Source organism: Ruegeria sp. F5 (assembly GCF_056533845.1).
On the sequence record NZ_JBQFOU010000002.1, the window covers coordinates 278,698 to 504,525 of the forward strand.

222 protein-coding genes, 2 tRNA genes, 1 pseudogene and 2 riboswitches (2 of these 227 cut by a window edge) are annotated in these 225,828 nt (G+C 60.1%); of the genes and pseudogenes, 110 read left to right on the plus strand and 115 right to left on the minus strand.

The features are described 5' to 3' along the window. Positions 1-179, minus strand: the 5' portion of a protein-coding gene (locus tag ACR0K1_RS03750; RefSeq protein WP_480613712.1) for a YceI family protein. It extends 394 nt beyond the left edge of the window; only the first 179 of its 573 coding nucleotides appear in the window; its start codon is at positions 177-179; its stop codon lies off the left edge, out of view. 126 nt (positions 180-305) lie between these two features. Next, the gene (locus tag ACR0K1_RS03755) at positions 306-752 is read right to left on the minus strand and encodes a hypothetical protein (protein ID WP_480613710.1); all 447 of its coding nucleotides are present in this window, start codon (positions 750-752) and stop codon (positions 306-308) included. Positions 753-1,110: 358 nt separating this feature from the next. Here ACR0K1_RS03755 and rpsF point away from each other — a divergent pair, with 358 nt between their 5' ends. From rpsF to ACR0K1_RS03785, 6 genes are all read left to right on the plus strand, one after another. Next, the gene (rpsF, locus tag ACR0K1_RS03760; RefSeq protein WP_480613708.1) at positions 1,111-1,464 is read left to right on the plus strand and encodes a 30S ribosomal protein S6; all 354 of its coding nucleotides are present in this window, start codon (positions 1,111-1,113) and stop codon (positions 1,462-1,464) included. Between the two features lie 28 nt (positions 1,465-1,492). Beyond that, on the plus strand, positions 1,493-1,720 hold the full coding sequence (gene rpsR / locus ACR0K1_RS03765) for a 30S ribosomal protein S18 (RefSeq protein ID WP_005982441.1): 228 nt from the start codon (positions 1,493-1,495) through the stop codon (positions 1,718-1,720). Between the two features lie 12 nt (positions 1,721-1,732). After that, positions 1,733-2,353, plus strand: a complete 621-nt coding sequence (gene rplI, locus ACR0K1_RS03770) for a 50S ribosomal protein L9 (RefSeq protein ID WP_480613706.1) — start codon at positions 1,733-1,735, stop codon at positions 2,351-2,353. Between the two features lie 152 nt (positions 2,354-2,505). After that, complete coding sequence (locus tag ACR0K1_RS03775; protein ID WP_480613704.1) at positions 2,506-2,985, plus strand: transglycosylase SLT domain-containing protein; 480 nt, start codon at positions 2,506-2,508, stop codon at positions 2,983-2,985. 225 nt (positions 2,986-3,210) lie between these two features. Beyond that, the gene (locus tag ACR0K1_RS03780) at positions 3,211-3,912 is read left to right on the plus strand and encodes an autoinducer binding domain-containing protein (RefSeq protein ID WP_480613702.1); all 702 of its coding nucleotides are present in this window, start codon (positions 3,211-3,213) and stop codon (positions 3,910-3,912) included. Positions 3,913-4,019: 107 nt separating this feature from the next. After that, entirely contained in the window at positions 4,020-4,874 is an 855-nt protein-coding gene (locus tag ACR0K1_RS03785; RefSeq protein WP_480613700.1) for an acyl-homoserine-lactone synthase, read from the plus strand. Between the two features lie 96 nt (positions 4,875-4,970). Here the strand turns inward: ACR0K1_RS03785 and tig are convergent, their stop codons facing one another. Further along, positions 4,971-6,302, minus strand: a complete 1,332-nt coding sequence (gene tig / locus ACR0K1_RS03790; protein WP_480613940.1) for a trigger factor — start codon at positions 6,300-6,302, stop codon at positions 4,971-4,973. 179 nt (positions 6,303-6,481) lie between these two features. Further along, positions 6,482-8,062 carry an NAD(P)H-hydrate dehydratase gene (locus ACR0K1_RS03795; protein WP_480613698.1) on the minus strand — a complete coding sequence of 527 codons (1,581 nt, stop codon included), beginning with the start codon at positions 8,060-8,062 and terminating at the stop codon, positions 6,482-6,484. A 170-nt stretch (positions 8,063-8,232) separates the two neighbouring features. On the opposite strand from ACR0K1_RS03795, the gene ACR0K1_RS03800 reads away from it, so the two are divergent. Both ACR0K1_RS03800 and glnA read left to right on the plus strand, forming a co-directional pair. Further along, positions 8,233-8,571, plus strand: a complete 339-nt coding sequence (locus tag ACR0K1_RS03800; protein ID WP_170472761.1) for a P-II family nitrogen regulator — start codon at positions 8,233-8,235, stop codon at positions 8,569-8,571. A gap of 30 nt (positions 8,572-8,601) precedes the next feature. Further along, the gene (gene glnA, locus ACR0K1_RS03805) at positions 8,602-10,008 is read left to right on the plus strand and encodes a type I glutamate--ammonia ligase (protein ID WP_480613696.1); all 1,407 of its coding nucleotides are present in this window, start codon (positions 8,602-8,604) and stop codon (positions 10,006-10,008) included. 22 nt (positions 10,009-10,030) lie between these two features. On the opposite strand, the gene ACR0K1_RS03810 is transcribed toward glnA, so the two are convergent. After that, on the minus strand, positions 10,031-11,419 hold the full coding sequence (locus ACR0K1_RS03810; RefSeq protein ID WP_480613694.1) for an MFS transporter: 1,389 nt from the start codon (positions 11,417-11,419) through the stop codon (positions 10,031-10,033). Between the two features lie 199 nt (positions 11,420-11,618). Between ACR0K1_RS03810 and ACR0K1_RS03815 the strand changes: the two genes are divergently transcribed. Together ACR0K1_RS03815 and ACR0K1_RS03820 are read left to right on the plus strand one after the other, a co-directional pair. Continuing rightward, on the plus strand, positions 11,619-12,416 hold the full coding sequence (locus ACR0K1_RS03815) for a lytic murein transglycosylase (protein ID WP_480613692.1): 798 nt from the start codon (positions 11,619-11,621) through the stop codon (positions 12,414-12,416). A gap of 198 nt (positions 12,417-12,614) precedes the next feature. After that, on the plus strand, positions 12,615-13,517 hold the full coding sequence (locus tag ACR0K1_RS03820) for a hypothetical protein (protein ID WP_480613690.1): 903 nt from the start codon (positions 12,615-12,617) through the stop codon (positions 13,515-13,517). A gap of 36 nt (positions 13,518-13,553) precedes the next feature. Here ACR0K1_RS03820 and ACR0K1_RS03825 read toward each other — a convergent pair whose 3' ends face one another. After that, the gene (locus tag ACR0K1_RS03825) at positions 13,554-14,294 is read right to left on the minus strand and encodes a heme-dependent oxidative N-demethylase family protein (RefSeq protein ID WP_480613688.1); all 741 of its coding nucleotides are present in this window, start codon (positions 14,292-14,294) and stop codon (positions 13,554-13,556) included. A 123-nt stretch (positions 14,295-14,417) separates the two neighbouring features. Between ACR0K1_RS03825 and dddP the strand changes: the two genes are divergently transcribed. Beyond that, positions 14,418-15,761 carry a dimethylsulfonioproprionate lyase DddP gene (gene dddP / locus ACR0K1_RS03830; protein WP_480613686.1) on the plus strand — a complete coding sequence of 448 codons (1,344 nt, stop codon included), beginning with the start codon at positions 14,418-14,420 and terminating at the stop codon, positions 15,759-15,761. Between the two features lie 7 nt (positions 15,762-15,768). Here the strand turns inward: dddP and ACR0K1_RS03835 are convergent, their stop codons facing one another. After that, a complete protein-coding gene (locus ACR0K1_RS03835; RefSeq protein ID WP_480613684.1) occupies positions 15,769-15,963 on the minus strand; it encodes a hypothetical protein in 195 nt (64 codons plus the stop codon). 203 nt (positions 15,964-16,166) lie between these two features. On the opposite strand from ACR0K1_RS03835, the gene ACR0K1_RS03840 reads away from it, so the two are divergent. After that, on the plus strand, positions 16,167-17,381 hold the full coding sequence (locus tag ACR0K1_RS03840) for a bifunctional alpha/beta hydrolase/OsmC family protein (RefSeq protein ID WP_480613682.1): 1,215 nt from the start codon (positions 16,167-16,169) through the stop codon (positions 17,379-17,381). Between the two features lie 39 nt (positions 17,382-17,420). On the opposite strand, the gene ACR0K1_RS03845 is transcribed toward ACR0K1_RS03840, so the two are convergent. From ACR0K1_RS03845 to ACR0K1_RS03865, 5 genes are all read right to left on the minus strand, one after another. Then, positions 17,421-17,744 (minus strand): hypothetical protein, encoded by a 324-nt coding sequence (locus tag ACR0K1_RS03845; RefSeq protein WP_480613680.1) that lies wholly within the window; start codon positions 17,742-17,744, stop codon positions 17,421-17,423. A gap of 11 nt (positions 17,745-17,755) precedes the next feature. Then, on the minus strand, positions 17,756-18,268 hold the full coding sequence (locus ACR0K1_RS03850) for a hypothetical protein (protein WP_480848830.1): 513 nt from the start codon (positions 18,266-18,268) through the stop codon (positions 17,756-17,758). A gap of 189 nt (positions 18,269-18,457) precedes the next feature. Further along, entirely contained in the window at positions 18,458-19,045 is a 588-nt protein-coding gene (locus tag ACR0K1_RS03855; protein ID WP_480613676.1) for a biotin transporter BioY, read from the minus strand. Positions 19,046-19,121: 76 nt separating this feature from the next. Next, positions 19,122-19,544, minus strand: coding sequence for a DUF6314 family protein (locus ACR0K1_RS03860; RefSeq protein WP_480848833.1), 423 nt, complete (start codon positions 19,542-19,544; stop codon positions 19,122-19,124). Next, complete coding sequence (locus tag ACR0K1_RS03865; RefSeq protein ID WP_480613672.1) at positions 19,541-19,873, minus strand: hypothetical protein; 333 nt, start codon at positions 19,871-19,873, stop codon at positions 19,541-19,543. The genes ACR0K1_RS03860 and ACR0K1_RS03865 overlap by 4 nt, the downstream gene beginning before the upstream one ends. An 89-nt stretch (positions 19,874-19,962) precedes the next feature. Here ACR0K1_RS03865 and purB point away from each other — a divergent pair, with 89 nt between their 5' ends. The 4 genes from purB to ACR0K1_RS03885 all read left to right on the plus strand — a co-directional run bounded on the left by purB (position 19,963) and on the right by ACR0K1_RS03885 (position 24,394). Beyond that, positions 19,963-21,267, plus strand: coding sequence for an adenylosuccinate lyase (gene purB / locus ACR0K1_RS03870; protein WP_480848835.1), 1,305 nt, complete (start codon positions 19,963-19,965; stop codon positions 21,265-21,267). Between the two features lie 380 nt (positions 21,268-21,647). Continuing rightward, the gene (locus tag ACR0K1_RS03875) at positions 21,648-22,187 is read left to right on the plus strand and encodes a tetratricopeptide repeat protein (RefSeq protein ID WP_480613668.1); all 540 of its coding nucleotides are present in this window, start codon (positions 21,648-21,650) and stop codon (positions 22,185-22,187) included. A gap of 68 nt (positions 22,188-22,255) precedes the next feature. Then, a complete protein-coding gene (locus ACR0K1_RS03880) occupies positions 22,256-23,356 on the plus strand; it encodes a flagellar motor switch protein FliG (RefSeq protein WP_480848838.1) in 1,101 nt (366 codons plus the stop codon). 114 nt (positions 23,357-23,470) lie between these two features. After that, positions 23,471-24,394 (plus strand): lysophospholipid acyltransferase family protein, encoded by a 924-nt coding sequence (locus tag ACR0K1_RS03885; RefSeq protein WP_480613664.1) that lies wholly within the window; start codon positions 23,471-23,473, stop codon positions 24,392-24,394. On the opposite strand, the gene ACR0K1_RS03890 is transcribed toward ACR0K1_RS03885, so the two are convergent. Further along, positions 24,395-25,096 (minus strand): DUF1223 domain-containing protein, encoded by a 702-nt coding sequence (locus tag ACR0K1_RS03890; RefSeq protein WP_480613662.1) that lies wholly within the window; start codon positions 25,094-25,096, stop codon positions 24,395-24,397. Between the two features lie 226 nt (positions 25,097-25,322). On the opposite strand from ACR0K1_RS03890, the gene acnA reads away from it, so the two are divergent. Together acnA and ACR0K1_RS03900 are read left to right on the plus strand one after the other, a co-directional pair. Further along, entirely contained in the window at positions 25,323-28,013 is a 2,691-nt protein-coding gene (gene acnA / locus ACR0K1_RS03895; protein WP_480613661.1) for an aconitate hydratase AcnA, read from the plus strand. 120 nt (positions 28,014-28,133) lie between these two features. After that, positions 28,134-28,469 carry a TM2 domain-containing protein gene (locus ACR0K1_RS03900; RefSeq protein ID WP_480613659.1) on the plus strand — a complete coding sequence of 112 codons (336 nt, stop codon included), beginning with the start codon at positions 28,134-28,136 and terminating at the stop codon, positions 28,467-28,469. Positions 28,470-28,487: 18 nt separating this feature from the next. On the opposite strand, the gene ACR0K1_RS03905 is transcribed toward ACR0K1_RS03900, so the two are convergent. The 10 genes from ACR0K1_RS03905 to yajC all read right to left on the minus strand — a co-directional run bounded on the left by ACR0K1_RS03905 (position 28,488) and on the right by yajC (position 35,478). Continuing rightward, complete coding sequence (locus ACR0K1_RS03905) at positions 28,488-29,027, minus strand: DsbE family thiol:disulfide interchange protein (RefSeq protein WP_480613657.1); 540 nt, start codon at positions 29,025-29,027, stop codon at positions 28,488-28,490. Next, positions 29,020-29,178 (minus strand): heme exporter protein CcmD, encoded by a 159-nt coding sequence (gene ccmD / locus ACR0K1_RS03910; RefSeq protein ID WP_480613655.1) that lies wholly within the window; start codon positions 29,176-29,178, stop codon positions 29,020-29,022. The genes ACR0K1_RS03905 and ccmD overlap by 8 nt, the downstream gene beginning before the upstream one ends. Continuing rightward, entirely contained in the window at positions 29,175-29,948 is a 774-nt protein-coding gene (locus ACR0K1_RS03915; protein WP_480613653.1) for a heme ABC transporter permease, read from the minus strand. The genes ccmD and ACR0K1_RS03915 overlap by 4 nt, the downstream gene beginning before the upstream one ends. Before the next feature lie 61 nt (positions 29,949-30,009). Beyond that, positions 30,010-30,666 carry a heme exporter protein CcmB gene (gene ccmB, locus ACR0K1_RS03920; RefSeq protein WP_480613651.1) on the minus strand — a complete coding sequence of 219 codons (657 nt, stop codon included), beginning with the start codon at positions 30,664-30,666 and terminating at the stop codon, positions 30,010-30,012. Further along, positions 30,663-31,277, minus strand: a complete 615-nt coding sequence (ccmA, locus tag ACR0K1_RS03925; protein WP_480613649.1) for a heme ABC exporter ATP-binding protein CcmA — start codon at positions 31,275-31,277, stop codon at positions 30,663-30,665. Before ccmA ends, ccmB begins: the two co-directional genes overlap by 4 nt. Positions 31,278-31,423: 146 nt before the next feature. Beyond that, positions 31,424-31,777 (minus strand): Mth938-like domain-containing protein, encoded by a 354-nt coding sequence (locus ACR0K1_RS03930; protein ID WP_480613647.1) that lies wholly within the window; start codon positions 31,775-31,777, stop codon positions 31,424-31,426. Positions 31,778-31,786: 9 nt separating this feature from the next. Then, entirely contained in the window at positions 31,787-32,533 is a 747-nt protein-coding gene (locus ACR0K1_RS03935) for a TSUP family transporter (protein WP_480613645.1), read from the minus strand. Then, on the minus strand, positions 32,526-33,494 hold the full coding sequence (gene secF, locus ACR0K1_RS03940) for a protein translocase subunit SecF (protein WP_480613643.1): 969 nt from the start codon (positions 33,492-33,494) through the stop codon (positions 32,526-32,528). Before secF ends, ACR0K1_RS03935 begins: the two co-directional genes overlap by 8 nt. Before the next feature lies 1 nt (position 33,495). After that, positions 33,496-35,157 (minus strand): protein translocase subunit SecD, encoded by a 1,662-nt coding sequence (gene secD, locus ACR0K1_RS03945; RefSeq protein WP_480613641.1) that lies wholly within the window; start codon positions 35,155-35,157, stop codon positions 33,496-33,498. Positions 35,158-35,190: 33 nt separating this feature from the next. Continuing rightward, positions 35,191-35,478, minus strand: coding sequence for a preprotein translocase subunit YajC (gene yajC / locus ACR0K1_RS03950; protein ID WP_480613639.1), 288 nt, complete (start codon positions 35,476-35,478; stop codon positions 35,191-35,193). Between the two features lie 201 nt (positions 35,479-35,679). Here yajC and ACR0K1_RS03955 point away from each other — a divergent pair, with 201 nt between their 5' ends. Together ACR0K1_RS03955 and serS are read left to right on the plus strand one after the other, a co-directional pair. Continuing rightward, complete coding sequence (locus ACR0K1_RS03955) at positions 35,680-37,344, plus strand: mechanosensitive ion channel family protein (protein ID WP_480613638.1); 1,665 nt, start codon at positions 35,680-35,682, stop codon at positions 37,342-37,344. A 71-nt stretch (positions 37,345-37,415) separates the two neighbouring features. Further along, positions 37,416-38,708: a serine--tRNA ligase gene (gene serS, locus ACR0K1_RS03960; RefSeq protein WP_480848846.1), complete on the plus strand. Its 1,293-nt coding sequence runs from the start codon at positions 37,416-37,418 to the stop codon at positions 38,706-38,708. Positions 38,709-38,768: 60 nt separating this feature from the next. On the opposite strand, the gene ACR0K1_RS03965 is transcribed toward serS, so the two are convergent. From ACR0K1_RS03965 to ACR0K1_RS03985, 5 genes are all read right to left on the minus strand, one after another. Then, the gene (locus ACR0K1_RS03965) at positions 38,769-39,347 is read right to left on the minus strand and encodes a helix-hairpin-helix domain-containing protein (protein WP_480848848.1); all 579 of its coding nucleotides are present in this window, start codon (positions 39,345-39,347) and stop codon (positions 38,769-38,771) included. 92 nt (positions 39,348-39,439) lie between these two features. Continuing rightward, entirely contained in the window at positions 39,440-40,426 is a 987-nt protein-coding gene (locus ACR0K1_RS03970) for a fatty acid desaturase (protein ID WP_480848850.1), read from the minus strand. A 160-nt stretch (positions 40,427-40,586) separates the two neighbouring features. Next, a complete protein-coding gene (gene der / locus ACR0K1_RS03975; RefSeq protein WP_480849033.1) occupies positions 40,587-42,050 on the minus strand; it encodes a ribosome biogenesis GTPase Der in 1,464 nt (487 codons plus the stop codon). A gap of 48 nt (positions 42,051-42,098) precedes the next feature. After that, positions 42,099-43,421, minus strand: a complete 1,323-nt coding sequence (locus ACR0K1_RS03980) for a PQQ-like beta-propeller repeat protein (protein ID WP_480613628.1) — start codon at positions 43,419-43,421, stop codon at positions 42,099-42,101. A gap of 42 nt (positions 43,422-43,463) precedes the next feature. Further along, a complete protein-coding gene (locus ACR0K1_RS03985) occupies positions 43,464-44,135 on the minus strand; it encodes a hypothetical protein (protein ID WP_480613626.1) in 672 nt (223 codons plus the stop codon). A 225-nt stretch (positions 44,136-44,360) separates the two neighbouring features. Between ACR0K1_RS03985 and ACR0K1_RS03990 the strand changes: the two genes are divergently transcribed. Both ACR0K1_RS03990 and ACR0K1_RS03995 read left to right on the plus strand, forming a co-directional pair. Next, a complete protein-coding gene (locus ACR0K1_RS03990; protein WP_480848853.1) occupies positions 44,361-45,593 on the plus strand; it encodes an efflux RND transporter periplasmic adaptor subunit in 1,233 nt (410 codons plus the stop codon). After that, positions 45,590-49,378: an efflux RND transporter permease subunit gene (locus tag ACR0K1_RS03995; protein ID WP_480613623.1), complete on the plus strand. Its 3,789-nt coding sequence runs from the start codon at positions 45,590-45,592 to the stop codon at positions 49,376-49,378. The genes ACR0K1_RS03990 and ACR0K1_RS03995 overlap by 4 nt, the downstream gene beginning before the upstream one ends. 63 nt (positions 49,379-49,441) lie before the next feature. On the opposite strand, the gene ACR0K1_RS04000 is transcribed toward ACR0K1_RS03995, so the two are convergent. From ACR0K1_RS04000 to ACR0K1_RS04010, 3 genes are all read right to left on the minus strand, one after another. Then, entirely contained in the window at positions 49,442-50,281 is an 840-nt protein-coding gene (locus tag ACR0K1_RS04000; RefSeq protein WP_480848855.1) for a hypothetical protein, read from the minus strand. A gap of 332 nt (positions 50,282-50,613) precedes the next feature. After that, positions 50,614-52,419: an ABCB family ABC transporter ATP-binding protein/permease gene (locus ACR0K1_RS04005; protein WP_480613619.1), complete on the minus strand. Its 1,806-nt coding sequence runs from the start codon at positions 52,417-52,419 to the stop codon at positions 50,614-50,616. 77 nt (positions 52,420-52,496) lie between these two features. Further along, positions 52,497-53,933, minus strand: coding sequence for a LysM peptidoglycan-binding domain-containing protein (locus tag ACR0K1_RS04010; protein ID WP_480848858.1), 1,437 nt, complete (start codon positions 53,931-53,933; stop codon positions 52,497-52,499). Positions 53,934-54,059: 126 nt separating this feature from the next. On the opposite strand from ACR0K1_RS04010, the gene ACR0K1_RS04015 reads away from it, so the two are divergent. After that, positions 54,060-54,611 (plus strand): LOG family protein, encoded by a 552-nt coding sequence (locus tag ACR0K1_RS04015; protein ID WP_480613616.1) that lies wholly within the window; start codon positions 54,060-54,062, stop codon positions 54,609-54,611. A gap of 38 nt (positions 54,612-54,649) precedes the next feature. On the opposite strand, the gene ACR0K1_RS04020 is transcribed toward ACR0K1_RS04015, so the two are convergent. The 3 genes from ACR0K1_RS04020 to ACR0K1_RS04030 form a co-directional block, all read right to left on the minus strand. Beyond that, a complete protein-coding gene (locus ACR0K1_RS04020; protein ID WP_480613614.1) occupies positions 54,650-55,111 on the minus strand; it encodes a host attachment family protein in 462 nt (153 codons plus the stop codon). 213 nt (positions 55,112-55,324) lie between these two features. Then, positions 55,325-56,047 (minus strand): metallophosphoesterase, encoded by a 723-nt coding sequence (locus ACR0K1_RS04025; RefSeq protein WP_480613612.1) that lies wholly within the window; start codon positions 56,045-56,047, stop codon positions 55,325-55,327. A 163-nt stretch (positions 56,048-56,210) separates the two neighbouring features. Continuing rightward, a complete protein-coding gene (locus ACR0K1_RS04030) occupies positions 56,211-56,810 on the minus strand; it encodes a superoxide dismutase (protein ID WP_480613610.1) in 600 nt (199 codons plus the stop codon). Between the two features lie 101 nt (positions 56,811-56,911). Between ACR0K1_RS04030 and ACR0K1_RS04035 the strand changes: the two genes are divergently transcribed. Next, a complete protein-coding gene (locus ACR0K1_RS04035) occupies positions 56,912-57,673 on the plus strand; it encodes an FkbM family methyltransferase (protein ID WP_480613608.1) in 762 nt (253 codons plus the stop codon). A 33-nt stretch (positions 57,674-57,706) separates the two neighbouring features. On the opposite strand, the gene ACR0K1_RS04040 is transcribed toward ACR0K1_RS04035, so the two are convergent. From ACR0K1_RS04040 to ACR0K1_RS04070, 7 genes are all read right to left on the minus strand, one after another. After that, the gene (locus ACR0K1_RS04040; RefSeq protein ID WP_480848862.1) at positions 57,707-58,150 is read right to left on the minus strand and encodes a hypothetical protein; all 444 of its coding nucleotides are present in this window, start codon (positions 58,148-58,150) and stop codon (positions 57,707-57,709) included. A gap of 19 nt (positions 58,151-58,169) precedes the next feature. Further along, positions 58,170-58,619, minus strand: coding sequence for a hypothetical protein (locus ACR0K1_RS04045; RefSeq protein WP_480848864.1), 450 nt, complete (start codon positions 58,617-58,619; stop codon positions 58,170-58,172). A gap of 265 nt (positions 58,620-58,884) precedes the next feature. Beyond that, a complete protein-coding gene (locus tag ACR0K1_RS04050) occupies positions 58,885-59,451 on the minus strand; it encodes a sarcosine oxidase subunit gamma (protein WP_480848866.1) in 567 nt (188 codons plus the stop codon). Beyond that, positions 59,444-62,458, minus strand: coding sequence for a sarcosine oxidase subunit alpha family protein (locus ACR0K1_RS04055; RefSeq protein ID WP_480848868.1), 3,015 nt, complete (start codon positions 62,456-62,458; stop codon positions 59,444-59,446). The genes ACR0K1_RS04050 and ACR0K1_RS04055 overlap by 8 nt, the downstream gene beginning before the upstream one ends. A gap of 67 nt (positions 62,459-62,525) precedes the next feature. Beyond that, positions 62,526-62,855 carry a sarcosine oxidase subunit delta gene (locus tag ACR0K1_RS04060; protein ID WP_480613599.1) on the minus strand — a complete coding sequence of 110 codons (330 nt, stop codon included), beginning with the start codon at positions 62,853-62,855 and terminating at the stop codon, positions 62,526-62,528. 24 nt (positions 62,856-62,879) lie between these two features. After that, on the minus strand, positions 62,880-63,674 hold the full coding sequence (locus tag ACR0K1_RS04065) for an FkbM family methyltransferase (RefSeq protein WP_480848870.1): 795 nt from the start codon (positions 63,672-63,674) through the stop codon (positions 62,880-62,882). After that, positions 63,674-64,918 carry a sarcosine oxidase subunit beta family protein gene (locus ACR0K1_RS04070; protein WP_480848873.1) on the minus strand — a complete coding sequence of 415 codons (1,245 nt, stop codon included), beginning with the start codon at positions 64,916-64,918 and terminating at the stop codon, positions 63,674-63,676. The genes ACR0K1_RS04065 and ACR0K1_RS04070 overlap by 1 nt, the downstream gene beginning before the upstream one ends. A gap of 176 nt (positions 64,919-65,094) precedes the next feature. Here ACR0K1_RS04070 and ccmI point away from each other — a divergent pair, with 176 nt between their 5' ends. Genes ccmI through ACR0K1_RS04085 form a run of 3 tightly spaced genes read left to right on the plus strand, consistent with a single transcriptional unit; the run spans position 65,095 to position 67,030 of the window. After that, the gene (ccmI, locus tag ACR0K1_RS04075) at positions 65,095-66,318 is read left to right on the plus strand and encodes a c-type cytochrome biogenesis protein CcmI (RefSeq protein WP_480848875.1); all 1,224 of its coding nucleotides are present in this window, start codon (positions 65,095-65,097) and stop codon (positions 66,316-66,318) included. Further along, a complete protein-coding gene (gene ruvX / locus ACR0K1_RS04080) occupies positions 66,315-66,779 on the plus strand; it encodes a Holliday junction resolvase RuvX (protein WP_480848877.1) in 465 nt (154 codons plus the stop codon). The genes ccmI and ruvX overlap by 4 nt, the downstream gene beginning before the upstream one ends. A 17-nt stretch (positions 66,780-66,796) precedes the next feature. Continuing rightward, positions 66,797-67,030: a DUF1289 domain-containing protein gene (locus tag ACR0K1_RS04085; protein ID WP_480613589.1), complete on the plus strand. Its 234-nt coding sequence runs from the start codon at positions 66,797-66,799 to the stop codon at positions 67,028-67,030. Positions 67,031-67,319: 289 nt separating this feature from the next. Here the strand turns inward: ACR0K1_RS04085 and ACR0K1_RS04090 are convergent, their stop codons facing one another. The 4 genes from ACR0K1_RS04090 to dusA are packed head-to-tail and all read right to left on the minus strand — an operon-like array spanning position 67,320 to position 70,684. Then, a complete protein-coding gene (locus ACR0K1_RS04090; RefSeq protein WP_480613587.1) occupies positions 67,320-68,048 on the minus strand; it encodes a SpoIIAA family protein in 729 nt (242 codons plus the stop codon). A 36-nt stretch (positions 68,049-68,084) separates the two neighbouring features. Beyond that, positions 68,085-68,867 carry a hypothetical protein gene (locus ACR0K1_RS04095; protein WP_480613585.1) on the minus strand — a complete coding sequence of 261 codons (783 nt, stop codon included), beginning with the start codon at positions 68,865-68,867 and terminating at the stop codon, positions 68,085-68,087. After that, on the minus strand, positions 68,864-69,688 hold the full coding sequence (locus tag ACR0K1_RS04100; RefSeq protein ID WP_480613584.1) for a sulfite exporter TauE/SafE family protein: 825 nt from the start codon (positions 69,686-69,688) through the stop codon (positions 68,864-68,866). The genes ACR0K1_RS04095 and ACR0K1_RS04100 overlap by 4 nt, the downstream gene beginning before the upstream one ends. Before the next feature lie 45 nt (positions 69,689-69,733). Beyond that, positions 69,734-70,684 carry a tRNA dihydrouridine(20/20a) synthase DusA gene (gene dusA, locus ACR0K1_RS04105; protein ID WP_480613938.1) on the minus strand — a complete coding sequence of 317 codons (951 nt, stop codon included), beginning with the start codon at positions 70,682-70,684 and terminating at the stop codon, positions 69,734-69,736. A gap of 160 nt (positions 70,685-70,844) precedes the next feature. Between dusA and ACR0K1_RS04110 the strand changes: the two genes are divergently transcribed. After that, positions 70,845-71,936 carry a tyrosine-type recombinase/integrase gene (locus ACR0K1_RS04110; RefSeq protein WP_480848881.1) on the plus strand — a complete coding sequence of 364 codons (1,092 nt, stop codon included), beginning with the start codon at positions 70,845-70,847 and terminating at the stop codon, positions 71,934-71,936. A 24-nt stretch (positions 71,937-71,960) separates the two neighbouring features. Beyond that, positions 71,961-72,698 carry a hypothetical protein gene (locus ACR0K1_RS04115; RefSeq protein WP_480848883.1) on the plus strand — a complete coding sequence of 246 codons (738 nt, stop codon included), beginning with the start codon at positions 71,961-71,963 and terminating at the stop codon, positions 72,696-72,698. Between the two features lie 45 nt (positions 72,699-72,743). On the opposite strand, the gene ACR0K1_RS04120 is transcribed toward ACR0K1_RS04115, so the two are convergent. From ACR0K1_RS04120 to ACR0K1_RS04175, 12 genes are all read right to left on the minus strand, one after another. Then, positions 72,744-73,004 carry a pyocin activator PrtN family protein gene (locus ACR0K1_RS04120; RefSeq protein ID WP_480848885.1) on the minus strand — a complete coding sequence of 87 codons (261 nt, stop codon included), beginning with the start codon at positions 73,002-73,004 and terminating at the stop codon, positions 72,744-72,746. Positions 73,005-73,399: 395 nt separating this feature from the next. Beyond that, entirely contained in the window at positions 73,400-76,672 is a 3,273-nt protein-coding gene (locus ACR0K1_RS04125; RefSeq protein WP_480848888.1) for a type I restriction endonuclease subunit R, read from the minus strand. Then, on the minus strand, positions 76,669-78,087 hold the full coding sequence (locus ACR0K1_RS04130) for a restriction endonuclease subunit S (RefSeq protein WP_480848890.1): 1,419 nt from the start codon (positions 78,085-78,087) through the stop codon (positions 76,669-76,671). The genes ACR0K1_RS04125 and ACR0K1_RS04130 overlap by 4 nt, the downstream gene beginning before the upstream one ends. Next, positions 78,087-80,324, minus strand: coding sequence for a type I restriction-modification system subunit M (locus tag ACR0K1_RS04135; protein ID WP_480848892.1), 2,238 nt, complete (start codon positions 80,322-80,324; stop codon positions 78,087-78,089). Before ACR0K1_RS04135 ends, ACR0K1_RS04130 begins: the two co-directional genes overlap by 1 nt. A gap of 146 nt (positions 80,325-80,470) precedes the next feature. After that, the gene (locus ACR0K1_RS04140; protein WP_480848894.1) at positions 80,471-80,893 is read right to left on the minus strand and encodes a hypothetical protein; all 423 of its coding nucleotides are present in this window, start codon (positions 80,891-80,893) and stop codon (positions 80,471-80,473) included. An 85-nt stretch (positions 80,894-80,978) separates the two neighbouring features. Then, positions 80,979-81,590 carry a recombinase family protein gene (locus ACR0K1_RS04145; protein WP_480848896.1) on the minus strand — a complete coding sequence of 204 codons (612 nt, stop codon included), beginning with the start codon at positions 81,588-81,590 and terminating at the stop codon, positions 80,979-80,981. 304 nt (positions 81,591-81,894) lie between these two features. Beyond that, entirely contained in the window at positions 81,895-82,944 is a 1,050-nt protein-coding gene (locus ACR0K1_RS04150; RefSeq protein ID WP_480848898.1) for a retron St85 family RNA-directed DNA polymerase, read from the minus strand. A gap of 449 nt (positions 82,945-83,393) precedes the next feature. Next, on the minus strand, positions 83,394-84,185 hold the full coding sequence (locus ACR0K1_RS04155) for a hypothetical protein (protein ID WP_480848900.1): 792 nt from the start codon (positions 84,183-84,185) through the stop codon (positions 83,394-83,396). Continuing rightward, positions 84,182-84,415, minus strand: a complete 234-nt coding sequence (locus tag ACR0K1_RS04160; RefSeq protein ID WP_480848902.1) for a hypothetical protein — start codon at positions 84,413-84,415, stop codon at positions 84,182-84,184. Before ACR0K1_RS04160 ends, ACR0K1_RS04155 begins: the two co-directional genes overlap by 4 nt. A gap of 172 nt (positions 84,416-84,587) precedes the next feature. Beyond that, complete coding sequence (locus tag ACR0K1_RS04165) at positions 84,588-85,643, minus strand: AAA family ATPase (protein ID WP_480848904.1); 1,056 nt, start codon at positions 85,641-85,643, stop codon at positions 84,588-84,590. A gap of 186 nt (positions 85,644-85,829) precedes the next feature. Further along, a complete protein-coding gene (locus tag ACR0K1_RS04170) occupies positions 85,830-87,311 on the minus strand; it encodes a hypothetical protein (protein ID WP_480848906.1) in 1,482 nt (493 codons plus the stop codon). Between the two features lie 1,018 nt (positions 87,312-88,329). Beyond that, complete coding sequence (locus ACR0K1_RS04175; protein WP_480613582.1) at positions 88,330-88,944, minus strand: TetR/AcrR family transcriptional regulator; 615 nt, start codon at positions 88,942-88,944, stop codon at positions 88,330-88,332. 139 nt (positions 88,945-89,083) lie between these two features. Here ACR0K1_RS04175 and ACR0K1_RS04180 point away from each other — a divergent pair, with 139 nt between their 5' ends. From ACR0K1_RS04180 to ACR0K1_RS04210, 7 genes are all read left to right on the plus strand, one after another. Next, positions 89,084-89,548, plus strand: coding sequence for a (2Fe-2S)-binding protein (locus tag ACR0K1_RS04180; protein ID WP_480613580.1), 465 nt, complete (start codon positions 89,084-89,086; stop codon positions 89,546-89,548). 3 nt (positions 89,549-89,551) lie between these two features. After that, on the plus strand, positions 89,552-91,738 hold the full coding sequence (locus ACR0K1_RS04185; protein ID WP_480848908.1) for a xanthine dehydrogenase family protein molybdopterin-binding subunit: 2,187 nt from the start codon (positions 89,552-89,554) through the stop codon (positions 91,736-91,738). A gap of 135 nt (positions 91,739-91,873) precedes the next feature. After that, complete coding sequence (locus ACR0K1_RS04190; RefSeq protein WP_480848910.1) at positions 91,874-93,193, plus strand: glutamine synthetase family protein; 1,320 nt, start codon at positions 91,874-91,876, stop codon at positions 93,191-93,193. Between the two features lie 59 nt (positions 93,194-93,252). Further along, positions 93,253-93,933: a type 1 glutamine amidotransferase gene (locus ACR0K1_RS04195; RefSeq protein ID WP_480613574.1), complete on the plus strand. Its 681-nt coding sequence runs from the start codon at positions 93,253-93,255 to the stop codon at positions 93,931-93,933. Next, entirely contained in the window at positions 93,933-95,291 is a 1,359-nt protein-coding gene (locus ACR0K1_RS04200) for a glutamine synthetase family protein (protein WP_480848913.1), read from the plus strand. Before ACR0K1_RS04195 ends, ACR0K1_RS04200 begins: the two co-directional genes overlap by 1 nt. Positions 95,292-95,348: 57 nt before the next feature. After that, positions 95,349-96,653, plus strand: coding sequence for an NAD(P)/FAD-dependent oxidoreductase (locus ACR0K1_RS04205; RefSeq protein WP_480848915.1), 1,305 nt, complete (start codon positions 95,349-95,351; stop codon positions 96,651-96,653). Positions 96,654-96,768: 115 nt separating this feature from the next. Next, positions 96,769-97,983 carry a DegT/DnrJ/EryC1/StrS family aminotransferase gene (locus tag ACR0K1_RS04210; protein ID WP_480848917.1) on the plus strand — a complete coding sequence of 405 codons (1,215 nt, stop codon included), beginning with the start codon at positions 96,769-96,771 and terminating at the stop codon, positions 97,981-97,983. 3 nt (positions 97,984-97,986) lie between these two features. On the opposite strand, the gene ACR0K1_RS04215 is transcribed toward ACR0K1_RS04210, so the two are convergent. From ACR0K1_RS04215 to ACR0K1_RS04230, 4 genes are all read right to left on the minus strand, one after another. Then, positions 97,987-98,742 (minus strand): trypsin-like serine peptidase, encoded by a 756-nt coding sequence (locus ACR0K1_RS04215; RefSeq protein ID WP_480848919.1) that lies wholly within the window; start codon positions 98,740-98,742, stop codon positions 97,987-97,989. A gap of 11 nt (positions 98,743-98,753) precedes the next feature. Beyond that, positions 98,754-99,305 carry a polyhydroxyalkanoate synthesis repressor PhaR gene (gene phaR, locus ACR0K1_RS04220; protein WP_480848921.1) on the minus strand — a complete coding sequence of 184 codons (552 nt, stop codon included), beginning with the start codon at positions 99,303-99,305 and terminating at the stop codon, positions 98,754-98,756. Between the two features lie 134 nt (positions 99,306-99,439). Continuing rightward, positions 99,440-99,886 carry a phasin family protein gene (locus tag ACR0K1_RS04225; RefSeq protein WP_480613936.1) on the minus strand — a complete coding sequence of 149 codons (447 nt, stop codon included), beginning with the start codon at positions 99,884-99,886 and terminating at the stop codon, positions 99,440-99,442. 128 nt (positions 99,887-100,014) lie between these two features. Continuing rightward, a complete protein-coding gene (locus ACR0K1_RS04230) occupies positions 100,015-101,817 on the minus strand; it encodes a PHA/PHB synthase family protein (protein WP_480848923.1) in 1,803 nt (600 codons plus the stop codon). Positions 101,818-101,928: 111 nt separating this feature from the next. On the opposite strand from ACR0K1_RS04230, the gene phaZ reads away from it, so the two are divergent. Both phaZ and ACR0K1_RS04240 read left to right on the plus strand, forming a co-directional pair. Then, complete coding sequence (phaZ, locus tag ACR0K1_RS04235) at positions 101,929-103,200, plus strand: polyhydroxyalkanoate depolymerase (protein WP_480613562.1); 1,272 nt, start codon at positions 101,929-101,931, stop codon at positions 103,198-103,200. A gap of 5 nt (positions 103,201-103,205) precedes the next feature. Next, positions 103,206-103,790: a DUF6151 family protein gene (locus ACR0K1_RS04240; RefSeq protein ID WP_480613560.1), complete on the plus strand. Its 585-nt coding sequence runs from the start codon at positions 103,206-103,208 to the stop codon at positions 103,788-103,790. Here the strand turns inward: ACR0K1_RS04240 and ACR0K1_RS04245 are convergent. The 4 genes from ACR0K1_RS04245 to ACR0K1_RS04260 form a co-directional block, all read right to left on the minus strand. Further along, positions 103,781-104,497 carry an alpha/beta fold hydrolase gene (locus ACR0K1_RS04245; protein ID WP_480613558.1) on the minus strand — a complete coding sequence of 239 codons (717 nt, stop codon included), beginning with the start codon at positions 104,495-104,497 and terminating at the stop codon, positions 103,781-103,783. The genes ACR0K1_RS04240 and ACR0K1_RS04245 overlap by 10 nt on opposite strands. 85 nt (positions 104,498-104,582) lie before the next feature. Then, entirely contained in the window at positions 104,583-105,197 is a 615-nt protein-coding gene (locus tag ACR0K1_RS04250) for a hypothetical protein (protein WP_480613934.1), read from the minus strand. Positions 105,198-105,243: 46 nt separating this feature from the next. After that, entirely contained in the window at positions 105,244-106,236 is a 993-nt protein-coding gene (locus tag ACR0K1_RS04255) for an alpha/beta hydrolase (protein ID WP_480848926.1), read from the minus strand. Further along, positions 106,236-106,985 (minus strand): alpha/beta fold hydrolase, encoded by a 750-nt coding sequence (locus tag ACR0K1_RS04260; protein ID WP_480613932.1) that lies wholly within the window; start codon positions 106,983-106,985, stop codon positions 106,236-106,238. Before ACR0K1_RS04260 ends, ACR0K1_RS04255 begins: the two co-directional genes overlap by 1 nt. Positions 106,986-107,201: 216 nt before the next feature. Between ACR0K1_RS04260 and thrS the strand changes: the two genes are divergently transcribed. The 5 genes from thrS to ACR0K1_RS04285 all read left to right on the plus strand — a co-directional run bounded on the left by thrS (position 107,202) and on the right by ACR0K1_RS04285 (position 111,928). Next, the gene (gene thrS / locus ACR0K1_RS04265) at positions 107,202-109,193 is read left to right on the plus strand and encodes a threonine--tRNA ligase (RefSeq protein WP_480613555.1); all 1,992 of its coding nucleotides are present in this window, start codon (positions 107,202-107,204) and stop codon (positions 109,191-109,193) included. Between the two features lie 222 nt (positions 109,194-109,415). Continuing rightward, the gene (locus ACR0K1_RS04270; RefSeq protein ID WP_480613553.1) at positions 109,416-109,718 is read left to right on the plus strand and encodes a BufA1 family periplasmic bufferin-type metallophore; all 303 of its coding nucleotides are present in this window, start codon (positions 109,416-109,418) and stop codon (positions 109,716-109,718) included. Between the two features lie 70 nt (positions 109,719-109,788). Continuing rightward, entirely contained in the window at positions 109,789-110,646 is an 858-nt protein-coding gene (gene bufB / locus ACR0K1_RS04275; protein ID WP_480848929.1) for an MNIO family bufferin maturase, read from the plus strand. Next, entirely contained in the window at positions 110,643-111,404 is a 762-nt protein-coding gene (locus ACR0K1_RS04280) for an HvfC/BufC N-terminal domain-containing protein (RefSeq protein ID WP_480613549.1), read from the plus strand. Before bufB ends, ACR0K1_RS04280 begins: the two co-directional genes overlap by 4 nt. Then, the gene (locus ACR0K1_RS04285; protein ID WP_480613547.1) at positions 111,401-111,928 is read left to right on the plus strand and encodes a DoxX family protein; all 528 of its coding nucleotides are present in this window, start codon (positions 111,401-111,403) and stop codon (positions 111,926-111,928) included. Before ACR0K1_RS04280 ends, ACR0K1_RS04285 begins: the two co-directional genes overlap by 4 nt. 1 nt (position 111,929) lies before the next feature. Here the strand turns inward: ACR0K1_RS04285 and ACR0K1_RS04290 are convergent, their stop codons facing one another. Together ACR0K1_RS04290 and ACR0K1_RS04295 are read right to left on the minus strand one after the other, a co-directional pair. Then, the gene (locus ACR0K1_RS04290; RefSeq protein ID WP_480613545.1) at positions 111,930-112,298 is read right to left on the minus strand and encodes a hypothetical protein; all 369 of its coding nucleotides are present in this window, start codon (positions 112,296-112,298) and stop codon (positions 111,930-111,932) included. A gap of 41 nt (positions 112,299-112,339) precedes the next feature. Further along, positions 112,340-112,657 carry an ArsC/Spx/MgsR family protein gene (locus ACR0K1_RS04295; protein ID WP_480613543.1) on the minus strand — a complete coding sequence of 106 codons (318 nt, stop codon included), beginning with the start codon at positions 112,655-112,657 and terminating at the stop codon, positions 112,340-112,342. A gap of 213 nt (positions 112,658-112,870) precedes the next feature. Between ACR0K1_RS04295 and ACR0K1_RS04300 the strand changes: the two genes are divergently transcribed. Continuing rightward, on the plus strand, positions 112,871-113,077 hold the full coding sequence (locus ACR0K1_RS04300; RefSeq protein WP_008758035.1) for a cold-shock protein: 207 nt from the start codon (positions 112,871-112,873) through the stop codon (positions 113,075-113,077). Between the two features lie 86 nt (positions 113,078-113,163). Here ACR0K1_RS04300 and ACR0K1_RS04305 read toward each other — a convergent pair whose 3' ends face one another. Then, positions 113,164-113,472 carry a hypothetical protein gene (locus ACR0K1_RS04305; protein WP_480613541.1) on the minus strand — a complete coding sequence of 103 codons (309 nt, stop codon included), beginning with the start codon at positions 113,470-113,472 and terminating at the stop codon, positions 113,164-113,166. 56 nt (positions 113,473-113,528) lie between these two features. Next, on the minus strand, positions 113,529-114,440 hold the full coding sequence (gene thyX / locus ACR0K1_RS04310) for an FAD-dependent thymidylate synthase (RefSeq protein WP_480613539.1): 912 nt from the start codon (positions 114,438-114,440) through the stop codon (positions 113,529-113,531). A 177-nt stretch (positions 114,441-114,617) separates the two neighbouring features. Between thyX and ACR0K1_RS04315 the strand changes: the two genes are divergently transcribed. Genes ACR0K1_RS04315 through ACR0K1_RS04325 form a run of 3 tightly spaced genes read left to right on the plus strand, consistent with a single transcriptional unit; the run spans position 114,618 to position 116,454 of the window. After that, positions 114,618-115,046, plus strand: a complete 429-nt coding sequence (locus ACR0K1_RS04315) for a VOC family protein (protein ID WP_480613537.1) — start codon at positions 114,618-114,620, stop codon at positions 115,044-115,046. Next, positions 115,043-115,744, plus strand: a complete 702-nt coding sequence (locus ACR0K1_RS04320) for a DUF1194 domain-containing protein (RefSeq protein ID WP_480613535.1) — start codon at positions 115,043-115,045, stop codon at positions 115,742-115,744. The genes ACR0K1_RS04315 and ACR0K1_RS04320 overlap by 4 nt, the downstream gene beginning before the upstream one ends. Further along, a complete protein-coding gene (locus ACR0K1_RS04325) occupies positions 115,741-116,454 on the plus strand; it encodes a DUF1194 domain-containing protein (RefSeq protein WP_480613533.1) in 714 nt (237 codons plus the stop codon). The genes ACR0K1_RS04320 and ACR0K1_RS04325 overlap by 4 nt, the downstream gene beginning before the upstream one ends. On the opposite strand, the gene ACR0K1_RS04330 is transcribed toward ACR0K1_RS04325, so the two are convergent. The 3 genes from ACR0K1_RS04330 to ACR0K1_RS04340 form a co-directional block, all read right to left on the minus strand. Further along, on the minus strand, positions 116,455-116,952 hold the full coding sequence (locus ACR0K1_RS04330) for a MarR family winged helix-turn-helix transcriptional regulator (RefSeq protein WP_480613531.1): 498 nt from the start codon (positions 116,950-116,952) through the stop codon (positions 116,455-116,457). 78 nt (positions 116,953-117,030) lie between these two features. Then, positions 117,031-117,255 carry a succinate dehydrogenase assembly factor 2 gene (locus tag ACR0K1_RS04335; protein WP_480613529.1) on the minus strand — a complete coding sequence of 75 codons (225 nt, stop codon included), beginning with the start codon at positions 117,253-117,255 and terminating at the stop codon, positions 117,031-117,033. A gap of 29 nt (positions 117,256-117,284) precedes the next feature. After that, positions 117,285-117,677 carry a helix-turn-helix domain-containing protein gene (locus tag ACR0K1_RS04340; RefSeq protein WP_480613527.1) on the minus strand — a complete coding sequence of 131 codons (393 nt, stop codon included), beginning with the start codon at positions 117,675-117,677 and terminating at the stop codon, positions 117,285-117,287. 91 nt (positions 117,678-117,768) lie between these two features. Here ACR0K1_RS04340 and ACR0K1_RS04345 point away from each other — a divergent pair, with 91 nt between their 5' ends. Beyond that, entirely contained in the window at positions 117,769-118,971 is a 1,203-nt protein-coding gene (locus ACR0K1_RS04345; protein ID WP_480613525.1) for a pyridoxal phosphate-dependent aminotransferase, read from the plus strand. 12 nt (positions 118,972-118,983) lie between these two features. Beyond that, on the plus strand, positions 118,984-119,385 hold the full coding sequence (locus ACR0K1_RS04350; protein WP_480613524.1) for a hypothetical protein: 402 nt from the start codon (positions 118,984-118,986) through the stop codon (positions 119,383-119,385). 3 nt (positions 119,386-119,388) lie between these two features. Here the strand turns inward: ACR0K1_RS04350 and ACR0K1_RS04355 are convergent, their stop codons facing one another. The 3 genes from ACR0K1_RS04355 to ACR0K1_RS04365 form a co-directional block, all read right to left on the minus strand. Next, a complete protein-coding gene (locus ACR0K1_RS04355) occupies positions 119,389-120,753 on the minus strand; it encodes an MATE family efflux transporter (protein WP_480613522.1) in 1,365 nt (454 codons plus the stop codon). A gap of 117 nt (positions 120,754-120,870) precedes the next feature. Further along, positions 120,871-121,794 (minus strand): polyphosphate kinase 2, encoded by a 924-nt coding sequence (gene ppk2, locus ACR0K1_RS04360; protein ID WP_480848936.1) that lies wholly within the window; start codon positions 121,792-121,794, stop codon positions 120,871-120,873. A gap of 163 nt (positions 121,795-121,957) precedes the next feature. Further along, entirely contained in the window at positions 121,958-122,566 is a 609-nt protein-coding gene (locus ACR0K1_RS04365; RefSeq protein ID WP_480848938.1) for a carboxymuconolactone decarboxylase family protein, read from the minus strand. On the opposite strand from ACR0K1_RS04365, the gene ACR0K1_RS04370 reads away from it, so the two are divergent. Both ACR0K1_RS04370 and parE read left to right on the plus strand, forming a co-directional pair. Further along, positions 122,565-123,593: a methyltransferase domain-containing protein gene (locus tag ACR0K1_RS04370; protein WP_480613516.1), complete on the plus strand. Its 1,029-nt coding sequence runs from the start codon at positions 122,565-122,567 to the stop codon at positions 123,591-123,593. The genes ACR0K1_RS04365 and ACR0K1_RS04370 overlap by 2 nt on opposite strands. Before the next feature lie 149 nt (positions 123,594-123,742). Next, positions 123,743-125,701 (plus strand): DNA topoisomerase IV subunit B, encoded by a 1,959-nt coding sequence (gene parE / locus ACR0K1_RS04375; protein ID WP_480613514.1) that lies wholly within the window; start codon positions 123,743-123,745, stop codon positions 125,699-125,701. 87 nt (positions 125,702-125,788) lie between these two features. Here parE and ACR0K1_RS04380 read toward each other — a convergent pair whose 3' ends face one another. Next, positions 125,789-126,673, minus strand: coding sequence for a formylglycine-generating enzyme family protein (locus tag ACR0K1_RS04380; RefSeq protein ID WP_480848940.1), 885 nt, complete (start codon positions 126,671-126,673; stop codon positions 125,789-125,791). Between the two features lie 388 nt (positions 126,674-127,061). Here ACR0K1_RS04380 and ACR0K1_RS04385 point away from each other — a divergent pair, with 388 nt between their 5' ends. Beyond that, positions 127,062-127,343 (plus strand): hypothetical protein, encoded by a 282-nt coding sequence (locus ACR0K1_RS04385; protein WP_480613510.1) that lies wholly within the window; start codon positions 127,062-127,064, stop codon positions 127,341-127,343. A gap of 12 nt (positions 127,344-127,355) precedes the next feature. Here ACR0K1_RS04385 and ACR0K1_RS04390 read toward each other — a convergent pair whose 3' ends face one another. Then, positions 127,356-128,126, minus strand: a complete 771-nt coding sequence (locus ACR0K1_RS04390) for an alpha/beta hydrolase (protein WP_480848943.1) — start codon at positions 128,124-128,126, stop codon at positions 127,356-127,358. A 106-nt stretch (positions 128,127-128,232) separates the two neighbouring features. Between ACR0K1_RS04390 and ACR0K1_RS04395 the strand changes: the two are divergent. Next, a pseudogene (locus tag ACR0K1_RS04395) lies at positions 128,233-128,988 on the plus strand (hypothetical protein); the annotation flags it as partial. Between the two features lie 10 nt (positions 128,989-128,998). On the opposite strand, the gene ACR0K1_RS04400 reads toward ACR0K1_RS04395, so the two are convergent. Further along, the gene (locus tag ACR0K1_RS04400) at positions 128,999-129,673 is read right to left on the minus strand and encodes a TIGR04283 family arsenosugar biosynthesis glycosyltransferase (RefSeq protein ID WP_480848945.1); all 675 of its coding nucleotides are present in this window, start codon (positions 129,671-129,673) and stop codon (positions 128,999-129,001) included. Between the two features lie 73 nt (positions 129,674-129,746). Here ACR0K1_RS04400 and ygfZ point away from each other — a divergent pair, with 73 nt between their 5' ends. Continuing rightward, positions 129,747-130,484, plus strand: coding sequence for a CAF17-like 4Fe-4S cluster assembly/insertion protein YgfZ (gene ygfZ / locus ACR0K1_RS04405; protein ID WP_480848947.1), 738 nt, complete (start codon positions 129,747-129,749; stop codon positions 130,482-130,484). Between the two features lie 112 nt (positions 130,485-130,596). Then, complete coding sequence (locus ACR0K1_RS04410; protein WP_480613502.1) at positions 130,597-131,544, plus strand: ABC transporter transmembrane domain-containing protein; 948 nt, start codon at positions 130,597-130,599, stop codon at positions 131,542-131,544. A gap of 45 nt (positions 131,545-131,589) precedes the next feature. Here the strand turns inward: ACR0K1_RS04410 and efp are convergent, their stop codons facing one another. After that, entirely contained in the window at positions 131,590-132,153 is a 564-nt protein-coding gene (gene efp / locus ACR0K1_RS04415; protein WP_480613500.1) for an elongation factor P, read from the minus strand. Positions 132,154-132,371: 218 nt separating this feature from the next. Between efp and ACR0K1_RS04420 the strand changes: the two genes are divergently transcribed. Then, entirely contained in the window at positions 132,372-132,692 is a 321-nt protein-coding gene (locus ACR0K1_RS04420) for a DUF6280 family protein (protein WP_037310273.1), read from the plus strand. Between the two features lie 68 nt (positions 132,693-132,760). Here the strand turns inward: ACR0K1_RS04420 and ACR0K1_RS04425 are convergent, their stop codons facing one another. Beyond that, a complete protein-coding gene (locus ACR0K1_RS04425) occupies positions 132,761-133,330 on the minus strand; it encodes a cobalamin biosynthesis protein CobQ (protein WP_480848950.1) in 570 nt (189 codons plus the stop codon). A gap of 60 nt (positions 133,331-133,390) precedes the next feature. On the opposite strand from ACR0K1_RS04425, the gene ACR0K1_RS04430 reads away from it, so the two are divergent. Continuing rightward, on the plus strand, positions 133,391-134,848 hold the full coding sequence (locus tag ACR0K1_RS04430; RefSeq protein WP_480848952.1) for a cobyric acid synthase: 1,458 nt from the start codon (positions 133,391-133,393) through the stop codon (positions 134,846-134,848). 3 nt (positions 134,849-134,851) lie between these two features. On the opposite strand, the gene ACR0K1_RS04435 is transcribed toward ACR0K1_RS04430, so the two are convergent. The 3 genes from ACR0K1_RS04435 to ACR0K1_RS04445 form a co-directional block, all read right to left on the minus strand. After that, on the minus strand, positions 134,852-135,655 hold the full coding sequence (locus ACR0K1_RS04435) for a hypothetical protein (protein ID WP_480613494.1): 804 nt from the start codon (positions 135,653-135,655) through the stop codon (positions 134,852-134,854). A 74-nt stretch (positions 135,656-135,729) separates the two neighbouring features. Next, positions 135,730-137,148, minus strand: a complete 1,419-nt coding sequence (locus ACR0K1_RS04440; RefSeq protein ID WP_480613492.1) for a TolC family outer membrane protein — start codon at positions 137,146-137,148, stop codon at positions 135,730-135,732. 95 nt (positions 137,149-137,243) lie between these two features. After that, positions 137,244-137,897: a protein-L-isoaspartate O-methyltransferase family protein gene (locus ACR0K1_RS04445; protein WP_480613490.1), complete on the minus strand. Its 654-nt coding sequence runs from the start codon at positions 137,895-137,897 to the stop codon at positions 137,244-137,246. A gap of 228 nt (positions 137,898-138,125) precedes the next feature. On the opposite strand from ACR0K1_RS04445, the gene ACR0K1_RS04450 reads away from it, so the two are divergent. After that, positions 138,126-138,199: transfer RNA gene (locus ACR0K1_RS04450), tRNA-Cys, on the plus strand. Between the two features lie 41 nt (positions 138,200-138,240). Here ACR0K1_RS04450 and ACR0K1_RS04455 read toward each other — a convergent pair. Next, positions 138,241-139,206, minus strand: a complete 966-nt coding sequence (locus ACR0K1_RS04455) for an NAD(P)-dependent oxidoreductase (RefSeq protein WP_480613489.1) — start codon at positions 139,204-139,206, stop codon at positions 138,241-138,243. Positions 139,207-139,342: 136 nt separating this feature from the next. Continuing rightward, positions 139,343-139,546: riboswitch (cobalamin riboswitch) on the plus strand. A gap of 85 nt (positions 139,547-139,631) precedes the next feature. Here ACR0K1_RS04455 and ACR0K1_RS04460 point away from each other — a divergent pair. The 7 genes from ACR0K1_RS04460 to cobJ are packed head-to-tail and all read left to right on the plus strand — an operon-like array spanning position 139,632 to position 147,600. Further along, positions 139,632-140,012: a DUF1636 family protein gene (locus ACR0K1_RS04460; protein WP_480613487.1), complete on the plus strand. Its 381-nt coding sequence runs from the start codon at positions 139,632-139,634 to the stop codon at positions 140,010-140,012. Continuing rightward, positions 140,009-141,064 carry a cobalamin biosynthesis protein CobW gene (gene cobW / locus ACR0K1_RS04465; protein WP_480613485.1) on the plus strand — a complete coding sequence of 352 codons (1,056 nt, stop codon included), beginning with the start codon at positions 140,009-140,011 and terminating at the stop codon, positions 141,062-141,064. The genes ACR0K1_RS04460 and cobW overlap by 4 nt, the downstream gene beginning before the upstream one ends. A 3-nt stretch (positions 141,065-141,067) precedes the next feature. Beyond that, positions 141,068-144,361: a cobaltochelatase subunit CobN gene (gene cobN / locus ACR0K1_RS04470; RefSeq protein WP_480613484.1), complete on the plus strand. Its 3,294-nt coding sequence runs from the start codon at positions 141,068-141,070 to the stop codon at positions 144,359-144,361. After that, positions 144,358-145,497: a precorrin-3B synthase gene (gene cobG / locus ACR0K1_RS04475; RefSeq protein ID WP_480613482.1), complete on the plus strand. Its 1,140-nt coding sequence runs from the start codon at positions 144,358-144,360 to the stop codon at positions 145,495-145,497. The genes cobN and cobG overlap by 4 nt, the downstream gene beginning before the upstream one ends. Next, entirely contained in the window at positions 145,497-146,126 is a 630-nt protein-coding gene (locus ACR0K1_RS04480) for a precorrin-8X methylmutase (RefSeq protein ID WP_480613480.1), read from the plus strand. Before cobG ends, ACR0K1_RS04480 begins: the two co-directional genes overlap by 1 nt. After that, positions 146,123-146,851 (plus strand): precorrin-2 C(20)-methyltransferase, encoded by a 729-nt coding sequence (locus tag ACR0K1_RS04485; protein WP_480613478.1) that lies wholly within the window; start codon positions 146,123-146,125, stop codon positions 146,849-146,851. The genes ACR0K1_RS04480 and ACR0K1_RS04485 overlap by 4 nt, the downstream gene beginning before the upstream one ends. After that, positions 146,848-147,600, plus strand: a complete 753-nt coding sequence (gene cobJ, locus ACR0K1_RS04490; RefSeq protein ID WP_480613476.1) for a precorrin-3B C(17)-methyltransferase — start codon at positions 146,848-146,850, stop codon at positions 147,598-147,600. The genes ACR0K1_RS04485 and cobJ overlap by 4 nt, the downstream gene beginning before the upstream one ends. Here cobJ and ACR0K1_RS04495 read toward each other — a convergent pair. Then, entirely contained in the window at positions 147,573-148,322 is a 750-nt protein-coding gene (locus ACR0K1_RS04495) for a cobalt-precorrin-6A reductase (RefSeq protein WP_480613474.1), read from the minus strand. The genes cobJ and ACR0K1_RS04495 overlap by 28 nt on opposite strands. On the opposite strand from ACR0K1_RS04495, the gene cbiE reads away from it, so the two are divergent. The 9 genes from cbiE (at position 148,321) to ACR0K1_RS04540 (ending at position 155,180) form a co-directional block, all read left to right on the plus strand. After that, positions 148,321-149,520: a precorrin-6y C5,15-methyltransferase (decarboxylating) subunit CbiE gene (gene cbiE / locus ACR0K1_RS04500; RefSeq protein WP_480848958.1), complete on the plus strand. Its 1,200-nt coding sequence runs from the start codon at positions 148,321-148,323 to the stop codon at positions 149,518-149,520. The two genes, ACR0K1_RS04495 and cbiE, sit on opposite strands and share 2 nt — an antisense overlap. Next, positions 149,517-149,885: a cobalamin biosynthesis protein gene (locus tag ACR0K1_RS04505; RefSeq protein WP_480613930.1), complete on the plus strand. Its 369-nt coding sequence runs from the start codon at positions 149,517-149,519 to the stop codon at positions 149,883-149,885. The genes cbiE and ACR0K1_RS04505 overlap by 4 nt, the downstream gene beginning before the upstream one ends. Then, the gene (gene cobM, locus ACR0K1_RS04510) at positions 149,882-150,676 is read left to right on the plus strand and encodes a precorrin-4 C(11)-methyltransferase (protein WP_480613470.1); all 795 of its coding nucleotides are present in this window, start codon (positions 149,882-149,884) and stop codon (positions 150,674-150,676) included. Before ACR0K1_RS04505 ends, cobM begins: the two co-directional genes overlap by 4 nt. Continuing rightward, the gene (locus ACR0K1_RS04515; protein ID WP_480613468.1) at positions 150,669-151,997 is read left to right on the plus strand and encodes a cobyrinic acid a,c-diamide synthase CobB; all 1,329 of its coding nucleotides are present in this window, start codon (positions 150,669-150,671) and stop codon (positions 151,995-151,997) included. The genes cobM and ACR0K1_RS04515 overlap by 8 nt, the downstream gene beginning before the upstream one ends. Further along, entirely contained in the window at positions 151,994-152,722 is a 729-nt protein-coding gene (cobA, locus tag ACR0K1_RS04520) for a uroporphyrinogen-III C-methyltransferase (RefSeq protein ID WP_480613467.1), read from the plus strand. The genes ACR0K1_RS04515 and cobA overlap by 4 nt, the downstream gene beginning before the upstream one ends. Next, on the plus strand, positions 152,715-153,458 hold the full coding sequence (cobF, locus tag ACR0K1_RS04525) for a precorrin-6A synthase (deacetylating) (RefSeq protein WP_480613465.1): 744 nt from the start codon (positions 152,715-152,717) through the stop codon (positions 153,456-153,458). Before cobA ends, cobF begins: the two co-directional genes overlap by 8 nt. Positions 153,459-153,501: 43 nt before the next feature. Then, a riboswitch (cobalamin riboswitch) is annotated at positions 153,502-153,710 on the plus strand. A 36-nt stretch (positions 153,711-153,746) separates the two neighbouring features. Continuing rightward, complete coding sequence (locus ACR0K1_RS04530; RefSeq protein ID WP_480613463.1) at positions 153,747-153,917, plus strand: CbtB domain-containing protein; 171 nt, start codon at positions 153,747-153,749, stop codon at positions 153,915-153,917. 4 nt (positions 153,918-153,921) lie between these two features. Continuing rightward, complete coding sequence (locus ACR0K1_RS04535) at positions 153,922-154,620, plus strand: CbtA family protein (protein ID WP_480613461.1); 699 nt, start codon at positions 153,922-153,924, stop codon at positions 154,618-154,620. Positions 154,621-154,685: 65 nt separating this feature from the next. Continuing rightward, the gene (locus ACR0K1_RS04540) at positions 154,686-155,180 is read left to right on the plus strand and encodes a hypothetical protein (protein WP_480613459.1); all 495 of its coding nucleotides are present in this window, start codon (positions 154,686-154,688) and stop codon (positions 155,178-155,180) included. Here the strand turns inward: ACR0K1_RS04540 and ACR0K1_RS04545 are convergent. Beyond that, positions 155,177-155,503 carry a DUF1636 family protein gene (locus ACR0K1_RS04545; protein WP_480613457.1) on the minus strand — a complete coding sequence of 109 codons (327 nt, stop codon included), beginning with the start codon at positions 155,501-155,503 and terminating at the stop codon, positions 155,177-155,179. The two genes, ACR0K1_RS04540 and ACR0K1_RS04545, sit on opposite strands and share 4 nt — an antisense overlap. A 164-nt stretch (positions 155,504-155,667) precedes the next feature. Between ACR0K1_RS04545 and ACR0K1_RS04550 the strand changes: the two genes are divergently transcribed. The 7 genes from ACR0K1_RS04550 to mdoH all read left to right on the plus strand — a co-directional run bounded on the left by ACR0K1_RS04550 (position 155,668) and on the right by mdoH (position 165,162). Further along, complete coding sequence (locus ACR0K1_RS04550; protein WP_480613456.1) at positions 155,668-156,132, plus strand: DUF302 domain-containing protein; 465 nt, start codon at positions 155,668-155,670, stop codon at positions 156,130-156,132. A 79-nt stretch (positions 156,133-156,211) separates the two neighbouring features. Then, entirely contained in the window at positions 156,212-157,831 is a 1,620-nt protein-coding gene (locus ACR0K1_RS04555; RefSeq protein ID WP_480613454.1) for a thiamine pyrophosphate-binding protein, read from the plus strand. Continuing rightward, a complete protein-coding gene (locus tag ACR0K1_RS04560) occupies positions 157,818-159,002 on the plus strand; it encodes a CaiB/BaiF CoA transferase family protein (RefSeq protein ID WP_480848963.1) in 1,185 nt (394 codons plus the stop codon). The genes ACR0K1_RS04555 and ACR0K1_RS04560 overlap by 14 nt, the downstream gene beginning before the upstream one ends. A 179-nt stretch (positions 159,003-159,181) precedes the next feature. Beyond that, on the plus strand, positions 159,182-160,552 hold the full coding sequence (locus tag ACR0K1_RS04565) for a tetratricopeptide repeat protein (RefSeq protein ID WP_480613451.1): 1,371 nt from the start codon (positions 159,182-159,184) through the stop codon (positions 160,550-160,552). A 28-nt stretch (positions 160,553-160,580) separates the two neighbouring features. Next, on the plus strand, positions 160,581-161,801 hold the full coding sequence (locus ACR0K1_RS04570; protein WP_480613449.1) for an OpgC family protein: 1,221 nt from the start codon (positions 160,581-160,583) through the stop codon (positions 161,799-161,801). Next, entirely contained in the window at positions 161,798-163,297 is a 1,500-nt protein-coding gene (locus ACR0K1_RS04575) for an OpgD/OpgG family glucan biosynthesis protein (protein ID WP_480613447.1), read from the plus strand. Before ACR0K1_RS04570 ends, ACR0K1_RS04575 begins: the two co-directional genes overlap by 4 nt. Further along, positions 163,294-165,162, plus strand: a complete 1,869-nt coding sequence (gene mdoH, locus ACR0K1_RS04580) for a glucans biosynthesis glucosyltransferase MdoH (RefSeq protein ID WP_480848966.1) — start codon at positions 163,294-163,296, stop codon at positions 165,160-165,162. The genes ACR0K1_RS04575 and mdoH overlap by 4 nt, the downstream gene beginning before the upstream one ends. Here the strand turns inward: mdoH and ACR0K1_RS04585 are convergent, their stop codons facing one another. Then, entirely contained in the window at positions 165,163-165,987 is an 825-nt protein-coding gene (locus ACR0K1_RS04585; RefSeq protein ID WP_480848968.1) for a CE1 family esterase, read from the minus strand. Beyond that, positions 165,984-166,457: a rhodanese-like domain-containing protein gene (locus tag ACR0K1_RS04590; RefSeq protein WP_480613441.1), complete on the minus strand. Its 474-nt coding sequence runs from the start codon at positions 166,455-166,457 to the stop codon at positions 165,984-165,986. Before ACR0K1_RS04590 ends, ACR0K1_RS04585 begins: the two co-directional genes overlap by 4 nt. Positions 166,458-166,679: 222 nt before the next feature. Between ACR0K1_RS04590 and ACR0K1_RS04595 the strand changes: the two genes are divergently transcribed. Genes ACR0K1_RS04595 through selD form a run of 7 tightly spaced genes read left to right on the plus strand, consistent with a single transcriptional unit; the run spans position 166,680 to position 174,757 of the window. Then, positions 166,680-169,550, plus strand: a complete 2,871-nt coding sequence (locus tag ACR0K1_RS04595; protein ID WP_480848971.1) for a monovalent cation/H+ antiporter subunit A — start codon at positions 166,680-166,682, stop codon at positions 169,548-169,550. Further along, entirely contained in the window at positions 169,550-169,909 is a 360-nt protein-coding gene (locus ACR0K1_RS04600) for a Na+/H+ antiporter subunit C (RefSeq protein ID WP_480613437.1), read from the plus strand. The genes ACR0K1_RS04595 and ACR0K1_RS04600 overlap by 1 nt, the downstream gene beginning before the upstream one ends. Next, on the plus strand, positions 169,906-171,435 hold the full coding sequence (locus ACR0K1_RS04605; protein ID WP_480613436.1) for a monovalent cation/H+ antiporter subunit D: 1,530 nt from the start codon (positions 169,906-169,908) through the stop codon (positions 171,433-171,435). Before ACR0K1_RS04600 ends, ACR0K1_RS04605 begins: the two co-directional genes overlap by 4 nt. Next, positions 171,435-171,932 (plus strand): Na+/H+ antiporter subunit E, encoded by a 498-nt coding sequence (locus ACR0K1_RS04610; protein ID WP_480613434.1) that lies wholly within the window; start codon positions 171,435-171,437, stop codon positions 171,930-171,932. Before ACR0K1_RS04605 ends, ACR0K1_RS04610 begins: the two co-directional genes overlap by 1 nt. Beyond that, positions 171,929-172,198, plus strand: coding sequence for a K+/H+ antiporter subunit F (locus ACR0K1_RS04615; protein ID WP_480613432.1), 270 nt, complete (start codon positions 171,929-171,931; stop codon positions 172,196-172,198). Before ACR0K1_RS04610 ends, ACR0K1_RS04615 begins: the two co-directional genes overlap by 4 nt. A 7-nt stretch (positions 172,199-172,205) precedes the next feature. Further along, positions 172,206-172,592 carry a Na+/H+ antiporter subunit G gene (locus tag ACR0K1_RS04620; protein WP_480613430.1) on the plus strand — a complete coding sequence of 129 codons (387 nt, stop codon included), beginning with the start codon at positions 172,206-172,208 and terminating at the stop codon, positions 172,590-172,592. A gap of 5 nt (positions 172,593-172,597) precedes the next feature. Next, positions 172,598-174,757 carry a selenide, water dikinase SelD gene (gene selD, locus ACR0K1_RS04625; protein WP_480613428.1) on the plus strand — a complete coding sequence of 720 codons (2,160 nt, stop codon included), beginning with the start codon at positions 172,598-172,600 and terminating at the stop codon, positions 174,755-174,757. On the opposite strand, the gene mnmH is transcribed toward selD, so the two are convergent. After that, positions 174,748-175,800 carry a tRNA 2-selenouridine(34) synthase MnmH gene (gene mnmH / locus ACR0K1_RS04630; protein WP_480613426.1) on the minus strand — a complete coding sequence of 351 codons (1,053 nt, stop codon included), beginning with the start codon at positions 175,798-175,800 and terminating at the stop codon, positions 174,748-174,750. The two genes, selD and mnmH, sit on opposite strands and share 10 nt — an antisense overlap. Before the next feature lie 43 nt (positions 175,801-175,843). Next, positions 175,844-176,509 (minus strand): SOS response-associated peptidase, encoded by a 666-nt coding sequence (locus tag ACR0K1_RS04635; RefSeq protein ID WP_480848976.1) that lies wholly within the window; start codon positions 176,507-176,509, stop codon positions 175,844-175,846. Between the two features lie 55 nt (positions 176,510-176,564). Here ACR0K1_RS04635 and ACR0K1_RS04640 point away from each other — a divergent pair, with 55 nt between their 5' ends. Continuing rightward, a complete protein-coding gene (locus ACR0K1_RS04640) occupies positions 176,565-178,217 on the plus strand; it encodes a tetratricopeptide repeat-containing sulfotransferase family protein (RefSeq protein WP_480613422.1) in 1,653 nt (550 codons plus the stop codon). A gap of 39 nt (positions 178,218-178,256) precedes the next feature. Here the strand turns inward: ACR0K1_RS04640 and ACR0K1_RS04645 are convergent, their stop codons facing one another. Continuing rightward, on the minus strand, positions 178,257-179,843 hold the full coding sequence (locus ACR0K1_RS04645; protein ID WP_480848978.1) for a bifunctional metallophosphatase/5'-nucleotidase: 1,587 nt from the start codon (positions 179,841-179,843) through the stop codon (positions 178,257-178,259). A gap of 107 nt (positions 179,844-179,950) precedes the next feature. Here ACR0K1_RS04645 and ACR0K1_RS04650 point away from each other — a divergent pair, with 107 nt between their 5' ends. The 4 genes from ACR0K1_RS04650 to arsC are packed head-to-tail and all read left to right on the plus strand — an operon-like array spanning position 179,951 to position 182,110. Continuing rightward, on the plus strand, positions 179,951-180,289 hold the full coding sequence (locus ACR0K1_RS04650; RefSeq protein WP_480613418.1) for a DUF952 domain-containing protein: 339 nt from the start codon (positions 179,951-179,953) through the stop codon (positions 180,287-180,289). Further along, entirely contained in the window at positions 180,286-180,717 is a 432-nt protein-coding gene (locus tag ACR0K1_RS04655) for a DUF1330 domain-containing protein (protein WP_480848981.1), read from the plus strand. The genes ACR0K1_RS04650 and ACR0K1_RS04655 overlap by 4 nt, the downstream gene beginning before the upstream one ends. After that, entirely contained in the window at positions 180,714-181,772 is a 1,059-nt protein-coding gene (locus ACR0K1_RS04660; RefSeq protein WP_480613414.1) for a quinone-dependent dihydroorotate dehydrogenase, read from the plus strand. Before ACR0K1_RS04655 ends, ACR0K1_RS04660 begins: the two co-directional genes overlap by 4 nt. Then, on the plus strand, positions 181,769-182,110 hold the full coding sequence (gene arsC, locus ACR0K1_RS04665) for an arsenate reductase (glutaredoxin) (RefSeq protein WP_480613412.1): 342 nt from the start codon (positions 181,769-181,771) through the stop codon (positions 182,108-182,110). Before ACR0K1_RS04660 ends, arsC begins: the two co-directional genes overlap by 4 nt. Here arsC and ACR0K1_RS04670 read toward each other — a convergent pair. Genes ACR0K1_RS04670 through ACR0K1_RS04680 form a run of 3 tightly spaced genes read right to left on the minus strand, consistent with a single transcriptional unit; the run spans position 182,107 to position 184,365 of the window. Beyond that, on the minus strand, positions 182,107-183,423 hold the full coding sequence (locus tag ACR0K1_RS04670) for an MATE family efflux transporter (RefSeq protein WP_480613410.1): 1,317 nt from the start codon (positions 183,421-183,423) through the stop codon (positions 182,107-182,109). The genes arsC and ACR0K1_RS04670 overlap by 4 nt on opposite strands. Positions 183,424-183,425: 2 nt before the next feature. Then, positions 183,426-183,944 carry a PaaI family thioesterase gene (locus ACR0K1_RS04675; protein ID WP_480613408.1) on the minus strand — a complete coding sequence of 173 codons (519 nt, stop codon included), beginning with the start codon at positions 183,942-183,944 and terminating at the stop codon, positions 183,426-183,428. 1 nt (position 183,945) lies between these two features. After that, a complete protein-coding gene (locus tag ACR0K1_RS04680; protein WP_480613406.1) occupies positions 183,946-184,365 on the minus strand; it encodes a PaaI family thioesterase in 420 nt (139 codons plus the stop codon). A gap of 113 nt (positions 184,366-184,478) precedes the next feature. Here ACR0K1_RS04680 and ACR0K1_RS04685 point away from each other — a divergent pair, with 113 nt between their 5' ends. The 8 genes from ACR0K1_RS04685 (at position 184,479) to ACR0K1_RS04720 (ending at position 192,412) form a co-directional block, all read left to right on the plus strand. After that, a complete protein-coding gene (locus ACR0K1_RS04685; protein ID WP_480613404.1) occupies positions 184,479-184,847 on the plus strand; it encodes a MerR family transcriptional regulator in 369 nt (122 codons plus the stop codon). A 258-nt stretch (positions 184,848-185,105) separates the two neighbouring features. Beyond that, a complete protein-coding gene (locus ACR0K1_RS04690) occupies positions 185,106-185,507 on the plus strand; it encodes a MerR family transcriptional regulator (protein ID WP_480613402.1) in 402 nt (133 codons plus the stop codon). A gap of 36 nt (positions 185,508-185,543) precedes the next feature. Beyond that, positions 185,544-187,325 carry an acyl-CoA dehydrogenase C-terminal domain-containing protein gene (locus ACR0K1_RS04695; protein ID WP_480613400.1) on the plus strand — a complete coding sequence of 594 codons (1,782 nt, stop codon included), beginning with the start codon at positions 185,544-185,546 and terminating at the stop codon, positions 187,323-187,325. A 52-nt stretch (positions 187,326-187,377) separates the two neighbouring features. Next, entirely contained in the window at positions 187,378-187,590 is a 213-nt protein-coding gene (locus tag ACR0K1_RS04700; protein WP_170609554.1) for a hypothetical protein, read from the plus strand. A 277-nt stretch (positions 187,591-187,867) separates the two neighbouring features. Beyond that, positions 187,868-188,506, plus strand: a complete 639-nt coding sequence (locus tag ACR0K1_RS04705; protein ID WP_480848985.1) for a glutathione S-transferase family protein — start codon at positions 187,868-187,870, stop codon at positions 188,504-188,506. A gap of 12 nt (positions 188,507-188,518) precedes the next feature. Next, complete coding sequence (locus ACR0K1_RS04710; protein WP_480613396.1) at positions 188,519-189,730, plus strand: acetyl-CoA C-acetyltransferase; 1,212 nt, start codon at positions 188,519-188,521, stop codon at positions 189,728-189,730. Continuing rightward, entirely contained in the window at positions 189,730-190,218 is a 489-nt protein-coding gene (locus tag ACR0K1_RS04715; protein WP_480613394.1) for a cupin domain-containing protein, read from the plus strand. Before ACR0K1_RS04710 ends, ACR0K1_RS04715 begins: the two co-directional genes overlap by 1 nt. Continuing rightward, positions 190,211-192,412: a 3-hydroxyacyl-CoA dehydrogenase NAD-binding domain-containing protein gene (locus tag ACR0K1_RS04720; protein ID WP_480613392.1), complete on the plus strand. Its 2,202-nt coding sequence runs from the start codon at positions 190,211-190,213 to the stop codon at positions 192,410-192,412. The genes ACR0K1_RS04715 and ACR0K1_RS04720 overlap by 8 nt, the downstream gene beginning before the upstream one ends. Before the next feature lie 42 nt (positions 192,413-192,454). Here ACR0K1_RS04720 and ACR0K1_RS04725 read toward each other — a convergent pair whose 3' ends face one another. Both ACR0K1_RS04725 and ACR0K1_RS04730 read right to left on the minus strand, forming a co-directional pair. After that, positions 192,455-193,231 carry a Hint domain-containing protein gene (locus ACR0K1_RS04725; protein ID WP_480848988.1) on the minus strand — a complete coding sequence of 259 codons (777 nt, stop codon included), beginning with the start codon at positions 193,229-193,231 and terminating at the stop codon, positions 192,455-192,457. Positions 193,232-193,455: 224 nt separating this feature from the next. Then, entirely contained in the window at positions 193,456-194,424 is a 969-nt protein-coding gene (locus ACR0K1_RS04730; RefSeq protein ID WP_480848990.1) for a DMT family transporter, read from the minus strand. A gap of 88 nt (positions 194,425-194,512) precedes the next feature. Here ACR0K1_RS04730 and ACR0K1_RS04735 point away from each other — a divergent pair, with 88 nt between their 5' ends. Next, positions 194,513-195,526: a hypothetical protein gene (locus tag ACR0K1_RS04735; RefSeq protein ID WP_480849037.1), complete on the plus strand. Its 1,014-nt coding sequence runs from the start codon at positions 194,513-194,515 to the stop codon at positions 195,524-195,526. A gap of 5 nt (positions 195,527-195,531) precedes the next feature. Here the strand turns inward: ACR0K1_RS04735 and upp are convergent, their stop codons facing one another. The 7 genes from upp to ACR0K1_RS04770 form a co-directional block, all read right to left on the minus strand. Continuing rightward, the gene (gene upp / locus ACR0K1_RS04740) at positions 195,532-196,164 is read right to left on the minus strand and encodes a uracil phosphoribosyltransferase (protein ID WP_480613384.1); all 633 of its coding nucleotides are present in this window, start codon (positions 196,162-196,164) and stop codon (positions 195,532-195,534) included. Continuing rightward, entirely contained in the window at positions 196,161-197,147 is a 987-nt protein-coding gene (locus ACR0K1_RS04745) for an adenosine deaminase (protein ID WP_480613382.1), read from the minus strand. Before ACR0K1_RS04745 ends, upp begins: the two co-directional genes overlap by 4 nt. Beyond that, complete coding sequence (locus ACR0K1_RS04750) at positions 197,144-198,355, minus strand: phosphopentomutase (RefSeq protein WP_480613380.1); 1,212 nt, start codon at positions 198,353-198,355, stop codon at positions 197,144-197,146. The genes ACR0K1_RS04745 and ACR0K1_RS04750 overlap by 4 nt, the downstream gene beginning before the upstream one ends. Then, on the minus strand, positions 198,352-199,659 hold the full coding sequence (locus tag ACR0K1_RS04755) for a thymidine phosphorylase (protein ID WP_480613378.1): 1,308 nt from the start codon (positions 199,657-199,659) through the stop codon (positions 198,352-198,354). Before ACR0K1_RS04755 ends, ACR0K1_RS04750 begins: the two co-directional genes overlap by 4 nt. Before the next feature lie 3 nt (positions 199,660-199,662). Next, complete coding sequence (locus ACR0K1_RS04760) at positions 199,663-200,076, minus strand: cytidine deaminase (RefSeq protein WP_480613929.1); 414 nt, start codon at positions 200,074-200,076, stop codon at positions 199,663-199,665. Between the two features lie 72 nt (positions 200,077-200,148). Continuing rightward, complete coding sequence (locus tag ACR0K1_RS04765) at positions 200,149-201,243, minus strand: cupin domain-containing protein (protein WP_480848993.1); 1,095 nt, start codon at positions 201,241-201,243, stop codon at positions 200,149-200,151. Further along, entirely contained in the window at positions 201,215-201,910 is a 696-nt protein-coding gene (locus tag ACR0K1_RS04770; protein WP_480848995.1) for a hypothetical protein, read from the minus strand. Before ACR0K1_RS04770 ends, ACR0K1_RS04765 begins: the two co-directional genes overlap by 29 nt. Positions 201,911-202,093: 183 nt before the next feature. On the opposite strand from ACR0K1_RS04770, the gene ACR0K1_RS04775 reads away from it, so the two are divergent. The 4 genes from ACR0K1_RS04775 to ACR0K1_RS04790 all read left to right on the plus strand — a co-directional run bounded on the left by ACR0K1_RS04775 (position 202,094) and on the right by ACR0K1_RS04790 (position 208,463). Beyond that, positions 202,094-204,367 carry an NADP-dependent malic enzyme gene (locus tag ACR0K1_RS04775; RefSeq protein ID WP_480613372.1) on the plus strand — a complete coding sequence of 758 codons (2,274 nt, stop codon included), beginning with the start codon at positions 202,094-202,096 and terminating at the stop codon, positions 204,365-204,367. Between the two features lie 44 nt (positions 204,368-204,411). After that, positions 204,412-204,801 carry a GFA family protein gene (locus ACR0K1_RS04780; protein WP_480613370.1) on the plus strand — a complete coding sequence of 130 codons (390 nt, stop codon included), beginning with the start codon at positions 204,412-204,414 and terminating at the stop codon, positions 204,799-204,801. 231 nt (positions 204,802-205,032) lie between these two features. Then, the gene (gene prpE, locus ACR0K1_RS04785) at positions 205,033-206,922 is read left to right on the plus strand and encodes a propionate-CoA ligase PrpE (RefSeq protein ID WP_480613368.1); all 1,890 of its coding nucleotides are present in this window, start codon (positions 205,033-205,035) and stop codon (positions 206,920-206,922) included. 92 nt (positions 206,923-207,014) lie between these two features. Continuing rightward, positions 207,015-208,463, plus strand: coding sequence for an amidase family protein (locus ACR0K1_RS04790; protein WP_480848998.1), 1,449 nt, complete (start codon positions 207,015-207,017; stop codon positions 208,461-208,463). 244 nt (positions 208,464-208,707) lie between these two features. Here ACR0K1_RS04790 and ACR0K1_RS04795 read toward each other — a convergent pair whose 3' ends face one another. After that, the gene (locus tag ACR0K1_RS04795; RefSeq protein WP_480613365.1) at positions 208,708-209,469 is read right to left on the minus strand and encodes an NAD kinase; all 762 of its coding nucleotides are present in this window, start codon (positions 209,467-209,469) and stop codon (positions 208,708-208,710) included. 167 nt (positions 209,470-209,636) lie between these two features. On the opposite strand from ACR0K1_RS04795, the gene glyA reads away from it, so the two are divergent. After that, positions 209,637-210,932 carry a serine hydroxymethyltransferase gene (glyA, locus tag ACR0K1_RS04800; protein ID WP_480849000.1) on the plus strand — a complete coding sequence of 432 codons (1,296 nt, stop codon included), beginning with the start codon at positions 209,637-209,639 and terminating at the stop codon, positions 210,930-210,932. 67 nt (positions 210,933-210,999) lie between these two features. Here glyA and ACR0K1_RS04805 read toward each other — a convergent pair whose 3' ends face one another. After that, positions 211,000-211,374 (minus strand): hypothetical protein, encoded by a 375-nt coding sequence (locus ACR0K1_RS04805; RefSeq protein ID WP_480613362.1) that lies wholly within the window; start codon positions 211,372-211,374, stop codon positions 211,000-211,002. Between the two features lie 47 nt (positions 211,375-211,421). Between ACR0K1_RS04805 and ACR0K1_RS04810 the strand changes: the two genes are divergently transcribed. Continuing rightward, positions 211,422-212,222: an alpha/beta fold hydrolase gene (locus tag ACR0K1_RS04810; RefSeq protein ID WP_480613927.1), complete on the plus strand. Its 801-nt coding sequence runs from the start codon at positions 211,422-211,424 to the stop codon at positions 212,220-212,222. 99 nt (positions 212,223-212,321) lie between these two features. Here the strand turns inward: ACR0K1_RS04810 and ACR0K1_RS04815 are convergent, their stop codons facing one another. The 5 genes from ACR0K1_RS04815 to ACR0K1_RS04835 all read right to left on the minus strand — a co-directional run bounded on the left by ACR0K1_RS04815 (position 212,322) and on the right by ACR0K1_RS04835 (position 220,632). Next, positions 212,322-212,510 carry a hypothetical protein gene (locus ACR0K1_RS04815; protein ID WP_480613360.1) on the minus strand — a complete coding sequence of 63 codons (189 nt, stop codon included), beginning with the start codon at positions 212,508-212,510 and terminating at the stop codon, positions 212,322-212,324. Positions 212,511-212,610: 100 nt separating this feature from the next. Continuing rightward, the gene (locus tag ACR0K1_RS04820) at positions 212,611-213,963 is read right to left on the minus strand and encodes an HlyD family type I secretion periplasmic adaptor subunit (RefSeq protein ID WP_480613359.1); all 1,353 of its coding nucleotides are present in this window, start codon (positions 213,961-213,963) and stop codon (positions 212,611-212,613) included. A gap of 2 nt (positions 213,964-213,965) precedes the next feature. Beyond that, positions 213,966-216,227, minus strand: coding sequence for a type I secretion system permease/ATPase (locus ACR0K1_RS04825; protein WP_480613357.1), 2,262 nt, complete (start codon positions 216,225-216,227; stop codon positions 213,966-213,968). Between the two features lie 39 nt (positions 216,228-216,266). Continuing rightward, positions 216,267-218,207, minus strand: a complete 1,941-nt coding sequence (locus tag ACR0K1_RS04830; RefSeq protein WP_480849004.1) for a type I secretion protein — start codon at positions 218,205-218,207, stop codon at positions 216,267-216,269. Positions 218,208-218,337: 130 nt separating this feature from the next. Then, entirely contained in the window at positions 218,338-220,632 is a 2,295-nt protein-coding gene (locus tag ACR0K1_RS04835; protein ID WP_480849006.1) for a hypothetical protein, read from the minus strand. Between the two features lie 618 nt (positions 220,633-221,250). Here ACR0K1_RS04835 and ACR0K1_RS04840 point away from each other — a divergent pair. Both ACR0K1_RS04840 and ACR0K1_RS04845 read left to right on the plus strand, forming a co-directional pair. Then, complete coding sequence (locus tag ACR0K1_RS04840; RefSeq protein ID WP_480849008.1) at positions 221,251-221,985, plus strand: helix-turn-helix transcriptional regulator; 735 nt, start codon at positions 221,251-221,253, stop codon at positions 221,983-221,985. Beyond that, the gene (locus ACR0K1_RS04845; RefSeq protein ID WP_480613350.1) at positions 221,978-222,475 is read left to right on the plus strand and encodes a hypothetical protein; all 498 of its coding nucleotides are present in this window, start codon (positions 221,978-221,980) and stop codon (positions 222,473-222,475) included. The genes ACR0K1_RS04840 and ACR0K1_RS04845 overlap by 8 nt, the downstream gene beginning before the upstream one ends. Positions 222,476-222,544: 69 nt before the next feature. On the opposite strand, the gene ACR0K1_RS04850 is transcribed toward ACR0K1_RS04845, so the two are convergent. The 5 genes from ACR0K1_RS04850 to soxC form a co-directional block, all read right to left on the minus strand. Beyond that, positions 222,545-222,630: transfer RNA gene (locus ACR0K1_RS04850), tRNA-Leu, on the minus strand. 543 nt (positions 222,631-223,173) lie between these two features. Then, the gene (locus ACR0K1_RS04855) at positions 223,174-223,692 is read right to left on the minus strand and encodes a hypothetical protein (RefSeq protein WP_480613348.1); all 519 of its coding nucleotides are present in this window, start codon (positions 223,690-223,692) and stop codon (positions 223,174-223,176) included. A 214-nt stretch (positions 223,693-223,906) separates the two neighbouring features. Beyond that, complete coding sequence (locus ACR0K1_RS04860; RefSeq protein WP_480613346.1) at positions 223,907-224,032, minus strand: hypothetical protein; 126 nt, start codon at positions 224,030-224,032, stop codon at positions 223,907-223,909. Positions 224,033-224,098: 66 nt separating this feature from the next. Next, positions 224,099-224,785, minus strand: coding sequence for a c-type cytochrome (locus ACR0K1_RS04865; protein ID WP_480613344.1), 687 nt, complete (start codon positions 224,783-224,785; stop codon positions 224,099-224,101). After that, positions 224,772-225,828, minus strand: the 3' portion of a protein-coding gene (gene soxC / locus ACR0K1_RS04870; RefSeq protein ID WP_480849012.1) for a sulfite dehydrogenase. Its footprint extends 275 nt past the window's final position; the window shows 1,057 of its 1,332 coding nt (coding positions 276-1,332); its start codon lies beyond the right edge, outside the window; its stop codon occupies positions 224,772-224,774. Before soxC ends, ACR0K1_RS04865 begins: the two co-directional genes overlap by 14 nt.

Here is a 225,828-nt window from a genome sequence, read left to right on the forward strand (position 1 = left end):
TGGTCGAACATGATCTCGCCCTCAAAGCCCGAGAACATACCGGTGGTGGTTGAAAACCCAAGGTGGTCATAGCTGAAAACAACCTGACTGTGGCTTGGGTCAAGAACATATTTTTCGGCGCTCGCAAAAGCCGTGGTTGCCGACACGGCCAGAGCAGCAGCAAGAAGGATGGGTTTCATGACAATCTCCGCGTTTTTGTGGATGCAAACCAGTTTGGGTTGCTCAAAACAAAAATGTGCCGCCTAAGGGCGGCACACAAGTTTTTTTAGTTCACAAACTCTGTTCCTTTTTGAACAGAATAAATCTCAGGCGAAAATTGTTACGCTTTGGCTCAACTGACCTTTCAGCGCGCGGCTGACATCCGCCGACTGCAGGGGCAGTTTCATCAACAGGCTGCCATCGACGTCATACAGCTCGACATCATCATCCGAGAAGCGGGCACCGCCCAGCGTATCGTATGCACGGCGCAATACTGTTTGCGGGCGTCCCTCATCATTCTTTTGAAGCACGCGGACTTCGCGGCGGATGGGGTCAAAATAGGCGTCAGGCCGCGGGTCCAGAATTTCGACGGTCATCAGGCTGACACCGATAATCAGAAACAGCATCGATGCCGCCAGCTTGATAGGCCAGACATCTGCGCCGATGACCGATCCGGGCATCAACCACATGGAGAATGCGGCCAAAATCATAAACACGCCGATGATGCGGGACAGTACCTGCCGGGCTTTCCAATTCGGTGCGAAAGCAATCATGACCGGCACGGAGTTTTCAAAACGTGCGCCGGACGTCTTTTCCTGAAAAGTGTTTGTGTTTGTAGCGGTCATAACATTTTTACCCTGCATAAGGTTACCGTCATTAGTGTTGTCCGTTCCGGTTAATATCCGGTATACGAAACAACTTCGGGGTGAAAAGCGTCAGGAATTGGGCGCGGCAATGGAAATTGGGCGACTTCACAAGGGCATCTGTGGCAGGGCTTGCCCCCCCGCCATAAACGTGTATATGGGGCCATCCTTCGCAAACGACATGAATCGCGCAGCCTCTCGTGGCAGGGTCGCGAAGGACCATTTGGCCCCGCCTTTGAAATGCGCCTTGATATAAACAGGAGTGCACATGCCACTGTATGAGCATGTAATGATCGCGCGTCAGGATTTGTCCAACGCGCAGGCAGAAAGCCTTGTCGAACATTTCGGTACCGTTCTGGCTGACAACGGCGGCAGCGTCGTCGACAGCGAGTACTGGGGCGTCAAGACGATGGCTTACAAGATCAACAAGAACCGCAAGGGCCACTATGCCTTTCTGAAGACCGACGCCTCTGCTGGCGCGGTTCAGGAAATGGAACGCCTGATGCGCCTGCACGAAGACGTCATGCGCGTTCTGACCATCAAGGTCGATGAACATGCCGAGGGCCCGTCGGTCCAGATGCAGAAGCGCGACGAGCGCGAAGGCCGCCGCGAGCGCCGCTGATCAACGCCTGAGAAAAGGACACTAAACCATGGCCGCAAAACCATTTTTCCGCCGCCGCAAGGTCTGCCCGTTCTCGGGCGACAACGCGCCGAAGATCGACTACAAAGACACCCGTCTGCTGCAGCGCTACATCTCTGAGCGCGGCAAGATCGTTCCGTCGCGTATCACCGCCGTTTCGGCGAAAAAGCAGCGTGAACTGGCCCGTGCTATCAAGCGCGCGCGCTTCCTCGCCCTGCTGCCCTACGCCGTGAAGTAAGGAGAGACTGACATGCAAGTTATCCTGCTGGAACGCGTTGCGAAACTGGGTCAGATGGGCGACGTCGTTGACGTCAAGCCCGGCTACGCCCGCAACTTCCTGCTGCCCCAGGGCAAAGCGCTGAGCGCGTCCGAGTCGAACATCGCCTCGTTCGAAGCCCAAAAAGCGCAGCTCGAGGCCCGCAACCTGGAAACCAAGAAAGAAGCTGAAGCACTGGCTGAAAAGCTGGACGGTCAGCAGTTCATCGTGATTCGCTCGGCATCGGATGCCGGTGCTCTGTACGGCTCGGTCACCCCGCGTGACGCCGCAGACGCCGCGACCGAGGCTGGCTTCACCGTCGACAAGAAGCAAATCGCCCTGATCGCTCCGATCAAGGAACTGGGTCTGCACTCGCTGGCAGTCAAGCTGCACCCCGAGGTTGAAGTCGAGATCAAGATGAACGTCGCCCGTTCGGAAGAAGAAGCCGAACTGCAGGCCTCGGGCAAATCGATTCAGGAACTGGCTGCTGAAGAAGAAGCCGCCGCCGAATTCGAAATCGCCGAGCTGTTCGACGACATCGGTTCCGCTGCTTCGGAAGACGAAGATCTGGTTGCAGAAGAAGCACCCGCCGAAGAAGACGAAGCCAAAGCCTGATCCGGCTGACAGCTACAGAATTAAAAGGCCGCGCCGATTTGCGCGGCCTTTTTTTCACCAGCGCACCAGCGAATTTCAGCCAGAATTTCCGGCAACAGTTGCGGTCAGAAACCCACCCCCTATCATCGGCTCTCGGACTTCGGAGAAACCCTATGCCCCAACTACTTCGCCGCAGCGTCTTGGCCTTTCTGCTCATTGCGCCACTGGCGGCGTGCGGCGGTCCCGGCAATCAAACAGCCGCGCCGTTCGACCCGCCGCTCTACCCCAATGAAACGCCCGAACTGCGCGCATCGATCAACAAATGGGCGGATCACTACGATGTGCCGCGTGAGTTGGTCCACAAACTCGCGATCCGGGAAAGCACCCATCGGCCCTGGGCGGTGAACCGGCCGTATTACGGCCTGCTGCAAATCCTGCCGGCCACCGCACGCTCGATGGGGTACAAGGGCGACGCGAACGGGTTGCTGGACGCGGACACGAACCTGGAATTTGCCGGGAAATACCTGCGCGGCGCATGGCTTTTGTCGGACGGAGACCAGCAAAGAGCGATATTTCTCTATGCCAAAGGCTACTACCCCGAAGCCAAAGCCCGGGGAATGTTGGTCGAGACGGGTCTGGAACCTGCGCCCTAGCGGTTCTGCCCCCTGGATCACCGCAAAAAATCGCAGTAGTGACAAATTTAACTCTAATGAAAGCTAACAGACACGCTAAATGTACGCACATTAAGAGCGTTGTCTTGTCATAGTCAAAAAAGTGTGATGTTGTTTTCGCCGTGAGGTAAATTGGGTTCCACTCTAAGTCAAGTTAAAGCTCGGCGACACCACCGAGCTAAGATGGGCCGCAGCTGGTAGGCGCGCATGGAAATCTTCGATCTGAGCACTCTGCCGGATTCAGAAACTCGATATACCGAGTTTCTTCACCAGGTCTGCGAAAAGCATGACATGGACCATGCAGCCTATGCCGGTATGAACCCCGCAGCGGGGACTGTGGCCGGCTACGTCACCTACGACGATGCCTGGAAAGAACACTACCAGAATCAGGGCCTGATCATGATCGACCCGACCATTCACATGGCGCGTCGTAGTATCGCCCCCGTGGATTGGAGCCGTCTCGAGCGCAGCCCCGATTTTCAGCGCGTTTTCAGGGATGCCCATGATTTTGGCCTTCCCAGTCAGGGTGTCACAATTCCCGTGCGCGGACCTTATGGTGATATCGGCTTGCTGAGCGCCACACGGGAATGCAGCAAGGAAGAGTGGAAAAAGCTCTTTACCCACGTGATTGCCGACCTGCAGTCGATGGCGGTGCATATTCACGACAACGTCGTCTCCTCGGACGATTTGACCGGTGCCCTGTACCATCCGACCCTCTCGACGCGCGAGGCAGAGATCCTGCAATGGGTCGCGGCGGGCAAATCCCAGCAGGATATCGGCGATATTTTGTCGATCTCACACCGCACCGTAGAAGTTCACTTGCGTTCCAGCCGGGAAAAGCTTAGTGCACTCACCACCCCGCAGGCCGTCGGGCGCGCAGTGGCAATTGGGCTTATTACCCCAGGTTAAACACAAAATTGGCCGAATTCCGTCAAAATACGGGAAACCCCCAATAGAAATTCTCCCCCAAGCCGGTAACGTCTGGTTTACCGAACAACCACTCGAAGGGGGTAGAAATGATCATCGTGGTAGATGGCCTGAACAAACACATGTTCAGCGACGTTCTTGACGAGATGTACGAGTTGAGAGCACGAGTATTTGGCGGTCGCCTTGGCTGGGACGTCAAAATCGAAGACGGCAAAGAGATCGATGAATTCGACCATCTGGACCCGGCATATGTAATCGGCCTCGACGACGGGGGGAATGTCGTCGCAGCCGTGCGTGCCCTCCAGACCACCGGACCGCACATGCTGTCCGACGTATTCTCGGCCATTCTTGACGGCGAAGCACCTTTGCGCAGCGCAACCATGTGGGAATCCACCCGGTTCTGCGTCGACACCCAGCGCCTCACACGCGGGAAAGAGAAAAACTCGGTTTCGTACGCCACCTGCGAACTGATGATCGGTTCGCTTGAATATGCCCGCAACTCGGGCATTCAGGACATCATCACCGTCATTGACCCGGTCATGGACCGCGTCCTGAAACGGTCGGCCTGTGCACCTTATGACTATGTCGGGAAAACAGTCCCGATGGGCAAAGTTGCCGCTCTGGCCGCCCTGCTGGATTGTACCGAAGAACGTATCTCGGCCGTCCGCGACTTCGCAGGCATTCACGAGGATGTATTCCTGGAAGAAGAAACTGCGCTGGAATTGTTCAATTCCAAGAGAGCCGCAGAAATCAGCCCCGCCAACCGGGACCACAAACCGCTTACCGACCTCGAAAAGTACTTTGTCGAGCAGATGAGCGCGGCGCGGACCGAGGCGGAACGGCAGGATGTCCTGAAACTGATCGAGGCGCTGACCGACACCTTCACGCCCGAACAGAAGACCGCTTTATTGCAGACCCCCCGTGCTTTTGCTCATGAGGCCTGACCCCCTCACCTCATAGAGAAAAGCCACCCTAGCGGAGCCACCGAATTCCCGGTGGCTCCGTTTTATTTTGCCCCCACCATAAGGGGCGGAAGAGGATTACTCCTCTTCCAGTGCCTCAACGGCTTTTTGCAGATCGTCCTTGCTGACTTCCTTGTCTGCGACCTGTGCCAGTTCGAACACATAGTCCACAACTTTGTCTTCAAAGAGCGGCGCGCGCAGTTGCTGCTGCATCTGGGCATTCTGCTGCACGAACTCAAAGAACTGACGTTCCTGACCCGGGTACTGACGCGCCTGGTTCATGATCGCCTGAGTCATTTCGGCGTCCGAAACTTCGACCTCGGCCTTCTGGCCCAGTTCCGCCAGCAGCAGGCCCAGACGCACGCGGCGTTCCGCCAGTTTGGTGTGCTCTTCGGTGGGCTCGACCTCGGCGTGGTCGTGGCCTTCAACCTCGGGGTTTTCCTCGTGCCACAGCTGATGCGCGATCTGCTTGGCCTCGGCCTCCACCAGTGACGGCGGCAGGTCGAACGAAACCTTCTCGTCCAGCACATCCAGCAGCGCACGCTTCATCACCGCGCGCGAGGCACCTGCGTATTCGGCTTCCAGACGCTCGGAAATCTGCGTCTTGAGCGCGGCCAGATCCTCGGCACCAAATTTCATGGCCAGATCGTCATTGACCTCGGCTGCAACCGGTTCCTTCACCTCTTTTATGGTGCAGGTGAACACGGCGTCTTTACCGGCCAGATGCTCGGCGCCGTATTCTTCGGGGAAGGTCACGTTGACGTCTTTTTCTTCCTCGGCCTTCACACCAACCAGTTGCTCTTCAAAACCGGGGATGAAGCTGTTCGAGCCCAGAACCAGCGGGTAATCCTCGGCCGAGCCGCCTTCGAACTCTTCGCCGTCAACCTTGCCGACAAAGTCGAACACGATCTGGTCGCCGTCCTTGGCTTTCGACCCCTTGCGGCGCACTTTGAAGTCCTGCGCGGTTTCGGCAAGATTGTTCAGCGCTTCTTCGACCGCCGCATCGTCTGCCTTGACGATCAGCTTTTCCAGCTCGACCGATTTCAGGTCCACCTCGGGGATTTCCGGCAGCGCCTCATAGGACATCGCGACCTCGACATCGTCGCCTTCTTTCCAGTCCTCGTTGGTCATCTTGACCTCGGGCTGCAGGGCCGGACGCTCGCCGCTGTCCTCAAAGTGCTTGTTCATCGCGCCGTCGATGGATTCCTGCATCGCTTCACCCAGCAGGCGCTGGCCAAACTGCTTTTTCAGCAGCGCCATCGGCACCTTGCCTTTGCGGAACCCCTTCATCTCGACTTCGGGCTGCGCTTCGGTCAGTTTCTCATTGACCTTCTCGTCCAGCTCAGCCGCGGTAACGGTGATGTTGTAGCCGCGTTTCAGACCTTCGTTCAGCGTCTCGGTAACCTGCATTATGGTAGTCCCCATAGGATTCGGGGCGCGCAAAACGGCGCGCCGGGCAAATTTGAGGCCTTCTATTTGCCCAGCCCCCCGCGTGCAAGGGGCAACTGTTCAATCCGCTTTGTTTTGCCCGGCTTTTGGCCAAAAATAATGGTGAACGGGCCCAGTCTACCTTCCAACCGGCAAGGCGTTCAGGCTTCTATCTTCCGCAAGACGGATGGTAGTTGCTCGGGCAAATCCTCGGCAATCAGACCCGGCCCAAAGCTCCGCGCACATTCCACATGCAGCCACGCGGCGGTTTCCGCCGCCTGCATCGGGCTGAACCCGCGCGCAAGCAGTCCGGTGATGAACCCCGCCAGCACATCACCTGACCCTGCCGTGGCCAGCCACGGGGCCGCGCGTTCATAAAATGCCGCGTTGACCGAGCACCGCCCGTCCGGTGCGGCAATCACCGTGTTCGGCCCCTTGAACAGAACCACGCACCCCGCCCTTTCGGCAGCCTCACGCGTGGCATCCACCTTGGAATAGGCTGGCCCTTTGGTCGGCACGACTGCCAGCTTCTCTGCAGTATCCGGAAACAGCCGCGCAAATTCCCCACCATGCGGGGTCAAAACGCAGTTCTCATGCAGTTGCGCAAACAGGGCGTCGGGCTCATCCGCAAACGCCGTCAGCGCGTCAGCGTCCAACACCGTCGCGCGCTTGGCCTCAAGGGCGACTGGCACCAGTTCCCGCGCCCGCTCCAACCCCAAACCGGGCCCGAGGCACAAGGCATTCAACCGTTCGTCCGAAAGTACGCTGGCCAGACCATCCGCCCCCTCAACCCGCTGCAACATAACGGCTGTCACCTGCGCCGCCACCTCAAGCTGCGCAGCAGGAGACACGCCTAAGGTCACCAGCCCCGCACCGATCCGCAACGCCCCCCGCGCCGCCAGACGCGCTGCGCCGGTTTTTGCCGGGCCACCCGAAAGGATCAGGGCGTGGCCGTGGGTGTATTTGTGCTCCTCTCCCTCCTTTTGCAGCGACGCGATCAGACCAGTTTCAATCAGCCCGACGCTGCTGCCACCCACGCCGTCCAACCCGATATCGACACTTCGCAGCGCTCCGCAATACTGTGGTCCATCCTTAAGGAACTGCCCCAAGCGCATCCGATGAAAGGTGACGGTCAGAAAACCATGTACTGCACCAAACCCAGCACTCAAGGCACGGCCACTGTCCATGCAAAGACCGGTCGGCGCATCAACGCAAACCATGCGGCCAAAAGTTTCGCCCGCCACGTATAACTGCACCAACGGTTCCAGAATCTCCGCCGCCGGAGCCCGCGTCAGTCCCGCCCCGAATACCGCGTCCACGTACAGATCGCGCCCAGACAGGTCAGCGACAGCAGATGCGGACCAGAGTTGAACAACCCCTGCTTCACACCACCGCTCATAATTCACCCGCGCATCCGGCGGCAGCTTCTCCGGATCGCCATACAAAAAAACCTCCACTTCCCAACCCAACTCGCGCAGCAACCGCGCGACCACAAATCCGTCTCCGCCATTGTTCCCGGGACCGCATAGTACCACGGCACGCAGCGGCCCCTCTTCATCTTTTTGAAAATACTCCGGGGGTGCGGGGGCTGGCCCCCGCTGCAACTCCGGCCACTCCTCGAAAACCGCCTCGACGACACCTCGCCCGGCCCGCTCCATCAACTCCAACCCGGTTACCTCACCAGACTCGATTGCGGCCTGTTCGATGGCCCGCATCTGCGCGGCTGTCAGCAATTCCGTCATCTCAAATTCCTTAGGCGATTCAATTCTGATTACTTTTTGTGCAAATCGATCAAAATTTAACCCACCGCCTGTTTTCTCCGCACCACGGCGCGGCCAATTTCGCATTCAGATTGCCGCCCGATCTTAGACGTGGTCACTGCCATCCTGACAAGAGCTAAAGGGAGCCCGGGATGAAGAAGATCGAAGCGATCATCAAGCCGTTCAAACTCGATGAGGTGAAAGAGGCCTTGCAGGACGTCGGCGTCCAGGGTCTGAGCGTGATCGAGGTCAAGGGGTTTGGCCGTCAGAAAGGTCACACCGAACTGTATCGCGGTGCGGAATATGTGGTCGACTTCCTGCCCAAGGTGAAGGTCGAGGTCGTTCTGGACGACGATCAGGTCGATGCTGCCATTGATGCAATCGTGTCCGCGGCGAAGACAGATAAAATTGGCGACGGCAAAATCTTCGTCTCGCCTGTCGAACAAGCCATCCGCATCCGCACCGGCGAGACCGGCTCGGACGCGCTGTAACAGAACACTCAAATCAGAGGAATAGTGAGTATGAGCAAGGACGCAGTTCTTAAGCTGATCCAGGACGAAGGCGCTGATTACGTTGACATCCGCTTTACCGACCCGCGCGGCAAGCTTCAGCACGTCACCATCATGGCCGATCAGGTTGACGAGGATTTCCTTGAGGAAGGCTTCATGTTCGACGGATCGTCGATCGCCGGATGGAAGTCGATCGAAGCATCTGACATGAAACTGATGCCGGATACCGACAGCGCCTATGTCGATCCGTTCTACGCGGAAAAGACCATCTGCCTGCACTGCTCGGTTGTCGAGCCAGACACTGGTGAGGCGTATGAGCGTGACCCGCGTGGCACCGCGCAAAAAGCGGAAGCCTACCTGAAATCTTCGGGTATCGGCGACGCAGCTTTCTTCGGCCCCGAGGCCGAGTTCTTCCTGTTCGATGACGTCCGGTTTTCGAACAGTATCAACAAGGTATCCTACGAAGTTGATGCAACCGACGCGTCGTGGAACACCGACACCGAGTACGAGATGGGCAACATGGGCCACCGTCCGGGCGTCAAGGGCGGTTACTTCCCTGTAAACCCGGTTGACGAAGCGCAGGACCTGCGTTCGGAAATGCTGTCGACGATGAAGCGCCTTGGCATGAAGGTCGACAAGCACCACCACGAGGTTGCCTCGTGCCAGCACGAGTTGGGTCTGATTTTCGACAGCCTGACCAAACAGGCCGACGAACTGCAGAAGTACAAATACGTCATCCACAACGTTGCGCACGCATATGGCAAATCGGCGACCTTCATGCCGAAGCCCATCGCGGGCGACAATGGCACCGGCATGCACGTGAACATGTCGATCTGGAAGGACGGCAAGCCGCTGTTCGCAGGCGACAAATATGCTGACCTGTCGGACGAGGCGCTGTGGTTCATCGGCGGTGTTCTGAAACACGCAAAAACCCTGAACGCTTTCACCAACCCGTCGACCAACAGCTACAAGCGTCTGATCCCCGGTTTCGAAGCCCCCGTTCTGCGCGCCTATTCGGCCCGCAACCGTTCGGGTTGTGTCCGTATTCCGTGGACCGAAAGCCCGAAAGCCAAGCGCGTCGAGGCCCGTTTCCCCGACCCGGCTGCAAACCCCTATCTGGCGTTTGCCGCGCTGCTGATGGCCGGTCTGGACGGCATCAAGAACAAGATCGATCCGGGCGAAGCCATGGACAAGAATCTGTACGATCTGCCTGCCGAAGAACTGGCAGACATTCCGACCGTCTGCGGCTCGCTGCGTGAGGCTCTGGAAGCTCTGGCATCCGATCACGACTTCCTGCTGCAGGGCGACGTGTTCACCAAAGACCAGATCGACGGCTACATCGCGCTGAAGATGGAAGAGGTCGAAACCTACGAGCACACCCCGCACCCGGTTGAATACGGCATGTACTACAGCTGCTAATCCAGCCCTGCGAGGTCAAAAATCAGGGGCGTCCTTCGGGGCGCCCTTTTTTTGTTTGCTCCATCGCGCCGGGATCGGACTGTTCCAACGCGAAATGAGCATAGATCAGGATCACGGCCGAGACCGCCGCCGTAACCCAGAACACGACCGCAAACGACCCGGACATGGCATAGACAGTGCTGCAGATCGCCATACCGAATGTGCCGCCCAACAGCTGGCTGCTCAGCACGATCCCCCCGGCCTGCCCTTGCATCCCCGGAGGGACAGACATCATGACCGCACGCTGCGGCGGCACGAACAGGAACGAAATCGCGACGCCCGAGAACAGCAGACCTGCATAGACCAGCAGGTTGACACCAACTCCCATCCCGATTGCCATTGCGACCAACCCAACCAGAGTCCCCAGTACGCCAAGCAGGGATGGCAGGCGGGTTCCATAGGTGTCCGCCGCCTTGCCCGCGATGGCCGCGGTCAGGACGGGAGGAACAACGGCGGGCAGCAGCGCGACACCCGCCATCAGCGGGGACAGCCCGCTGACCCTTTGGAAATACATCGCGCCAAACACGAAGGTTGCGATTTTGACGAACTGGGCCAGCAGGACGATCATGTTCGACGCCGCAAAGGTGCCGTTGGAAAACAGCCGCATGGCGATCAGGGGCGCGGGCACCCGCAACTCCATCGGCACCAGAATACCCAGCATCAGCACGCCCAGAATCAACGGTCCAAGCACGTCGATCCGATCCCAGCCTCGCTCTGGCCCCTCCATGATGCCGAAAACGGTCAGGCCCAGCCCGCCGACCAGCAGCAGCAACCCGGCCCAGTCAAAGGCGGGCTCTTCCCGGTGCGGCGGGTCACGCCAGTAGATCCAGGTGATCAGGGCGACGATCAGAACGATGGGCGGATTGATCCAGAAGATCCAGCGCCAGGACAGATAGTCCGTCAGCAAACCACCCACGACGGGACCAAGCGCCAGAAAACTGGTGCCAATCGCGCCATATATGCCCAGCGCCATGCCGCGATCTTTGTCCTCGAACGACATCGACACCAGAACCAGCGAAAGCGGGAAGATAATCGCGGCCCCGACGCCCTGCACCGCGCGGGCAAAAACGATGGCCGTACCGCTATTGGCAAATCCAGCCGCCATCGAAGACAGGCCAAACAGCAGCAGGCCAATGACAACCAGCGTCCGTGTGCCAACCGTGTCGCCCAACCGCCCGGCGGCTCCGGCCAGCGCCGCGAGGACCAGCAGGTAGATACTGACCACCCAATGCGCGCCCAGATCGCTCAGCCCGATGTCTTTCTGGATCGTGGGCAAGGCCACACCCACCACGGTTTCATCCAGCAGGATGACGCCAAGAATTGCGCCCATGGCCCCCAGCACCCACCAGCGCCTGTTCTCATCCTTGCTCATGTGTGAACCGCCTTGGAATATGAAACCTGAATGCACTTTATTGAACACGCTGCGCGAAACAGGCGTCAAGGGTCCGGCTGTCCTGTGTATCGGCCCGGTTGCAGCGCAAAGCCAATTTCACGACACGACGGGAATTCTCTTCTTTGCGGCAATCGGGCCAGCTATCCTAGCGCTCAAAGGAACAAGGAAAGAGCGGTTCATGAAACGTCTTGTTGGCCCCCTTGCCGCCCTTGCGGTGACATTTGCCTCTGCCGGGCTTGCGGCGCAATGCGGCAACACCAGCAGCGGGTTCGAGACATGGAAGAAGGACTTTGCCAAACAGGCGCGCAAAGCCGGTGTGAAAAAGAAGGGCCTGCAGGCGCTGGCCCAGACGCAATACGCAACACGGACCATTGCCGCAGACCGGAACCAGAAAAGCTTCAAGTATTCGCTGAACAAGTTCATGCGCATTCGCGGCGCGGATACGATTGTTGCGCAGGGCCGCAAGCGCAAGGCGCGCAATCCCGAATTCTATGCCGCGCTTGAACGGCAATATGGGGTTCCCGCCGGCGTTCTGATTGCCATCCACGGGATGGAAACGGGCTTTGGGAACTTCATGGGCGACAGTCAGGTTGTTTCCGCAATCACAACACTGGCCTACGATTGTCGCCGATCCGAGTTCTTTATTCCGCACGCAATTGGGGCACTGAAACTGGTTGATCAGGGCAGTATCACTATGGCGACAAAGGGGGCGAAACATGGCGAGTTGGGCCATACCCAATTCCTGCCCGGCAATGCGCTGACCTATGGGGTCGATGCCACCGGGGATCGCCGCGTGGACTTTTACAACATGACCGACGCGATGGCCTCGACCGCGAATTTTCTGCGGAAGAAAGGCTGGAAGCCCGGTCGCGGGTATCAGCCCGGTCAGCCCAACTTTGCGGTGATCCAGCAGTGGAACGCGGCCTCGGTCTACCAGCAATCCATCGCAATTATGGCAGCCCGAATCGATGGCTAGCCGCGCCTTGCCGCCAACATCGTGACAGCCCAATTTGGCCACATTGTCGCCATAGTGTGCGAAAAAAGCCGGATTTCCTTGGTTTCCAATACGTAATCAATCGTCAGAAAATTTCTTTTTTTTGCATTTTCGTCAAATTCTCCCCCAGATGGGTCGCTAGGTTGTGGTGTCAGACGGAATGCAACAGAGGACAGAGCTGTGTCTCGGAAGCAAAGCTACCATGGCGGCCTGCAATTTGACGGGGGCACCGAAGGCGCGATCGAGCGGTTCGGAACCATCGTCGCGGCAACACTGGAAGACTACGGTCATTTGGTCGAGCGGAAAGCCCTGCTCAGCCAGACTGAGGCCAGCATCGTATCCAGCCAGTATCTGGTGCGCCTGTCCCTGACCTCTGAGGCCGAGAAAGCCGAGAACCGGCACGAGCGCATGGATCGCGCCGCCGGTCTGAAAACCCTGACCCGTCCCAGTGTCAGCACGCCACGCAACCGGCTGGTGATTACGCTCACACCCGTCTCGCCGCTTCTGGATGACAGCGAGATTTCGGAACTGATGCTGGTGGTCGTTCTGTACCGCATGGTCGATATCTGCACCACGCGGCGCGTCGAATGGCTGTCGCCGCACACGGTCCTGACGGTCGAACAGTTCATGAGCGCCTTTGACACTCTGGCCTCCAGAAAACCGCGCGACAGAAAGCAGATTTTCCAATCCGTGACCGGCCAATTCGCCGGGCTGACCGTGGCCGCGCCCGGCGAATCCACAGCCGAGGCAGACGCGCCGGAAGCCCGACCGATCCAGTTGACGGACGAGCAGCTGCTCAGCATCGCTTTCCGCTCAGCCGATACTGATCCGGTGTCCGCCACCCCTGCCCGGTCGGATGACGACGGTGACAGACCCAGCGATGTTCTGCGCCTTGGCACTTGGTGCATGACCGGTGTCATCGCCAGTGTATCCACCCCGATTGCCCTGTCGATGGCCGCGGTGAACCTTCTGCGCGGTGAAGACTTCCGCCTGAACACGCAGGTGCTTGTCTTTTCCGTGGCTATCGTCGGCCTGAACACCAGCAATGCATTTGCGGGCGTTGCAGGGATGCTCGGGCACTAACAGAATTACTGAAGACCCTCCTAGGAGGCCCCGCCGTCAGGCGGGGTTTTCCGTTTTTGGCACATGGCCAGCGTCCAGAATGTAAGTGTGGATCGAGAACACAACGGCGCGCGTCCCGGGCAGGCGCAGCAAGGTCTGGCGTTCACTGCGCAGGTACCTGGCGGTGTCGGGATCAACGGCAACCCGCCGATCATTGGCGCTGCGCGGCTGGAACAGCTCGGCGTCGTTGTACCAAAGCGTGTTGAACCGCCACAGCGGACGGCCCGGCTGGATACCGTCGAACAGGCGCTGCACCCGCCGGGCTATGTTGTCGTCATAACTGTCTACCGGCACGTGAATATCCACCAGCGGGCGCATGAACTTTTCAGACAGTTGCCAACTGGCGGGAAAACACAGGATCGCGCCTGTCAGCACATGTTCATCGCCGGTCTTTTGCAGAATGCAGAAATCCTCTTGAACCAGTTTGCACAGCGTGTCCAAGGGGCGATCTCGGTCAATGGCAACGGACACCCCGTCTGGCCGTACGACCTGCTCGGCCATCCCCGGATAGGTTCGGGCCAGAACCAGGTCCAACAGTTCCCGCGCCGCAGGTTCGGCATCGGGGCTCAACGCCAAAACATCCTTGCGGTGGCCGGCCAACAGGGTTTCCCGGCGCTGCATCTGGCCCGCAAATGCCTCATCCCGATGCAGCCAGTTGTCCATCGTGACGGGCTGAATCCCCGGCAGCGCGCGCCGGTCGAGCGGATCGTAGGGAATGGCTGTCTGCAGAATGGTCATGCGCCCGGCCTATCATCCGATCGTGCAAATGTCGGTCAAAAAGCGACAATTGCGTCGTCGCAAATCACTGAGACGGGAAACCGATGATTCCGCAGGCTGATCACGCAAGCAGGGAGCCAAGCCGTGAATCACCATTACCGGGATACCCGAAAGATCGACCCGACCCGAGGCGCAACACTCGGCGACGGCACCCCAAACGACAATGACCGGATCGAGATCGGTCCGACTCAACTGGCGTTTGACGAATGGTCTGCGGCCGGGCTGGACCTGCCCAATCTCGACCGGATGCGCGAGTTTCGCTGGAAGCGGCTGACACAGGCTATTGTCGATCGGGGTTACGGCGGGCTGCTGATGTTCGACCCGCTGAACATCCGCTATGCGACCGACAGCACCAACATGCAGCTTTGGAACACGCATAACCCGTTCCGGGCGGTGCTGCTGTGTGCCGACGGGTACATGGTGATCTGGGATTACAAGAACTCTCCGTTCCTGTCCAAATTCAATCCGCTGGTGCGCGAACAGCGTTCGGGCGCGGATCTGTTCTATTTCGACCGTGGCGACAAGGTAGACGTGGCCGCCGATGCCCTGTCGAACGAAATCCGCATTCTGATAGATGAACATGGCGGCGGCAACAAACGTCTGGCCGTCGACAAGATCATGCTGCACGGGCTGCGCGCATTGGAGGCTCAGGGCTTCGAGGTGATGGAAGGCGAAGAAGTCACCGAAAAATCACGCGCCGTCAAAGGCCCTGACGAGATACTTGCGATGCGATGCGCCAGCCACGCCTGCGAAACCGCCGTGGCCGAGATGGAGAGGTTCGCGCGCGCCAATGTCGGTGACGGCAAGACCACGGAAGATGATATCTGGGCTGTGCTGCACGCCGAAAACATCCGGCGGGGCGGCGAGTGGATCGAGACCCGGCTGCTGGCTTCGGGCCAGCGCACCAACCCGTGGTTTCAGGAATGCGGCCCGCGCATCACACAGCAAAACGAAATCATTGCTTTCGATACCGACCTGATCGGGTCTTACGGTATTTGCGTCGATATCTCACGCACCTGGTGGATCGGGGACCAAAAGCCCCGCCCTGATATGATCTATGCCATGCAGCACGCGCACGAGCATATCATGACGAATATGGAGATGCTGAAACCCGGCGTCATGATCCCGGAACTGACGGCAAACACCCACAGGCTGGACGACAAGTTTCAGGCGCAGAAATACGGCTGCCTGATGCACGGTGTCGGTTTGTGTGATGAATGGCCGCTGGTGGCTTATCCGGATAAGGCGGTCGCCGGGGCCTATGATTATCCGCTGGAACCCGGAATGGTTCTGTGTGTCGAAGCCGCAGTGGGCGAGGTTGGCGGAGATTTCTCGATCAAGCTCGAAGATCAGGTCCTCATCACCGAGGATGGCTATGAGAACCTGACCAGGTACCCGTTTGACCCGCAACTGATGGGTCTGGAATAAGGCACGGTTATTGCGACCAGTTGGACCGCCGCACATTGCCGTGCCAATCCTCGATCTCTGACACAATCTGCGGCTGCGGCGAGTACCCCGTCGCGGGCCAGGCCTGACCCAGCGCGAAGCCCATCACCGAAGCCAGAACGATGGCAATCAGGGTCCCGCTATGGGCTGAAGAGACTTGGGGGTTTGTTGCTGTATGTGCCATGGCGGCCTCCTATGATTTGTCCATGGCACTGATATGGGCGAAAGATTAAAATAATGAAAACGAATGTTTGTTGGGTTATTTATCACCAATATCGATTAATCGAAATTACTCACCTTCACGTGACGCAGATGACATAAGGGTTGTGACACCACGCGGATGCACACAATATCAGGGGCATCCCCCCAGCAACCGAAGGAGCCGACATGCCCACGGAACGCATCACTTTTGCCGGACATGACGGCAGCCAACTGGCGGCACGGCTGGATCTTCCGGATGGGCCGGTGCTGGCAACGGCGTTGTTCGCGCATTGCTTTACCTGCTCCAAGGACATCCCGGCGGCGCGGCGCATCTCGGCCCGGCTGGCGGCCATGGGCATTGCCGTTTTGCGTTTCGACTTCACCGGTCTGGGCCATTCCAAGGGGGAATTCGCCAATACGACCTTTACCTCGAATGTCGAGGATCTGATCGCCGCCGCGCAATACCTTGCGGGTCGGAACATGGCACCTGCGCTGCTGATCGGGCATTCGCTGGGCGGTGCCGCCGTCCTGCGCGCGCGGGCTGGCATTCCGTCGGTCAAGGCGGTTGTGACCCTGGGCGCGCCTGCCGATCCCGGCCATGTGTCGCATCATTTTACAGAAGCCCTGCCGCAGATTCAGCAGGATGGCAGCGCCGAGGTTTCTCTGGGCGGTCGCCCATTCCGCATCGGCAAAGCCTTCGTGGACGACATCGCCGAGGCGGCGCTGACACCGGCGATTGCCGAGCTCAAGGCGGCTCTGCTGATCCTGCACGCCCCCCTTGATGAAACTGTCAGCATCGACAACGCCAGCACCATCTTTCTGGCCGCCAAACATCCCAAAAGCTTTGTCACGCTGGACGATGCCGACCACCTGATCACCCGCGCCTCGGACGCTGAATATGCCGCTGACGTCATCGCGGCATGGGTGACGCGCTATGTGACCCTGTGCCCCCCGGCCCCGCCCCCCGGCGCGCCCGAGGGCATCATCCGCGTCACCGAAGCTGGCCCGGACGGTTTCCTGCAGGACATTCAGGCCGGGCCGCGCCATCATTCGGTGGCCGATGAGCCTGCCTCATATGGCGGTACCGACAAGGGCATGTCGCCCTACGGGTTTGTCTCGGCCGGTTTGGGGGCCTGCACATCGATGACCATCCGCATGTATGCAAGGCGGAAAAAGTGGCCGCTGACCGGCATCACGGTCGATATCTGCCACGACAAGGTGCACGCGCAGGATGCGGGGCTGGCAAGCGAAGGCAAGGTGGACCAGTTCCGCCGCAAGATCCGGCTGGAAGGTCCGCTGGATCAGGAACAACGGGACCGGTTGCTGGAGATCGCAGACAAATGCCCGGTGCACCGCACACTGGAAGGCACCGCGCAGATCACCACCGAGTTGCTGGACTGAACACAGGCAGCCCCTGACGGTTCAGAGGCTGCTGCGGTGTCAGCGCCGCCTCGGTGCGGGCCGGTGGATCGGCGGTCGGGCCGCAGGCGGGCGCGCAACCGGCGGACGGGGCCGCGCTGGCGGCTTTGCGATCGGCGGCTTCGGTCGCGCAGGCGGCTTACCTACCGGAGGACGCCCCGGTCTGTTCGGACGATCCACATCAATGTCGACATCATGGTAATAATCGTTCCACAGCATCGAGTCGTAAAACGGGTCATAGCCGTAGCCGACCCCGACCGTCACGCCCTCACAGGCGGACAGAGTGAAGCTCGCCGCGCCGAGACCCAGCGCCAGAACCGACCGTTTGATGAGTTTGCGGGTCATATGCGCCTCCGTCACTGCAGGGACCGGAACGACGCGAACACATCATTCACATCGTCCACATAGGCCGGGTCGGCCCCATCAAGCAGGATGACAACCGCAACAGCCACCCGATTGTTGGGCAGGTCGATCACCGTCGCGGTGAAATTCACGCCCCGCCCGTCACGGCTGCCGGTGCCCCGGAACACACGTGCGGGCAGACCGCCGATCCTTGTGTCGCTGGTGCTGGTGACGGTCGGATCCTTAACAAGGAATTTATCAATATCTTCAAGGTATCGCACCGCGTCCCTAATGGACGCAACGCCTGCGGGTGAGACAAAACCCATCCACACCTTTTCGTCCGTCACCGGTCGGAACCCCATCACCCGCGCCACGGCGCGGGCGTCACCCAGTTCGGTATCTTCGATCTCGCGCGGGCCTCCGGTGCGCAGCAGCCAGAAGTCCGGTACGGAAAAGCGAAACAGCGCGCGCCCTTCGTCGGTGTATGTGACCGGAGTCTCTGCCGCGGCCGGTTCCGCGCCCCACATCCACAAACTCGCGCAGGCAGCAAGGGCTGAGCCCAATAAAATACGCATATCTCAATAGCCTGATGGTTTCTCTGCCATCAGATTGAACGCGGACCTGCAGCTTTGTCCAGTACGCGTTTGACAGGACAACAAAAAACCCGCGCCGGGAGCTTCCCCGGCGCGGGTCAAATGCCTCTGGCATAAAGCCAATCAGGTACGGGCGTCGCCCACCAGTTTCCACAGCGCGGGGATCATCAGTGCGGCCAGGGCCAGCTTGAGTGCATCGCCCACAAGGAAGTTGGTCAGACCCCATTTCAGAATCGGCTGATCCCAGCCAAGCACATGGCCCAGCCACAACACGCCCGGCACATAGATCAGAGCATTGGCCAGCAGCAGCGCAAGCGCCAGCTTGCCGGCCGAGCGGTCCCAGCCGCGAGCCGCCAGCGCGCCCAGCAGAACGGTCGCCAGCAGGTAGCCCACCAAATAGCCGCCACTGCCGCCCATCATGTAGGTCAGACCGAATTTTTCAGCCGAGGAGTTTGCGAACACGTCAAACCCCAGCGCACCGATCAGCAGATAGCCCAGCATGGTGACAAGGCCCAGACGCGCGCCATAGGCCGTGCCGATGGTCAGAACGGCAAAGGTACCCATGGTGATCGGAACCGGCCACATCGGAACCTTGATCTTGGCGGCGACGGCCAGCGCCAGAATCCCCAGAGCGACCAGAACAACCTGTTTAACGCGCAGCGCGGTACCTTCGCGCGGGCCGATTGCTTCGGCCAGAACATTCGTTTGCATTTTTGTTTCTCCACATTCCAACGGCTTTGCGGGCGCAGCATTGCCTGCACTACGCCGCGACCGCAAGCAGATTGCGCTATCGCAGCCGGTAATCTGTCTCCATTTCATAGGATTTTCGCGGTCCGGAAACTGTCCAGCGGACGCTCCAGCGCGGCCAATCCGTAAAGTCGTATAATGCATCATAGCTGTCCGGCGGGCAATCATGGTGATCCGCCGCATGCGGCAGGCCAAGCTTCAGATTGTGAAAAAACCGCCCGTCGTCGAAGTGAACGGCAACCATATCGCCCGCATCGTGCCACTGGTACCGCCGCGTGCCCTTGATCGCAGGCTGACCCGGCAGATGCAGCGTGACGTCCTCATCGTAGATCAACCCGTCCTGCCCCGCGCTCAACCGGGCGTGACCCTCGGCCATGACGGTGTGGCCGGCCCTGGCGTCGCGGATAGTGCGTTTCACGTCCCACGTGCCGATGAAGTCCGAGATTTGGCTCGGCAAACTCACTCGGAATAGGTCCCGTCCGTGATATCGCCACCATCACCGACAAAACGGATCGTGTCGCCGCTCTGCAATACGTCATAGCAGGCCCAGATGTCAGATGGCGGCCATTGCGAGCAATAGCGGTCCCCCCGCACAGCCCATCTGCCCGAGCTGGGACCGCCCGAGAAATACTGCGTCGACATATGTTCATCGAAGGTTTGCGACACGCCCTGCCCATAGTCCAGCCGCTTACCGGACAGTGCCGTCAGGATTTCCTCGCCGGTCAGCTGCGTGAACTCCGCTGCTGCCAAACCTCCGGGCCACAGGGCCAAAATCAGGGCAAACCGTCTCATATTCGCACTCGCGCCTTGTTCGTTGGCCTGCGCGGGTTTAAACCCCGCCGCATCGCCTCTTGCCAAATCACAATAAGGTGCCGCTGCCAATGATTCCACGCTATTCCCGCCCCGACATGGTCGCCATCTGGTCGCCCGAATCCAAGTTCCGCATCTGGTACGAGATTGAGGCGCATGCCTGCGACGCCATGGCGGATCTGGGCGTCATCCCGCGCGAGAATGCCGAGGCCGTGTGGAAAGCCAAGGATGCGGAGTTTGACGTGGCCCGCATCGATGAGATCGAGGCCGTGACCAAGCACGACGTCATCGCCTTTCTGACCCATCTGGCCGAACATGTGGGCAGCGAAGAGGCGCGGTTCGTGCATCAGGGCATGACCTCTTCGGATGTGCTGGACACCTGCCTGAACGTGCAACTGACCCGCGCCGCCGATCTGCTGATTGCCGATCTCGAAGGCTTGCTGGCCGCCCTGAAACGCCGCGCGATCGAACATAAGGACACCATCCGCATCGGCCGCAGCCACGGCATTCATGCCGAGCCCACCACCATGGGCCTGACCTTCGCGCGCTTCTATGCCGAGATGGACCGCAACCTGTCCCGGATGCGCGACGCCCGGGCCGAGATCGCCACCGGCGCCATCAGCGGCGCGGTCGGCACATTTGCCAATATCGACCCGCAGGTCGAGGAACATGTCTGCGACAAGCTGGGTCTGGTGCCCGAACCGATCAGCACGCAGGTCATCCCCCGCGACCGCCACGCGGCATTCTTTGCCACGCTGGGCGTCATCGCCAGCAGCATCGAAAACATCGCCATAGAAATCCGCCACATGCAACGGACCGAGGTGCTGGAGGGGGCCGAATTCTTCTCGATGGGTCAAAAGGGCTCCTCGGCCATGCCGCACAAGAAGAACCCGGTGCTGACCGAGAACCTGACCGGGCTGGCCCGCATGGTCCGCGCCGCAGTGATCCCGGCGATGGAGAACGTGGCGCTCTGGCACGAGCGCGATATCTCGCATTCCTCGGTCGAGCGTATGATCGGGCCGGACGCTACTATCACGCTGGATTTTGCGCTGGCCCGCCTGACCGGTGTGATCGACAAGATGCTGATCTTCCCCGAGAACATGATCGAGAACATGAACAAGTTCCCCGGCCTTGTGATGAGCCAGCGGGTGCTGCTGGCGCTGACCCAGGCCGGTGTCAGCCGCGAAGATGCCTATGCTATGGTCCAGCGCAACGCGCTGAAGGTTTGGGAACACCGCACCGATTTCAAAGAGGAACTGCTGGCCGACGCGGATGTCACAGCCGCGCTGAGCCCCGCAGAGATCGAAGAGAAATTCGACCTCGGCTATCACACCAAGCACGTCGATACGATCTTCGCGCGCGTGTTCGGCGAATAAAAGGCCAGCAATACCAGACCGATCCAATGGCCCGGGCCGCTGCACGCAGCCCGGGCCTTGTTCTTTTGCCAGATGGTCTGAAATCAGGTATTCTCAGATCAGATTTCTTATCGGAGAGGCACCATGGTCCGTACCATTCTCTGCTCATTCGCCTTGATCTGTGTGGCGTCCGCAGGCATCGCCTGCAGCGGGCATTCCAAACAAACCCAGTCCTGCGCGCCCGGCTCGTTCTGGGACAGCGAAAGCCAAACCTGCATGAAAATTGTCAATAGCTGACATTTTTCTGTCCTGCATGTGAATAAACGCGACCGGGCGGGTGTTAGCTTTTCTGAAGATCACACTATGATTTCTAAAAGCAGCCCTGAGACCGGAGTAGTATAATGCGCCTCATTTTAGCTTCTGCAATTGCCTTCCAAGCCTTTGCCTTTGCCCCTTATGTTCACGCCGCAGGTGGTGACAGCAACCCGCCCAAGCCCACCAACACCACCAAAAAGTGTCTGTTCGGGCGCGTTTATGACAAAGACCGCGGGCGGTGCGTGAAGCCGAACAAGACCAATTTCACCGAAGATCAACTCTATGACGCGATGCGCGAACTGGCCTATGACGGGCAGTTCGAAAACGCGCAGGACATTCTGCGCATCATGGACCAGAATGACGACCGCGTTCTGACCTATTGGGGCTTCACCTATCGCAAAATGGGTGAGCTCGAGATGGCGAATGTGTTCTACCAGAACGCCATCGACAAGAACCCCGACAATATTCTGGCGCGCAGCTATATGGGCCAGGGCTTTGTGTCCGAGGGCAAAACCGATCTGGCCATCGCGCAATGGCGCGAGATCAAGGCCCGTGGCGGTGAAGGCACCTGGGCCGAAGCCTCTTTGCGTGAGGCGATCAGAACGGGTCTGACCTATAGCTACTAGGCTTCAGTCTTTCTTTACCCGATTCCCCCTAATCTGCCTGTGGAACAGAGTTTTGGCACCACAGGCAGATGCAGGATTCAAACGCATTGATACAAATGGCACCGGGGCAATCCGCGCCGGTCGCCGATCCGGCGGATGACGCGCCGCGTGTCGTTGCCCGGGCATTGAACAACCGGGAAAAGGCCGCCGTTGTCGTGCGTCTTCTGTTGAACGAAGGCGCGGATATTCCGCTGGAAGAGCTGCCCGACGATCTGCAGGAAAAACTGACCCACCAGCTTGGGCAAATGAGTCTGGTGGACCGCGTGACGCTTGATGCGGTGGCGCGGGAATTCGGCGATGCGCTCGACAGTGTCGGATTGGCATTTCCCCACGGGCTGGCCGGGGCGCTGGACGCGGTGAACGGCAAGATCGCACCAACCACCGCCGCCCGCCTGCGCAAAGTGGCCGGGGTGCGCCAGATCGGCGATCCATGGCAGCGATTGCGCGATATCAGGGTCGAGGATCTGGCCGCGATGGCACAGGCCGAAAGCACCGAGGTCGCGGCGGTGATGCTATCCAAACTGGACACGGCCAAAGCGGCGCAGATGCTGGGCCACCTGCCCGGCCCGGTGGCGCGGCGGATCACCTATGCTGTTTCCAAAACCGCAAATGTCACGCCCGATGCAGTCGAACGCATTGGCTGGTCTCTGGCCGCGCAACTGGATCAACGCCCCGCTCAGGCCTTTGCCGACGACCCAGGCGCGCGGGTCGGCGCGATCCTGAACCAGTCTGCCGCCTCGACCCGGGATGGCTTGTTGGATGCGCTTGACGAAGAGGATGCCGATTTTGCCAGCGTGGTGCGCCAGTCGCTGTTTACTTTCGCCCATATCGCAACACGCATTGCGCCCCGTGACGTACCCGCGATCCTTCGCGAAGTTGAACAACCCGTTCTGATCACCGCCCTGGCCGGTGCCGCTGCCGAGGATGACCAGGCCTCGGTCGAGTTTGTGCTGTCCAACATCTCCTCGCGCATGGCGGATAACCTGCGCGAGGAGATGGGTGAGCGCGGCCGTGTCAAACGGGCCGAGGCCGAGGACGCGATGACACAGATCGTAACCGCGATTCAGAATTTGGCCGGCGAAGGCGCGATCACCCTGATCGAACCCGAAACCGAGGAGGAAGACGTTTAACAAAACCCGGCGTATCGGCCCGTTACTCCCTCCGCCCTCGATGCGCGCTTGAGGTTGAAAGCGACGGGTTGTATGTCTGGGCCAACAATTCGCAACACGCGGTGAGACGCCTTTATGCCCGTCGAAAAGTCGGAGCTCAGCCGGTTTGAGCTTGGAAAGTACTATGCCACCAGTTTGTTCCTGAAAGGGCTGATCGGCGCAATGCGTCTGCTGCCCTACGAACGGCGCATCGCAACGATGGGTGCGCTGGCGCGCGGTGTGACCCCTCTGATCGGCTTCACCAACCGGGTGCGGCGGAACCTGAAACTCACCTGCCCTGACCTGCCCGAGGCCGAGGTCAAACGCATCTGCCGCGCGGTTCCCGACAATGCCGGGCGCGCGATCATGGAACATTTCTCGCCCGAGGATTTCACCAAGCGCCAAAGCACCGCCAAAGTGTCCGGTCCGGGGGTCGAGGCTTTTGACGCTGCTGTCGCCGAAGGCCGCCCGATCATGATGATCACAGCCCATTTCGGCCACTACCTGGCGGCCCGCGTCGCCCTGCAAACCCGCACCGGCAAGCCGATCGGCTGCCTTTATCGCCGAATGGCCAACCCCTATTTCAACGATGCCTATGTCGAAGCGTTCTACAAAACCGGCGCGCCCATGTTCGAACAAGGCCGCCGGGGCATGGTCGAAATGGTCCGGTCGCTGAAGAAAGCTGGCATTATCGCCATCGTTTCGGACCTGCACGCCCAAGGCGGTGAAGAGCTGATGTTCTTCGGCAAACCGGCGGTCACGTCCGTTTTGAATGCCGAGTTGGCAATCAAATACAACGCCGTGCTGATCCCGTGCTACGCGGTGCGGCAACCCAATGGCATCGATTTCGATATCGTCCTGCATGAACCGGTTCCGCACACCGACGCAAAGACAATGACTCAGTTCACCAATGACGATCTTGAGAAGATGGTCCGCCAGCACATGGGTCAATGGTTCTGGATTCACCGCCGCTGGAAAAGCTGGAACGGGCTGGGCGTGCACCCCAAGGACATGCCCTGATCACTTGACCCGCGTGGCCGCCACGATCGGCCCGTGCCCGACCCGCTGCACCAGAACAACCGCCGGCAGGTCCGACGCCAAGGTGGCCGAGAATTGTTGCGGGGCCACCCCATCCCATCGACCGGCCACCTGCCAGCTTTCAACCACATTGGCATAGTCCAGCTCATGCCCCGCCAACTCTCCCCGACGGATCGAGGCATGGCGCATCGGGGTATACTGCACGACGCGGATGTCAAAACTTTCGCCCTCGGGCATTTCAACCGGCGTCACATCCACCGTCAAATCGTTGCCGGACCGAACCGCAGTGACATAGGCCTCGGCGGCGGCTGTCAGATGGGCATCGATCAGGCGGTTCACCTCACCCGCCTTTGCCCCAACGACATCCTGCTCGCCGTTTATGACCATCTGCGGCGTATAGATCATCGACCGCCCACCCTGCCGCGCATAGGCGCGCTGCCGCATCGCGTGATCGGGGTCGGCAAATTCATCCTTCCAGCCGATATAGTCCCAATAGTCTACATGCAGGGCCAGACCGATCACATCATCCCGCTGTGCCAGATCATGCATGATCGCGTCCGCAGGCGGACAGGACGAACATCCCTGCGAGGTGAACAACTCGATCACGACCGGATCCTCTTCGGCTGTGGCCGGAAGGGTAAACAACAGGGATGCGGCTGCCGCTGTGGCAATGGCTTTCAGCATAATGGGTCTCGGCTTGGTTCAGTGCTTCAAGGTGTACTGACTCTGCCGTTCAACCACCAATCAACGTTTCTTGAGACATATCCGTCCTGCTGCAACATATTTGTGCACAATGGTATGCAGTTTTCGACCCGAAGCCCCCTCGCAAAGCTTGAACCGAACACAAACGTGGTACAGATAACGTGCAGCGAATCCCGCGTTCCAAGTCATTTGAGAGGGAGGCCATTAGATGCCAATCAAAGTTGGACACGATACAGCCAGGGCTCGGCGCAGCCTGAATGTAAATGGCAGATTGATCGATTATTATTCAATTCCCGCCGCGCAAGAAGCCGGTCTGGGAGATTTCTCGAAACTTCCCGCTGCTTTGAAAGTCGTTCTGGAAAACATGCTGCGATTCGAGGATCAGGGGTTCTCGGTCTCGGTCGACGACATCAAAGCGTTCGGCGAATGGGCCGCCAATGGCGGCAAGAACCCGCGCGAGATCGCATACCGCCCTGCACGCGTTCTGATGCAGGATTTCACCGGCGTTCCGGCTGTGGTCGATCTGGCCGCGATGCGCGACGGCATCAAAGGGTTGGGTGGCGACGCGCAGAAGATCAACCCGCTGAACCCGGTCGATCTGGTCATCGACCACTCGGTCATGATCGACGAATTCGGCAACCCGCGCGCATTCCAGATGAACGTGGATCGCGAATATGAACGTAACATGGAACGCTACCAGTTCCTGAAATGGGGCCAGAACGCGTTCAACAATTTCCGCGTTGTGCCGCCGGGCACCGGCATCTGCCATCAGGTGAACCTGGAATATCTGGCCCAGACCGTCTGGACCGACACCGACCAGAACGGCGGAGAGGTTGCCTATCCCGATACGCTGGTCGGCACCGACAGCCACACCACCATGGTCAACGGCATGGCCGTTCTGGGCTGGGGTGTCGGCGGGATCGAGGCTGAGGCCGCGATGCTGGGCCAGCCGATCTCGATGCTGATCCCCGAGGTTGTGGGCTTTGAACTGACAGGTGCGATGGTCGAAGGCACCACGGGTACAGACCTTGTGCTGAAGGTCGTGGAAATGCTGCGTGAGAAGGGTGTTGTTGGAAAATTCGTCGAATTCTACGGCGAAGGTCTGGACCGCCTGCCGCTCGCCGACCGGGCGACCATCGCCAACATGGCACCGGAATACGGCGCGACCTGCGGTTTCTTCCCCATCGACGGTGAAACCCTGCGCTACATGCGCAACACCGGCCGCGACGAAGACCGGATTGCTCTGGTCGAGGCCTATGCCAAGGAAAACGGCTTCTGGCGCGGCGCGGACTATGCGCCGGTTTATACGGACACCCTGAGCCTCGACATGGGCACTATCGTTCCCGCGATCTCTGGCCCGAAACGCCCGCAGGACTATGTCGCCCTGACCGACGCCAAGGCCGCCTTTACCAAAGAGATGGCCGAAACCTTCAAACGCCCCATGGGCAAGGAAGTCGCCGTCAAAGGCGAGGATCACACGATGGAATCGGGCAAGGTCGTGATCGCCTCGATTACCTCGTGCACAAACACCTCGAACCCGTATGTGATGATCGGCGCGGGTCTGGTGGCGCGCAAAGCCGCCGCGCTGGGGCTGGATCGCAAACCGTGGGTCAAAACCTCGCTGGCACCGGGATCGCAGGTCGTGTCAGCTTATCTCGAGGCTGCGGGCCTGCAGGACGATCTGGACAAGATCGGCTTCAACCTCGTGGGCTACGGCTGCACCACCTGTATCGGCAACTCCGGCCCGATTCAGGCCGAGATTTCCGATGCGATAGCTGAGGGCGATCTGGTCGCCACCTCGGTTCTGTCGGGCAACCGGAACTTCGAGGGCCGGATTTCACCGGATGTGCGCGCCAACTATCTGGCCTCGCCGCCGTTGGTCGTGGTCTACGCGCTGGCCGGGACGCTGGACATCGACCTGACCTCGGAACCGATTGGTCAGGACAAGGACGGCAATGATGTCTACATGAAAGACATCTGGCCGAATCAGAAGGAAATCGCTGATCTGGTTCAGGAAACCGTCACCCGCGAGGCGTTCCAGACCAAATACGCGGACGTCTTCAAAGGCGACGAGAAATGGCAGAGCGTCGATGTTCCGCAACAGGAGACCTATGACTGGCCGCCGACCTCGACCTATATCCAGAACCCACCCTATTTTCAGGGGATGGGGCCCGAGCCGGGCACGATCTCGAATATCGACGGGGCCAAGGTTCTGCTGATCCTTGGCGATATGATCACCACCGACCACATCTCGCCCGCCGGGTCCTTTGCGACGACCACGCCGGCCGGAAAGTACCTGACCGACCGTCAGGTGCAGCCGCGCGAGTTCAACTCCTACGGCTCGCGCCGCGGCAACCACGAGGTCATGATGCGTGGCACTTTCGCCAATATCCGCGTCAAGAACGAGATGCTGGATGGTGTCGAAGGCGGCTATACCTTGGGTCCGGACGGTCAGCAGACCTCGGTCTATGAGGCGTCGATGGCGCATCAGGCCAATGGCACTCCGCTGGTGGTATTCGGCGGCGAGCAGTATGGCGCGGGGTCCTCGCGCGACTGGGCTGCCAAGGGCACCGCACTGTTGGGCGTCAAGGCCGTGATTGCCGAAAGCTTTGAGCGTATCCACCGCTCGAACCTAGTTGGCATGGGCGTGATCCCGTTCGAGTTCACCGGCGGCGACACCCGCAAGACGCTGGGCCTGAAGGGGGACGAAACCGTCTCGATCCACGGTCTGGACTCGGTAGAACCGCTGCAAGAGGTCCCCTGCACCATCGTCTACGGCGATGGGACCGAGAAGACCATCACCCTGAAATGCCGGATCGATACCGCGCCCGAGATCGAATACATCGAAAACGGTGGCGTGCTGCAGTATGTGCTGAGGAATCTGGCGAAAGCGGACTGACGCAACAGCACCACCTTTTTGAGTCGCAACAAACCCTGTCAATGGCGGGGTTTGTTACTTTACCGAATTCACCCTTTGGGTGATACGTACCCAATAATTCAATTAAAAAGGGTACGTTAAATGGCACTTTCCACCGAACAGCAAATGCTGGTCGAACAACGCTTGAGCAACGAAAAGAAATCGACGGTCGTCGCTTATTTGCTTTGGCTCTTTCTTGGCGGGCTTGGTGGGCACCGCTTTTACCTTGGGCGCACCGGCACTGCGATTACGATGCTGATCCTGTTTGTTGTCGGCTGGGCAACCGCCGCATTGGTGGTTGGTCTTGCACTGCTGATCCCACTGGGGATCTGGATGCTTGTTGATGCATTCCTGATACCGGGCATGATCAGTCAGGACGCAAACGCCAAACGTACGGCAATCGCCAATGAAGTTGCTGTGATGTCCGGCGGCAGTTAATCTTGCCAGGCGGCGGCGTCAGCCACCCGCCGCCTTTTCCAGCGCAGGCCGGATCGTGCTTTCGATGACGCGTTGGGTGATCGGCCCGGCAAAGCGCAGGATGACCGTGCCTTGGCCGTCGATCACATAGGTTTCGGGCACGCCGTAAAGACCCCAGTCCAGTGCCATGCGCCCTTGCTCGTCCCGGCCGATCGCCTCGTAGGGATCGCCCAGTTCGGTCAGAAATCCTTCGGCGTTGTCCAGCTTGTCTTTGTAGTTGATGCCGTAGACCGGGATACCTTCCTGCGACAGCGCCTCGAGGTTGGGGTGTTCGGCGCGGCAGGGCGCGCACCAGCTGGCCCAGTAGTTGACCAGCTTGACCTCTCCGTCGCGCAGCGTGGCGTCGTCAAACATTTGCTTGCCGGGGAATTCGGTCAGGACAACGGGCGGTGCGGGCTGGCCTTCGCGGGCCGACGGCAGCGCGTTGGGGTCATCGCGGAACATCCCGATCCCCGCCAGAACGGCGAATGCGCCGAAGATCAGCGGCGGCGCGATCATCAGGGGTGAGACTTTAACCATTGCGCGTAATCCTTTGTTCGACCTTCTCCATCTCGGCCCGCACCTTGCGACCGCGCATGATACTGAACGCGACCAGCGCCACCAGCAAGAGGATGGATGCCGCGTAAGACGACAGGACAGCGTCCGCATATTTTCCAAGATCGGGGATCATCCGCCCACCCTTTCCCGCGCCAGCAGCGCCTTGATCCGGCGCGCGCGAATTTCAGTACCGGTGCGATACAGGACCAGCGCAACGAACAGCAATACAAAGCCGATGATGCAGATCAGCAGCGGGTAGAAGAAGATGTTGCTGACCTTTTCCTCGGTATCCGTGCCGGTAACGGCTCCGGCCCGCATGACCGACGCGCCCTGATGCAGGCCCTGATTCCAGAAATTTACCGCGTAACGGCTGAGGATCGCAAAGACCGAGCCCACCAGACACAGGACCGAGGTCAGGTCGGCTGCGGTGTCGGGGTCCTCGATCGCTTCCCACAGGGCGACGTAGCCCAGGTAGAATAGGAACAGGATCAGGAACGAGGTCAGGCGAGGGTCCCAGGCCCACCAGGTGCCCCACATCGGTTGCCCCCAGATCGCGCCTGTGGCCAGCGCGATCAGGGTCATGACGATGCCGACAGGGGCCGCAGCCCGGGCGGCCAGCGCGCTGACATGGTGACGCCGCACCAGCCAGACCAGCGAGGTTGCCAGCATCATCAGCCAGCAATTGATCGCCATCAGCGCCGCCGGAACGTGCAGGTAAATGATCTTGACCGTCGAGCCCTGCTTGTAGTCATCCGGCGTGAAGAAGAACCCCCAGACCAGACCGACCACGATACAGGCCGCCGAAGTGATCCAGAAGAACGGCAGGACACGCTCGCTGGTCGCGAGGAACTTTCGCGGGTTGGCGTATTCCCATAGGGCGTTGGCTTTGGCTGCGATTGACATGGGCCTTATCTAGTCCGACTCGGGTGTGTTCTCAATTGACCTCGGTCAATCTTGTGGCGCTTCACCGCAGATTGATCCGCAGCACGGCGGCGCTGGCAAAAGGCAGCAGGGCGATGGTAGCCGCCGTGATCCCGGCCAGCATCAGCAGCGGGGTCTGAACCTCCATCCCCACTGCGCCGCGGCGGGCGACTTCGGCTCCGAAAATAAGGGTTGGGACGTAAAGCGGCAACACCAGCAATGACAGCAGCAGTCCGCCGCGCTTCAGACCCACCGTCAGGGCCGCGCCGAAGGTGCCGATCACGCTCATGGCCGGGGTGCCGATCAGCAGCGATATCACCAGCCAGGTGAAACCCGGCACCGGCAGGTTCAAAAGCACGCCCAGAAACGGGGCGGCCAGCACCAGCGGCAGTCCGGTTGTCAGCCAATGGGCCAGCGCTTTGATCGAGACAACGGACTCGAGCGGCAACGGCGCCGTAGCCAGAAGATCCAGCGAGCCGTCCTCCCAATCCAGCGCCAGCAGGCGGTCCAGCGACAACAGGCAGGCCAGCAATGCGCCCAGCCACAGAACGCCGGGGGCAATGGTCGACAACAGGGACGATTGCGGGCCGACGGCAAAGGGCACCAGAACCGTGACGATCAGGAAAAAGGCCAGCCCCAACCCAAAGCCGCCCCCGGCGCGGAAGGCCAGTTTCAGGTCGCGCAGCAGCAGGGCGATCACAGGAAACCTCCGTCGAAATCATCGATGGGTTTGGGTTTGGCCTTGTTGGGGCCGACATCCAGAACCTCACCATCCAGGCCGAGGTCGATATGAGTGGCGATCAGGGCCGAGCCGCCCTGCCCCAGATGCGCGCGCACTGCGTCGGCGAACATCTGCACCGCGTCACGGTCCAGCGATACGGTGGGTTCGTCCAGCATCCAGATCGGACGGCCCGTGACCAGCATCCGCGCCAGCCCCAGGCGACGTTTCTGCCCCGCCGACAGGTTTCCCGCATGGCGGTCGGACAGATCGTTCAGGGCAAAGGCGTCAAGTGCGGGCTGGATCGTATTGGTACCAAAGACCGAGGCCCAGAAGCTGAGATTTTCAACCACGGTCAAAGTGGGTTTCAGGCCGTCGGAATGCGATGCATAGGCGATCTGATCCTCGGCTCCTTCGATCTGCCCTTCCAGTGGCGGCTGCAACCCGGCCAGCGTTCGCAGCAAGGTTGTCTTGCCGATCCCGTTCGGACCGCGCAGGATCAGCGCCTTGCCGGGGTGGAGCGTGAAGCTCAACCCTTCAAGCACGGGAACGCCGCCGCGGGTGATGGCCAGATCGGTCACAATCAGTGTCATATCGCCCGCTTAGCGGATTGTGTGGGCGGACAAAAGGACGGAATTGCCGCAGAGTGGCGAGGGTTGGTTTGTTTGGTTAGGGCAGAGCGAGGGGCCAGCCCCTCGCGCTCCCCGGGATATTTTTGGCCAGATGAAGATGGGATCCCTCAGACCGGGATCAGGGCGAGGGCGACGCGGCGGCCTTCGGAGAGTAGCACGTTATAGGTGCGGCAGGCGGCGGGGGAGTTCATGATCTCGACGCCGATGCCGACCTCTTCCAGCGTTGCGCGCAGGTCAGGCGGGATGCGCGTCAGGTCTTTGCCGGTGCCGATGAACAAGACGTCGATGTGATCCGCAAGTTGCAGCAGCGGCGGTTGGTCATTAAAGCCGCCCCACCCTGTTGTCCCGGTTGGGCCGGTCAGAACCGGGCCGTCGTGGACCTGTCCGCCGATGCGGAAGAAGCCGGGGCCGTAGCCATCGACCGGAACTGCATTGTTATATGTGATCTCGTTCAGGCGCATGTAGCGGTTCTAGCCCCAAAGCGGCAGGCCCGACAAGGCCGCCAGTGCGATGGCCAGATAGGCCGCCGCGCGGTAAAGCCGTTCATGCTCGGGGTGGAACATCCATCCGCCCAGCCAGTTCCCCGCCAGATTCGGGATGGCCAGAGCGAGCCCCAGCGCCGCGGTAGCCCAGGTCACCCGCCCGATCCCGGTCAGATAGCCGAGCAGCAGGAAATCAAACGCAAAGAGGAACAGCAGGATCGTGGCGCGGATCACCTGCACTGGCAGCGGGCGGGACATGTAGAACAGGATCACAGCCGGCCCCGGCAAACCCGCGACACCGCCCAGAAACCCTGCAGCGGCGCCGATCCCGGCGACCATCGCGCGGCGGACCCGGCCGCTATACCTGAGCCCCAATATCAGAACGGCGAGCATGAAAAGCGCCAGCAGGCTGACCGCGTATCGAAACACCTCGGGGTCGACCCGTGTCAGCACCCATAGGCCCAGGGGCAAAACCACGGCGCATCCGCCGACCAACCGGGTCAAGTCGCCCTTGTCCACGTCGGCCCAGGCGCGGCGCAGGTTGGGCAGCGGGCCGAAGATGTCCATGATGGTCAGGCCGATCAGCGCGCCGAACGGGCCAAGATGCGGGGTTGCGATGGGAAGGAAAACCAGCGCGGTTCCGAAGCCGGAAAACCCGCGTACGACGCCACCCAGAAAGGCTGCGAAAAAGATAATGGCCAGCCCGGCAGGGGGCTGGCCAAAGAGCTCAGGCATCGACGTTGGCAAACTGGTTGCCCGCCGTGTTCGACGGTTTCGACCAGTCGCGCTTGACCCCCAGCCACAGCAGGATGGTCGAGGCCACGAAGACCGAGGAATAGGTTCCCACGATCACGCCCCAGATCATCGCGAAGACGAACCCCCGGATCACGTCCCCGCCCAGAACATAGAGCGAGATCAGCGCCAGCAGCGTCGTGACCGAGGTCATGACCGTCCGGCTGAGCGTTTCGTTGATCGAGATGTTCAGGACCTCTTTCAGGTCTTTCTTTTTGTATTTCCGCAGGTTCTCTCGCACCCGGTCGAACACGACCACAGTGTCGTTCAGCGAGTAGCCCACGATGGTCAGCAGCGCCGCGATGATCGCCAGATCGAAGCGTATCTGAAGTTCCGAGAAAATGCCGATGGTCAGGATCACGTCATGCACAAGTGCGGCCACTGCCCCCAGCGCGAACTGCCATTCGAAGCGCAGCCAGATGTAGACCAGCACCGCGCCAATCGCCAAGGCGACGGCAATCACGGCGGTCTGGATCAACTCGCCCGACACTTTGGGGCCAACGGATTCGACCGACACGAACTGAATGTCGGGGACGGCGAGTTTCAGCGCCTCTTCCACCGCGGTCACGGTTGCGGCAGAGACGGCCTCGGCATCTTCCTGCGCCTGAATGCGGATCATTGCCACGTTTTCGTCCGGCCCGAAGGTCGGATCGAAAATCTCGGTAATGGTCACATCGCCCAGTTCCAGCGGCGAGATTGCATCGCGATAGGCCCCTACATCGATTTCCTGCGCACTTTGGGTGCGGATCGTGGTGCCGCCCCGGAAGTCGATGCCGAAATTCAGACCCTGCAGCAGGAACGACCCGAAGGCCAAAACCATCAGCAGGCCCGAGATACCCAGCCAGACCTTCCAGCGGCTGAAGAAATCGAACGAGGTGTTTTGCGGTACGAGTTTCAGTCTCATGTCAAACCTCGATCATTTTCGGACGGCGGCGTTCGAACCACATCACGATCATCAGGCGCGTCACGAAGATCGCGGTGAAGACCGAGGTCAGAATGCCCAGACCCAGAGTGATGGCGAAGCCGCGCACGGGGCCGCTGCCCATGGCGAACAGGATGGTCGCGGTGATGAACGTGGTGACGTTGGCGTCCAGAATGGCCGACAGCGCCTTTTCATAGCCCAGTTCGATGGCACGCGCCGGGCCCTTGGCGGATTTCAGTTCCTCGCGGATACGCTCGAAAATCAGCACGTTGGCGTCCACCGCCATACCAACCGTCAGCACGATGCCGGCGATCCCTGGCAGGGTCAGCGTGGCCCCGATCAGAGACAGCAGCCCGAACAGCAGGCCGACGTTGATGATCAGCGCGATGTTGGCGAAGATGCCGAACAGACCGTAGCTGAGCGCCATGAAGACCAGAACGGCAACGAAAGCCACGATAGTCGCCACCTTACCGGCGTCGATACTGTCCTGCCCCAGTTCCGGGCCGATGGTGCGCTCTTCCAGGAACTCCAGCCCCGCAGGCAGCGCACCAGCGCGCAGCAGGACGGCCAGATTGGTGCTTTCCTCGACGGTGAAATTGCCGGTGATGATGCCCGAACCGCCCGGAATATGGCTTTGGATCACGGGGGCCGAGATCACTTCGTCATCCAGAACGATTGCGAAGGGCTCGCCAATGTTTTCCAGCGTGTAGTCGCCGAACTTCCGTGCGCCGGATGTGTTGAAGCGAAAGTTAACCGCCGGGCGTCCGTTCTGGTCGAAGGATGGCTGCGCATCGACAAGTTCTTCGCCCGTTACAACGGGGGCCGCGTCAAGCGTGTAGTAGAACCCTTGCTCATCAATCGAAGGCACAACTTTTTCACCTGGACGAGGTATTACGTCCGGGTCGGTGCCGCGACCTTCAACCGGATTAAACGTCAATTGCGCGGTCGTGCCGATGATCTCTTTCAGCTCACCCGCGCTGCCAATGCCCGGCACCTGAATCAGAATCCGGTCGGCGCCCTGACGCTGAATCGTAGGTTCGCGCGTCCCGACCTCATCAATCCGGCGGCGGATGATCTCGAGCGCCTGACGTACCGTCCGGTCGTCCGAGGCGAGTTTCTCGGCATCCGTCAGTTGAACGATAATCGTGTCACCTTCGGCGCGGGCCTCGATATCGGTTGAACCAACGCCGGTCAGGGTCTGAATCTGACGGGCCAGTCCACGCACAACCTCCAGCGCGCGGGACATGCCTTCGGGCTGGCTGATGCGAACGCGAATCTCATCCGGGGCCGAGTCCTGTTTGCGGATCGTGCCCACGGTCGCACGCTCATCCCGCAGCGCATCACGGATTTCGGGCCACATCGCCTCCATCCGGGATTCGTAGACATCGCCGACCTGCACTTCGGCCAACAGATGCGCGCCGCCGCGCAGATCAAGGCCCAGATTGACCAGAGACGACGGCATCCAGTTCGGCCATTGCGCGGCCTCTGCCTGCATCTCGGGCGTGTCGATCCCCAGCTCAATCGCGGCCTTGGCGTCGTTCGATTGCTCGACGCGCGTGTAAAACGCATTCGGCAGGGCCAGAAGCAGGCCGGTCACACAGACCAGCCAGATCAGGACCCGCTTCCAGGTGTCAATTTGCAGCATTACCCTGCCTTTTTAAGAGGTTGTAGGGCGAACTTACTTCGCGGGCTCGGTCTTGTTCAGAACCTGAGCGATGGTCGATTTGACCACGCGCACCTTCACACCATCGGCGATCTCGACCTCGATCTCGTTTTCGCCTTCCTTGACCTTGGAAACCTTGCCAATCATCCCGCCCTGCGTGACAACCTGATCGCCCCGGCGCACGGCCTCCACCATGGCCTGATGTTCCTTCATCTTCTTCTGCTGCGGACGGATCAGCAGGAAATACATGATCGCGAAGATCAGGATCAGCGGGAGAAACTGGGCGATTGCGCCACCTTCCATGGGATATTCCTTTTGTTTTGGATTGCGGCACCGTTCCGCAAATTTGGCCGGAACCTATGCGCAGATATGCGCGTTTGCAAGCAAAGGCGGCGCAGTGTCTCACCCGGCACCCGCCCTGACACACAAAGATGCCCCGGACCGTTGCAGATATGCCCTAGGCGCAAGGAACATCTGGGATATAGTCAGGCGACAGGAGGGGCAATGGCACATCTTCACAAACCCTTGCGAATGCTGGCGCTTTTGCTTGCGTTGACCCTGTCTGTCGTGATGCAGCCCCTGCCCGGACAGGCGCAGGAAACACAGGCTGACGCGCCTGCGGCATCGGACACCCAATCCGACGTTTTCAAAGCCCCGGTCATCGTCGATGGCGATACGCTGTTCCACCTGCGGGGTTCCAGCGCCCTGCCCGCAAGTGAACGCGCCGAAAACGTCCAGAACAGAATTATCGAAGTTGCCGAGGCCTCGGACAATCCGGATGTGACCGTCACCTATGAGGATACCGATCTGGGCACCCGCATTCTGGTTGATGGCGTCTCGGTGTCGATCGTCACCGTCGCGGATGCGGAACTGGACCAGATGGAGCTGGACGTCCTCGGCTTCCTGCACGGTGAGGCCATCAAAGAGGCCATCGTCGCCTACCGCGCCAACCGGACCGAACAGGCGCGCGTCTCGGGCGCGATTGAGGCCGCCGCCTGGACCATCGGGTTCGCCCTGTTCGTTGTCGCCATTCTGTGGCTGCACCGCCGGATCCGGCGGCGTACCCTAAGGTTTGTCAAACGCCATCTGAAGGATGTGGAAACCGCCACCGCCAAAAGCGTACAGGCCGAAGCCATTGCCGCGCTGGTCAGATACGGTTTGAATTTCGTGCTGCTGGTCGTCTTCTTTCTGGGCTTTTACTACTACCTGTCCTTCGTCCTGCTGGCCTTTGCCGAGACCCGGTATTTCGCGCAACTGCTGCTGACCTACCTGACCGAGCCGGTCCTGCTGATCTTCAAGGGCGTTCTCAGCTATATCCCGAACATGATCATGCTGGCGCTGATCACCTGGATCACTGTCTATGTCATCCGGGGGATGCGGGTGTTCTTTGACGCGGTCGAAGCGGGCTCGTTCGAACTGGGCGATTTCGAAAAGCACTGGATCAACCCGACCTTCAACATCGCCCGCGTCGTCGTCATCCTGATCGCTTTGGTCTTTGCGGTGCCTTACATTCCGGGTTCGGATTCGGCGGCTTTTCAGGGGCTGACCATTCTTGTGGGCGCGATGCTGTCGCTGGGCGCGAACTCGGTCGTGTCGAACATGCTGGCCGGGCTGTTCGTGATCTATCGCCGCTCGACCTCGATCGGGGATCGCATTCAGATCGGCGACCATATCGGCGATGTGGTTCAGATCAAGCTGATGGAGACGCATCTGAAGTCGATCAAGAACGAGTTGATCTCGATCCCCAACGCGCAGCTGATGAATTCGGATGTGGTGAATTTCTCGAAGAAAACCGATGGCAGCGGGCTGCTGCTACACACCACAGTCGGCATCGGCTATGAGGAGCCTCCCGAGAAGGTCGAGGCGATGCTGATCGAGGCCGCCCATCGCACCAAGGGGATCAAGGCCAAGCCGGAACCCTTTGTTTTATGGACCGCTTTGGCGGATTACGCGATCAATTACCAGATCAACGGCTACACCACACGCGGCAGTATCATTCCCAAGATACGCTCGGACCTGCACCGCAACATCGTGGCGGTGTTCAACGAGAACAACGTTCAGATCATGACGCCCTCGTATATGGCCGATCCGCCCGAGCCGAAAATCCCGGTCGGGGAATGGGACGGGCATCTGGCGCATGAAACACACGAAGACGCGGATAAGTCGTAACCGGTGCTACACGCTGTCATTCAGATAGTGCATAAGCGGCAACAGTGATTCACGCATTAAGGACCTGGACTATGCACGACATCCGCGCCATTCGCGAAAACCCTGCCGCCTTCGACGCCGCCCTTGCGCGCCGTGGGGACGCGCCGGTGTCGTCAGATCTGCTGCGGCTCGACGAAAGCCGCCGGGCCAAGATTCTGGCGGCCGAAACCGCGCAGGCCGAACAGAACAAGGCCAGCAAGGAAGTCGGCGCCGCCAAAGGGCGCGGGGATGAGGCCGAGTTCGAACGCCTGCGCGCGCTGGTGGCCGAGAAAAAGGCCGAAGTGGCCCGCATGCAAACCGAGGCCAAGGACCTTGACGCGCTGCTGACCGATCAACTGGCCCGTATCGCCAACCTGCCCGCCGACGATGTGCCGCAGGGCGCGGATGAGACCGACAATGTCGAGGTCAACCGCTGGGGCTCCCCGCGCGAATTCGCCTTCGCACCGAAAGAGCATTACGAAATCCCCGCCGTCGCTGCGGCGATGGATTTCGAAACCGCCGCAAAATCCAGCGGCAGCCGGTTCGTGAACCTGTCGAAAGGGGTCGCCCGCATTCACCGTGCGCTGGCCCAGTTCATGCTGGACACGCATATCGACAAGAATGGCCTGACGGAGACGCAAACCCCGGTCCTGGTCCGGGACGAGGCGATGTACGGCACCGACAAGCTGCCGAAATTCGGCGAGGACAGCTATCAGACCACCAATGGCTGGTGGCTGATCCCGACATCCGAGGTCACGCTGACTTATTCGGTGGCGGGCGATATTCTGGACGAGGCCACCCTGCCCATCCGTATGACCGCCCACACCGTCTGTTTCCGGTCCGAGGCGGGCAGCGCGGGCAAGGACACCGCCGGCATGCTGCGCCAGCACCAGTTCGAAAAGGTCGAGATGGTCTCGGTCACCCATCCGGACAAATCGGATGACGAGCAAAAGCGCATGCTGCGCTGTGCCGAGGACCTGCTGGAACAATTGGGCATCCCTTACCGCACTGTGGTTCTGTGCACCGGCGACATGGGCTTTGGCGCGCGCCGGACCTATGACATCGAGGCGTGGCTGCCCGGTCAGGATGCCTATCGCGAGATCAGCTCGGTCTCGACCACCGGTGATTTCCAGGCCCGCCGGATGAATGCCCGGTTCCGCCCCGAGGGCGGCGGCAAACCGGCATATGTGCACACGCTGAACGGCTCGGGCCTTGCTGTCGGGCGCTGCCTGATTGCGGTTCTGGAAAATGGCCAGAACGAAGATGGCACCGTGTCCCTGCCCGAGGTCCTGTCGCCCTATCTGGGCGGCAAACTGACCCTGCAGGCCGACGGCACACTGGCCTGACAAGAAAAAACCGGCATCGTCTGAAACGGTGCCGGTTCAAAAATCGGAAAGGCGCAGGCGTTACTTCTTGGCCTTTTTGTCCTTTTTCTTGCCCTTCTTCTTGTCTTTCTTTTTGTCGTCTTTTTTCTTGCCGTCCTTCTTGGGCTTTTTGCCCTTCTTGGACTTTTCCTTGACCTTGTCCTTGGCTTTCGAGAACGCGGCTTCCATCTCTTTGCGCTTGGCTGCGGCTTTCTCGGCCTTTGCCTTGGCTTTTGCCTTTTTCTTTTCCTTCGCCGCAGCCAGTTCAGCCGCAGCCTTTTCCTCTGCCGCTTTCCGGGCGGCCTCTTCCGCGCGCTTTTCGGCAGCGGCGGCCGCTACGGTCTTTCGCGCGGCGGGTTTTCGGACCGCCGGTTTTCGTGTGGCGGGCTTGCGGGTGGCCGGTTTACGGGCGGGGGTTCGGCGCGAGGCGGCCGGTTTGGCGGCAATCGCCTCTTTCGCGGCGGCAATCAACAAAGCCGCACGGGCCTCACCCACGCGGGGAACCTTGACCAGAGCCGCAGGGGTCGCCTTGGCCAGCGCTTCTGCGGTCTTGAACCCGTTAGCGGCAAGCGCCTGCGCCAGCGCTGCTCCTACACCTTTAACATCGGTCACTGCGGTCATTATCGGTCCTTTCTCTGTCTCCCGGCATCTTCGTATATACACAGGATGTACATCCATGCAAGTCGCCCTGCTATCCTGCTAAGATTAGAGGGTCAATTGCTATGGGCAAGATTAGCTGCGCGTTCCTTTTTCGGGAAGGGCACAAGGCGCTTGGTGTCCTCGTCCCAAAGCTTGAGCCTGAGGGCGGCCACCGCCTCGGGGAACTTGATGCGGCGCGGTGTGAATTCCGGTGGCAGATTGTAATGGCAGGCGCGCAGCCGATAGGACGGGATACGCGCGTTGAAGTGGTGGATATCGTGCAACGTGATGCAGGCCACCGCAGTGTCGAACCACCAGCCGAAATCCAAAGCTGACGACCCCTGCAAAGCCGCCAGTTGCGGGTCCAGATCGGGGCGGCGGTCCCAGTAGGTATCCTCGAAATTATGCTGCAGATAGACAAGGAACACGCCCAGCATGCCCCCCAGCATCGAAAAGACCAGCCAGACCAGCATGCCGGTGGCACCGGCGATCAGGTACAGCAGGCCCAGAAACACAACAATCGAGAGATTGTGTAATACAACACCCCGGACCCCGAAGCGGACGGTGTTTTTGGGCCAGCGATAGCGGATGAAATAGGTGAACAGCGCCCCGACCGGAACAAGGATGAACGGATTGCGGTACAGCCTGTAGAACAGGCGCTTTTTCCAATCGGCGTCATTCCATTCCCCCAGGGTCATGGTATGAATCTCGCCGGTCTCGCGATGTTCCAAATTGCCGATGCCCGCGTGATGCAGGTTGTGGTTCTGCTTCATCACCTCGAACGGCGCGAAGGTGAAAGGCGACAGTCCGTGCCCGGCCCATTCGTTCTGCTGTCGGGTTTCGAACAGCGAGTGATGCCCGCAATCATGTTGCAACACGTATAGACGTACGGCGGAAAACGCAAAGACGATCCCGGCGGGAACCATGATGTACCAGTGATCGACAAAGGCAATCGCCAGTGCCAGCGATGCGAAATACACCGCAAATGTTCCGAAATAGCTCAGCGCAGCCAGCCGATTGTCCTGTACCGCGTATTGTCGTGTATATTCCCTCAAATCCATCCAGCCCGCTCCCCACGATGGCCCGGTTTTCCTGTCTCAAAATCAAATGCGGTTGCCCGCATACCAGCAGCGCGCGAAAACAAATGCACGCACGTGAATGCTAGCGTGGGGAACAGGGGCTGTCACGCCCCCACAGCAAAAACGCTGAAAATTGGCGCAGTTACGCGCGGCCCTTGAGATGTTTGGCCAATGCACCGGCGTTTTTCTTGCGCCGACCCTTATAGGGGTTCTTGTCGCCCTGCCCGCGCAACGTCAGGCGGATCGGGGTGCCGGGCATATCAAAATCCTCGCGCAGGCCGTTCACCAGATACCGCGAATAGCTGTCGGGCATCTTGTCGGGGTGCGAGCACATGACCACAAACTCCGGCGGGCGGGTCTTGGCCTGAGTCATATAGCGCAGCTTGATCCGACGGCCTTGCGGGGCTGGCGGCGGGTGCTGCTGCAGCATCGCGGTCAGCCAGCGGTTCAGCGCGGCGGTCGGTACGCGGCGGTTCCACACGTCATGTGCGCGCAGAATGGCGGCACGCAGGCGCTCCAGCCCCCGGCCTGTTTTAGCCGAGACTGTGATCAGCGGCGCGCCGCGCAGTTGCGGCAGAAGGCGGTCAAAGGATTCTTTCAGATCGCGCAGCTTTTCCTGCTTGTTGTCCTCGATGTCCCATTTGTTGACGGCGACAACCACAGCGCGGCCCTCGCGTTCCGCCAGATCGGCGATGCGTAGGTCCTGCTGTTCGAACGGGATGGCGGCGTCGAGCAGGACGACAACGACCTCGGCAAATTTCACCGCGCGCAGACCGTCCGAAACCGAGAGCTTTTCCAGCTTCTCCTGCACCTTGGCCTTTTTGCGCATCCCCGCCGTGTCGAAGATTCGCATCGGCGTGCTGTCGCCATCCGGGTCGGCCCAGTCGATGCGCAGGCTGATGGCGTCGCGGGTGATCCCGGCCTCGGGGCCGGTCAGCAGACGGTCTTCGCCGATGATCTTGTTGATCAGGGTGGATTTCCCGGCGTTCGGACGTCCAACAACCGCCACCTGCAAGGGCTTGGCGACGGTGATCAGCGGCGCTTCGCCCTCGCCATCTTCATCCAGTTCGATATCGGTTTCGGGCGTATCATCGGCGGCTTGTTCCTCAGCCGCATCCGCCAGAGGCATCAGCTGCGCGTAAAGGTCCGTCATCCCTTCGCCATGCTCGCCGGACAGACGGACGGGTTCGCCGAGGCCGAGGTTATAAGCCTCAAGCACGCCGGCATCTGCGGCTGACCCTTCGGCCTTGTTCGCCGCAAGGATCACATGTTTCGACCGTTTGCGCAGAATCTCGGCGAACATCTCGTCGGTCGGGGTCAGGCCCACGCGCGCGTCGATCATGAACAGGCAGACATCGGCCATATCCACCGCGCGCTCGGTCAGGCGGCGCATGCGGCCCTGCAGGCTGTCATCGGTCGCGTCCTCAAGCCCTGCTGTGTCGATCACGGTAAAGCGCAGATCGCCCAGACGCCCTTCGCCTTCGCGCAGATCGCGCGTTACGCCGGGCTGGTCGTCGACCAAAGCCAGACGTTTGCCCACAAGGCGGTTGAACAGGGTGGATTTGCCCACATTCGGGCGCCCCACGATGGCGAGGGTCAGCGACATGTTCTCAACTTTCAAGACTCAAGAAGCGCCCTTTAGCGCATCTTGCGGTCAACGGAAAGCGTGTAGATCGCCCTTGGTCGATACGACATACAAGGTCTGACCGGCCACAACCGGCGCGGTGGTCGCCCCGCCCGGCACCTCGACCCGATGCACCAGCGCGCCGTCGACCGGGTTGAAGAAACGCAGATACCCGTCGTTCGAGGCGATTACGATACGGCCCCCGGCAAGGATCGGGCCATAGTGGGCAAAGATCGCGCCACGGCGACCGCGCTTGTCCTTGACAAAGCCCGGCAGGTCCTGCGCCCAGATGATGGACCCATCGGCGGCGTTGAGACGCACCAACTGGCTGCGGTCGCTGATCAGGAAGATGCTGTTGCCTGCGGGCCAGACCGTATCAACAGCACCCTCGTCCGCCGTCCAGCGACGCTCGCCCGAGCCCGCGTCAAAGGCGACGGTGCGGCCCGAGTGGTTGCCGATGTAAATCGTATCGCCAGCCACCATCGGCCCACCGGTTACATCCACGATCTGCGCGGCCGCGCGACCCCGGCGGCCACCGGCGACCGAGGCGTTCCAGCGCCGGATACCGCCCCGGCGGAAGGTCGCGGCAATATCGCCCGAGCCAAAGGCAAACACCGCCAGATCCGAGGCTATGACCGGCGCAGGTGCGCCCAGAACGTTGCCCACGCTTGGCGTGCCTTCGATCTGCCAGGCGATGCGGCCATCCTTGGTGTCAACGGTCCAGCCGGTTTCATCGCCCGCCACCAGATAGAGTAGCCCGTCATTGACCAGCGGCGCACCGCTGCCGGTTGCATTCAGCCGTTTCTGCCAGCGGATCGCCCCGGTCTTGGCGTCCAGCGCCGTCAGCCGCCCGAACCCGGACGACACGTAAAGCACGCCGTTGGCAAAGGCCAGACCGCCGCCTGTCGCGTCGCCATCGCTGTCCCGCGACGGGATCAGGTTTGTATCCCAGACCACCTGCCCCTGCGGCGACACCGCCGATACGGTCGCACCGGCATCGAGCGTATAAATCAGCCCGCCCGCCACGACCGGCTCTGCCGTGATCCGCTGCTTGCGCGAGTCGCCGTCGCCAATTGACGCCGACCAGATACGCTGCGGCGCGCTTCCGAGTGCGGCGTTATTCGTACGGTAAGCAGGCGTTCCAGGGCTTTGCGACCAGCTTGAATTTGCCGACTGTCCCGGCAGGCTGATCGGTTGAGACCCCCGCGTTTCAACCGTTTCGCTGTCGGCAGCGGGGCGGATATCTTCACGGGCGCCGGGCAGGATGGCCTCGGGCTCTTCACAGGCGGCCAGCGCGGTCAATGCGATTGCCGCAGCCAGCAAACCCATACGGGAAAAAAATCTTGTCACCATGATAATCCGAACTCGCCTGTCATTTAGTCTTGTCCCGCCAGATCAGCCTTGCTGCGCCACAAGCGGTTCCGGTTCGCCACCCAGCGCCACGATCAGCTGAGCCGCTCGTTGCTGCAAATCGACACCAACCTCGGCATCCTGTCGCAGCGCCTGCAGCCGGTCCAGCGCGGCGTCGATATTGCCCTCGGACACGTCGATCAGGGCAAGTTGCTCTTCGGCCAGCAGGCGCAGCGGCGCGCCAGGCGCGGCCAGCGCTTCGAACTGCAGCCTGCGATCTGCGGCGGGCAGTGTCTCGCTTTGCAGCAGCAGCGCCTTGAAGCTGGCCACTGCGCGGTAAATCTCGGGGATATCGCCCTGCACGGCAACCGTGTTCAGGCTTGCAACGGCATCCTGCTCGGACCCGGCCTCGACCTGCGACGCGGACAACAGCATGTTCAGCACCGCGTCACCGCCCGGCGACTGCGCCTGAACGCTCTGCAAGCCGGATGCGCGTGCGGCGGAATCATTCTGGCTCAGCGCTGCAAGAATCTCATCGCCCAGGGTCTGGGCCTGCGATGCATCCCGTGCCTTGCGGTATTCGTTGAACGCCGCCCCGCCCACGATCAGGATCACGACCAGAACGCCAACCCAGCCCCAGCGCCGCAAAAGCAGGTACATCCGGTCGCGGCGCACCTCTTCCGTGACTTCATCAATGAAACTGTCGACGTCGCTCATCCGTGTCCCCAAGCTGTGTACTGCGCGTTAGTGCGCCATGTCATACCCCGGCACCAAGGCCAAGCCAAGGGTCCGATTTTGCCCATTTTCACCGTCATGCCGCGCCCTTGCGTAAAAAAACATATTGAACTATTCAGTTCAGCGTGGAAAAGCCCTTTGACGTACCCCATTTTTATACCAGACCTTAGCGGTCAAAGTGGCTGAGAATTCCAAGAGAGGTCCTTTATGCGTTTGATTTCATTCATCAATGCCGCCTTGGTGATTGCTGCGCTGTATCTGCTCGTTTTCGAACGCGACGCGCTGTTCGCCTTTGCCGGACGCGAAGACGCCCCGGCCGAGGACCAATCTGACGCAACGTCACCTGCGCAGGCAGCTACGGACCAGGACGCGGTTGGCGTTGTTGCGATCCGTTCGGTCGCGCGTGAAATCGACAGCGCGGTCCTGCTGCGCGGCGAGACGCAGGCGAACCGACAGGTCGAGGTTCTGGCCGAAACCACCTCGACCGTGACGTCCGAACCCAAACGCCGGGGTGCCTTTGTCGAAGCGGGAGATTTGCTGTGCGAACTGGACCCCGGATCGCGCCCCGCCGCGCTGGCCGAGGCCAAGGCCGCCAAGCTGGAAGCCGAAAGCCGCATCCCCGAGGCTGAAGCGCGCCTGGTCGAAGCCCACGCGCTGGTCGCAGAGGCCGACATCAACCTGAAGGCCGCGCGCAAGCTGTCGGAAACCGGGTTCGGCTCGGAAACGCGCCGCATTTCCAGCGAAGCCGCCATGAGTTCGGCCAAGGCTGGCATCAAATCCGCCGAAGCCGGGCTTGAGGCCACGCGCGCAGGGATCGAAGCCGCCGCTGCCGAGGTCGAAGCCGCCGAGCGCGAGATTGACCGCCTGACCATCGAAGCCCCCTTTCGCGGCCTGCTGGAAAGCGACACCGCCGAACTGGGCAGCCTGATGCAGCCCGGCGCGCTCTGCGCGACTGTCATTCAGCTCGACCCGATCAAGCTGGTGGGTTTCGTGCCCGAGACCGAGGTAAACCGGGTCACCGTCGGATCAAAAGCCTCTGCACGGCTGGTGACGGGGGAGCAGGTCGAGGGGCTTGTGACCTTCCTCAGCCGCTCGGCGGACGAGACCACCCGCACGTTCGAGGTTGAGATCAGTGTTCCGAACCCGGACCTGACCATCCGCGACGGCCAGACCGCGGAAATCCGCATCGCCGCCGAGGGCGCGAAGGCGCATTTGCTGCCGCAATCCGCGCTGACCCTGAACAATGACGGGCAGTTGGGCGTGCGTATTGTCGGCGACGGCGACGTGGTCGATTTCGTCCCGGTCCGCCTGCTGCGTGACGCTGCTGATGGCGTCTGGCTCGGCGGGCTGCCCGAAAGCGCCGAGGTTATCGTGGTCGGACAGGAATTCGTTACACGCGGCGTCGCCGTCGCACCGACTTATCAGGACGTCTCACAATGACGGGTATTGTCAGTTGGGCCGCCGGCCGGGCCCGGATGGTTCTGGCCTTCATCGCGATCTCGCTGGTCGTCGGCGGGTTTGCTTATGTGAGCCTGCCCAAAGAAGGTGAGCCGGATATCGACATCCCGATGCTGTTCGTCTCGGTTCAGTTTCCCGGCATCTCTGCCGAGGATTCGGAAAACCTGCTGATCAAGCCGATAGAAACCGAGATGGCCGATCTTGACGGTCTGGACAAGATGACCGCCACCGCAGCTGAGAACTACGCAGGCATGCTGTTGGAGTTCGAGTTTGGCTGGGATAAATCGGCCACCATCGCGGACGTTCGGGATGCGATGAATACGGCTCAGGCCGACTTTCCCGACGGGGCCGAACAATACACGATCTCCGAGGTCAATTTCTCTGAATTCCCGATCGTCATTGTCAACCTGACCGGCGCCGTGCCTGAACGCACAATGGCTCGCATTGCAAAAGACTTACAAGACGATCTGGAAGCACTGGATTCGGTGCTTGAGGCCGGTATCGCGGGCAATCGCGACGAAATGCTTGAGGTCATCATCGACCCCCTGCGGCTCGAGGCCTACAATATCTCGGCCGATGAGTTGATCACTGTTGTTCAGAACAACAACCAACTGATTGCTGCCGGTGAGGTTGATACAGCGCAGGGCACATTCTCGGTCAAGATCCCGTCCTCATTCAAAACGGCCGAGGATGTCTACAGCCTGCCCGTCAAGGTCAACGGTGATCGCGTCGTGACAATGGGAGAGCTGGCGCAGATCAACTACACCTTCGAAGACCGTGAAGGCACCGCCCGTTTTGACGGCGAGTCCACGGTGGCCCTGCAGGTCGTCAAACGCAAGGGTTTCAACCTGATCGACACGGTGGCACAGGTCAAAGAAGCCCTGACCGCCGCACAGGAGAAATGGCCCGCCGAACTGCGTGCTGCGGTGGACGTGGGCACATCGAACGACCAGAGCCGTATTGTTGACTCGATGGTACGCCAGCTTGAGGGCTCGGTTCTGACCGCCATCGCGCTGGTGATGATCGTCGTGCTGGCCTCGCTGGGTACGCGCGCGGCGCTGCTGGTTGGTTTTGCAATCCCGACCTCGTTCCTGCTGAGTTTTGCGTTCCTGGCCATCATGGGTGTCAGCATTTCGAACATGGTGATGTTCGGGCTGATCCTGGCCGTCGGCATGCTGGTCGACGGAGCCATCGTTGTTGTCGAATACGCTGACAAACGCATCAAGGAAGGCATTGGCCCGATGCATGCCTATGTCGAGGCAGCGCAGCGGATGTTCTGGCCCATCGTGTCGTCCACCGCGACGACGCTCTGCGCCTTCCTGCCGATGCTGTTCTGGCCCGGCGTTCCGGGCGAATTCATGAAGATGCTACCGATCACGCTGATCTTCGTACTGTCCTCGTCGCTGATCGTGGCGCTGATCTACCTGCCGGTGGTGGGCGGCGTCTCGGGTCGCCTGAGCCGCATCTTCGACCGCGCGTCGAACTGGCTGCGGGCGGCCGCGCCGTGGTGGCTGCGTGCAGTTCTGGTTCCGCCGTCGCTGTATATGATCTTCCTCGGCGCAATGCAGATGCTGAACCCGGCTTATCTGATGCCCGAAGGCAGCGCAGGCGGGGTGGTCTTCGGGGCCCTGCTGCTGGTTGCGGGCGGATTTGCAGGCTCTGTGACCCTCAGCGCGGCCAAGATCGAACGCCACCGGGAAGAGCGTGTGCATACCGCCAAGGAACACACGCTGTTTGGCTATATCGTCAAGTTTCTGGTCGGCAACCCGATCATGCCGATCGTATCGATCATTGTTGTCGGGGTCGCTGTTGTGTCCGTCATGACCGCATTCGGGAACAACAACCGGGGCGTGGAATTCTTCGTCGAAACAGAGCCGGAACAGGCCACAGCCTATGTTCGCGCGCGTGGCAACCTGTCGCTACAGGAAAAAGACGCGCTGGTGCTTGCCGCCGAAGAGGTGATCAGCGCACATCCTGCCGTGACCAATGTCTTTGCGTTCGCTGGGCAAGGCGGCCTCAACCAGAACAACGGCGGTGCCGAAGCCCCGGCAGATACCGTCGGCCGCGTACAGTTCGAGATCACCCCATGGGAAGACCGCCCCAAGCAATCAGAGCCTATCTTATTCGGGTTGTTCGACCGCGAGATCATCGTACCGGAATATGACGGAGATTTTGTTCTGGACGAACTGAATGCAGAACTCGCCCAGTTGCCCGGTTTCATCGTGGAAATCCTGCCTCTGGAACAGGGTCCGGCCTCGGCCAAGCCCGTGCATCTGCGCATCAAAGGGGATGGCTGGGAAGACCTGACCGCCGCCGCCCTTGCTGCCCGCGCGGTCTTCGACGAAACACCCGGCCTGATCAAGATCGAGGACACGATGCCTCTGCCCGGCATCGACTGGCAGATCGACGTGGATGTCGCGCAGGCCGGTCGGTTCGGCGCCGATGTGGCCACGGTCGGCGCGATGGTGCAACTGGTCACGCGCGGTATCCTGCTGGGTGAAATGCGCCCCGACAACACGGATGAAGAGGTCGAAATCCGCGTCCGCCTGCCCGAAGAAGACCGCGTGCTGTCCACGCTGGATTCGCTCAAGGTGCGCACCCCGGACGGCCTTGTGCCGCTGTCGAATTTCGTCACCCGCAAACCGGTGGCGAAACTGGCCGAGATCAACCGGATTGATCAGGAACGGTATTACGACGTCAAAGCCGATGTCGAACCCGGCCTGTCCAAGGTGGTTGTCGACGGGCCGGAAGGTGCTGAACAACGGCTGGCCGTTGTTCGCGCAGTGGCCGAAGGGGCCGAGCCGACGGGCACGGTTATCGCCAGCCCCGATGGCACCCGGTTCGAACTTGTGCAACTGACCGGCGCCGAAACAACCGAGGGTCTGCGCGCCGCCATCGACAGCGGAGACGCGCGCTTTGCGCTGATCAACCCGAACGAGCGGATCGCCGTTCTGACCGAGTGGCTGGACACAAGCCCTTTCTCGACCGCCATAAGCTGGGAATGGACCGGCGATCAGGAAGATCAGGAGGAATCCGGTGCGTTCCTGATGAACGCCTTCGCCGGTGCGCTGGGGCTGATGTTCGTGATCCTGCTGGCCCAGTTCAACTCGTTCTACAACTCGATCCTGGTGCTGCTGGCGGTGGTTCTGTCCACCACCGGGGTTCTGATCGGGATGCTGGTAATGCAACAGCCTTTCTCGATCATCATGACCGGTACGGGCATCGTGGCGCTGGCGGGGATCGTGGTGAACAACAACATTGTTCTGATCGACACCTATCAGGAATACAGCCGCTACATGCCCCGGATCGACGCCATCGTCCGCACGGCCGAGGCGCGTATCCGTCCGGTTCTGCTGACCACCCTGACCACAATGGCGGGCCTGACACCGATGATGTTCGGCCTGTCGCTGGACTTCATCAACGGCGGTTATTCCATCGACAGCCCCACCGCGCTGTGGTGGAAGCAACTGGCGACCGCCGTAGTGTTCGGGCTTGGTATTGCCACGGTGCTGACGCTGATCGTCACGCCTTCGTTCCTGGCGCTGCGGGTCTGGGTGACAACCTATGCAGTTTGGCTGGGCAAGGTGCTGGCGCGGGTCACTGCTGGCCGGTCCAGCAAGATCGCGCAGGACATGGCCATCGGACGCAGCGCGCGCGACATGCAATCGACCGAGATTGTCTGGAGCGACTCGCCCGCCCCGTCACCGGATGCCGCAGATCATCGGGACGATCTTCCGCCCGGCACACCGCTCAAAGCCGCAGAATAGCACCACAAGTTCCGGAGATTCCGGCCCTTGTTGCTTTCAAATGCCACGGGAAACAGGCCCCGCTTATCTGGCCTGTTTGACCTTCAGTGTACCCTTGGGCAGGAAAATTTTGTACTTCACCGCCATCGAATAGGATTCCTCGACTGATTTTGCGGTCGTCAACTCCGAGCCACCTTTTACCACTGTAAAATCAACACCAAGCGTTCCTTTCACACTTTTGCTTTGTACTGCTTTCGCCCCGCTCGTGGCGGTGGGTTCCAATATGATGGGTTCTTCGGCGGCGTCGATCAGCAGCGTCTTCCCGCTGACCATGCCCTTGTAGGTCAGGTTCTGCTTCATAACCGGCTTGACCTTGCGCCGCATGTGCAACTCGATATTCACCTTGCCCGAGGGTTCCATCATAATACCGCGAAACCTGACCGCGCCGCGCTGCAACGTCTCTTTCAGCTTCACGCGGCCTGGCTTGGAGTCCACGGTCAGGATAACCGTTCCGCGACCCAGTTGTCTGTTGTAGAAATCCGTCCCGCTAAAGCTGATGTCACATTCGACAAGCTTGTTCTTCCGGCCCTGTGCATCGTCGGCCTTTTCCGCCTTGGTCACCAACTGAATAGATTTTCTGATCTTGGGGATCAGGTTTTTGAGGCCTTTTTCAACAGGTGTCCTTTTTGCCAGCTTGTGGCTGACCAGCTTTCTGGTCGCCTTGAGAGCGATGTTAAGCTCGATGAGCATCTGATTGAATCTTGGCGGCTTCAGGCCCTGCAGTACCACGTAATACTGGTTGAACAGGCCCTCGAATTCTTTCGCTTCCCCCTTTTTCAGATTGGGGTGGGCCTTGGCGAGAGGACTGTAAACGTTCTTCAAGTAATCGTCTGCCAACTTTGCAAACCCAAATTGGTCAGCCATTGGTAAATTCCTTTCAGTCAAATAACTTGAGCGATCAGAGGGCAAAAAGTCTTGGGTCCTGAATATCGCTCTGGAAAAAAGTAATTTTCTAAATCGCGTCGGTGCCGGTCTCGACACAGACGCCAGTGCAATATCACGACGTCGCGCCTGATACAGTTAACCAAGTCACACATTGGACATGTCCTCGGTGTTGCCCGGCGGAGAGCCGCCCATTCAGCAGTGTGCTAGCTTTGGCAAACGCCGTTGATCAGATGTCTCGCTAGGTTTCCACAGCCAAACCCTCTGACAACATGAGTTCGAGATGCGTGCCGCCATCGCCCTCAGGCGCAGGATCAAGCCGCCTGACTGTCCGATTGCTGACGGTTCCACAGCTGAGCATAGCGCCCCTGCTGCGACAGCAGCTCGTCATGCGTGCCCTGCTCGATGATCTCACCGCTTTCCAGAACCACGATCCGGTCGGCCTCGGCGATGGTGCTTAGGCGATGCGCGATGGTGATCACCGTCCGCCCCTCACCGGCGCGGGCCAGGGCATCCTTGATGTCCTGTTCCGTATCCGTATCGAGGGCCGAGGTCGCCTCGTCCAGCAGCAGGATCGGCGGGTTCTTCAGCAGGGTCCGCGCGATACCGACGCGTTGTTTTTCACCACCGGACAGTTTCAGGCCGCGTTCCCCGACCTTGGTGTCGTACCCTTCGGGCAGTGTCGCGATGAAGTCGTGAATCTGAGCGGCCCGGGCCGTCGCCTCGACATCCTCCTGCGTGGACCCGTCACGTCCATAGGCGATGTTGTAGCGGATCGTGTCGTTGAACAGCACCGTATCCTGCGGCACGACGCCGATAGCCGCGTGCAGGCTGGTTTGGGTAACGTCCCGCACATCCTGACCATCGATTTTCAACGCGCCGCCGGTCACGTCATAGAACCGGAACAACAATCGCCCGATGGTCGACTTGCCCGATCCGGTCGCCCCGACAATCGCCACCGTCTGTCCCGCCGGAACGGACAGCGACACGCCTTTGAGGATTTCGCGCTCCGGGTCGTAGCCAAAATGGACATTCTCCAAGGTCACTTCACCGCCGTTCACAGCAAGATCAGGCGCATCGGGTTTGTCCTTGACTTCGGCCGGTTGTTCAAGCAGATCGAACATCTGCCCCATATCCACCAGCGATTGCCGGATTTCCCGATAGACCGTGCCCAGAAAGTTCAGCGGCACGGTGATCTGGATCATGTAGGCGTTGACCATGACGAAATCGCCAACGGTCAGAGACCCGTTCTGCACCCCAATCGCCGCCAGAACCATGACGCCGATCAGGCCGCAGGTGATCAGGAACGACTGGCCGAAGTTCAGAAACGCCAGCGAATACGCCGTCTTTAGCGCGGCCCCCGCATAGGCCTTCATCGACACATCATAACGTGCGGCTTCGCGCTGTTCCGCGTTGAAATATTTGACGGTTTCAAAGTTGAGCAGGCTGTCGATGGCGCGCTGGTTGGCCTCGGTGTCCTGATCGTTCATCTCGCGCCGCAGCTTCACCCGCCACTCGGTCACCGCAAAGGTGAACCAGATGTAAAGGGCGATGGTGACGGCGACGACGACCAGATACCACACGTCGAACAGCCACATCAGGATGATGGCCACCAGCAGCAGTTCCAGGATCAGCGGTCCGATCGAGAACAGCAGGAAGCGCAGCAGGAACTCCACACCCTTCACGCCACGCTCGATAATGCGGCTTAGCCCACCGGTGCGGCGGGTGACGTGATAGCGCATCGACAGTTGGTGGATGTGCTGAAAGGTCTCCAGCGCCAGTGCCCTTAGCGCACGCTGCCCGACCGGGGCAAAGGCTGCATCGCGCAGTTGCTGGAACCCCACGGTCATCATACGCGCCACGCCATAGGCAACGGTCAGCCCCACGGCCCCAAGCGCCACGGGCGGCACGCCCTCACCGGCCAAGGCATCAACCGCGCCCTTGTACAGGATCGGGGTATACACCGCGATCAGCTTGGCCAGCACCAGCATGCCCAGCGCGATGACCACCCGGCGTTTGACCCAGGGCTCATCATCCGGCCAGAGATAAGGCGCGACCTTGCGGATCGTGCGCCAGCCGGACTGGCGTTCGTCGGTGTCCGGCTTGGTGTCCGAAGTCATGGGGGCTGTCCGTCTCATCACGTACCTTGTCTGCGGTCAGAGGTAGACCCCGGCCCGCGCCGGGGCCAGAGGTGATTTTATTCGGGAATTGTAAAAATCTGCCCCGGATAGATCAGATCGGGGTCACGGATCAACTCGCGATTGGCCTCGAACAGCCGCACATACAGTACGCCGTCGCCAAACCGTTCGCGCGAGATGGCCCAAAGCGTGTCCCCCCTTTGAACCGTGACCGAACGGATCGGCGCCACCTGTTCCTGCGGCGCGCCCTCTGTCGCGGCCTCGGCGGCCTGCAATACCTCGACAGGTTCGCGTTTGAACGGGGTTTCAACGCGGCTGAGCACGGTTCCGTCCGTGTTCACTTCATCCACGCGCAAGGTGTAGACGCCCGGGTCGATCCCTTCGATCTGGCCCCGCCAGTTGCCGTCTTCCTCGGGGTCCAGATCTGCGACAAGGCGGTTGTCCAGATAGAGGCGCACAGCCGACCCGTCCGGCGCGCGCCCGGTCAGTTCGACATCGCCGGTGTCCGAATAGCCGATGGTGTCCAAAGCGATCTGTTCGGGCACGTCATTTGAAGCGGCCGGGGGTTGGACCAGTTCGACGCCTTCTTCACCAGACCGCAGCACAGCGAATTGCTGGTCTTCGCTGGCCTTTTCCGGCGCGGCCTCGGTTGTTTGCGGTTCGGCACCGGCGGTCTGCGTTTCTTCGGGGGCTTCGGTCAGGGTTTCATCGGATGCTTCGGTCGTCGTCTCACCGGAAACTTCTGGCTGAGCCTCGGTCTCGGCAGCGGTGGCGACCTCAGTTTCACTGGTCGGCTCGGCATCTTCGGGCTGCTCATCCCCTAAGGGCGGTTCAGCGGCGGCGATCTGCTCTTCTTCCGGTTTGGGCAGGGCAGCAATCAGATAATCATCCGATTGGGCCGTCCGCTCACCATCCGAGTTTTCCAACACAAGACCCCGCGCCGCATCGCTGAACGGGATCGTGACGAATTCCGCAAACTGACCTCCGGGCCCGACGGTGAATTCGTGCAGCAATGCCCCGTTCAACAGCACCCGCATCCGGCTGCCGGGTTCCGCATCGCCGGACAGCAAGGCATTGCCATCTTTCTCGACAAATATCTGGTCCAGAACCGGCGGCGTGAGAGGGGCAGTTTCCGCTTCCCCTGCCTCATCAGCAGCAACCTCCGCCTGCGGCTCTGACACGGTTTCCTCTGCCTGATCAGCGGCGGGTTCCGCAACCGCCTCTTCCACTGGCTCGGCAGAGGGCTCCTGCTCGGCAGCCTCTTGCACCGGCTCAGCGGTCTGAGTGCTGTTGTCAACGGCTGCGGGTTCCTCGGACGGCTGGCTTTCCGGTGCCGGGGCTTCTGCGGTCTGCTCCTGTTCTGGCTGTTCGACCTCGGGCGGAGTGCTGAAAACGCCCGACAGGTACAGACCACCCGCACCCAAAACTGCGACAAGACCGGCAATCACTCCCCAGACAAAATTCCCAGAGCTTCCGTTTCCCGATTTGGCGTCCATTCTTTTCCTTTCGCTCCGCGGCGCAAATGCTTTGACTTACACGCATTCCGGCGGACAGTTGAGCCAATCTATCAATCTCGCTATCACGGGTCAAAACGTCTGACACAAGCCCGGAGACCCCCTTAGATGTCCCAGAAATCCGTCTGTGTGTATTGCGGGTCACGCAATGGTGAAAATGCTGCATATTCCGACGCCGCGCGGCAGTTCGGCACTTTGCTGGCAAACGAAGGCTGGCGGCTGGTTTATGGCGCCGGAGATGTCGGTCTGATGGGCGAAGTGGCGCGGGCCGCACAGACTGCCGGAGGGGATACGTTCGGCGTGATCCCCGTCCACCTTTTGCAGCGCGAGGTCGGCAAGACCGACCTGACCCGTTTCGTCGTCACCGAAACGATGCACGAGCGCAAGAAGGTCATGATCATGAACGCCGACGCCGTTGTGGTCCTGCCCGGAGGCCCCGGTTCGCTGGACGAGCTGTTCGAGGCGCTGACATGGCGGCAACTGGGCCTGCACGACAAACCCATTCTGGTCATGAACGTGGATGGATACTGGGACGCGCTGCACAAGCTGCTGGATCAGGTGATCGATCAGGGCTTCGCCGATGCCTCGCTTGGCGCGTTCATCACCTGGGTCGAAGACGCGGATACGGCGATGTCCGCCTTGCGCGAAAAACTGAAGTAATGCCGGAATCGGGCGGCCTGCGCCGCCCGAAGGATCGATCAGGCCAGGCGCGCTGCGGGCTTTAGCCGGTTCGTCAGAACCTTTTCGACCTTGTGCAAAGGATGATTGGTCAGCGTCTTGTCGACCTCGGCCACGACCTTGGCAAGAACTTCACTGTGCAGCCGGCGGCGCAACAGGCCAAGTACGTGCGGGCTGGCCACCAGCACCAAACGCTTAAAGGCCCCTTTCAGCCCTTTGCGGTTCAGCAGATTGGCAAGATCCTGCACGAACAGGGATTTGGCATGGGTTTTCCAGCTTGCGTCCTCGACGGCTGATTTCTGGTTTGGACCGTTGTCATTTCGACGCCCGGCCCGGTCGGTTGGTTTCGGTTTCGGGCTGTCTTGTTCTTCGACCGAAAGGACAACCAGATTCGGGTCCTCGGCATCGGTGATGTTCTCCATGAACAACGCCTTCTCCCCGTCTGCAATGATAACCCATGTTCCCTGTGCAAGTGCGACCATCGTGATCTCCTGTTAAGGTTTCTTTTGGGTATCCCTCGCCTGCCGGACACAATTATTGTGTCACGCGCCAGTCGAAGCAGGCGCGCCGCCCGGTGTTTTTGAATTTGCGGATTTCTCCCTCCCGCACAATATAAGCTAGGGATCGCGGGGCCGCTTACAATGGGTGGGGGTGCCGAAAGTTAACGCATCGGCAGGTTTTCACCCGCCCCCGGATCAGGCGGACAGTTCGATCACCGTAATTTCCGGGGTCACGCCAAACCGAAGCGGCAGCCCCGAGCACCCGATTCCGCCGGACACCACCAGATCGCGACCATCTTCGCGCATATGGCCATACGCGTACCGATTGCCGAACCGGGACGGCACGTAAGGTGCCCAGCCAAAGAAATTGATCTGACCCCCATGCGTATGTCCTGACACTGTCAAGACCACCTGATCGGGCACGTCGGGAAACACGTCCGGCTCATGCGCCATCATGATAACCGGGGCATCATCGGTAATCTGCGCCAGGGTTGCAGGCAAATCATCCAGCCCCTGAAACTGGCGGCGCCCAAGCGGAAACGCGCGTTGATCTTCCAGCCCCGCCAACCAAAACCCCGCGTCCTCAAGCTTGATGGCCGCATTCGACAGCACCGGTATTCCGTTCCGTTCAAGGGCCTCACCATAAATGTTCGGCCTGCCCTTGCGCCTTTTCGCGGCTTCGTCTTCACACCAGTCATGGTTTCCCAGAACGGCATGCACACCAAGCGGTGCGTCCAGCCCGGCCAGAATCGAGGCCAGTTCGTCAGGGTAGACCTCGCGCGTCTCGAACTTGTGCCCGCGCGCAAAGTCGCCCAATAGCAGGATAAGGTCGGGGGCAATCGCATTTGTGCGCCGGACGATCTGCATAAGTCGCTGGCGGCCGACAAACGGCTCTCCGACATGCAGGTCCGAGACCATGGCAATCCGAACCGGTCTGGCCGTCCAATCGTCGCGCCGAATGTGCCATCTGCGGACGCGCAGGCTTAAGGATGGTTCTACGAAATAGCCATAGCCGGATCGAAAAAGGCCTGCTCGCTTAAGCGCCAGCAGGCCTTTAAAAAGTCTTCTTCGGTTCAACCGATCACATCCGCGATGCGACGTTTTCCCAGTTCACCAGATTGTCGAGGAAGTTCGACAGGTAAGCCGGACGCTTGTTGCGGAAGTCGATGTAATACGAATGCTCCCACACGTCGCAGCCCAGCAGCGCGGTCTGACCAAAGCACAGCGGGTTCACGCCGTTCTCGGTCTTGGTCACGGCCAGCGAGCCATCGGCGTTCTTGACCAGCCAAGCCCAGCCCGAGCCGAACTGACCTGCGCCAGCGGCGCTGAACTGCGACTTGAATTCGTCAACCGAGCTGAAGCTTTCGGTCAGCGCCTTCTCCAACTCGCCGGGCATGGCGTTGTCGCCGGGGCCCATCATCTCCCAGAACTGGTTGTGGTTCCACAGCTGGCTGATGTTGTTGAAGATACCGTTCTGCGCGACGGCGTTCGCGTCGTAGGTGCCGGTGATGATCTCTTCCAGCGACTTGCCGTCCCACTCGGTGCCCGCGATCAGCTTGTTGCCGTTGTCGACATAGGCCTTGTGGTGCAGGTCGTGGTGATATTCCAATGTTTCCGCGGACATACCCTTGGCTGCCAGCGCGTCATGTGCATAAGGAAGATCAGGAAGTTCAAAAGCCATCTCGGCCCCCTGTTGAAATGAATGTTGCGGTTTCCAAAGGTTACATGCTTTGGCAAGCGCCGCAGGTCAAGGGCAGAGACGATAAAACCCGGAGGTCCGCGATGCTGACACAGGCGCGCAAGATGTTCTACCGCGCCCGCGGGTACTATGCTGGGCGGCTGAACGGTGAGCCGTTTCGTCTGGACCCCTACCATTCCAAGTTCTGGCGCAAAGCCTCTGCCGGCGACTGGGAGCCTGAAACCTTTGCCGTGCTTGACCGGTTCCTGACCCCTGAAAGCGACTATCTGGATATTGGCGCGTGGATCGGCCCGACCGTCCTCTTTGGCAGCCGAAGGGCGCGCCACGTCTGGTGTTTCGAACCGGACCCCACCGCGTACCGGCATCTGGCGTGGAATCTGGACCTGAACGACATTCGCAACGTCTCGGCCTTCGGCGTGGCGCTGTCGGACCAGTTCGGCGTGGCCCGCATGGCCTCGGTACGCGGCGAGCCGGGAGATTCCACCAGTTCGCTTTTGCACGACGGCGCGCATGGGTCGGATGCGCTGACAATTGGTTGGGACAAGTTCGAGGCCGCGACGGACCTTTCGCGCGTGTCTCTGGTCAAGATGGATATCGAGGGGGCAGAGTTTTTTGTTTTGCCAACCCTCATCCCGTTTCTCAAGAAGCACCGACCTGCATTGCTTCTGTCAACGCATGCGCCCCTTCTGGATGAGACCAAACGCAAGGGCAGGATGGCAAACTTAGAGGATTTGCTGTCCTTCTACCGTTTCTGTCACAAAAGCGACGGAACCGCCGCAAAAACAGAAACCATAACCGACGGGACAGCACTATCCGGGTTTCAGACCTTTTTGTTTACTGGCTGAGCGAGACCAAAATCCACCCAGCCAGCCATGGCCTTAAAACAAGTTTGGAGAAGCCACCGACTTGCAGGATCCGACCCCGCTTGGGCGGTTCAGGATGTTGGCTTGCGGGAAACTCGCTGTCATTTTGAAAACAGAGGTCTTGGGATCCACTGTCGCGGTATAGGCCACCCGAAGACGACCAGAACTGGACGCCATAAGATTAATGCGCCACGACATTCTGTATTCACCCTTACGCGTTACCTTGAGCTTTGCTTGGGCAGGCGTTTCATCCGGCAGGTTTGCCAGCTCATTCGACGTCCGGATCGCACCATCATACGCCCGGGCCTGATTGGCGTCGGCATCAACGCTCAGCAGAACTCTGCTCGGAATCCATCCTTGGTCTTCAATGCTGTGCAACTCGCAATCATAGTTTTGGATATCGGCCTGGGCCGTTCCAGCGGCGCACGCCAAAGTGAGTACAGAGAGTAGAGATTTCATTTACTGTTGACCTTCAAATCTACTTAGGTGTCGGAATTGGTTTGCACCGCCCGTTCGCGAAACCGTCACGCGGAAGGTATGTGGCTGAGGTGCGCGACTTGGCGATGGCTTTCATGGTTTTGCGGTTCAAGTTGACTGAGAACTCCAGATCAAGCAGGTCGATCGCGTCGTACCGGTTCTCGTTTGATGCGTAGGTACGTCCTGATGCCGTGTAAACGTAGTTCGAACCAACCCACGCAATAAGCAGAACCTTGGGCGTGTCTCGTGACACCCGGCCGACTCCGGCGGCTGTGGTGATCTTGGGAATCTTGACATCGTGCAGCCGGACTGACCGGCCAAATTCATCTACCGAAAACACCAAGCGTTGTGGCGTTGGACGGTTCACAAGACCGGGTTCAAAAGTACATTCAAAACTTTCTTTGAAAGTCTCTGCAGCAGCAGTCCATGGAGCAGCGGAAAAGGCCGCCAATACAATCGCTAACGTTTATGAATATTCATTGATTCTCTATTCTCCTAATATTCCCGCCCAAGATTTTAGTACTCGGATCATGTCTTCGCTACATGTAATGCGATAGCTTTTTGCAAGCCCACTCTTACTAAAAGTGTGAGGAGGCGCCACCCAATACCGGAGTTTGAGGTGGTTCTTCAGAATTTCTTTCAAACTGAGACATTGGTGTCACAAAAAAACCGCCCGTGCAAACGGGCGGTCTTTTGTCGGGCACGCAGGCGGAAGCTCAGTAAACCCCAACCTCACTGCGCGGCTGCGCCGCGACCTTGAGCAGTTTGAAGACATAATCCGCCGTCGAGCGGAAGCAGACCACGCGGAAGGTCTCGGCGTCGTCCATCCAGAACGCGCCCGCCACCTGTGCCAGACGCGAGCGGCGGATTTGGCCGGGTTGGAAAGCGCCCGCCGACAGATCGACCGGGGCCAGCTTGCCCAGCACCTCGCGCGCGCTGCTGCCCGAGATGCGGAAGACCGCGCGCGCGTCCGAGACGTTGACGGCCAGAGCATGAGTGCCGCTCAGGGCACCCGCCATGTCTGCCAGTTTGGCCTCGACCTCGGCGTAAGGCACCAGCACCAGCAACTCGTCGGGGGACATCCAGCAGACGCCGGTGTCGCCCTTGACCTGCGCTTCGCGCTGGCCGGGGACTTTCTGCCCGGTGGCGTCCTTGACGGCCTTGGCCAGCACCTTGTCGGACAGATTACCCCGCAGGGTGATCATGCCCTGCAGGCCGCATTCCTCGACCCTTGCGATGCCGTCAAAGCTGGCATGGTTCAGTGCGCTGATGGGTTCAGACATTCTGCTTCTCCCCGTCCTTGTCGTAGAAGACCTGATCCACGATCTTGGCTTTATAGATTTTACCATCGGTGCCCGGAAACTCGACAATCTCACCCATCCGGTCGGGGCCGTGCTTGATCAGGCCCATGGCAATGCCCTTTTCCAGATTGGCCGAGTAATAGGTCGAGGTCACGCGCCCGATCATATTGCGCTGACCGTTGGCGTTGACGCCCTCGCCCACCGCATAGGCACCGTTCGGCAGAACCGATCCATCCACAGTCTCAAGACCGACCAGTTTCCAGCGGTCGGGGTCGGCCATATGGGTCCGCGAATGGGCGCGTTTGCCCAGGTAGTCCTCTTTCTTCTTGGACAACGCCCAGTGCAGCCCCAGATCCTGCGGAATGACCGTGCCGTCGGTCTCATCCCCGATCATGATAAAGCCCTTCTCGGCCCGCAGGATGTGCAGACATTCGGTGCCGTATGGCATCACGCCGAACTCCTGCCCGGCCTCCATCAGCGCATCCCAGAAAGCCTGCCCCTGCGATGCGGGGACCGCGATTTCGTAAGAAAGCTCGCCTGAGAACGAAATGCGGTAGGCCCGCGCGTCGAAGGCGCCGATCTTGCCATCTTGCCACTCCATGAAGGGCAGCGCCTCTTTCGACAGGTCCATACCGCCGAGTTTCTCCAGCACCTTGCGGGCGTTGGGGCCGACCACGGCGACCTGCGCGTATTGCTCGGTCACGTTCGCAACATAGACTTTCCAGTCCCACCATTCGGTCTGCAGCCACTCTTCCATGTGGCCATGGATACGCTCAGCCCCGCCGGTGGTGGTGTGGCACAGCCATGTGTCCTCATCGATACGGGCGACAACACCGTCGTCGACCAGAAAGCCGTTTTCCGAGCACATCAGGCCATAGCGGCATTTTCCGACCTTCAGCGTGGACATCATGTTGGTGTACAGCATGTCCAGGAACTTGCCGGCATCCGGGCCTTTGACGATCAGCTTGCCCAGTGTCGAGGCATCCAGCAGGCCGAGGTTTTCGCGGGTGTTCTTCACCTCGCGGTTCACGGCGTCATGCACGGATTCACCGGGACGGACATAGGCATAGGTCCGGCGCCAGTGACCCACGGGCTCCCAATCGGCGCCGTTCTTGTCGTGCCAGTTGTGCATCGGGGTTTGACGGATCGGCTGGAACACATCACCGCGTGCTTCACCGCCGATCGACGCCAGCGAGATGGGCGTATAGGGAGGACGGAAGGTGGTGGTGCCCACCTTCGGAATTTCCGAATCCAGTGCATCAGCAAGGATCGCCAAGCCGTTGATGTTGCTCAACTTACCCTGATCGGTTGCCATGCCCAGCGTGGTGTAGCGCTTGGTGTGCTCGACGCTTTCGTAACCCTCACGTGCCGCCAGTTGCACGTCCGAGACTTTCACGTCGTTCTGGAAATCCAGCCAGGACTTCATCCGCAGCTGAACCTCGGCATTGGCGGGCATAAGCCAGACGGCTGCCATCGGCGCTTCCTCGGTGGTTTCGCCGACCGGAGCTTTAGTGCGTTTCGCGGTCAGCCCGACTGCCTTTGCCGCCGCCTTACCGGCTGCATCCGCGTCTTTCAGCACGTCGCCCAGCGCCAACGGCCCGTTCGAGGACCCTGCGGCCAGCACAAACCCTTCGCCATCAGCACCCAGCGGAGGGTGGTCGGGATCGGGGCGGAAATGCGCGTGGGCCTCATCCCAGATCAGCTTGCCGCCGCAATGGGACCACATATGCACGACTGGGGACCAGCCACCCGACATGGCGACCGCATCGCAGTCGACCTCTTCCCGCGCGCCGCCGATGCCGTCCTGATTGCAGATGGCAACTTTCTTGACGCGCTTGCCGCCTTTGACTTTGGCGATGGCCTTGCCCGGGTCGACCCGAATACCCAGTTGGCGGGCTTCTTCCGCCAGCGGTCCGGCGGTTGCCCTAGCGTCAACAACGCGCAAAACATCCACACCCGCCTGTTTCAGGGTAATCGCGGTGCGATAGGCGTCGTCATTGTTGGTCGCAACGATGACGCGTTCACCCGGAGTCACCCCCCAGTTGACCACATAGTCGCGCATGGCCGAGGCGAGCATTACACCCGGCACATCGTTACCCGCGAAGGACAATGGGCGTTCTATCGCACCGGTTGCAGTGACAATCTGCTTGGCCCGAATGCGCCACAGGCGATGGCGCGGGCCTTGCGTGCCCGGCTTGTGGTCGGTCAGCCGTTCGTAACCAAGGGCATAGCCGTGGTCGTAAACACCTGCGCCCATGCAGCGCAATCGCATGGTAACACCGCCCATTGTTTCGAGTTCGGAAACCAATTGTTCCACGAACTTATCCACAGGCTCACCATTGATCGTCCCGCCATCAACCGGAGCGCGACCGCCCCAATGCGCGGTCTGTTCGATCAGCATGACTTTCGCGCCCGACGCAGCCGCCACTTTGGCCGCCTGCAGGCCCGCGACACCGCCGCCGACCACCAGCACATCGGTGAAGGCATAGAAATGCTCGTACGTGTCCGCATCGCGGCTGTCCTTGTCGGGCGCTTTGCCCAGACCGGCGGACTGGCGGATGAACGGCTCGTAGACATGTTTCCAGAACGGCTTCGGATGAATGAACATCTTGTAGTAGAAGCCAGCCGGCAGGAAACGCGCCAGATGGGTGTTGATCGCGCCGATGTCGAATTCCAGATTGGGCCAGTGGTTTTGCGAAACGGAAGTCAGTCCGTCGAACAGCTCGGTCGTGGTGGCGCGCTGGTTCGGCTCGAACCGGTTGCCCTCGCCCAGACCGACCAGCGCGTTGGGCTCCTCTGCGCCGCTGGCGACCATGCCGCGCGGGCGGTGGTACTTGAACGACCGGCCCACCATCATCTGATCATTGGCCAGCAGGGCCGAGGCAAGCGTGTCGCCTTCGTAGCCCTGCATCGAGGTGCCGTTGAACGTAAAGGTGACCTGTTTCGACCGGTTAATCAGCCGGCCCTGTTTTGCGAGGCGGGTGCTCATGGTGCGGACCTTTCGCATGTGGAGACGTCGGAGCCTCCGGCGGGAGTATTTTTGAAAAGATGAAGCATCAGGAGAGCTCTCTCCACGTCCAGCCGGGACGTTTGGCGGTGATGGCATCTTTGATGTCTTGCGGCGGCTCGGTGGTCTGGGCCGAATACGTGCCGAACACCTCGAGCGTTTGGGTGCAGCGCGCGGCGTGGAACCACTTGCCGCAGCCATTGGCGTGGCGCCAGCGTTCGAAATGCACGCCCTTGGGGTTTTCGCGCATGAACAGGTAGTCGTGGAAGTCGTCATCCGACGAGCCGGGGCCATAGCGCTTCAGATGCGCCTCGCCACCCGCGGCCAGTTCGGTTTCTTCGGCATCGACGCCACAGTAGGGGCAATTCAGGATCAGCATGTCGTTACACCATTCTCGGGCATTTCAGGTTGCGACCGACTGCGTCTCAGCAGTCAAAGGCACAAAGTTGTTGAAGTGGAACATGGCCTCGACCGGTACTTTTATTTCGCCCGGACGAATAGCAACGATGTCGGCGGCGACCTTAAACGCGACCAGACCGGCCGCATTCAAGATGGAAACGATTGCAAGCTCTTCGTCTCTATTACCACTATTGCTTTCGATAATCGCAAGCTTGATGTTCAAACCGTTCAGATCAACACTGTTTAAAACCGGAAGTTCGTGGCCTTCCACATCAATGACCAGCAGATCGGCAGAGGCTATGTTCAGTTCAGCCAATATGTCGTCAAGCCGACGCGCGACCACGTTGGTCTCATCGATAATAGAATGAGGCAGCGCGTCCTTCTGACGTCGATTGGCCATTTCGACAGCCGCAATCATACGTTCTTTATCCAAAGACGCACAACCGCGCAGCCAAGCCGGGCCATCATTGCGATACGCTTCATTCAAATGATACAGTTTGATCTGCCCCGCTGCCTCGGACACCGCCGCATTAATTAGACTCACGTTGGGATTTTGGCCATGGCGCGTTTCAAGATCCGAGAAGTACACAGGATGCGGCTCGACAAGAACTCCGCTCCAGGTATCTTTAGACCAATAGGCCGAAATCGGGTCATCCAGCTGTCCATCGTTCGCGCCAATCTGGATGACACGCAGCGCGTCAGACTGAGCATCGAAACACGCCAACACAAATCTCTGCAACGCCAATTTTGTCAAACGCGGTCGATCGGGGATGGCAGTTGGAAGAGTGTCAATCTCCATCAGTGAGCCACCCCGGCGGCGACGCTTTCGTCGATGAAGCGGCCCTCTTTGAAGCGGTCCAGCGTGAAGGCTTCGGTCAGCGGCGAATGGCCCGTGGCCATCAGCTGCGCCATCCCCCAGCCCGATCCGGGGATCGCCTTGAAGCCGCCGGTGCCCCAGCCGCAGTTGATGAAGCACCCGCCCAGAGGCGTTTTCGACAGGATCGGAGACCGGTCGCCGGTCATGTCCACGATCCCGCCCCACTGGCGCAGCATCTTCAGGCGCGAGATCATCGGGAAGGTTTCGACCAGCGCCCGTACGGTTTCCTCGATATGATGGAAAGAACCGCGCTGGGTGAAATTGTTGAACCCGTCGGTACCGCCGCCGATCACCATTTCACCCTTGTCGGACTGGGACATGTAGCCGTGCACGGTGTTGGCCATCACGACCACGTCCATGCAGGGTTTGATCGGCTCGGACACCAGCGCCTGCAGCGCGATGGCTTCCAGCGGCAGACGGAAGCCTGCCATCTCGGCCAACTGGCCGGAATGGCCAGCCACAACGATGCCCAGCTTGTCGCAATCGATGGCACCTTTTGTGGTGTCCACGCCGACGACACGACCGTTATCCTGGCGCACGCCGGTGACTTCGCATTTCTGGATGATGTCCATGCCCATCGCGGAACAGGCGCGCGCATAGCCCCACGCTACGGCATCGTGCCGCGCGGTGCCGCCGCGTTCCTGCCAGAGCGCGCCCAGAACCGGATAGCGGGTGCCGTCGATATTGATGATCGGCACCAGTTCTTTCACACGCTCGGGGCCGATCCATTCGGTTTTCACGCCCTGCAGCGCGTTGGCATGCGCCGTGCGCTGATAGCCGCGAATCTCGTGCTGGGTTTGGGCCAGCATCATCACGCCGCGCGGGCTGAACATGACGTTGTAGTTCAGATCCTGGCTCAGATCCTCATAGAGGCCACGCGCTTTTTCATATAGCGCCGCCGAAGGGTCCTGCAGATAGTTCGACCGGATGATGGTCGTGTTCCGGCCGGTGTTGCCGCCGCCCAACCAGCCCTTCTCGATCACAGCGACATTCTGGATGCCGTAGTTCTTGCCCAGATAATACGCCGTCGCCAGACCATGCCCGCCCGCACCGACGATGATCACGTCGTATTTCTTCTTGGGCTCGGGCGAACGCCATGCGCGTTCCCATCCGGTGTGATAACGAAGCGCTTCCCGCGCCACAGCAAAGGCTGAGTAGTGTTTCATAAGCGAATCCATCCGGTTCGGTGATTGCACGCAGATATGCCGTGTGGCGGCATAATACCCCCGCCATGCAACGTCACAATACATCGTTATTGCGACATGAACCCGCCTCGCGTCTATTTGTCCCTTTTTTCCGGACGCGCGCAGGTCTAAGTCAGGACAACCATTCCGGAGGGACCATGACGTTCTGGGTTCTGATATTCCTCATCGCGCTGCTGATTGCGGGGTTCCTGAGCTATTCATTGCTGCGCACCCGTCGCGGCGCCGAGCCTGCAGCGGCTTATGATCTGCGTGTTTATCGCGAACAGCTTGCCAGTGTTGACCGGGATCTGGCGCGTGGCGTGATTGGGGAAGCCGATGCCGAGCGGGTGCGCACCGAAATCTCGCGTCGCATTCTGGCGGCGGATGCACAGATGCAGCAGGACGGGAACCGGGCCGGGCCGTCCCGGGTGACATCCGTGATCGCCATTGCGGGCCTGATGCTGGTTCTGATTGGCGGGGCGATGGCGCTGTATCACAGGATGGGCGCGGTCGGCTTGCCCGACATGCCGCTGGAGGCGCGTTTCGAAATGGCCGAGGACGTGCGCGCGAACCGCCCGGGCCAGGCCGCCGCCGAAGAACTGACGACCCCGCCGCAGGCGCGCCAGTTGGAAGAAAACTATGCGTCCCTTCTCAAGCAGTTGCGCGACACGGTTGCAGCGCGGCCCGACGATCTGCAGGGGCATATGCTGCTGGCGCAACACGAAACCAACGCGGGGAATTTCAAGGCCGGGTACACCGCGCAGCAGCGGGTGATTGAACTGTCAGGCGACGGCGCGTCGGCGGATGCCTATGCGGACCTGGCCGAGATGATGATCCTTGCAGCCGGCGGCTATGTCTCGCCCGAGGCCGAGCAAGCGCTGGAACAGGCGCTGGATCGCGACCCCCAGCATGGTCCGGCCCGGTACTACGTGGGTCAGATGCTGGCGCAGATCGGACGTCCGGATATTGCCTACCGCGTTTGGGTGGAAACGCTGCAGGACGCGCCAGCAGGTGCGCCCTGGGCGGATGCCATCCGCGCGCAGATCAACGAACTGGCCTTTCGCGCCGGCGTATTCAATGCACCGGACCTGAGCGTTGCCCCATCCGGCCCCAGTCAGGAAGACATGGCCGCCGCCGCGGAACTGACGCCCGAGGAACGGCAGGAGATGATTCAGGGCATGGTGGATCAACTGTCCGACCGTCTGGCCACCGAAGGCGGATCGCCCGAGGAATGGGCCCGCCTGATCGCCGCCCTCGGGGTTCTGGGCCAGGCCCAGCGCGCCATCGATATCCGGGACGAGGCCATGACCGTCTTCGCCGATGACGCGGATGCACTGCAAATGATCGACGCCGCCGCCCTGCAGGCCGGGATTGCGCAATGATCCACGATGAATTCGAAGATTTCGCCGCCAGCCTGCCGCCAATGACCGCTTTGATGGGTCTGGACCTTGGCGAAAAGACCATCGGTGTCGCGGTGTCCGACCGGATGCGCGGGGTGGCCAGCCCGCTGGAAACGGTGCGGCGCAAGAAATTCACGCTGGACTCGGCGCGCCTGCTGGAAATCGTCGCGGATCGCGAGATCGGAGGCATCCTGCTGGGCCTGCCCAAGAACATGGACGGCACCGAAGGCCCACGCTGCCAGTCGACCCGCGCTTTTGCCCGCAACATGTCACGCCTGACCGAATTGCCCATCGGGTTTTGGGACGAACGGCTGAGCACTGTTGCGGCAGAAAAAGCACTGCTTGAGGCGGATACGACCAGAAAACGTCGCGGACAGGTTATCGATCACGTCGCGGCTGGCTATATCCTGCAGGGAGCCTTGGACAGGCTGCGCTTTTTGTAACCGGTCGGAGGCCGCCAATGACGAACATGGTTTGGAAACGGAACGAGGTCGAAAGCCCTTGTATCCAGATCTGTGTTGTGCACCCGACCGAGCGGATCTGCACCGGCTGCTATCGCACCATCGACGAAATCTCGCGGTGGTCGAAAATGGACAGTTCCGAGCGCGCCGAGATCATGCAGGAGCTGCCCGCACGCAAGCCGCAGCTTTCGAAACGGCGCGGTGGCCGCGCGGGGCGTCTTAGCGGGTCGTAATCCAACTTTTTGCAGCGTTCTACGCGCTTTGGCGTCGCTTGCAAGGCGGCAACGCGTGAATTGCGCCGCCGGGATCAGGCCCGGGTTCCGAGGGGGTGAGGAACCCAAGGACTTGGAGTCGAGTAGGCGACGACCCACGGCGGCGCGGCGCGGCCACGCGGCTTCCCTTTGGGTTGGGAAACGCCTGCCTTCTGTTGGTTTTTGACCAATCAATCAAGAAACAATCCCCGCAATCTGGACGTTCCCTTGCGTCATGTCAGGCCTGCTCAGGCGAATGGTTTTTTAACGCCTAACCGGCGGCCAGCCAGGCTTTGGCGTCTTCGACATCTTCCGACGGAAAGAACTGGGTTCGGGTGCCCAGAATATGGCTCGCGACCCGCTGCGCCATATGTTGCCAGGCCTTGTCCCCGACAATCGCTGCGCGGTCGAGCATTCCGATATGGCGGCTGGCCACCCGGAAATGCGCGGCCAGCGCCGACAGGCCCTGCCAGCCATCAAATTCGCGCAGGTCAATCAACAGGCGAAACCCCTCGCGGTCCCGCAGCAGCGTGTCCAGATCGGTTTCAGCCTGACGGTATTCCTCGGGGTCGAGCTTCCCCAGCAGGCTGATCTGCACACATGGCCCGCCCAGATCGGTAACGTGGACCGCGCCCAGCGATTCGCGTATCCAGCGGCGGGCTTCTTCCAGTTCCGCCAGTTCGAAGACCTGCACCGGGCATGGCAGGATCGGGGCCGCCAGCCGGATGCTGGTCTGCACCCAGCCCTGATCCGCAACCACGCCGATCCGGTCGAACCCGCGCCAATGACTGACACCAAGCTTGGTGTCGGACCAGACCGCGCCCAGATCGTAGCCTTTGAATTCCGGCTGCACGATGGCCAGCAGACGCACCGCGTCATGTTCGGCCAGCGCTACCTCGATCGCGGGGACCAGAGTGTCTGAGTAATCGGTGCTGGTGACTTCGCCCGACAATTCGACCTCGATCAGCGCACCATCCGTGTTCGTGTGAACCGTAATCATGACTCAAATCCTCCGAAATCAAAGAATGACAGGAGGTTATGGGGATTCGATCCATTCGGCCACTCCCCCGGCGCATTGCGGGCGGAAATACACGATCATCCGCCCATCCGGACTTGCCGAGGCCCCCTGCCCCCACGGGGCCACGCCGTGCAGGCAATGGCGGTGGAGCAGGTAGGATTCACCGGGTTTCGCGGGCAGTTCGATCCTTGGGCAGGTTTCAAACACCTGACGCCGGGCGGCTTGGTAGGTATCGGTGATGTCCACCAGATGCAGCGTTTCGCGCGGGTGATCGGCCAAGGCGCGCGCGAACGCTTGTTGCAGGATGATGTGGCTGCCTTCCCACAGAACCATTGGCGCGGCATCCGCACTGGCTTCGGTCAACGGGATGCCCAGTATCCACGCATGCGGCTCGTCCACCCGGCGGCGGCGATCCGGCCCCATCGGGCGCAAGCCGTCCACATGGGCGGCATCCCGGTTGCGGCGATAGCGCGTGGCAGCTTCGCCCTCACCCCGGCGCGGGCGGGGATAGCCCGGATAGATGACCGAGACCTGCCCCTTGTGCAGCGGCAATTGCCCATAGTGCTGCGCGATGAACTCTGCCGCCTGCCCGGCCAAGGGGCCGGATTGCCCCACCCGGCCCAACTCGTCGTTCGGCAGGGCATCGACGCCAATGAACCACGTGCCTTCACAGTCCAGCCACTCGGCATGGGCAGGATCGGTGGTCGCGGCGCGGGCAATCGGCAGGGCGTGGTCCACCCACGTGGCCAGTGCCGGATCATAGGGAAACCTGATCCACCCTCTGGTTCGGAAGTCGGTCATAGCCCCAACGCCTTGCGCAGCATGTTCAGGGCAACCAGCGTCAGGAACACGGCAAAGACCCGTTTCAACAGCTTGGAATCCATCGCGTGGGCCAGTTTCACGCCCCAAGGCGCGGTGATCATCGTCATGGTCACAACAACGGCGAAGGCCACAAGGTTGACGGCCCCGATGGTCAGCGGCGGGCGGTGTTCCGGTGCGATGTCGAGAAACAGAAACCCGATCACCGAGGGCACCGCGATGATCACTCCGAACCCGGCAGCGGTTGCCACGGCGCGGTGGATGGGCGTGTTGTAAAGGCTCATCAGCGGCACCCCGAAACTGCCGCCTCCAATCCCCATGAGCACGGACAGAAACCCGACCAAGGGCGACAGCACCGCGCGTTTGATCCCTTTGGGCATCGCATCCCCCAGCCGCCACTCGGACCGGCCGAGCCCCAGATACGCACCGATCACCATGCCCAGCACACCGAACAGTGCCTGCAACATCTCGGTCCTAAGGGCCGAGGCGACCAGAACCCCGATCACCGACCCGATTGCAATCCCCAGGCCCCATCCGCGCAGGATGTCCCAATCCACCGCGCCTTTCTTGTTGTGGGCCAGAACCGAGCGGAGGGAAGTGACGATAATCGTCGCCAGAGAGGTCGCCAGACACAGTTGCATCAACTGCGGCCCGCCATAGCCCAAGGTTTTGAAGGCGTAGAAAAAAGCTGGCACCAGCACGATACCACCGCCGACGCCCAGCAATCCGGCCAGCACACCGGCCAGCGCCCCGATTACAAGCAAAAGGCCCAGCATCTGGGCCAGCAACATCGCGTCGGGCATCTTCCCCCCCCCCAGATCGGCCATCGGGGCCGTGGTTCAGTTCCTTCAGACCTCGGCCATAGACGCCACGTGATCCAGCGCCTGCAGCATGAGTTCGGGCCCGGCCCCATCGCGCACGGCGCCTTCGGACAAGGCGCGCCGCCACGCGCGCGCCCCGGGACGGCCAGCGAACAGACCCAGCATGTGCCGGGTGATCTGATGCAGCCGCCCGCCCCTGACAAGGTGCTGTTCGACATAGGGCACCATTTGCCGGACGATGGCAATCGGATCGCTGACTTCGCCGGTCTGGTAGATCAGAGGATCGGCCGAGGCCAGAATGTCGGTCGGCTGATGATAGGCCGCGCGTCCGATCATCACGCCATCCAGACCTGCATCCAGATGCGCGCGCGCGTCATCCAGCGAGGTGATACCGCCGTTGATCGAAATATGCAGACCAGGGAAATCCGCCTTCATCCTGTGTACAAGGTCGTAATCCAGCGGCGGGATATCGCGGTTTTCCTTCGGGCTCAGACCCTGAAGCCACGCCTTGCGGGCATGGATCGTCACGCGCCGGCAGCCTGCAGCGCTTATCTGATCCAGAAAGCCGGGCAGAACCTGCTGCGGATCCTGCTCATCCACGCCGATACGGCATTTGACGGTCACATCGACCTCGACTGCCTCGCGCATGGCGGCGACGCATTCGGCGACCCGTGCGGGGTCTTTCATCAACACGGCCCCGAACGTACCCGACTGAACCCGGTCCGAGGGGCAGCCGCAGTTCAGATTGACCTCATCGTACCCGGCCTCGGCCCCCAGCTTTGCGGCCTGCGCCAGTTCATCCGGGTCCGACCCGCCCAGTTGCAGGGCGACCGGGTGTTCTTCGGGGCTATAGTCCAGCAGATGCAACGCGCCGCCCCGCACCAGCGCGGGAGCCGTCACCATTTCGGTATACAGCAACGTCTTTGAACTCAGCAGCCGATGCAGATAGCGGCAATGGCGATCCGTCCAATCCATCATCGGCGCAACGGACAGGCGCGCCGATGATGATATATTTGTTTTTATTATATTTTCGCTCATATCACCGCCACACTATTCCGGCCCATTATTGCTCATTTACACCCATTTTGGCATCTCGTATGACTCAGAGTCATACAAAAGACTATTGGAGTCATACGAAATGGCCACTATCCGAGAACGCCCACTGAAAGACGGCAGCACCAGTTTCACGGCTATCATCACTCGCACGATTGACGGCGAGCGATATCAGGAAACCAAGACCGATGCAAAACGGAAGCTCGTGGCCGCATGGGCCAAGCAGCGCGAGGCTGAGATCGATGCGGATATCGCCGCCGGCCGTGAAGTCAAGAAGCGAAAAGACAAGCTAATTACCTTGGGGGATGCCATTGACAAATACATCGCAGAGTCGATGCGGGAAATCGGGAAAACAAAAGCACAGGTGCTTCGGACTATCAGAGAAGAATACGATATCGCGAATATGCCTTGTGACAAAATCCAGTCCCACCATATCGTCACCTTCGTCAAGGAACTCCACAAGCGCCCCGGCCTGAACTCTCCAGCGACAGCGCTAAACTACCTCTCACACCTTTCAGGTGTCTTCACGACTGCTCGCCCCCTTTGGGGCTATCCTTTGAATTCCCTAGCCATGCAGGATGCCCAAAAGGTGTGCGTGACCATGGGGTTTGTTAGCAAGCCTGAAGAACGGACGCGACGCCCCACGCTGAAAGAACTGGACAAACTCATGGCCCACTTCCAGCAGGCAACGGAAGCGGATTCTCGAACTATGCCCATGCACATCGTAACCGCGTTCGCACTTTTCAGCACACGTCGTCAGGCAGAGATTTGCCGGATCACTTGGGATGACTACGAACCGGAACACAAACGAGTCTTGGTCCGCAAAATGAAGAACCCCGGCGAAAAAGGCGGTGTAGATACATGGGTCGAACTGCCGTACCCCTGCTGCGCCATCATCGACCGCATGCCCAAAATGAAGGACCGGATTTTCCCGTATAACTCGGACACAATCAGCCGCCGCTTTACCGAGGCCTGTAAGATTCTCGGGATCGAAGACCTTCATTTCCACGATCTGCGCCATGAAGGCACCAGCCGCCTAGCGGAAATGGGGCGAACAATACCGCTTATGGCGGCGGTTACTGGTCATAGATCATCGAAGAGCCTTGACCGCTACACCCACGTACGGGCGAAGGGAGACAAGTACGAAAACTGGGAATGGATTGAAGCCGTTACCTAAACCCGTTAGCCATCACCCCGAGGTATGCAAAAAACTACAAAAACGACAGAACAAAGAATGGTACGGATGCTAAGGCGACTGTTTACGATTACCGCACTTCTGTGCTTCACAGCTATACCGGCGGCCTCAGAATGCCTTCCGGTTAAGGCTACTTTTGAGGAACGTCTTAACCGAGTAGGCTGGCTTGCCGCCAATGATGAACGCCCCATACCAGCGCGCCGACCAGCGGCACCTAATCTTTTTATTCCCACCCTCAAACAAACCGGACCATCTTTTTGGGAAGCGTCTCCGGGTCATTTTTATCCCCAAGGCACGAAAGTTCGGGTCATAGGTGCGATCAGAGACAGCAAGGGCTACATTGACTACTTTGAAGTCAAAGATGAAACAGGGCGAGAGGCGGTTGTAGATGCTATTCACGTGATACCATTCAACTTTACCAAGTGCACAGCACAAGATATTCTACCGGAAGACAACGGCTTGGGTGTTCCCATACCACTCGGTAAAGTTCGCGGACTACCGATGCAGTTGCGACCCGATGCACAACCTGTTGATTTTCAGGGCCGATGGCTCCAGAAAGATGCCTTTGAGGGGTTAGCATATGTAACTTGCTTCGAATACAGCAGAGACATTGCGCTACCATCTCCATACGCAATTTGCGCTCCAGTCTGGAAGGAAAATATAGACCCATATTCACACGGGCGGGCTTTAAAGTTGTACGTCAACAACGCGGACCTTACTCAGATCGTAAGATTTCCGGATTGAAGCGAACACATAAACAGTTTGCCCCTGACGGGGGCAACAACTGTATCAATCATGAAGCTTTTCGAATTCGCGGCGAGCTTGGTCCCGTCGTTCATCATAGTAGGCGGCAAGGTCTCGGATATCGACCCCCTTGGCACTCTTCTGACTCGCTTCCATCTGAACCAATGGTAGTTTGATATCTCCGTCCGCGATCTTGCGGAGGAAAATCCGGTGGGTCAGATTGGGGAAAAAGTCTTCGCGGACTGTTTCCGCCGGAATCATCGCTGCGCCCTGATACCTGGCCATCAACAGGAACTGTGTATTCAATATGCGCTCCTTTTTCTTTTTTTTGTTTTGACGCTATTGGCAGGCACCGGCTTGGATTCTGCCACCGCTCGAGACATGTTTCTACGCAGAATCAAATACCGAACAACCCCATGGAACCCCGAAAGACGCGACTTCAATCCAAGGTAGATCGCGTCGCCCCAAAATATGTTTTGATACCTCCAGAAGGTCCGTTAGCGCGCCTCAGTTCACTAACTTTTTGGAACCCGGTATGATTTGGTCTCGGAGACGGGAAACGTCTGAGAGAGCTCGCATTGACATTCTAGAGGCATAAAAAAAAATTTCAGAAAACTTCTGTGGAGGGCAGTAGGTCAACTCATGGGAGCGAAAACTGAAAGCTCTTCGTAAAAACCAAACCCGAATCACCTTGTGAATTCTTAGGTTTTTCTCTTTTCTCTGCGATCCCGCTTAATGAATTCGTAGATTATATCAGCGAACACACTTCCCTTGTCCGGCATCGACAGAAGAGTTGTCATCTGTTTTTGATGTGCCGCACTACTATCCAGGATGGCGTCTTCGACGGCTTTCTGGAAATCGCCAAGCATCGCTTGCTCTTTGGTGTTGTTGGCAATCTGGGTCATGACCCTACTGTTCTCACGGACTTTGTCAGAGATTGTCTGGGCATAGTTGACCATGTCGTCATCGGTTAGACCGTCGCCGGCAAACAGATCATTCAGATGCTCAATAATCTGCGACAGGAATTCTTCCGCCTTATCCTTAGCAACACCGCTCCCGAGCCCTGAGCCTGGCTCCAGTCCTTCGTGCCCTCCGACTGCCAGAGACAGGTTTTGCTGCTTCAGCTTGGATAACCGGTAGTGGCTGAGGGCCACATCTTCCAAGTCAATAAACTCGTCATCTACGTTCGCCTCTCTAAGGAGGGGACCCAGATTTCGAGCAAATAGGCTGAGTTTTTCGAGATCCTTGTCATCATAATCAACGATCTGGGAAATAAACTCATAGAAGCGAACAAAGGTGCCGAGATCCTTTTTGAAGATCTCCAATGCGTCCTTTTCTTCTTTACATTCTTTGAAGTGCTTTTCGGTGTTGGCAATCAAGACCGCGTCACCAGATTTCTTGGCGCGTTCGAAGGTCTCATAAGCGATTTTGTATGCCTCTACCGCTGACTTGTATCTGCTCGTCCATCTTTCGACGGCTGGCTTACAAATGTTAGAGATCGCTGCATTGCTTTTGTTTTTTTGCAGATAGGCTTCGCAAAACTGTTCAACTTCCGACCATTGAAAGATGCCAGACGCTCTTAGTTTTTCAGAAAGGTCATAGACAAGGTTGGGGTTCGAAACATCGATGAGCTCGGCAGTCTGGTAGTATTCCTGGAAAGCGCTCAGGATGTCTTCGGGCTCATTGAAGAAGTCCAACACATATGTTCCGCTGATTTTCTTACCTGGGTACACGCGATTGAGCCTCGACAAGGTTTGCACACACTCCACGCCAGCCAGCTTTTTGTCTACATACATGGCGCACAACTTGGGCTGATCGAAACCAGTCTGGAACTTGTTGGCGACGATCATCACCTGATATTCGTCGGTGTCGAACACCTTGCGCATGTCACGCCCTTTCAGACCGGGGTTCATACTGTGCTCGGAGAACTTCTCTCCGACCAGACCGGCAGCATTCGGATCGTTCGATTTGAACTCGACCTCCCCCGAGAACGCCACCATGGCATGGATCTTATCGTATCCCTTGTCCTGAATGTACTTATCGAAAAGCAACTTATAACGAACAGCCTCTTTACGAGAACTTGTGACAACCATGGCCTTCGCCTGTCCACCAAGAAGGCCCATGATGTTGGCCTTGAAATGCTCAACAATAACCTGAACCTTCTGGGAGATGTTATAATCATGCAGCCGCACCCATTGGTTCAGCTTGACTTTGGCCTTCTTGGAATCGACCTCCTCATCGGCTTTCTGCATTTTTAGCGCGAGGTTATAAGCCACCTTGTAACTGGTGTAGTTCTTCAGAACATCGAGGATGAACTCCTCCTCGATGGCCTGCCGCATGGAATAGACATGATAGGCCTGCGGCAGGTTCGTTTTGGAAGGAGGTTCCGCGGGATTGGGCGTACGCCCGAACAACTCAAGGGTTTTGGTCTTTGGCGTAGCTGTAAACGCAAAATAACTTAGGTTAGGCAATGCCCTGCGAGACGCTACTGCCGCATCCAGAATATCCTCCGAGGTCATCTCCTCGCCGTCTTCCGTTGCATCAATCGACAGTACTTCCTTCAACTGCCTTGCGGTCGATCCTGACTGCGAAGAATGCGCCTCATCCGCGATGATCGCGTAGCAGCGCTCTTTCAGGCTTGTGCTGTTCTCAATCGCTTTTAGCACGTAAGGAAAGGTCTGGATCGTCACGATGATGATGGGCTGCGACGCTTCTAGCGCCTTCGCCAGTTTCTCGGACTTCGACCCATCCCCTTCCTGACGATTGATCCGTCCCACAACACCATCCGCATGCTCGAACTGATAAATGGTTTCCTGCAACTGGTCGTCCAGCACAGTCCGATCTGTAACGATGATCACCGAGTTGAAGGTCTTATCGCCTTTTCCATCATAGAGTGACGCAAGCTGATGCGCTGTCCAGGCAATCGAGTTTGACTTGCCCGACCCTGCACTATGCTGGATCAGGTACTTGTTCCCCGGCCCTTCATCTCTGGCTGCGCCGATCAGTTTTCCGACCACATCCCACTGATGATAACGCGGGAAGATCATGGTTTCTTTCTTGTACTTCTTCCCCTGCCAGTCCTCTTTCTCCTCGATCTGCAAATGCATGAAACGGGCGAGGATGTTCAGCAGATTGTCGGGTTGCAGCACCTCTTGCCAGAGATAGCCGGTAGCGTATTCGTCCTGGTTTTTGGGAACGTCATTGCCTGCACCACCTTCCCTGGTGCCTTTGTTGAAGGGTAGAAAGAACGTGTCAGTCCCATCCAGACGGGTGGTCATGTACACTTCGTACTGACTGACCGCGAAATGCACCAAAGCACCACGTTTGAAAGTCAACAGCGGTTCCGGCTTTTTTGTAGCAGGATCAACAGGAAGGCGGGTCTTCTTATACTGATTTACGGCATTCTGAACGGATTGCTTGAACTCGGACTTCAGCTCCAAAGTCGCAATCGGCAGACCGTTTACAAACAGAACCAGATCAATGCGCCACTTCTTGGCTTGTGTGCCGGTCTCGGCCAAATGTTCGTCCGTGGCATAAGGGGAGTAGACCAATTCCGGCACCACCCTCAGGCGGTTTTGTTTGTAGCGGGCAAGCGTATCCGGGTTTAGATCATGTTCCGGTTTGAACTGGCAAAGCTTGAACTTGGCGTTGCGGTCCTTGATCCCGTGGCGCAGCACACCAAGGGTGCCAAAGGTGCGCAACTGGGTGTTGAGCGCATTTGGATCGGCCTTTTGCAACTGGTTGACAACCCGGTCGAGCAGCTTGCCCTCGGGGTCTATGGGATAGTTCTTGGCATGCTTCTGCCATTCGGCATCCTGCGTGTCTTTGACAAAACCCAACAGGTCCTCGGGATAGAGCGCCCGTTCACGGTCAAAGTTAGCAGGTGATCCCAACTGCCACCCAGCCGCGATCATCTGCTGGATCATCTCGTCCTGAAACACGATTTCCCTAGCCTTGCCGGTTGAAATATTCATGCGGCTTCTCCCTGCGGCGTTTCGGCGTCAACAGGAGGACGCCAGTCGCGGACGTCGATCTTGCCTGTTACGGCGGCAGAGATCAGGGCTTTACGGCGTTCTTGAAGGAGCGTGATCGCGCATTGAGCTGCCGCTGCTCCCTTTGAGAAGCTTTCACTTTTGGCCTTCACCCAATTAAAGATCTGAATTTGCTCATCAAGTTCAGGCAACACGAACTGAAGGTTTGCAATTACACTTGTATTAAGCCCACTCAAAATCGCGCCGCGCTTGTTGAGTTCAAGCTGAGCGCCCACGAACCCAGCTTCGGACAGGCACAACCTAATAAAGGGAGGGAAAGCCAGAGATTTAGTCAATTTCACTCGAATAGTGTCGCTGTCTGCTATTCCCTGAGGCCCGTCCTTCGGAAATATCTGACAGTTTCCGATGCTCCCTTTTCGAGTGAGAACTAGATCTCCTGGTTCTAGCTTATAGCGTGATAATTCCTGAAATCGCGCTGCTGAAACGTATCTATCTCCAATGTTGAAATCGGCCTTGATGGTGTTTTCTTGGCCAAACAATTTATAGCCCGTATTCCGCTCTTCCAAGTTAGTGAGCATACCGCCGAACGGTCCCATTTGGATCCCAACCGCATCCAAGCAAAGATATTTGAATGGCTTCACTTCCCAATGCGCTGGCACGTCACCGAGCCAGTCTATGCCTGAGGGGCGCATGGGGGCGTTGGGGTTTAAACCCTTGGTCACAGCATGGCTGATCACCGCCTGACGTTTCTCCTCCAACAGCGCAATCAACCGCAACTGCTTGGCAATCAAGTCATCAATCTTGGCTGTTTCATGATCGAGAAAGGCTGAGATTTGGCTTTGCTCAACAAGAGAAGGGATTACAAGTTGAAAATTTCCTATGGCTTGTTGTGATATCCCTAAGAAAGTAGCACCTGTTCCATTTACCTTAATGTAGCCCTGAAAAAAATCCGTCTGCACAAAATAATACATAAATCTAGCATCATAAGAGGGCTCTTCTTGTGAAATCTGCGGACGAAACAGAAGCAAATGGCTATTTAAACAAGCCTTGTCGGGAAGATCATCTACATACGCTAACTTTCCCATAGCTGCGCCATCTTTCATAAGTAGAAGATCGCCTTCAGCAAGTTGAATATTGCTGTCTAATTCATAGCGCTCCAACGAAACATGGGGACACTTATCCCATTGAATTTTGTGCTCGCTGAAGTGTGCACTACTAACGACATAAGGCCCATCTTCGATGTACTCATCCGCTTTCAATCCCTGCCATCCAAGGCGCCCTTTTAGGGAAGAAATATATTTTATTCTGGTTGAAACATCCCAATGCTTCGGCACATCCCCAAGCCATTCCACCCCAGAAGGCTTGAACTCCTTGTAGGCCTGATACCGCCCCACCATCACGCATGCACCTCTTGCAGAAGCTTCATGATTTCTGCGCTGACTGCATCCAGGTCGGCATCAATCTCGGCCAGATCACGCGGCGGCTCGTAAATGTAGAAATGCCGGTTGAACGGGATTTCATAACCGACAATCCCGATTTCTCCGTCAATCGCATCCACCTTGCTGCCATCAATCCAGGCGTCCGGCACGTGGGGAGTGACCTCCGCCGCGAAATAGGCTTCGTTCACTACGTTCACGCTTTGTGAGGGATCGAGCGGCACATTCTCATAGTCGCGCAGATCGCCATCGGGTTTGTATTCAATGGTCTGGCCTTTCACCTCAAACAGGCCATAGATCGGGTTCGGTCCAGTATCTTTGTGCACCTTTTTGATGACCTTCTCGGCCTTGGGGTTTTTCCAACTGACGGCGGCCCTGATCTGCTTCTTGGTTAGCGTGTCCAACCGAACACCGGTTGCCTTCAGCGCCTTGTCATAAAGATTCATGTCATCATGCTGATCAGTGCCGATCTCTAATTTTAACTCCCTGGCCTTTTTCAGGAATTCCAACTGTCGGCGCCATGTATTCGGTTCCAGCGCATCCTTGATCTGCGTCTCCTTCAGCTCGGCAAACTCAGTCTTGATATGGGTGCGGATTTCATCCTCGTGGGCGTCGAGAACGCCATAATTCGCGCCCTCCTCATCCCAACCTTTGCCGTAGGCCTCATAGATCCAACGGGTGATCGCATTCAGCGGCTTGGGCGCAAACCGAAGGGTTTCGATGCGATCATCACTGAACTGATAACTCTCCCGCAGTGGGCGTTCGATGGTCAGGCGGCGGTAACCAAATTCATGTGTTTCAAAGATCTTTGAGGCGAATGTACTCGTCTCCTCCGCGGCAACCGCCTCAAACCCTCCGAAACAACGGGTGATCGTTGCAATGTGGCTGTCCTCAAGACGTTTGCGCTTGGACCCGAGGGATTTGCGCATCTTTCCAAACAGATCGACACCGTTGATCAGCTGCACATTGCCCTTGCGTTCAGGAGCCTTCTTGTTGGTCAGCACCCAGACATAGGTGGCAATGCCTGTGTTGTAGAACATGTCCGTTGGTAGAGCGATGATCGCTTCCAACAAATCGGACTCCAAAATGTGTCGACGAATTTCGCTTTCGCCCGAACCTGCGCCCCCTGTAAACAATGGGGAACCGTTCAGGATGATACCAATGCGCCCTCCCCCCTTGTCCGTATCCCGGAGTTTGGAAATTAGGTGCATCAGGAACAGCAGTGATCCGTCCGAAACACGAGGCAAGCCCGGACCAAAACGCCCGTCAAACCCTTTGATCGCGTGCTCGTCCTTGATGTCTTTCTCGATCTTCTTCCAATCCACTCCGAAGGGCGGGTTTGAGAGCATGTAGTCGAAATTGTCGCTCGCCAGCTGGTCCTGCGAAAGAGTATTACCCAGCTTGATATTGGTAACGTCCTGACCCTTGATCAGCATATCCGCTTTACAGATAGCGTAGCTTTCAGGGTTCAGTTCTTGCCCAAAGGCGCGCATGACCGCGGCTGGGTTCAGTTTCAGGACATACTCCATGCCTGCGGAAAGAAAGCCTCCTGTGCCAGCAGTAGGATCATAGATCGTACGTATGATACCTTCTTTGGTGAGGGCTTCGTCATCTTCCATAAATACAAGGGATGTCGTCAGATCGACGATGTCACGGGGGGTGAAGTGTTCACCGGCGGTTTCATTCGAGCTTTCCGCAAAGCGACGGATCAGCTCTTCGAACACTAGCCCCATATCATGGTTCGAAATGACTTCCGGCCGCAGATCAGCGCTTTTGACTTGCTGAACGGCCTTGTAGAGCAGATTGGCATCATCCAACTGGGCGATGAACTCACCGAACTTGAAGTGTTCAAAGATTTCACGGGCGTCGGTCGAGAAGCTCTGGATGTAGCTTTCTAGGTTATCCTTGATCCCGCTAGCGCCAAGAGAAGCGAGATCCATCTTGGAGGTGTTGTAGAAGGAGAGTTTAGAAGCCCGGAGCAGGATTTTCTCCTTTGCCTCCTCTGGTAGTGGTGAGTTTGCCAGTTTGTCAGCCTGAGCCAACACTTCGGCTTTGTTTGCTTTCAGAACGCACTCAAGGCGGCGCAAAAGCGTAAAGGGCAGGATTATTCGGCCATACTGGCTCTGCTTAAAGTCACCACGGAGAAGGTCGGCAAGCGACCATATGTAAGAGGCAAGGTTGTTTGTGGATTGAGACACTGAATACCCTAGGAATCTGCTTCGATCTTTTTTCAAAGAACCTAAAGCAACCTCGGGCCGGAAGTATAGGGCGAGACGTCTCGAATTAAGTAAACCAGTGGATGATTAGCGAGCGAGCTATGCCGCGATGTTTGCGCCGTGGAAACTTACTTGATCTGGTTCAGCATTTTCAGAAACATTCTCTGATCACCGATCATCGCAAGGTAATTGAGGTAGATAGGCCGAACGTCCACTGGCACATTGGGAGCATGTTTCCAAGCGTCCTCTTCGACCCTCGTCAAATCGCCCAGCTTGTCCGAAATCAATGTTGAAGGCACTACCGATTGCGACGCTGCTTGGGCTTCAAACCAAGCGGACCCTCCATCAGTTCTCTGGCTATGTAGGTTTCCCGACGTTCTTTCTGCGGCCCGCCTCTGAGACAACCAAGACAAAAACGTTTTTTCGCCAATCTGCCAACGGCCGTGATTATCTTTGTATGCATAGATACTCCCCAAGGCTATCGCCCGTTTTATTGGGTTTTTGGTGGTGCCCGCCAGGAAGCAGGCATGCGGCATTGATATGTATCCCATGTTTCATTCCTAAAGTTTCAGGCAATCGGCCCTGTACCTTAGGTTGTCGAGAAGTCGAAAAATGCAATCCACGCCAAACTTGAAATTAACCTGTCTCTGCCTGCTGTCTTTTCTCAGGAGCCAACATGCCAGGCCGAACTTGAAATCCCAACTCCTTCCCAATTGCATACACGGTACTTCTGGAGATCTGCATTTCTCTGGCAATTTGAGCAACAGGCAGTCTCAATTCCAAGCGGCGCCGTACATCGTCTCGGTTCACAGCAGGCTTCCGGCCTTTGTACTTCCCTGCGGCCTTAGCCTTGGCGATGCCTTCCCTCTGCCTTTTCCGGATGATCGACCTTTCGAATTGTGCAAACGCCCCCAACAGGTGCATTTGTAATGTTGCCGCAGCATCATCTGTATCTGGATTGCCTGAGAACTTAAGGTTTTCACTGATGAAGTGAATGCTTGCGCCGGACTTGCTGATAGTTTGAACGATTTCCAGAAGGTCAGTCATAGAACGTGCCAGGCGGTCGATGGACCAAACGTGGACTTCATCACCGACCCACAAGAAATCCAATAATTTGGCTAGCTCGGGGCGCTTCATAGATCCGCCAGGAACTTTCTCTTCAAAAACACGATCACAATAGCTCAGGTCTTGGCGTTCAAGGTTCTGTTCGTTGGAACTTACGCGTCTATACCCGATATTTCTGGCCATAGTTTTACCTCTGTTCACTTTACCCTTAGAACTTACTCGGAATGCGTTAATTTGAAGTGAAAACCACCCTAATTGAACACTCCTCCATAAAATTCTCGACCACTTGGACTGTTGCCTTAGGGTCCACTCAATTCGTACATCACTGAAGCTCCCAGGCCACGACTGGCGTCGTGGTAGCAAAAACCCCAAAACCCTCCTCTTGGAGGAATAGCCGGCTCCGGAAATTCATCGCGCGGCTTAAATTGAGCGGACGTTCATGAATCCTGGGGTTTTTGAGAGCTGTAGACCAGTTCAGGTGCTAGACCTATTTCTGATCAGCTTGTTGGCCAGCAAGCAAGGTATCGGCAGCTTTCAACAACGCTTTCATTTGCACAGCGTCGGGAAATTGCAAAGCGTAACCCCTCAGCCCTAGTAGGTAAGCAATGTCTTCCTTTTCGAGGTTAGGTTTTTTACCTAGTGCATGAAGCCGTGCTCGACTGTTTTTCCTCCACTCCACTGGTGGCTGAACAAACTCACCGCAGATGAGACCGGTCACTTCTTTTCGACTGCCTGAACCAGAGTATCTAGTTTTTGCGGGCTTCAACTGAAAGCCGGCATCCTTCAGAAAACTTTCGACTTTCATGTGAAAGCCTGCCTCGATGAACTCATTACTGCTAAACGTTAAGTCATCGGCATACCTAGAATACTTCATTCCGTTTTCTGTCGCTAATCCCAGTAGTTGATCATCAGTCTCAGATAGGACGAGATTTGCTAGACTAGGGCTGGTTGGAGCGCCTTGAGGCAGGCAACCATCAAGGGTGCAGAGGTCGGAAAGCGTTTTGGAAGTATCGGAATTGTATCCAAGGTTTCTAAAAATATCTTGAACCTGGGTCTCTGTAACAGTGTCAAAAAAAGACTTGATATCGACGTTCAAAATGTGTTGGGAGCCGGAGTGAAAGCGTGCATTGTCTTGAATCGATTTATCACGACAGAAGCCGAAGGCTTGTTTGTGGGTGGGCAGGTTGCTCAGGATGTTTTCAAGGATCCACCACTGAATCACTTTAAGATAAACCCTAGGAGCGGATATCTCTCGATCAGTTCCATCCTTCTTTTTGATTGAGAAAGACCGATAGTGTTTATTTTTGTTTTTTACTATAGAAACAATAAGTTGAGGCCCAAGCCCCAATACGATGGCTATGTCAAGTGAAGTAAAGAGTGGTGCTATGTTCCGTTCACGAAATTTTTGAAAATGGGCGTCGTTAAGTTTAGAATTCTCCGAACGCAATATCGCTTCAACGTGCCTGAAGTCGTTTGGAAAGTGGTAGGAGCGAGTCGGCATCTCAGAAAATCCAGTCCAGAAGACTGCCTTGAGCACGTGGATTGAAAGGATGCTCGGGATTTGTGGATTGATCCGGAAATCCGGAGCATCCTTTCAATCCACGAGCCCTTATGAAGTTAACCTGTATACCTGCTCGCCGAAACAGCGAACAATCTGATAGTGAAGCCAACTCGCGGCTCATTTGTACTTCTTCCTTTGGTCTTTCATCAAGAAAATTCTGAGGTTATCGAGTTCTTTATGAAGGCCGTCGCGCCGCACCAACTCTCGCCCCTTAGACGTCAGGAAATATGTCCCTCTTCGAACTTGAAGAGTGTACCCATGTAGCCTTGCGAACGAATGGGCTTCTCTAAAAGCTCCAGAAGCGAGTAAGGCTTCACTTACTTCAGGAGGAAGTACTTCTGGAGCAAATCTCTCTACGTCTTGCACTCGTCCAGGCTGGATAACAGCCAGGACTGCCAAGTAAGCAAACAAAGGGTCTGGTACACTCATCCTTCCAACCTAGACTGAAGCTGGATCCGGGTTTTTACTCTTGCCGAGTAGTCTCTGACGACTTCAAAACAGCCTTCCACATCTCTGTAATCAACATTTTTGACTGTTGAACCAAGCGCCATTGCACAGGCAACTGGCCCAGTATTGAGGTATCCCCTGCTCTTTTCATATGTAACATCAACAAGAATGATCATTTTCGCGCAAATTTCCTTCTTAAGGCTGAAAGCGCCGATTTCGGCAAAAGAACCTGGACTATCAGGGATCATCACAACAAGAGAGGCTTCATCTCTTGCATGGCCAAGCTCGGCCTCAGCCGAATTGTGGTACGCTCCAGTACCGGCTTTAAAAGAGTCAATCGCTTCAGGATAAGTTCCTAAGCTAACTGCAAAATTCTCGCTTTTTAGACGGTGAAAGAGTTGAAACCGCAGAATGGATGCTGCTGAACTTCTCGACTGGTTTTCATCCTCAGGCTCAATGAATGGCCCCGCTAAAAAAACAGTCACGGGCTTCTCGGTTTGTCGGGCTGCAAGCTTCAGCGTTTCTGCATTCAGAGTGCGCCTAAGCGCCGGGCGCGAATTGCCTTCGGCAACATTTTGGTCATCAGTTAAAGCACTTACCTGAGCGCCAAGGATCTTTTCCTCAGGCTCTGGACTTGTCGATACGTAATAATTGTTTGTGACTGACTGATCGACAATATTCCCGTCGCCGTTGATACCAGACGATTGGGTATTGCCTGGTTTCGTAGACCTTGAAAACATTTTTAGGAAAGACGGTATAGCGATCTTCATTGATCACTGCTGCCCTCACCGCCATTGCTTTCTATGCTCTGATTGACGCTGTTTCCTTGTCCAGAGACTTTTGCGCTTTGATTGATGTTAGTGGACTGACTCTTTCGCCAACGCAGCAAACCAACGACAGCCACAACAGCCGCCACAATCCCTGCAATCCAATACGCTTGTTCTAACATCCAAGTTCCCTTGCATCTATTTTGTCTGAGCAAAAACATTCGGTAGCTCATGGCGAGTCAGACGCTTGCCCCGAAAATTGCCTATAGGGTATCCCCGCTTTTGCAAAGAATCCAGAATAACCTGTGGTGGATCGGAACGATTCAACCTACAGCCGCAAGTGGTGGGCGCCACCGTGATAAGATGAAGATTTGAGCTGACTGCCGTCCCTATTTTCCTTGTAATCTAGTGTTTCAACGGCAGCGTCTCCAACCGCTGCATTTCCTCCAGCAGCCTGACAACCATACGAACGCTGCCAGTGCTGCTCCATCTAGAATCTCGAACGACCTTCAGGATCTGATCGACGCAATCTTCAGGAAGCGCGCGCCTTGTCACTTCCTTTTTCACGAAGACTTCCATTTGGGTCTTGTTTGGAGGATTAACCTGGATTGCACGAACGCGAGACCGCAGCAGTGAGGGAAGGAGGCTGACATCATTTGCTGTTAGCAACCAGTTGATCCTGCTCATATCAAACCCAACTTGAAGGTAAGGACAGTGCCAATCGACCGCGGAAACCGGTTCCAGCAGCCCAAGCAAAGCAGCATGCATGGATGTACTATGACCGCTAGTACTAACCGCAGTACCGGCCTTATCTACTTCGTCGACAATAACAATCGGGTTGGCGATTTTGGTGTCTAACATGGTTTTCAATGGACGCCCACATTCGGCACCACCCCATCCGCGGGACAAGCCAGCAACAGGAAACCCTTCTGAGCTTGCTCCTCCATCAATATGAACTACCGGCAGCCGCGAGAGTTTCGCAATCCGTCGGACAAGGTGCGTTTTTCCAAGGCCAGCACCTCCTACCAATACCGTGGGCGTCAGCTTCAACCCAGGACCATACTCAATCACGTTATGACGCATATCCAACCACAGCTCGTTGATGACCTGCCTCATCCACGGCATCTCGGCATACAGTTGTGCTGCAATCTCATCGACATGATGTTCCGTCGAGGGGCCACCCAAGACAACGCCATCGGTCACCGGTTTCAACATCTTTTTGTCGGCTCTAGAAAGATGACGGCCCTGGGAGTACTTGCCGCGTGCTTCAATAATCTTCTTTGTGCGCCGGCGGATCTTTTCAATATCCTCCCAGGCCAAGCGCTTTGAAGCCCCAAGATCGCCTTCCGTGCATTTGGTAAGCCTCACGTCTTCAAGATAACTACGCAGCCGTCTTTCAATGTCTTCGTCGTCTGTCTCAAACAATTTGAGGTTAGTTAGCAAAGGAACAGTTTTTGGCATGCGAACACCCCTATAAAAGCGTCGCAGAGGATAGTTTGCATGGAGAGACCCTCAGAAACTAACCATCTGCATTCAATAGACTTCGATCAGCAAAACTGCTGCTCATATCAAATGAATGCGGATCCGGTTTCTGCTCATACGCTTCAAGTATTGCGTCCTGTTCAAAAATTCAACAGGCCGACGATATTACTTCTGATTTGCCTCAGGTAACGCGTTCCCAGAAATTTCGTTGAGTTTTTCTGCCAACCATCTCTGGGACAGACGAAGCAATGAGCCAGAACAAGACCAAACCCACTTCAGCGTTCGCAGAAATTTAAGCCAAAGACGTTGCTTAACTGCACTTTTGCCCGTTCTCCTTTTGGCGGCAGCCTGTTCGCGGTTGATCTCTTGAAGAACTGTGACGATTTCAGGGCTGCAAGTTATCGTGCAATATTGAACATTACTCTGGTCCAGGAGGTCCGTGAGTTCCTTGGCAAAGGGTCGGATGAATTCTTTCAGAGAATACTTGCAGCCTGCGTTCGCTTCCCATCTCTCCAATGCCGCGGCATTCACGACATCAACCGTACTGATGTTTCCGAACCTGTTTGGCATACCATCTGACGAGGGCGTGAAATTCTTCACAGTACTCCAAACTCCCTTCCGCCCACCTGGAAGCGTAACGCTGTCTGAAATGCCACACAGGATGTTCTGAGGTTCACTTGGAACACCGTCTGGAAGGCTTTTCATGCATGGTTCACTGGCCTCTTTTTCGAAGCCGCCACTATTCCCATGCATGTTCCTGCGGGCGTTACATTGGTTTGATTTCTCAGCCTTGGATGTAGCCTTGCGCTTTTTCTCAAATGCAGCATAGGCGCCCCGCGTTCTGGACACCCGTTTCTTGACCTCACCGACAAAGAGACGAAATTCTTCCGCATGACCAGCTTGCGCCATTTTGTGTGCAGCTAGACAGGGCTTGAAAATATAGCTGACAACACGCCCAACATGGTCCCGATCCACCACCGAAGCTTCACAGCTCACAGAGCAAAAACCTGCGCTGATGATGTATTCGCGCAGCCAAGTCTGGAAATCCTCAATCTTCAACATTTCATCCCAAGTGGCGATGGCATGAAAATGCGGATGAAATGTTCTAGATGCTGGGTCGTAGGGAAGCTCAAGGCGAAAGCTGGCGATCTGGACAGCATCGCCAAACATTTCAGTCAACGCCTGTTCGAATTGACGCACTCTTTCAAAGTAAAGGTCAAATTCGCCTTTTAACTCGGCCACCCTCACTCTGTGCTTGGACGCCGGCAAGGTCAAAAACAAGTACTTCTCGCAGGAATGTTGGTCGACGTACCTTGCGAAACTCCGGACGCGTTTCCGAGTGTCGGCAACCGCAACCGATGGCAGGTGTTTGCTGTTCTTGTATGACAGCTTATTGGTAACGGCGAGATTTATGCCGGGCGGAAGCGGATGGAGTACTTGCGTGAGCGCTTTGCTGTTTGGGCGCAGCAAATCCACTCCAACCTGTTTGCCAAAATTAGCAACCTCGTAGCTCATCCGACGATATTTCATTGAGCCAGAGCTGAACTTGAAGCCTCCTAAGTACTCGGCGCGTTCACCAACTTTTTGCAACTGTGGAAATGTTTCCAAGGCCCATTCTATGGCTTCGGCAAACGTCTCGTCATCCATGATTAATCCTGCCATCAATCGGCAAGTCTTCATCACGTGCACCAGTGCGCTTGCCGCAAGGCAAGGAATAATGGTGCATCATTTCGTAGAGTTTAAAGAAACCGTTAACGGCTGAGACTGCTGGCTATTCTGAGGGTTCTAATGAGGGAGAGCCGAAAACAAAAACTTAGGGCGTCCTACCCTTACTCCATCCAAAAGAAACCAATTTCCATTGGTTGGAACACATTTTCCACAGGCCCGTTTGCCAGCTATTTTTTGTTTGGATCGAAGCGACCAGCCGCTTCCTCCGCCTTTAAGCCAGCTTCCACAAGAGCTCGGATCGCGGCAGAACGTCCATAGATTTCACGCTGGTGTGTGTACCTCCGAATGAGCGCTAACTCATCCTCAGTCATTAGTATTTGAAGCCGTTTGGGCGGTCTGTCTGATAGTTTTTCCATGACCCCAATGTGCCACCATACACACAGTGCGTCAAATGTTGACACGCCGGATGAGTTATTATACACACTATACACACAATAAGGATTAACGTTTCAGGGAGGAAGCCATGCTTTCATATTTTCAGCTTCAATTTCATCGAGCCCATGAAATCTGTGTGGTTTTCCATGTTTGCTACGTCGTGTATGAATTCGCTCACAAAGCGCATGTGATTTAGGTTTCACACTGGCGTTGATAGCGCCACAATACTGAACCGGTATGCCAAAAGTATGCCAAAAACCAAAAGTGCTGAAGAAACCCCAGCAAAATAAGCCCATTCAGACTATGTAGGTCCAATCCATCATAGGTGCCACGCTCAGGCGAGCGGCAATTTTCAGATTATTTTTCAACCCACTACCCTCACAACGGCCAACTGCCCCTGCAGCAATATTCCCCGGTATCTCCCAATGTCGGCGCAGGCGTCCGACTCGCGCGCGCTAGGCTTTAACACATTCTTTTTGGGAAACAGACCCGAAGCATATTCCGGTCGGAGATTCAATTCACAAGACGCAGATGCCGCGTGATGGCCATCGCCTGCAATCGCTCACCCATTCGCGGCGATGCCATAGCGACTGATCATCATCTCGACGCTGTTCTCAATCGTGTCAGCCATCTCGGACTGGCTTAGAACAGAGCCCGAAAACAGCAGCGGCCAGAAGGCACGGGCCTTGATCAGACCGATGAACTCGCGCCCGGCTTTTTCCGGGTCGTCGATCTGCAACTGGCCGTCTGCGGCGGCGTCCCGAAGCATGGCAATAAAGGCGGCGGTCTTGTCCAGCCTGCCCTGCGCCTCGGCCGCAAGAACCGGGTTGCGCAAAGTTTCGCTGATCACCATCCGGGACATCGCCATCACGTCCGGCGACATCAGAATGCGGCCCTCAGCCCAGGCGAGCTCGGTCAACTGCTCGCGCACATCACGCCCTTTTTCGTACCGGATTTCCACCACTTCGGCAAAGCGTCTGGACAGCTCGATCACGATTGAACGGAACAGATTTTCCTTACTTTCGAAATACTTGTACAGCGTACGCTTGGACACCTCGGCCTGGGCCGAGATGCGATCCATGCTGGCGGCGGCAAAGCCCTTTTCCTGAAACTCGGCCACGGCAGCTTCGATGATCTGCGCGTGCTTCGACGCATTGGGTGCGCTGCATTCACTCATGTCAGAGCTATAGACCCATTGACGGGTCGTGGTCAAACGCCAGGTAAACGCAAGAGTTTACAGGCTCGATTTTCTGTGCCACTAGTAAACCCGTGAGTTTACCGACTCAGGTAACCAGCCCAACATGGAGATCCCCCTCATGCCACTCACACTGAAACTGAACGGCGAGACCCACACGGTTGACGCCGAACCCGGCACCCCGCTTCTGTGGGTGATCCGGGATGAGCTTAAGCTGACCGGAACCAAATTTGGCTGCGGCGTTGCGTCCTGCGGTGCCTGCACCGTGCATCTGAATGGCGAGCCCGTGCGCTCGTGCCAGACCTATGTTGAAGACGTCGAGGATGCTGAAATCACCACGATTGAGGCAATCGGAGACGACAAGGTCGGGGCCGCTGTCCAGCAGGCCTGGGTCGAACTGGACGTGGTGCAGTGCGGTTACTGCCAGTCGGGTCAGGTGATGTCGGCGGTGGGTCTGCTGTCCGAAAACCCCAAGCCCAGCGCCGAAGAGATCGACAGCTACATGCACGGCAACGCCTGCCGGTGCGCCACCTATCAACGTATCCGCGCCGGTGTCCAGCGCGCGTCCGAAATTCTGGAGGCCTGATCCATGACCATCAACACCTCTCGCCGTGGATTTCTGAAAGGGGCCGCAGCTGCCGGTGCCGTTCTGCTGGTTGGCGCCCGTCCCGATGGCGCGCTGGCGGTGGCGTCGTCCGAAAGCGCCATGTTCAATCCGTTCGTGAAGATTGACGCCGATGGCACTGTGACCGCCATCGTCAAGCACTTTGAAAAGGGTCAGGGCCCTGCGACCGGTCTGCCGACGCTGATCGCCGAGGAAATCGGCCTGACCATGGATCAGATCGAGTACGAATTCGCACCCTCTGATCCCAACGTCTACAACAATCTGGCGCTCGGTCCGTTTCAGGGGACCGGCGGCTCGACCGCGATGGCGAATTCCTGGCTGCAATACCGTCAGGCCGGTGCCGCCGCGCGCGAGATGCTGATCAACGCCGCCACCCAAAGCTGGGGCGTGGATGCTTCGGGCGTCACCATCGAAGACGGTATCGTCAAAGCGGGCGACAAGTCGGCACCGATTGCGGAGTTTGTGGCTGCGGCTTCGCAACTGGAGGTCCCGGCTGAGCCACGCCTGAAGGACGCGTCCGAGTTCCGGCTGATCGGCAATGAAGCCGTGCGGCGCAAGGACTCGGCGATCAAGGGCAATGGGCAGGCAATGTACGCGATGGATGTTCATCTGCCGAACCAGATGGTCGCCATGATCAAACGCCCCGAGGCCCGCGGCAGCATCGCCCTTGGCTTTGACGACAGCGCGTCGAAAGACGTCAAAGGCTATATCAACGCTGCCGTTCTGCCCAATCAGGCGGGCGTTGCGGTTTATGCCGAAAATACCTGGGCCGCGATTCAGGCACGCGATGCGCTTGACGTCGAATGGGACCTGTCGGGCGCGGAAACCCGCGATTCCGACCAGATCAAGGCCGAGATCATGGCCGCGCTGGACGCTGAGCCGACGTTTAACGTCAACAAGGCAGATGTCGCGGCAGTGTCGGCGGCGATAGACGGGGCGGATAAGGTCATCGAAAAGACCTTTTACTTCCCGCTGCTCGCCCATGCGCCGATGGAGCCGTTGAACTGCACCATCGAACAGACCGCAGATGGTGACATCGTCCTGCATGATGGCGCGCAAATGCCGACCGGGCCGCATATGGCCTATCAGCAGATCTTCCAACTGCCGGCTGAGAAGATTCACATCAAGACAATGCTGGCCGGTGGCTCTTTCGGGCGTCGCGCCACACCGGATGCGGATTATCAGGTCGAGGCTGCTTTAGCCTTTGTTGTCACCGACCGTACGCGCCCGGTGAAACTGGTCTGGACGCGCGAGGATGATATCCGCAGCGGCTACTACCGCCCCGCCTTTGGCCACAAGGTGCGCGTGGGTCTGGATGCGGATGGCAATATTGTCGGATGGCAGCATCAGGTGGCCGGGCAGTCGATAATCAAGGGCACCGCGTTCGAGGCCATTGCGGTGCATGATGGCATCGATCACACCTCGATCGAAGGGATCGGCGACAGTCCCTACACGATCCCCGGCATGGCGGTAGGCTTGACCGATACGCCCAAGGCGACCTCGGTTCTGTGGTGGCGGTCGGTGGGGCATACCCACACGGCCTACGCGATGGAAACGATGATGGACCTTGCGGCACAGGCCGCCGGTCGCGACCCGGTTGAATTCCGGCTGGCCCATCTGGCTGACGACACCGACGCGGACCAAAAGCGCAAGGCGGGCGTGCTGAAACTGGCGGTTGAAAAGGCCGGTTGGGGCAACGCGCCAGCGGGCCGGGCGCAGGGAGTCGCGGTGCACAAGTCCTTCGGTTCCTACGCCGCGCAGGTGGTCGAAGTGTCCGGCGACCCGGAAAACGGCATTCGGATCGAAAAGGTGACCTGCGCCGTGGATTGCGGTATCGCCGTGAACCCGGACGTGGTGCGCGCCCAGATGGAGGGTGGCATCGGCTATGGCATCGGCCATGTGATGCGTGACCAGATCACGCTGACCGGTGGCACCGTGGACCAGTTCAACTTCCCGGATTACGAGCCGCTGCGGATCGGTGACATCGCCGCCATCGACGTGCATATCGTGCCGTCCGCCGAAGCGCCCTCGGGCGTTGGGGAGCCCGGCACGCCCCCGTCCGCCCCGGCGCTGGCAAACGCGATCAACGCCCTGTCCGGGGTACAGGTCGCCGAAATGCCGATGGCAGAGAACGGTGTTAACTTCGTCTGACCCTCTGGTCCCCGCGCCCTGGCCACAAGGCGCGGGGATTACCACTCAGGGACCCGTCATTAAATTTGATCAAATTTAGTGACAAGCGCGGGCGGCTCCAGTACATCTCGGAAAACGAGAGCAACGGAGGCCCCCATGGACCTGAGCGCCCTGCACAGTTTTCGCGTCGCCGCCTGTGACCTGAACGGTCAGTTGCGGGGCAAACGTGTGCCGCCTGCATATGCCGACAAGCTGGACAAGGGCGCGGTGCGGATGCCGCTTTCGGCGCTGAACGTGGATTTGTGGGGGGCTGACATCGACGGCAGCCCGCTGGTTTTCGAAAGCGGGGATGCCGATGGCGTTCTGCGGCCCACCGAACGCGGCCCCGTCCCGGTGCCCTGGCTCGACGCCGAAACGGCCCTGGTGCCGATGTGCCTGTACGATGACACGGGCCAACCCTTCCCCGGCGATTCCCGGCACGCCCTTTCCGCCGTGCTGGACCGCTACGCACAGCGCGGTTGGTCCGTGATCGCCGCGACCGAGCTGGAGTTCACGCTGATCGACGCCTCTGGGGCGCAGCCGCAACCTCCGATCAACCCGATCACCGGGCGCAGGCTGTGCGATGAGGCGGTCTTGTCCGTTGCCGAAATGGACGCGTTCGAGGCCTTTTTCACCGACCTCTACGATGGCTGCGCGGCAATGGGTATCCCGGCCCAAACCGCGATCTCGGAAAGCGGCATCGGCCAGTTCGAGATCAACCTGAATCATCAGGACGCAATGCGCTGCGCCGATGATACATGGCTTTTCAAGGCATTGACGCGCGGTTTGGCACGGAAACACGGGTTCTGCGCGACCTTCATGGCCAAGCCCTATGCCGACGAAGCGGGCAACGGGATGCATGTGCATTTTTCGGTGCTTGATCGGGATGGGCGCAACGTCTTCGATGACGGCGGTCCAAAGGGCACGGACCTTCTGCGTTCGGCCGTGGCCGGGTGCCTAGCGGCCATGCCCGGCAGTACGCTGATCTTCGCACCACATGGCAATTCCTACACCCGCCTCGTGCCCAGCGCCCATGCGCCAACCGGGGCAAGCTGGGCCTATGAGAACAGAACCGCCGCCATTCGCATCCCCGGCGGCGCCTCGGCTGCGCGGCGTATCGAGCACCGCGTTGCGGGCGGGGACATCAACCCGTATCTGATGCTGGCAGCCGTTCTGGGCGCGGCTCTGGTGGGGATTGAAGATGGTTTGAAACCCCCTGCCGCAATCTCGGGCAATGCCTACGACATCAAGGGCCTGCCGCAATTGGCCAGTGATTGGACCGCTGCCGTTGCGGCCTATGAATCAGACCCGATGGTCGCCCGCCTGTTTCCGCCCGACCTGATCCGGTATATGGCTATGACCAAGCGGCAAGAGATCGCGCGCTTTGCGGACCGCCCCGCCCAGGACCACTGGCTGAGCTATCTCGAGGCTGTCTGACCCCACTTGCCCGACCAAAACAACTCGGGTAGGCTAAATTTGATCAAATTTGGTGAACCATGAAAATCGGTATTCTACAAACCGGCCACTCTCCTGATGGGTTGAAAGACGAATTCGGGGATTATGATGAACTGTTCCCGGCGCTTCTGGACGGCAACGGATTCGACTTTGAAACCTTTGCCGTTGTCGACGGGGTGTTTCCAGACAGCACAGCGGATGCGGATGGCTGGCTGATCACCGGATCACGGTACGGCGCATATGAGGACCTGCCATGGATTCCGCCGCTCGAGCAGTTGATCCGCGACATCCATGCCAGTGGCAAACCGATTGTCGGCGTGTGCTTCGGCCATCAGATCATCGCGCAGGCCCTTGGGGGCCGGGTCGAAAAATTCTCGGGCGGGTGGTCCGTGGGGCGGACTGAGTATGACTTTGACGGCAAAAAGGTCTGGCTGAACGCCTGGCATCAGGATCAGGTTGTCGAGACCCCCGAAGGAGCGGAGGTCGTAGGGCAGAACGACTTCTGCAAGAACGCGATGCTGTCTTATGGCGATACGATCTGGACGGTTCAGGCCCATCCGGAGTTTTCGAACGATTTCGTGACCGGGCTGATGCGGACGCGCGGCAAGGGTCTTGTGCCCGACACTCTGATGGAAGCCGCCACAAACCGGCAAACCGCCCCGGACGACAATGCCGGGATCGCCCGCTACATGGCCGAGTTTCTCAAGAAAGCGAGGGCCTGATGGCCGACTGGACAGATCAACTGCCGCAGGCAGCGCGCACCTATATTGACGGGCACCGACTGGATGAGGTCGAATGCATCATCTCGGACCTGCCCGGCATCGCGCGCGGCAAGGCGGTGCCTGCGTCGAAATTCGCCAAACAGGCTTATTTCCATCTACCCGACAGCATCTTCTACCAGACCATCACCGGTGACTGGGGCGAGGCCGCAGGCGAGGACGGGTTCATCGAACGGGACATGATCCTGAAGCCCGATTTCTCGACCGCATCCGCCGCACCGTGGACCGGCGACTGGACGCTGCAGGTGATCCATGACGCCTATGATCGCGACGACAAGCCGATCCCGTTCAGCCCGCGCAACGTGCTGAAACGCGTCGTGCAGCTGTACCACGACAAGGGCTGGAAACCGGTTGTCGCACCGGAGATGGAGTTCTTTCTGGTCGCCCCCAATGTGGACCCGGCGCAGGGGATCAAGCCGATGATGGGCCGCTCGGGTCGTCCGGCGGCAGCCCGGCAGGCCTATTCGATGACCGCAGTGGATGAATTCGGCCCGGTGATCGACGACATCTACGATTTCGCCGAACATCAGGGGTTCGAGATCGACGGCATCACGCAGGAAGGCGGGGCCGGTCAGCTTGAGATCAACCTGCGTCACGGCAATCCGGTAAAACTGGCTGATGAGGTGTTCTATTTCAAACGCCTGATCCGCGAGGCCGCCCTGCGGCACAACTGTTTCGCCACTTTCATGGCAAAGCCGATCGAGGACGAGCCGGGCTCGGCCATGCATATCCATCACTCGATCATCGACATGGAATCCGGTCAGAATATCTTTTCGGGTCCTCAGGGCGGCGAGACGGATGCGTTTTACAATTACATTGCAGGTCTTCAGAACCACCTGCCCGCGGGGCTGGCGGTGATGGCGCCCTATGTGAACTCGTACCGGCGCTACGTGAAAGACCATGCCGCGCCGATCAATCTGGAGTGGGCGCGCGACAACCGTACGACCGGCATCCGCGTGCCCCTGTCGGGACCCGAGGCGCGGCGGGTGGAAAATCGCATCGCCGGGATGGATTGCAACCCGTATCTGGGCATCGCGCTGTCGCTCGCTTGCGGCTATCTGGGCCTGACCCGGCAGGAACGTCCGCGCCGCCAGTTCTATGGCGACGCCTATGAGGGCGATGGCGACATCCCGCAGGTCATGGGCAGCGCGCTGGACCTGTTCGACGAAGCCACCGCCTTGCACGAGGTTCTGGGCACCGAATTTGCCCGCGTTTACGGGATCGTAAAACGCGCGGAATACGAAGAGTTCCTGCAGGTGATCTCTCCTTGGGAGCGAGAGCATCTTTTGCTGAATGTCTAGGCCTGTGGGACCGTTCGGAATGTCCGTATTTGGCACGAGAAGAAGCCGGGGCGCGGCATGAACCTGCTGTATTCCAATGACCGAAAGGCCGAGTATCCGGCCAGTTGGTACGCGGCGACGGCCAATCCGATGGACCGGTTTCCGGTGTTGGGACGCGACAGTAAGGCGGACGTCTGCATTGTCGGCGGCGGTTATACCGGTTTGTCGGCGGCGCTACATCTGGCCGAGGCGGGGTTTGACGTTGTCCTGCTCGAAGCGCATCGCGTGGGTTTTGGCGCGTCGGGCCGAAATGGCGGCCAGCTTGGCAGCGCGCAGCGGATGGATCAGGAGGATCTGGAGCGGCTGGTTGGCGATGACGATGCCGCCAAGCTGTGGGACCTGGCCGAAGATGCCAAGACGCTGGTCAAATCCCTGATCTCGCGCCATCAGATCGACTGCGATCTGAAACCCGGCGTCGCCAACATGGCGCTGAGCGATGGCGAGCGGCGGGAATTGCATGAACACGCCGCGCATCTGTCCGGACGGTACGGGTATGGGCAGATTGAACCGCTGGACGCGGAGGCAGGCCATGCGTTGTGCCCCTCGCCCGCCTATGAAGGTGGGTATCTGGATAAGGGGGCGGCCCATTTGCACCCTTTGAACTATGCGCTGGGTCTGGCACGGGCCGCCGCGCAGGCGGGCGCGCGTATCCATGAGGGCACCGAGGTTCTGGACATCGAACAGGGTCCCCGCGCCACCGTTCGGACGGCGCAAGGCACGGTCACCGCGGATCACGTCATTCTGGGCTGCAACGGGTATCTGGGCGGTTTGAGCCCGCATGTCGCGGCGCGGGTCATGCCGATCAACAACTTCATCGCCGCGACCGAACCGCTGGGGGCGGATGCGGCCAAGATTCTGACGCAGGACGTGGCCGTCGCCGATACCAAATTCGTGGTGAATTATTTCCGACTCAGCGGTGATGGCCGGTTGCTGTTTGGCGGTGGCGAAAGCTATGGCTATCGCTTCCCCTCGGACATCGCCGCCACCGTCCGCAAGCCGATGGCGCAGATTTTCCCGCATCTGCGCGATGTGAAGATCGACTATGCCTGGGGCGGCACGCTGGCCATAACCATGCGGCGGATGCCCTATCTGGCGCGGGTTGCCCCCAACATCCTGTCGGCGTCGGGCTATTCCGGTCACGGCGTCGGCACGGCCACCCATGCCGGTCAGCTTATGGCCATGGCCATTCAGGGACAGGCCGAAGGCTTCGACACTCTGGCCCGCGTGCCCGCTCTGCCCTTTCCGGGCGGTTCTGCGCTGCGCAGCCCTTTATTGGTGCTGGCGATGACGTGGTACGCGCTGCGGGACCGCTTGGGGATCTGACCCTTCTACCATTGCGACAATTTGGTGAAATTTCGCCGACCCGGCGAAAGGGGACTTGGCATCGGCGGGCTCTTCGATTTAGATAAACAAAAGTTAGAATTCGGGATTTCCAAATATGACACTGCCACCAAACGTGCATGATGCCGAACCCATCCCCGCAGCCGCCCGAGCGGCCATTGACGCCTTGATGCAATCCGGCGACCTGTTCCGCTATACCGCGCCGCAGGACGCCCCGGTTGCCTTGCTCGAGGCTGAGTTTGCTGAACTGCTGGGCTCGAAATACGCGCTGGCGGTGTCATCCTGTTCGGCCGCTTTGTTCCTGTCGCTAAAGGCGCTTGGCCTGCCCCGCGACGCGCGGGTGCTGATACCGGGCTTCACGTTTGCCGCCGTGCCCTCATCCATTGTGCATGCAGACTGCATCCCGGTCCTGTGCGAAGTGGGCGAAAACTATCGCATCGACATGGCGGATTTCGCGGCCAAGCTGAATGATGTTCATGCGGTGATCATCAGCCATATGCGCGGGCATACCTCGGACATGGATGCGATCATGGCGCTGTGCGATGCGCGCGACATTCCGGTGATCGAGGACGCGGCCCATTCGCTGGGCACCACCTGGCATGGGCGCAACATCGGCACCATTGGCAAGGTCGGCTGTTTCTCGTTCCAGTCCTACAAGATGATCAACGCGGGCGAAGGCGGCATCCTGACTACCGATGACGCCGATCTGGTTGCGCGTGCCGTGATCATGTCGGGCGCCTATGAGCACAACTGGAAAAAGCACAAAGGCCCGCACGGCGACAATTCGCCCGAGTTGCAGCAGGCCTTTGCCCGCTGGCAAAACCAGTTGCCGCTTTATAACCTGCGGATGAGCAACCTCAGCGCCGCCGTGATCCGCCCGCAAATCCCCGAACTGGCGCGGCGTGTGCGGGATGGGCTGGCGAACCACGATTACGTGGCCGACCGCCTGAACACATCGCCCTATATCGACGTCCCTGCCCCGCTGGCCCCGGAACGCCGCGCGCCGGATTCGATCCAGTTCAATCTGGTCGGGCTGAACGAGGATGAAATCCGCGCCTTTGCCGAAGCCTCGGACGCGCGGGGCGTCAAGGTTCAGGTCTTTGGCCTGAGCGAGGACAACGCCCGTGCCTTCTGGAACTGGCAATTCCTGCCTGAAAAGTTCGACTTGCCGCGGACCCGCGAGATGCTGATGAAGGCCTGCGACGTGCGCCTGCCGGTGCGCCTGACCCGCGAGGAGTTGGACGTGATTGCCGATATCCTGCTGGCCTCGGTCGGCGAGGTGATCGGGCCGGTTCCTGCCTACGGGACCTGAGCGTCAATCCTCAACCACATCAACCAATACAAACATCGCGGTGATCCCTTCGGGGGTCGCTGCGATGCGTGACAGGATACCCGCCACCTGCAAACCGGATGGGGCTTGGATCAACAGCGGCGCGCCGGAATCGCCCATCATCACCGGGCAGGTCGCGATCATCAGCCCGTCAGCCAGCGGACGCGGAAAACAGTCCTTCGTCCGGCTCTGGACATGAGGCCGCAGGCCGGGGTAACCGGCAACTGTTCCGGCGGTGAGCCCGGCGCTGGTTTCCGCGAGTTCGAAAAACCCAAGCGATTGTCCTAAAGGCTCAACCAGTTCAAGCACCGCCCAATCCAGTTCGGGGCGGCTCTCAAAACCTTCGGCGGTTTGATCAGGGTGCAAACGGTAGCTTTCGACGGTTGACACCGAAACGGCTTCTCCGCGCTGATAGCCAGCGGCAAAGCGGATGCTGGCGGCGGGAATCCAGCGGTTGCGGGTTCTGTTGTAAAGACAATGGGCGGCGGTCAGGACCAGCCTGTCAGAGATCAGAACGCCGGTGCAGTGCGACCGCTGATCCCGGCTGGCAAAGTTGACCCGCCCAATCGCACGCCATGGTGTGGCGGAGGCATCCAGAATCTCGCGCGCACGGATGTCATCGCATCCGGCATCCGACTTGGCACCCAAGGTGCACACAGGCGACCATGCTTCGGTAAAACGGCCCTGCGCCAGCGCCATTTGCCCGCAGAGCAAAGCGACGCAAACGGCAAGCCAGCGCATCGCGTGAGGGATCAGTTCAGCTTGGACAGCTTCTGCTGCAACTCGGCGAGTTGCTTTTTGATGTCATCCAGATCCTCTTTGGGTTCGGGCTTTTCCTCATCGCTTTCGGGACCGGACCAATTGCCCGACAAACCGCCGGTCATCGCCTTGAGGAAGGCTTTTTGCTGCGCCTGCATCGCCTCGAACCCCGGAATCTGGGTCATCGGGTTCATGGCGTTCATGTTTTCCATCATCTTGGACTGGCTTTCGCGCAGCATCTCGAACGAGCTTTGCAGGAACTGCGGCATCATCCCGCCGCCCGGAATCATGTAGCTGCGCACAAGGTCATTGAGAACGTTGACCGGCAGAACGTTTTCGCCCCGGCTTTCGTGTTCGGCAATGATTTGCAGCAGATACTGGCGCGTCAGGTCGTCGCCGGTTTTCAGATCGATAATCTGGACTTCACGCCCGTCCCGGATGAACCCCGCGATATCTTCAAGCGTGACATAGTCGCTGGTCTCGGTGTTATACAACCGGCGGCTGGCATAACGCTTGATCAACAGCGGTTTTTCCTGGTTCGACACCCTTAACCCTCCCAAGGATGATGCATTGCAGCACAGGTTATGCGACTGCAGCACAAAAAGAAAGGGCAGGTCAAGCGACCTGCCCAGCGCAACTGCACCAGTTGGGAGGAATGGGTGCCCGTCGCGCCCCTTCCTTACTTGGCGGCGGCCGCTTTCTTGGCAGCGGTCGTCACTTCGGTGGTTGCTTTCTTGACAGCAGCAGTTGCTTCTTCTGCAGCGTCTTTACCAGCAGCCATCAGCAGCTCGACGGTTTCGGTCTGAACTTTTTTCGCGATTTCAGCGAAAGCAGCCATGTTTTCGGCAGCAACTTCAGCCGACGCGCTTGCGAAGTCGGTTGCAGCTTTTGCGTAGTCAGCAGGCTCGGCCTTTGCTTTCGACATGTCGCTCAGCTTGGCCAGAGTTTCTTTGGTCCATTTGTTCGAGATTTCAGCCGATTTCTCAGCTGCTTCCAGAGCAACGCCCGACAGCTTTTCGTTCAGCGAAGCGGTCGATTTGAATGCGTCTTCCATTGCGGCGGTGTCTACCGGAAATGCACCCATCATGTCTTTCATGATCGCGGTGAAGTCTTGCGTCTTTGCCATTGTCCTAATCCTTTTTGCCGAACCGGGCCCACCCCGGTTTTCATCAGCTTGAGGACAATATGGTTTCTGCATCGCAGCATTGCAAGTATTTTTTGCTGCAATGCAGAAAAAATAGTTTCAAAATGAAATCAGCGGTTTGCCTTGACCAGCACATAGGTTCCCGGTGCCGGGCACAGGGGCGGATGATCCGAATCGCCGGTATCGCGGGCTGGAACCTGCTTGCCGGACCGCTTCTTCAGCCAGGCCTCCCATAGCGGCCACCACGAGCCCTCGTGGAAGTCCGCCTCTTTCAGCCAGGTCTCGGCATCGCCCTTCAGGTCGGGGTTGGTGTAGTGGCCGTATTTCTTCTTGCTGGGCGGGTTGATGATGCCCGCGATATGGCCGGATTCCGAGACCACAAAGGTCTTTGATTTCGACCCGGTCTGCTGAAACCCGCGATAGCAGTCTTTCCAGGTGGCGATATGATCGGTCTCGCAGGTGATCGCCATCATCGGAACATCCACGTCGCTGATGCGCAGCTTGTGGCCCATCAGTTCGAACCCGTCCCCGACCAGATCGTTGCCCTGACACAGACCGCGCAGATACTGGACGGCCATCTTTCCGGGCAGGTTGGACCCGTCGCCGTTCCAGAACAGCAGATCGAATGCCGGCGGAGTTTCACCCATCATGTAGTTGCGGATGGCGGGCGTATAAACAAGGTCGCGCGAGCGCAGGAAGGACATGGTGCGCCCCAGAATCCAAGCGTTCAACAGCCCCTCTTTGGCGACGTGCTCTTCGATCCCGTCTACGAAATCGTCCTGCAGGAAGGGCGTGAACTCTCCCTGATCGCCAAAATCCGTAAGGGTCGTGAAGAATGTCGCCGATTTGACCGATTTGTCACCGCGCTGCTTGAGCAGCGACAGCGTCAGGTTCAGCGTCGTTCCCGCGATACAGTATCCGACCGCATTGACCTGCTTGACCTTGCAGATCTTCTTGACCTCTTCGATTGCAGTCAGGAACCCTTCCTCGATGTAGTCTTCCATACCCACATCGGCATAAGAGACGTCCGGGTTGATCCAGCTGACCACAAACAGGGTATAGCCCTGTTCGGTAATCCACTTGATCATGCTGTTCTGGGCCTTCAGGTCCAGAATGTAGAATTTGTTGATCCAGGGCGGGAACAGGACGATTGGGGTTTCAAAGACGGTCTCGGTCGCAGGCTTATACTGGATCAGTTCCATCATGCGGTTGCGATAAACCACATCACCCGGAGTGGTCGCCAGATTGCCGCCGACCTCAAAGGCGCTGTCATCCGCCAGCTTGACCACCAGTTCGCCGTCATTGGCCTCGAGGTCCGATACAAGGTTCTCAAGTCCCTGGATCAGCGACTGCCCCTCGGTCTCGATCGCCTTTTCCAGCGCGTCGGGATTGGTGGCCAGGAAATTCGTCGGCGCCATCATGTCGATGATCTGCTGCGAGAAATACTGCAGCCGCTGCTTGTCGTTGTTATCCAGGTCTTCGACCGAGGCCACGGCCTGCTCCAGCGCCTTTGCGTTGGTCTGATACTGCTGACGGATCAACCGGAAATAGGGGTTGCTGTCCCACAAGGGGTTCGAAAACCGTTTGTCACTGGGCCCGGGTTCTTCGTCGTCGACCTCGCCAGTGGTCAGCGCCTGTTGCGCTTCGGCAAAGTTCAGAACCGATTTGCCCCAATATTCGATCTGCTGTTCCAGAAGTTTGGCGGGATTTTGCCAAGCCTCGGCCCAATAGGTTGTTGCTGCTCGTGCGAAAAGCTCTTGATTCGGACCGTCCAGAGCGGTCGTGCGGGGTTTCTTGACCGCCATGACCTCGACCAGGCGCTTGGAGAGTTGTTCGACCTTTTCCATATTTTCTTTAAGTCGTTCAATATGTTCTTCGCTAACGTCAGACATTTGGCCTTCACTTGTTGTCATTTTAACAATTCCCACCTAGTCTTGCTGCCATGCAGAATAACGTCGTGGGTGTCGGGGGGCAAAGCGACGAATGGTCCGAGTTTACAGGATAATACACCGGAGGTCCCTTCGATGCGCTACATGATGACCTACGACTTGATGGAAACCGTGCGAAACACGAACCAGTGGCTTGGCGCGACCGCCAGCGCAATGGCGTCGTACCCGCTGTTTTCCATGGCCCCGAACCCTGCGTTCGGCTGGATGGCCGCCTGGGGCGAGGTGACGGAACGCACCTTCCAGCGCATGGTCGTCAAACCCGACTGGGGTATCCGCACTTACACCTGTGAAGACGGCAAGGATCACCTGGTCGAGGTTACCACGGTTCTGGAACGCCCGTTCGGAGACCTTGTTCATTTCAAGGTAAACGGGCGTGAAACCCAGCCCCGCAAAGTGCTTTTGGTTGCGCCAATGTCCGGCCACTATTCGACTTTGCTGCGGTCGACGGTAAAAAGCCTGCTGGTCAATTGCGAGGTTTACATCACTGATTGGCATAACGCGCGCGATATTCCTGTGTCCGCGGGTAAGTTCGATGTCGAGGACTACACCCTCTACCTTGTCGATTTTATGAAAGAGCTCGGCCCCGACACGCATGTTGTCGCCGTGTGCCAGCCCGCCCCGCTGACATTGGCCGCCACCGCCTATCTGGCCGAGGTCGAACCCAAGGCCCAGCCCAGCACTCTGACGCTGATCGGCGGCCCGGTCGATCCCGACGCCACCCCGACGGACGTGACGGATTTCGGTCGGCGCGTGACGATGGGCCAGTTGGAAAAAACCATGATTCAGCGCGTGGGCTTCAAGTACAAGGGCGTTGGCCGGATGGTCTATCCCGGCCTGCTGCAACTGGCATCCTTCATGTCGATGAACGCGGATCGCCACTCCAAGGCGTTTACGGACCAGATCCAGCGCGTCCTCAGGAACGAGGCGTCGGATCATGACGCCCACAACCGGTTCTACGACGAATATCTGGCAGTCATGGACATGACGGCCGAGTTCTACCTTTCCACCGTCGAACGCGTCTTCAAGAACCGCGAAATCGCCCGCAACGAATTTGTGGTTGCCGGTCACAAGGTGGATATCGGCAAGATCACCGATGTTGCGGTCAAAACCGTCGAGGGCGCGAATGACGATATCTCGGCCCCCGGTCAGTGCATTGCCGCGCTGGATCTTTGTACCGGCCTGCCGGAGAGCAAGAAAGCCAGCCATGTCGAACCCGGTGCCGGCCACTACGGTATTTTCGCAGGGCGCAGTTGGCGGGACAATATCCGCCCTCTGGTGATCAATTTCATGAATGAAAACAGCCGCAAACCGCGCCGCCGGGCGGCCAACAGCAACAAAGTCGCCTGAGGCAGATGGGCGAGAGGGCGCTAGCCGACCTCGCCTTTGCCTGCTCCTGCGGGACCATGAGCGGTCGCATCGCGGCGTCAGCTTTGCCGCAAAGCACACATGTCGTCTGTTTCTGCCGTGATTGCCGCGCGGCGCAGTTGTATTTCGGGCAGCCCGACCCAGCCCCCGGCCCTGTCGACATCCTGCAAATGGCGCCCGAGGCCATCGTGGTCGATCAGGGCGCGAAACATCTGGCTGTGATGCAACTTAGCCCCAATGGCATGCTGCGCTGGTACGCCAAATGCTGCAACGCCCCGCTGGCGACCACGCCGCACAACCCGAAGTTTCCGTTTGCCGGGTTTATTGTCAAACGGCTTGCCGACCCCTCGGGCCTCGGCCCCGTTAAAACGCGGGGGTTTATTCAACTGCCGAACGGCAAGTACAAGCATGAAAATCCAACACCGGCCGCCATCGGGTTGGTGCGGCGCGTTTTCAAATCCCGATTGTCCGGAAGCTGGAAAAACACGCCATTCTTTGATCCGAAGACCCTTGCGCCGGTCGCCCGGCCCACAGTCATCAGCAAAAGCGAGCGGGCCGCACTTTACACGTAAGCCATCATCTGAGGCGCGCTCAGCCAATCCCGCATCGCGTCATTCACGATGTCCGGAGCCTCAAGCGTTGGCAGGTGCCCCGCATTTTCAAGGATTTGCAGCGAGGCTTCGGGGATCAGCTCTGCCATGAAAGCGTGTTTTCGAACCGGCGTCAGCGTGTCGTGGGCACCGCATAGAACCAGTGTCGGCACCTTGATCCGGCGCAGCGCGCCCTGCTGGTCGGGCCGGCGCTGCAACGCCCGCATCTGACGCACGAACACCTCCGGCCCCAGATCCGTCGCCATGGCCAGAAGGGTGTTCAGATGCGGTATCCGCTGCGGTCCCGGAGCCAGCGCATCCGACCCCACGACCCGGCGCATGACCTCTTCCAACCGACCGGCCTGCGCACCGATAATCAGTTCCTCGCGTCCTGCCGCCATTTGCGGCGTGTCCGCCTGCGCGTCGGTCGCCATGAGGCACAGGCGCGAGACCCGCTCGGGCGCGCGACGGATCAGTTCCAGCGCCACAACACCACCCATGCCAAGCCCTGCCAATGCAAACCTGTGCGGCACCTGATCCAAAAGGCCCGAGGCGATTTCTTCGATGCGCTCACCCTGCGAAATCGGCGCAACAGTCACCGCCCGATCCCGCGACAGCACCTCGATCTGAGGGCGAAACAGCCGGGCATCGGCCATGAAATCAGGTAAAAACACCAGCGGCTCGATCACGCGGGTCCTCCCTTTGCTCGGTTCTCCGAGTCCTTTCAGATTGCTCTGAGGATGAAAGTTTTGCCCCGGTGGGGCAAGGAAAACTTCACGGATACCGGATGCCGCGAAAAGCCGGGAAATCCGCGTATCGGGATTGCCGTTTGCGCAGGTCTTCCCCGGGCTCGGCCCCGGGTCGCAACAGGCACCCGCGCGGGGCAATGTAGCTGTCGATCCGGCGATGCGGTTTGGGCCGCCACACCAGATTGAAGGCGCAGAGCTTGGGGAAGAACCAGATCTCGGAATAGTCCAGATGGTCATGCATCCACCACGCCAGATCGCGCCAGTCGCGGCCCTGCGCAAAGCGATCCGCAAACCACGGGATCACGATGGATGCGCCCGCGATGCGCGCCTCGCCCTCGCCCCGATCCCAGATATGGCATTCCATCGGATTGTCATTGCGGGCGCAGTTCAGGCGGTTTTCATTTCCGAACCGGTTCAGCGACGGGGAACGATAGCCCGAGCGCACGGCGATCCGGCCAAAGGTCTCCTCCAAAGGGTCCAGCAGGGTTTCACAAAGGGCACGGCCGGTTTCAATGGCCAGATCGGGATTGTCGGGGATGTTCTGTTTCTGATGAAAACTCCCGATCTCGGAATACAGAAAATCCCGCATGTAGAAATGCCGGGACAGGCGCACGCGGCCAAGCGTCTCAAGGCTCCACATGCTGCCCGGCTTGCGCATCGTCACGTTCGGCTGGGTTGAGAAATGGTCATTCGATCCCCTGCCCCTTCAGCCAAGCCAACATCACCTCGACCGCCGCATCGGTCTGGCCCGGCGACATCAAGCGGCCCGCGATGACATGCGACATCGGATCATCGCCCGGGCCCATCGTCACCGTTTCGACCGTCACCGGCCCTCCCCAGGCTGCGGCCACCTTATGGGTCCGCTTTGGCCGCACGACCTGATCATCATCCGAGAACATGAACAACGCAGGCACCCTCGCGCCCGAGAAATCAAGCGCATAGACCGTATCCACAAGAACCGTCATCGGTACCACTGCCACCCAAGGGTAAACAACCGACCAATATTTGTTCTTCTCGGGGTCCGAGCTGGAAACATCGCGTTCTTCCCCCATCACCAGCGGCAGCCACTTCCGCGCCCAGGGCAGGCCCGGAATGAAGGCAACCGGCGAATTCACGCCAAAATTGGGCGATACGAAGATCATCGCCGCCACATCCGCGCTGAGTTCTGGATCAAGCGCCGCCGCCGCCGTCAGCGTACCCCCGGTCGATGTCGAGATGACGACCACCTTGTCGCCAACGGCCTTGGCTGCGGCCAGTCCCTCGGCCATATCCTGCATCCAGCCCAAGGCGGTCGTCTCGCCCATCGCGGCGCCGTCACGGCCATGCCCCCGCAGGCGGGTGTAGACCAGATTGGCCCCCAGCGCGTCCGCGACCCGGTCAGGCACGGGGCGGATTTCCTCGGAACTGGCCGAAAACCCATGCATATACAGCACCGAATACGGCGTGCGCTGTTCCTTGAACCCGTCCTGCCAGATCACGCGTTTCTCGACGCCGGGCGTGATGTCGTCAAAACCCGACTCGACGCTTTCGAAATAGACCTGCACACCTTCGCCGAACTTGCGGTCATCGAAAGAGGGGTTCAGGTCCACCTCTTCCCGTGGCCCGAACCAGTAGATCAGCCCGCCGACCACGATCAGCGCCAGAAGCAGACGCCCCAATATCCACCCGAAACGCCGCATCAGCCTGCCCCCAGTACGTCAAGTACCGCCTCTTCGATCAGGCCCAAACACGGCCCATCCGAGAACCGATGGTCCGCATCTTTCACCAACCGCAACTGTATATCCGGTCCTTCGGCATGTTCCAGCAACCGCACCGCTGTCTCCACCGAGACGGCTGTATCCGCCGTGCCCTGCAGAAACCGCACCGGGAACGGCAGGCTCAAAGCCGCGCGCAGGACAAGGCGTTCCCGTCCATCCTCAATCATCCGCTTAGTGATGATGTAGGGCTCCATATAGTCCGAAGGCAATTCCACATGCCCAACCGTTTCCAGCGCGGCCTTCTGCGCATCGGTAAATGACGCCCAATACCCATCTTCGGTAAAATCGGGCGCAGCGGCGATGGTCACCATGCCGGCAATCCGCTCGGGCGTTTCTTTGGCCAGCATCAAGGCCTGCCAGCCGCCCATCGAGGACCCCACGACAATCAGTGGCCCATCAGTCAGCGACGCGACCGCAGCAACGGTATCCTCGTGCCAATCCCCGATACAGCCATCCGTGAACGACCCGGAACTTTCGCCGTGGCCCGAATAGTCGAACCGCAGGAACGACTGCTCCCGCGCCTGCGCCCAGGCCTCAAGATGCACCGCTTTGGTGCCCTCCATATCCGACTTCAATCCCCCCAGAAAAACCACCGTAGGCCTCAGACCTTCGGTCTTGTGATACGCCAACCGCCGTCCCTGCGCCGTCTCCAGAAATTCCGTCGCTGCCATGAAACCCTCTTTCGCACTCCCCTCATCATGCACGTCCCACCCCTGACCGCAATTCCCCGATCCGTTCTTCATCTGGCCAAAAATATCCCAGGGAGCGCGAGGGGCAGCGCCCCTCGCTCCGGCCCTTGACACGCGCACCACCACCTGCCAAAGGAGCCTCACGCATAACCCGCAACCGGGCGTTCAGTGGGCGCCAAACCGACGAGGAGAGCCGATATGGCCCTGGATTCAAAATCCGTCTCTCTCACCTTCCCCGATGGCAATGCACGTTCCTATGACGCAGGCGTCACGCCCGCGCAGGTGGCGGCGGACATCTCGACCTCGCTGGCCAAAAAGGCCATCTCGGCCACGGTCGACGGCAAACACTGGGACCTGCAATGGCCTATCGAAGCCGACGCGCAGATCGCCATCCATACCATGAAGGATGAAGAACAGGCCAACGAACTGATCCGCCACGATCTGGCGCATGTCATGGCGCGTGCCGTACAGGAAATCTGGCCCGCGACCAAAGTCACTATCGGCCCCGTCATCGAAAACGGCTGGTATTATGATTTCGACCGGGAAGAGCCGTTTACGCCCGAAGACCTCGGCCTCATCGAAAAGAAGATGAAGGAAATCATCAACAAGCGCGATCCCGTCACCACCGAGGTCTGGGACCGCGACCGCGCGATCGAATTCTACAAGGCCAATAACGAACCCTACAAGGTCGAACTGATCGAGGCCATTCCCGGCGATGAGCCCCTGCGCATGTATTGGCACGGCCATTGGCAGGACCTGTGCCGCGGCCCGCATCTGCAGCACACCGGCCAACTGCCCGGCGATGCCTTCAAGCTGATGTCCATCGCAGGCGCCTATTGGCGCGGCGACAGCAGCCGCGCCATGCTGCAGCGCATCTATGGCGTGGCTTTCACCGGCAAGGAAAAGCTGAAAGCCCACCTGCATATGCTGGAAGAGGCCGCCAAACGCGACCACCGCAAGCTGGGCCGCGAGATGGACCTGTTCCACATGCAGGAAGAGGCCCCCGGTCAGGTGTTCTGGCACCCGAACGGCTGGACCATCTACACGCAACTTCAGGACTATATGCGCCGGAAACAGCGTGCGGGTGGCTATCGCGAGATCAACACCCCTCAGGTCGTTGACCGCAAGTTGTGGGAGGCCTCGGGTCACTGGGAAAAATACCAGCACCACATGTTCCTCGTCGAGGTCGATGAAAGCCGCGATGGCGAAAATGACGATGCCAGTGCCAGAAACAAGGACCAGACCCGCATCAACGCGCTGAAGCCCATGAATTGCCCCTGCCACGTGCAGGTGTTCAATCAGGGCCTCAAAAGCTATCGCGATCTGCCGCTGCGATTGGCGGAATTCGGATCGTGTTCACGCTTTGAACCCTCGGGCGCGCTGCACGGGATCATGCGCGTGCGCGGCTTCACGCAGGACGATGCGCATATTTTCTGCACCGAGGATCAGATTCAGGAAGAATGCGCGCGGTTCATCGATTTTCTGGCAAATGTCTATCAGGAACTGGGTTTCGACAATTTCGAGATCCGTTTTGCGACCCGCCCGGAAAAGCGTGTCGGGTCGGATGAAAGCTGGGATTACGTCGAAGGCGCATTGGAAAACGCGATCAAGGCGGTCGGCCGGGACTACACGCTGGAGCCCGGCGACGGCGCGTTTTATGGTCCCAAGCTGGATTTCTACCTGACAGATGCCATCGGACGGGTCTGGCAATGCGGGACGTTCCAGGTTGATCCCAACCTGCCCGAACGGCTGGGCGCAAGCTACGTCGCCGCGGACGGCGACCGGCACCGCCCCTATATGCTGCACCGCGCCTGTCTGGGATCGTTCGAACGCTTCATCGGTATTCTGATCGAAAACTGGGAAGGCAAGCTTCCGTTCTGGCTGGCCCCGCGTCAGGTTGTGGTCGCCTCGATCACGTCGGATGCCGACGCCTATGTGATGGAAGTTGTCGAAACGCTCAAAGCTGCGGGCGTCCGGGCCGAAGCCGACATTCGCAACGAAAAGATCAACTACAAGGTCCGCGAGCATTCGGTTGGCAAAGTGCCGGTCATTCTGGCCGTCGGTCACCGCGAGGTGGACGAGCGTACCGTCAGCGTCCGCCGTCTGGGTGAAAAACAGACGCAGGTTCAACCGCTTGAGACTGTAACAAATGAGCTGTCGCAGGCGGCGACGCCGCCGGACCTGCTGTAACATTCGGCAGCATATCGCCGCCAATCCGGCCCCCGCTTCGGGGCCGGATTGAAACATTTCCCCTTTTTCAATTCAAAAACAGTATGTTAACTTACAAGTGGGCACAGTGCTGCCTGACACGCTTGTGAGACACGGGCTCGTGAATTTAACTGTGGCTCACTAGCCATTACCTTTGTCATTGTCACAAGCAGACATACGCAGTCATCAAAAGGGATTACCGAGATGTCGAACACCGCAAAAACACTGGTCATCGCAAGCGCCGTGGCAGCAGCCGTATCGGGCGCGGCCACAACCGCAACCGCTCAGGCAAAAGAGAAATGCTATGGCGTTTCGCTGGCCGGTCAGAACGACTGCGCCGCAGGTCCCGGCACCACCTGCGCGGGCACTTCGACCGTCGACTATCAGGGCAACGCGTGGACGCTGGTTGATGCAGGCACCTGCAGCGATATCGAACTGCCGAAAACCGCAGACGGCGCGGACCGCAAAGGCTCGCTCGAGCCGCTGGATCGCGACCTGCCCGCATAAGGCTGTCCGAATGAATTGCGAAGGGCGGGCAGGTTCGCCCGCCCTTCTGCTATGATCAGGGGATTTGCAGATGTTGGATGACGCACTCAGGTCAAACCGGTTGCCCGCAGCGCCGGGCGTTGGCTACAAACCGCAGCATTTTGCGCAGATCCTTGATCACGCCAAGCCTGTAGCGTGGCTTGAGATTCATGCCGAAAACTACATGGGCGATGGCGGGCGGCCTCTGGCGCAATTGCGCCACCTGTCCGAACAGTTTCCGATCTCGGTTCACGGCGTCGGACTGTCCATCGGCGGCGAGGGCCCGCTGGATGCCGATCATCTGGCGCGTCTGAAACATCTGGTCGGTTGGCTGAACCCGGCCAGCTTCTCGGAACATCTGGCCTGGTCCACCCACGACACCAGCTTTTTCAACGATCTTCTGCCCCTGCCCTATACCGACGCAACGCTGGCGCGGGTCTGCGAACATATCGATCAGGTGCAGAATACTGTCGGGCGGCAAATGCTGCTGGAAAACCCCTCCAGCTATCTGGCGTTCGAGGAAAGCACATGGTCCGAGCCCGATTTCCTGCGCGAGATTTCGAAACGCACCGGGTGTGGCCTGTTGCTGGACGTCAACAATGTCTTTGTTTCGGCCACCAATCTGGATTTCTCGCCCCAAGGCTATATCGACGCCTACCCGCTTGAGAAAGTGGGCGAAATTCATCTGGGCGGACATGATGAAGACGAAGACGATCACGGCCATCCCCTGCTGATCGACAGCCACGGGCGCGAAGTGATCGACCCCGTCTGGGCACTGCTGGATTACGTGCTGGACAAATGCGGCCCGAAACCGCTGCTGGTCGAGTGGGATACCGACGTCCCGGACTGGCCCGTACTGCGGGCCGAGGCCGAACGCGCCCAAGCCGCTTTGGACAGGGTACCCGCATGAGCGTTTCTCAATCCACCTTTCAGGCGGCGTTGCTGGATGCGCAGGCCCCCGTCCCGGACGGGTTGACGGATGCTCAGGCCCGGCCCGCAGGCCGGCGGTACAGCGTCTATCGCAATAACGTGGCGGTTTCGCTGACCGAAGCGATGCAGCAGGCGTTTCCGGTGATCACCAAGCTTCTGGGCACGCAGAACATGGAAGGCCTGTCGGGCGTTTTCCTGCGGCAGCACCCTCCGTCCTCGCCGCTGATGATGTTCTACGGCGACAGATTCCCCGAATTTCTGGCCGACATGCCGCAGCTGTCGCATCTGGGATACCTGCCCGACGTCGCCCGGCTGGAACTGGCATTGCGGCGGTCGTATCACGCTGCCGATAGCACCCCGGCACCGGCGGATGCACTGGCGGTCCCGCCCGAGGATGTCATGCGGGCGAAACTTTGCTTTGCCCCGTCGATGCAGATCGTCCGCTCGGACTGGCCCATTCACGCCATCTGGCGGTTCAACAGCGAAGCGGACGCACCGAAACCCGAACCACGAGCCGAGGATGTGCTGATCACTCGCCCCGAATATGACCCCTTTCCGCAGGCGTTGCCGCCGGGCGGGGCCATCTGGATCGCGCATATGCAAGCGGGTGAAACCATCGGCGGCGCGTTTGAAAAAACCACCACGGACATCCCGGATTTTGATCTGGGAACCACTCTGGCGCTGCTTTTGCAGGGCGGTGCAATAACTTCTGTGACTATCGAAAGGCTGGAGACATGACTGCCCTGATCTCACTTCACAATAACACCTTGGGGAAACTGGAACTGACGTCTGGCTGGTTGACACCGACCTTGGCCAGACTGGTCTTTGCTGCGACCTTGCTGATCTACTATTGGAATTCGGCGACGACCAAACTGGGCAGCGGCTTGTTCGGTTTTCTGTTCCCGTCTGACGGCGCTTATGTTCAGATCTTTCCCAAGGCGATGGAAGCTGTCAGCTATGACAGTTCGCAGTTGGGCATCTTCCACTGGGCAATCGCAGTCGCGGGAACCTGGGCCGAATTCCTTTTGCCAGCGCTTATCGTGATCGGCCTGCTGTCGCGGTTCGCGGCCTTGGGCATGATCGGCTTTGTCTGGGTGCAGACGATCGTGGATGTCACGGGGCACGGCGCTGAGTTGGGCAGCTACTTCACCAACGCTCCGACATTGCTGGATGACCGGACAATCTGGACATTCCTGTTCGCGGTGATCGTGATCAATGGCGCCGGACCGCTGTCGGTGGACCGCATCCTGCACATTAAGTGACCTAGAAATGCGCCTTGGGCTTGTCCGGCTGACCCGCGGCAAGCCCAAGCAGGCCGGCCACACCGGCAAAAGCGATAGGGAACATGGTGAAAACACCAAACCCGAACGCGTAATACATCCCCGCCGCCGATATCAGCAGCAACAGACCCGCGATCAAGGCGCGGGCATGGGCCATTGCTCCGCCAGCGATCGCCAAAAGCGGGGCCAGGATGGACACCGTCTGAACCAGAGCAGGATTGTCCACCGGCTCGGCCAGACCTTCGACGCCACCGAAATGGCGGATCGCCTCGACATAGCCATACCCAACGAAACCGACGATCATGCCGATCAATCCGGCGATGACACCCAAAACCATAGCGGCGTTCCGCATTCCATATCCTCGCGATTGCTGTTCAGCAGATATGCACGCAATCAGGCAACGCCAAGCGCCGCCCGCGTTTCAGCCGTCCAACCTAGCGACAATTGACCCTCATTTTCGATCAGGGGGCGTTTCATCAGGGTCGGATGATCCACCAGCAGCTCCATCACAGGGCGCGTGCGCTGGCCTTCATCCAATCCACGCCAGGTTGTAGACCGTGTGTTGAGCAAAGCCTCGCCGAACTCGGCAAAAGCCTGCGACAGCACGGATTCGGGCACACCGTCGCCGCGCACGTCCACAAATTGCGCATCCGGCAACGATTTCAGCGCCTTACGGCACGTGTCACATGTCTTCAGTCCATAAAGTCGCATTCTGCGGCTGCTCCTGCATTTGGTTCTATTTTGGGCAATTTTGCCGGATTCCAGCGGTAATTCTTGATTTTTTACTTCACCGTGCAATGTTGAAAAAGGTGAAACTTGCAATGTGGGGCGTATCGGTTGCCCGAAACGACCGCGTTGCTGTCTTGCCAGTCACCGCCCCCACCAATTTGTGGGACAATGCGTAAGTAGAAGGAGACACGGGACATGCCAACCGGCACCGTGAAATGGTTCAATACCACCAAAGGCTATGGGTTTATTGCCCCCGACGAAGGTGGCAAAGATGTGTTTGTTCATATCTCGGCCGTAGAACGCTCCGGCCTGACCGGGCTCGCTGACAATCAGAAAGTCTCGTACGAGTTGCAGGACGGGCGCGATGGCCGCCAGATGGCAGCTGATTTGAAGCCGTTGTAAAAAACAGCCCCGCATTGCGCGGGGAGATTTCAGAGAAGGTTGGCGGCCAATTTCAGGCCGCCGGCCGCCCCCATCCGGCAAATGCCCTATCCTCGTGCTGGCACGTTGTCCGCATGGGTAAACCAGTCTTGTCCCATCGCGACGATGCAGGACGTGCCGGTCGCATATGTCACGACCATGGTCCAGTCACCGCGATCACTGCTCCAGACCTCCATGATCTGTTCGGGTCCGCGCACACCGGTTGCGACGCGCTGGGACGCGAATTGCCGGGTCAGTTTTTCATGAAGCCTTTGGGTCGGCTCACACAGGACCTCGGCAATGGGCGATTTGGCCTGCGCGGGCAAGGCCAGCCCCAATATCAGGCACATGGCGGGAAAAATCGAAGCATGGGTCATGAGACCAATGTAACAGTTTCATGACCATGCGTATAGACAAACGATATGCCTCCAAATCAACCTTCGCGGATGATCGCTTCGAACTCACGCCATTCGCGGGCGGTCATGCCTGAAGTGTCCTGAGTGACCGTTTCCCCCGCCAGCATCCGGCGCAGGCTGTCGACCATCTGTGCGGAAAGATTGACGGCGCCCAGGCGATAATCCTCGAACGCTTTGTAGGCGAACGGCACCCAATCGGCGACGATCTTGCACATCGCCTCGGCATACACACGGATTTCGTACTGCGCATGCGGGTCGGCGCGCAGGCGCAGGAAGTGGAACAGGTTGTGCAGGTCCACCTTCCAGTACCATTGCGTGTAGATATTGGCAGGCAGGTTCATCCGAGCCAGTTCCCGCGCCAGACCCTGCTGGCCGTCCTGGCTGATCATGTTTTCGTAGTTGTCATAGCACCGCGCGCTGTCAGCCTTGAGGATGTCGAGCACGCGCGCGGCTTCCTCCCCTTCCAGCGCGGACCCGCGGCCCTGGTTGTTGACCTCGGATTGCGCGGCGACATGTTCGGGCGCGGGAATGTAAAATTCGCGGTCCAGAATCGAATACCGCGCCGAGTATTCATTCACATTCGCCGTGCGGTGACGAATCCACTGACGGGCCACAAAGACCGGCAGTTTGACATGCAGCTTCACTTCGCACATCTCGAACGGGGTGGAATGCCAGTGGCGCATCAGATAGCGGATCAGCCCTTCGTCATTCTGGACCGATTTGGTGCCTTTGCCATAAGACACGCGGGCCGCCTGACAGATTGCGGCATCATCGCCCATATAGTCGATCACGCGCACGAAGCCGTGGTCCAGAACCTGATGAGCAGTGTACAGACGCTCTTCCATGCCTGCTGCGACAACGCGACGGGTTGGATGCGATTGCGCGCGTTGCGCTTCGATCTCGGCCTGATGTTCGGCGGACAGCGGCATGAAATTTTCCTTTCTGGCAATGAGTCGCTGACCACTATATATCGACAGTCCAGACACCGGAACCGCCATATGTACCGTCACGCGGGCAATTTTGAAATTGTGTTCCTGCTGCCCCCTCGACACGTCGGGTCGGCGCGCTAAGCTGCGGTAAATCACAATCATCGAAAGGAAGCCATGATGGGGCTGACATATCTTCACACCATGATCCGGGTGAAGGATCTGGAAAAATCCATGGCGTTTTACAAGCTGCTGGGTCTGGAGGAAACGCGCCGGTATGACAGCGAACAGGGCCGTTTTTCCCTGATCTTCATGGCGCCTCCGGGGCAGGAGGATCGTCCTATCGAGCTGACCCACAACTGGGATGGCGATGACGGGCTGCCCAGCGACAGCCGCCATTTCGGTCACCTCGCCTTTGGCGTCGACAATATTTACGAGACCTGCCAGCACCTGCAGGACAATGGCATCGTGATCAACCGGCCCCCGCGCGACGGGCGCATGGCGTTTGTACGCTCGCCGGACAATATCTCGGTCGAACTTCTTCAGCACGGGCATGCGCTGGAACCCGCAGAACCCTGGGCCAGCATGGAGAGCACCGGCCACTGGTGATCCGACCGATGATAGCGTTGGGGCTGGCCGCGCTGGCCGGCCCCGTTCAGGCCGCGCCCTGCCGTCTGGCGCTGGCCCTTGCGCTGGATATTTCCGTCTCGGTGGATGCGACCGAGGATATCCTGCAGCGCCAAGGCCTTGCCGCCGCCCTGATCGCGCCCGAGGTTCAGGACGCGTTCTTTTCCTCGCCCATGCCGGTGGCATTGGCGGTTTATGAATGGAGCGGGCCAACCAATCAGCATGTGATTCTGAACTGGCGTCTGATTGAAGGCAGTGGCGATCTGTTGGCGGCGGCAGAACGGGTCAGCCGGTCGGTTCGGTCTGACACCGCTTCGGCCACGGCCATGGGACATGCCCTGACCTTTGGCGCATCTCTGTTGGAACAGGCCCCGCCCTGCCTGTTTCAGACCATCGATCTGTCCGGCGACGGCACCAACAATGACGGGTACAGCACGCAAGCGGCCTATCGGCTGCCATCCTTTCAGAACACGGTCGTCAACGGTCTGGTGATCAACGCCAATGACTTTGAAGCCGAGTTGTTTCTGGTCCCGTTCTTCCGGAACAATGTGCTTCACGGGCCCGGTGCGTTTCTGGAAATCGCCGACGGGTTCGAGGACTTTGAACGGGCCATGCGCCAAAAGCTGGAACGAGAGCTGACGGGGATGCAAATCGGGTCCTTGGACAGGCCGTCTCGATGATCCTGCGTTTTCTGGCCATCCTGTTGGCTCTCGCTGCCGGACCCGCCATGGCTCAGTGCCGGCAGGCTCTGGCGCTTGGGCTGGACGTGTCCGGATCGGTTGACGCGCGGGAATACCAGTTGCAGCTTGACGGGCTCGCCTCGGCGCTGAGCCATCCCAAAGTTGGCCAGTTGATCCTGTCAAACTCTGCCGTCCCGGTGCGTCTGGCGGTTTTCGAATGGAGCGAACCGGGGCATCACAGGATGCTGCTGGACTGGACCGAGGTCCGCTCGGCTGCCGATCTGTCGCGGATTGCGGCGCGCTTGCGAAAGGTGGACCGCAGCGCAGCGCCACAGGGAACCGCGGTCGGGTCGGCCATGACATTTGGCGCTGAGCTGTTGTCGCAACAGCAAGAGTGCTGGAAGCGAACGTTGGATCTGTCGGGGGACGGAAAGCACAATCTGGGCCCGCATCCGCGCGACGTGAAGCCCAGCCTCAGATCGACAGGTATCACCGTCAACGGTCTGGTGATCGGCGCGGACGATCCAGGCAACGGCGACAGGCGCTATGTTCAGGTGGGAGAGTTGTCCGCCTACTATAACGCATGGGTCATTCTGGGGCCCGATGCCTTTGTCGAGGTTGCCTTGGGTTTCGAAGCCTACGAGGATGCCATGGTGCGCAAGCTGATCCGGGAACTTGACAGTCTGGTGCTGTCGGATGCGCGCCCCTGATCAGTAGATGTAGCGGATTTGATCGGTCCAGTACCGTTCGACCCGGCGCAGAGAGATGGTGATATCCTCGATCCCTTCCAGTCCCAGCACGCCCCTGCCCTGCAGCCCCTCGGCATGGCGTAAGAACAGCTCGGAAACGATGTCGCGTATCTCACGCCCGCGCGGGGTCAGCCGCACCCGGACCGAGCGCCGGTCGATCTCGCACCTTTGGTGATGCATATACCCCATCTCGACCAGTTTCTTGAGGTTGTAGCTGACATTGCTGCCCTGATAGTAGCCGCGGCTTTTCAACTCGCCCGCCGTCACCTCATGATCGCCGATGTTGAACAGCAGCAGGGCCTGTACGGCGTTGATCTCAAGCACTCCAACGCGTTCGAATTCGTCCTTGATGACGTCCAGCAACAGCCGGTGCAGCCGTTCGACAAGGGCCAGCGCCTCAAGATAGCTGGTCATGAACCCTTTGGATTCCGGCAGCGAGACCTGCATTTCCATACTCATCCGACCCTCCGATTCAGTCGCGCAGTTTCACACACGATGAACCGAATTCACCAATAATCGGTTAAGCCGGATTTTCCGTTATTTCTGAAAGGTCTGCGCGATATCCGCGATCAAATCCGCATATACGGCCGGCGGCTGAACCTGGCCCGTGACCCACTGGTACAGGTCCTGATCGTTTTCATGCAGCAGGGCGTCATAGGTATCCAGCCCGGCTTTGTCCATCTGCGCCAGGTGGCGGTCTGCATAGGCAGACAGGATCAGGTCCATCTCTTTGATCCCCCGCCGCATCGAGCGCATTTTCATGCGCTTTATCCTGACGTCCTGCGCCTCGGTCAAACCTGCTCCTCCAGCATCAGGCGTAGTCTTTTCTCGAGCCGTGCGGCGCGTTCGGCGCTCAGCCGCATTTCGCTGCGGATCGCACGCAGTTCGGCAACCGCATCCGCCACATTCAAATCGCCCTCAGCGTAATCCTGCGGCGCATCCATACCTTCGCCTTCGCCGGTCAACAGCCACATGATCGAGACGTTGATCATGCCGGCCATCATCGACAACCGGTTAGCGCGCGGCTCGGACAGGTCATTCTCCCACGCGGCGATTGTGGACTTTTTCACGCCCAGCCGCCGGGCCATCTGGGATTGGGTCATCCCCGCGGCCTCGCGCGCGCCCGCCAGCCGGTCTCCGAACGTTGCTGCATCCGGGCCGTACCAGTCGTATTCGTCGTTCATCAGGGCCTCCGATTCTCCGCCTTATACTGCTTGATCGTCATTCGGGCGCACCCTATGACAGACAAGTTGATCATTCAAACCGAGGCCGACCATGAGTTTCCTGTCTGCGACACTGTCACGCGTTAAACCGTCGCCCACGATCGCAATGACGGCAAAAGCCGCCGAATTGCGGGCCGCAGGGCGCGACGTAATCGGGCTGAGCGCGGGGGAACCGGATTTCGACACGCCCCAGAACATCAAGGATGCGGCTGTGGCGGCCATCGCGGCGGGCAAGACGAAATACACCGCGCCCGACGGTATCCCCGAGCTGAAACAGGCCGCCTGCGCCAAGATGAAACGCGATCACGGGCTGGACTATACGCCAGCGCAAATCTCGGTCGGAACCGGCGGCAAGCAGACGCTTTACAACGCGCTGATGGCAACGATGAACGCGGGCGATGAGGTGATCATCCCCGCGCCCTACTGGGTCAGCTATCCCGATATGGTGCTGCTGGCGGGCGGCACGCCGGTTGTTGTGGAAACCGCGCTGGAAAACAGTTTCAAGCTGACGCCCGAACAGCTGGAAGCGGCGATCACGCCAAAGACGAAGTGGTTCATCTTCAACTCTCCATCGAACCCGACCGGCGCGGGCTACAGCCCGGCAGAACTGAAGGCGCTGACGGACGTTCTGATGCGCCACCCCCATGTCTGGATCATGTCGGACGATATGTATGAACACCTCGCCTATGACGGGTTCCAGTTCTGTACCCCGGCCGAGGTCGAGCCCGGGCTTTATGACCGCGCGCTGACCTGCAACGGTGTGTCCAAAGCCTATGCCATGACCGGCTGGCGCATTGGGTACGCGGCAGGTCCGGTCGAGATCATTGCCGCGATGCGCAAGATCCAGTCGCAATCCACATCGAACCCCTGCTCGGTCAGCCAATGGGCGGCGGTTGAGGCACTGAACGGAACACAGGCGTTTCTGGCCCCGAACAACGAAACCTTCAAACGCCGCCGCGATCTGGTGGTCGATATGCTCGGCGCCATTGACGGCGTTACCTGCCCGACCCCCGAGGGCGCGTTTTATGTCTATCCGTCGATCTCGGGTCTGATCGGCAAGACCACCCCTGCCGGAACCGTCATCGAAAACGATGAGGCTTTCGCAACCGCACTGCTGGAAGAGGCCGACGTGGCCGTGGTGTTTGGCGCAGCCTTCGGCCTGTCGCCCAATTTCCGCGTCAGCTATGCGACCTCGGACGAGGCACTGAAAGAGGCCTGCACCCGCATCCAACGCTTCTGCGCCGCCCTGACCTGACCGGAGCCGCAGATGTCCACCGAGTTGCCCGAATACTATTTCCGAGTGCGTGAGAACGGGGCCGCAGTGTTCCGGATCGACACCGAAAACCGGTTTCGGCGCATCGAGATGGACCAGATTGCCGTCATCAACATCCGCAATGGCGAGGTCAAGCCCCATGGTCAGCGCACGCTGACCGAGGCGGACAAGGCCGAGATCGCCCGCTGGATGGAAGACCGCAAGGCGCTTTTGGCGCAGCGGGATATCGACGATATTCACCGCGCGGTCGACTACTTGAACCTGACCACGCAATGGGCGCAGTCCAAAGCCTCGGACGCTCAGCTCGAGGACGTGACCGACCGTTTGCTGATGGCGATGCACGATCTGCGGTCGGTTCTGGTTCGAAAAAAGGCGGACCGGCTGGAGAAAGAATAAGCTCTATTCGGCCGGAACGCCAATTTCCCGCACGGACCGCAGCCAGAAGCGGGCCATCAGCAGCACCGCGGCGAAGGCCAATCCAAGCACAAGACCCATCCAGACGCCGATCCCGTCCATTCCCCGGACGAACCCAAAGTAGTACGAGGCCGGGATACCGATGACCCAATAGCTGAGCGCCGCTATGACCATCGGGATCTTGGCGTCCTGCAATCCGCGCAGCAGCCCCAGCGCAATGACCTGCGCCCCGTCTACCAGTTGGAACAGGGCCGCCAGGGCCAGCAGGCCGGTGCCAATCGCCAATATCTGCGAACGCTGCGGGTCGTCCGGTTCCATGAACAGCGAAATCAACGGCTCGGCGCATGTCAGAAACAATATGATCGTTATCACCGACACCACCAGCGACATCCCGGTGACCGCCACCGCGCCCTTTTCCAGATGGGCACGATCCCTGCGACCCAGCGCATTGCCCGCCCGAATGGTGGCCGCATTGGACAGGCCCAGATGTACCATGAACATGGCAGAGGCCAGGTTCAATGCGATCCCGTGCGCAGCCAGCGGCACTTGCCCCAACCATCCCATCATCACAGCAGAGGTGGCAAACAGCGTAACCTCGGCCAGCGTGGTCAGCCCAATGGGCACACCAAGGCGCAGAACGCTGCCGAACATCTCCCAATCCGGGCGCCAGAAGCGCCGGAACAGGCTGTGTTCAGGCAGGACATAGACCGCATAGATGATCACGGCGATCAACGAGACGAGCTGGGTCACGATCGACGCAATTGCGGCGCCGATGACGCCCAGTTCCGGCGCGCCCCAATTGCCGAAGATCAGCGCATAGTTCGTCACCCCGTTGACCAACGCGGCAACCACCGTGATCCACAAAACGATCTGCGTGCGCTCAAGCGCGGCCAGATAGGATTTCAGGACCATCACCAGCAACGCGGGAATGATGCCCCATCCGGCGACACGCAGATATTCCGACGCGGTTTTGGCGACCTGCGGGTCCTGCTTTGCGGCGATCAGGATCGGATAGGACCACCACAGCAAGGGCAGCACCAGGGCCGCATAGAGCAACGACAGCCACAGCCCCATGCGGGTGGACCGGCGAATGCTGGTTTCATCCTCTTCCGCTGCGGCAGTTGCCACCATTGGCATGACGGCCCAGCCGAATCCTGCGCCAAACAGAAACAGCACAAAGTAAAAGCTGCCGGCCAGCGTCACGGCAGCCAGAGCCTCGACCCCGTACCAGCCCAGCATGATCGTGTCGGTCAGACCGATGGCAAACTGCGCCAGATGCCCGCCGATCAACGGCAGGCCCAGCACGGCAATGGCGCGAAAATGGCCGGGATATGTCATCACTTTCGTCATCGGCACAGCCATATGCGCGGCCCGATGCCGGGACAAGAGGGGAAAGGTAAAATTTCAATATGAGACAAAAGGCCTCCACGCCGGTATCCCCCGGCGTGGGGCAGGTGCCGTGGCCGGTTAGCGCGCTTCCGGATGCAGGGCCGTGCCCAGAATGTGTTCCGAGCGGTGGATCACATGATGCGCCTGCCCGACGATCAGGGGATCGGGTTCGCCCACGACCTGATAATTCTTGCCGGGATAGTCCAGCGTGGACAGGAAGTGGCGCATGCAGTGCAGGCGCGCGCGCTTCTTGTCGTTGGACTTGACGATGGTCCAGGGCGCGTCCGCCGTGTCGGTGTAGAAGAACATCGCTTCTTTGGCTTCGGTATAGTCGTCCCACTTGTTCAGGCTGGCCTTGTCGATCGGAGACAGCTTCCACTGTTTCAGCGGATCGGTCTCGCGGCTCTTGAACCGGCGCTGCTGTTCGTCCTGCGTGACCGAGAACCAGTATTTGTAAAGCTGGATGCCCGACCGCACCAGCATCCGCTCAAGCTCGGGGGTTTGGCGCATGAATTCGAGGTATTCGTTCGGCGTACAGAACCCCATCACCCGCTCGACCCCGGCGCGGTTGTACCAGGAGCGGTCGTAGAACACCATTTCACCAACGGTCGGCAGTTCCTGAACATAGCGCTGGTAGTACCACTGCCCCTTCTCTTCCCAGGTCGGCTTGTTCAGCGCAACGATCCGCGCTTGACGGGGGTTGAGGTGTTCCATGAACCGCTTGATCGTACCGCCCTTGCCGGCGGCGTCGCGGCCCTCGAACAGCAGCACGAAGCGCTGTCCGGTCTCTTGCGACCAAAGCTGAACCTTCAGAAGCTCGGCCTGAAGCTGCGCCTTCTCGGCCTCATAAACGGCGCGGGCCATCTTACGCCCATAGGGGTATTTGCCGCTTTCGAAAGCCTGCCGGATTTTTTCCAGGCTCGGCGGCACGGGCGCGGTTTTTCTGACTGGTTCGGCGTTGATTTTCTGGGATTCTGGCTCGATCTTCGCAACTGCTTCCATGCATGTTCTCCTGGCTTTCACTGTCCTCAGTGACGGCTAGCAGAAATGCCCTGAACGCGCTTTGATTGGCATCAAACCTGAACCTGACACCGACAAAAAAGCGGTGGACCGATCCCACACATCCTCTGTTCAAAAACACCTCGCGAAACGCGAGGGGCCGCCCCTACCGATGCCCCCAATCGTCAGGATTGTCCGAGTTGTTGGGCGACAACCCCAACACATCCCCGTCGGTCGAACACCCCAACCCCAGCACCGTCCGGTTGGCATAGGAAAAATACGCGCAGACCTGATTGATCTCGAGTATCTCTCCGTCGTCCCACCCGGCCTCGCGCAGTGCGATCACGTCCTGTTCCGTCAAATCCGCCGGGGCCTCGGTCAGCTTGCGCGCATAGTGCATCGCCGCGACCTGCGCCGCATCCAACGGGGCCTGCCCGGGTGTGCGCGCCTCAATTGCGGCGCGGATCGCATCCCCGCGCGCGGTGTCGCCCAACAGCCGCTGCAACCCGCTGAAATGATGTTCGACGCAGTAGCCGCAGCGGTTCAGCGAACTGACCCACACGCCCAAAACCTCGAGAAACCACTTTGGCACCCGATTGGCCGAGTGGTGCAGCACAGTCTTGTAAATCGCCATGTGGCCTTCCATCGAATGCGGCCGCAGAGAATGCGCCATCATGATGTTGTCCACATTGTTGTCGGGGCCGGTGACCCGCTCGTACAGCTTTCGCAGCCTGCCGGTGGCCTGGTCGAACGGAATGGTTTTGATCCAGCTCATGAAGTTCCCGCTATTTGTATCTTTGAGTTGCGATCACTCTAGTTACGATCTCACCCATCCGCGAGACGAAACCGCGCCGTCCCGAACAACTATTGGTGCCCTTGCCTATTTTGGTACGTACAATCAAAGCTATGACGCCGCAGCACAACCGGGTAAGCTTCCAGAAATTGGGGGAGGAACCAAGCCGGTGAACAAAGCGGAAGAGAGAGTCGCGAAATTCTACGCCAACCACCCAATTTCAGCGCCACACATACTGACAAAGCTGGAGCAAAGCCGTGGCTCGCTGAAAGACGTCGAACCGCAGGAACTCTACCCATTCGATCAGGATCACTATGACGGGTTGAACGCGAACGCACGGCTAGCCAAAAACACCGGGATGCACCCCGGTGACAATGTCCTTGATGTGTGTTCCGGCCTGTGCGGACCTGCAAGGTGGTATGCCGTCCAGCGTGGCGTTCAGGTCACAGGAATCGACCTCAGCCCGAACCGCGTGGAAGGCGCTAAGGAACTGAACACTCTTGTCGGACTGCAGGATCAGGTTCACCCGGTTCTGGCCAGTGCCGTGGACATACCCTTTGAGGACGCGCGCTTTGACGCTGCGGTCAGCCAGGAGTCGTTTCTGCATATTCCCGACAAACAAAAGGCGCTTCACGAAGTGTTTCGCGTTCTTCGTCCCGGCGCCCGCTTTGCGCTTACTGATTGGGTGATGCACAGCCCCCTGCCGGTGGAAGAACTGGACCATTACAGACAACGCTTTGCCTGCCAGTCCATGCTGAGCATCCCCCAGTACCAAACCCAATTGGAAAACGCCGGTTTTAACGTGGTGTTAGCAGATGACCTGACGCATTCATGGGGGGACATTCTGGCTCAAAGGCTCAGGATGTATCAAGATCTCGACGCCGAAGCGGAACGCGCCGGGAATCCATCCAAGGGGAACGATTTCCTGATCATGTACGCCAAGTTTGTCGACGATGTTCAGCAGCGCCGTATCGGCGGTGCCCGCTTAACCGCTGAAAAACCAAACTAACCTCTGGGATCAACGTTTTTGCTGATGTGCGACGTGGGCTTATCCGGCATCTGCGCCGTTAAAGACAGAACACAACACCTCGCGCCCCTCTTCCCCCGGACCACATCACCTGCCATAATGGGTCAAACTCAAAAACAAGAGCAGCACCCATGCCCGACGATCTGTTGACGCCCAGCGCCACCACTGCCTATGACGCCTCCTCGATCGAGGTGCTTGAAGGGCTGGAACCGGTCCGCAAACGCCCCGGCATGTATATCGGCGGCACGGATGAGCGCGCTTTGCATCATATGGTCGCTGAAATCCTCGACAACTCGATGGACGAAGCCGTCGCAGGCCACGCCAACCGGATCGAGGTGGAACTGCATTCCGATTACGCCCTGACCGTACGCGACAACGGGCGCGGCATTCCGATTGATCCGCATCCCAAGTTTCCCGACAAATCCGCGCTTGAGGTCATTCTGTGCACCCTGCACGCGGGCGGCAAGTTTTCGGGCAAGGCCTATCAGACCTCGGGCGGTTTGCACGGTGTGGGCGCATCCGTAGTGAACGCGCTGTCGGATTCGATGGTGGTGCAGGTTGCGCGCGACAAACAACTGTTCGAACAACGCTTCTCGCGCGGTATCCCGCTGGGTCCGGTGGAAAAGATCGGCGCGGCCCCGAACCGGCGCGGCACCACGGTCACCTTCCATGCCGACCCGGACATCTTCGGCCACCATCGCTTCAAACCGGCGCGGCTGTTCAAATCCATCCGCTCCAAGGCCTACCTGTTCTCGGGCGTTGAAATCCGCTGGAAATCCGCCATCGACGATGGCGAAACTCCGACCGAGGCCAGCTTCCACTTCCCCGGCGGCCTGTCCGATTACCTGAAGGAAACGATGAACGGCTCGTCCACCTATGCCGAGCAGCCTTTCGCAGGCACCGTGGACTTTACCGAGAAATTCGGCACCCCCGGCAAGGTCGAGTGGGCGATCAACTGGACCCCCTCGCGCGATGGGTTCATCCAGTCCTACTGTAACACCGTCCCCACGCCCGAAGGCGGCACCCATGTGGCGGGGTTCTGGGCGGCGATCCTCAAGGGGATCAAGGCGTATGGAGAGCTGATCAACAACAAGAAGGCCGCGCAGATCACCCGTGACGACCTGATCACCGGTGGCTGCGCGCTGGTGTCGTGCTTCATCCGTGAGCCGGAATTCGTCGGCCAGACCAAAGACCGCCTTGCCACGGTCGAGGCGCAGAGGCTGGTCGAAAACTCGGTCCGCGACCATTTCGACAACTGGCTGGCCGCCGACACCAAGTCCGCAGGCGCAATTCTCGACTTCCTCATTCTGAGGGCCGAGGAACGCCTGCGCCGGCGGGCCGAGAAGGAAACACAACGCAAGTCCGCCACTAAGAAACTCCGTCTGCCCGGCAAGCTGGTGGACTGTTCTAGTTCAACACGCGACGGCACCGAATTATTCATCGTCGAGGGCGACTCGGCGGGCGGCTCGGCCAAAATGGGCCGCGACCGCAAGACACAGGCCTTGCTGCCCCTGCGCGGCAAGATCCTGAACGTGCTGGGCGCGGCCAGTTCGAAACTGGGCACCAATGCCGAGATCAACGACTTGACGCAGGCGCTGGGTGTGGGCCTTGGCACCAAGTTCAACGTCGACGACCTGCGCTATGACAAGATCATCATCATGACCGACGCGGATGTGGACGGGGCGCATATCGCGTCCTTGCTGATGACCTTCTTTTTCACCCAGATGCGGCCGATGATCGACGCGGGCCACCTCTATCTCGCCTGCCCGCCTCTGTATCGCCTGACCCAAGGCGCCAAACGCGTCTACTGTCTGGACGAGGCCGAACGCGACGAGTGGCTTGAGAAAGGTCTGGGCGGCAAGGGCAAGATCGACGTTTCCCGCTTCAAGGGTCTGGGCGAAATGGACGCCAAGGACCTGAAAGAGACCACGATGGACCCAGCCTCCCGCAAACTGATCCGCGTTACGATTGATGAGGACGAACCCGGCGAGACCGGCGACCTGGTCGAGCGCCTGATGGGCAAGAAGCCCGAACTGCGGTTCCAATACATTCAGGAGAACGCGCGGTTTGTGGAGGAGTTGGATGTTTGAGGCAAGGTATTCCAGCCTCAAATCGTGAAATTGCAGAACTTAGCTGAATACTCGACATTTCCCGGGAATTCGTAGCAACAAAACTGCCTATTTTAGTTCCCTTACGATGCGAAATCCGGTGTCATTCTTGCGCCGATGTTCGGGTCTACTCGCGCGAGCCGACGGGCGTAAATAATCCATTCCAGTTGCAAAGCTGCCACCTTTTGCTACCCGCTCACATGTAGATTGTGATTGAGCATTCTTTTGGTACTTGCGATCACTGGATAACCCTAAGTGTTCAGACGACCAGCAAGATAGAGTCAGCTCGTATACATTCCCGGACATATGCCTCAAACCCCAACCGTTTCCAGAACTTAGGTCATTCACTAAAACAGGTATCCGCCGGTTTGTAAGCTCAGGCATTTCCTTGCCACGCATCTGTTCCGTACCAACACCGGAAAAGTTGGCCTGTTGAGGTGTCAGTTCCTCGCCCTGCCCAAATCTGGCGTCTGACCCACCTCTCGCGGCATATTCCCATTCGGCCTCAGTTGGGAGGCGATACACTTCGCCGCCAACCAAAGAATTTAGCCATGTGACGTATTCCAGCATATCAAGGAAAGAAATGTTGATTGCGGGGTGGCTGTCCTCAAGTGGGACATAATCCAAACGACCGCTATCGAGTTTTGCAAACACACGATGATCCGGACTGTGCGCACATCCACCGGCGTCAACGCACTCATTCCACTGTGCGTATGTGATTTCGTTGCGACCTATTGCGTATGGCACATCCATTTCCACGCGGTGGCGTGGATGTTCATGTGGAATAATGTTTATCGCATCAGGTGCACGCCGCGTCATCGTGGCACCTTCACCAAAGAAATCGAACGGGTTCCGTGACTCTTCTTGTGTAGCACCCATCATAAAGGAACCGAGTGGCACCACGATCATCTCTGGGCACTGATCGCATTCCTTGAAGACGTCCAGCGGGGACAACACCTCCCCATTCGAACTTCGCAACGCTTCAGTAGTTTCGGCTGAGCCTGGATATGAAGGCACTACATACGCCAGCCCGCAAAGCAACCCGAATGCCAATGCGCGTTTCAACCACTGTGGATTTGGGGGCGGGACCTTCGATCTTGCAGTGAAACCTAGACACAACCACATTTTGAAGTTTCCTTTAAGATCACAATCTCAGCGAGCTCAAACTATCTCGTGACAAGTCGAAGTTCTACGACAAAAGCTACCAATTTCCAAATTTTTTCCGTTGCCTAACCCGTTGATCCCGTTCACACTTACCCTCAATCCGTCATCCAAGAACGACATCTGAGGTTCCGGGCCCCAAGACCCAATTCGAACGACAATTTCCGAACGGGAGGACGACATGAAAACACTAACCCTCGGGCTGGCGCTGACGCTGCTTGCCTCGACAGCCACAGCGCAGCAGACGTTAAGCCTCGCCTCACCCATTCCGGACGGCGCGGAGAAGCGGTTTTGCTATTACGAAGGTCTGGCCTATTCCGAGGACTCCTTTGTCCTGCTGACGGGCGACAATACCGTCACCAGTACGGTCAGCACGGTGCAGGAACGCCTGTTGCGCTGTCATCGCGAGAACGACGATACGCTCAAGTGGAAACCGCAAAGCACGTTTTCGACCAATAACTGACGTAGGGCCGGTTTAGCCCAGCTTTTCGTCCAGCCAGTCGGCGATCTGCCCGGCGGGGCCTTCCCAGCCGGGTTCCATGAACAGGAAATGCGCGTGGTTTTCGACCGGCAAAAACGTCGCGCGATCCCCGTAGAGGTTCGCCAGCGCGCGGCAGGTGCTGGGGTTCACGGCCCGGTCCTCGGTGCCTGAGACGATCAGCACCGGGCAGTCGACCTTGTCGATCTCCACCTTCATCGCGTGGTGGTCGTCGAACATCCAAAAGAACATCTCGAACATCACGCGCCCGCTCTCAGCGCCGAGTTGGTCGAACACCTCATGCTGCTGCGCCTCGGGCATCTTGTTCAGCGCGAAGGGGGCCATCAGGTCGAAATCGACGCGCATGGGCTGTTTCCAGAACGCCCCGCCCTCCATCAGCGCGCGGGGTACGGCGCGTTCGTCTTCGGTTTCGGGCAAAGTGCCCCAGGGCGCGTTCGGGTTAATCAGAACGATGGCGCTGGCCAGACCGCGCGCGGCCACCTGCTGGGCGACAACGCCAGCGATGGCATGGCCCAGCAGCACCGGTTTGCTGTCCAGCCCCTGCACGAAATCCGCGATGTCATCCGCGTAATCCGTGACGCTGGTGTCGGTCAGGCCCGGATCGGGCTCGGCCTTTGGATCGCCGCCATGAAAGCGCAGCGCGGGGGTGTGTACCGTCCAGCCCCGGTCGCGAAAGAACCCGGCATAGTCCCGCATGCACCACGGCCCGGCAAAGGCCCCGTGGATCAGAACGATTTCTTTGGTCATGGGCCTCTCCCCCCTCTGCGCGACCCCAGTATGGCCATCCTTCAGCCTGTTACAACTGAACGTGATCACTGTTGCGTCACGGTTTGGACTTCTTACACTTGAGAGCATGAGTTTTGTGACGGACAATCAACTGCCTCTGCTGATCCTGTTCTTTCTGATCGGATCGGTGGGCACCGGTTTTCTGTTCCGCAAACCGGCGGGGCACCGGGCGTGGAAGGTGGCCGATCTGGTCTGGGTCGTGCTGGGCGGCATCGGTGCGCTGGTGGCGGTTCTCGCGGGGCTCTATTCGGCGGACAGTTCGCGGCTGGACCGGCAGATTGACGTGGCCTATGCCGCCTCGCTGGCCTTCGACCGCGACGCGGCCCGGTTCCGGCTGCGGTTCTGCGACCCGGCCTATGATCCCGACACCGCCGTCCTGTGCGACAAGGTCGAATTCCTGTCTGCCTCGACCGCCAGCAATGCCGATCTGCCCCTCTTCATCGCCGTCACGAATGAGGTTGCGCCTCTGCAAGGTCTGCACTTCCTGTTCGGGCGTCAGGCCAAAGATGACATGGAGGAAATCCGCGACATGGCCGCCAAGGCAGACGCGTTCAACATCGATCAGTTTCTGGTCTTTACCTCGCTGGATGAGCCAACGCAGACCGCCATCGACAACATGCGCCGCAAGGTGCCGGCGATTGCGGGCGATTATCTGATCCTGGCGCAGGCCTATGACGATCTGATCGATCAGGTCGGCAAGCTGAAGGATGAATGGGAATACCTGCAGGCCAACGCGCATATTCTGGTGCTGCAGATCATTGCGCTATGTCTGGTCAGTTTCGCGGCCCCCTTCCGGCTGGGTAAATCGCTGGTCGAATTGCGCGGCGCGCGGCTTAGCGCCGGTAGGACTGCGCCAGCGCCTTTGGGTCGGCCCCAAGAAAGTAGCGCAGCAGAGTCCAAAGATTCCGCGCCCCGCGCCGAAACCAGCCCGACCGTTCATAGCGTTCCGAACTCGTGATCGCCTGCGACGCCAGCAAGGTGATGCGGGGCAGTTTGCGGGCCAGTGCCACATCCTCCATAAGCGGTTGGTCGGGGTATCCGCCTGCGGCCAGATAGGTCTGACGGGGCAGCAGAAGGCCCTGATCCCCGTAGGGCAATCCGAAGACGCGGCTGCGCAGGTTGGCCCAGCCCGCTACCCACGCGGGGGCCAAGCCCTTGGCGCGGAAGGTCAGCCGAAAGGCGGCGGGTTTGCCCGTTTGCAGATGGTCCGCGACAGCTTTGGTCCAGCCGTCCTGCAGCACCGTATCGGCGTGCACAACCAGCAGCCAATCGCCCTTGGCCTGCGCGCAGCCTCGGCGCAGCTGACCGCCACGCGATGCCGGACCGGTCAGGAATTCGGCCCCGGCTTCATCCGCGATCTCGGGTGTCTGGTCTGTCGAGCCGCCATCGCTGATCACCAACTCGCGGATCAACCCGGCGTGCAGCCCTTCCATCAGCGCCTGCAGGCAGTCCGGCAAAGCCGCTTCCGCGTTCAGGGTCGGGATCACGATGCTGATGGGCGCGGGCACGTCGGATAACCTCTGGTCTTGGCGGCGAGACTTCCTATATCACGAGGCCTGAGGAAATGACGAGGACCAAGCCATGCCCACCCGCCGCATTCTGCGTCTGACCGGCTCGAACGCCGACAGCTTTTTGCAGGACCTGATCACCAATGACATTCGCGGGCTGGACAACGGGCTGGTCTATGCCGCGCTGCTGACGCCGCAGGGCAAGTATCTGGCCGATTTCTTCCTGAAACGCGACGCGGGGGCGATCCTGCTGGACGTGGCCGAAGAACTGGCCGATGGGCTGTTTAAGCGCCTCAGCATGTACAAGTTGCGCGCTGATGTTGCGATTGAGGCAACCGATCTGAACCTGCAACGCGGCACCGGGCCTGCGCCCGACGGGGCCTTGCCCGACCCGCGTCATCCAGATATGGGCTGGCGTTCGTACACGCCCGCTCCCGAAAGCGATGACGGAACCGATTGGGAGGCGATCCGCGTGCGCCACTGCATCCCCGAAAGCGGGATCGAACTGACCCCCGACAGCTATATTCTGGAATCCGGATTTGAAACCTTGAATGGCGTCGATTTCAAGAAGGGCTGCTATGTCGGGCAGGAAGTCACTGCGCGCATGAAACACAAAACCGAACTGCGCAAGGGCCTGCGCCGGGTGAATATCGACGGCAGCGCCCCGGTGGGAACGGCGATCCTGTCCGGCGGGAAACCTGCGGGCACGTTGTTCACTCAGTCCGGGGATCAGGCGATTGCCTATCTGCGCCTCGACCGCACCGGGGACGAGATGCAGGCCGAAGCCGCCAGGATCACCCTGACCGACTAGGCGCAGTTTGTTGCGCGCGCGGCACGCTGGATCTTCGGCGGCGATCCCGACCATTTGAACCGCGCCAGCGGTCCTGTCACAGTGCGGGCACACGAGCAACACGGGTGCCTGCATGTTTCAGTTATACGCCGCCATCTGGCGCGCCAGCGCCGGGCGTCAGATCATCCTGATCCTGCTGTCGCTCGCTGTGGCGGCGCTGGCTGCTGCGCCGCTGGAGTTTCAGCGCAATATCATCAACCAACTGACTTCGGACGACATAGATACAAACCGCCTGTTTTTGATGGGCGCGGGCATGCTGGCGGTTATTCTGCTGAGCCTGGCGCTCAAATGGCTGTTGGGCTACCGCGCCGGAACGCTGGGCGAAGACCTGATCCGGATGATACGGCTGCGGCTGCTGGCGCGCTCGGCCGATATGGGGCAGACCGGCGAGACCGTTCGCAAGGGCACCATGACCACCGCAATCTCGGCCGAGGCGGAAGAGCTGGGCAAGTTCGCAGGCGGCGCCTTTTCCGATCCGGTGGTTCAGATCGGCACACTGATCTCGGTCATTGGCTTCATCACCTCAACGCAACCGGGGCTTGGCCTGATCGCCCTGTCGATGATCGCGCCACAGATCGTCATCGTTCTGGTCTCGCAGCGCAAGGTGAACATCTTTGTTGCCGAGCGTGTTCACATCCTGCGCAGCGCCACCGACACGCTGACCACCGAAGATATCCAGAGCACGGTCGCCGATGTCGAAGCCAAATTCGATGACATCTTCGAGACGCGGCGGCGGATGTTTGTCTGGAAACTGTCCACCAAGTTCCTGCTCAGCGCAATTAACGGCGCCGGCATGGTTGGCGTTCTGATGATGGGCGGCTGGCTGGTTCTGCAGGGCCGCACCGATGTCGGTACCGTGGTGGCGGCCACCAGCGGGCTTGCCCGGATACAAGGGCCAACCGCCTTTCTGATCGCATTCTACCGTCAGGTCAGCGCCAACCGGATCAAGTTCGACCTGATGCGCGGCCTGTTTGGCCCCGATCCCACGCGATACCGCACCTATACCAGACACAAAAAATGACCGCGCAGCCCTGCTGTCACGGTCATTTTGGGACGTTGCACGGCGTTACGCGCGTTCGGAATATTCCATGCTTTCGGTGTTCACCACGATCATCTCATCCTGACCGATGAACGGCGGCACCATCACCTTGACGCCATTGTCCAGAACGGCGGGTTTGAACGAGTTCGCAGCAGTCTGGCCTTTGACCACCGGCTCGGTCTCGACGATCTTGCAGGTAACCTTCTGCGGCAGCGTCGCGTTCAGTGCCTCAGATTCGTAGAACTCGACCACGATGGTCATGCCGTCCTGCAGAAACGGGCGGCGTTCACCCAGCAGGTCAGCGGGCAGTTCGATCTGCTCATAGGTCTCGGCATCCATGAACACCAGCATGCCGTCAGATTCGTACAGGAACTGCTGATCCTTCTGCTCAAGGCGCACGCGTTCGACCTTGTCGGCAGAGCGGAAGCGTTCGTTCAGCTTGGACCCGTTGCGCAGGTTGCGCAGTTCGACCTGTGCAAAAGCGCCGCCTTTACCGGGCTTTACGTGATCGACTTTGACAGCGGCCCACAGCCCGTCGTTATGCTCAAGCACATTGCCGGGGCGAATTTCGTTCCCATTTATCTTGGGCATGACATAAATCCTTCACAAACGGTTGATGCGTCAGTTGCCGTCCCTATATCTGGCGGGACCACACCTGACAAGACAACGACACCTAGTGCTGCACATGCAGAAAGCCATGCAAGTGACGCAACGCAACTATGCATTTTAGCTGTATCCGAATCGCACCTAATAGGTCATAAGGACCGTCACGCCGAAAATGCAAGAGCAAGAACAACAAGGAAGACGAGATGAGAGATTTCGTTGACGGCACTGCCTTTAACAACGAGCAAGGCAATCGTGCACGCAAACTTTTCGCGGCCGTTGTGCTGGCCGCACTAGATGACGCCATCGCCGATGACAAGAAATACGGCAATGGCCCCGAACAGATCGCCCGCTGGGCCCGTTCGCGCGATGGGCGCGAGGTGCTTTCGTGCGCGGGCATCGACCCGAACGAGCGGGTTGTCAGCGGACTGATGGAGTTCGTCGGCCGTGGCGTGCGCACCTCGGTCGCGCTGTCGCGGGAAGAAAGCGAGCGTCGCAATGCCGCTCAGCAGGCAGAAGCCGCCTGATCCAGGGCGACCTCTGAACGAAAAAGCGCGCTCCTCAGCAGGAGCGCGCTTTTCTTTTTGCCCCGCGCTCAGAAGAACAGGAACCACTGCCGCGCGACCCAAAGCTCGGCCAGCACCAGCACGCCAAAGAACGCTTTGGCCCAGACGGACATGCCGCGCTGCCACAGGATGGCATAACACGCGATACAGAGTGCTATCGACACAGGCGCCACCCACAGGGCGTGATGGCTGCTGTCCCAATAGCTGACCGGGCTGTGAAACACCCAGTCGCTGAACGGCCAGAACTGAGGCCGCCCATCCCCCGCATGCAGCAGGAAATCCATCCCAAGGTGCAGCATCCCGGCGGATGCGCCGACGGTCAGAAGTTTCCAGCCGCGCCACAGCCCGATCAGCAGGGCCAGCCCCCACAGAAAAAAGGAATTGTCGATCGCAAATACGGTCTGCCAACTGCCCGAGAAGTAAAGCTGAACGAACACAACATGTTCGGGGATCCCCAGAACAAAAAGCGACGTGCCCGCCATCACGTATAGCGACAGGTCCGGCAGCAGCGATCCGAACAAGGCGGCCCACAGGACCGGTCCTCGGGCCGGGCGGGCAAAGGCGGCGGCTCCGATCAACAGATGCGCTGGTGTATTCAACTTTGGCTTTTCCTTTGCCCGCAAATCAGGTCATCTGAGCGCCAACATAGGAGACGGGGCATGGTTCGGTCCATCATGATTCAGGGCACCGGCAGCAATGTCGGGAAATCGGTTCTTGTGGCCGGTCTGGCGCGGGCCTTTACCCGGCGCGGATTGCGGGTTGCGCCGTTCAAGCCGCAGAACATGTCGAACAACGCCGCCGTCACGAAAAACGGCGGGGAAATCGGCCGGGCACAGGCGCTGCAGGCCCGCGCGGCGCGGCGCGCCACGCATACGGATATGAACCCGATCCTTTTGAAGCCCGAAACCGATACCGGTGCCCAGATCATCGTGCAGGGGCAGCGCGCGGGCACGATGAAGGCGGGCGACTACCGCAAGGACAAATCCAAACTTCTGGCTGCGGCGCTTGAAAGCTTTGATCGCCTGTGCAGCGATGCCGATCTGGTCCTGATCGAAGGCGCGGGCAGCCCGGCGGAAACCAACCTGCGCAAGGGCGACATCGCCAATATGGGCTTTGCCTGTGCCGCCGGAGTTCCCGTGGTACTGGTCGGAGACATTCACCGTGGCGGCGTGATTGCCCAGATCGTGGGAACGCAGGCGGTTTTGGACACGAATGATTTGGCGATGATCCGGGGCTTTGCGGTGAACCGCTTCAAGGGCGACGTATCGCTGTTTGACGAGGGCCGCGACGACATCGCCACGCGCACCGGATGGCCCTGTCTGGGCGTTGTCCCGTGGTTCCACGATGCGTGGAAGCTGCCGGCCGAGGATATGATGGACATCCGCTCTCATACGGGCGGTGCCTGCAAGGTTGTCGTGCCTCAGCTTGAACGGATGGCCAATTTCGACGACCTCGACCCGCTCTCTGCCGAGCCCGGCATCAGCGTTGAGGTCATCCCCGCAGGCCGCCCCCTGCCCGGCGACGCGGACCTTGTGTTGCTGCCCGGCAGCAAGTCCACCATCGGCGATCTGGCCAATTTCCGGGCGCAGGGGTGGGATATCGACCTTTACGCCCATGTGCGCCGGGGCGGGCATGTTCTGGGCCTGTGCGGCGGGTATCAGATGCTGGGCAAAACCATCTCGGACCCGGACGGGGTCGATGGACGGCCCGGCAAGGTCGACGGCTTGGGCCTGCTGGACGTTGACACCGTCATGGCTGGCAAAAAGCACGTTACGCTGACCGAGGCCCGCGCTTTGCCGGGTGGTGAGCCTGTCAGCGGCTATGAAATCCACATGGGCCAAACCGAAGGTCCCGATTGCACCCGCGCCTGGCTTGAGGTCGATGGCCGCCCCGAAGGAGCCGCCAGCCCGAACGGTCGCATTCTGGGCAGCTATCTGCACGGTATCTTTTCGTCGGACGCGTTCCGCGCCAGCTATCTCTCAAAGCTGGGGGTCACGTCGGACAACGCTTATGAGGATGGGGTCGAACAAACACTGGACGATCTGGCCGACCATCTGGAACAGCACATGGATCTGGATCTGCTGCTGGAACTGGCAAGTAAGCCCCGGCGCGGTTAAGCCTTATTCCAGCTCCTGCGCGGCCAGGGCGCGATGGATTTCGCGACGTACCATTTTGCGGACGTTTCGCGTTATGCGCTCGCCCAAAGCACCCTGCAACTCCTGCCGGACGACATCCGCGATCAATTCCCGCAAGGTATCCTCGTCCATTGGCAGGGCCTGCGTTTCGGACCCATCCGGCGCTGCCCCTTCCGGCTCGGGCGTCTCGGGCGCTGAGACCGACGGGCTTCGAACAAAGGTCGCGGCGGTCTCGGCCTCTTTCACAAAGACGAAGGATTCGGGCTCATCCTGCGTTTCCAGCTTCTCCGCGGCGAAACCTTTTTCGGCGTTCCACGGCAAGGACTGAACCGGCGTACCGGAATAGGCGTCATCACTGTCGCCGTCGGGTTCCCACTGATCTTCGGTGCGGGCGATCGCAGCCTCGAGCGCTTCGATCTTGGCGCTCAGGCTGACGGTCGGATTGTCTTCAGGGGCCGCCGGTTCGCTTTCCGCCACTGGCTTTTCTGCAAACGCCGGTGCCTTGCCATCCCGGTTGGCGGGGGTGCCCGCTCGGACAATGTCGCAGGTCCGCAGCAGCATCGGCTTCGCCGATTTCTCGGCGCTGTATTCCGGTTCAAGTTTCAGCGGTGCTGCATCCCCTTTCGGGGATTTGCCAATGCGCAGGGCATCTGTCAGAACCAGCCGCCCGGGCTTGCGCGCCGCAGCCTTTGAATCCGATCCCGGCTCTTTCCGGGCCTCTTCACTGACAAGACGTTTTACCGAAGACAGGACATCCTCGATACCGGCTTTTACGACATTATCCGTCATTGTTCTCTACCGCTCTATCCTCGGGATCGAGTGTAGCCAAACAATGCAGACCTCACAACAGGTAGTATTGCCCCTTAGTCCCGCCGCAACGCTTTGAGGACGCGATCCAGATCCTTGCTCTGTTTGCTGATCTGAGCCGGCGCTTTCTTGACCAGATTGTAATACAGTGTCGGATCATAGATTTGCACCGCAAGACCCAGACGTTCAGCGGTCAGCAACCCCTGCGCCTGCAACAGCTGATAGGCCGCCAGCGACCGTTCCGTGCGCGAGGCGACCTCGGCCAATTGCGCATCCAGCAAGTCCTGCTGCGCGTTCAGAACGTCCAGCGTGGTCCGGGCGCCCAGCGTGGCTTCCTCACGAATCCCGTCAAACGCGACCTGCGACGCCCGCACACGTTCGGTCGAAGCGGTAAGGCTGGCGGTTGCGGATTCGAAGCGCGCAAACGCATCGGCGACCCCTTGCGTGATGTCCTTTTGCACATTCAGCAGGTTGGCGCGGGATGCATCGCGGGTCGCCATAGCACGGCGCACGGCAGCGGCCAGACGGCCACCGGCATAGATCGACTGATTGAGCGTCAGCGCAACGCCTGCGGTGTTTTGGTAATCGTCATCGTCAAAGTTCTCACGAACACCGGCATTCGCACCAAAGCTCACATTCGGACCCAGATTGGCGCGCTGCTGCTGAACAATCAGGTCCAGAGCCCGAACCTGATGCTGCGCCGACAGGATCGCCGGATGGTTCCGCTGCGCCAGACTGACCGCCTCGGATTGCGAGCGCGGCAGATTGGGCAGGCCCGGCTGACCGGCTGTCCGACCCGGAAGTTTGCCAACCGCATTCACATATTCGGCCTGCGCGGTGCTCAGATCACCCCGCGCATCCGCCAAGTCGGCCCGCGAACTGGCCAACTGCGCTTCGGACAGGGCAACGTCCGTCCGCGTCACCTCACCCACTTCGAACCGGTCGTTCGAGGCGCGCAGTTCCTCGCTGGATACGTCCACGTTGTTCAGGCGAATCTGAACCGTTTCTTCCTGCAGAAGAACGCTCAGATAAGCGGTCGCCGCGCGGAACAGAACCTGCTGTTCGATATCGATCAGCGTTTGCCGGGTCGAAAGAACAGTCTCTTGCGCAGATTGCTTGCCCAACACGGACGCGCCGCCGTCATAGATCAGTTGGGTCAATGTCAGCCCGGTGAAAAACCGCGCCGGGTTCGTTGTTGTCACTGTCGTACCGGTGCGTGTCTTGGTGTATTCCTGGCTGATATCAACCGTCCAGTTGATGATCGGACGCAAAGCCGAAAGGGCGATCGCGACGTCTTCATCCGCTGCACGCAACAGGGCCCGGTTCTGCTCTAGCAGGCCACTGGTGTTATACGCGCCGATGAACGCATCTGTTATATTGTCCGCCCAAGCCGCACGTCCGGGAACTACGCTGATGGCAATGCCAGCGGTCAAAGCCAACACCCTGACCAGCTTACCTGTCGCCGTACCACGCATATCCAAATCCTCTCAAATCGAAATAACGCTGCCTCTCCGGCAGTTTGCGCCTTTGTTTTCAACTAATCAAGGCGGCAAAAATATCTGTCAAATGACTATAGCGAAAATGCACACTTTGCGGAAAAGCTATCTAAAACCGGTGCGCTGGCGTTGAAGGCATCGCGCCAGCTGACCCGTTCGCCGGATTTGCGGCCGATCCGGACGGTGCCCAGATTCCCCTCGACGAACAGGCAGGCAATGCGGCCGTGATCCTTGAGCTGTCCCAGCAGATCGTCCGGTATTTCCTCGACCCCGCCCTGGATCATGATCACGTCATACGGCCCATGTTCAGCCGCGCCCTGTGCCAGAGGCCCCACGTGGACAATCGCGTTGTCGGCATTGGCTTCGCTGAGCAGGTTCTGTGCCTCGGACGCCAGGGTTTCATCTTCCTCGACACCCACAACCAACTGCGCCATGCGCGCGGTAACAGCGGTCGAGTAACCAAGCGCCAAACCGATATCCAGCACCGCCTCGTCATTTGAAATATTCAGCGCATCCAGCATCTTAGCCAGAGTGCGCGGCTCGAGCATGCAGCGCCCGTTTCCAAGGTCGATCAGCTCTTCGGCATAAGACGCCTCGCGCTGCGACGCGGGCACAAAGCTTTCCCGCGGGACGTTCAGCATCGCGTCAATGATCGGAAACTTCGTGACGTCCGAGGGCCGAACCTGCGTGTCAACCATCGTGCGGCGCCGGGTGGCGAAATCTGTCATGTGATCTCTCGTCTTGAACCCTTGATTATCTGGCTTGTGCCACATCCCTTGCGCACCGGCAACGGCCCAGATGCCGCAACCCGGGTTTTGTGGCAGGTTTCGTACCGGACCGAGGGCGCTCAATTTACAGGCCGAGCGCCGATTTTGCATTCTTCCCACTGGACGCCCCCAGCGAAAGCTGCTAAAACGCCCTCCACACCACGGCAAGTATTTGATTTTACTTGAAAAGGCGAGTTGGCGGAGTGGTGACGCAGCGGATTGCAAATCCGTGTACACCGGTTCGATTCCGGTACTCGCCTCCATCTCTCTGAAACGCTTCGGTTTTGCGGTCTGGAATGTCCGTTTATTCTGCGGCGCGTCCTTGCGGAATGACTTCATATCCCGGTTCTTCCGGCTCATCGTCTTCCATCTCGGGCGGAAAACCAGGGGCGCGGATGTCGAGGCCGGTGGCGTCTTCCAGCCGCCGGATGATATTCGGCGACAGTTCGCGGTCTCCGTACCGGGCAATGCCGTCTTCGAAAATGCTGATCATCACGGGATTGATCTCTAACGGAACACCGGCGCGGTCGGCAACGTCCTGAAACAGGCCGATGTCCTTTTTCACCAGATCCATGGTGAACGAGATATCGCGCGAGCCGTTCAGGATCACCTGACTTTCGGTTTCATGAACGAATGAGGTGCCCGACGAGATTTTGATCGCCTCATAGGTAGTATTCAGGTCCATGCCCGCTGCCTTGGCCGTCACCAAAGCCTCGGCGCAGGTAATCAGGTTGGCGGTGGCCAGGTAGTTGGTCAGCACTTTCAAAACGGAAGCCGAGCCCAGATCGCCCGTATGCAGGACCCGACGGCCCATCGTGGTCAGGAAGGGCAGAATACGCTCGAACGTCGCGCGGTCGCAGCCTGCGAAGATCGAGATATTGCCAGTCGCCGCCCGGTGGCACCCGCCGGAAACCGGGCAATCCACGGCAGCACCGCCCCGTTCAATGACCATCGCGCCCAGGCGTTTGACCTCGGCCTCGTCGGTGGTCGACATCTCCATCCAGATTTTACCGGGGCTGACCTCGGGCAGCATCTCCTGCATCACCGCGTCCGAGGCGGCAGGGGACGGCAAGCAGGTGATCACCGCATCGCAATCGCGCATCAGCTGGGCCGGATCTTCCGCCGCTTTGGCCCCTTGTGCGACAAAGGCCGCCACCAGATCCGGGTTCAGGTCATGCACGGTCAGATCGATTCCGTTGCGCAGCAGCGACCCAGAAAGCTTGCCGCCCACATTGCCCAGCCCGATAAACCCTACCTTCATACGCCGCACCCTCCTGTTCGCGTGTTGCCGACCATGCGATCACGTCGCAGCGATCGGATCATGCCGCCCAGCGACGCCGACAGGTCGCTTTTTACCCGCTTCCTCACGGATCGGCGCGTTGCGCTTGACAAGCGGGCCGCCGCTGCCGCATGTCCCTTTCGTTGGTGTCTGCGACAGCAGATGAAAAGGGAATGCGTCAGCGGGTATTTCCGTCAAACGCAGCCGCCCCCGCGACCGTGACCGGAGAGGGTGCCCAAGCCACTGGCGAATGCCGGGAAGGCGGGACATCCGACAGAGGAGAGCTCTGACATCCGCAAGCCGGGAGACCTGCCAACGCCCGAAGATGAAACCGGACGGGGTGTTCCGGTGTGGGGCTCTGATCGGCCCGCATGAAACCCCGTCCCCCACGAAGAGGATTTGGGGGGATGAGAGACATGACCGAGACCGTTCCGGTCGAACTTCTGGTTTGCACGACCTGTCGCCGCGGCCTGCCTGTCGAAGATGATGCACAGCGGCCCGGCACGTTGCTGCACAAGGCGCTGGAACAGGCGGGCCTGCCCGAGGGCATTACCCTGAAAGCCGTCGAATGCCTGTCGAATTGTGATGAAGGCTGTTCGATCGTGCTGCGCGGCGGGCCGGATCGCTGGACCTTTGTCTACGAGCATCTGAACGAAACCGACCATGTCGGCGTGATCGTCGAGGGCGCGACCAAGTACCTCGCCACCGAGGACGGTCTGGTCAAATGGCGCGAGCGCCCCGAACATTTCCGCAAAAACTGTGCGGCCCGCATTCCCCCGATTGGAGCCCTGAAATGAGCAATCTCGAAAAACTTCCCGTCACCGTGATCACCGGCTTTCTGGGCTCGGGCAAGACCACGCTGGTGCGTCACCTGATGCAGAACCCGCAGGGCAAGCGTTTGGCCGTTGTCGTTAACGAATTCGGCGACGTGGGTGTTGATGGCGATATCCTGAAATCCTGCGCCATCCCGGATTGCCCTGCCGAAAACATTATGGAACTGGCGAACGGCTGCATATGCTGCACCGTGGCCGATGATTTCATTCCGACCATCGAGGCGCTGATGGCGCTGGAGCCGCGGCCCGAACATATCCTGATCGAAACCTCCGGCCTCGCCCTGCCCAAACCGCTGCTGAAAGCGTTCGACTGGCCCGATATCCGCTCGAAAATCACTGTGGACGGCGTGATCGCTCTGGCCGATGCCGAGGCCGTCGCCGCCGGTCGCTTTGCACCGAATGTCGAGGCGGTGGATGCCCAGCGGCTGGCCGATGACTCGATCGATCACGAAACGCCCCTGTCCGAGGTGTTCGAGGATCAGATCTCCTGCGCCGACATTATCCTGCTGACCAAACCCGATCTGGCTGGCCCGGAAGGTGTGGCGAAGGCCAAGGAAGTCATCGCAGCCGAGGCCCCCCGCCCCCTGCCCGTGGTCGAAGTCGCCGAGGGCGTGGTGGATGTGCGCGTCGTTTTGGGCCTCGAGGCCGCAGCCGAAGACGACATGGACGCCCGCCCCAGCCATCATGACGGCCATGACGACCACGAGCATGACGATTTCGAAAGCATCATCGTCGAACTGCCCGAACAGACCGACCCCGCCGATCTGGTCGCCAGGATCGAACGTCTGGCGACCGAGCTGAACATCCTGCGGGTCAAAGGTTACGCCGCTGTTCAGGGCAAACCGATGCGCCTGTTGGTTCAGGCCGTCGGTGCGCGCGTCCGTCATCAGTATGACCGTCCGTGGGAACCGGGCGTAGAGCGCCGTTCGCGCCTTGTGGTGATCGCCGAGCATGACGATATCAAAGAGGCCGAAATCCGCGATATCCTTGTGGGCTTGAAAGAGGCCGCCGAGTAAACCATGCACGTCGTCTTCCGCGAAAGCCACGGGCTCGAAGAGACCGAGACCCCCACCGATCTGGGCCAGAGCCCGGCGGATCTGGTGGTGCTGTCCTTCTCGGACAGTGACCTTGGCGCTTTCGCGGCAGGCTGGCATCGCGGTGGCGGGCCCGAGGGGCGGATGCCGACCTTGCGGCTGGCCAACTTGACAGCGCTGAAACACCCTCTGTCTGTCGACACCTATGTGGAACAGACGCTGGAAGGCGCGAAGGGCATCCTGATCCGCTTGATCGGCGGCGTTCCCTATTGGTCCTACGGCTTGCAGCAGGTTCTGGCGCTGGCGCAGACCAAAGGCATTGCGCTGGCTGTCTTGCCCGCCGATGGGCGTGAGGATACACGGCTGGATGAGTATTCCACCCTGCCCGTCTCGACCCTGCGGCGGCTGGCGCATCTGTGCGACACCGGCGGAGAGGTTGCGGCGCAGGCGGCACTGGCTCAGATGGCGCTGGCGGCGGGGCTGTATGCCGGGCCGGTGATGGGGGCGAAAACCATCCCCGATTGCGGCGCATGGTGCCCGGATCGCGGCGTGATCCCGGTGGATACCGCGTTCGACGGGGATGGCAAACGCATCCTCGTGACCTTCTACCGCGCCTATTTGACCTCAGCCGACACCGCCCCGGTCGCCGCTTTGATTCGCAGGCTGCGAGAACGCGGGTTCGAGGCCGTGGGTCTTTTTGCCCCCTCGCTGAAAGCCCCCGCAGCGGCCGACTGGCTACGCGAGCAGATGGCTACCCTTGAGCCCTCGGCGATCATCAACGCCACCTCTTTCTCGGGCAAAGGCGCGTCGGGCACTTCGCCTCTGGACGCCGCGAATGTCCCGGTGTTTCAGGTCGCCCTCGCCACCTCGCGCCGCAAAGCCTGGGCCGAGGCGGAACGCGGGCTGTCCCCCGCCGACCTCGCCATGCATGTGGTGCTGCCCGAGGTGGACGGGCGCATCTCGGCAGGCATCGCGTCGTTCAAGGAACCGGGCAAACGCGACCCGCATCTGGAATATTCCCGCTTTGCCCACCGGGCCGAACCCGAACGGATCGAAGCCATCATCGACCGCGTCACCGGTTGGCTGACACTGCATGACAAGCCCAAGGCGGATCAGGTCCCGGCGCTGGTGCTGTCCACCTATCCCGGCAAGGACTGGCAGATGGCTCATGCGGTGGGTCTCGATGCGCTGGCCTCGGCTGAGGCGATGCTGTCTGATTTACAGGCTGAGGGCTATGACTCGGCCCCGGCTGAGCCGATCGCCGAGACACTTCTGGACGCCCGCCCCTCATGGCCGCTGGACGATTACCTGACCGCGCTGGCGGACCTGCCCGAGAAATTGCGGACCGATCTGCAAACCGTCTGGGGCGAACCGGAAGACGACCCCTCTTTCACCGACGGCGCATTCCACTTCACCGCCATGCGCCGGGGCAACGCTCTGGTCGCCCTGCAACCCGAACGCGGCACGCCCGAGCTGCGGGACGATGACTACCACGACCTGTCGCGCACCCCACGCCACAGCTATGTCGCCTTTTACCTCTGGCTGCGCAAAGGCCTGCGCGCGGATGCGCTGATCCATATCGGCGCGCATGGCACGCTGGAATGGCTGCCGGGCAAATCCGTCGCTCTGTCCCATGAATGCTGGCCCGAGGCGCTGATCCGCGACCTGCCCGTCATCTACCCCTTCATCGTCAACGATCCCGGCGAAGCCGCGCAGGCCAAGCGCCGGATCGGGGCCGTCACGCTGGGCCACATCCCGCCCCCGATGAAGGAAAGCGGCACCCCGGACCGGATGGTGCGGCTGGAATCTCTGCTGGACGAATTCTCGAACGCCGACGGTCTGGACCCAAAGCGCCGCGACCGGCTGCAGGAAGACATCCGGGATGAGGCGCAGGCCATCGGTCTGGAAAGCGATCTGGGTCTGGATCAGGCCACCTGTACGGCTGAAGCGATTACCCGCATCGACCGCTTTGTCTGCGATATCAAGGAAAGCCAGTTCGGCGACGGGCTGCATGTCTTTGGCCGCGTGCCCGAGGTCACCGGCACTTTCGACCCCGCCCCCTCGGCCCATGCCGAACGCAGCGCCCTGATCGACGCGCTGGCGGGGAAACGGATCGAGGCCGGGCCGTCGGGCTCCCCGTACCGGGGCCGCTCGGATGTGCTGCCCACCGGACGCAACCTCTATACCACCGACCCGCGCTCGGTCCCGACCCGCGCCGCCTATGCGCAAGGCGTGAAACTGGCCGAGGAACTGGTGCGCCGCCACTTGCAGGAAGAGGGCGACTACCCCAAGGGGCTGATCGTTGACCTTTGGGGCTCGGCCACCATGCGCACCGCAGGCGAAGAATTCGCCATGGCGCTGCATCTGCTGGGGGTAAAACCGGTCTGGGATAAAGGGTCCGAACGGGTGTCGGGCATCGAGGTGCTGCCGATCACCGACCTCAGCCGCCCGCGTCTGGACGTGACGCTGCGCGTCTCAGGCCTGTTCCGCGATGTGTTCCCGACGCTGTCGGCGCTTTTCGGTCAGGCCGTTCGGGCATTGTCGGCCCGGGATGAGGCACCGGACTGGAACCCCTATGCCGGTCAGAAACCTGCCGCGCGCGTCTATGGCCCCGCCCCGGGCAGCTATGGCGTGAACATGACGCAACTGTCCGAAATCTATACCGATGAAGCCCGCGCGCAGGCCGGTGAAGCGTGGCTGGATGCCAGTTCCTTCGCGCTGGAAGGCGAGCATATCGCGCAGGACAAGGACGGCATCACCCAGCGCGTCGCAATGGCCGACAGCTTTGTGCACCTGCAGGACCTGACCGAGACCGATCTGCTGCTGGCCAACGACTACGCCACGCATGAGGCCGGTTTTGCCGCCGCCAAGACGGTGACCGGCGGCAAGGCGCAGCTCTACCATCTGGACAACACCAACCCCGACACCCCGCGCGCCCGCACCCTGCCCGAGGAAATCAGCCGCGTGGTCCATGCCCGCGCTGCCAATCCGGGCTGGATCGCGGGGATGCAGCGGCACGGATTCCGGGGTGCCGCCGAGATCGCGGCGACTTTGGATCACATGGCCTCATTCGCGCATCTGTCGGGCACGGTCGCGCCGCATCTGTTCGACCTCTACCATGATGCCACGCTGGGTGATCCGCATGTCGATGCCTTCCTGCATGAGGCCAATCCGCAAGCGCATCAGGCCATGCAGGACCGGTTCCGCGCCCTGCTCGAGGCGGGGCTGTGGGAGACCCGCAGGAACTCGATCCGCGCCGATCTGGAGGGGCTGGGATGAGCGCCGCCTCTTCAAAACCGGTCGTTCAGGGTTGGTGCCCCGGAGCCCACCGGCCGATGATGTCGGGCGACGGATTGGTGGTGCGGGTGCGCCCTCGTCTGGCGCGTCTGAGTGCGGCGCAGGCGGTGGGGCTGTGTGAACTGGCCGAGCGGTTCGGCAATGGCACCATCGATCTGACAAACCGGGCCAATCTGCAATTGAGGGGCGTGGCCGAGGCGGATCATCAGGCCCTGCTGTCGGAACTGGCCGCGCTGAACCTTTTGGATGCCGAGCCCGGCATTGAAGTGCGCCGCAACATTCTGGTCTCACCATTGTATCGGGCGGGGGATCTGACCGCGCGGTTAACGCAGGAGCTGATCGACCGGCTGAGCGAACTGCCCAGCCTTCCCGCCAAGTTCGGCTTTGCCATCGATACCGGCTCTGAGCGCCTGCTGGCGTCGGATTCGGCGGATCTCCGGTTGGAGCGCGGCCCGGACGGCCTGATCCTGCGCGCCGACGGGGCCGAGACCGGACGGGCGGTGACCGAGGCAGAGGCCATCAATCAGGTGATCGCTCTGGCAGGCTGGTTCGCCGCGCATTTCACCCCCGAAAAACGCCGCATGGCACGGGTGGTGGCCGCAGAAGGATTGCCTGAAACATGGCAAGGCAGCGCGCCCGGAGTAATTGGCGCAACACCACAACCCGGTGCTTCCGATCTGGGAACGCTGTACGGCGCAGCCTTCGGCCAACTGCCCGCGCGCCCGTTGCAGGACCTGATCAAGACCAGCGGCGCATCCGCCCTGCGGGTCACCCCGTGGCGGCTCTTCTTGCTGGAAGGCGGGTCGGCGATACCTGCCCCGGGTTTTGTCACGGATGGCACCGACCCGCTGATGACCACCGACGCCTGCCCCGGCGCGCCATACTGCCCGCAGGCGCAGGTGGAAACGCGCGATGTTGCCCGTGCCCTGGCCCCATTGGTGACCGGCAGCCTGCATGTCTCGGGCTGCGCCAAAGGGTGCGCGCGGATGGGGCCTGCCGATGTCACTCTGGTCGGCGACAACGGACGATTTGATCTTGTCAAACAAGGCCGCGCAGGGGATGAGCCCTGCCAGCGCGGCCTGACCACCGAAACACTCATGACCATGGACTTCACCTGATGCCCTATGAATACGAAACCGATGGCGCGGCGATCTATAAACAAAGCTTTGCCACGATCCGGTCCGAGGCCGATCTTGCCCGGTTTGACTCAGACGAGGAACAGGTCGCCGTCCGTATGATCCATGCCGCCGGAATGGTCGGGCTGGAAGAGTTCGTGCATTTCTCGCCCGGTTTTGTCACGGCTGCCCGCAGCGCGCTGGAAAGCGGCGCGCCGATCCTGTGCGACGCGCGTATGGTCAGCGAAGGCGTGACCCGGTTCCGCCTGCCTGCCGAGAATGAGGTGATCTGTACCCTGCATGACGAACGCGTACGCCCCCTGGCCGCTGAGATGAGCAACACGCGTTCTGCCGCCGCGCTGGAGCTGTGGCGCCCGCATCTGGCGGGCGCTGTCGTTGCCATCGGCAATGCACCCACCGCCCTTTTCCACCTGCTTAACATGCTGGAAGACCCCGCCTGCCCGCGCCCCGCCGCGATCATCGGCTGCCCGGTGGGCTTCGTCGGCGCGGTCGAATCCAAGGATGCGCTGTGGGCGGCGCAGCCGGTGCCTTCGTGCATCGTCAAGGGCCGTCTGGGCGGCAGCGCCATCACCGTCGCCGCCATCAACGCCATCGCGAGCCGCGCCGAATGAGCGCGGGTAAGATATACGGCGTGGGCCTCGGCCCCGGCGATCCGGACCTGATGAGCGTCCGGGCCGACCGCCTGCTGCGCAACGCGCGGCATGTGGCGTTCTTCCGCAAACCGGGCCGCAGCGGTCAGGCGCGCAAGATCGTTAATGGGATGATCCCCGAAGGCGCGGTGGAATTCCCGATGGAATACCCGGTGACAACCGAAATACCCCTGACCGATCCACGCTATAACGAGCTTCTCTCGGCCTTCTATAAGGACTGCGCCGCACATCTGAAAGCGCTTGCCGCGCAGGGTGAAGATGTGGTGGTGCTGTGCGAGGGTGATCCGTTTTTCTACGGCTCTTTCATGCATCTTTACAATCGCTTGCGGGATGATGCTGATGTGGAGGTTGTACCCGCCATCACCGGCATGTCCGGCGCGTGGACAGCAACTGGCGATCCGATCACCTGGGGCGACGACGTACTGACGGTGCTGGTTGGCACCTTGCCCGAGGACACGCTGGCTGAGCGTATGGCCCAAACCGATGCGTTGGTGGTGATGAAAATCGGGCGCAATATCGACAAGGTAAAGCGCGCACTGAAAACCGCAGGTCTGTATGACCGCGCGTGGATTGTGGAATTCGCGCAGATGCCGAACCAGACGGTGACCAAACTGTCCGACGCCTGTGACAAGATCACCCCGTATTTCTCGATCATTCTCGTCCACGGGCAAGGGCGGCGGCCATGACTGGCTGGGTCAAAATCGCAGGGCTGGGGCCGGGTGACGAAGCCCTTGTGACGCCCGAAGTGACCGCCGCTTTGGCCGAGGCAACCGACGTTGTAGGCTACATCCCCTATGTCGCCCGCGTGGCCGAACGCGAAGGGCTGACCCTGCACGCCAGCGACAACCGGGTTGAAATCGACCGGTCGCAACACGCACTGCAGATGGCAGCCGAGGGCAAGCGTGTGGTGGTGGTGTCCTCGGGCGATCCCGGTGTGTTCGCCATGGCCGCCGCGGTGTTCGAAGCGCTGGAAAACGGGCCGCTTGAATGGCGCGACATTCCCATTGACGTGCTGCCGGGGATCACCGCGATGCTGGCGGCGTCGGCCCGGGCCGGGGCGCCCTTGGGGCATGATTTCTGCGCCATCAACCTCAGCGACAATCTCAAGCCCTGGGCCTTGATCGAAAAACGCCTGCGACTGGCGGCGCAGGGTGATTTTGCCATGGGATTCTACAACCCGCGCTCGAAGTCCCGCCCGGAAGGCTTTGTAAAAACGCTGGAAATCCTGCGTGAGGAATGTGAACCCGAACGGCTGATCCTGTTCGCCCGCGCGGTCTCGCGCGCGGATGAGGCGATCCGGATTTCAACGCTGGCCGAGGCGACACCCGATATGGCCGACATGCAGACGGTCGTCATCGTCGGCTCATCCCTGACCCGGGTGATCGAGCGCGATGGTCCCCCGATCGTCTATACCCCGAGGTTCACACCGGAATGAGCGAGCCAGTCCAGAACCTGCGCCACGCTTTCCAGTTCGGTCCGCAGCGGCACTGCCGGGCGGTCGATCATGAGCACCGGTGTACCCAACGCCCGCGCCGCGTCCAGCTTGGCGCGCGCACCGGTCCCGCCCGCGTTCTTGGACACGACCAGTTGCGTTCCGTGGCTCTGCATCAGCGCGCGATCCCCGGCCTCGGTGAACGGGCCGCGCGAAACAACGACCTCGCAGTCCGGCAAGGGCAGAGCGGTTGGCTCATCCACCAGCCGCAACAGATAGTGGTGTTGGGGCTGGGCCGCGAAATCCTCAAGATGCATCCGGCCCACGGCCAGAAGCACGCGGCGCGGCGCACCGGCCAGCGCCTGCACCGCCGCTGCGATATCGGGGACGTGCTGCCAATCGTCACCCCGCTGCGCGACCCAGCGCGGCCGGGTCAACGCAGCCAGCGGCACACCTGTTTGGCGGCAGGCCTGAACCGCGTTGCGGCTCATCTGCGCGGCGAAGGGGTGCGTTGCGTCGATCACATGGGTAATCTGGTGCTCGCTGATATGGCGGGCCAGCCCGTCGACCCCGCCAAAGCCGCCGACCCGCACCGGAACGGGTTGCGCGCGCGGAGTGTCGACCCGACCCGCGTAGGAATAGGTCGCCGCTACACCGCGCTCTGCCACAGCCCGGGCAAAGGCATTGGCCTCGGTCGTGCCACCAAGGATCAGGAGGTGAGACATGCGTGAAGCTCCGTGGCTGACCGTTCTGGGTTTGGGCGAAGATGGGCTTGATGGCCTGTCGCCTGCAAGCCGTCAAGTGCTGGACCGGGCCGAGGTCATCATGGGTCCGCCCCGCCACCTGTCGCTGATCCCCGAAGGCGAGGCGGAGCGCATCGAATGGCCCGTTCCCTTTGCTGATGGCCTGCCCATCCTGACAGGGTTGCGGGGGCGGCGGACTGTGGTGCTGGCGTCGGGCGATCCGTTCTGGTTCGGCGCAGGGTCTGTTATCGCGCGCAACTTCGATGCCGCCGAGTGGAGCGCCCTGCCCGGGCAGTCCACCTTTTCGCTGGCCGCGGCCCGGTTGGGCTGGCCGCTTGAAACCACGCTGACCTTCGGGTTGCACGCTGCCCCCCTGACGCGGCTGCGACCGCACCTGTCCCCGGGCCTGCACGCCATTTTGCTGCTGCGCGATGGCAAAGCCGTGGCCGAGCTTGCAACCTATCTGACCGAGACCGGCTTTACCGACAGCGCGCTGCACGTCATGGAAGCCCTCGGCGGACCGCGCGAACATACGCGCAGCGTGTCGCTGACCGAGGCCCTGTTGGGAACGTTCGCGCACCCCGTCTGCGTCGGGCTTGAGGTCCGGGGCAGCGGGCGGCCTGTGCCCAAGGCCTCGGGCAAGCCTGACGAGATTTTTGAGACCGACGGCCAGATCACCAAACGCCCGATCCGCGCGCTGACCCTGTCGGCGCTCGCCCCGAGGCGGGGGGAGCATCTGTGGGATATCGGCGGCGGCACCGGCTCGATCAGTATCGAATGGCTGATGTGCGACTCGACCCTGACAGCAACAACCATCGAACCGCTGGCAGAGCGTGCGGATCGTATCCGCCGCAATGCCGACGCGCTGGGACAGGATCGGCTGGATGTCGTGCACGGCACCGCGCCCGATGCGCTGCCCGGTCTGCCCTTGCCGGATGTGGTTTTCATCGGCGGCGGGCTGAGTACGGATTTGCTGGGCTGGCTGCACACCAACCTGCCCGCAGGCACCCGGCTTGTTGCAAATGCGGTAACGCTGGAAAGCGAAGTCTTGCTGGCGCAATGGCAAGACAAACTGGGCGGTGACCTGCTGCGCATCGAACTGGCGCATTCGGCCCCGCTTGGCCCTCGGCGCGGCTGGAAATCCGCTTACCCGGTTGTTCAGTGGAGCGGGAACCTATGATCGTCGCCGGGCTCGGATTTTCCTCGGCGGCCACCGCCAACAGCCTGCGGGCGGCGTTTGATCTGGCCTGCGCAGGGCATCAGGTGGACGCGCTGGCCACCGTGGCCGACAAGCGGGGCCACGCCGGTCTTGCCGCCTTCGCCGAAGGTGCCGCCCTGCCCCTGCACTATGTCGCGCCGGGCGATCTGGCCGGGCAGCGCACGCTCACCTGCTCGCCCCGCAGCCGCGCCACCCATGGCACTGGCAGCGTGGCCGAAGCATCCGCCCTTGCTGCCGCCGGACCCGGTGCCCGGCTGCTTACCCCCAGACAGATTTCGGACGACCGGCTTGCCACCTGCGCCGTCGCCATCGGAGGACAGACATGACCGTTCATTTCATCGGCGCCGGACCCGGCGCCGCCGACCTGCTGACCTTACGCGGGCGCGATATCATCGCCGCCTGCCCGGTATGCCTGTATGCCGGTTCGCTGGTGCCGGATGAGATTCTGGGCCATTGCCCTGATGGCGCAAAAATCGTCAACACTGCGCCTATGGATCTGGATCAGATCATGGCCGAGATCAAAGCCGCCCATGACGCAGGCCAAGACGTTGCGCGCCTGCATTCCGGTGACCTGTCGGTGTGGTCTGCGATGGGCGAACAGATTCGGCGGCTGAAAGAGATGGGTATTCCCGTCAGCGTCACCCCCGGCGTGCCCTCCTTTGCGGCGGCTGCGGCAACGCTGGGCGCCGAACTGACCCTGCCCGGCCTCGCGCAGTCGGTGGTTCTGACCAGAACGCCGGGGCGCGCCTCGTCAATGCCCGAGGGTGAGACGCTGGAGAATTTCGCCAAAACCGGAGCGACACTGGCGATCCATCTGTCGATCGGCAATCTGGACAAGGTGATCGCCGATCTGACTCCGGCCTATGGCGCGGACTGCCCGGTCGCGGTGGTCTACCGCGCCAGTTGGCCGGATGAGCGGGTCATTCGCGCAACGCTGGCCACTCTGAAAGAGGCGCTGGACGACAGTATCTCGCGCACCGCCCTGATCATGGTCGGCCCTGCGCTGGCCGGTGAGGGGTTCGACGAAAGCTGCCTCTATTCCAAAACCTACGACCGCCGTTACCGCCCGCAAAGCGCGGACAGTCCATGGTCAAGCTGGAGCCATGGCGATGACTGAGGTGATGGCGAATCCTCCGGGCGTTCTGATCTCGGCCCCTTCGTCCGGCACCGGGAAAACGACAGTCATGCTGGGCCTGCTGCGCGCCCTGGCCGAGGATGGCCTGACCGTGCAGCCGTTCAAAAGCGGCCCGGACTATATTGACCCGGCCTTTCACCGGGCGGCGGCGGGGCGGGCCTCGTTCAATCTGGACAGTTGGGCGATGGGTGAGCCTTTGCTGGGCGCGATTTCAGTGCAGGCCCGGGGCGCGGATATTGTGGTCGCCGAGGGTTCGATGGGTCTGTTTGATGGCGTCGCAAAGCCCGGAGAGCTGGGGCACGGCTCCAGCGCCGAGACCGCGTTACGCATGGGCTGGCCGGTGGTGCTGGTTCTGGATGTGGGCGGACAGGCGCAATCGGCTGCGGCAACGGCGCTGGGGTTTCGGATGTATAACCCGGACCTGCCTTTTGCAGGTGTGATCCTGAACCGCTGCGCCAGCCCGCGTCACGAACGCCTGACCCGGTTGGGGATGGAACGCGCAGGCTTGCCGGTTCTGGGCGTGCTGCCGCGCCGGGGCGATCTGACGCTTCCGGAACGCCATCTGGGCCTGATACAGGCGGTCGAACATCCCGATCTGGAAAGCGCCATTGCCGGATATGCGGCGTTTCTGCGCGAACATGTGGACCTTGAGGCGATCAAGCGGGCGGCCTCCTCAGGCCCTGTTGGGCCATCGTCAGCCGCGCTGCCGCGGCCTCCGGCCCAGCGGATCGCCTTGGCTCGGGATGAGGCGTTTTCATTTACCTATCCGCATTTGCTGGAAGGCTGGCGCGCAGCCGGGGCGGACATTCTGCCGTTTTCGCCCTTGGCGGACGAGGCTCCGGCCACGGACGCCGATCTGGTCTGGTTGCCCGGTGGCTACCCGGAACTGCATGCCGGAAAATTGGCCGCAGCCGAGACCTTTCTGACCGGGCTGCGCAAACACGCCGAAACCAAACCCGTACACGGCGAATGCGGTGGCTATATGGCCTTGGGCGAAGGGCTAATCGACAAGGACGGCACCCGGCACGCGATGGCCGGGCTTCTGGGCCTTGTGACATCTTATGAAAAGCGCAAGTTCAACCTCGGCTATCGGCGGGCAGAATTGCTGGCCCCGATGCCGGGCCTTGCGGCAGGCACCGCGTTGCGGGGGCATGAGTTCCATTATTCCTCGATCATCGACCAGCCGGATGCCCCATTGGCGCGGGTGTTTGACGCCGAGGGGACCGAAGGGCCGCAAACCGGCTCGGTCCGTGGCAATGTGACTGGCACGTTCTTTCACCTGATCGCCGAGGCCTCGGCATGAGCGGGTTCGTGTCGTTCATCGGTTCCGGTCCCGGCGACCCCGAGCTATTGACGCTGAAGGCCGTCGATCGGATGCAAAAGGCCGATGCGGTGCTGTTTGACGATCTGAGCAGCGGCCCGATCCTGACCCATGCGCGCGACGATGCCGATCTGGTCGGCGTCGGCAAACGGGCCGGTCGCCCCTCACCCAAGCAGGATCATGTCAGCCGGTTGCTGGTGGAATACGCCCAGACCGGGCAGCGTGTCGTGCGGCTGAAATCGGGCGATGGCGGGTTGTTCGGACGGCTTGAGGAAGAGCTGGTGGCCCTGCGCGCCGCCGGGATCGAATATGAGATCATTCCGGGCATCCCCTCAGCCGTTGCGGCGGCTGCCGCGGCAGGCATTCCGCTGACCCGCCGCCTGACCGCGCGGCGGGTGCAGTTCGTCACCGGCCACGATGTCAGCGGCAAGCTGCCAAAGGACCTGAACCTGCCCGCCCTCGCCGACCCCGGCGCGACGACGGTTGTGTTCATGGGCAAACGCACCTTCCCTTTGCTGGTCGAGGCGCTGCATGCCCACGGTCTGCCGTTGGACACGCCCGCGCTGATGGCCGAGTCGGTTTCGACGCCCGAGCAATCCCTGCAGCGCTCCACCATCGGCGCGCTGTCAGACCAGTTGCAGTCCGAGATCGGAACCGCCCCGGCCCTGATCCTGTACGGCCCGCTGGCAGAGTTCGACGATGTATGACCTGACCCTGATCGGCATCGGCACGGGCAATCCTGATCACGTGACATTTCAGGGCGCGAAGGCGATCCGTGCGGCGGACCTGATCCTGATCCCGCGCAAAGGTGAGAATAAGGCCGATCTGGCCGGACTGCGTGAGGAAATCATCGCGCAGGTGTCCGAGACGCCCCCCAACATCGCCTATTTCGACATTCCCAAACGCCGTTCCGAGGATGGCTACCTGCGCGGCGTGGATGAGTGGCACGACGCCATCGCCCTGCGCTGGCAAGAGGCGATCGCGGAGCATCCCGAGGCGCGCAGCGTCGCGCTGCTGATCTGGGGCGATCCGTCGCTCTATGACAGTTCTTTGCGAATCGCGTCGCGGCTGGACCCGCACCCTTCGACAAAGGTAATCCCCGGCATCACCGCTTTGCAGGCGCTGACTGCCGCTCATGCGATCCCGATCAACGATATTGGTGCGCCCTATGTTGTCACCACCGGGCGGCGCATCCGGGATGAGGGCTGGCCCGAGGCAGGATCGAAAGTGGCCGTGATGCTGGATGGCGAATGCTCGTTCCAAAGCCTCGAGATGGCAGATTACGATATCTGGTGGGGTGCCTATGTTGGCATGAAAGAGGAAATCCTGATCCGCGGCCCGCTGGCCGAGGTCGCACAGCGGATACTCGACACCCGCGCCCGGGCCCGCGCCGATCATGGCTGGATCATGGATATCTATTTGCTGAAAAAGCGCGGGATCTGACGCAAAAGGTCGCAAATGGCGATTGCGCCGCCCCAGACATCGCGGCTAAATGAATGCGTCTGGTCCCGCCGGAGACTTCCGGATGCTAAGAGGGAATTTGGTGCGGTTTCGTCAGAAGCCCAAGCCAAAGCCGCCCCCGCGACTGTAAGCGGTGAGCCCCTGTTCAACCAGCCACTCCCGATCACTCGGGGGGAAGGCGAACAGAGGCACCGACCCGCAAGCCAGGAGACCTGCCAGGCGACAAATGAAACACCAGCCGTCGGGTGCGGCGGCTTTGGAGGACAAGAAATGACAACACAAACGCAAACGGCTTCTGCCGCCAAGACAGGTCTCCTGCCGGTACTGTTCGCCGTGGCTCTGGGTTTTGGGGTGATCACCCTGACCGGCCATGTTCAGGCATCCGGCCTGCATGACGCCGCCCACGATGTGCGCCACGCGACCGGTTTCCCCTGCCACTAAGCCGATGTTCAGTCGCATTCTGACCAGCGCGTTGTTCGCTGGTGCTGCAGCGGGGCTGATTGCCGCCTTGCTGCAGCTTATTTTCGTGCAACCCGTGCTGTTGCATGCCGAGCTTTATGAATCCGGGGAGTTGATCCATTTCGGAGCCGAGGCCGTTTCGGCACATCCCGAACTGCCCGGCATGTTCTCGGACCTGACCCGCGACGCGCTAAGCGTCATATTCACGATGCTGACCTATACCGGCTACGCGCTGATTCTGGTCGCGCTGATGTCGGTCGCCGAAGGTCAGGGGCACAAGGTCGATGGCCGCACCGGCGTGCTGTGGGGCCTTGCGGGTTTCGTCGCGTTCCACTTCGCGCCGGGCTTCACACTCGCCCCCGAGGTGCCGGGCGTTGCGGCGGCGGATGTCGGCGCACGTCAGCTCTGGTGGTTTGCGACCGTGGCCTCCGCAGGTGTCGCCATGTGGCTGATCGCGTTTGGCGGCAACCTTGTCAGCTATGTCATCGCAGCCGTCCTGCTGATGGCCCCGCACCTGATCGGCGCGCCCGAGCCTGATGTCTTTACCGGCCCCGTGCCGACCGAGATCGGTGCCCTTTTCGCGGCGCGGGCCTTTGGCATCGGTCTGGTTGCCTGGGTGTTGGTGGGGTCTTTCTCCGGGTATTTCTGGCAGAAAGAAGCCAGCCACGCCGAAGCCAACGCGTGATCGGCCAACCCGATAACCCGCCGGGCGCAACCCCGGCGGGACTTTCTGTTTCCCAAGGAAAACAAATGTCTCGCCCCCTTGCTTTGTTTGCGATTGGTCTGGTCTTTGGCGGCGGCGCGGGGTTCGTGCTTGCGGCGGCCAATGGTGTTACCTTCGACGGCCACGATCACGCCGACCCGGCCCATCACGGCAGCCACAATGCCGAAGCCGCTGCGCATGACCATTCCGCAACGATCAACCTGCCCGCAGGGCCGGACGCCCCGGCCGTTGAAATTGCCATTGTCAAAGACCCGATGGCCGGTTGGAACCTGCATGTCATGCCGCAGAACTTTCGGTTTGCGCCGGAAAACGCCTCGGCCACCGACCAGCCCGGCGAAGGGCATGCCCATGTCTATGCGAACGGGGTGAAACTGGCGCGGCTCTATGGCAACTGGATGCACATCGCCGATCTGCCCAAGGGCGAGGTTGAAATCGAAGTGTCCCTGAACGCCAACAGCCACAGCCAGTTGATGGTCGACAACGTTCCGGTCCGCGCCTCGACGACGGTTCAGGTAGACTAGCAAGCCGGAACCCGCGCCCGCAGACACAACCGAAGTCGCCCGCAGGGCCGGGCGTCTTCGATCCACCCTGCCGGGCTGTTCAGGTAGGTCTGGCAGGTCGCGGCAATGTCCTCGGCATCCGCCACAACATCGATCCCGGAAAAAACGTATGAGGCCAAGCCCTGCCCCTGAAGGGCCAGCACGGTTGGCTGATCGCACCCGCTGAAACATTCGTGCTCGGCCACGTCCACCTGCGTGTCCAAACCGGCCTGCTTCAGTGCCTCTTGCACGGCCTGCCGTTCCCCGTCGCGGTCGCGGGTGCCAACGCAACTGCTGCAGATCAAAATACGCGCCCGTGCCAAATCGCCCCTGCCTTTCCGTGCGCCAGTTCTGCGGGTTTCCCGACCGCAGCGCAAGCTCATCGCGCCGCGCCGGACACAAGAATGTGAGTGCGCATCCCGCCGCTTTCTGGCATCAATCACGCACCCTTAGCCGAGGAGGTTGCCCGATGAAAGCGCTCTGGTCGATGTTATGTATTCTGGCCCTGCCCGCCAGCGCCGAGATTGCCGAGCCGCCCGCCGGCTGGGCCGTCTATCCCTCGGGCAAAAGCTATGCGCAACTGGTCGATGACACCAAAGCAGCCGTCAAAGGGAACGGGCTGATCGTGGTCACTCAGGCCGGGCCGACCAAGGCCGCCGCCGCGCGGGGCATCGCCATTCCGGGCAATCTGGTTATCGGGGCATTCAACAACGATTACGCCGTGCGCGTTCTGGAAACCTCGACCGCCGCGATGATCGAAGCGCCGATCCGGTTCTATGTGACTGAAAACGCGGACGGCACGGCCACGCTGTCCTACAAAACGCCGACATTTGTCTTTGCCCCCTATGTTTACGAAGGCGGCGAAGCGCTGAGCGATATCGCCCTGGAACTGGACGAAAAGTTTCAGGCGGTGGCAGAAAGCGCAGCTAAATAGTCACACTGACGTGATCCGACTTGCTTCCGGGGGCATCCTCCGCAATCTGCTTTGAAATAACGAATTCGGAGCACGATTGATGCAGGACATGCCCCCCCGCGCCGCTGATCTTCTGGCACAACGACTGTACGAGGCCGGATGCCGCCACGCGTTCGGCATGCCGGGGGGCGAGGTTCTGACGCTGGTGGATGCGCTGGAACAGGCGGGGATCACCTTTCATCTGGCCAAACACGAAAATTCCGCCGGGTTCATGGCCGAGGCCGTGCATCACCGCGATGGCGCGCCTGCCATTCTGGTGGCAACGCTTGGCCCCGGCGCGATGAACGGGATCAATGTGGTCGCCAACGCGCTGCAGGACCGGGTGCCGATGATCGTGCTGACCGGCTGCGTCGACGCGGATGAGGCGCTGACCTACACCCATCAGGTGATGGATCACGCGCAGGTCTATCGCTCGATCACCAAGGGCACGTTCCTGATGACGGCTGAGGGCGCGGATATTGTCGCCGACAAGGCGGTCACGCTGGTCAACCAGCCCCGCCCCGGTCCGGTGCATATCGACGTGCCGATTTCGGTTGCCGATACACGGGTGCCGGGCGCAAAGCGCCGCCGCCGCGCCAAGATCGCCGCAGTCGCGCCCGAGGGGAACTGCGTGGAAAAAGCCCGCCGCTGGGTGGCCGAGGCCGAGCGGCCCATCGCCATTGTCGGTCTGGACGTGCTCTATGACAACTCGCGCAATTTGGTACAGGCGTTTCTGGAACATTTCGGCATTCCCTTCGTGACCAGCTACAAGGCCAAGGGTGTGGTGCCCGAGGATCATCCGCTGTGCCTTGGTGGCGCAGGCCTGTCGCCGCTGGCGGACAAACATCTGGTGCCGCTGGTCGAACAGGCCGATCTGGTGCTGTGCCTGGGCTATGACCCCATCGAAATGCGCCCCGGCTGGCGCGAAATCTGGGACCCCGAGGAAAAGCGCGTCATCGACATCTCGGCTGTGCCCAACGACCACTACATGCATCAGGCCGGGCTGAATCTGGTTGCCGATACCGGGGCCACGCTGGAAGCCGTCGCCAAAGGCAACCCCGCGCGCCAGACATGGCCCGGCGGGGAACCTGCGCAGGTCAAGGCCGCGCTGGCGCAGGCCTTCCCGACCGATGATGACTGGGGTCCGGCGGGGGTGATCGCCGAAACCCGTGCCGTCCTTCCGCCGGAAACGCTGGCGACTGCCGATAGTGGCGCGCATCGCATCCTGCTGAGCCAGATGTGGAACTGCACGGAAGAGCGCGGTCTGATCCAGTCCTCGGCGCTGTGCACGATGGGATGTGCCGTGCCGATGGCCATCGGCCTGAAACTGGCCGAACCCGACCGCCCCGTGATCAGCTTTTCCGGTGACGCCGGGTTCCTGATGGTCGCCGGAGAGTTGTCGACCGCTGCCGAGATGGGCGGCAACCCGATCTTTCTGGTCTTCGTCGATGCCAGCCTTGCGCTGATCGAGTTGAAACAGCGCCAGCGCCAGATGGGCAACCGTGGCGTGGACTTCGACCATCATGACTTCGCCGCTATGGGCCGGGCCTTTGGCGGCTACGGACATACTGTGCGCAACCGCGCAGAACTGCGGGACGCCCTGAATGATGCCTTGAAAGCCGACCGCTTCACCGTTATCGCCGCCGAGATTGACCGCGGAGGATATGATGGCCGGATCTGAAGGACCACTGAAAGGCGTCAAGGTTCTGGACCTGTCCCGCATTCTGGCCGGCCCGACCTGCACCCAGCTTCTGGGCGATCTGGGCGCCAGCGTCATCAAGGTCGAGAACCCGGCCACCGGGGGGGACGACACCCGCCAATGGGGCCCGCCTTACGTGGAAGATGCCGATGGCAACCACTCAGACCTAAGCGCGTATTTCATGTCGGCCAACCGCAACAAGAAATCCGTCGCCATCGACATCGCAACGCCCGAAGGACAGGCGGAGATCAAACGGCTGGCCTCGCATGCCGACATTCTGATCGAGAACTTCAAACCCGGCGGGCTGGCGAAATACGGGCTGGATTACGCGACCCTGTCGCAGGACCTGCCCGGTCTCGTTTACTGCTCGATCTCGGGCTACGGACAGTCCGGCCCCAACTCTGCGAAACCGGGCTACGACCTGATGGCGCAGGGCTATGGCGGGATCATGTCCCTGACCGGCGACCCGGACGGCATGCCGATGAAAGTCGGCGTCGGCATCGCCGATGTCATGTGCGGCATGTATGCGGCCGTGGGTATTCTGGCCGCGCTGCGCCATCGCGACCTGACCGGAGAGGGTCAGCAGATCGATCTGGCCCTTGTGGACGCGCAGGTCGCGTGGCTGATCAATGAAGGGGTGAACTATCTGACCTCGGGCAGCGTTCCCCAAAGGCGCGGCAACGGGCATCCCAATATTGTCCCGTACGAGGTCTATGAAACCTCGGATGGACACGTGATTCTGGCCGTTGGAAATGACAACCAGTTCAAACGGTTCTGCGGCTTCATTCAGATGCCTGAACTTGCCGAGGACACTCGTTTTGCCACCAACCCGGCCCGGCTGGAACACCGCGACGCGCTGAACGATGTGCTGCGCCCGGCGTTGCGGGCGCTGACGACGAAAACGGTGATCTCGCAGTTGGAAGCCGTCAAGGTTCCGGTTGGTCCGGTGCAATCGCTGGATCAGGTCTTTGCCACCGATCAGGTCGCAGCAAGACAGATGCAGATTGCCATGCAGGCCGACCCCGGCGAGGTGCAGTTGATCGGGAATCCGCTGAACCTGTCGCGCACGCCTGTAACATATCGGCAGGCACCCCCGGTCTTTGGGGCCGATACAGACGCTATTTTGGGCGCTGAAAATCCGTTCGAAGACTGAAACACTTGCCTTTTTCGGCAGCATGTCGCTGAAACATGCCCTTGAATCGGCGGTTTTTTTCGCTTTTTGCGCACACGGGTTTTCACCAATTCGAGAGCAGGGTCGATACTGATACGACGCATCCGCACACTCTGATAAATCGAACAGTGTAAAGTGTCGCAATCAGATTGGACCCAAGTATGAAACAAGACGTTTTTGGACAAATGAACACCCTGACCCAGCCGGCCAGTGTCGATGCCTGGAATGGTGTTCTGCTTGGGTTCATGGCGCATGCGGCGATCACCCCTCAGCATCTGGGCAAAGTGCTTGAGCTTGAGCCGGATTTTGCGCTGGGTCACGCCACCAAGGGCCTGTTCATGGTTCTGCTGGGCCGCCGCGAAATGATTCAGGTCGCCGTCGATGCGCTGAACGCGGCCAAATCCGCGATGGAGCGTCAGCCGGTTTCGGCGCGTGAACGGCTGTATGTCGAAGCGCTCGAGATGTATCTGGCCGACCTGCCCTCGCAGGCCATTCAGAAATTCGAAGAGGTTTTGCGCGCCCATCCCGAAGACTCGCTGGCGATGAAGCTCAGCCACGCGACCCGTTTCGTTCTGGGGGATTCCCAGGGCATGCGCCGCTCGATCGAACGGGTTCTGCCTGCGTATGCGCCCGATCATCCCGGACGCGGCTATCTGCTGGGTTGCCATTCCTTCGCGCTTGAGGAAACCGGGGCCTATGAAAAGGCCGAGATTGCCGGTCGTCAGGCGCTGTGGATGGTGTCGGACGATGCCTGGGGCCTGCATGCCGTGGCCCATGTACACGAGATGACGGGCAACGCGCAGCTGGGTCTGGACTGGCTGGCCGGGCGCGAAGACGCCTGGGCACATTGCAACAACTTCCGCTATCACGTCTGGTGGCACAAGGCGCTGATGCATCTGGATCTGGGTCAGGTGGATCGCGTGATGGAGCTGTATGACGAACACATCCGCAAGGACAAAACCGACGATTACCGCGATATCTCGAACGCAACCTCGCTGCTGTCACGGCTGGAGCTTGAGGGCGTCAATGTCGGCAACCGCTGGGAAGAACTGGCCGACCTCAGCGCCACCCGGACCGAGGATGGCTGCCTGATCTTCGCCGACCTCCACTATCTGCTGGCCCTGACCGGCGACAACCGCACCGAGGCGACAAGCCAGATGCTGCAGCGTATCCAGAAAGACGCGCAGCGCAATCAGGGCGACACCCCGATCCGCATGTCCGATCCGGGCATCGCCGCAGCCAAGGGGTTGGAAGCCTTTGGCGAGGGGCTCTATGGCCAAGCCTTTGATTTCCTGTCAAATGCACGCGACGGAATGCAACTGGCAGGTGGCAGCCACGCCCAACGTGATGTATTCGAGCGCATCACAATTGATTCCGGCCTGCGCGCTGGCCGTCTGGATGCGGTTGAGCGCATTCTGGACGACCGCCGCGCCAAGCGGGACGGAGGCGAGGACAATTACGCCCTGGCGCGCCGCGCATTGATCGACGCGGCCCGCGACAACGGAGACGCACAAAGCGTCCCGGCTGAATAACAAAAAGACCAAGAAGGACAGAAACCGTATGGCGACAGTATCGCCCGCTTCTGATTTTGCGCAGGTTGCGGCTTCGGCCGCAGCCCCGGTTGCGCGCACCCGCGATCCGCGATTGGATTTCTATCGCGGCATCGCGATGTTCATTATCCTGATCGCGCATATTCCCAACGATCCCTGGGCCAACTGGATTCCGGCGCGCTTCGGGTTCTCGGACGCGACCGAGATTTTTGTGTTTTGTTCCGGCATGGCCTCGGCCATAGCCTTTGGCGGTGCTTTTGCGCGCAGGGGCTGGTGGATGGGCACGGCACGGGTCGCGTTCCGAATTTGGCAGGTCTATTGGGCCCATATCGCGCTGTTCTTCTTTGTCGCCATGTCGATGGCCGCGCTGGATCAATCCGGGCTGTTCGAGAAAACTTACATCTCGTCCCTGAACCTGCAGCATTTCTTCAACGATCCCGCACCTCAGATCATTGGATTGTTCACCCTGACCTATGTGCCGAACTACTTTGACATCCTGCCGATGTATCTGGTGGTTCTGGCGATGATGCCTTTGTTCATGGGCCTCTCGCGGATCGGGTTCTGGGCGGTTGCCGCCACGTCGATCGTCATTTGGCTGGTCGCGCAGTTCGGCGTTCTGGCCCTGCCCGCCGAGCCGTGGTCGGAGCGCCAGTGGTTCTTCAACCCCTTCGGCTGGCAACTGCTGTTCTTCACCGGCTTTGCCTTCATGCGCGGCTGGATACCGGCCCCGCCCGTCTCGAAAACGCTGATCTGGGCCGCTGCGCTGTTCCTGATCCTGTCCATGCCCTTCGGGTCGTGGAAGGTGTTCACCTGGATCAACGCCGCATTTCCCGATCTGGCCGAAGAAATCCGTAAGGTCTGGCCGATCACCAAAGAGCTTCGCAACAAGACCGAGTTCGGCCTGTTCCGTTACATCCATTTCCTGTCGCTGGCCTATCTGGGCTGGGTTGTGGCGGGGGAACATGGCCACCGCCTGATCGCCTCGGGGCACAGCGCCGGTGCGCGGGTCTGGCAGGTGGTGCTGACCCTGATCACCAAGGTTGGTCAGCAATCGCTTGCGGTTTTTGTTTTCTCGATGGCTGCGGCCCGTCTGATCGGCGTGGTTCTGGACCAGACCGGGCGGGATGTTGCCAGTGTGTTTGCGGCCAACATGATTGGCTTTGCCATGATCATCGGTGTGGCCTATCTGGCCGCTTGGTTTAAGTCCCAACCCTGGAAATCGAAAAAATGAATTTCACCCGTCGCGCATTTCTGGCATCGACTTCGGCACTCGCCTTTGCCCCGGCCACCTTTGCCGTGGGCGGGGATGTGCCCTTTGACCGCAACGACGTGATCGCACTGGCGCGCGAGATGGCCAGCCGCCCCTATGCGGAACGCGAGATGGTCCCGCAGGAATGGCAGGACCTGACCTACCAGCAATACCGCTCGATCCGGTTCCGGCTGGACCGCGCGCTGTGGTACGAGACCGAGACGCCTTTTAACGTCGATTTCTTCACCCCCGGCCTGTATTTCCCGCGCACCGTCAAGGTCTCGACGGTCGAGGACGGGATGACCACCCCGGTCGCCTTCGATCTGGGAATGTTCGACAAGTCCGAGGATGTGCCGACCCTGCCCATCGACGACACGCTGGGCTTTTCCGGCCTGCGCCTGCGCACCGAGATGCACCGCCCGGGCAAGACCGACGAATTCTGCGTCTGGCAGGGGGCCAGCTATTTCCGCGCCATTGGTCTGCACGAGGTCTATGGCCTGTCCGCCCGTGGTCTGGCCCTGAAAACCGGCGACCCGGATGGTGAGGAGTTCCCCGAATTTATCCGTTTCTGGCTGGAACGCCCCAAGCCCGGCCAGCGCAACATGGTCGTCCATGCCCTGATGGACAGCCCCAGCGTGACCGGGGCCTATCGCTTCGACGTCACCGCTGGTGCCGACTGCATCATGGACGTCGAGGCCACGCTTTTCCCGCGTGAGGAACTGCCCCATGTGGGCATCGCCCCCGGCACCTCGATGTTCCTGTTCGACCAGACCAACCACAGCCGGTTTGATGATTTTCGCCCTGCCGTGCATGACAGCGACGGTCTGCTGATCCGCAACGGCGCCGGAGAGGTGCTGTGGCGGCCTTTGGCCAACCCGACCCGGCTGCAGATTTCGTCCTTCGTGGATATGAACCCGCGCGGGTTCGGCCTGATGCAACGTAAGCGCAAATTCTCGGACTATGCCGATCTTGAGGCGAACTACCACAAACGCCCCGGCCTGTGGGTCGAGCCCAATGGCGATTGGGGCAAGGGCACCGTCACGCTGGTCGAAATTCCTGCGGATCAGGAGATCTACGACAACATCGTCGCCTACTGGCGCCCGATGGAGCCCTACGCCGCAGGCAGTCAGGTTGACCTGTCCTACCGCCTGATCTGGGGTGAGGAACCCCAGCGCACGCCGATGCCGCGTGTGATCAACACGGCAATGGGTGAAAATACCTTTGGCGAGGGCCGTCTGGCCGTAATCGACTTTGAAGAAAGCGAGCTGTTCGACGAACCCGAGGCGATGACGATCTTTGTGAACTCGCCCCATGCCGAAACCTCGGACGGCGTTCTGCAGCGCAACCCCGACACGGGCGGCCTGCGGCTGGCGTTTTCGTTCCAGCCGGGTGATCGCAATCACGTGGAACTGCGCGCGCAGTTGCTGAAAGACAAACAGCCGGCCTCGGAAGTCTGGCTTTACCGTTGGACCACATGAGCCGCGATCTGCATATCATGCCGTCCGAGGCCCCTCTGGCGATGCCGGCGCAGGATTTCAGCGCGGGTTTCCGGGATGCGCAGGTGCCGCAGGGCAAGCGCACCTCGGCCGGGTTCTGGCGTGCCTTGGCGTTTTCGCCCGCAATGGCAGCGACGCTGGGCCTGTTGTGGGTCATGAGCGACTGGTTCGGGGCCGAGGGGATCAATCTGGTCGAAGGCATCCTGCTGACGCTGATCTCGTTCAACTTCTTCTGGATCACTTTCACGGTCTGTACCGTGCTGCTGGGCATGGCATCGCTGTCACGGCAGGAGCAGCCCAAACGGCAGGGCCGCCCGCAGTCCCTGCGCGTGGCACTACTGATGCCGGTTTACAACGAAGTGCCGTGGAACGTTCTGGGCAACGCCCGCACGATGCTGGAAGACCTGCGTGCGCGGGGCGGTCAGCACCATTATGCGATGTTCATCCTGTCCGACACCCGCGACCCCGAAATCGCAGCGCAGGAACAGGCCAGTATCGAGGCGTTGCGCACCACCCTCGCCCCCGGTTTGGAACTGTATTACCGCCGCCGCCCGCAAAACACGGACCGCAAGGTCGGCAACATCGCCGATTGGGTCAGCCGCTGGGGCGCCGATTGGGATGCGATGCTGGTGCTGGACGCCGACAGCCTGATGACCGGGCGGGCAATCACCCGCCTGACCGATGCGCTGGCACGCGATTCCGGCGCGGGCCTGATTCAAAGCTACCCGCAGCTGATCGGCGCGCAGTCGGTCTTTGCCCGGATGCAGCAGTTTGCCAACGGCGTCTACGGCATAGCCTTTGCCGAAGGTCTGGCCCGCTGGTGCGGGCAGGAGGGCAATTATTGGGGCCATAACGCCGTCATCCGCACGCGGGCCTTTGCCTCGAGCGCGGGCCTGCCGAAACTGCGCGGGTTCAACGGTCAAGACAAGCTGATCATGAGCCACGATTTCGTCGAAGCCGGCCTGCTGCGCCGCGCCGGATGGGGCGTGCGCTTCCTGCCGCGCATCCGCGGTTCCTATGAAGAGACACCGCCCACCCTGATCGACCACGCCCTGCGCGACAGGCGCTGGTGTCAGGGCAACCTGCAACACCTGAAACTGCTGGGCTCGGCGGGTTTCCGTGCCGTATCGCGGTTCCACATGTTCCACGGCGCGGTGGGTTACCTGATGTCGCCGCTGTGGTTTGCCCTGCTGGTGATGTGGGCGCTGATCGGTCAGGGCGAGGATGCCTCGGTCCTGCATTATTTCAGCCCCGACAACCCGCTGTTCCCGCAATGGCCCGAGATGTCGGAAACCCGTCATGTGCTGATCATTCTGGTGATGTACGCGATGCTGCTGGCCCCCAAGGTGCTGGGCGTGCTGGCCCTGCCGCTGAGCGGGGTGCGCTATTCCGAATTCGGCGGCGGGCGCAAATTCCTAACGTCCTTCCTGGCCGAGGTCGTGCTGTCGATCCTCTACGCACCGATCCTGATGGTTCAGCAGATGATCGCGGTGATACGAACTACCTTTGGCATCCAGAAAGGCTGGACACCGCAGGCGCGCGATGGCGGCAGGTATAACCTGCGCACGCTGATCCTGTGCCACTCATTGGAAACCATCAGCGGCGTGGCGCTGAGCGCCGGCATTCTGGCCGGGCTGGTCTCGGTCTGGCTGGCCCCGATTGCTATCAGTCTGGCGTTTGCGATCCCGCTATCCGCGCTGAGCGGTGTGTCTGCGGGTGCGGCGCGGCGGATGGTCGGCATGCGTGAGGATGTGCGTGAACCGGCGATCACCCGTTCGGCCCGCCGTCACCGCGATGAGTTGAAGCGCCTGATCGAGGGCAAGGGTACCATGACCCCGGCGGAATGATCAGCCGCCGGGCAGCCCTTCGTACCAGTCCACCATCATGTCCGCCCAGCCTTTGGGAACGGTATGCCCACCGGGGAACAGGGCAAATTCCAGCGCGCCGCCGTCTGCGCAGCCGGTCCAATAGCGGCGCATGAACTGGTCCGTGGTGGAAAACCCGCTGGGCTTGGTATCGACGCAGCCATTGGCGACGCGCCAGATTTCCAGCCCGGCAAAGATATCGCCCTGATGGAATCTGCCACCGCCCAGAAGCCGCCCCTCGAGCGGTACGACATTGTCGGTCCAGCCATGGGTGTGGAACATACGCACCGGGCCATCGCAGGATTCGGGGTGCGGTCGCCAGAATCCGCCGGACACGGGGACATAGGCCGAGAACGTATCGGGCGCGGCGCAGGCGAGGTAATAGACCATGAACGCCCCCGCCGAGAACCCGCCCAGAACGACCCGCTCAGAATCGACACCGAACCTGTCTGCGGCGTCCTGAACAACCTCGGTCAGAAAGGCGGTTTCGTCCCGGTCGCCAAAACCCGGATAGAAATTCCAGCTTTTGACCCCGGGCCGGTTTTCCCGCTCCAGCCCTTCGGGGGCCATCACCGCGTATCCCCGCGCCAGCAGAGGGTCGACCATGCCGCGATTTTTCATCGTCCCGGTGCCGCTGCCGCCATAGCCATGCAGAAAGATCACCAGCGGCGGGTTCTCGGCCTCGGGCAGTTCTATGAAATACCCGCCGGATGCGGTTTCGCACATCTCATCCGCGCCGCCGCAAGCGGCCAAAGCCGTCTGGCCAGTGATCGCAAGGCACAGGGCCAACCCGTATTTCACGCTCATCCTGTTTCCTCTGTAAATGCCTCAACCGGTAATCCGGCACGCACCCAGCCGGGGCCTGCCGCTGATCCCAACATGCCCTCGGGCACGTCAATAATATTGGTAAACCCGGCCTGTGTCAGTTGATTGCTCAAACGAGCCGAGCGGACACCGCGCGCGCAGATCAGCGCCACAGGCGCGCTTTGATCCCCGCCCACAAGCTGCGTCAGGGCCACCACAAAATCGTCGCGCCGCATGTCCAGCGGGTGGGCCCCTTGGCCTACACCCGTCGCCCGCCATTCCCGCGGCGTTCGGATATCCACCAGCACAATCTCACCGGCCAGGGCCTGCCGATGGGCCCAGGCAACCTCAAGCTGGCCGCCCCCGTAGGCTTCTGGGATCAGGCGATATTCCCGGATCGCAAAGCCCGCGGCAATGGCGGCGCAACTGCCCAGCACCACCCATCTGCGGGTTTTGATTCCTGTGTTCGCCATGCCGCATTCTCCAAAGCCGACAGGCCGGTTTTACCACAGCAAAGGCGGCATTGCCGCGTTGAAATCAGGCCCGCGGATCAAGTTCACGTCATTTTTTCAGATTGGGCTGAAACGCGTGTTCTGCACCCAGAACTCTGTGAATTGCTTGCAAATTCTGGACAGCCAATAAATTATCCTTAGAAAATCGACAGAACGCAGACCGCCAAGACCGGAGTATCGCACTTGTCCCTATTCCTTATCGCGGCCCTTCCCTTTCTCGGAGCTGTCTTTCCAGCCCTCCTGATCCGGGCAGGACGAAACGCAGCAGCTTCGGCGGCGGGATTGACCACATTCCTCGCGCTTATGGGCCTGCTGATCCATATCCCTGCCGTCATGAGGGGTGAGGTCGTCACCGCCCGTTTCGACTGGATACCGGGGCTGGGGCTGAACGCGAATTTCATGCTGGACGGGCTTGGGTTTCTATTCGCCCTTCTGATCCTTGGCATTGGCCTGCTGATCATCCTTTATGCCCGTTTCTACCTGTCGCGCGAAGACCCGATGGGGCAGTTCTATACCTATCTGCTGCTGTTTCAGGGCGCGATGGTCGGGATCGTTCTGTCCGACAACATCCTGCTTTTGCTGGTTTTCTGGGAGCTTACATCGCTTAGCTCATTCCTGCTGATCGGGTACTGGAAGCACCTGCCCGAAGGGCGGCAGGGCGCGCGGATGGCACTGGCGGTCACCGGTGGCGGCGGGCTGGCGATGATTGCAGGGATGCTGATCCTCGGCAATATCGTGGGGTCCTATGATTTAAGCGTCATTCTGCAGAACAAGGAACTGATCCAGGCCTCGCCCCACTACATGCCAGCGCTGATCCTGATCCTGCTCGGCTGTTTCACCAAATCGGCGCAGTTCCCGTTCCATTTCTGGCTGCCTCATGCCATGGCCGCGCCCACACCGGTTTCGGCCTATCTGCACTCGGCCACGATGGTTAAGGCCGGGCTGTTCCTGATGGCGCGCATGTGGCCGGTGCTGGCGGGGACCGAGGCGTGGTTCTACATCGTTGCAACCACCGGGCTGGTGACGATGCTGATCGGGGCGGTGATTGCCCTGTTCAAGGACGACCTGAAGGCGCTGCTGGCCTTTTCCACCGTGTCCCACCTTGGGCTCGTGACCATGCTACTGGGCTTCGGCACCAAATTCGCAGCCGTCGCTGCCATGTTCCACATAATCAACCACGCGACCTTCAAGGCGGCGCTTTTCATGACCGCCGGGATCGTGGATCACGAGACCGGAACGCGCGACGTCAAACGGCTGGGCGGTCTGCGCCACCTGATGCCGATCACTTTCACCATCGGCACCATTGCCGCGCTGTCGATGGCGGGCCTGCCGCCGCTGAACGGCTTCCTGTCGAAAGAGATGATGCTCGAGGAAACGGTCCACACCACATGGCTGCACTCGCACTATCTGGTGCCGGGTCTGGCAGTGCTGGCGGCCCTGTTCTCGGCCGCTTATTCCTTCCGATTTATCGGCCATGTCTTTCTGGGGCCGAAGCGCGACGACTATCCCGCGCATCCTCATGACCCGCCGGTCGGGCTGTGGCTGGCACCTGCGTTCCTTGTCATTCTGGTAATCCTGATCGGGCTTTATTCCGCCGCCATCGTCGGGCCGCTGGTCGCGGTCGTGTCCAGCGCGGTGATCGGGGGAGAAAAGCTGCCATACTACTCGCTGAAACTGTGGCACGGATTCACGCCTGCGCTGTTCATGTCAGCCGCCGCAACGGTGGGCGGTCTGGCCCTGCTGGCCGTGCACAAGCGGGGCGAACAGATTTGGAACGCCCTGCCCCGTCCCGAAGCCAAGGTTATCTTCGAGGCGATCATCCTCGCTTTCACCCGGCTCAGCCGCTGGATCACGGACGAGCTGCATAACGGTGTCCTCAGCCGCTATGCCATCATCTTTGTCGCTTTCACGGTCGGGCTGGGATACTACGCCTATTCGACCGGAACCATCGGAGTTGAAACCCGGGTTCCGCTTCCGGCACAGATCATTCCGATCATCGGCTGGATTTGTCTGGTCGGCGCGACGCTGGGCATCATGTGGTTCCACCGCAACCGCCTGCTGTCACTGGTGCTGATCGGTGTCGTCGGCCTGATCGTTTCGGTCGCGTTCAACTACCTTTCGGCCCCCGACCTTGCGCTGACTCAGATCTCGGTCGAGGTGGTGACGATGATCCTGCTGCTGCTGTCGCTGAACTTCCTGCCCACCCAAACGCCCTGGGACAGTTCCGCCGCGCGGCGCTGGCGCGATGCGGCTATTTCAGTGGTGGCCGGGCTGGGCACCGGGGCGCTGATCTACGCGATCATGATGCGCGACTTTGCGTTTCCGACGATCTCCGACTTCCACCTCGCGAACTCGTACAAGGGCGGAGGCGGCACCAACGTGGTCAATGTGATCCTGGTGGACTTCCGGGGCTTTGATACCTTTGGCGAGATCATCGTGCTGGGCATCGCCGCCCTGATTATCTTTGCCCTGACCGAGGCGGTGCTGAGCACCAATGTCCGCGGCTACCTGCTGAACCGCAAGCCGCATTGGCCGCAGTCTGGCGACTCGCATCCGCTGATGATGGTGGTCGTGACCCGTGTGATGATGCCCATCGCGCTGATGGTGGGGGCCTACATCTTCTTCCGCGGTCACAACCAGCCCGGCGGCGGGTTCATTGCCGGTCTGATCGTCGCCATCGCCTATCTGATGCAATACATGGCCAGCGGCTACACCTGGGCCATCGAACGGCAGCGGTTCTATTACCACGGCACCATCGGCTGGGGCGTTCTGATCGCCGCCGCCACCGGTCTGGGCGCGTGGTTCAACGAGCGCCCCTTCCTGACCAGCGACTTCGGCTACATCAACTGGCCGCCACTGGAAGAGTTCGAATGGGCCACCGCCATGCTGTTTGACACCGGCGTGTTCCTTGCGGTGCTGGGCGCGGTGATGCTGGCGCTGGACAGCCTGTCGCGCTTTGCATGGCAACCGGGTATGGCGCAGGAATTCCCGATGGATATCAACCCGCTGCGGGATGATCCGCCGGAAGAAGAAACTGAGAAGGAGCAGGCCTGATGGAAGCGCTCGTAGCCTCTGCCGTTGGCATTATGACCGCTGCCGGGATATTCCTGATCCTGCGCCGACGGACCTTTCCGGTCATTCTGGGCCTGTCCCTGATCACCTATGCAGTGAACGTGTTCCTGTTCGCCACCGGGCGGCTGGCGCTGAACGCCCCGGCGGTTCTGAACAAGTACAAAGAGGTCCCCTATACCGACCCGCTGCCGCAGGCGCTGGTGCTGACGGCCATCGTGATCTCGTTCGGGATGACGGCGGTGATCGTTATGATCGCGCTGTCCGCCTACCTGTCGTCAAAGGATGACCACATCGACATGACCGCGCAGGACAGCGTGGACGGCGCGGGAGAAGACGCATGAACCACTGGATCGTTGCGCCGATCGTCCTGCCCGCGATCCTGGCCCCGTTCATCATCATGGTCCTGCGATACCATCTGGACCTGCAGCGCATTTTCTCGGTCGCGGGTGTCGTCGCGCTGCTTGGGATTGCCCTGACAATCACCGCGCAGGCCGCCGGAGGGGACATCCAGATCTACGAACTGGGCAACTGGCCCGCGCCGTTCGGCATCGTGATGGTGCTGGACCGGCTGTCCGCCATGATGGTACTGCTGACCGCGCTGCTGGCCTTGCCTATCGTGCTTTACGCCATTGCATCGGGGTGGGACGAGCGCGGGAAACATTTCCACGCACTGTTCCATTTCCAACTGATGGGCGTCTGCGGTGCCTTCCTGACCGGCGATGCCTTCAACCTGTTCGTGTTCTTCGAGGTGCTGCTGATCGCCTCGTACGGTCTGATGACCCATGGGGGCGGCTCGGTGCGGCTGAAGGCGGGGGTCCAGTATGTGGCCTATAACCTGCTGGGCTCGACCCTGTTTCTGTTTGCGCTGGGCACGCTCTATGCGGTGACCGGCACGCTGAACATGGCGGATATCGCCGTGCGGGTGGCCGAGATACCGCCCGAGGATACCGCCCTGCTGCGGGTCGGTGCTGCGCTTCTGCTGCTGGTCTTCTGCATCAAGGCCGCCGTTCTGCCACTGCATTTCTGGCTGCCTGCCAGCTATGCCAACGCGCCCCTGCCGGTGGCTGCGCTGTTTGCGATCATGACCAAGGTCGGGGCTTACTCGATCCTGCGGATGTACACGCTGGCCTTCGGCCCCGAGGTTGAGGCGACCCAGGGGCTGGTCGGGGCCTGGCTGCAACCGGCAGCGCTGGTGACACTGGCGGTTGGGGCCGTCGGCATTCTGGGCTCGCAACATATCGCCCGGATGGTGGCGTTCTGCGCCATCACCTCGATGGGCACGTTGCTGATTGCGATTTCGCAATTCACACCGGGCGCGACGGCGGCGGCGCTGTATTATGTGTTCCACTCGACGCTGGCGACCGCGCTGCTGTTTCTGGTGGCCGATCTGGTCATGGAACGCCGCGGCGGGGCAATCCAGCCGACCCGCCCGATGGCGCAAAGCGGCCTGATCGCGGGGCTGTTCTTTGTCGGCGCAATCGCCATGGCCGGGATGCCGCCCTTGTCCGGCTTCATCGGCAAGCTGCTGGTTCTGGACGCCTCACGCGGTGCGCCGGACGCACATTGGGTCTGGGCCGTGATCCTGATCGGGTCCTTCGTAACCATCGTCGGGCTGGCGCGGGCCGGATCGCTGATCTTCTGGAAAAGCCACGCGGCTGAATATAGCGGCGATCCTGACACGGAACACATACCAACTGCGCCAGAGCCCAAACCGGGCCTCGCCTTCACTTCGGTGTTTGTCGTCGTGGCCGGTCTGATCCTGCTGACGCTGTTTGCAGGCCCGGCGCTTGAATACTCAAGCAACACGGCCGAGCAATTGTTCACGCCCGATCAGTACATCTCGGCCGTTTTGGGAAGGGAAGAGTAATGAAACTGCTGCACCGGATATTCCCGCACCCGCATCTGACCTTTCTGCTGACGCTGGTCTGGGTGTTGCTGGCGAACAAACCGTCGCTCAATTCTCTGGTCTTCGGTCTGATACTGGGGATCATCATCCCCTTTGTCACGCAGCCCTACTGGCCTGACCGGCCAAAGCTGCGCAACTGGCCGATGGTCGCCGAGTATATGCTTGTGGTGCTCTGGGATATCGTGATGGCCAACATCACCGTCGCCCGAATCATTCTGTTCAAACGGAACGACGACCGGCATCCCAACTGGGTCTGCATCCCGCTGGACCTGCGCACGCCCGAGGCGATCACAGTGCTGGCCGGCACCATCACGATGACGCCCGGCACGGTCAGTTGCGATCTGTCAGCGCAGGGTCACAACCTGCTGGTCCATTGCCTGGACGCCCCGGACACGGATGCGGTGCGCGACCAGATCAAGCACCGCTACGAACGCCGCCTGAAGGAGATCTTCGAATGATGGACTACGCGATTTACTTTGCATTTGCCTGTTTCGGCGCGGCGATCATGATGTGCCTGTGGCGGATCATCACCGCCGATGGCGTCGGCACCCGCGTGCTGGCGCTGGATACGATGGTCATCAACACAATCGCCCTGATGATCCTGTACGGCCTGTCTCAGAGCACCGAGATTTTCTTCGAGGCCGCCATGATCATCGCCATGCTGGGCTTTGTCTCAACCGTGGCCTACGCACGCTTCATGCTGCGTGGCAACATCATCGAGTGAGGGCAGCATGGAATTTCTGTTTGAACTTCTGATTGCCTTCTTCCTGATCGTCTCGGGCATCTTCGGCTTTGTCGGGTCGTTCGGGATGATCAAGCTGAAGGACCCGATGTCCCGCCTGCATGCGCCGACCAAGGCGACAACGCTGGGTGTGGGCGGCGTGCTGCTGGCTTCGATCGCGCATTCGGCTTTGATCGAAGGGTTCCTGTCGATGCATGAGCTGCTGATCACCCTGTTCCTGTTCCTGACCGCCCCGATCACGGCGCTGTTTATTGCCAAATGGCATATTCACCGCCATGAACAGCCCAGCGATCTGCCGGACGCGGGCGAGGATGAGATGTGGGCCACCCACGCGGTCGAGCAGGTCGAAGACGTTCCTGATCACAGTACGAACTAAGTCCGATGCATACACCTCCGCTGCCCCTGACCCGCGATCTGGTTCTGATTGGCGGGGGCCACACCCATGCGCTGCTGCTGCGCAAATGGGGGATGAACCCGCTGCCCGGCGCGCGGGTCACGGTGATCAATCCCGGCCCCACCGCGCCCTATTCCGGCATGTTGCCGGGATTCGTGGCCGGGCATTACGAACGCGGAGAGCTGGATATCGATCTGGTGCGGCTGGCAAGGTTCGCCGGAGCGCGCATCATTCTCGGGTCGGTAAACGGGATCGACACGGACCGGCGCGCGGTGCACGTGCCCGGACGCCCGCCGGTCGCGTTCGATGTGGCCTCGATCAACGTGGGGATCACCTCGGACATGCCGTCGATGCCCGGCTTTGCCGAACATGCGGTTCCGGCCAAGCCACTCGGGCCATTTGCAGCGCGCTGGTCGGCTTATCTGGCGGGCGATGGCCCAGCCTCGGTCGCCGTCATTGGCGGCGGGGTTGCCGGGGTGGAACTGGTGATGGCGATGGCGCACGCGCTAAGGACCAGGGCGCGCGCGGCGCAGGTGACGCTGATCGACAATGCGCAGGCCCTTACAGCGACGAACCCCAAGGCTGCCGCCACCATTCGGCAGGTGATGCGCGATCTTGGCGTCGAGATCGTCGAAAACGCCAAAATCACGCAGGTTGCCGATGATCACGTGGAACTAGAGGATGGCCGCACCATCCCGGCTGAGTTCGTGACCGGAGCCGCCGGGGCGCGCCCGTATGATTGGATATCGCAAACCGGCTTGGCGCTTCACGATGGGTTCGTGAAGGTCGACGGGCATCTGCAGACCAGCGACCCGGCGATATTCGCCGCCGGGGACTGCGCGCATCTTACGGAAAACCCACGTCCCATGGCCGGTGTCTACGCGGTACGCGAGGCCCCCGTGCTGTACCAAAACCTGCGGGCGGCATTGGGCGCGGGGCGCGTGCGGCGTTATGTGCCGCAGAAAGATTACCTGAAACTGATCTCGCTGGGCGGCAAATCCGCCCTGGCCGAGCGGTTCGGGACATCGCTCAGCGGCCCGCTGATGTGGAGGTGGAAGAACCACATCGACCAGTCCTTCATGAACAAGTTTCGCGACTTACCGCAGATGAAACCGTCGGCGCTGCCGCGCGATCACGCAGCAGGTCTGCGTCAGGCGTTGGGCGAGAAACCCATGTGCGGCGGCTGCGGTGCCAAGGTGGGCCGAGGCGCATTGCGCGATGCATTGGACGGGCTGCCCGGCCCCGACCGGCCCGATATTACCCCCCTGCCCGGCGATGATGCGGCCTTGCTGACAACCGGCGGTGCGAAACAGGTGATCACCTCGGACCACTTGCGGGCCTTCATCAACGATCCTGCCCTGATGATCCGCATCGCCGCCGTGCACGCACTGGGGGATATCTGGGCGATGGGTGCCAGACCGCAGGCCGCGACGGCCACCATCATCCTGCCCCGCATGTCACCTGCGCTGCAGCAGCGCACGATGGCCGAAATCATGACAATCGCCACCGAAGTCATGCGCGAGGCCGGTGCCGAAATCGTCGGCGGCCACAGTTCGATGGGGGATGAGATGACGCTCGGCTTCACCCTGACCGGCCTGTGCGACCGGGAGCCGATCACCCTGTCCGGTGGCAAGCCCGGAGACGCCCTGATCCTGACCAAACCCTTGGGCAGCGGCGTGATGATGGCCGCGGAAATGGCCGGTCAGGCAAAGGGCGCAGACGTTGCCGCCGCGTTGCGCCAGATGTGCCAGCCACAAGGCGAGGCCGCGCGCATTCTGGCGGATGCCCATGCGATGACGGACGTCACCGGATTTGGCCTTTCCGGTCATTTGCTTGGCCTCTGCGAAGCCTCCGGTTGCGGCGCGATCCTGCATCTGGATGCGGTGCCGGTGATGGACGGAGCGCTTGAACTGAGCGATCAGGGTGTCAGATCAACGATCTACCCGGACAACCGGTCCATCGCGCCCGAATTGCCATCCGGCGGCAAGACCGATCTGCTGTTCGATCCGCAAACCGCTGGCGGTTTGCTGGCCGCTGTCGGCGCAGAAGACGCCGAGGCGCTGCTAGATGCACTGCAAAAGGCAGACTACCCCGCTGCGATCATTGGTCAGTTGACGGAAGCGCCCGGTCTGCGCCTTCAGAACTGATCCAACAGGGTTTCGATCTGTGCTGCTGCAACCGTAAGACCCGTGTTATCCAGAGTTTCTACGTCGATCTTCGCAAGGATATCGACGCTTTGCGAGCGGCGAAATTTAGCATAGGCCGGGTCATAATGCTGCTCCATCAACGCCCGCGTGAGCGCCCGACGGTCGCCCGCATCGATCAACTGTAGCCAGCCGTCCACAACCTCATGCCCGCGATGGAAGCGCAGGGGCGAGAGGCGGTCGCGCAGGCGCTCGGTATCCGACAGAATGTCGTCATACGCCTTGGCCAGATAGGTCGAGCGCGCCTCGATCGAGGCCGCGATTTGCACCCGAGGCGCGGCGCACAGGGCCGTCCACAAACTTGGCGGCAGGATCAGGTTGCCGATCTTGGACGACTCGGCCTCAACCACAACGGGGCGTGCCGGGTCAAGCTGGCACAAGGCGGCGGCCAGAGCGGATTCGAACGCCTTCTGGCCGGGTTGCCCGCCGGGCCGCTCCCCCAGCAGCGAGCCGCGATGGTTGGCCAGATTTTCAAGGTCCAGCACCTGCACCCCGCGCGCCCCGAGATGGGCCAGAAGGTCGGTCTTGGCCGTACCCGTGTAGCCGTCCAACGCGACCAGCCTGTGCGGCAGAGCGTCGTTGTACAGATACGCGTTCACCAGACGGCGATAGGTGCGGTATCCGCCCTCTACCACCTCGGCCCGCCAGCCGATCTGTTGCAGCATCCAGGCAAAGGACCCCGACCGCTGCCCCCCGCGCCAGCAATAGACCAGAGGCCGCCAGCCGCCTTCATGGTGGCTGAGGCTGTGTTCGATGTGATTGGCGGCATTGCGAAACACCAGCGCCGCGCCCAGTTTGCGCGCAAGAAACGGGCTTTCCTGCACGTAGATCGTGCCAACGCGCGCGCGTTCTTCGTTGTTGAGCATCGGCAGATTGATCGCGCCCGGCAGATGATCCTCGGCAAATTCCGCCGGGCTGCGCACGTCGATCACGCTGTCAAACGGGTGCGCGTAAAGCTGGGTCAGATTGGCGAAAGATAACGGCATACCAAAGGTCTAGCCTGCCCGTTTGGGGAAGGAAAGACGGCGCTTAAATCGCCGCCGCCTCGATCAGTTCCGGACCGCTGGCCTTGTTGGAGTTCACAGCCGGATCGACGCGATGGAAGGTCAGAACATCCTCGGCCCCCGGTGGCATCAGGCGCGCGGCCCCCTTGCCGCTTTCCCCCAGCCAGAGCGGCCAGTCGTCGGGCTCAAGGATCAAAGGCATTCGGTGGTGGATCGCACCAAGCATCTGGTTGGCTGCTGTGGTCACAATCGCACAGGTTCCCACCCGTGCGTCTTCCGGCCCCCAATCCTGCCAGACGCCCGCAAAGGCAATGGCGGCACCATCCTGCCGGTGGATATACCACGGTAACCGCGTGCCGTATTCCGTTTTGGTCCATTCGTAAAACCCTGTTGCAACGATCAGACAGCGCCTTTCCCGGCAGGCCGACCGAAAGGCGGGTTTGTCGGCAAGCGTTTCGGCCCGCGCGTTGATCAACAGGGGACCGTCTGTTTCGGACTTGTACCAGTGTGGCAAAAACCCCCATCTCAGCGCGCCTAAGCTGCGCCCGTGACCATCGGACCGCACCACATGCACCTGATTTGTCGGACAAACATTATAGTTCGGCACATCCGGCATAAAATTCGCGGGCCGCGCCGAAAACAGGCGGGCCATCGCGTCGGTGGGAAGAGTTATTGCAAACCGTCCGCACATGGGTAATGAACCATCGATACTCTTTTCATACAGGCACAAGGTCTCATGGGGTCATATGGAAAATCAAACGGCGAAATCGCTGAAGGGCAAGGCAGTTCAACTGTTGGAGGCCGGAAAGTTACCGCAGGCGCTGAAAAAGGCGCAGTTGGGTATCAAAAAATTCCCCAAGGATTCGGATTATCAGGCAATCGCCGGATTTGTTCTGACCGAAATGAAGCAGTACAAACGGTCGATCCCGCATTTTGTCGAAGCGTCGCGGATGAAACCTGACGACCCGCAATTCGTCGAAAACCTTGCCAATGCGCTGATGCAGACCGGGCAGATTGACCGGGCCCTGACCTATGCGGAACAAAAGGCCGAGAAGTTTCCTAACAACAAGGAACTCGCGCGCGTTATCGAGGAAATCAAGCTCAAGGGTCAAAATTGGCGGTCCATAATCGAATACGCGACCGAAAAGCTGAAAAACGATCCTGACAATTCCGAGCTTCTGAGCAAGCGCGCCCGGGCTTATGGCCGCGTCGGTTTTGTAGAGGAAAACACGCGCGACATTTCCAGAGCGTACGAACTGAATCCGACGGACACGAAAATTGCCTTTAACAAGGCTGTGAACCTGCACCAAAGCGGCGACAAGTCCGGCAGCGCCGCCATCTTGCAGGACATTCTCGAAGCCGAGCCGCATCACCGGCAGGCCCTGTTTCAGGCATCGACGATTGCAGACAAGGCGGATGTCCCCGAACTGCTGGAAACGATCGAAGATGCGATTGCGGAAAATGAACATGTCCTGTCTGAACTGGAATTCGCCAAGGCGCAGCTGATTTCCAAAAGCGAGGGCCTGAGCGCAGCCCTACCGCAATATGCTCGCGCCAACGCGGCCCAGCATGAGACCAACCCTTATCGCTTTGCGGCTGAAGAAAAGAAACTTGATCAGATCACGAGTATTTTCCCGGTCGGCGGTACGCCGCCCAATTCCGGTCAGTTTGATGAACCTGTTCCCATTTTCGTCATAGGGCAACCCAGATCGGGCACCACTTTGATGGAGATGATGCTGAGTTCGGTGCCAAATATTGCCGGATGCGGTGAACTGACATTGGGCGCGGACCTGTCGGATCGCTTCAGAACAGGTGAAAAGGAACTCGACACTGCCGCTGCACAAACACTTGCGCGGGAATACCGCGAGTTCATGCCCCCGATCCCGGACGATTCGATCGCCTTTGTCGATAAAATACCCCACAACTATCAACACGTTGGCTTCCTGTTGTGCGCCTTCCCCAACGCGAAGATCATCAACATGATGCGTGACCCCCGTGATGTGGGCCTGTCAAAATGGATCAGGCGCTTCCCGGCAGGTGGGATGAACTATGCCTCGAATCTTGAGGCCATCGCGCATTCTGCGAACCTCTACCGCCGCTACATGCGGCATTGGGATGAGGTGTTCGGCGATAGGATTCTGACGATCCGGTACGAAGAATTGGTTGCCGACCCCGAAACCTACAGCAGGCAGGTTGCAGACTTCTGCGAAATCGAATGGCAGGAAAGCATGATGCACCCGGAAGAGAATACCAAACAGGTGCGCACGGCCAGTATCGATCAGGTCCGCAACAAAATCTCGACCAAATCCATCGGTGGATGGCGCAAAGTGGCGGAACACATTCAACCGATGCTTGACGGGTTCGATCCCGAGCTTTGGCCGGAATATGATCTGAGCTGAAAAAAAGCCGCATCACTCTGATGCGGCTTTTTTCTTGAGTTACTTCTGTTTGATACGCCCGTCCAGATAGGGCTCGTATGGCGCGTTCTTGGCCAGATATTCAGCCGTCACATCCGCCAGATCGGGCCCGAAGTCGTAGGCGTTCTTGTCATCGCCTGCGAACATTTTGTACCCATCGCCGCCGTTGCGGACGTAGTTGTTAGAGACAACTCCATACACCTTGCCCGGATCAATCGGCTGCCATTCCCCGCCCTCGTTGACTTCGATCAGGGTGATGCGCTGATCCGTGGGGGCGCTGGCATCAAACTCGTACCGCATACCCGAAACCTGCGGGAATCTGCCGTCTTTGGCCTCATCGTCAAATTGGGCCATGCCGTTTTCCAAAGCCGCCTTGATCGTGGCGCCGTCGACCCAAAACGTCGACAGGGTGTTCTGGAAGGGAAGCACCAGCAGAACGTCGCCTTGCGTGATTTCTCCATCGCCGATGGTGGTTCTCAGACCGCCGCCATTCTGAATCGCAATCTGAACGCCCTGATCTTTCACCCGATCCAGCATTGCATCGGCGACCAGATTGCCCATTTCGCACTCTCTGTGTCGGCACGACTCTCTGGCCCCGTCGATCGGTGCTGTGGTGCTGGCCACGACGCGTTTCTTCATTTCCTCGATCGGCGCACCCATTTCCGCCACCCGCGCAGCGATATCGGGGTCGGGTGTTACCGAGGCGTCCAGCAGAATCGGTGCGCCTTCGACCCCGGTCAGATTGCCATCGTCGTCGAAGGTCAGCGTGATCTCGCCCAGATATTTGGAATAGGCATAGGCCTGAACCACGGGCACGTCGCCGACCATAACCGGATAGGATCCCGCCGCATCCTCATCCGTGTTGGAGAGCAGCGTGTGCGAGTGGCCGCCGACCACCAGATCCAGCCCGGGGACCTGCTCGGCGATCTTCATATCTTTTCCAAGGCCAACATGGGTCAGCGCAATGACGATATCCACGCCTTCGTCGCGCAGGGCGGCAACGTCGGCGGTCAGGCTTTCGATCTCATCCTGAAAAACGACGTCCTTGCCGGGGCTTGACGTTTCCACCGTATCCGTCGCCAGCGCTGAGACGATACCGATTTTCTGCCCGCCGACATCCAGAACCACGTGGTTCTGCACCTTGTCCTTCAATTCGGCCGAGGACGACAGGTCGAGATTGCCCGAGATCACCGGGAAGCTCACCGCGTCAACAAAGGCGGCCAGGCCTTCGGGGCCATCGTCGAATTCATGATTCCCCACAGCCATGACATCGTAGCCGATGGCCTCCATGAACTCGGCTTCGGCTGCACCCTTGTACGTGGTGTAAAACAACGAGCCCTGAAACGGATCGCCCGCATCCAGCAACAGAACGTTTTCGTCCTGCATCGCCGCACGTTTGGCATCGATGGCAGTTTTCAAACGCGCAACGCCGCCAAAGCACTTGCCTTCGGCTTCGTCCTCGGCATCGCAGGTGGAATCGTATTTGTTGATGGATTCAATCCGGCTGTGGATGTCGTTTGTGTGCAGAATGGTCAGCTTGTAATCCGCAGCCGCGACGCCAGCGGTCAGGCCCAGAACGGCCACGGATGTCAGGAACCGGGTTAACATATTGAAACTCCCTGTAGTTGTTTTGCCGAATGGTGCGTCCGCGCGATCAGAGAGTCAAAGGGGAATTCCGGCTTGATTCCCCCCGCCCCCCAAGGCATCAGGAACGCATGCTGATCTACAAGATTTTTCGCGCCGACGAATGGGCGGCGCTGCAGGCTCAGGGCGCCTCGGACGGTGCGCCGATTGATGTGTCGGACGGGTTTGTGCATTTTTCCACCGCCGAACAGGCCGCTGAAACTGCCGCCAAACATTTCGCCGGTGTTGATGGCTTGACCCTGCTGGCCTGCGACGCGGATGCGATGGGCGATGATCTGAAATGGGAAGTGTCCCGCGGCGGCGCGCTGTTTCCACATCTTTACCGCCAGATTCGCGTGACGGACGTAGTCTGGTCGCGCCCTTTACCGTTTGACGGCCAGACGCATCACTTCCCGCAGGAGATGGCATGACCGCCTATATCGACCCCGAGCGTTACCAGTTCGAGGCCTTCAAGGCGCTGGACCGCGATCAGCCCATCGCGATGCTCAATCTGGTGAAGTTCCGCGACAAGGCCGACTATCCGCCGGATCACGAACTGGCGGATGCGGGGCTGACCGGGGCGCAGGCCTATCGCAACTATGGCCGCGTCACCGCCCCGATCATCGCGCGGATCGGCGCGTCGATTCTGTGGCGCGGTGCGTTCCAGACGGTCCTGATCGGACCGGCGGATGAGGTTTGGGACGAAGTTTTCATCGCCCATTATCCCTCGGCCCATGCGTTTCTGGACATGGTGACAGGCCCGGTTTATCGCGCGGCTGTCGTACACCGGCAGGCGGCTGTGGCAACATCCCGACTGATCCGCTGCGGATCGGCGGAAGGGGGAATATCGTTCGGATGAAACTGACCGAGAAACTGGGGCTGGCCGCCCTGCACAGCTTTGACCCCGAGACCGCGCATGGCCTGTCGATAAAGGCTTTGAAGTCCGGGCTGGCCCCTGCGCCGGGGCCGGTCACTTCCGCGCGCCTGCGCACCCGGATCGCAGGTCTGGACCTGCCGAACCCCGTGGGCCTTGCCGCCGGGTTCGACAAGAATGGCGAGGTTCTGACCCCTCTGTCGCGGGCCGGATTCGGGTTTATAGAAGTGGGGGCCGTTACGCCGCGTCCACAGCCGGGGAACCCAAAACCGCGCCTGTTCCGCCTGACCGAGGACAAGGCGGCGATCAACCGTTTTGGCTTCAACAACGAAGGCATGGAGGTGATGGCGCAGCGTCTGGCCCAGCGCCCCAAAGACGCGGTGATCGGGCTGAATCTGGGGGCCAACAAGGACAGTGACGACCGACCGGGCGATTTCGCCAAGGTGCTGGCCCATTGTGCCGCGCATCTGGATTTTGCCACCGTCAACGTGTCTTCCCCCAACACCGAGAAACTACGTGACTTGCAGGGCAAGGCCGCGCTGAGCGCGCTGCTGGGCGGCGTCATCGAAACCCGCGACGCGCTGCCCCGACCCTTGCCGGTGTTCCTGAAAATCGCGCCGGACCTGACCGAGGCCGAGTTGCAGGACATCGCCGAGGTCGCGCAAGAGACCAAGGTGGACGCAGTGATCGCCACCAACACCACCCTGTCTCGCGACGGGCTGCGCAGCGCGCATAAGGCCGAAGCCGGTGGCCTGTCGGGCGCGCCTTTGTTCGAAAAATCGACCCGCGTTCTGGCCAGCCTGAGTCGGTTGACCGAGGGTAGCATCCCCCTGATCGGTGTGGGCGGCATCAGCAGTGCCGAAGATGCCTATGCCAAGATTTGTGCAGGCGCATCTGCGGTGCAGTTCTACACGGCGATGGTCTATGGCGGTATCTCACTGGCCGCCGACATTGCCGAAGGTCTGGACAAACTGCTGGCCCGCGACGGGTTCGAGACCATCGCTCAGGCCGTGGGCAGTAAACGAGAGGACTGGCTGTGATTGAATACTGGCACAATCCCCGCTGCTCGAAATCGCGGGCGGGTCTGGCGCTATTGGAAGAGCGTGGGGCAGAGATCAGGCTGCGCAAATACCTTGAAGATGCGCCGACCGAGGACGAGTTGCGCGCCGCGCAATCCCTGCTGGGTATTCCCGTGTTCGAGATGATGCGCACGGGCGAGAAGCGGTTCAGGGAACTGGGGCTGTCAAAGACATCGCCTGACGCAGAGCTGATCCGTGCAATGGCGGACAATCCGATCCTGATCGAGCGTCCTCTGGCTGTTTCCGGCGGCAAAGCAGCCATCGGGCGGCCCCCGGAGAACCTGCTGGCGCTGCTTTAGGCGACCTGCGCCTCCAGCTTCGGATAGCGCCAGCCCATCGTCACACCACGCGCCGTGTTCAGCACCATCAGTGCGGCCCACAGTCCGTGATTGCCAAAGGCGGGCACCAGAACGAACAGGGCGACAACATAGATCGCAACCGACTGGATCATCGCGTTGCGCATGGCGCGGGTCCAGGTCGCGCCGATATAGATGCCGTCGTACATCCAACTGGCAACGCCGATCACCGGCGCGATGGCGGCCCAGATCAGGAATTCGCGCCCGGCTTCGCGCACCTCGGGCGAGGTGGACATAAGGTCGATCAGCGCCGGCCCGGCGACAAAGAAGATCACCGCCAACAGAACCGCCCCGCCAACACCCCATTGCGACGCCATGACCGAGGCGCGGCGCACCTGATAGCGGTCCCGCGCACCGACCGCGCCGCCGACCAACGCCTCGGCGGAAAAGGCGAACCCGTCCAACGCAAAGGCGGTGATTTCAAGGAATTGCAGCAGCACCTGATTGGCCGCCAGATTGACGTCGCCAAGGTCGGAGCCAACGAACAGGAAGGTCGTGAACGATCCGGTCAGCAGCACCGAGCGGATCATGATGTCGCCATTCACCTGCATCATCCGGCGCAGGCGCGCAGCGTCAAATATCCGCGCCCAGTCGCGCCAGAGCCTGCCCTGAAACGCATCCCGGCATAGCCAAAGGCCCAGCGCCAGCCCCGTCCACTCGGCAATCAGCGTGGCGATGGCGACGCCCTCGACCCCCCAGCCCAGCCCGAGGACAAACCACAGGTCCAGCAGGATGTTCAGACCGTTCATCCAGACCTGCAGGACAAAAACACCGCGCGTGCGTTCGACCGCGATCAGCCAGCCGGTCACTGCATATAATGCAATCGTCGCCGGTGCGCCCCAGATGCGGATTTCGAGATAGGCGCGGGTCAGCGTCTCGACCTCGGGGCTGGCCGGGGACAGGGCGAAGGCCCCGGCAAAAACCGCCACCTGCGCCACGATGAAGAACAGCCCGGCGGCACCGCCCAGCAACAGCCCTCGCATCAATAAAGCGCGGGTTTCGGTGATATCCCCTGCCCCGCGCGCCTGCGCGGCCAAGCCGGTCGTGCCCATGCGCAGGAAGCCGAAAATCCAATAGATCGCGGACAGGATCACCGCGCCAATGCCCACCGCTCCGATCGGGGCCGCCTGCCCCATCTGGCCGACCACGCCCGTATCCACCGCACCCAGAATCGGCACCGTGGCGTTGGACAGGACAATCGGCACCGCAATCTTCAGCACCCGCCTGTGCGTGATGGGCGCCGGGGCGTCCTGCATGGTCAGCCCTTGCCCTGCGCCGGTTGCGGCATCAGGAAATGGCCGGTCGCCTGCGCGAACAATCTTGCGTGATTGTCCTGCCAGGCTTCAACCCGGACCGAGGCATAGCGCCGCCCGGCGCGATTGATAAACGCCCGCGCATAGGCATCCCTCGGCAGACCCGAGCGCAGGTAGTCGACTGTAAAGTCGATGGTTTTGGGGAACCGGATGCTGTGATCGCTCAGGATGGCATCGGCGTCGATCTCGCCGTTTTCGATGCCGGGAAACATGTGTTCCCAGCTTAGGGTGATCACGGCGGTGACTTCCAGAAAGGCGGCCGTCACCCCACCGTGAATGGCGGGCAGCAGAGGGTTGCCGATCAGCTTGTCGTCGAAATTCAGAACGCCGGTCAGTTCATCCCCGCGCCGGTCGAAGCTGATGTTGAGAAACCGGATATAGGGCACGCCATCGACCAGAGCGCGCAAAGCCGCATCGCGCCGCTGCTTGACCACCTGCATCGGTTCGGGACGGGGACGAGCCATGTTACTTCCCCTCAACCGTGAAAGACCCGGTGGCGGTTGCCACAGGCCGGTCCTGATCGTCATCCATCGCCGTCGCCCTAACAAAAGCCACGTTGCGCGTGATGTGATAGCAGCTTGCCCGCGCCGTGATCGCCTGACCCGGCGCTGCGGCGCGCATATAGTCGATGCGCAGGTCAATCGTGGCCGTCCCGCCAGGGGCCGACGGGTGGCTCATGACCGCTGCGCCGCAGCACGTGTCCAGAATGGTCGAAACCGCCCCGCCATGAATGACACCGGTGCGCGGGTCGCCGATCAGGTCTTCGTTATACGGCATCGAGATTACGGCCTCGCCTTCGCCGATCCGCGTCAGCGTCAGGCCAAGCGCCCGGGCGTGGGGGATGGCCTCGATGAACTGACGGGCCAATGCTGTCTTGTCGACCATAGGGGTGCGTCCTGTTGTGTTTCCCCTTTATGAGCCGCAGTTTCCGCAAAGGGCAAGCCCGCCTGTTGCGCTTGCCGCCGCGACACCCTAGGTTGCAGGCAAGGAGAACAGGAATGTCCGACAACCGTTTGTCATTCAAAGAGATGTGCGCCGAGTTCGATGTAACGCCACGCACCCTGCGCTACTACGAATATATCGAACTTTTGCAGCCCGACCGCGAAGGCCGGTCCCGGTTTTACGGCCCCCGCGAATGCGCCCGCATGAAGCTGATCATGCGGGGCCGGAAATTCGGCTTTCCGCTGGAAGAGATTCGCCAATGGCTGCTGATCTACGAAGATCAGGGCAACAGGGCGCAGATGGCGACCTTTGTCGAAATGGCGGACCGCCAGATGGAAGAACTGCGGCAACAGCGCGAGCAACTGGATGAAGCGATGGATGAGCTCAGACGTCTGCGCGATCAGACCGAGAAATCGCTGACCTGATCACTCCTCTGCCCGTTTCCAAAACGTCCCAATCGCATCGACGCGCCCGGAAAGGCGTGTTTCGGGCGCTTTTGGGCCCGCAGAAACTCTTGACGCAGGGGAAAGAAAATTGCGCCAATCCCCACTTACGCATTCGGAAGTTACGTCAACTTTGAAGTGACGCAGCGTCTGGATTACGTAAACGTCATTCTCATGTTGTAAAGCGCATATCGACTGCGCAACTCATAGCTCATGACGCCAGCGACGAGAGTATGACGAATGACCGAAGATGTAATGACCATCCGAGAGATGTGCGAGACCTATGACGTCACGCCCCGTACCTTGCGGTTCTACGAGGCCAAGGAACTGCTGTTTCCGATCCGCGAGGGTCAGAAACGCCTGTTCACCAAACGCGACCGGGCGCGGCTCAAGCTGATCCTGCGCGGCAAGCGCTTTGGCTTCAGCCTGGAAGAAATCCGCCAACTTCTGGATCTGTACCACGTGGGCGACCAGCAGGTGACCCAGATGTCCCGCACCTACGAGATTGCGTGCGAGCGTCTGGCCGACATGGAATCGCGCCGCGAGGAACTGACTCAGGCCATCGACGAATTGAAAGAGCAGTTGCGCTGGGGCGAGAAGGTTATCGCCTCGATGAAACAGGAAAAGAAGGCGGCTGAATAAACCCGCCTCCGGACATATGAATTAAGGGAGCTTCACATGCCCGTCTACAACGCGCCAACCAAAGACACGCAGTTCATCCTGCACGACGTTCTGAAAATCTCAGACTCGGATATCCCCGGATATTCCGAGCTCGAGGTCGATTTCACCGCTGCGGTACTGGAAGAAGCCGGAAAGGTCGCCACCAACGTGCTGCACCCCCTGAACGTGGTCGGCGACACCGAAGGGTGCCGGTTGGAAAACGGGATTGTGTATACTCCGACGGGCTTCAAAGAGGCCTTCGAGCAGATGAAAGAAGGCGGCTGGCCCGGTCTGGACATGCCCGAGGAATTCGGTGGCCAGAACATGCCCTATGTCATCGGCACCGCCGTGGGCGAGATGTTCTCGTCCGCAAACGAAGCTTTCACCATGTATCAGGGCCTGACCCACGGCGCGGCGTCGGCGATTCTGGCACACGGAACTGACGAGCAGAAAAACAAGTACTTGCCCAATATGGTCGCCTGCGAATGGACCGGCACCATGAACCTGACCGAGCCGCATTGCGGCACCGATCTGGGCCTGATGCGCACCAAGGCGGAACCGCAGGGCGACGGTAGCTACAAAATCTCCGGCCAGAAGATTTTTATCTCGTCCGGCGACCACGACATGGCCGACAACATCATCCATCTGGTGCTGGCCAAAATCCCCGGCGGCCCCGATGGCATCAAGGGCGTGTCGCTGTTCATCGTGCCTAAGTTCATCGTGAACGAAGATGGCTCGGTGGGTGAACGCAACGGTGTCTCGGTCGGCAAGATCGAAGAGAAGATGGGTATCCACGGCAACTCAACCTGCGTCATGAACTATGACGAGGCCACCGGCTGGCTGCTGGGCGAAGAACACAAAGGCATGCGCGCCATGTTCACCATGATGAACGAAGCGCGTCTGGGTGTCGGCATGCAGGGTCTGGCCCTGGCCGAGGCTGCCTATCAGAACGCATTGGAATACGCCAAGGACCGCCTGCAAGGCCGCGCGGTGACCGGCGCACAGAACCCCGATGGCCCCGCCGACCCGCTGATCGTCCACCCGGATATCCGCCGCAACCTGATGGACCAGAAAAGCTTCACCGAGGGCGCGCGCGCTTTCATCCTGTGGGGCGCGACCATGATCGATCAGGCGCACCGCTCGGGCGACAAGGACGCGGACGGGCTGATCTCGCTGCTCACGCCGGTGATCAAGGGCTTCCTAACCGATCAGGGCTATGACATGACCGTTCAGGCGCAGCAGGTCTATGGCGGCCATGGCTACATCGAAGAATGGGGCATGTCGCAATACACGCGCGACGCCCGGATCGCGATGATCTACGAAGGCGCAAACGGTGTTCAGGCGCTGGATCTGGTGGGCCGCAAGCTGGCACAGGATGGCGGCAAGCACGTCATGGCGTTCTTCGAAATGGTCAAAACCTTCTGCAAGGAAAACGGCGGCAAGGATGAGGCCTACGACAAGGCTTTCATCGAACCGCTGAAAGCTGCGTCCAAGGACCTGCAGGCCGCGGGCATGTACTTCATGCAGGAAGGTATGAAGAACCCGAACAACGCGCTGTCGGGATCGTATGACTTCATGCACATGTTCGGCCATGTCTGCCTGGGCCTGATGTGGGCGCAGATGGCCAAGGCAGCGCAGGACGCTCTGGACGGTGGCGCCTCGGACAGGGACTTCTACGAGACAAAAATCAACACCGGCCGTTTCTACATGGCCCGCCGCCTGCCTGCGACTGCGATGCACCTGACCCGCATTCAATCGGGCGCCGACACGGTGATGGCTCTGGACGCGGCGAACTTCTGATCTCAGTCTGGGTTCGGGCCTCACCGCCCGAGCCCACCCCGGAGGAGACATAATGCCAAAACGCTTTCGCCTGACCCGCCGCTTCCCGGTTGCGATGACCGAGGATGGCTACCGCAGACTCAAAGGCTTTGCCCGCGAGGCCGGGCTGGACGAAGGAGAGGCGCTGTCGTTTCTGTTCGAAAACTTCAATAGCGTGATTGATGAGGAGAACCTGACCCACAGGCTGCGTATTTTCAATTCCGAGCTTGAGGCGCGCAAGCGTTAAACAATTCGCAACACCGGGCCGCCAGCGCCTGTTTCGATGCCGGATGCCTCCGGCGGGAGTATTTTTGAAAAGATGAAGATGCGATGCGCCCCTGCCACCGGGCGCTCTCGCCATCAGGACAGGGACGACTTCACCTTTTACGGTCATCGGCTCTCCAGCCTGTACCGCAGGCTCAATGAAGCAGATCAAGGTTGATCAAAGGTAAACGCCGCCCCTTCATCTTTTCAAAAATACTCAATTCCAACCTGACCACACACGCCACGGGAGGGGCGCGCGCATGACCATCCAACTGCACTGCTTCGGAGAAAGCGGGAATTCCTACAAAGCCGCGCTAGCGCTGGAGATGTCGGGGCTGGACTGGGAACCGGTCTTTGTCGATTTTTTCAACGGCGCCACCCGCACTCCTGAATACCGCGCCGAAGTGAACGCAATGGGCGAGGCCCCCGTCATGGTTGACGGCGATTTCCGCACCAGCCAGTCTGGTGCCATTCAGGCCTATGTGACCGAAAAGTCCGGCAAATTCGGCGGCAAGGACCGCGATGAGAACTATGAGATTTTCCGGTGGGTGCTGTGGGACAACCATAAGCTCAGTTCGATGGCTGGGTTAACGCGATTTTTGGTCAACTTCCTGCCGGAAAAACACCGAAACGCGGATGTGATTGCGTTCAATCAGGGGCGGCTCAAGGCCGCCTATCAGACGCTCGACGCCCATCTCGAAGGCCGCGACTGGATCGTTGGTGACGGCGTGACCAATGCTGACATCAGTTGCTGCGGCTATCTCTATTACCCCGAACCGTTCGGCTTTGACCGCGCCGAGTGGCCCCATATCGATGCCTGGCTGACGCGCCTCAGCGAACAGCCCGGCTGGAAACACCCCTATGACCTGATGCCCGGCAACCCGTCGGATCGAGCTTAAGGAGAAGACCCCATGACCGAAGCTTATATCTATGATGCCCTGCGCACCCCGCGCGGCAAGGGCCGCAAGGATGGCAGCCTGCACGAGGTGACCTCGGTGCGCCTGTCCGCCTTGACCCTGAACGCGATGAAAGAGCGCAACAACCTTGAAGGCCACGCTGTCGAAGACGTGATCTGGGGTAACGTGACCCAGGTGATGGAGCAAGGCGGCTGTCTGGCGCGCTCGGCGGTGCTGGCCTCGGATTTGGATGAATCGATCCCCGGTCTGGCGATCAACCGTTTCTGTGCATCCGGCATGGAGGCGGTGAACCTGGCCGCGAACCAGGTCAAGGGCGGCGCAGGCGAGGCTTACATCGCTGGCGGGGTCGAGATGATGGGCCGCGTGGCCATGGGCAGCGACGGGGCTGCGATTGCCGTGGACCCTTCGCTGGCGATGGAGACTTATTTCGTACCGCAGGGCATCTCGGCCGATATTATCGCGACAGAGTACGGGTTTAGCCGGGATGACGCGGACGCGTTGGCGGTTGAATCGCAGAAACGCGCGGCAGAAGCCTGGGCCGACAACCGGTTCGAGAAATCTGTAATCTCGATCAAGGATCAGAACGGCCTGACCATTCTGGACCGCGACGAATACATGCGCCCCGGCACCGATATGCAGAGCCTTGCCGCGCTGAACCCGTCTTTCGCGATGATGGGCGAGCAGATGCCCGGTTTCGACAAAGTGGCGATGCTGAAATACCCCCATCTTGAGCGGATCAACCACATCCACCACGCGGGCAACAGCTCGGGCATCGTGGATGGGGCTGCGGCGGTTCTGATCGGCAACAAGGAATTCGGCGAGAAATACGGCCTCAAGCCCCGTGCGCGCATCAAGGCGACCGCCAAGATTGGCACCGATCCGACCATCATGCTGACCGGTCCGGTGCCGGTGACCGAGAAAATTCTGGCCGACAACAGCATGAAGATCAGCGATCTGGACCTGTTTGAAGTGAACGAAGCCTTCGCCTCGGTCGTGCTGCGCTTCCAGCAGGCGTTCGATGTCGATCCGGCGCTGGTCAACGTCAATGGCGGTTCGATCGCGATGGGTCACCCGCTGGGCGCGACCGGCGCGATGATCATCGGCACGCTGCTGGACGAGTTGGAGCGTCAGGACAAGGAAACCGGTCTGGCCACGCTGTGCATTGCCTCTGGCATGGGTGCGGCGACCATTATCGAGCGTGTCTGATGCCCAAGCTGGACCTTTCCCAAATCCCCTATAAGGGTGGGTCGTCCTATCCCGGCAAACTGGCCGAGGCGGTCGGAGGCCGTTTCAACCAGCGGGTCGGCGATGCAGGCGGGCTGACCCAATTCGGGGTGAACATCGTGCGGCTGGAGCCGCAGGCCCTGTCCTCGCTGCGCCATTACCATATGGAGCAGGACGAGTTCGCCATCATGCTCAGCGGCCAATGCGTGTTGATCGACGATGATGGCGAGCATGACATGCTGCCCGGTGACTGCGCCGCATGGCCTGCCGGTGAGGCCAACGGCCATCACCTTGTAAACAGAACCGATGCGCCCGCGACATTCCTTGTGGTGGGCACACGGACCCCGACCGAGACCGGCTATTACAGCGACGTAGACATGATGGTGAAGTTCGACCCCGAGGGTTTTGCCTTCACCCGCAAGGATGGCAGCCCGCTGACGGCTGACCAGATTGGAGATGACAATGACTGATTTCACTCTGAGCAAGGACGCAGACGGCGTTGCCTTCATCACCTGGGACGCACAGGGTAAATCCATGAACGTCCTGACCCGCGAGGCGTTTCAACTGGTCAGCGCGCTGGTTGATCAGGCGTTGGAGGATGACGAGGTCAAGGGCATCGTGATCACCAGCGGCAAGGAAGGCTCGTTCGCGGGCGGCATGGACCTGAACACTCTGGCGACGATCCGGCACGAGGCCGGGGATGAACCGGCGAAGGCCCTGTTCGACTTTGTCATGGGCGGGCATCATATACTGCGCAAGCTGGAACTGGCGGGAATGGACCCCAAGACCAAGAAGGGCGGCAAGCCGGTGGCCTGTGCCATCAACGGCACCTGCGCTGGCATCGGGACCGAGATCGCTCTGGCCTGCCATCACCGCGTCATGACCACCAACCCGAAATCCAAGATCGGCCTGCCGGAAATCATGGTCGGCATCTTCCCCGGCGGCGGCGGCACCATGCGCTACAGCCGTATGGTCGGCGCGATGGCGGCGGCTCCGGTTTTGCTGGAAGGCAAGATGATGGACCCGAAGAAAGCCAAAGGCGCGCAGCTGATCGACGCGGTGGCGGATGATCCGGTTGCGGCGGCCAAGGAATGGGTTCTGAACGCCAAGGATGCTGATCTGGTCAAACCCTGGGATGCGAAAGGCTATAAGATGCCCGGCGGCGCACCCTACCACCCTGCAGGTTTCATGACCTTCGTTGGCGCCAGCGCCATGGTGAACGGCAAGACCCAAGGTGCGTTCCCCGCCGCCAAGGCGCTGCTGAGTTCGATCTACGAAGGCGCGCTGGTCGATTTCGACACCGCCCTGCGGATCGAGGCGCGCTGGTTCACCAATGTCCTGATGAACCCGTCCTCGTCTGCAATGATCCGGTCGCTGTTCCTGAACAAGGAAGCGCTGGAGAAAGGCGCGGTGCGGCCCAAGGATGTGCCGGATCAGCGGGTCAAGAAAGTTGGCGTTCTGGGCGCGGGCATGATGGGGGCCGGGATCGCTCTGGTCTCGGCTCAGGCCGGGATGGAGGTTGTTCTGATCGACCGTGACCAAGAGGCTGCCGACAAGGGCAAAGCCTATAGCGAAAGCTACATGGACAAGGGCATCAAACGCGGCAAGGCCACGGCTGAGAAAAAAGAAGCCCTACTGGCGCAGATCACTGCCACCCCCGATCTGGAGCACCTGAAAGGTTGCGACCTGATCATCGAAGCCGTGTTCGAAGATCCCGGCGTCAAGGCCGAAATGACCCAAAAGGTCGAGGCGATCATCCCCGAGGATTGCATCTTTGCCTCGAACACCTCGACCCTGCCGATCACCGATCTGGCCAAGGCGAGCGTGCGGCCCGAGCAGTTCATCGGCATCCACTTCTTCTCACCGGTTGAAAAGATGTTCCTAGTCGAGATCATCAAAGGCAAGGAAACCGGTGATCGCGCGGTGGCAAAGGCGCTGGACTATGTGCGTCAGATCCGCAAGACGCCCATCGTGGTCAACGATGCGCGGTTCTTCTACGCCAACCGTTGCATCATCCCTTACATCAACGAAGGGGCGCGGATGATCACCGAAGGCGTCAGCCCCATCCTGATCGACAACGCGGCACGTCAACTGGGCTTCCCGGTCGGGCCGATCCAGTTGACCGATGAGACCTCGATCGATCTGGGGGCCAAGATTGCGCGTGCGACCAAGGCGGCGATGGGGAATGCCTATCCCGAAAGCCCCTCGGACGATCTGATCTTCTGGATGGAGGAACAGGGCCGTCTGGGCCGCAAGGCCAATGCCGGGTTCTTCGACTATGACGAGAAAGGCAAACGCGTCGAATACTGGAAAGGTCTGCAGGACAAGTACCCGTTGGCCGAGGATCAGCCCGACCTGATCGAAGTGCAGGAACGTCTGATGTTCGCGCAGGTTCTGGAAGCGGTGCGGGCGCTGGAAGAAGGCGTTCTGGAAGATATCCGCGAAGGCGATGTGGGCGCCATTCTGGGCTGGGGCTTTGCGCCGTGGTCCGGTGGCCCGCTGAGTTGGTTGGACATCATCGGTACGCCGTATGCCGCCGAACGCTGCGACCAGTTGGCTGCGGCCTATGGCGAGCGCTTCACCTGCCCGCCCCTGCTGCGTGAAATGGCCGACAAAGGCCAAAGCTTCTACGGTCGTTTCAATCCGGAAACCAAAGCCGCGTAATGAAACAAAACCGGCGCGGGATGGCCCGCGCCGGTTTGTACCTTATTGATGTGTCAGCATCATCCACTCTGGCTTCAGAAACAAGGTCGGCTGCCGGGGCCGTCCGGGACGTCCGGGTCGCCTACACCCCCGCATCGGGCGCAGCGGAATGACCGGGTTTTCCGATACCGGTGCAGGCAACGCCCCAAGAGGGTTCGCCAAAGCCGTCATATCGCCCCGTCGCGCAATCGACTCCACCAGCGCGCTGGCAATGTCGTCTTCGGCCACCTGATAACGGTTCTGGTTCGCGGCCCGGCGCATGCTGAACCGGCCCGACGGGCAAAAGGCTTGCAATCCGCCCTCGACAAAGATCACCTCGTCTTCGTCGAAGAACAGGCTGGTCACTTCGAATGACTCCTCTGGTGCCTTTGATTTCAACCGTCCCAGGCCGCTCAGAACCCGGGCAGGTATGACCGGGCAACCCTCGACGACGATGTCGATCTTACCGGCATCCAGCGCAACGCCCTGTTCCGGCATCAGCCAGACAGGTCGACCGTTATAAGCGGTGCGCGCGGGCATGTAGACCGGCAGATACTCTGCCCGCGTCTCACCCTTTGGGATGGTTATCGAACTGGTGGAAATCCGGCGTACCTCTTTGAATCCATGGTCCAAAGTGCGGACCAGATCGCCCACGGCAATCCTTTCGATCCGCTTCCACCCGCTGGTTGTGGCAACTTTGGTGCCTAGCAGGAATCCCCCCCGCCGCGCCGTTACCGCTTCTCGTGTATTTACATGTTCAACATTCTCGGAAAAATCCGAGATACTCACTACTTCCAACACGTGCCTAGCCCCCCTTGGCACTGATTTATGATCCCGAAGTTCTAGCACTGAAACGCGCCGCGCGGCTTAATTTTGACATATTTGCGCCCAATTTGGGCCATCTGAGGCACCTTTGGACGCTTTGGCGCGAACAAAGCGCCCTGCAATTTGCGCATTAGTCCAAATCAGGAAACCAGCGGCGTTTTGAGCCGCCCGAATCTGAGGCCCCTTGCCGCGCGAAGGAACTAGGCAGCCTTCGGTTCGGCTGACGCCCGGGCGCGCCAGCCCAACAGCCCCCCGGCCGTGGCGATCAGCCCAATGCCGGCGATCTGCGTCGCGCTCAGTGTTTGGCCTAAGGCGATCCATGCAAATAACGGGCCGAAGATCATCACCGAGTATTCGAATACCGCCACGTACGAGGGCTCCCCGACCTGATAGGCCTTGATCAGCATGAAAACGGCGATGGTCGATCCGACCGCCTGCAGGACGATCCAGGGTATCGCCGGTTGCATCTCCCAAACCCAACCGCGGGTCACGAACCCCTCGGGTCCGTCCGGGACAGGGACGGGGAAGGTCGTGAATACCGCCAGCCCGATGGCCCCGGCCATCCCCAATGTGATGACCATCGCAGCCAGCAGCGCCACCGTGCTTTCCCCGGCACAATGGCTGCGGGTGATGATCGCGCTCAGCGCATAACAGAACCCACCGGCAACCGGCAGCAAGGTACGGGTATCGAAATCGGCCGGGTTGGGTTGCAGGACCAGCAGAATACCGGCGAACCCCAACAGAACGGCCAGAATGCGCCATGGCCCAACCGGTTGCTTCAACGCCAGCGCCGAAATCAACAGCACGAAGATCGGGGAACAGAACAGCCCCGCCAGCGCTTGAGCAATAGGCATCAGTGCCAGCGACGCAAAATAGAACAGCATGGCCAAAGTGATCAGAAAGCTGCGCAGCGCGACGGGTCCCAGACGTTTTGGCCGCATCCCACCAAGCCCCAGCAGGGACAGCCCGACGATCAGTGGCAGCATCATCAGCGCGCGGCTCAGATGAAACTGCCAAAGGCCAACATGTTCCGCCAGCAGGATCACGAAATTGTCGATCACCCCGATGATCGCCATAGCCCCGACCATCAGTACCGATGCCAGAACCGGCGATGTTGATGTGTCTGACTGCATCTGTGCCTCGATCCGTTGCGCTGTGCTATCCAGCACAAATCCAAATCCCTGCGCAACAGGTTTGCGCCCTGTGATTTCACCATGCTAAGCTATGGCCAAACAAAAACGAGCAGACCTCATCCAGATGACGGCCCTGAAACAGTACCAGCGGATCGAAGCCACCGGTCTGTGGCGCCCCTCGCCCGATGAACAGCGGCGCGAGGTGGTGGTGTCGATTGGCGAAGCGACGCTGACAATATCCGATTTCAACGACCGGGCGCTGACCCATTGGTCGCTGGGGGCGCTGGAACGGCAAAATCCGGGGGCATACCCGGCCATTTTCAACCCAGACGGTGACCCCGACGAGACGCTGGAACTGGCCGAATCCGAAACCACGATGCTTGAGGCGATAGACCGCCTGCAACGCGCCATCGACCGGTCGCGCCCGCACCCCGGACGGCTGCGTTGGCTCAGCGTCGGGGGTGTCGCTGCTGCTGTTCTGGCGGTTTTGCTTCTGTGGCTGCCGGGGGCGCTGCAAAGCCATGTCGTCTCGGTCGTGCCCGAGGTCAAACGACAAGAGATCGGCGACACAATCCTGCACCGGATCGAGCGTGTGTCCGGGCGCGCCTGTTCCGCGGCGGACGCGCAGGTCTCGCTGGATCGGCTGGCCAAACGGACCGGGGTGCGCCAGATCATCATCCTGCCTGCGGGTGTGAAGGACAGCCTCAGCCTGCCGGGCGGGACGGTTCTGCTGAGCCGGGCGCTGGTCGAAGATCACGAGGACCCGGCGGTCGCCGCCGGTTACATCATCGCCGAACGCGCACGGGCCGAACATCAGGATCCGCTGGAGGACCTGCTGGACCGGACCGGCGCGTCGTCGGCCTTTCGCCTGCTGACAACCGGAGGGCTGACGGCGGATATTGTCGATACGTATACCGAGCAGGTTCTGACGGAACCCCGCCCCTCGCTGAGCGACGAAGACTTGCTGGCCGTGTTTGCACAGGCCGCACTGCCCTCGACCCCCTACGCCTATGCCCGCGATATCACGGGCGAGACTGTTCTGGGCCTGATTGAGGCCGACCCGATGGCCGGTCGGACACTGGAACAGGTCCTGCCGGACCGCGATTGGGTCCGGCTGCAGAATATCTGCGGAGAGTAACCGGGTTACTTGGTGCCGAACATCCGGTCGCCTGCGTCGCCCAGCCCCGGCATGATATAGCCCTTCGAATTCAACTCGCGGTCCAGCGAGGCGGTGACGATATGTACATCCGGGTGTGCCTCTTTCATGCGGGCAACACCTTCGGGTGCGGCCAGCAGGCAGAGGAATCGAATGTCGGTCGCCCCGGCCTCTTTCAGCAGATCAATCGCGGCGGCTGAACTGTTGCCGGTGGCCAGCATCGGATCGACGGCGATGACCAGACGGTCCTTCAGCCCCTCGGGGGCCTTGAAGTAATACTGCACCGGTTTCAGCGTTTCCTCGTCGCGGTAGAGACCGACAAACCCGACACGGGCCGAGGGGATAAGTTCCAGCACGCCATCCAGCATCCCGTTCCCCGCCCGCAGGATCGACACCAGCGCCAGTTTCTTACCGGCCAGAATGGGGGCGTCCATCTCCTCCATCGGGGTTTCGATATGGCGGGTGGTCAGTTTCAACTCGCGCGTGACCTCATAGGCCAGCAGCAGCGTGATCTCGCGCAGCAACTGCCGGAACCCGGCGGTCGAGGTACCCTTATCCCGCATGAGCGTCAGTTTGTGCTGCACCAACGGGTGATCGACGACGGTCAGGTGTTCGCTCATGATGTCTCCAGTCTTTTCTTGACCCGCGCGCGGGTGTCTTCATCGCAAAAGGCGGCGTTCAGGGCCATCTGGTTCAGGGCCGCGAAATCTTCGGCGTCCCAGCCGAAGGCCGCGTTCAACATCTCATATTCGCGCCGCAGGGTCGTGTGGAAAAACGGCGGATCATCGGTGGACACCGTGACCTTGACGCCCGCATCGCGCAAACGCGCAATCGGATGCGCGGCGAAATCGGGGAACAGGCCCAGAACCACGTTCGAGCCCGGACAGACCTCGAGCGTGATGTCGCGGTCGACCAGTTCATGCACCAGATCGGGGTCTTCGATGGCGCGCACGCCATGGCCGATCCGTTCGACGCCCAGATCACGGACGGCATCGCGCACGCTGTCGGGGCCGCCGAACTCTCCGGCATGGGTGGTCAGGCGCAGGCCGGCCTCGCGGGCGCAGTCGAAGGCCCATTTGTAATCGCCCTGCGTGCCTACGGATTCGTTGCCGCCCATGCCGAACCCGGTGATCCAGTCTCCGGCGGTTTCCGCCGCGCAAAATGCGCTGCGTTTGGCCTGTTCCGGGCCGAAATGCCGGACGCAGGTGACGACGCCGCGCAGGGTGATGTCGTATTTCTGTTCAGCCTCCTCGGAGGCGTCCTGAATGGCTGACAGGTAGTCGCGCCAGGCGTGCAGGTCCCCGCCGCCGCAGAAATCCGGGCTTAGGAAGGTTTCGGAATAGACCACCCCGTTTGCCGCGCTTTCTTCCAGGATCGCCAGCGTCAGGCGGCGGAAATCCTCGGGCGATTTCAACACCTCGCAGGCGGCTTCGTACACGCTGAGGAAATGGGCAAAATCGCGGAAGTCATAGCTGCCGTCTGGCTTGAAGATACCGCTCAGGTCGATGCGCTTTTCATGGGCCAACTGCCGGATAAAGGCGGGTGGGGCCGCGCCTTCGTGGTGCAGGTGCAGTTCGATCTTTGGCAGGTCTGCGACGGTCATAGGAAACTCTTCCCCGGTCCTTGCGCCGGAATGTTCAGATGGTGGGCGATGGTGGCGGCGATGTCGGCGAAATCGATCTGGCCGATCTGACCCGCGCCCTGCCCTGCGACCAGCACCGGAACCTGTTCGCGGGTGTGATCGGTGCCCGTCCAGCTTGGGTCGTTGCCGTGATCGGCGGTCAGCAGCATCAGGTCTCCGGGGCGCAGGCGCGACAGGACCCCGCCGATTTCGCGGTCAAACCACTCCAGCGCGCTTGCATAACCGCTGATGTCGCGGCGGTGGCCATAAAGACTGTCGAACTCGACGAAATTAGCGAAAGTCAGACTGCCCTCTTCGGCCTCATCGACCAGATCGGACAGGTGGCGCATCAGATCGGTATCCGAGCCTTTGCGCAGCGTGTCGATCCCCTGCATCGAGAAGATGTCACCGATTTTTCCCACCGCATGCACCCGCCGCCCGGCTTCCTGCGCCCAGTTGGTCAGGACGGGTGCAGGCGGCAGGATGGCGAAATCCTTGCGGTTGGTGGTGCGGGTGAAGCCTTGCTCGGGGCTGCCGACGAAGGGCCGCGCAATGACCCGGCCCACTTTCATCTCGTGCAGGCGCGGCGCCAGCGCGCGGCACAGGTCCAGCAAACGGTCAAGGCCAAAGCTTTCCTCATGCGCGGCGATCTGGAACACGCTGTCGGCTGAGGTGTAGCAGATCGGCCAGCCGGTCCGCATATGCTCGGCCCCCAATTCGGCGATGATTGCAGTGCCCGAGGCGTGGCAGTCGCCCAGAATGCCCTCGGTGCCCGCAGCTTCGGCGGCGGCACGGCTGAGATCGGCGGGAAAGGCAGGTGTCGTGTCCGGGAAATAGTGCCAGTCCCACGGAACCGGCAACCCGGCCAATTCCCAATGGCCCGAGGGCGTGTCTTTGCCCGCCGAATGTTCCCGCGCGCAGCCCCACAACCCGGTGGCGTCCGCGCCCAGACCCGGTGTGTCCGCGCCCGAGGCCAGACGGGCCGCAGCCCCCAGCCCCAGCGCAACCAGATTTGGCATATGCAGAGGCCCGGATCGCCCATCCTCGGCCCGGCCTTCAGCGCAGGCTTGAGCGATATGGGCCAGTGTGTTGGCCCCTGTGTCCGGGGTCTCGCCATTGAAGAACCGGTCTGAATCCGGCGCGCCGCCGATCCCGACCGAGTCCATGACGACCAGAAAGGCGCGGGTCATGCCCTGATCCTTTCATGCACAAGGTCCGGCACCTCTGCCCGGGCATCCTCGACCCGGATCGCGGCCAGAACGTTGTCTGCCGCCCGGCGCGCGGCGTCTTCCCGGGCCGCGTGGACAACGGCCAAAGGCGCGCCTTTTGCCACCCGATCGCCCAGCCGCACGATATCCGACAGACCCACGGCTGGGTCGATTTCATCGCTTTCAACCTGACGCCCGCCGCCCAGCGCGACCACTGCAAGGCCCAAAGCCTCACCATCTATTGCTGTCACGAAGCCATCCTTCGGGGCCGGAACCTCCTGAATGACATTGGCCTCGGGCAGGAAGCGCGCCCAGGTTTCGACGAATTGCACGGGGCCGCCGACTGCGGCCATCATGCGATCGAACCGCTCGGCGGCGCGGCCATCGCGGATCACTTCGGCGATCCTGGCGCTGCCCTCTTCCACCGTGTCGCACATCCCGGCATCGACCAGCAAAACCCCGCCCAACTCGGCAGAGATTGCCGCCAGGGGTGATGCATGCGCGCCGGTCAGAACCTTCATCACCTCGGCCACTTCCAGCGCGTTGCCCAAGGCCGGGGCCAAAGGCTGGTTCATGTCGGTGATTACCGCCGAGGTCCGGCAGCCAGCGGCATTTGCCGTCTCGGTCAGGGCCGTGGCCAGCTTACGGGCGTCGTCGATGGTTTTCATGAAGGCCCCGCTGCCGACCTTGACGTCCAGCACCAGCGCATCCGGGCTGGCAGCCAGTTTCTTGGACAGGATCGAGGCCGTGATCAGATCCAGGCTTTCAACCGTCGCCGTCACATCACGCACCGCATAAAGCCGCTTATCGGCAGGCGCGATCTGACCGGTCGCGCCGACAATGGCCGCACCGTGGTCCCGCATGATCTGCGCCAGCCGGTCCTGCCCGATCTGGGTGCTGACGCCGGGAATCGCCTCGAGCTTGTCCAGCGTACCGCCAGTGTGCCCCAGCCCCCGCCCCGAGATCATCGGCACATACGCACCGCATTCCGCCAAAGCCGGAGCCAGCACAAGGCTGACGCAGTCGCCAACGCCACCGGTCGAGTGTTTGTCGATCACCGGGCCATCCACGTCCCAGTTCAGCACATCACCACTGTCACGCATGGCCACCGTCAGATCGGCGCGCCCCTGAGCGCCCAGCCCGCCCATGCAGACCGCCATGGCGAAGGCCCCGGCCTGCGCGTCGCTGATGCTGCTGTCGGCCAGACCCTGCGCGAACCAGATCAGCTCGTCGCTGGTTGGCACCTCATTCCGTCGCAGCTTGGCAATGATCGAACGGGCGTCCATGGGTCAGGCATCCTTCATGTGCGACGCGTCAAAGGCACCGGGCAGCAACTGCCCGATGGTCGTTTCCAACTCGGCCCCATCGATGGTGGCCAGCGTCACCTTTACCTCGCGCGCGCCAAACTCGGCCAGTTTCTGACGGCAGCCACCGCAGGGCGGCACCGGTTGCGGGCTTTGGGCGACAACATAGATCTCGGACAGTTCCGTCTCGCCTGCGGCGACCATGGCGGCAATTGCACCGGCCTCAGCGCAGGTGCCTTCGGGGTAGGCCACGTTTTCGACGTTGCACCCGATGTAAACCGTTCCAGAGCCCGACCGGATCGCAGCACCCACCTTGAAGTTGGAATACGGCGCATGGGCGTTTTCGCGGACCTTCAAGGCTGCATCTTTAAGCGACATGGCGATTCCCCGATTTTTGATCGTCTGGTCAGAAGAATTCACCTTACCGGAAACCGAAGGGGGAGTTGAAGCCCCAGCGCCGGTGTTTTTGGCCTAGCCGAGGGTGGTGTTGAAGGTGCCGGGCAAAGTCACCTCAAGCAGTTCGATATCGTCCGACGGGTCGGCCAGACGGGTGCGCATGCCCGGTGGAATCACGAACGCATCCCCCTGCTCAAGCCGGTACGGATCGCGGCCTTCGCCCTCAAGCGTGACTTCGCCGCCCATGACGAAGGAGAAGTGGATATCGGTGTCATGGATGGCCCAGACCGGATCGCCCTGCCCCCGGCGCACCACTTGAACCCCGGCGACGCCTTTTGTGTTTTCGGCAATCGTCGTATCGCGGCAGACATAGCCCGGCAAACGGAACGGTCCCCAGTCGGCATCTTTTGCCTGATTGTAAACGAACCGTTGCCCCTGCCATTCCCGGTCCGGACGGAAGTTTGGCGTAGGCAATGCCATCTCATGATCGATCTCGGTGACATGCTCGGCCGGAACCCCGATTTCTATCACCTGCACATTGTCCGAGGCCTCGAGCACGCGATGCCGGATTTCCGGCGGCTGGATAAAGCAATCGCCAGCGGTCAGGCGCATCTTGTCGCCCTGATCCTCGTAGACCACATCGACCCAGCCGTGGATGCAGAAGATCAACTGAAACCCGACCTTGTGGAAATGCACCATGTCGGGCACCGGGCCCCCGTCGGGAATGCGGATATGGCTGGCGATGATCGACCCGCCCAGCCTGTCGGGGACCAGATCGCGGTAATGCATCCCGGCCCGCCCGATGATCCAGGGGGCCTGATCCTTGAGCCTGCGTACCACGAAGGAATGCACGGTTTCGGGCATAACCAGCGGCGGATCCCGCTCTTCAATCTCGATCCGGGTGCCGTTTGGGGCCACAAGAACGCGTTTGCCACCGGCGAAGTCATCCGGGTTGTCTGTCAGTATACGCAGGGTTCCCGGCGTCTCGGGCGCGTCTTTTTCGATGCGCAGCCGCAAACCATGGCCCGAAAACACACCGACCCGGGGATCATCCGCCGGATAGATCATGTCCATCTGCATCCCCAGCACCCTGGTGTAAAACGGGATGTCGTCGCGAAGCTCCTGCGTGGGCAGGCGAATTTCAGCGCGTGTCTGCGGTGTCTGGCTCATGACCTGTCTCGTCGATCTGCGATTTCGGCCATCCGATCAGAACCGAGGCCAAAATGCCAATCGAAAAGAGCATCTCGAGCGTTTCTTCCAGAACGAAAAGCCGCGTCAACATCGTTGTCGACAGGTCGGCGACGTAGAAACCGGAAACCTCTTCCAGCAGTTGCGCAATCACCGCCGACATTCCGGCAATCACAAAAACCTTGAGGAACGGAGCCCGCAGCCTGACCGCTCGCCATGCATTGGGAACCCCGTGCCACAGAAACCCGCCAACAACCAGCAGCGCCAGTACAATCCGCACGACGGTCATATCCAGCAGGGTGTCCAGACCGTTGAGCACAAAGAACGGCAGGCTGTCGGTGGCATAGACCTCGGCCTCCAGCTCTCTTTCCGCCAGCAACAGGCAGACAAGCCCGATATACAAGCGGTTTAGTCCCGGAAACCGATAGAGCGCCACCAACCCCGCTATGAACAGCCCGGCGGCTGACACGGTCTCAAACGGCCCGCCCTCCTGGTTGAGCGCCGAGGCCTGGATGGGCCACAGGATCACCGCACTCAGAAGCAGCGCGATCAGCAGGACCGCCGCCCAGACGGCATAGCGGGGCCATGCTGATCCATGTGCCGTTTCGTGCAGACCGTTCGCGGTCTGGATTTCAGTGTTGTTCGCCATGCTGGTTCTTATCGCTGGTATGCGGTCCAGATTTTCAGGAAGCTGGCAATGTAAAAATTTTGCGACAAAAATCAACCACAGGCTGCTGCGATACGTCCGGACGGTCAAAAGTGACGTAGCGTAGCCAAATAGGGAAAAACCGTTTAGCACTAAACCGAATTTCTTAAGGGAGCTGAATCGCCGATGCCGGACACACCAAACCTGCGACAGGCCGCGCTTGACTATCATGCCTATCCAAAGCCCGGAAAGCTTGAGATCAAGGCCACAAAGCCGATGGCCAATGGCCGCGATCTGGCCCGTGCCTATTCGCCCGGCGTGGCCGAGGCGAGTCTGGAGATCAAGGCAGACGCGTCGAATGCCGAACGCTACACCGCGCGCGGCAATCTGGTTGCGGTGGTGTCCAACGGCACGGCGGTTCTGGGCCTTGGCAATATCGGCGCGCTGGCCTCGAAACCGGTGATGGAGGGTAAGGCCGTCCTGTTCAAGAAATTCGCCGGCATTGATTGCTTCGATATCGAGGTCAACCAGCCAGACCCCGAAAAGCTGGCCGATATCGTCTGTTCGCTGGAACCCACCTTTGGTGCGATCAATCTTGAAGATATCAAGGCACCTGATTGTTTTACCGTAGAAAAGCTGTGCCGCGAGCGCATGAACATTCCGGTGTTTCACGATGATCAGCACGGCACCGCCATCGTGGTCGGCGCAGCCGCAAAGAACGCGCTGCACGTTGCGGGCAAGAAATTCGAAGACATCAAAATCGTGTCGACCGGTGGCGGGGCGGCCGGGATCGCCTGCCTGTCCATGTTGGTCAAACTGGGCGTGAAGCGCGAGAATATCTGGCTGTGTGACATTCACGGGCTTGTCTACGAAGGCAGGGAAGAGGACATGAACCCGCACAAGGACCAGTTCGCACAGAAATCCGACCTGCGCACGCTGGATGACGTGATCGGCGACGCCGACCTGTTCCTTGGCCTCAGCGGCCCGAACGTTCTGAAACCGGAGATGGTGGAGAAAATGGCCAGCCGCCCGATCATCTTCGCGCTGGCCAACCCGACGCCGGAGATCCTGCCGGATGCGGCGCGCGCGGTGGCCCCGGATGCGATCATCGCCACCGGGCGCAGCGATTTTCCAAATCAGGTCAACAACGTTCTGTGCTTCCCCTTCATCTTCCGGGGCGCGCTGGATGTGGGTGCGACCGAGATCAACGACGAAATGCAGATCGCCTGCGTGCACGGCATCGCCGAAATGGCCCGCGCCACAACCAGCGCCGAAGCCGCGGCAGCTTACAAGGGCGAACAGCTGACCTTTGGCCCGGACTATCTGATCCCCAAACCCTTCGACCCGCGACTGGTCGGTGTGGTGTCCTCGGCCGTGGCAAAGGCTGCGATGGACAGTGGCGTGGCGAAACGGCCGATCGAGGACATGGAGGTTTACAAGGAAAAGCTGAACCAGACCGTCTTCAAATCCGCACTGCTGATGCGCCCGGTGTTCGAGGCCGCAGCCGTCGCCTCGCGCCGGATCGTGTTTGCCGAGGGCGAGGACGAACGTGTTCTGCGGGCCGCGCAGGCCGTTCTGGAGGAAACCACCGAAACACCGATCCTCATCGGGCGGCCCGAGGTGATCGAAGCGCGCTGCGAAAGATTGGGCCTGACCTTCCGGCCCGGCACGGATTGCCAGATCGTGAACCCGGAAAACGACCCACGGTATTACGATTACTGGAGCTCGTACCACCAGATCATGCAGCGCCGGGGCGTGACGCCTGATCTGGCCAAGGCGATCATGCGCACGAACACGACCGCCATTGGCGCGATCATGGTGCATCGGGGCGAGGCTGACAGCATGATCTGCGGCACCTTCGGCGAATACCGCTGGCACCTGAACTACGTTGAACAGGTGCTGCAAGATGGCGATCTACGCCCGCACGGGGCCTTGTCGCTGATGATTCTGGAAGACGGCCCCCTGTTCATCGCGGACACGCATGTCAGGCAACTGCCAACGCCCGAGGAACTGGCCGAATCCACGATCGGCGCGGCACGGCACGTGCGGCGGTTCGGACTTGAACCCAAGATCGCCTTCTGCTCGCAATCGCAATTCGGCAATCAGGCCGAAGGCTCCGGCAAACGTCTGCGTGCGGCGCTGGACATTCTGGATCAGAAACCGCGCGACTTTGTTTACGAGGGGGAAATGAACCTGGATGCTGCGCTGGACCCCGAATTGCGGGATCGCATTTTCCCGGCGTCCCGTCTGTCCGGTGCGGCTAACGTGCTGATCTTCGCCCATGCGGATGCGGCCAGCGGTGTCCGCAACATCCTGAAGATGAAAGCCGACGGGATCGAGGTTGGCCCGATTTTGATGGGTATGGGCAACAAGGCGCATATCGTGACACCGTCGATCACCGCGCGGGGCTTGCTCAACATGGCGGCCATTGCCGGAACCCCGGTCGCGCATTACGGTTAAGGCGGGCGGCCCCTTCGACTGGCCGCCTTTTGTGGGAGGTCGGCATGAAGGGGCATTGTCACTGCAAGGCGATACATTGGGAAAGCGATGGTGATGTGGCGTGGAGCTGCTATTGCCATTGCGCCGATTGCCGCCGCAACTGTGCATCGCCTGTGACGGCCTTTTTTGGCCTGCCGCACGAGGCGGTCAAATGGCAGGGTGATCCGCCGAAAATCTACCGGTCTTCCGGTCATGTCGAACGGCTGTTCTGCGGCACCTGCGGCACGCAAATGGCATATCGCAATGCGCGGGATGCGGTGAATATTCACCTCTATACGGCAACCCTGGAAGACCCAGGCAGCCTGCCGCCCCGGTTCCACGTGTTTCATGCCGAGCATATGCGCTGGCTCAATATCCAGGACGATCTGCCCCGCTATGCCAAAACCGCCAACTGATCCGATTCTCGGGCAGCTCCGTTTTTGCATCGGTAAGTTTGCAATTTTGCAAAATTGGCAAACAGGCGCCGCAAAACCTCATCAAGAAAAGGGTTTTGCAAAAATTTGCAGGCCGATTTCAGCCGTCTTGCAAAGAATTTGCGATAAACTGACGCGCCGTCACTCGAGTTGCTTGTGGCCTGCCTTCAGTATCCCTAACAACATGCCCGAGGAGTTTCGGAGGAGAATATGATGGCATATCAGGACGTGTACGACAGCTGGAAATCCGACCCCGAGGCGTTCTGGATGGACGCCGCCAAAGGGATCGATTGGGTCAAAGCCCCCAGCAAAGCCCTGTTCGATGACAACGCCCCATTATACGAATGGTTCAGCGACGCGCAGGTCAACACGTGCTGGAACGCCGTCGACCGCCACGTGGAAAACGGGCGTGGCGAACAGACGGCCATCATCTATGACAGCCCGATCACGCATACCAAACGCGAAATCTCGTACGTCGAGCTGCGCAACCGCGTTGCCAACCTTGCCGGTGCCTTGCGGGCCAAAGGGATCGAAAAAGGCGACCGTGTCATCATCTACATGCCGATGATCCCCGAAGCGCTCGAGGCGATGCTGGCCTGTGCCCGTCTGGGGGCCGTGCATTCCGTTGTGTTTGGCGGTTTCGCCAGCAACGAACTGGCGGTGCGGATCGACGATGCCAAACCCAAGGCGATCATCGCCGCCTCGTGCGGGATGGAGCCGGGTCGCGTGGTGCACTATAAACCTCTGCTGGACGGCGCGATTGAACTGGCCGCGCACAAGCCCGATTTCTGCGTGATCTTCCAGCGCGAACAGGAAGTCGCCCAACTGATCGAGGGGCGCGATTTCAACTGGCATGGGTTCCAGTATGGCGTGGAACCGGCGGAATGCGTGCCCGTCAACGGCAATGATCCGGCCTATATCCTCTATACCTCGGGCACCACCGGGTCACCCAAGGGCGTTGTCCGCCCCACCGCAGGCCATCTGGTGGCGCTGAATTGGTCGATGAAAAACATCTACAACGTCGATCCGGGCGATGTGTTCTGGGCGGCCTCTGATGTCGGCTGGGTCGTGGGGCATTCCTATATCTGCTATGCGCCGCTGATCCACGGCAACGCCACCATCGTGTTCGAAGGCAAACCGGTCGGCACTCCGGACGCGGGCACCTTCTGGCGCGTGATCTCGGAGCACAACGTCAAAAGCTTCTTCACCGCGCCCACCGCCATCCGCGCCGTCAAGCGCGAGGACCCCAATGCCGAGATGATGGCGAAATATGACCTGTCCGGCCTGAAGGCCCTGTATCTTGCGGGCGAGCGTGCCGACCCAGACACCATCATCTGGGCGCAGAACGCGCTGGAGATTCCGGTCATTGACCACTGGTGGCAGACCGAAACCGGCTGGGCCATCGCCGGAAACCCGCTGGGGATCGAGGAATTGCCGATCAAGCTGGGCTCGCCCGCCAAGCCGATGCCCGGATATGACGTTCAGATTCTGGATGAAGGCGGCCATCCGATGAAGTCCGGCGAACTGGGTGCCATTGCCATCAAACTGCCGCTGCCACCGGGCACATTGCCAACGCTGTGGAACGCCGAAGAGCGGTTCAAAAAGTCGTATCTGGACCATTTCCCCGGCTATTACGAGACCGGCGATGCGGGCATGATCGACGAGGACGGATACCTTTACATCATGGCGCGCACCGACGATGTCATCAACGTCGCAGGCCACCGCCTGTCCACCGGCGGCATGGAAGAGGTGCTGACCGCCCACCCCGACGTGGCCGAATGCGCGGTGATTGGCGTTTCGGATCAGCTCAAGGGCCAGATGCCGGTCGGGTTCCTGTGCCTGAACGCGGGTGCCGCGCGCGATCATGGCGAGGTTGTGCAGGAAGTCGTGAAAATGGTGCGCGAAAAGATCGGCCCGGTCGCGGCATTCAAACTTGCGGTTGTGGTCGATCGTCTGCCAAAGACACGCTCGGGCAAGATTCTGCGCGGGACGATGGTGTCGATTGCGGACGGCAAAGACTACAAGGTGCCCGGTACGATTGACGACCCCTCTATTCTGGATGAGGTCAAATCAGCCCTGCAAACCATCGGATATGCGCAATAACAGGTCGCGGGCGGTCTTTGGCCGCCCAGACCGCGCTTTTGCTTGCAACCTGAAACAGCCCCCCTACTGTCACCGTAAGACAGAGAGGGCACATGGCAGATAGCGACATTTGGCGCCTTGGCGCCGCGGACCTGACGGCACTGACACGCAGTGGCGACCTGAGCGCCGAGGACGCCGTTGAAAGCGCACTCACCCGGATGCATCAGGTGAACCCCGCCCTGAACGCGGTGGTCGAGGACCTGAGTACCGAGGCGCTGGATCGCGCACGCGCGCTGGACGCGGCCCGCGCAAAGGGCGCTCAAACCGGCCCGCTGCATGGCGTTCCCGTCACGATCAAGGTCAATGTGGACCAAAAGGGCCACGCAACCACCAACGGAGTGGTTGCGTTGAAAGACCTGATCGCCCCGGATGACGCGCCTGTTGTGTCCAACCTTCAAAAGGCCGGGGCCATCGTGATCGGGCGCACCAACACGCCCGAGTTTTCGTTTCGGGCCGATACCGACAATCCGCTTTATGGACGCACGCACAACCCCTGGGGGCGGCATATCTCGGCCGGCGGGTCCTCGGGCGGGGCCGGTGCGGCGGTGATGACGGGCATCGGGGCGCTGGCGCATGGCAACGATATTGGTGGCAGCCTGCGGTTTCCGGCGGCGGCCAACGGGGCCGTGACCATCAAACCGGGCCTGGGGCGCGTTCCCGCCTGGAACCCAAGCCAGACCGCTGAACGCGGAATTCTGGCCCAATCCATGTCGGTGCAAGGGCTGCTCACCCGGTCGGCTGGTGATCTGCATCTGTCGATGCCCAGCCTCATCGCACCCGACCCGCGCGACCCGTTCCACATACCGCTGCCGTGGCGGGGTGAGGATCCGGACGGCCCGCTCAAAGTGGCCTTCACGAAAAACACATACGGCTACGCCCTGCACCCTGAGGTCGAAAAGGCGCTTGATACGGCCCGCGACGCGCTGACCGATGCGGGCTATCTGGTCGAAGAGATCGACCCGCCTGATGTGTTCGAATGCGGGCGCAACGGCTATCGCGCCTTGATGGGCGAGGTCCTGACCCTGATGCAAAGCGATATCGAGGCCGCCGGGTCGCAGACCATTCAGGATATCTTTGGCGTCTATTTTCAGGAATTCCCGCCTATCGTGGAAAAAGAGCTGGTGCAGATGCTGGCCAAACGCAGCCATTATGCGCGCGAGTGGTCGCTGTTCATGCAAGACTACCCTCTGGTCCTGTCCCCGTTCCTGCCGCAACCTTTCTTCAAGCCCGACCGCGATACGGAAGGCGCAGAAGGCGTGCATGAGGTTCTGGGCTGTGCGGTCTATTCTTATGCGATGAACTTCCTCGGCCTGCCTGCCGCCTGCGTCCCTGCCCGGCTGGCCAGTTTGCCGGGCGGCCCACAGCCGATAAATGTGCAAATCGCAGCAAGACGCTGGCGCGAGGATCTGGCCGTGGACGCCGCCGCCGCGATCGAGGCGCGCGTTGGGCGGATGTGCGATTCCCTGTGGGAGCAAATGGAAGCTCAGGCGATACCAGAATAAAATAGACCCCGGGGTAACTTGCCCGGGGCCCAGCTACTAAAATATTCCCGGATTTCTGATGACGAGCGTAGCACCACCCACCCTCGCCAGCGCGAAAACTGCGCAATCGTTCGAAAACACCGTTGGTGGCCACTCACTCCCACCTTGGCGTGTTCTCCGGGCAAGTTAACCGTACCGTAAGGCCGGGCAGTTTCGTGTGAACTGGTTCACACAAGCCAAAAGAATTTCGCAAAACAACTGAAAATTATGTGAATTGTTCCGAGATCAGACGCTCTTCCAGCCCGTGACCCGGATCAAAAAGTATCCTGTGGGTGATCGCTGGCTCGGATCTGATTTCGACCCAATCGATATCGGGGAACGCAATGGAATCGGCGGCAACGATGACAGGGCGCTTGTCCGCGTCCAGCACGTCGAACCGCACTTTTGCGATCTTGGGCAGCAACGCGCCGCGCCACCGTCGCGGGCGAAAGGCCGCAATCGGCGTCAGCGCCAGAACGTCCGAACCGATCGGCAAAATGGGGCCGTGGGCCGAATAATTATACGCCGTCGAACCCGCCGCCGTGGACAGCAGCGCCCCGTCACAGACCAGTTCTCCCATGCGCACCCGGTCATCCACGCTGATCTTCAACCGCGCGGCCTGCGGCCCTGCCCGCAGCAGGGATACTTCGTTGATCGCCAGCGCCTCGTGCAGTGCGCCCGAGTGGTCCATCGCACGCATAGCCAGCGGGTTGATGACCTCTTCCTCGGCATCTGCCAGCCGGTCCATCAGATCGTCCTGGTGGTATTCGTTCATTAGGAAGCCGATGGTGCCCCGGTTCATGCCATAGACCGGTGTATCCAGATGCTGCGTGTTTTGCATTGTGTGCAGCATGAAGCCGTCGCCGCCCAAAGCGACCACGACATCCGCGTCCCTTGGGGCGGCGTTGCCATATCTGGCAACCAGATCGTCGCGGGCCGATTGCGCCACCTTGGCATCGCTCGCAAGAAAGGCGATTCTCTTGATCATGTTTTCCGGTTTCCGGTCCTGCACATTTGGTTCCGAAACAAACATACCTTTCCCCAATAGGCCAGTCTTGACGCCACAGAGGGCCATTTCGTCGCTTTACGGCTGTTACCCCGGGCATGTTTCCGATAGGAAATCCGCCAGATAAACCCCAGTCCTGTGGAGCCACTATGAACGCCAACCTTCGTGATACCGGTTTCTTCACCCAGTCCCTAGCGGATCGTGACCCCGAGCTGTTTGGCTCGATCACATCCGAGCTGGGCCGTCAGCGCGACGAGATCGAGCTGATCGCCTCGGAAAACATCGTCTCTGCCGCCGTGATGGAGGCGCAGGGCTCGGTGATGACCAACAAATACGCCGAGGGCTATCCCGGCCGCCGCTACTATGGCGGTTGCCAGTTCGTCGATATCGCCGAGAATCTGGCGATTGACCGCGCCAAGCAGCTGTTCGGCTGTGAGTTCGCCAACGTTCAGCCCAACTCAGGGAGCCAGGCCAACCAGGGTGTGTTTCAGGCGCTGATCCAGCCCGGCGATACCATACTGGGCATGTCGCTTGACGCAGGCGGCCACCTGACCCACGGCGCAAAGCCCAACCAGTCGGGCAAATGGTTCCACGCGGTACAGTACGGCGTCCGCAAGCAGGACAACATGCTGGATTATGATCAGGTCGAGGCGCTGGCTAAGGAACATAACCCCAAGCTGATCATCGCAGGCGGCTCGGCCATCCCGCGCCAGATCGACTTTGCCCGCATGCGCGAGATTGCCGATATGGTCGGTGCCTATCTGCACGTGGACATGGCGCATTTCGCCGGTCTGGTGGCGGCGGGCGAACACCCCTCGCCCTTCCCGCATGCGCATGTGGCGACGACCACCACGCACAAGACCCTGCGCGGTCCGCGTGGGGGTATGATCCTGACCAATGATGAAACTATCGCCAAGAAAGTGAATTCGGCGATCTTCCCCGGCATTCAGGGCGGCCCGCTGATGCATGTGATCGCCGGCAAGGCCGTGGCCTTTGGCGAGGCGCTGCGCCCCGAGTTCAAGGACTATATCAAGCAGGTCGTGACCAACGCGCAGGCGCTGTCGGACCAGCTGATCAAGGGCGGTCTGGACACCGTGACCCACGGCACCGACACCCATGTGGTGCTGGTCGACCTGCGCCCCAAAGGCGTCAAGGGCAACGCGACCGAAAAGGCTTTGGGCCGGGCGCATATCACCTGCAACAAGAATGGCGTGCCGTTTGATCCCGAGAAGCCGACCATCACCTCGGGCATCCGTCTGGGTTCCCCCGCCGGGACCACCCGCGGCTTTGGCGAGACCGAGTTCCGCCAGATCGCTGACTGGATCATCGAAGTTGTCGACGGTCTGGCCGCCAATGGCGAAGACGGCAACAGCGCGGTCGAAGCCAAGGTCAAGGCCGAAGTCGCCGAGCTTTGCGCGCGCTTCCCGATCTATCCGAACCTGTAAGCGGTTTGAATAAAATGAAAACGGCGCCCTAGCGGCGCCGTTTTTTTGTGGGTCTTCGCGTGGGCGGTCACAGAAATCCGCGCCACAACAGGACGATCAGAAACAGGGCGGCAAGGGCCAGCAGGTTGAACGCCAGCCCGCCCAGCAGCCCCAGAAACCAGCCCCATCGGCGATCCGCCAGATTGATCGCGGTCAGATGCGCCTGCACCTCTTCCGAGGCCTGGATCAGTTTCGGGTTGTCCAGAACAAGCCGCAACTTGGGATGGGCGGCCATCTGCTCGGCCTGCGCCAGAACCATCGCTTTCTTGTAGATCCGGCGCGGCAGACGGCGTTTTGCATGCCGGACCGAGGCCGTCAGGGTCTTGTCCCGCACGCCCAGCTTTGCGCGCAGCAGCGCGATCGTTTCGGCAATCCGGCTCTGAATATCTGTGTCCTGCGACATTGGACCCTCCTGAACGGGCAATCTACCCGTCACGGGGGCCGCAAACAATGGGGCTGGTCGTTTCGCGCTGTGCCGGTTATCACCCGACCATGCTGCACACGATTGTTCACGGTGAACCCACCGAAAATCCCCCTTTGGTCATTGCGCACGGCCTTTATGGCTCGGCCCGGAACTGGGGGGTGATTGCGAAACGTCTGTCGGATGAACGGCGGGTGATCGCCGTGGGGATGCGCAATCACGCGTTCAGCATCTGGACAGATCAGCACACCTATCCGCAAATGGCCGAGGATCTGGCCGAGGTGATCCGGCATTTCGGCGGGACGGCGGACGTGCTGGGCCATTCGATGGGCGGCAAGGCCGCGATAACGCTGGCCCTGCAGCACGGTGATCTGCTGCGCAAGCTGGTCGTCGCCGACATCGCGCCGGTGACATACGGCCACAGCCAGATTCAGTTCATCGACGCGATGAAAGCCGTGGATTTCTCGGGCGTCTCGCGACGGTCGGATGTGGAACAGCAACTGGCCGGGCTGGGCGTCGAAGCGGCGCTGCAAAGCTTCTTTACCCAGTCGCTGGATATTCCCGGCAAGCGGTGGTTGCTCAATCTGGATGTACTGGCGGCGGAAATGCCCAAGATCATGGGCTTTCCCGACCTTGAAGGCGCGTGGGATGGACCGACATTGTTCCTGTCAGGTGCAAGCTCGGACTACGTGCTGCCGGAGCACCGCGCCAAAATCCGCGCGCTGTTTCCCAGCGCGCGTTTTGCCAAGATCCCCGGTGCGGGGCATTGGCTGCACGCCGAAAAACCCCGCGAGTTTGAAGCCGCCGTCAGAACCTTCCTGAACGCCTAAGGCGTTTTGCGTTTTATCTGAAACAGACTGATCGAAATGCGGTTCGACTGAAGGGAGAGGCAGCGCATTTCGATTCAAATCAAACGCAAAACGATCTGATCACGCCGCGCCCTGATACAGGCGTCTGGCAACCAGCCACGATGCGGGTGCGGCGACAACAGCACCGACCGCCGCAGCTGAGACGATGGCCGCGACCGAGACCATCCCGATGGACAGCACCGCGATAACGGCGGATCCGGCCAAAGCGGTCGCGATCAGAGAATACAATGTGGCGGCAAGGCGTATCATGGCCGGTCATCCTGTTGATTGGAGTTCTTCCGCCATATTACGCAATTCGAATGTGACCCACCTTGATATGGGTCAGATCAGGCAGCCATGATTGGTTGACCTAGTGCTCGCGGAACGCGCGGGACATGCTGTCTGTCACCGGCTTGGCGATATAGGCGGCAAAGGTGCGTTCTTCGGTCTGGATCATGATCTCAGCCGGCATGCCAGGCGTCGGAATGAACCCTCGCACACGCCCCAGCTCGTCCGGGGTCAGAGAGATACGGGCCAGATAGACCTCTTGCGGCACGCCCGTTGTATCCTCTAGCAGCGCGTCCGCCGAGATATAGAACACCTCGCCCTGCAGAACCGGTGTGGTCCGCTGGTTCAGAGCGACCAGCCGCACCGTGGCCTCCTGCCCCGTTGCGACGCTGTCGATTTCGGTGCGGGGGATTTGCGCCTCGATAATCAGCGGGGCGTCGGCGGGCAGTATCTCAGCGATGGGTTCGCCGGTTTCAATCACGCCGCCGGGGGTGTGATAGTGCAGCCGGACAACCGTGCCGGTGACCGGAGCGCGCACAACGGCGCGGGCCAGAACGCTGCGCGCCTGCCGCGATTTCTCGCGGACACTTTCCAGATCGGCTTCGATCACGCCCAACTCGTCCAGCGCGGCCTCGCGATAGGCGGCCTTGGTGCGTGCAATCTGTTCTTCGTATTTCAGAAGCATCTGGTTGATTTCCGCTGTCTCAGCCTGCAACCGGGCGTGCTGGCCTTCGGCTTCGGCCTGAACGCGGCGGATGGTGTTCAGGTCGCCCTTGCGCACCAAACCCTTATCGAATAGAGACTTTTTCGTATCGTATTCTTCCTGCAAAATCTCTGCGCGCCGCACCATGCTGGCCAGTTGCGCCTCGAACCCGCTGGCGCGGATTTTCAGCGCTTCCATATTGCGTTCCAGCAGGGCCACGTCATTCAGCAACGTCTTGCGCGACAGCTCAAAGCTCAGCTTTTGCCCGTCGAGGATTGTCATCACCTCAACATCTTCCGACGCTTCGATCAGGTTGGCGGAAAAGCTCAGCTTGTCCTGTTCGCGATATTCGGCCAGAAGGCGTTCGGTCATCGCCTGCAGTCGCGCCTGACGGATGAAAAGCTCGCGCTCATTCGCCTCGGCCGAGGTCTGGTCCAGCGTCATCAGAACTTCGCCAGCGGTCACGGTCTGGCCTTCCATGACCTTGATCTCTTCGATGATGCCGCCTTCGAGGTGCTGCACGATCTTGTTGCGCCCGGTGGCCACAAAGCTGCCCTGCGCAATCACAGCCGCCGCAAGCGGCGCGCTGAAGGACCAGACGCCGAAGCCACCGAAACAGACCACTAGCATCACCATGCCGATCACAATCAGCCGGTTGATCGAGCGTGGAACCTCGGCATACCAAACGGTGGGATCCTTGGCAGAGTCGTCTACGGGTACAAGATCGTTCATGGTCAGCCCCCCTGCTGGCCTTCAATTCCGGGCTGTTTGCGAGATGCAGCCAACTGCTGCAGAACCTGCTCACGCTGTCCGAACAGCGCCACGCGCCCGTCGGTTAGCAGCATGATTTTGTCCACCACGCTCAGCAGCGTCGGTTTCTGCGTGATCACCACGACGGTGATCTTGCTTTCCCGCGCCTGTTCAATGGCACGGGCCAGCGCCTTGTCGCCCGCCACATCGAGGTTCGAGTTCGGCTCGTCCAGCACCACCATCCGCGGGTTCCCGAAGAAAGCGCGCGCCAAGGCGATGCGCTGTTTCTGACCACCAGACAGGGGTGAGCCATCGGCGGCCACCACCGTCTCGTAGCCCTGTGGCAGAGTTGCGATCATGTTGTGCACATCGGCCAGCACGGCGGCATCATGGATTTGCTCATCCGTCGCGTCCGCGCGCATGCGTCCGATGTTGTCCTTGATGGTGCCGGGAAATAATTGCACGTCCTGCGGCAGGTATCCGATGCTTTCCCCGAACTGGCGCGGATCCCAGTTGCGGATGTCCATGAGGTCCAGCCGCACGCTGCCCGAGGTTGGCAGGATCGAGCCCACCAGCGTCTTACCCAGCGTGGTTTTGCCCGCGCCGGAATTTCCGATGATCGCCAGCGTCTCGCCTGGATTGAGCGAGAAGCTAATCCCGTTCAGCACAACGCGCTTGGTGCCGCCCGGAACATAAAGCAGCCGTTCCACATCGACCCGGCCTTCGGGGCGCGGCAGGCGCAGTTTTTCGAACTGCAGGGCCGAGCTCGACAGCAGCGCGTTGATCCGGCTGTAGGCCCCGCGTGTCATCAGGAAGGCGTTCCACCCTTCGATGGAGCCTTCGATCGGCGCAAAGGCGCGCCCGGCAATGATCGATGCGGCAATGACCATGCCGCCGGTGATCTCACCCTGCAGGGCCAGAAACGCGCCCCAGCCCAGAATGCCGATCTGGGTCAGCAGGCGTATCGCGCGTGAGATAGCGGCAAAAACGACATTGCGGTCCTGCGCCCGCACCTGCCAGGTCAGGGACTGCGCGGTGTCGCGGCCCCAGATCCGCACGGCCTCGGGGATCATGGCAAGCGCGTTGATGATCTGGCTGTTGCGCGCCATCGAATCCAGATGCTGGTTCGCCATGGACTGCGCCCGGTTCGCCTCGGAGAAAGGCTTGGCGGTCATCTTCTGGTTAATCAGCGCGATAGTCATCAGCAGCAGCGCCGTGACCACAACGATCATGCCCAATTGCGGGTGCACCAGAAAGATCATCAGGATGAACATCGGTGCGAACGGGACGTCCAGAAAAGAAATCAGCGTGCCCGACACCAGAAAACCGCGCACCTGCTGCAGATCGCCCAGCGTCTGATACTCGCGCCCGCTTCCATGCAGCGAGGCATGGGCGGCGGCGCTGAGCACTGGTGCGCCAAGGCGCGCGGCAACCTCGACCCCTGTCCGCATCAGCATGAACCGCCGGATCGCGTCAAAGGCGGATTGGAAAATCACCGCCCCTGCAACAATCGCTGTCAGCATGATCAGCGTGTCCAGCGACCGGCTGGTCAGCACCCGGTCGCTGATCTGGAACAGATAGATCGGGATCGCTAGGATCAGGATGTTGGTTGCGCAGGTCAGCACCAAAACGAACGCCAGGTTGCGCCAGATCGCCCGCATCGAGGTTTTCAGCGTTTGCTGAAAATCCTCGGGCGGGGTGCGCTTGTGGAAAGTTTGGGGTGGCCCATTCCCGCCACCGCCGCCGGACTTGGCCCGCATCAGTGGCTCGTTTGCTTTGGCCTCAATCGTGGTGCCTATGCGATCACCGCCGGATGCGGGCGCTGAGGGGGTCGTGCGCGCTGTGGCATCCTTGGCGGGTTCGGGACCGAGGTCATCGCCATCGGCCACCCCTGCGCCACCGCCCGCAGGGTCTTTATCTTGCGCGGGCTGCGGCTGTGCGCGCCGTTGGGGAGGAACGGCACGCGTTGTCTGCTGGTCTGACGTGTCTTGGGAGTTCCGTGGCCGGGTAGTATCCTCCTTTGAATGCACAGACGGCTTTTGTTCCGCCGCCGCTTTCGCCGCCTGTCTTTCATCCGATTCAAGCACGCGCATCTCCTCGGTCAGACTCAGGCGCGCTGCGCCTTTGGTGCCCGACTTCGGGCGCGCCGCCCGGTCGCCTGCTTCAGGCTTCAGCGGGCCAGTGCCACCGTGCCGATCCAGAGGGCTGGCATATAAGGTACGGCGCGACGAAAACATAATCGACATCTACTAACCTTCTGGTCACTCGTAAAAACATGGGAAAAATCAGGCCAGCATGGATTGCAGGCCGTCTTCGGTACTGAACTCTTCCGTTGGCGTCAGTTGCGGAGCTGTTCCAGCCTCCATTTGCCCGCCGGACGCCTCTTCCATGATCATGGCAATCGCTTCATTGGTCAGTTCCGCGATTTCTTCATTGTCCGGCATGTCAATCAGGCTGGCCTGATGCAGCAGCAGATCGGAATACTCGCCCTCGCCGGTCATGACCACTGAATCCACGCCGAACTTGGTGATGTCAGCGGAATTCAGAATGGCGTTGCTGCCAGCGACCACGTCGGTTTCGGCGGCGTTGGGCCCGGACAGATGCACATCGTCCTGATCCAGCATCATCGTGACCTGTTCCATGATATTGACCTGCATCAGGTCGCCATCGATCTTCAGGACCCGCATCTGCTCCATCCCGGCAAACATCGGATCATTCAGCAACGCCTCTTCCAGCGCTTCCATATCCATCTCTTGCAGCGACATCGCATTCGAGATGTTGTCACCGAGATCCTCGTGCGTATCCTCGCCCATCGTGGTGATCGAGGCGTCATTCATCACAAGGTTTTCGTCGTCGCCGTCTTCGTGAGTGGCGGGGATGACCCCCGTAATGATATCGTCATCCATCAAGGCGATGCTCTGCTGCAGAACATCGACCGAAATCATATCCCCACCGATCATGATCAGGTCGTAGTAGCTGCCAAGCTGAATGATGTCGGTCACATTGACCATCTCGTTGTCACCCAGTGCGTACAGCGTGGACGAGGCCGAGATTTCCGTCTGGATGTGGTCCATATCCGTCGCGTCGATCAGCTGGCTGATGAAGTTTGCGACGACCATATCGCCATGGACCCAGTCCACCATTATGAAGGCGGGCTGCTCTGTGCCGCCGTCCAGCCAGGACGCTTCTTTTGCCTCGACCACAATCTCGGAGGATTGAATGACGTTGGTGCCGCTTTCGGTTCCCGGCACGCCCTCGTCCCAATCCGATACAGCCGCTACCTGGCTGATCATTGTCAGGCTGATCGACTGTCCGCCAACCGCGATATACGGTGCATCGACCCATGCAACGGTGGTCGAGATCGCGTTGATCGCCAGATTTCCGCCAGCGATTACCGTATGCCCTTCATCAAAATCCGGATCTTTCGACTGATCCCATTCGTCAGGAAACTGCGCCTCGTACTCGGCTTCGGCTTCCTCTGTTTCATCGGGCTGATGATACTCGGGCAGCAGATCCTTCCAAACCGGGGCTTCGTCCACATATTCGCCGTTTACAATGATGCCAAGCGCATCTTGGCCGTGGAACTGGTGAATGGTGACGCCCTCGATATCCGAGGTCATCGGGTTCTGCATCTGCTCGGCCAGTTCCTTTACAGCATCGACGGATGCGTAATCCGCGAGGCTGAAGGATGGCGCAGCAAAGGCATGCAGGGACAGGGCGGTATCCAGAAACGCTTCGCCCTCGGCCATGAGCGCCTCGGTATCGCGGAAGTCGCCCTCGCCTACGGTATCATTGTCGCGCAGGAACAGCTTTTGCAGGGTGACGGTCACGGCTGAACCCAAGGGTTCGATTTCCGGACGAATGAAGAGCACCTCGAAGTTTATATCAGGGCCCCCGAAGATAGACTCGGGAACGAACCGTTCGGACAGCGGGACGCCATCAAGGTAAATCGCGGCTTCCTGAATGGGGCCAAACGGGGCCGGCGGCAGCGGAATATCTGCGGGCGGCGCGTCGAATTTGTAAGGAAGTGGCTTGTAATCGCCCGGAGCAAGTTCGAGCTTGGCTTTGACATTGATTTTGATGGGGTCTTCAAGTTCATCAAGCTCGGCTTTGCGCCGCATGGCCGTGAACTCTTCGTACTGATCCCGCAAACGGGCCTGTTCAGTGGTTAACTCAAAAGTTCCAATAAAATGGGCAATCTTCTCGGTAATACTGTCAAGGGCCATATCGGTCATCCTTTACACCCGCACCGGCTGGAATTTCCGCTTTGGGTTCACTTGACCGAGGCCGCAGATTACGGCCCCGGCGTTATCGTTAAAATCACGGGGCCCGAAATTGCGAGCCCCGTTTTACTGTTTACGCGTCGGTGTCGTCGCTTGCGTAGGACGACGTCATCGAACCGCCAACCATGGTCGTGTCGACCGAGTTACCAAGCACGTTGGCACCCATGACGATCGACTGGTTGAACGCCGATGTATCGACAACGGCTGCTGCCGAAGCGTAGGACTCGCCGGTCACGATACCATCGCCACCGTTGTTCGAACCCCATGCGCCGCCGTTACCGCCGGCTCCGCCGTCGCCCGAATAGGCGCCAGCCGCGCTACCACCGGTGATCGTGCCACCCATGGTGTCGCCGGACATCGCCGAACCGGTTGCCGCGCCACTGGTTCCGCCGGTTGCAGCAGATGCACCACCGGCACCACCTGCGCCCGAGCTTGCCGCGCCGGTCGCGTCGCCGGACCCGGTCGAGGTCGCGTCGTTGTCCGAGCTACCCGCACCGCCGTAACCCGCAATGGCTTCGGCCAGGGAGTCTGCCGCACCAGTATTGTCGGAGTCACCCATGACATCAGCAGCACCGCCGCCGCCGGCAGTATTGGCCGCATCGGCAGATCCCGCACCGCTACCGGACGAGGTTGCTGTCGGCGTGGTCGTGCCACCGGCACCACCGTCACCGTCGGCCGCCGCCGTACCGGTGCCAGTACCGTTTGCCGCACCGTCGGCATCGTTCGAGCCGCCGGCACCACCGCTACCATCGGTCGCTTGCGAGTTGTCGGCCGATCCGTTCACGTCGCCCGAGGTCTGGTCGATGTCAGGTCCGCTTGCGGACTGATCGCCAACCGCCTGCGCATCGGCATCCGAGTCAGCCGTACCGCCGGAACCGTCACCGCCGGAACCATCGCCGCCGTCGCCGTCTCCGCCAGAACCGTCGCCGCCGTTTCCGTCGCCGCCGTTGCCGTCACCGCCTTCACCGGCTTCGGCATCAACCATGCCTAGCTCTTCCTGCAGGGCCATGATTGCCGCTTCGACCAGAGCCGCGAAACCGCCTTCGCCAGCACCGCCGGTGCCGTCACCGCCAGTTCCGTCGCCACCGGTTCCGTCACCGCCGGTTCCATCACCACCGGTTCCGTCGCCGCCGTCGCCGTCAGCAGAGCTGTCTGCCGCGCTGGATGCAGTACCGTCCGCGTCATTGCTTCCCGCGGTCGCGTCATTGGCTTCAGTGTCTGCGTCGCCGGAGTTCGATGCCGAGTTGTCTGACGATGCACTACCGTCGCCACCGTCCGCACCATCGGCACTCGTGTCGTTGGTCGCGTTGCCGTTGCCGTTGCCGTTGGAGTCAGAGTCGCTGTCGCCGCCATCAGCGTCGCCATACGCGCCTGCACCCGACAGACCAAGGCCAAGGCCCAGACCGAACGAGTCCGCGCTGCCGCCAGCACCGCCAGTGCCCTGACCGTTGGCGTCCGCAGAACCGGAGTTGCTGGCCGAAGACGAGTTATCCGCGTCTCCACCATAACCACCAGAGCTGTCACCGTCGGATGCTGCAGTCGAGGTGCCTACACCCATGCTGGAGTTATTCGCGTCACCTGTGGAACCGCCGTAACCGCCGGTCGAGGCCGCGTCTGCGCTACCGGTATGACCGCCCAGAGCATGTGCATGACCGCCACTGGTCGCCGAGCTTGCATCACCGCCATAGCTGGTGCCGCCGTAACCGGAGTCGCCGCCATTAGCATTGGAACCGATGCCTTCTTCCGCATGGGCGTTGCCGCCATGTGCGTCGCCGTTCTGGGTAAATGTACCATCATTCGACACTGACGCAGACTCGAGCGAGTCGTTGTCATCCAGGCTGTTCACCTGGTTGTTGACTGATGACATCGCCGTCCCGGCACCATCCATTGAAATGTCCAGGTTCATGTCGTCGCCGGGATCGTAATCCAGATCGCCACCAGCGCTGATCACGTCACCAACGGTCGCGTCATCGCCCAGGTCCAGATCGACCTGATCGTCATCGCGCGGAATCCACTCGCCGCCTCCAAAGTCGATATTGATGGCGTTGTTGTTCGAGTTGTCGTTGCTGTCGTCACCGGCATCCAGCGTCTGAGACTGGTCCTGATCCTGACCTTGGTCCTGACCCTGATCCTGGCCTTGTTCTTGGCCCTGATCCTGGCCTTGTTCTTGGCCCTGATCCTGACCCTGATCCTGTGCCTGATCGTTCGAACTTTCGACGTTCTGATCCTGCTGCTGCTGTTGAGCCGTCAGGTCCGCGTCAATCGTCGCTTCTGCGATTTCCACGTCGGTATCAAGTTCTGCGGAGAGGTTTTCGACATTAATTTCGTCGACGGTCGTAACATTGGTATTATTTGTATTGCGTCTCATAACAATAATCCATCACTGATACGCCAGACCGCCATTCATCTACAAAGCGGTATTCGGCGTGTTGGAAACAAAAAACTCCACATTCAGTCGCTGAACTGCGCTGGATGCGGTCGTCTGTTATGTGTCGTGCCCACCTCCTTTCTCGGCTTAGCCGAATTCGCGACCGCTTTTGGTTGAGCCAGAATAGGCAGTGCGCGGGCACGTAAGGATCTTGAAGCTTCCTGAATTGAAGCCCTGCCATGGTTGCAGGGGCACCAGCCGCCGCCTAGCTGCCTGAAAGTACTAATGAGGTTAAACTACTGTTTTATATATATTTTAAGTGCTGAAAACTTGCTCACGGGGAGTTTCGCACGGACTCCTCGCAGCTTCCCGGTCGAAAAAAGAAATCCAATTGTTTCCGCAATTTAGGCACAAAATTGCCCCAATTACCTAAACGAAAGTTCTATACAAGGCGTCGATTTGCATTTGCCTTATTGATGGAAATTCTACTTTCAGGTATAGTCTGAGCACTATTTAATTGAATACACTACCCTTTCACCGCACTAAACCTCAGCTTAATTAACGAAACAATTATTGTCTCAATTTTTACCGGAGAGAATAATAATGAGTGGCCCTGTAATGAGTAATTCTCAATCCCAAAGTGCCGGTTACGAAGACTTCTCGATCAATTTTATTGGCAAGGAATTATTCTACTCGAATCAAACCCTAAGAAGTGTTCACAGTGAGTTCGGTGTTCAGGCCCTGCGGCACGAAACGCTCGACGCGCTGGCTGAAACCCCTGCGGCGGGCGGCAGCGTCATGGTGGTCGATCAACTCCTGCTGGATGATCTTCTGACCCGCCCGAACGATTATATCCGCAATGCCGCGTCCGGGTGCATGGCCTTTGCCTACCGCAAGGAAGAATCGGCCCGTATCCTTTTCGAGAACTGGGATCGGGGTCAATTCGGCGACATTGGTTACCTTCCCATGAACGTCGCGCCGGATGTGTGGCGGGCGATACTCAGATTGCTGATGCATGAGGAACTGTATCTGCCCTGCTTCCTCGCCAACGCCGTGTCCAAACCCATCCCCCATGCAATCGGGCCTGCGCCCACCCCTGCATCGCCCCGCGCCGACAGTCCGAAACTGCAAAGCCTGTACGCCAAACTGACGCGCCGGGAAAAGCAGGTTCTGCGTCTTGTCTCTCAGGGCGAAAGCAACAAGGTCATTGCCTCGCGGCTGGGTATCACCGAGCACACGGTCAAGCTGCACATGCATAACGTGGTGGGCAAGATCGGGGTCAGCAATCGCACCGCCGCGGCCCATTTCTATTTCGAGGTCGCGCCAAACGACGCGCAGATTTCAATTGACTGATCCTTTCGAAGCCCGGTTCGACCGCCTGATCCTTCTGGTCGGCAAGTTGAACTATATGTGGACCAACACCGAAAGCCTGCTGATCCACCTGATTGCCGGCCTGAGCGGGACGTCCAAAGATGTCGCCGTAATCATTTTCCTGACTCTGAACACGACCAGAGCCAGGATTGATCTTGTTGAACGTCTGGCCAAAATGGATGGCCGCCCGGCCGAGATACGGGATCCGATCCTGAAGCACACGCACCGCCTTAGCAAACTGTCCGGCATCCGGAACAAATTCAATCACTGCATCTACTCGTTCGACAAAGAAAGCGGGAACCCAAAGACCATCCTGATGCGCATCTCGGACCGCAAAACCGACATCAAACTTGGCCGGGAAGACACGGTAGACGACGACGCGATACACGAGATCGAGGCCGTGGTCGAACAACTGTCAGCCGCAAACCGAGACATCTGGCGCCTGATTACTGAATTGGGGTATCCGGTCTAGTTGCAACCTTGAGGCACGACGCCGCGTGGCCGAGGCGCTGGAATCCAAATCCAACTCTGCGAAAAAACTTGGTACCCGCGGCCGGACTCGAACCGGCACGGCGTTTCCGCCTGGAGATTTTAAGTCTCCTGTGTCTACCATTCCACCACGCGGGCAAAGCGCCTTGACCCGCCGTCGGGCCTGAGAAATCACTAATGCGACAAAGTCATGAATACAATGTGTTTCAGACTGAGGAAGGCGGTTAATTTGGGTTGCCGCGCCCACCGGTTTGCTCACCCCACCTGGCCGCCCATCGTTCATCCAATCGGAGCGCCTTAGTAGCCCCATTCCACGCGTGCGCACGCGCGAGGCGTCAAACAAAAAACGCCTTGCTGATCACTGCAGCAAAGGAATCTGGACTCGGGATCGCACGTACTTTTGCTGTGGTCAAACTTTGGTGGTTCTGTCGTTCCGAACAACCACCCGAAACCAAGGTGATACTCCCCAAAACCGCATCCACCGCACAAAACACGAGGCATCGCCCCCAAAACGAGCAGGACACAGAATTGATAAATTGATTCGAACTGGCTCAAATTTATCGAGAGTATTGTTTCCTGAGTTTCATTGACCTCTCGTGGCGACAACAGGGGAAGGAAGGGTTTTTACCTGAACACTCCAGATTCTTTATTAACCCCTTAAAATAAAATATCTTTTTACTGTCAATTCGCGCTACAGGACCGTATGTCAGGCGTTTCCGTTGACACGCGTTTCAGGCTCCAAATGCAAGTCTGAACTGTCAAACCTGGAATATTTGGCACCTGATCCGAGGCCCAGACACTTGTAACCGACAGGCTGAACGGTGTGGTGGTGGTTGATGCAGGAAAAAAGCGGGCCAGCTCTTTCGAAGGGAAAGTGCCGCCACAAGCTTCGAAATACCCGCTGATCAGATCGCCGGTGGTGTTTGTCATTATTGAGCCGACGTACAAGGAATACTCAGCACCAAGTTCTTGTTTGTCGGTATAGCGCAGGTCGATGAAAATGCGTTCGCCGTCCTGAACTATCGCTGCCCGCATAGGGTCCGACCAGCTTGATGGAACGCCAGCTGTGGTACTGTCGCAGGCATATCGTCCTTCGTACTGGCCGGTTAACGAGAAGCTCTCGGAATAGACTGCTGAAGCACCCTGTCCAAGCAATGAAGTTGCCAAGAGAATGCATGCAAAAATTTGTTTCACGTTCATAATCGGCCTCCCCAACCCGTTCGCATTTGGATGGCATTGTCACAAATCATCTGAGCGTCGTTCAGTTACGTCTCGGAAATGATGTCGCCACAAGTCTATGCCCAGACCACCGCTGCGGTCCAGCGAAGACCCGACACCTGAATCGGCGTCAATTGTTGGCTGCAAGCCTGTTTCAATAACTCCTCTTAGATTACAGCCTTTGGTCTACCCGTAGCTACGGTTTCGCCAAGGCCAGCTTGTTAGCGTCGAGTTTATCGCCTTCCGTTTCATCAAAAAAACAGTTGGTACCATTCTTCTCCAAAAGCATCGTCGCGCCTGGATTTCGGAACACAGTTAACATCGAGGTGCTCCTTGAAGACTTCGATAGCACCTGTCCGCAAGTCACAGAACAAAACCTGCAAGACCGTTATCGAACCATGCAATCTGTTATCGGAACCGGTTTGCCATAATTCTCTCCCGATCCGATCAAAACGCCAGCGTCGCCAGGTATTGCACAGTTCGACATGCAGCGCGGCGCGAACACGTCTGGGCGGGCATCGCAAATGAAGCCATCTATGTTCGGCATTGTCACTTGCAACATGCTGTCGCGATCCAGGGTTGCGCCGGCGGGTAGGATGTCGTTCAGGACCAGGATGTACGCAGTAATCGCGTAGACTTCATTGTCGCTGAGGGAATGGGCCGTCGCAAAAGGCATTGCACGGCGGACGTAATCAAAGAAGGTTGTAGCATACGGCCAGTAGCTGCCCACAGTTTGCGCGGGCTGTTGTTCGGTATCGGTCAAAGGCGGTTCCGAACCGACGAGGGTGGGAAACGCACCGCGATCCAGCAGAACCTTCACGCCAACGCCTTTTTCGCCATGACAGGCGGAACACTTTTCCCTGTATATCTGGCCGCCCTCTTCGGCATTGCCCGTTCCATCGGGAAGCCCGGTGCCATCGGGGAAAACGCTAAGGGACCAAACCTCCAGATCTGCCTCGGAGATTGTCTGGCCAAGACACAAGGGGCGATCACTGCAATCGGCGGTCTGCGCAACAGCCGGCGCAGAGGCTGTTGACAGCAGAGCGGCAAAGAAAATCAGGCTAACCCGTCGCATTATACACCTCACCATTGCTTTCGACCCGCCACGTTTGGATGCCGTTGTTGTGGTAGGTCGAAAACTTGCCGCGTGCTTCGACAAGTTGCTGAACGAAGGGTTGCGTATAGCCGGTTTCGTCCGTGGCTCGGCTCATTAACAGTGTCTCGCTGCCGTCCCATCTCCAGGGCAGGGTGAATTCGGTCAGGCATTTCGACATCACCGGCTCTGACAGCTGCGCTTGGGTCCAGTTTCGCCCACCATCCAGTGACACATCCACGTGCGAAATCTTCCCGCGTCCAGACCAAGCGATGCCCCGGATCTGGTAGAACCCTTTTTCCGGCAGGGACTGGCCGCCTGATGGGAAGGTGATGATCGATTTGGCCTCCATCACCAGCGAAGATATCCGCGCCCTGCCGGATTTCAGCAGATCGGTGTATTGACCGGTTTCAAATGTCGCAAACAGGGGTTGGTCAGTCACCTCTATCCGCTGCACCCATTTGATGTTCAGATTGCCTTCGCAACCCGGAACCAGCAACCGAACCGGATACCCCTGTTCGGGGCGCAGCATTTCTCCATTTTGCGCAAAAGCCAGGATGCAATCGTCCAAAGCCCGTGCCATCGGAAGGCTGCGTGCCAATGCTCCGGAATCCGCGCCTTCGACGATCAGCCACTTGGCCGTTTCAGTATCAGCCCCGGCATCTCGCAAAAGGTCGGACAGCCGCACGCCGGTCCATTCTGCGCAGCTGAGGAGGCCGTGAATGTCCTGCGCGGTTAGATATGGAGACGTTTCCTGCCCGCCATAGGTTGCTTTGCCCCAAGTCAGATCGCTGTTGCCGGAACACTCAAGAAACCTGAACGCGGTGACAGTGGGAAAGCGGCGCAGATCCTCCATGCTGAGTTCAAGGTTGCGATCGACAAGCCCGTGAATGACCACTTTGTGCTTTGCCGGATCCATGTCGGCATACCCGCCGTGGGATCGTTCATAAAACAACCCGTTGGGGGTGACGATCCCGCGCAGATCCTGTAGCGGCGTGCCGGTCCAGGAGGATTCGTTCATCGGC

Excerpts from the sequence above, each read along its gene's own strand:
- ACR0K1_RS03755 (WP_480613710.1), bottom strand. The coding sequence starts at position 752 with ATGATTGCTTTCGCACCGAATTGGAAAGCCCGGCAGGTACTGTCCCGC.
- rpsF (WP_480613708.1), top strand. The coding sequence starts at position 1,111 with ATGCCACTGTATGAGCATGTAATGATCGCGCGTCAGGATTTGTCCAAC.
- rpsR (WP_005982441.1), top strand. The coding sequence starts at position 1,493 with ATGGCCGCAAAACCATTTTTCCGCCGCCGCAAGGTCTGCCCGTTCTCG.
- rplI (WP_480613706.1), top strand. The coding sequence starts at position 1,733 with ATGCAAGTTATCCTGCTGGAACGCGTTGCGAAACTGGGTCAGATGGGC.
- ACR0K1_RS03775 (WP_480613704.1), top strand. The coding sequence starts at position 2,506 with ATGCCCCAACTACTTCGCCGCAGCGTCTTGGCCTTTCTGCTCATTGCG.
- ACR0K1_RS03780 (WP_480613702.1), top strand. The coding sequence starts at position 3,211 with ATGGAAATCTTCGATCTGAGCACTCTGCCGGATTCAGAAACTCGATAT.
- ACR0K1_RS03785 (WP_480613700.1), top strand. The coding sequence starts at position 4,020 with ATGATCATCGTGGTAGATGGCCTGAACAAACACATGTTCAGCGACGTT.
- tig (WP_480613940.1), bottom strand. The coding sequence starts at position 6,302 with ATGCAGGTTACCGAGACGCTGAACGAAGGTCTGAAACGCGGCTACAAC.
- ACR0K1_RS03795 (WP_480613698.1), bottom strand. The coding sequence starts at position 8,062 with ATGACGGAATTGCTGACAGCCGCGCAGATGCGGGCCATCGAACAGGCC.
- ACR0K1_RS03800 (WP_170472761.1), top strand. The coding sequence starts at position 8,233 with ATGAAGAAGATCGAAGCGATCATCAAGCCGTTCAAACTCGATGAGGTG.
- glnA (WP_480613696.1), top strand. The coding sequence starts at position 8,602 with ATGAGCAAGGACGCAGTTCTTAAGCTGATCCAGGACGAAGGCGCTGAT.
- ACR0K1_RS03810 (WP_480613694.1), bottom strand. The coding sequence starts at position 11,419 with ATGAGCAAGGATGAGAACAGGCGCTGGTGGGTGCTGGGGGCCATGGGC.
- ACR0K1_RS03815 (WP_480613692.1), top strand. The coding sequence starts at position 11,619 with ATGAAACGTCTTGTTGGCCCCCTTGCCGCCCTTGCGGTGACATTTGCC.
- ACR0K1_RS03825 (WP_480613688.1), bottom strand. The coding sequence starts at position 14,294 with ATGACCATTCTGCAGACAGCCATTCCCTACGATCCGCTCGACCGGCGC.
- ACR0K1_RS03835 (WP_480613684.1), bottom strand. The coding sequence starts at position 15,963 with ATGGCACATACAGCAACAAACCCCCAAGTCTCTTCAGCCCATAGCGGG.
- ACR0K1_RS03840 (WP_480613682.1), top strand. The coding sequence starts at position 16,167 with ATGCCCACGGAACGCATCACTTTTGCCGGACATGACGGCAGCCAACTG.
- ACR0K1_RS03845 (WP_480613680.1), bottom strand. The coding sequence starts at position 17,744 with ATGACCCGCAAACTCATCAAACGGTCGGTTCTGGCGCTGGGTCTCGGC.
- ACR0K1_RS03850 (WP_480848830.1), bottom strand. The coding sequence starts at position 18,268 with ATGTGGGGCGCGGAACCGGCCGCGGCAGAGACTCCGGTCACATACACC.
- ACR0K1_RS03855 (WP_480613676.1), bottom strand. The coding sequence starts at position 19,045 with ATGCAAACGAATGTTCTGGCCGAAGCAATCGGCCCGCGCGAAGGTACC.
- ACR0K1_RS03865 (WP_480613672.1), bottom strand. The coding sequence starts at position 19,873 with ATGAGACGGTTTGCCCTGATTTTGGCCCTGTGGCCCGGAGGTTTGGCA.
- purB (WP_480848835.1), top strand. The coding sequence starts at position 19,963 with ATGATTCCACGCTATTCCCGCCCCGACATGGTCGCCATCTGGTCGCCC.
- ACR0K1_RS03875 (WP_480613668.1), top strand. The coding sequence starts at position 21,648 with ATGCGCCTCATTTTAGCTTCTGCAATTGCCTTCCAAGCCTTTGCCTTT.
- ACR0K1_RS03880 (WP_480848838.1), top strand. The coding sequence starts at position 22,256 with ATGCAGGATTCAAACGCATTGATACAAATGGCACCGGGGCAATCCGCG.
- ACR0K1_RS03885 (WP_480613664.1), top strand. The coding sequence starts at position 23,471 with ATGCCCGTCGAAAAGTCGGAGCTCAGCCGGTTTGAGCTTGGAAAGTAC.
- ACR0K1_RS03890 (WP_480613662.1), bottom strand. The coding sequence starts at position 25,096 with ATGCTGAAAGCCATTGCCACAGCGGCAGCCGCATCCCTGTTGTTTACC.
- acnA (WP_480613661.1), top strand. The coding sequence starts at position 25,323 with ATGCCAATCAAAGTTGGACACGATACAGCCAGGGCTCGGCGCAGCCTG.
- ACR0K1_RS03900 (WP_480613659.1), top strand. The coding sequence starts at position 28,134 with ATGGCACTTTCCACCGAACAGCAAATGCTGGTCGAACAACGCTTGAGC.
- ACR0K1_RS03905 (WP_480613657.1), bottom strand. The coding sequence starts at position 29,027 with ATGGTTAAAGTCTCACCCCTGATGATCGCGCCGCCGCTGATCTTCGGC.
- ccmD (WP_480613655.1), bottom strand. The coding sequence starts at position 29,178 with ATGATCCCCGATCTTGGAAAATATGCGGACGCTGTCCTGTCGTCTTAC.
- ACR0K1_RS03915 (WP_480613653.1), bottom strand. The coding sequence starts at position 29,948 with ATGTCAATCGCAGCCAAAGCCAACGCCCTATGGGAATACGCCAACCCG.
- ccmA (WP_480613649.1), bottom strand. The coding sequence starts at position 31,277 with ATGACACTGATTGTGACCGATCTGGCCATCACCCGCGGCGGCGTTCCC.
- ACR0K1_RS03930 (WP_480613647.1), bottom strand. The coding sequence starts at position 31,777 with ATGCGCCTGAACGAGATCACATATAACAATGCAGTTCCGGTCGATGGC.
- ACR0K1_RS03935 (WP_480613645.1), bottom strand. The coding sequence starts at position 32,533 with ATGCCTGAGCTCTTTGGCCAGCCCCCTGCCGGGCTGGCCATTATCTTT.
- secF (WP_480613643.1), bottom strand. The coding sequence starts at position 33,494 with ATGAGACTGAAACTCGTACCGCAAAACACCTCGTTCGATTTCTTCAGC.
- secD (WP_480613641.1), bottom strand. The coding sequence starts at position 35,157 with ATGCTGCAAATTGACACCTGGAAGCGGGTCCTGATCTGGCTGGTCTGT.
- yajC (WP_480613639.1), bottom strand. The coding sequence starts at position 35,478 with ATGGAAGGTGGCGCAATCGCCCAGTTTCTCCCGCTGATCCTGATCTTC.
- ACR0K1_RS03955 (WP_480613638.1), top strand. The coding sequence starts at position 35,680 with ATGGCACATCTTCACAAACCCTTGCGAATGCTGGCGCTTTTGCTTGCG.
- serS (WP_480848846.1), top strand. The coding sequence starts at position 37,416 with ATGCACGACATCCGCGCCATTCGCGAAAACCCTGCCGCCTTCGACGCC.
- ACR0K1_RS03965 (WP_480848848.1), bottom strand. The coding sequence starts at position 39,347 with ATGACCGCAGTGACCGATGTTAAAGGTGTAGGAGCAGCGCTGGCGCAG.
- ACR0K1_RS03970 (WP_480848850.1), bottom strand. The coding sequence starts at position 40,426 with ATGGATTTGAGGGAATATACACGACAATACGCGGTACAGGACAATCGG.
- der (WP_480849033.1), bottom strand. The coding sequence starts at position 42,050 with ATGTCGCTGACCCTCGCCATCGTGGGGCGCCCGAATGTGGGCAAATCC.
- ACR0K1_RS03980 (WP_480613628.1), bottom strand. The coding sequence starts at position 43,421 with ATGGTGACAAGATTTTTTTCCCGTATGGGTTTGCTGGCTGCGGCAATC.
- ACR0K1_RS03985 (WP_480613626.1), bottom strand. The coding sequence starts at position 44,135 with ATGAGCGACGTCGACAGTTTCATTGATGAAGTCACGGAAGAGGTGCGC.
- ACR0K1_RS03990 (WP_480848853.1), top strand. The coding sequence starts at position 44,361 with ATGCGTTTGATTTCATTCATCAATGCCGCCTTGGTGATTGCTGCGCTG.
- ACR0K1_RS03995 (WP_480613623.1), top strand. The coding sequence starts at position 45,590 with ATGACGGGTATTGTCAGTTGGGCCGCCGGCCGGGCCCGGATGGTTCTG.
- ACR0K1_RS04000 (WP_480848855.1), bottom strand. The coding sequence starts at position 50,281 with ATGGCTGACCAATTTGGGTTTGCAAAGTTGGCAGACGATTACTTGAAG.
- ACR0K1_RS04005 (WP_480613619.1), bottom strand. The coding sequence starts at position 52,419 with ATGACTTCGGACACCAAGCCGGACACCGACGAACGCCAGTCCGGCTGG.
- ACR0K1_RS04010 (WP_480848858.1), bottom strand. The coding sequence starts at position 53,933 with ATGGACGCCAAATCGGGAAACGGAAGCTCTGGGAATTTTGTCTGGGGA.
- ACR0K1_RS04015 (WP_480613616.1), top strand. The coding sequence starts at position 54,060 with ATGTCCCAGAAATCCGTCTGTGTGTATTGCGGGTCACGCAATGGTGAA.
- ACR0K1_RS04020 (WP_480613614.1), bottom strand. The coding sequence starts at position 55,111 with ATGGTCGCACTTGCACAGGGAACATGGGTTATCATTGCAGACGGGGAG.
- ACR0K1_RS04025 (WP_480613612.1), bottom strand. The coding sequence starts at position 56,047 with ATGGTCTCGGACCTGCATGTCGGAGAGCCGTTTGTCGGCCGCCAGCGA.
- ACR0K1_RS04030 (WP_480613610.1), bottom strand. The coding sequence starts at position 56,810 with ATGGCTTTTGAACTTCCTGATCTTCCTTATGCACATGACGCGCTGGCA.
- ACR0K1_RS04035 (WP_480613608.1), top strand. The coding sequence starts at position 56,912 with ATGCTGACACAGGCGCGCAAGATGTTCTACCGCGCCCGCGGGTACTAT.
- ACR0K1_RS04040 (WP_480848862.1), bottom strand. The coding sequence starts at position 58,150 with ATGAAATCTCTACTCTCTGTACTCACTTTGGCGTGCGCCGCTGGAACG.
- ACR0K1_RS04050 (WP_480848866.1), bottom strand. The coding sequence starts at position 59,451 with ATGTCTGAACCCATCAGCGCACTGAACCATGCCAGCTTTGACGGCATC.
- ACR0K1_RS04055 (WP_480848868.1), bottom strand. The coding sequence starts at position 62,458 with ATGAGCACCCGCCTCGCAAAACAGGGCCGGCTGATTAACCGGTCGAAA.
- ACR0K1_RS04060 (WP_480613599.1), bottom strand. The coding sequence starts at position 62,855 with ATGCTGATCCTGAATTGCCCCTACTGTGGCGTCGATGCCGAAGAAACC.
- ACR0K1_RS04065 (WP_480848870.1), bottom strand. The coding sequence starts at position 63,674 with ATGGAGATTGACACTCTTCCAACTGCCATCCCCGATCGACCGCGTTTG.
- ACR0K1_RS04070 (WP_480848873.1), bottom strand. The coding sequence starts at position 64,918 with ATGAAACACTACTCAGCCTTTGCTGTGGCGCGGGAAGCGCTTCGTTAT.
- ccmI (WP_480848875.1), top strand. The coding sequence starts at position 65,095 with ATGACGTTCTGGGTTCTGATATTCCTCATCGCGCTGCTGATTGCGGGG.
- ruvX (WP_480848877.1), top strand. The coding sequence starts at position 66,315 with ATGATCCACGATGAATTCGAAGATTTCGCCGCCAGCCTGCCGCCAATG.
- ACR0K1_RS04085 (WP_480613589.1), top strand. The coding sequence starts at position 66,797 with ATGACGAACATGGTTTGGAAACGGAACGAGGTCGAAAGCCCTTGTATC.
- ACR0K1_RS04090 (WP_480613587.1), bottom strand. The coding sequence starts at position 68,048 with ATGATTACGGTTCACACGAACACGGATGGTGCGCTGATCGAGGTCGAA.
- ACR0K1_RS04095 (WP_480613585.1), bottom strand. The coding sequence starts at position 68,867 with ATGACCGACTTCCGAACCAGAGGGTGGATCAGGTTTCCCTATGATCCG.
- ACR0K1_RS04100 (WP_480613584.1), bottom strand. The coding sequence starts at position 69,688 with ATGCCCGACGCGATGTTGCTGGCCCAGATGCTGGGCCTTTTGCTTGTA.
- dusA (WP_480613938.1), bottom strand. The coding sequence starts at position 70,684 with ATGATGGATTGGACGGATCGCCATTGCCGCTATCTGCATCGGCTGCTG.
- ACR0K1_RS04110 (WP_480848881.1), top strand. The coding sequence starts at position 70,845 with ATGGCCACTATCCGAGAACGCCCACTGAAAGACGGCAGCACCAGTTTC.
- ACR0K1_RS04115 (WP_480848883.1), top strand. The coding sequence starts at position 71,961 with ATGCAAAAAACTACAAAAACGACAGAACAAAGAATGGTACGGATGCTA.
- ACR0K1_RS04125 (WP_480848888.1), bottom strand. The coding sequence starts at position 76,672 with ATGAATATTTCAACCGGCAAGGCTAGGGAAATCGTGTTTCAGGACGAG.
- ACR0K1_RS04130 (WP_480848890.1), bottom strand. The coding sequence starts at position 78,087 with ATGGTGGGGCGGTATCAGGCCTACAAGGAGTTCAAGCCTTCTGGGGTG.
- ACR0K1_RS04140 (WP_480848894.1), bottom strand. The coding sequence starts at position 80,893 with ATGGGATACATATCAATGCCGCATGCCTGCTTCCTGGCGGGCACCACC.
- ACR0K1_RS04145 (WP_480848896.1), bottom strand. The coding sequence starts at position 81,590 with ATGGCCAGAAATATCGGGTATAGACGCGTAAGTTCCAACGAACAGAAC.
- ACR0K1_RS04155 (WP_480848900.1), bottom strand. The coding sequence starts at position 84,185 with ATGAAGATCGCTATACCGTCTTTCCTAAAAATGTTTTCAAGGTCTACG.
- ACR0K1_RS04160 (WP_480848902.1), bottom strand. The coding sequence starts at position 84,415 with ATGAGCTACCGAATGTTTTTGCTCAGACAAAATAGATGCAAGGGAACT.
- ACR0K1_RS04165 (WP_480848904.1), bottom strand. The coding sequence starts at position 85,643 with ATGCCAAAAACTGTTCCTTTGCTAACTAACCTCAAATTGTTTGAGACA.
- ACR0K1_RS04170 (WP_480848906.1), bottom strand. The coding sequence starts at position 87,311 with ATGGATGACGAGACGTTTGCCGAAGCCATAGAATGGGCCTTGGAAACA.
- ACR0K1_RS04175 (WP_480613582.1), bottom strand. The coding sequence starts at position 88,944 with ATGAGTGAATGCAGCGCACCCAATGCGTCGAAGCACGCGCAGATCATC.
- ACR0K1_RS04180 (WP_480613580.1), top strand. The coding sequence starts at position 89,084 with ATGCCACTCACACTGAAACTGAACGGCGAGACCCACACGGTTGACGCC.
- ACR0K1_RS04185 (WP_480848908.1), top strand. The coding sequence starts at position 89,552 with ATGACCATCAACACCTCTCGCCGTGGATTTCTGAAAGGGGCCGCAGCT.
- ACR0K1_RS04190 (WP_480848910.1), top strand. The coding sequence starts at position 91,874 with ATGGACCTGAGCGCCCTGCACAGTTTTCGCGTCGCCGCCTGTGACCTG.
- ACR0K1_RS04195 (WP_480613574.1), top strand. The coding sequence starts at position 93,253 with ATGAAAATCGGTATTCTACAAACCGGCCACTCTCCTGATGGGTTGAAA.
- ACR0K1_RS04200 (WP_480848913.1), top strand. The coding sequence starts at position 93,933 with ATGGCCGACTGGACAGATCAACTGCCGCAGGCAGCGCGCACCTATATT.
- ACR0K1_RS04205 (WP_480848915.1), top strand. The coding sequence starts at position 95,349 with ATGAACCTGCTGTATTCCAATGACCGAAAGGCCGAGTATCCGGCCAGT.
- ACR0K1_RS04210 (WP_480848917.1), top strand. The coding sequence starts at position 96,769 with ATGACACTGCCACCAAACGTGCATGATGCCGAACCCATCCCCGCAGCC.
- ACR0K1_RS04215 (WP_480848919.1), bottom strand. The coding sequence starts at position 98,742 with ATGCGCTGGCTTGCCGTTTGCGTCGCTTTGCTCTGCGGGCAAATGGCG.
- ACR0K1_RS04225 (WP_480613936.1), bottom strand. The coding sequence starts at position 99,886 with ATGGCAAAGACGCAAGACTTCACCGCGATCATGAAAGACATGATGGGT.
- ACR0K1_RS04230 (WP_480848923.1), bottom strand. The coding sequence starts at position 101,817 with ATGACAACAAGTGAAGGCCAAATGTCTGACGTTAGCGAAGAACATATT.
- phaZ (WP_480613562.1), top strand. The coding sequence starts at position 101,929 with ATGCGCTACATGATGACCTACGACTTGATGGAAACCGTGCGAAACACG.
- ACR0K1_RS04240 (WP_480613560.1), top strand. The coding sequence starts at position 103,206 with ATGGGCGAGAGGGCGCTAGCCGACCTCGCCTTTGCCTGCTCCTGCGGG.
- ACR0K1_RS04250 (WP_480613934.1), bottom strand. The coding sequence starts at position 105,197 with ATGTGGAGCCTTGAGACGCTTGGCCGCGTGCGCCTGTCCCGGCATTTC.
- ACR0K1_RS04255 (WP_480848926.1), bottom strand. The coding sequence starts at position 106,236 with ATGCGGCGTTTCGGGTGGATATTGGGGCGTCTGCTTCTGGCGCTGATC.
- ACR0K1_RS04260 (WP_480613932.1), bottom strand. The coding sequence starts at position 106,985 with ATGGCAGCGACGGAATTTCTGGAGACGGCGCAGGGACGGCGGTTGGCG.
- thrS (WP_480613555.1), top strand. The coding sequence starts at position 107,202 with ATGGCCCTGGATTCAAAATCCGTCTCTCTCACCTTCCCCGATGGCAAT.
- ACR0K1_RS04270 (WP_480613553.1), top strand. The coding sequence starts at position 109,416 with ATGTCGAACACCGCAAAAACACTGGTCATCGCAAGCGCCGTGGCAGCA.
- bufB (WP_480848929.1), top strand. The coding sequence starts at position 109,789 with ATGTTGGATGACGCACTCAGGTCAAACCGGTTGCCCGCAGCGCCGGGC.
- ACR0K1_RS04280 (WP_480613549.1), top strand. The coding sequence starts at position 110,643 with ATGAGCGTTTCTCAATCCACCTTTCAGGCGGCGTTGCTGGATGCGCAG.
- ACR0K1_RS04285 (WP_480613547.1), top strand. The coding sequence starts at position 111,401 with ATGACTGCCCTGATCTCACTTCACAATAACACCTTGGGGAAACTGGAA.
- ACR0K1_RS04290 (WP_480613545.1), bottom strand. The coding sequence starts at position 112,298 with ATGCGGAACGCCGCTATGGTTTTGGGTGTCATCGCCGGATTGATCGGC.
- ACR0K1_RS04295 (WP_480613543.1), bottom strand. The coding sequence starts at position 112,657 with ATGCGACTTTATGGACTGAAGACATGTGACACGTGCCGTAAGGCGCTG.
- ACR0K1_RS04300 (WP_008758035.1), top strand. The coding sequence starts at position 112,871 with ATGCCAACCGGCACCGTGAAATGGTTCAATACCACCAAAGGCTATGGG.
- ACR0K1_RS04305 (WP_480613541.1), bottom strand. The coding sequence starts at position 113,472 with ATGACCCATGCTTCGATTTTTCCCGCCATGTGCCTGATATTGGGGCTG.
- thyX (WP_480613539.1), bottom strand. The coding sequence starts at position 114,440 with ATGCCGCTGTCCGCCGAACATCAGGCCGAGATCGAAGCGCAACGCGCG.
- ACR0K1_RS04315 (WP_480613537.1), top strand. The coding sequence starts at position 114,618 with ATGGGGCTGACATATCTTCACACCATGATCCGGGTGAAGGATCTGGAA.
- ACR0K1_RS04325 (WP_480613533.1), top strand. The coding sequence starts at position 115,741 with ATGATCCTGCGTTTTCTGGCCATCCTGTTGGCTCTCGCTGCCGGACCC.
- ACR0K1_RS04330 (WP_480613531.1), bottom strand. The coding sequence starts at position 116,952 with ATGAGTATGGAAATGCAGGTCTCGCTGCCGGAATCCAAAGGGTTCATG.
- ACR0K1_RS04335 (WP_480613529.1), bottom strand. The coding sequence starts at position 117,255 with ATGAAAATGCGCTCGATGCGGCGGGGGATCAAAGAGATGGACCTGATC.
- ACR0K1_RS04340 (WP_480613527.1), bottom strand. The coding sequence starts at position 117,677 with ATGAACGACGAATACGACTGGTACGGCCCGGATGCAGCAACGTTCGGA.
- ACR0K1_RS04345 (WP_480613525.1), top strand. The coding sequence starts at position 117,769 with ATGAGTTTCCTGTCTGCGACACTGTCACGCGTTAAACCGTCGCCCACG.
- ACR0K1_RS04350 (WP_480613524.1), top strand. The coding sequence starts at position 118,984 with ATGTCCACCGAGTTGCCCGAATACTATTTCCGAGTGCGTGAGAACGGG.
- ACR0K1_RS04355 (WP_480613522.1), bottom strand. The coding sequence starts at position 120,753 with ATGACGAAAGTGATGACATATCCCGGCCATTTTCGCGCCATTGCCGTG.
- ppk2 (WP_480848936.1), bottom strand. The coding sequence starts at position 121,794 with ATGGAAGCAGTTGCGAAGATCGAGCCAGAATCCCAGAAAATCAACGCC.
- ACR0K1_RS04370 (WP_480613516.1), top strand. The coding sequence starts at position 122,565 with ATGAAGTTCCCGCTATTTGTATCTTTGAGTTGCGATCACTCTAGTTAC.
- ACR0K1_RS04365 (WP_480848938.1), bottom strand. The coding sequence starts at position 122,566 with ATGAGCTGGATCAAAACCATTCCGTTCGACCAGGCCACCGGCAGGCTG.
- parE (WP_480613514.1), top strand. The coding sequence starts at position 123,743 with ATGCCCGACGATCTGTTGACGCCCAGCGCCACCACTGCCTATGACGCC.
- ACR0K1_RS04385 (WP_480613510.1), top strand. The coding sequence starts at position 127,062 with ATGAAAACACTAACCCTCGGGCTGGCGCTGACGCTGCTTGCCTCGACA.
- ACR0K1_RS04390 (WP_480848943.1), bottom strand. The coding sequence starts at position 128,126 with ATGACCAAAGAAATCGTTCTGATCCACGGGGCCTTTGCCGGGCCGTGG.
- ygfZ (WP_480848947.1), top strand. The coding sequence starts at position 129,747 with ATGCCCACCCGCCGCATTCTGCGTCTGACCGGCTCGAACGCCGACAGC.
- ACR0K1_RS04410 (WP_480613502.1), top strand. The coding sequence starts at position 130,597 with ATGTTTCAGTTATACGCCGCCATCTGGCGCGCCAGCGCCGGGCGTCAG.
- efp (WP_480613500.1), bottom strand. The coding sequence starts at position 132,153 with ATGCCCAAGATAAATGGGAACGAAATTCGCCCCGGCAATGTGCTTGAG.
- ACR0K1_RS04420 (WP_037310273.1), top strand. The coding sequence starts at position 132,372 with ATGAGAGATTTCGTTGACGGCACTGCCTTTAACAACGAGCAAGGCAAT.
- ACR0K1_RS04430 (WP_480848952.1), top strand. The coding sequence starts at position 133,391 with ATGGTTCGGTCCATCATGATTCAGGGCACCGGCAGCAATGTCGGGAAA.
- ACR0K1_RS04435 (WP_480613494.1), bottom strand. The coding sequence starts at position 135,655 with ATGACGGATAATGTCGTAAAAGCCGGTATCGAGGATGTCCTGTCTTCG.
- ACR0K1_RS04440 (WP_480613492.1), bottom strand. The coding sequence starts at position 137,148 with ATGCGTGGTACGGCGACAGGTAAGCTGGTCAGGGTGTTGGCTTTGACC.
- ACR0K1_RS04445 (WP_480613490.1), bottom strand. The coding sequence starts at position 137,897 with ATGACAGATTTCGCCACCCGGCGCCGCACGATGGTTGACACGCAGGTT.
- ACR0K1_RS04460 (WP_480613487.1), top strand. The coding sequence starts at position 139,632 with ATGACCGAGACCGTTCCGGTCGAACTTCTGGTTTGCACGACCTGTCGC.
- cobW (WP_480613485.1), top strand. The coding sequence starts at position 140,009 with ATGAGCAATCTCGAAAAACTTCCCGTCACCGTGATCACCGGCTTTCTG.
- cobN (WP_480613484.1), top strand. The coding sequence starts at position 141,068 with ATGCACGTCGTCTTCCGCGAAAGCCACGGGCTCGAAGAGACCGAGACC.
- cobG (WP_480613482.1), top strand. The coding sequence starts at position 144,358 with ATGAGCGCCGCCTCTTCAAAACCGGTCGTTCAGGGTTGGTGCCCCGGA.
- ACR0K1_RS04480 (WP_480613480.1), top strand. The coding sequence starts at position 145,497 with ATGCCCTATGAATACGAAACCGATGGCGCGGCGATCTATAAACAAAGC.
- ACR0K1_RS04485 (WP_480613478.1), top strand. The coding sequence starts at position 146,123 with ATGAGCGCGGGTAAGATATACGGCGTGGGCCTCGGCCCCGGCGATCCG.
- cobJ (WP_480613476.1), top strand. The coding sequence starts at position 146,848 with ATGACTGGCTGGGTCAAAATCGCAGGGCTGGGGCCGGGTGACGAAGCC.
- cbiE (WP_480848958.1), top strand. The coding sequence starts at position 148,321 with ATGCGTGAAGCTCCGTGGCTGACCGTTCTGGGTTTGGGCGAAGATGGG.
- ACR0K1_RS04495 (WP_480613474.1), bottom strand. The coding sequence starts at position 148,322 with ATGTCTCACCTCCTGATCCTTGGTGGCACGACCGAGGCCAATGCCTTT.
- ACR0K1_RS04505 (WP_480613930.1), top strand. The coding sequence starts at position 149,517 with ATGATCGTCGCCGGGCTCGGATTTTCCTCGGCGGCCACCGCCAACAGC.
- cobM (WP_480613470.1), top strand. The coding sequence starts at position 149,882 with ATGACCGTTCATTTCATCGGCGCCGGACCCGGCGCCGCCGACCTGCTG.
- ACR0K1_RS04515 (WP_480613468.1), top strand. The coding sequence starts at position 150,669 with ATGACTGAGGTGATGGCGAATCCTCCGGGCGTTCTGATCTCGGCCCCT.
- cobA (WP_480613467.1), top strand. The coding sequence starts at position 151,994 with ATGAGCGGGTTCGTGTCGTTCATCGGTTCCGGTCCCGGCGACCCCGAG.
- cobF (WP_480613465.1), top strand. The coding sequence starts at position 152,715 with ATGTATGACCTGACCCTGATCGGCATCGGCACGGGCAATCCTGATCAC.
- ACR0K1_RS04530 (WP_480613463.1), top strand. The coding sequence starts at position 153,747 with ATGACAACACAAACGCAAACGGCTTCTGCCGCCAAGACAGGTCTCCTG.
- ACR0K1_RS04535 (WP_480613461.1), top strand. The coding sequence starts at position 153,922 with ATGTTCAGTCGCATTCTGACCAGCGCGTTGTTCGCTGGTGCTGCAGCG.
- ACR0K1_RS04540 (WP_480613459.1), top strand. The coding sequence starts at position 154,686 with ATGTCTCGCCCCCTTGCTTTGTTTGCGATTGGTCTGGTCTTTGGCGGC.
- ACR0K1_RS04550 (WP_480613456.1), top strand. The coding sequence starts at position 155,668 with ATGAAAGCGCTCTGGTCGATGTTATGTATTCTGGCCCTGCCCGCCAGC.
- ACR0K1_RS04555 (WP_480613454.1), top strand. The coding sequence starts at position 156,212 with ATGCAGGACATGCCCCCCCGCGCCGCTGATCTTCTGGCACAACGACTG.
- ACR0K1_RS04560 (WP_480848963.1), top strand. The coding sequence starts at position 157,818 with ATGGCCGGATCTGAAGGACCACTGAAAGGCGTCAAGGTTCTGGACCTG.
- ACR0K1_RS04565 (WP_480613451.1), top strand. The coding sequence starts at position 159,182 with ATGAAACAAGACGTTTTTGGACAAATGAACACCCTGACCCAGCCGGCC.
- ACR0K1_RS04570 (WP_480613449.1), top strand. The coding sequence starts at position 160,581 with ATGGCGACAGTATCGCCCGCTTCTGATTTTGCGCAGGTTGCGGCTTCG.
- ACR0K1_RS04575 (WP_480613447.1), top strand. The coding sequence starts at position 161,798 with ATGAATTTCACCCGTCGCGCATTTCTGGCATCGACTTCGGCACTCGCC.
- mdoH (WP_480848966.1), top strand. The coding sequence starts at position 163,294 with ATGAGCCGCGATCTGCATATCATGCCGTCCGAGGCCCCTCTGGCGATG.
- ACR0K1_RS04585 (WP_480848968.1), bottom strand. The coding sequence starts at position 165,987 with ATGAGCGTGAAATACGGGTTGGCCCTGTGCCTTGCGATCACTGGCCAG.
- ACR0K1_RS04590 (WP_480613441.1), bottom strand. The coding sequence starts at position 166,457 with ATGGCGAACACAGGAATCAAAACCCGCAGATGGGTGGTGCTGGGCAGT.
- ACR0K1_RS04600 (WP_480613437.1), top strand. The coding sequence starts at position 169,550 with ATGGAAGCGCTCGTAGCCTCTGCCGTTGGCATTATGACCGCTGCCGGG.
- ACR0K1_RS04605 (WP_480613436.1), top strand. The coding sequence starts at position 169,906 with ATGAACCACTGGATCGTTGCGCCGATCGTCCTGCCCGCGATCCTGGCC.
- ACR0K1_RS04610 (WP_480613434.1), top strand. The coding sequence starts at position 171,435 with ATGAAACTGCTGCACCGGATATTCCCGCACCCGCATCTGACCTTTCTG.
- ACR0K1_RS04615 (WP_480613432.1), top strand. The coding sequence starts at position 171,929 with ATGATGGACTACGCGATTTACTTTGCATTTGCCTGTTTCGGCGCGGCG.
- ACR0K1_RS04620 (WP_480613430.1), top strand. The coding sequence starts at position 172,206 with ATGGAATTTCTGTTTGAACTTCTGATTGCCTTCTTCCTGATCGTCTCG.
- selD (WP_480613428.1), top strand. The coding sequence starts at position 172,598 with ATGCATACACCTCCGCTGCCCCTGACCCGCGATCTGGTTCTGATTGGC.
- mnmH (WP_480613426.1), bottom strand. The coding sequence starts at position 175,800 with ATGCCGTTATCTTTCGCCAATCTGACCCAGCTTTACGCGCACCCGTTT.
- ACR0K1_RS04635 (WP_480848976.1), bottom strand. The coding sequence starts at position 176,509 with ATGTGCGGACGGTTTGCAATAACTCTTCCCACCGACGCGATGGCCCGC.
- ACR0K1_RS04640 (WP_480613422.1), top strand. The coding sequence starts at position 176,565 with ATGGAAAATCAAACGGCGAAATCGCTGAAGGGCAAGGCAGTTCAACTG.
- ACR0K1_RS04645 (WP_480848978.1), bottom strand. The coding sequence starts at position 179,843 with ATGTTAACCCGGTTCCTGACATCCGTGGCCGTTCTGGGCCTGACCGCT.
- ACR0K1_RS04650 (WP_480613418.1), top strand. The coding sequence starts at position 179,951 with ATGCTGATCTACAAGATTTTTCGCGCCGACGAATGGGCGGCGCTGCAG.
- ACR0K1_RS04655 (WP_480848981.1), top strand. The coding sequence starts at position 180,286 with ATGACCGCCTATATCGACCCCGAGCGTTACCAGTTCGAGGCCTTCAAG.
- ACR0K1_RS04660 (WP_480613414.1), top strand. The coding sequence starts at position 180,714 with ATGAAACTGACCGAGAAACTGGGGCTGGCCGCCCTGCACAGCTTTGAC.
- ACR0K1_RS04670 (WP_480613410.1), bottom strand. The coding sequence starts at position 183,423 with ATGCAGGACGCCCCGGCGCCCATCACGCACAGGCGGGTGCTGAAGATT.
- ACR0K1_RS04675 (WP_480613408.1), bottom strand. The coding sequence starts at position 183,944 with ATGGCTCGTCCCCGTCCCGAACCGATGCAGGTGGTCAAGCAGCGGCGC.
- ACR0K1_RS04680 (WP_480613406.1), bottom strand. The coding sequence starts at position 184,365 with ATGGTCGACAAGACAGCATTGGCCCGTCAGTTCATCGAGGCCATCCCC.
- ACR0K1_RS04685 (WP_480613404.1), top strand. The coding sequence starts at position 184,479 with ATGTCCGACAACCGTTTGTCATTCAAAGAGATGTGCGCCGAGTTCGAT.
- ACR0K1_RS04690 (WP_480613402.1), top strand. The coding sequence starts at position 185,106 with ATGACCGAAGATGTAATGACCATCCGAGAGATGTGCGAGACCTATGAC.
- ACR0K1_RS04695 (WP_480613400.1), top strand. The coding sequence starts at position 185,544 with ATGCCCGTCTACAACGCGCCAACCAAAGACACGCAGTTCATCCTGCAC.
- ACR0K1_RS04700 (WP_170609554.1), top strand. The coding sequence starts at position 187,378 with ATGCCAAAACGCTTTCGCCTGACCCGCCGCTTCCCGGTTGCGATGACC.
- ACR0K1_RS04705 (WP_480848985.1), top strand. The coding sequence starts at position 187,868 with ATGACCATCCAACTGCACTGCTTCGGAGAAAGCGGGAATTCCTACAAA.
- ACR0K1_RS04710 (WP_480613396.1), top strand. The coding sequence starts at position 188,519 with ATGACCGAAGCTTATATCTATGATGCCCTGCGCACCCCGCGCGGCAAG.
- ACR0K1_RS04715 (WP_480613394.1), top strand. The coding sequence starts at position 189,730 with ATGCCCAAGCTGGACCTTTCCCAAATCCCCTATAAGGGTGGGTCGTCC.
- ACR0K1_RS04720 (WP_480613392.1), top strand. The coding sequence starts at position 190,211 with ATGACTGATTTCACTCTGAGCAAGGACGCAGACGGCGTTGCCTTCATC.
- ACR0K1_RS04735 (WP_480849037.1), top strand. The coding sequence starts at position 194,513 with ATGACGGCCCTGAAACAGTACCAGCGGATCGAAGCCACCGGTCTGTGG.
- upp (WP_480613384.1), bottom strand. The coding sequence starts at position 196,164 with ATGAGCGAACACCTGACCGTCGTCGATCACCCGTTGGTGCAGCACAAA.
- ACR0K1_RS04745 (WP_480613382.1), bottom strand. The coding sequence starts at position 197,147 with ATGACCGTCGCAGACCTGCCAAAGATCGAACTGCACCTGCACCACGAA.
- ACR0K1_RS04750 (WP_480613380.1), bottom strand. The coding sequence starts at position 198,355 with ATGACCCGCGCCTTTCTGGTCGTCATGGACTCGGTCGGGATCGGCGGC.
- ACR0K1_RS04755 (WP_480613378.1), bottom strand. The coding sequence starts at position 199,659 with ATGGACGCCCGTTCGATCATTGCCAAGCTGCGACGGAATGAGGTGCCA.
- ACR0K1_RS04765 (WP_480848993.1), bottom strand. The coding sequence starts at position 201,243 with ATGAGCCAGACACCGCAGACACGCGCTGAAATTCGCCTGCCCACGCAG.
- ACR0K1_RS04770 (WP_480848995.1), bottom strand. The coding sequence starts at position 201,910 with ATGGCGAACAACACTGAAATCCAGACCGCGAACGGTCTGCACGAAACG.
- ACR0K1_RS04775 (WP_480613372.1), top strand. The coding sequence starts at position 202,094 with ATGCCGGACACACCAAACCTGCGACAGGCCGCGCTTGACTATCATGCC.
- ACR0K1_RS04780 (WP_480613370.1), top strand. The coding sequence starts at position 204,412 with ATGAAGGGGCATTGTCACTGCAAGGCGATACATTGGGAAAGCGATGGT.
- prpE (WP_480613368.1), top strand. The coding sequence starts at position 205,033 with ATGGCATATCAGGACGTGTACGACAGCTGGAAATCCGACCCCGAGGCG.
- ACR0K1_RS04790 (WP_480848998.1), top strand. The coding sequence starts at position 207,015 with ATGGCAGATAGCGACATTTGGCGCCTTGGCGCCGCGGACCTGACGGCA.
- ACR0K1_RS04795 (WP_480613365.1), bottom strand. The coding sequence starts at position 209,469 with ATGATCAAGAGAATCGCCTTTCTTGCGAGCGATGCCAAGGTGGCGCAA.
- glyA (WP_480849000.1), top strand. The coding sequence starts at position 209,637 with ATGAACGCCAACCTTCGTGATACCGGTTTCTTCACCCAGTCCCTAGCG.
- ACR0K1_RS04805 (WP_480613362.1), bottom strand. The coding sequence starts at position 211,374 with ATGTCGCAGGACACAGATATTCAGAGCCGGATTGCCGAAACGATCGCG.
- ACR0K1_RS04810 (WP_480613927.1), top strand. The coding sequence starts at position 211,422 with ATGGGGCTGGTCGTTTCGCGCTGTGCCGGTTATCACCCGACCATGCTG.
- ACR0K1_RS04815 (WP_480613360.1), bottom strand. The coding sequence starts at position 212,510 with ATGATACGCCTTGCCGCCACATTGTATTCTCTGATCGCGACCGCTTTG.
- ACR0K1_RS04820 (WP_480613359.1), bottom strand. The coding sequence starts at position 213,963 with ATGAACGATCTTGTACCCGTAGACGACTCTGCCAAGGATCCCACCGTT.
- ACR0K1_RS04825 (WP_480613357.1), bottom strand. The coding sequence starts at position 216,227 with ATGTCGATTATGTTTTCGTCGCGCCGTACCTTATATGCCAGCCCTCTG.
- ACR0K1_RS04830 (WP_480849004.1), bottom strand. The coding sequence starts at position 218,207 with ATGGCCCTTGACAGTATTACCGAGAAGATTGCCCATTTTATTGGAACT.
- ACR0K1_RS04835 (WP_480849006.1), bottom strand. The coding sequence starts at position 220,632 with ATGAGACGCAATACAAATAATACCAATGTTACGACCGTCGACGAAATT.
- ACR0K1_RS04840 (WP_480849008.1), top strand. The coding sequence starts at position 221,251 with ATGAGTAATTCTCAATCCCAAAGTGCCGGTTACGAAGACTTCTCGATC.
- ACR0K1_RS04855 (WP_480613348.1), bottom strand. The coding sequence starts at position 223,692 with ATGAACGTGAAACAAATTTTTGCATGCATTCTCTTGGCAACTTCATTG.
- ACR0K1_RS04860 (WP_480613346.1), bottom strand. The coding sequence starts at position 224,032 with ATGTTAACTGTGTTCCGAAATCCAGGCGCGACGATGCTTTTGGAGAAG.
- ACR0K1_RS04865 (WP_480613344.1), bottom strand. The coding sequence starts at position 224,785 with ATGCGACGGGTTAGCCTGATTTTCTTTGCCGCTCTGCTGTCAACAGCC.